A 176,053-nucleotide genomic window follows, 5' to 3' on the forward strand; every position below is an offset into this window, starting at 1 on the left:
AGAATGAGATTAACCATGATTCCGCCACCATAACCGACCAGAATTCGTCCAGCATCACGAAAATGCGATGGAAAGTCGCGCTCCCGTGATGCCGGCCAGTTCAGAAAAATCGTTTTGCAATTGGCTCAGAGGTGCGATGAATACCATATACGCTAAGGCATCACAACTAAGGTTAATTGACTTAAATCAAATTTCCTCTTTCAGAGACTCCGTTTTTATTGAACGCTTGAACTGGATTCTATCCGATGCCGGCGCGGAGCTTGAGGTGGACCAATTCGATCGGCAAAGCACCTACGATGTCTGTGTCCCCGATACCAGCGCTACAGGTGGCTATGCGCGCCTGCGCCCTACCGCGGAGCCATATTTTCTCAGTGAAGTGTTTCTTGTGCGCATGGGCGGGGCCTTGATTTCCATGTCTTCTGCTGTATGGAAACTCTCGCGTTTTCGTGCGGTCGATCTGCACAGTCCAAGCAAACACCGGCAACTAGCCGACTTTCTTCGTTTTGGGGCAGGCAGTGTTGTGCCGCCGTGCAATGCGCGTTGAGCACGACGTGCGCCGCATTATTGCAGTGTCCGCAGACGATATGGAGCGATCTTTTTCCGGCGCGTTGTGAGTGCCTCCCGATGCCAGTCCAGCGGTGCAATTGCACGGGCACTCCATGTTTGCACTCTGGATCAAGCTTGATGATATGACCAAAAATGCCTGGGGATATCTTTCTCGGGTGCGGAGGCTGCCTGATCTGATGCGGATCATTAGCACTTAGTATTTATGCCAATGGCTTCTTTTCTGTATTTTGGATTACGATATTTTCTGGCGCACCAAAAAGAAAAGAGGCCAGCCTACATCACTTGCCGTCCGTAACGACCCTGGGAAACTACTGGATGGATTTGCCTGCGAATATTTTCTGGCGACAATTTAGATGATCTACCTGCCCGAACTGATTGCTGATTGCATTTTCGCAAGCTGCACCTTCCGCACCCCAGCAATTCCGCCGCGACCGAACAAGTCGCACCCACGAACGTAGATTGGGAGTATCAGCATGCATATCGTTCATCATCCACTGTGCACGAGCACGATAAACGCTCCGGACGACATTCAAGTTGAACGCCGAGCCAGACTGCCTGTGATGCACCAGACCGATGCACATGGGCAGCGGGTCGTGTCGTTCTGGAAGCCGTCAGCGGAAGAACTGGAATCGCTCATCACTGGTGGAGGCGTTGCCTTGCAGATACGCCCCTTGGGCCACGAACATCCCCACGTCTCGATGGGGACCTGGGCGGCCATTGGACCGGAGCTCATCGACGGTGATCCGCTCATGCAGCGCTCTACTGGTTATCGGTGCTACGAATGCTGCGCGAGGCAAGGCCAGCCCCACGCAGCACACTGCGTGGTGTTGGCGAGTGCGATTCAGTTTGCGCAGTCCAAGCCGACTCAGGGTTCGGACTCTTGCGAACCGGCTGAAGGCCCACCATTGAGCTCCCCCCCTACCCTGACCGCCGTGCTGCAAACGGCGTTGGCCTGCATGGACCTCCGCACTGCGCCAATGGCGGAAATTTTTCGTGCGGCCGGCTATAAGATTGCCGCGCAATGCGCGGCAGAGGAGGCCTTCATCCTCGATCGCATGATGCGAGCCGTGCTAACCCATGGCGATAAATGGGCTCGCGTCTTCACCGCGCAACTGCGTGTTGCGCAGGACGTCGCAATTGAGAAGCACTTTGCGACCGAACACCAAAAATCCGCATAGTTCTATGCAAAAAGCCGGGTTTCCCCGGCCTTTTGCTTGGTGTTCCAGTCTCGGCGCCTACGCCTTCCAGGCGCCCATCGCAATCCATCCCTTTCCCACTACCATATCGAGCTTGCCGGCTTCGCGAGCCGCCTCGGCCAGCAGCTCATGGTCGGGCAATCCGCTGTGCTCAAACGTCGTCAAGAGAACATCCGCTTGGCCGTCGGTCCAGCAGGCTGCGCGGTTTCCAGGTGGTCAGCGTGCCTGCCAAGCCCTGCCCACGCCAACCCTTACCCCTTCATCTTTGCCCGCAACATATCGCGGATGTGCGGCGCCGCCTTGTACGGATCGCCCGGATTGATCCCCTTGACGATCTCCTCCATCCGCTCGCCCACATTGCCCAGCGCCCCCGGATGCGAGTAAATATAGAACTGGCCATCCCGGATCGCATCGAAGGTCATCTGCGCGACATCGCCCGCCGACACCTTGCCCGACTCGACCGCCTTGACCGTCATCGCCTGCGCCGCCTTCTGGCTGGCGGTCGGCCCGCCCGTCATCTTCACGTCCTCCGGCCGGTTGCGGTGCGACTGGCTGATGCCGGTCGGAACAAAATACGGACACAGTACCGACGCCCCGATCGGCGCCTCCACCAGCTGCAAATCGTGATACAAGGTCTCCGACAAGGACACCACCGCATGCTTGGACACGTTGTACACGCCCATGGTCGGCGCGTTCAGCAGCCCCGCCATCGAGGCCGTGTTGACGATATGCCCTTCGTACTGCGGGTCGTCCTTCGCGCACTCCAGCATCAATTTGGTGAAGATGCGCACGCCATGGATCACCCCCCACAGGTTCACGCCAAGCACCCACTCCCAGTCGGCCTCGGAATTCTCCCAGATCAAGCCGCCCGATCCCACGCCCGCATTGTTGAACACCAGATGCACGGCGCCGAAACGCGCCATGCTGGCGTCCGCCAGCGCCTGGACTTGCTCGCCCTTGCGCACGTCGCAGATCATGGCCAGCACCTGGGCGCCCTCGCCTTCGAGCTCGGCTTGCGTCGCATCGAGCGCATCCTGCTGCACGTCGGCCAACACCAGCTTCATGCCCAGGCTGGCGGCACGTTTCGCGAATTCGCGGCCGAGACCGCTCGCGCCGCCGGTGATCACGGCGACTTTGTCTTGGAAGTTTTTCATGTCAGATGAGCTTTACCAGTTGTTTGCCGAAGTTGCGGCCCTTGAGCAGGCCGATGAATGCTTCCGGCGCCGATGCGAGGTCGGGCGCCACCGTTTCGCGGTACTTGAGCTTGCCGCTGACCACCAGCGCGCCCAGTTCGCCCAAGCCTTGCGGCCACAGTTCCAGGTGCTCGCTGACGATAAAGCCGCGTATCGTCAGGCGGCTGGTCAGCATGTGGCGCATATTGCGGATCGATACATCCTCGCCGTTGTAGCCGGCAATCATGCCGCACAGCGCAACGCGTCCGAAAGCGTTCATGCGTGGCAAGGCGGCGTCGAAGCCGGCTCCGCCCACGTTCTCGAAAATGGCGTCGATGCCGTCCGGCGTGGCCGCCGCAAGGTCTTCCACCAGATTGCCGGCCTTGTAGTCGACGCAGGCGTCGAAACCGAGTTCATTGACGACATAGGCGCACTTGTCCGGCCCGCCCGCGATCCCGACCGCGCGGCAGCCCTGCTGCTTGGCCAACTGGCCAACCACGCTGCCGACCGCGCCGCTGGCCGCCGAGACCAAAATGGTGTCGCCCGCCTTCGGCTTCATGATGTGGTTCAGTCCGTACCAGGCTGTCATGCCCGGCATGCCCGCCACGCCCAGGAAGGCCGACAGGGGAATCTGCGTCGTATCCACCTTGCGCAGGGTAGCGCCATCGGCCACGCCCATCTCCGCCCAGCCGAGCATGCCGACCACCATGTCGCCCACGGCAAATTTGGGATGCTTCGAGGCCAGCACCGCGCCGGCGGTGCCGCCGATCATGGTCTCGCCGACCACCTGGTTCGCCGCGTAGCTTTTCGCTTCGCTCATGCGGCCGCGCATGTACGGGTCGAGCGACAGGTAATGATTGCGGATCAGGACCTGTCCATCGCCCAGATCGGGCAGTTGCGCGCTCTCAAGACGGAAGTTATCGGGCTGGACTTCGCCGCGCGGACGCGACGCCAGGACGATGCGCTGGTGGGTAGAAGCCGTCATACCGCCGTTACTCCGCCGTCCACCGCCAGGATCTGGCCGGTGATGTGCTTGCCCGCATCCGACGCGAACAGCAACGTTGCCCCTTTCAAATCCTCATCGTCGCCGATGCGGCCCAGCGGCGCATCCTTGGCCAGTGCCTCGACGCCGATGGTTTCCAGCACGCCCTTGGTCATCTTGGACGGGAAGAATCCCGGCGCGATGGCGTTCACGGTAATGCCGTAGGCGCCCCATTCGCCCGCCAGGGTGCGGGTAAAGTTGACCACAGCGCCCTTCGAGGTGTTGTAGGCGATGGTTTTCATGGTGCCGGGCGGATTGCCCGCCAGGCCGGCGATGGAGGCGATATTCACGATACGGCCATACTTGCGCGGAATCATCGACGCCTTGCCGACCGCCTGCGTCACCAGGAAGATGCTGCGGATGTTCAGGTTCATCACCTTGTCCCACGCCTCGACCGGATATTCCTCGGCCGGCGCGCCCCAGCTGGCGCCGGCGTTGTTGATCAGGATATCGATGTGGCCGAGGCGCTTCATGGCTTCGTCCACCATCGGCTGGACCTGCGCGTCCTGGGCCAGGTCGGCGGCGATGGCGCTGGCGTCGATGCCGCGCTCTTTCAGGTGGGCACAAGCCTCGTCCAGGTCAGCCTGCTTGCGCGAGGAAATGACGATCCTGGCGCCCTGCTCGCCCAGCGCTTCGGCCATTTGCAGGCCCAGCCCGCGCGAGCCGCCAGTAATCAGTGCCGTCTTGCCGGCGAGGGAAAATAATTCTTGCGTAGTGCGCATAGCAAATCCTTGTCAGTCAGCTGTCGTTATCAGATGGTGTAATCCATGCATTGGCGCGCTTCACGAATGGCGCCAAAAAATGGTTTGAGTGCGTGGTGGGTCGGATGCTCGCCGTAAGCCTTCAACGCTTGCTGGTCGGCGAACTCCGAATACAGCACCACGTCGTACGTTGCTTCCAGGCCAGGCTGGGCCAGCGCCACCTCGAAGGCGAACATGCCCGGCACGATATTGGCGCAGGCGTCGAGCTGTGCCTTCATCTTGCGCGCGTTGGTGGCGCGGTCGGCGCCTTCGGCGAAGTCTTTCAGTTTCCACATGACGATGTGTTTGATCATTATTCAGTCGGTCCTCAGAACCACGCATCCTGCATGTCGAGCGTGGTGGTGTCGATGCTGGCCAGCAGGTCGAGCTGTTGCTGGACCTTGGGCAGCTCCCAGTGGAAGAAATAGCGGCAGGCTTGCAGCTTGCCATTGTAAAAGTTACTGTCGTCGTCCGCTGGCGCGCCAGCCAGCGCATGGGTGGCCACCAGCGCCTGTTCCAGCCAGATCCAGGCGATTACCGTATGCCCCACCGCTTCCAGGTACAGGCTGGCGTTGGCCAGGGTCTTGTTCATGTCGCCCACGGCGTACAGCGCCTGGGTGACCTTGGCGATGCGCTGCCACTCTTCTTCGAGCAGGTCGGCATTCGCATGCAGGTCGACCGACACATCGGCCGCGCGCACCCTGGCAATCGTCGCGGCAATCTCGCCGCCGATGGCCTTGAACAGCGCGCCTTCCTGGATCGACGCCTTGCGCCCCAGCAGGTCGAGGCCGTGGATGCCGTGCGTGCCCTCGTGGATGGCGTTGAGGCGGTTGTCGCGGTAAAACTGTTCGACGTTGTACTCGCGCGTGTAGCCGTAGCCGCCGTGCACCTGGATCGCCAGGCTGTTCGCTTCCACGCACCACTGCGAGGGCCACGACTTGGTGATCGGCGTGAGGAAGTCGAGCAGGCGCCCGGCGTGGGTCCGCGCGTCAAGGTCGGGCGCGGTGCGCTGTTCGTCGACCAGGCGCGCCGAATACAGCACCAGTGCCATCGCGCCTTCGGCATAGGCTTTTTGCGCGAGCAGCATGCGCCGCACATCGGTGTGCTCGATGATGGCCACCTGCGGCTTGACCGGGTCTTTCTCGGCCGGATGGCGCCCTTGCGGACGGCTGCGCGCGTAATCGAGCGCGTGCAGATAGCCGGTCACGCCCAGCACGGCCGCTCCCAGGCCGACGCCGATGCGCGCTTCGTTCATCATATGGAACATGTTCGCCAGGCCCTGATGCGGCTGGCCGACCAGATAGCCCACCGCGCCGGCCTTGCCGAGCGGCTTGAAGCCACCTTCGCCGAAGTTGAGCAGGCAGTTGGTGGTGCCGCGGTTGCCCATTTTGTGGTTCAGGCCGGCCAGCACGACGTCGTTGCGTTCGCCCGGCTCGCCATCGTCGCCCACCAGGAACTTGGGAACGATGAACAGGGAGATCCCTTTCACGCCCGGAATCAGGCGTCCGTCCGGACCTGGAATCTTGGCCAGCACCAAGTGCACGATATTGCCGGCCAGGTCGTGTTCGCCGGCGGAAATCCACATCTTGTTGCCGGCCAGGCGATACTGGCGCTCGCCGTCGGGGCCATCGACCGGGTCCGGCTCGGCGCGGGTACTGATGTCGGACAGGCTGGAACCGGCTTGCGGTTCCGACAGGCACATGGTGCCGAAGAATTTACCGGCATACAAGGGCCGTACGAAGCGCGCGATCTGCTGCGGCGTGGCGGTTTTCAGCAAGGTGTTGGCATTGCCGATGGTCAGGAAAATGTAGGCCGAGGTGGCCACATTGGCCGCCGTAAAGTAGGCGGTGACGGCTTTTTCCAGCACGCACGGCAATTGCATGCCGTCGAACTCGTAGTCTTGCCCGGCCGCCATCAGGCCGGCGGCGGAAAAGGCGTCGAGCGCGGTTTTTACTTCGGGAATGATCGTGACAGTTTGCCCGTCGAAATGCGGCTCGTGCTGATCGTTCTTTTTGTTATGGGGCGCGAACAGGTCGGTGGCGATCTGTTCGGCGGTATCGAGCGCCGCGTTGAAGGTTTCGCGGCTGTGGTCGGCGAAGCGCGGGCGCGCGGTCAGCGCCTCCACGTCCAGCCATTCGTACAGCAGGAAGTCGAGGTCGCGGCGCGACAGTATTTTGGATTGCATCTTGGGCCCCGGGGTAGACAACGAAAGCGGGGCCGCGCCGGAGCGGCGCGCCCCGGCGTGGATCAGACGACTTCGAACAGGCCGGCAGCGCCCTGGCCGCCACCGATGCACATCGTGGCCACCACGTACTTGACGCCGCGGCGCTTGCCTTCGATCAGCGCGTGACCGACCAGGCGGGCGCCGGAGACGCCGTATGGATGGCCGACAGCGATGGCGCCGCCGTTCACGTTGAGGCGGTCCATCGGGATGCCGAGGCGGTCGGCGCAATACAATACTTGGACCGCGAACGCTTCGTTCAGTTCCCACAGGCCGATGTCGGCAATCGACAGGCCAGCCTTGTGCAGCAGTTTGGGAATCGCGAACACGGGGCCGATGCCCATTTCATCCGGCTCGCAGCCAGCCACGGCAAAGCCACGGAAGATGCCCAGCGGCTGCAAGCCGCGCGCCTCGGCCAGCTTGCTGCTCATCAGGATGGCGACCGACGCCCCGTCCGAAAACTGGCTGGCGTTACCGGCGGAAATCACGCCGCCCGGCACCGCGCTGCGGATCTTCGACACCGCTTCGAGGGTGGTGTCGGCGCGGATGCCTTCATCGGCGCTGATGGTCACTTCGCGCGTGAGCAGCATGCCCGAAGCCTTGTCGGCCACGCCCATGGTGGTGGTCATCGGCACGATTTCAGCGTTGAACAGGCCGGCGGCCTGGGCATTGGCGGCGCGCTGCTGGCTTTGCACACCATATTCATCCTGGCGGTCGCGCCCGATGTTGTAGCGCTTGGCGACGGTTTCGGCCGTTTGCAGCATGGGCCAGTAGATTTCCGGCTTGTGTTCCTTGAGCCATGGATCGGCCAGCATGTGCTGGTTCATTTCCTGCTGCACGCAAGAAATCGACTCGACCCCGCCGGCGGCGTAGATATCGCCCTCGCCGGCAATGATGCGCTGCGCCGCGAGCGCAATGGTTTGCAGGCCCGAGGAGCAGAAACGGTTGACCGTCATGCCGCCCGTGGACACCGGGCAGCCGCCGCGCAAGGCGATCTGGCGCGCGATGTTGGCGCCCGTGGCGCCTTCCGGATTGGCACAGCCGATGATGACATCCTCGACCTCGCCCGGCTCGATCTGAGCCCGCGCAATGGCCGCCTGCAGCACGTGGCCGCCGAGGGTGGCGCCGTGCGTCATGTTGAACGCACCTTTCCACGATTTGGCCAGGCCGGTGCGGGCGGTCGATACGATGACGGCATCTATCATTTGTGTCTCCTGAGTTGGATTAATATGCGCAAAGCGCTGTGTTGATCGCTACGAGAATAGCACATTTTAGTACGGTCGTTCGCAAAATTATTCGCACCAGGCGCACCCTGTCCCGAGGCCCTGAAAAACCTGACCATGAACATTGCCGAACAAGTGAAAAAGACCTTGGCGCCGCTGGCCGATCCGGTCCAGGCGGCGCGCATGAGCGCCTACATGCGCGACCAGTTCGCGTTTTACGGCATCCCCACGCCGGCCCGGCGCGCCGCACTCAAGCCGCTGGTCCGTAGTCTCAAGGATGCGCCTGCCGGCGTGCTGCTGGACGCGGCCGGCGAACTGTGGCGCGAGCCCGAGCGCGAATGCCAGTACGCCGCCATCGACCTGCTCGCCGCCCATGTGAAGCAATTCGATGGCGGGCATATCGATGCGCTGCTCGGGCTGGCGCGCCAGGCCTCGTGGTGGGATACGGTCGACGCGCTGGCGGTCGTGATCGGCACGGTCGTGCGGGCGGACCGGGCGCTGCGCCAGCCGCGCATGGACGAGGCCGTACGCCACGCGGATCTGTGGACGCGCCGCGTGGCCATGCTGCATCAACTGGGCTGGCGCGCCGACACGGATCAGGAGCGGCTGTTCGGGTATGCCGGCAGGCTCGCGCACGAAGCCGATTTTTTCATCCGCAAAGCCATCGGCTGGGGCTTGCGCGACTACGCGCACCATGATCCCAACGCGGTGCGCGCATTCCTGCTGGCGCAAGGCGACACCTTGTCTGCGCTTACCCAGCGCGAAGCGGGCAAACATTTCCGTACAGAAAAATGAACGCGTGAAAATTTTGTGTAAGCGGCTCCTGAGCGGCGTTGTATCTGTCGATTTCTCAAGCCGGCACAATCCCCTCCGGGTTCAACGGCACGGAGCCGGACATGGAAAAGCTGGCATCTCACACCTCGAACTCGGTCTGCACGCCCTTGCTGTCGTAGCAAGCCAAAAAATTATCCCGACATGCCGTGGGCAACTTACCCTTCACGTAAGATTTAGCAACGATGTCAAGAACCATCGTTTACTTTTGACGCCCTGATGCTCCGGGCGCAAATGCCCAACGTCACGTGCGACTACTAAAGCGTTTGGCCGAACATGGGCGCGACCGCGCGCACGATCTTGCGGGCATTCGCATGCTGGTCACTCAGGTTGGTAAACACGATGATGGTCAGCTTCTGATCCGGGTAGCGCATGAAGTCGGTGACGTATCCGGGCATGCCACCGGAGTGGTACACCCAGCGCTTCCCGTTCTGGGTCCGCAGCTGCCAGCCCAAGCCGTAGTAGATGTCGGGACTGTCGGCATTGGCCGCCTGCACCAGGGCGTTATTGGTCCACATCAGGGCCAGGGTCGATTGCTTGAGGATCTTGTCGGTGTACAGCGCAGCATCCCACTTCGCCATGTCCATGGCACTGAGCTCGATCCCGCTCGCTGCCATGCCCAGGTAGACCGACATCGCGTCGGTAGTGACAAACGGGATATGTTTGCCATCTTTGAACTCGTACCCGATGGCGCTGTCCGCGCGCGCCGGTTTCGGCGCGACCAGACGCGCGCTGTGCATGCCCAGCGGCGTGAACACCCGCTCTTTCAAGAAATCGAAATAGCCCTTGCCGCTGACCCTGCGCACGACAATACCAAGAATATCGTAGCCGACATTGCAGTACCGGTACTTGGTGCCCGGCTCCCAGCTCAGGGAGTACGCCCTGAACCTGGCCAGCATGTCGTCTTCTCCCAGGATCTTGTTGGCAAAAATGTCCGCAAAGGTCTGATCGTCCGGGTATTCGGGCAGGCCGGAAGTGTGGTTCAGCAGGTGCCGAATGGTGATGCCGCTCCATTGCGGCGGCACCGCCCCGATGAATTTGTCGAGCTTGTCGTCGAGCGATATCTTGCCCTCCTCTACCAGCAGCATGATGGCGGTGGCGGCGAACGACTTGCTGATCGAGCCGATTTCGAAGCGGTCGTCCGGTTTCACCGCGCGCGCCGCCTCCCGGTCGGCGTAGCCATAGCCCTTGCTGTAGACAACGGTGCCGTCCCGGACCACCACCAGCGTCATGCCGGGAATGCGCTGCTCGACCAGTTGCCCCTGCATGTACTGGTCCACCTCGGGCTGCGCCGTTTGCGTGACGCCCGCCGCCAGCGTGGTCACCGGCGCCAGCACGACATCGCCGGCTGGCGGCGCAGTACCGCCCCCGCCCCCGCCCCCGCCGCCGCCGCCGCCGCCGCAGGCGGCCAACAGGCTCGTGGCCAGCGCCGCGATGAACAGGGCGCGCTTATTCATGGATGGCTCCGAGCGCGACCGCTTTCACGGGCGTCAGCACGACGCCGTCGCGTGGCCAATCGGCAAAACGGTAGATGGCAACCTTGTAGATACCCATAGTCTGGTCCTTGAATGCGTGTCCGTCGGTGACGGGGATGGTGAGTGGAGCGGCACCGGCCATGTCGCGAAACATGAAACCGGGCGCTTGCATGGAAGCGTCGTACATAAACTTGATGGCCATGCGGTTCTTGCGCAACAGGCGCAAGCGCGCCCCGGCGTCGCGCCGCGCGCTGATCAGCTGCTCGCTGGCGGCGCGCAACTGGTCGGCTGTAACCACGCCGTCGTCGCGCTCGCGGATGGAAAAGTGTTCACTGAAGCAGTACAGCACCTTGCCGCGAAGGAGGCGCGGCACCGCATCGTCCTTGTACAACTGGTCGGACACTTTCTCAGTTCTAATCTGTTGTCCATGCTTTTCTATTAGTGAGTGCGATATCAAACCAATCATAGCATCTGCATAAGCACGCCGAAGCCTTTCTTTCTAGCTTTCAAGGTATGGATCGACGCATTCCAGATCGGCATGGCCCAGCATCGACTGGATGGTGTCAAGGTCGCGATCCTGCGCCACCAGCCGGGACGCCATCGTGCGCCATCCAGAATGGCTGCTGCCGCCCTCGATCCCAGCATCCCGATAGCTTCGCGACGTGGCTTTGCAGGGCGTCACAGGCCGCATAGTCGATCTGCCCGCCGGCGTAGTCGATCCGGCGCTTACAATTTTGTCTTCTGAAAGGGCTGTGCCGACTTAGGCGGGTTCAATAGGATCCATACGATTGCAAGCCATCGCGGGTAGCGCTCCATTTACCCCTTGTTGGCGGCCTTGAAGTCTCCCGGTTTCAGTTAAATAGGGAGCAGGCGGCGGTTATAGCAGTGTAAGTCGATGTAGACATCATCGTGATCAAATGTGCACCCGCTTTTTCCGCTCGACGAAGCTGAACCCAACTTCCAGTTCCAGCAAAAATATTCCAGCTCGCGCAGTATGGCGGCCTCGAAATCTTTTCCCGTCGGTCCAGACCAATCCAACGCGATTCTTACAAATCAGTGACAGGACGTTACAGGGTCGTCTGACGGCAAGCGAACGCTTGGCAGAAGCCGCACTACATCCTGTGCCGGCAAAAAAAGTGACACCTCCAATAACGCCGAGACCATCGGCGGCGTGCCGGAGCTCGTGAATTGGTCCGCCTTGGAGCTCATCTGTAAAACGTCATTGGGTGACCCTGCGTTATGAACGATAGAGCCATCAATTCGACACTACACCGACGCAAAAATTCCTTTGGACTGCGCTTTTCACATCCTCCGCAGTCGCCTTCTTGCCCTATCTGCATATCCGTCAAATCCATTTGGCAACACATGATTGTATTTACACAAAGGACCTGATTTTTCGATATCGAAAAAGTAAGTTTCGTGTAAGTTCCAAGCAAGCATCGCGTAAGTTTCGCAGTCCACACTCAATCTGGCTGGATACATACGGCTATTCCGATGATGCAATAAATATTAAACACGGAGACACATATGGCAATTACACCCGGCATCACTGGCGACGGGCGCAAGGGGATCACCGCGGACTCGGGGATCACCAAAGAAGAACGCAAGGTCATTTTCGCCTCCTCCCTCGGCACGGTATTCGAATGGTATGACTTTTACCTGTACGGCTCGCTCGCTCCCATCATCGCCAAGCAGTTTTTCATTGGCGACCCCACCACCACCTTCATTTTTGCCCTGCTCGCGTTTGCCGCCGGCTTCATCGTGCGTCCGTTCGGCGCGCTGGTGTTCGGCCGCCTGGGCGACATGATCGGCCGCAAGTACACCTTCCTGGTCACCATCCTGATCATGGGCGCCTCGACCTTCGTGGTCGGCCTGCTACCGAGTTACGCCAGTATCGGTATTGCCGCCCCAATCATCCTGGTGTCGCTGCGCATCCTGCAGGGCCTGGCACTGGGCGGCGAGTACGGCGGTGCGGCAACGTATGTCGCCGAGCACGCGCCGCACGGCAAGCGCGGCTTCTTCACCTCCTGGATCCAGACCACCGCCACGATGGGCCTGTTCCTGTCGCTGCTGGTGATCCTCGGTACCCGTACCGCCATGGGCGAAACCGAGTTTGCCGCCTGGGGCTGGCGTATCCCGTTCCTGGTGTCCGTGCTGCTGCTGGGCGTATCGGTCTGGATCCGTCTGTCGATGAACGAATCGCCGGCGTTTGCCAAGATGAAAGCCGAGGGCAAAACCTCCAAGGCGCCGCTGTCGGAATCCTTCCTCAAGCCGCAGAACGCCAAGATCGTCTTCCTGGCGCTGGTCGGCCTGACCATGGGCCAGGCCGTCGTGTGGTACACCGGCCAGTTCTACGCCCTGTTCTTCCTGACCCAGACGCTCAAGGTCGACGGTGCCACCGCCAACATCCTGATCGCCATTTCGCTGCTGCTGGCCACCCCGTTCTTCATCGTGTTCGGTACGCTGTCGGACAAGATCGGGCGCAAATGGATCATCCTGCTGGGCTGCGCGATTGCCGCTTGTACCTACTTCCCTATCTTCAAGGGCATCACCCACTTCGCCAATCCCGCCCTGGAAGCAGCGCTGCTCAGTTCGCCAGTCGTGGTCGTGGCCGATCCTGAATCCTGCCACTTCCAGTTCAACCTGACCGGCACCAAGAAATTCCCATCGTCATGCGATATCGCCACCGGCATGCTGACCGCGTCATCGGTCAGCTACACCAAGGACGATGCGCCACCCGGCACGGTCGCCAAGGTGCGCATCGGCGACAAGGAATACACCTCGTTCACGGCAACGATGACCCCGGACGGCCTGAACTTCAATGCCGACAGCAAAGCCAAGGAAGCGGCGCTGAAAACGGAAATTGGCGCAGCGATCAAAGCGGCCGGCTATCCGGCCAAGGCTGACAGCGAGCAGATCAACAAGCCGATGGTCGTGCTGCTGCTGTTCATCCTGGTGCTGTATGTGACGGCTGTGTACGGTCCGATCGCGGCCATGCTGGTTGAAATGTTCCCGACCCGCATCCGCTACACCTCGATGTCGCTGCCTTACCACATCGGTAACGGCTGGTTCGGCGGCTTGCTGCCAACCACCGCCTTCGCGCTGGTGGCGTACAAGGGCGATATTTACTACGGCCTGTGGTATCCGATCATCGTGGCGCTGGTCACGGTTGTCATTGGCGGCTTGTTCGTCAAGGAAACCAAGGATAACGACATCTACGCCGCCGACTGAGTCGCTGGTGCTGTCGCCAAAATGCCGCTCTCCCGAGCGGCATTTTTTTGTGCCGGATTGCGGTTGCCGCGTCAGTCAGCCATTGCGGCGCGGCGCCCGTCGAACAGGGTCCACACGCCTTCGTGATGAAACATCCAGATGAGCTTCGATTCGATACCGACAATCAGGGTATCGCCATTGAACATCGCCACCCCATTGCGCTCACGATAGGCCCCGGCGAAGGCGCGCAGGTCGTCGCGGTGCACCGCGAAAGCGCCCACCTCCTTATCGTACGATTCGTCGGTAACGACGTACAGCGCTTCCGGCAAGAAGGCGCTTGCGTCGACCAGGCCGGTTATCTCCATGTCGTCGATATGTTGCGGCGTATCCAGGCGCCGCCAACGGCTTGCCGCTACCTGATGTTCGATCAGGGCCGTGAACGATGAAACACGCAGGCCGAACGCCGCATTGACACGTGCCAGCAATTCGTCGAGCGCGATCATCGGCGGGCGGGCGCGGCGGGCATTGCAGCCGCCAGCCACGCACATCGTGTCACCGCCCCTGTCACACGCTGCCCAAATAATTGTTTTTGACGCGGACATAATGCTCCGCCGAGTATTTAAGGAAGGCCAGTTCGGCCTCCGTCAGGGCGCGCACCTTTCTTACCGGGCGGCCAACATACAGATAGCCGCTTTCCAGCACTTTGCCGGGCGGGACCAGGCTGCCGGCGCCGACCATCACCCGGGGCGAAATGAGGGCATCGTCCATCACGATGGCGCCCATGCCGATCAGGCATTCGTCGCCGATGGTGCAGCCATGCAAAATGGTGTTATGCCCGATGGTGACGTAGTCGCCAATCACCAACGGCGAACCGAGCGGCTTGTTGGGATGCTTGTGCGAGACGTGGCACATCACGAAATCCTGGATATTCGAACAGCGCCCGACCACGATGTGATTCACATCGCCGCGCACCACCGTATTGCACCAGACCGAGGAATGATCGCCCAGGGTCACATCGCCGATCACCTGCGCCGAGGCGTGGATATAGGTTTCCTCGCCCAGGCGTGGATGGGCATCGAGATAGGAAGACAAAGGCATGCTCAGGCTCCCTTCTGGATCAGCATCGCCATGCGCTGCAGGTCGATATTGCCGCCCGAGACAATCACGCCGACCCGCTTGCCCTTGAAGTCCATGCGCGGATTGAGCGCGACGGCCGCGCCCAGGCAACCGGACGGCTCCACCGTGATCTTCATGTGCCCGGCGAAAAACCGCATCGCCTCGACCAGTTCGGCGTCGGACACCGTCAAAACATCATCGACGCGCTCGCGGATCACGGCAAACGTGTGCTTGCCCAGGTGCTGGGTCTGGGCGCCATCGGCGATGGTATCGGGCGTGGCAATGTGGACGATCTCGCCGCTGCGGAAACTGCGCTGGCCATCGTCGCCCGCTTCCGGTTCCACGCCAAGCACGCGGCAGTCCGGATTCATCGCCTTGGCCGCAGTCGCGCAGCCGGACAGCAGGCCGCCGCCGCCCAGCGGCACCAGCAGCACGTCGAGCGGGCCGGCATCCTCGATCAGTTCCTTGGCCGCGGTGCCCTGCCCCGCCATCACATGCGGATGGTCGTAGGGCGGGATCAGGGTCAGGCCGCGCTCCAGCGCCAGCGCGTTGCCGATCGCCTCGCGGTCTTCGGTATAACGGTCGTACATCACCACCTCGGCGCCGTAGCCGCGCGTGGCCGCCACCTTGATGGCAGGCGCATCATGCGGCATGACGATCACCGCCCTGATACCGAGCGACTTCGCCGCCAGCGCGATGCCCTGCGCGTGGTTGCCGGACGAAAACGTGACCACGCCGCAGGCGCGCTGTTCCGGCGTGAACTGGGCCAGCGCGTTGTAGGCGCCGCGCATCTTGAAGGCGCCGGTGCGCTGCAGGTTTTCGCATTTGAAGAAGATCTGCGCACCGCTCAGGGCGTTGGCGGTCGTGGACGTGAGCACCGGCGTGCGATGGACTGCCCCGGCGATGCGCTCGTGCGCCCGCGCAACGTCGTCGAAAGAAATGGGAAGCTGGATCATGGCGATGGATCTTTCTGTGGAAGATAGGAGTAGACGGTAGGCCGGGCCACGCCGAGCATGGACGCCACGACGGCCTGGGCGTTTTTCAGGTCCATCAGGCCGGCTTGGGCGAGCTGGTGCACGGCGTCGCGCCGCTGGGCCGGGCTTAGGGCGTGCGGGGTCTTGTTCAGTTGCGCGGCAAAGCGCTCCAGCGTGGCGCGCAGCTCGTCCAGGCGGGGCGAGGCCAGCGATTCGCGCATCGGCGTCTGCGCTGGCTGGGTTTGCGCCAGCTGCGACAGGCTGGCGGCGATACTGGTCAGCATCGACACGTCCACATTCAGGCACAGCGCGGCAACGTAGTCGCCATCGCTGTTGCGCAGGCCAATCGAGGTGCTTTTCGCCGGGCGCCCGTCCGGAAACTGGTTGGGATAATTTTGCAGGATGTCGGGAAAAGCGGGATCCGTGATCCGCGCCAGGCCGATGACGGTGGTGGGATCGCCCACCTCGCGGCCGGACAGGTTGTTCGAGATCGCCACGATGGACGACGCCGGCCGCGTGAGGTCGTGCAGCACCACCTCCACCATGGGCGCCAGGGTGCGGCCCAGGGCTTCGACGATTTTCCTTGCCTCGCGCAGGAGCAATGCATTTTCGGTGATGGTCATGACTGACATTATGTCACTGATCGACAATATGTCAATCCACTACGCCATACCTCGGGGTATTGACGAGCTGCGCCTCAGCTGTCATCATCTCTACCATACCATGAAGTATGGTGACGCGTGGCATCCCGCCGCGCGCTTGACGTTAAAGGATACACCGATGGGCATTACCTGGAAACACGCTGCCGCCAGCGCCCTGCTGGCCCTGGGCCTGCTGCACATCCTGTTCGGCCTGGCACGCTTCCATCCGGCGCTGAGCGCAGCCTGGCACGAAGGCCTGGCCAACCGTTTCGGCACCGATGACGGGCGCCGGCTGGCGTTCTGGTTCATCGCCTTCGGCCCGCCGCTCATCCTGTGCGGCCACCTGGCACTGCGCGCAGCCGTGGCCAATGACCTCGCGACCCTCGGGCTGATCGGGCTGTACGGCTGCGCGATCGGGGCGGCGGGGATTGTCGCCTTTCCCCAATCGCCGCTGTGGGGGCTGCTTGCCGTGTCGATCGTGCTGGTGGCCGTCGGCCGGGGATGGCTGGTCTAGCGCGACGCCCTAGCTTTTGCCCGGCGGCTTGAGCAACTGCACCACCGTGCGGATCTCGGCCTCGCTCATCTCCGGCGCGCCGATGGCGGCATGCCCGATGAAGGCGCAGTAATTCCAGCGCGCGATCACCGGCGCTTGCTCCGGCGGCCAGCCGATATCGGTCAACAGCTTCGCGACGTAATCGACCCGCTTGCGATCGACACGCTGTTGCACTTCCCTGACCTGTTCATTGCTCATGGACCACGCGCGAATTGCCCGGCCCAGGGTGAACAGGTGCGGCGGCCCGCCGGTGAACAGCTTCGCCAGCTTGCTGCCGACATCGATATTCTCCTGGTCGACAATCTCCATCACGCGCTGCGTGTGAACCTGCTCCCACTCTTCCATCACCGCCGATTGATAATCTTCCAGATTCTTGAAATGCCAGTAAAAACTGCCCTTGGTGACGCCCATCTTTTGCGCGATCGGCATGATGCGCAAACCTTCGGGTCCATCCTCGGCCAGTGCCTGCAAGCCGGCGCTAAGCCAGCTCTGTCGGTTCTTTTTATCGTCCATGCGCCATCATACCGAATGGCCTTGACAAGTCCAATGGTTGCTGTGAAGCTGGCCATACTTTATGGTATGGAGAACAACAACGATGAGTTCCTGGACAACCCGCCTGGGCGACCGCCTGCTTGGCATGGCCATGGCGGCGGAATGCAAATCGGCACGGCTTGATGCGGCCTCGGTGGCGGTCGATGGCGGGGAAATCGCCTATCTGCGGCGCGGTACCGGCCTGTCGGAGGCGATCGTGATGCTGCATGGCGCCGCCAGCGACAGGTCGGCATGGCTACGGTTGGCGAAAACCATGCGCACCGGGATCACCATCCTGATTCCCGACCTGCCGGGCCACGGCGAGAGCACCGCGCAAACGGCGTCGTGCTACGACATCGCCTCGCAAGCCGGGCGCATGCTGGATTTTCTTGCGGCGCTGGGGGTCGGACGCGCTCACCTGATCGGCAATTCGATGGGCGCCGCGATTGCCTTGCGGATGGCGGCCGATTCCCCGGACCGGATTGCTTCCCTGGTGCTGATCGACGCAGCCGGAGCGGAAACGTCGCCTAGCTGGCTGCGCCAGCAGTTTGCTGATTCCGGGAACAATCCCATGGTCGCGATCCGCAACACGGCCGGCTATAAAAAAATGATCGGCATCGGCATGGAAAAGCCGCCGTATATTCCCGGCTTCCTGCTTGCTGCGCTGGCCAGGAACTACGTGGCCCGCGAGGAAATCAACCTGCGGATCGCACGCGACATCGAAACCGACCTGGACCAGCGCCCGCTTCTGGGCTCGATCGGCGCGCCTTCGCTCATCATCTGGGGCGCGCAAGACAGGGTCGTGCACGTGGACGATGCGCAGACGCTTCACGCGGGTTTGCGCAACAGCGAAAAAGTGGTGCTCGCAGGGATAGGCCACGTACCGATGGTCGAGGCGCCGAAACAGGTGGCGGCACTGTGCGACGCGTTCTATGCCGGCCGGGCGGCCGCGCATTTGCCCAAGGCCGCCTGAGCGAAGCGCCGCCCCTGGCCACTCCAGGCGCACGCCGAGGACGTCGCTCCGGTCCGCCTTGTCGAAACCGATATTCACCAGGATCGCCGTGCTCGCGAACGTGACACGGTAGCGGTAGCGCCGCGCTTGGCCGTCGGTCTCGCGCACCAGAAACACAAGCGTACTGCGCATGAATTATCCTTTTGGAATTATTTTCCTATGGACATTCTGGACGACAATCTCCCCGTCAAGGTGCGGGTGAACGCCATATGTTATCTGGCATAGAATTGGTCGGCGCTCGCTTTCAAGCCGTGATCGGGGATGAATTGGTCGGATATTGTCAGGATGGCGTAGAGATTTTGCTTCAGCTCGTCGACTGACAGCTCGCCGTCCCTGAGGGCCGTTTGCAGCAAGTGAAGGGCCATATCCGCAAGGAGTATCCTCTGCTTTTCTGCCCAACCCGGATCGCCGCGTGTCGATCCATGCCGGCGGTAGGCGGATTCGGTCAGCTCATGTGCCTTACGGCCCAACATGGCAATCTCATTGTTGATCGTTTCATCCATCGTACTCATCCTGTTTAACGATATTGACGCCGCTTAGCGCGGCCCAGGGCCTGACGCTGATGTCGTGGCCAGAGCAGCGGCAACGCAAAAGCACATTTGATGATACATTTTCAATTTAAGCAGGGCAACCTGCGCCGAACTTACTTTCATGGATGAGACCCGCATGAGCACTATTCGCATTCGTCAGGCCATACTTGCCGATCTTGAGGCGTTGTCAGTGTTATTCGATGGCTACCGCCAGTTCTACGGACGCGAAAGCGATGTGGCGGCTGCGAATAAATTTCTGGCGGAACGGATCGCTCACGGCGAATCGATTCTCTTTATTGCCCATGAAGGAAGCGATCCCATCGGCTTCGCGCAGCTGTATCCGAGCTTTTCGAGTGTTTCTCTCGGACGGATCTATATTCTCAACGACCTGTTTATCCATGAATCGGGACGTCGCAAGGGCGTCGGAGCCGGACTGCTTTCCGCTGCCATTGATTTCGCCAGGACGGCCGGGGCGATTCGTCTTGCGCTCTCGACCGCGAACACAAATACCAAGGCGCAAGCGCTGTATGAGGCGCAAGGCTGGGAACGCGACGACGATTTTTTCTATATTTACCCGATACCTCAGTCTTGAGGCCCGACCCGCTTCCAGTACAGCAACGTGCCCGTCAGGCCACCATGGGGCTTGAGCGCATAGCCGGGAATCTCGCCGGCCAGGGTGAAACCATGTTTCGCGTAGAGCCCGGCCGCGCCGCCGTCGCTGGCGGTATCGAGCACCAGCAGGGTCTTGCCGCGCGCCACGGCGGCAGCCTCGGCAGATCGCAGCAGGGCCGCCGCGATGCCGCGTCCACGGCAGCGCGGCAAGGTCATCATCTTGGCGATTTCCGCGCGGTGCGGCTGGTTGGACGGGCAGTCGAGCAGCAGGCTGACCGTCGCCACCAGTTGGTCGTCCTCAAACGCGCCGAACACGATGCGCTGGCCAGCGGCCGCCGCTTGCAGCGCGCGTTCCCAGAAGGCCTGCGCTTCGGAGCGGGCCAGCGGATGCATGAAGCCGACCGAGCCGCCTTGTGCGACTACCTCGGCCAGCAATCCCGCCAGGGTGTCGATCAGTGCCGGCGCCCCCGCGAGCGGACGAATATGGATGTCGGACATGCTCAGCTCCTTGAAAGTACAACCAGGTAACGACAAGTGTCCGCGCCTTCATTGGCAATGGTCACCTCGGACGGCGGGCCGAAACCAAGGCAGTCGCCGGCCTCCAGGCGGTGTTGCTCGCCGCCCTCCAGCACTGTCAACGGCCCCGTCGTCACCCACAGCGCCTGGCGGATATGCGCGTACGACGAGGCCGGCAGCACCACGCGTTGGCCGGGCGGCATGTCGACCTGCACGATTTCCACGGGATGATCAGGGCGCGCATACACTTGCCGGCGCACGTAGCCGCTGTCCGGATCGCGCCACACGGGCTGCTGCGCCGCGCGCATGACGCGGCTGGCGTCGCCATGGCCTTCCGCGCGCAGCAGCAGGCCGGCGAGCGTCAGGTCGAAGGCGCCGGCCAGGCGCACCAGGATGACCGCCGTGGGACTGGTTTCTTCGCGCTCGATCTTGCTGATGGTGGCCTTGGCAACGCCGGAACGGGCCGCCAGGTCCGCCAGCGACCAGCCGCGCGCGTCGCGTTCCAGGCGCAGCCGGCGGGCGATGGCAGCGCCTGTATCGTCTATTATTGTATCCATTCATCCAATATAATGGACAGCGCAGGGCAAGGCAAGTTTTTACAGGCAATAAAAAAGGCAGCGTCCGGATTGCCGGGGCTGCCTTTTGCAGGTGCGATACCGCTGTTTTAGCTATTGAAGCCCTTGCCTTCGGCGGCCAGCCGCACCATCAGCGGGGCCGGCGCCCACGCGTCGCCATGGCGGCCCTGGGCATATTTCTCCATCGCCATCAGCACATTGGCCAGGCCAACCGTATCGGCATAGAACATCGGACCGCCGCGGAACACGGGGAAGCCGTAGCCGGTCAGGTACACCATGTCGATATCGGAAGCGCGCATCGCAATGCCCTCTTCCAGGATGCGCGCGCCTTCGTTGACCAGCGAATACACCAGGCGTTCGACGATTTCCTCGTCGCTGATCTTGCGGCGCTCGACGCCGATATCGGCCGAGTGCTTGACGATCATGTCGTTGACATCCTTCGAGGCATAGGCCTTGCGGTCGCCAGCCTGGTAGTCGTACCAGCCGGCGCTGGTTTTCTGGCCGTAGCGGCCCATCTCGCACAGCAGGTCGGCGGTTTTGGAGTAAGTGATCTCCGGCGACTCGACATAGCGGCGCTTGCGGATGTACCAGCCGATATCGTTGCCGGCCAGGTCGCCCATGCGGAACGGACCCATCGCAAAGCCGAATTTCTCGACGGCTTTATCGACCTGTTCCGGCAAGCAGCCTTCTTCCAGCAGGAAACCGGCCTGGCGGCTGTACTGCTCGATCATGCGGTTGCCGATGAAGCCGTCGCAGACGCCCGACACCACGCCAGTCTTGCGCAGCTTTTTCGACAGCGCCAGCGTGGTGGCCAGCACGTCCTTGCCAGTCTTGGCGCCGCGCACGATTTCCAGCAGCTTCATCACGTTGGCCGGGCTGAAGAAGTGGGTACCGACCACATCCTGCGGGCGGCTGGTGAAGCCGGCGATCTTGTTCACGTCCAGGGTCGAGGTGTTCGAGGCCAGGATCGCGCCCGGCTTCATTACCGCGTCGAGCTGCTTGAAGACCGATTCCTTCACGCCCATGTCTTCGAACACGGCTTCGACCACAATGTCGGCCTGGGCGATGTCGGCGTAATTGAGCGTGCCGCTGATGAGGCCAACGCGCTGTTCGAACTTCTCGGGCGTGAGCTTGCCCTTTTTCATGGTGTTTTCGTAGTTCTTGCGGATCGTGGCGATGCCCTTGTCGAGCGCTTCCTGCTTGGTTTCGAGCAGGATGACGGGAATGCCGGCGTTGACGAAGTTCATGGCGATGCCGCCGCCCATGGTGCCGGCGCCGATGATGGCGGCCTGCTTGATCTCGCGCGTTGGCGTGTCGGCTGGCACGTCCGGAATCTTGCTGGCGAGGCGCTCGGCGAAGAAAGCGTGGCGCAGCGATGTCGATTCCGGGGTCTGGATCAGGTGCAGGAAGCGCTCGCGCTCGAACTTGATGCCGTCTTCAAACTTCCTGGTGACCGACGCGGCCACGGTGTCGACGCATTCGAGCGGCGCAGGGAAAGCGCCGGACATGGCCTTGACGGTGTTGCGCGAAAATTGCAGGAAAGCTTCGTGGTTCGGGTAGTTCACCTTGCGGTCGCGTACGCGCGGCAGCGGACGCACGTCGGCGACCTTGTTGGCGAAGGCCACGGCCGAGTCGATCAGCTTGGCGTCGGAAGCGAAGACTTCGTCGAACAACGCGGTGCCGGCGAATTTTTCCGATGGCACCGGGGTGCCGGAGACGATCATGTTCAGGGCCATTTCCAGGCCGACCACGCGCGGCAGGCGCTGGGTGCCGCCGGCGCCTGGCAGCAGGCCGAGCTTGACTTCCGGCAGCGCGATTTGCGCGCCGGGCATGGCGACGCGGTAGTTGCAGCCCAGCGCCAGTTCGAGGCCGCCGCCCATGCACACCGTGTGGATCGCGGCGACCACGGGCTTGGTCGAGCTTTCGGCGACCTGGATCAGCGAGTGCAGGGACGGTTCGGTGAGGGCCTTGGGCGAATTGAATTCCTTGATGTCGGCGCCACCGGAAAACGCCTTGCCGGCGCCGGTGATGACGATCGCCTTGACCGCGTCGTCGGCCAGCGCGCGGCGAATGCCGGCGACCGCGGCGGTACGCGTCTCAAGACCCAGCCCGTTGACTGGTGGATTGTTCAGTGTGATGACGGCAACGCTGCCATTGACCAGGTATTCGGCGCTCATGTCTCTTCCTTTGTTAGTGGGTTCAGCAGTCTTCGACTATACATCATAATAGAACGGTCGTATTATTTTTTGTGAGCTCACCTATACCTCCAACCACTCCTTGCGTACCCCCGCATCCGCCCGCAACTCCTGCGGCGTCCCCTCGAACACAATCGCCCCGTGCCCCATCACATACACCCGCTGCGAAATCTCCAGCGCAATGGCCAGTTTCTGCTCCACCAGCAGCACCGAAATCCCCTTCTCCTTCAGCGCCAATAAATACTGGGCCACCAGCGCCACGATCTTCGGCGCCAAACCCTCGGTCGGCTCGTCGATCATGATCAAATCGGGATCGCCCATCAGGCTGCGGCACAAGGTCAGCATCTGCTGCTCCCCGCCCGACAAAAACCCGGCCGCCACCGTACGCCGTTCCAGCAAGCGCGGAAACATGTTGTACATATCCTCGAGCGACCAGCGTCCAGCCACGCCCGTCTTTTTCTGCCCCAGGATCAGGTTCTGTTCCACCGTCAGGGTCGGGAAAATATCCCGGTTTTCCGGCACGTACGCCAGCCCCTTGTGCGCGATCTGGAATGCCTTCAATCCCAGCACCTCCGCGCCTTTGAACAGCACCGACCCGGTGGCATTGACCTGCCCCATCACCGTCTTGACCAGGGTCGAGCGCCCCACCCCATTGCGGCCCAGCAGGCTGACAATCTCGCCTTTGCCGATCTGCAGGTCGACGCCGTGCAAAATATGTCCCTTGCCGTAAAACGCATGCAGGTTCCTGATCTCCAGAATGGCGCTCATGCGGCTTCCTCGCTGCCGCCGTGGCCCAGATAGGCCGCCTGCACCGCCGCATTCGAGCGGATATTGGCCGGCGTATCGCAGGCGATCACCTCGCCATACACCAGCACCGCGATCTTGTCGGCCAGCCCGAACACCACGCTCATGTCGTGCTCCACCATCACCAGCGACTTGCCCACCGTGACCTTGCGGATCAATTCCACCGCCGCATCCGACTCCGAACGGCTCATGCCGGCGGTCGGCTCGTCGAGCAAGATCACGTCGGCGCCGCCGGCAATGGTGATGCCGATTTCCAGCGCGCGCTGTTCGGCATAGGTCAGCACGCCGGCCAATACCTTGCGCTGGCGCTGCATGCCGATCTGCTCCAACACCTCTTCCGCGCGTTCATGGGCGTCGCGCAGGCCGTTCAAGCGCTGCCAGAACGAGTATTGATACCCGAGCGACCACAATACCGCGCAGCGCAGGTTTTCATACACCGACAGTTTGTCGAACAGATTACTGATCTGGAAGCTGCGCGATAAACCGAGCCGGTTGATCTCGAACGGGCGCAAGCCGCTGATGCTGTTCCCATTAAGGCAAATAGCGCCCGAGGTGATATCGAACCGGCCCGATACCAGGTTGAACAAGGTCGATTTCCCGGCGCCATTCGGGCCGATCACCGCGCAGCGCTCGCCTTTTTGCACGGTCAGGCTGGCGCCGCGGATAATTTCGGAGCGGCCGAAACTCTTGCGCACGTCTTTCAGTTCAAGTGCGGCCGTCGTCATGCGATACCTCCACGCTGTTGTGCCACGATTTCCGCATTCACGTCACTCCAGACGGCGTAATATCCCGGCTGGAAGCGCCGGTAACCCACAATGCCCGCCACCAGCAGCGCGCCGGCCACCAGCCACGGTGCGGCCGATCTGGTGTCGATCGCCTGCCCGAAACGGGTCATGACGCTGCCGTTGGCGGCGTCCAGGGTCAGGTGGTAGAGCATTTCGATGCCCATCACCATGCCAACGAGGGCGACCAGCACGCACGCGCCCACGGCCAGCAGCGGCTTCCAGATGCGCGCGAACTTGCGCGCGCCCGCTACCCGCAGCAGCATCAATATCAGGCTGGCCAGCCCGGCCGGCGCATAGCGCACCAGCAAAATGAAGAACAGGCCCAGATACAGTTGCCATGCCGGCGTGAAGTCCGACAGCATCACGGAAAAGAAGATGCCGACAATGGTGCCGAGCAAGGGACCGAAGAAAAAGCCGATCCCGCCGATAAACACGAACAGCAAGATACTGCCCGAGCGGATGGCGCTGACATTCTCGGCGCTGACGATCTCGAAGTTGATCGCCGACAGCCCGCCCGAAATACCAGCGAAGAAGGCCGACAGGATCAGGGTCAGGTAGCGCACCCATTGCGTATCGTAGCCGATGAATTCGACCCGTTCGGGGTTGTCGCGCACGGCATTGGCCATGCGCCCGAGCGGCGTTTGCGTGAAGGCGAACATGGCCACCGTGCTGGCGAACAGCCACACGGCGATCAGGTAGTACACCTGCACCTGCGGCCCGTAGGTGATGCCCATGACGGCCGCGCCGCGCACGCGGTTGGTGGTGATGCCGCCCTCGCCGCCGAAAAAGCCCGGGAACATCAGTGAGCTGGCAAACACCAGCTCGACCAGGCCGAGGGTGATCATGGCGAAGGTGGTGCCGGATTTCTTGGTGGTCACGTAGCCGAACAGCACCCCGAAACCCATCCCGGCGACGCCACCCACCAGGGGAATCAGCGAGGTCGGCACCAGCGCGCCGATGCCGCTACTGTTCATCGCGTGGATCGCAAAGAAAGCGCCCAGTCCGGAATAGACGGCGTGGCCGAAGGACAGCATGCCGCCTTGCCCCAGCAACATGTTGTAGGACAGGCCGAACATCATCACCGTGCCGATCTGGGACAGGATCGACAGTGCCGCGCCCTTGGTAAAGACCAGCGGGGCCAGCACCAGCACCAGCGCAAAGCCGCCCCAGACCAGGTAGCGGCCGAGATTCATGGGGGTGTAGGTGAGCCTCATTCGCGCGTCCCCATCAAGCCCTTGGGCCGGAAAATCAGGATCAGGACCAGCAGCAGGAATGGCAAGATGGCCGCGCTTTGCGAAATGGTCAGTTTCAGCACCTCGTAGCCGGGCGTGTCCATGGTGATGTTGGCGCCGATGCCATTCAGCAGCGTCATCAGCGAATAATCGAGCGCGACGGCAAAGGTTTGCAGCACCCCGATCAGGATCGAGGCAACAAAGGCGCCCGCCAGCGAGCCCATGCCGCCGACGACCACCACCACGAAGATGATGCTGCCGACCGTGGCCGCCATGCCCGGCTCGGTCACGAAGGCATTGCCGCCGATGACGCCCGCCAGCCCGGCCAGCGCGCAGCCGCCGCCGAACACCCACATGAAGATGCGCGGCACGTTGTGGCCGAGCGCTTCCACCGCATCCGGATGGCTCAGCGCCGCCTGGATCACCAGCCCCACCCGGGTGCGCGTGAGCACCAGGTAAATACCGGCCAGCATCGACAGCGCGACCAGCATCATGAAGCCGCGATAGATCGGGAAGCTGGTCGAGAACAGGGTGAACAGCGGTCCGTCGAGCTCCTTGGGAATCGGATACGGCACCGCCGCCCGGCCCCACACCAGCTGGACCAGCTCGACCACGAGGTAGGACAGGCCGAAGGTGAACAGCAGCTCGGGAATGTGGCCGTATTTATGCAGCGGGCGCAGGCCGTAGCGCTCGACCAGCGCGCCGATCAGGCCGACCGCGACGGGCGCGAGCACCAGCGCCGGCCAGAATCCCAGCACGCTGCTGATGGTGTAGGCAATATAGGCACCGAGCATGTAGAAACTGGCGTGCGCAAAGTTGAGCACGCCCATCATGCTGAAGATGAGGGTCAGCCCGGACGAGAGCATGAACAGCAGCAGTCCGTAACTGATCCCGTTCAGCAGGGTGAACAGTGTGAATTCCATAGGTGTCTGCAGGTTGCGTGGGCGTGCTGAACCCACCGTGGTCGGAAACGCGAAGGCGGTGGACATGCGCGCCGCAGCGGACAGGCCCACCCTACAGTCTTGCCGGATCAGGGCCACCCGGGTAAGGGCCACCCGGGTAAGGGCCGCCCGGGTAAGGGCCGTCCAGGAACGGGCCGGCCGGCTTGTGGCCGGGCGGCGCGCCCCGCAGCCGTGGCGTTACGCCCCGGGCCGCTTCATCTGGCAGGAAGTCGGCTGGTTCGCCAGGTAGGCATCGATCTTCTTGTCCATTTTCCAGCCGTAGCCGGTGTTTTCCTGGTCGTACTTGACATCCTTGCCGTTGGTCTTGGTCCAGGTGCCGATGAACAGCGGCTGCTGCAACTGGTGATCGGCCTTGTTCATCATGACTTCGCCGTTGATGCTGTTGAACTTGGCGCCTTCCATCGCAAACGCCACCTTGACCGGGTCGGTGGTCTTGGCCGTCTTGATGGCCTGGGCCAGCATGCCGATGCTGCTGTGGGTCTGGGCGGCGTAGTAATCTTCGTTGTATTTTTTCTTGAATGCTTCGACGATGTCCTTGCCAAGGAATTTGTCGTTGTTGGCCATCCAGTTGCCGACGATCTTGACGCGCTCGGCCCCGGCCGCGCCCATGGCGGTCGGCACGCCCGTGGTAATGCCGTAGTACGTGTAGAAATTGGCCTTGAGGTCGGCATCCTTGGCGGCGCGGATCAGGAGGGCCAGGTCGGCGCCCCAGTTGCCGGTGATGACGGTATCGGCGCCGGAAGCCTTGATCTTGGCGATGTAGGGCGAAAAATCCTTGACCTGGGCGATCGGGTGCAGGTCGTCGCCGGCGATCTTGACGTCCGGGCGCTTGCGTTTCAGGTACTCCTTGGCGGCGCGGCTGACGGCCTGGCCGAACGCATAGTTCTGGCCGATGATGTAGACGCTCTTGATCTCCTTGTTGGGCGCCATGTAGGACGTCAGCGCTTCCATTTTCATGTCGGAATTGGCGTCGAAGCGGAAGTGCCAGAAGCTGCACTTGCTGTTGGTCATGTCGGGATCGATGGCCGCATAGTTCAGGAACACGACTTCCTTGCCGGGATTGCGCTCGTTGTGCTTGTTGATCGCGTCCAGCAGGGCCAGGCCCACGCCGGAGCCGCTGCCCTGGGTGATGTAGCGGTAGCCCTGGTCGATCACGGCTTTGAGCTGGGTGAGCGACTCTTGCGGGCTGGCCTTGTTGTCGAAGCCGACCACTTCGAGCTTGTGCTCGCCCGCCCACTTTTGCTGGGAGGCCAGGTCGGCGATCAACTGGAAGCTTTTCAGCTGGTTTTGCCCCACCGGCGCGAAAGGCCCGGACAGAGGGTCGATGAAGGCAATCTTCACGGTATCGGCCTGGGCCGAAGCCGACAGCAATGCAAACGATACAGCCAGTGTCAACGGGCGAATAGTCTTGATCATGCGTCTCCATCCTTCTCTATTGTCTATGCGGGTCTGATGCCCTTGCAGCGAGTGCTGCCCATCTGGTGCGGAAAACCTCTTGTTGAATTCTTGTTAAATGTTAGCCATATATGAGAGCCACAGCCCGTGAGACCGTCGGCTAGCGATGCGGCCACTTGCAGCGCATCACGCCACCGGCAACTGATGCGCCTTGAACTGATCGCGCAGCTTGTTCTTTTGAATCTTGCCGGTCGCGCCCATCGGCAGCGCATCGACGAACACCACATCATCCGGCATCCAGAACTTGGCGATCTTGCCTTCAAAAAACGCCAGCATCTCCTCGCGCGTCACTTCCATGCCTGGACGTTTGACCACCAATAACAGCGGACGTTCATCCCATTTCGGATGCGCGATGCCGATGCACGCCGCCTGCAACACCGCAGGATGCGACATGGCAATGTTCTCCAGGTCGATGGTACCGATCCACTCCCCGCCAGACTTGATCACATCCTTGCTGCGGTCGGTAATCTGCATGTAGCCGTCGGCATCGATGGTGGCCACGTCGCCGGTCGGGAACCAGCCATCCTGCAGCACGTCGCCACCCTCGTTCTTGAAGTAGCTGCTGATGATCCACGGGCCTTTGACCAGCAAATGGCCGTAAGTCCTGCCATCCCACGGCAATTCGGTGCCTGCATCGTCGACGATTTTCATGTCAACGCCGTAAATCGCATGGCCCTGCTTTTGCAAGATCTTGCGCTGCGCATCTTTCGGCAATGCCAGATGCTTGGCCTGCAAGCCGCCCGCCGTGCCCAGCGGCGACATTTCAGTCATGCCCCAGGCGTGGATGACCTCGACATTGAACTTGTCGATCAGCGTGTCCATCATGGCGGGTGGGCAAGCCGAGCCGCCGATCACCGTGCGCCGGAAGGTGCTGAACTGCAGCTGGTTCTGGAGCGCATGGTTGATCAGGCCCAGCCAGACAGTCGGCACGCCGGCCGAGAACGTGACTTTTTCCGCCTCGAACAGCTCGTACAGCGACTTGCCGTCCAGCGCCGCACCGGGATACACCATCTTGGCGCCCGACAGCAGCACCGAATACGGCAAGCCCCAGGCGTTGACGTGGAACATCGGCACGACCGGCAGCACCGTGTCGGCCGAGGAGACGTTGAGCGCATTCGGCATCGCCGAACCATACGCGTGCAGCACGGTCGAACGATGCGAGTACAGGGCGCCCTTGGGGTTGCCCGTGGTGCCAGACGTATAGCACAGCGACGCGGCCGAGTTCTCGTCGAACAGCGGCCACTGGTAATCGTCCGAGCTGCTGGAGATCAAGTCCTCATAGCACAGCAGCTGCGGGATCTTGGTGTCGGCCGGCATGCGCTCGCGCCCGGCCATCAGGATGAAGGCCTTGACGGTCGTGCAGTGGGCAGCCAGGGCTTCGATCAGCGGCAGGAAGGTCAGGTCGAAGAAGACATACTGGTCTTCGGCGTGGTTGGTGATGTAGGCGATCTGTTCCGGGTGCAGACGCGGGTTGATCGTATGCAGCACGGCGCCCGATCCGGAGACCGCGTAATACAGTTCCATGTGGCGATAGCCGTTCCAGGCCAGGGTGGCGACCCGGTCGCCGAGCTTGACGCCCAGGCCGGTGAGCGCATTGGCCATCTGGCGCGCGCGCTGGTGGCAGTCGCGGTAGGTGTAGCGGTGAAGATCGCCCTCGACGCGGCGTGAAACGATTTCGGTGCTGCCGTAGTGCCTTGCCGCGAATTCGATAATGCTGGAGATAAGCAAAGGCTGGTCCATCATTTGCCCCAGCAGTGGGCTCATCGGGTAAGGCGTCATCAATACTCCTGTCATTACATTGCGGTTGCGCCATGGCAGCCGTTGACTTAGTTTCGTACGACCGTGCTAAAACAGTCAATCTTTTTCGATGGTGCAGCGCATCCAGACCGCTTGGTCCAGATGCCGTGGGCGTTAGCGTGACGTTTTCAGAGCCCCCATCCACCCGTCGTTCCGCCACCCACCCGTAAGCGGTTCCTGAGCGGCGTTGTATCTTTCGATTGGTCAAGCCGGCACAATCCCCTCCCGGTGTTTCAACGTCGCGATAGCGCTCCACCTCCGGGCGCAATAACTAGACGGCGCGCTGCTGCTGAAGCGCTTCAAGCGCCAAGGACGCCATGCGCCGTATACCCTCATACGACTTGGCCGACGCAATGAACCGGCCATTGTGGCAGAAGCCGGCATCCTCAACCCCGGTCAGCGCGGCCAGCTGCGCGTCACGCAAGCCGGCCCATGCCTCCGGCAAATCCGCGCGCGCCTTGAAGCTGTCGGGGCTGACCGGAATTGCGTGGATCATGTAGCGCTGCTCGGCAATATTGTGACTGATGACAAACAGCAGTTCCGGCATTTCCTTGCGCACCACTTGCCCCCATGGCACTGCGCCATTTTGCAGGAACAGTACCCTGCCCTCCTCCAGCACTTGCGCCTGCCTCACCTGCTCCACCGCGAGCAAAACGCCGACGCGGTATTTCACGGCATTGGTCATGACGTCGGTGAGCAGGTCCATGGCGCGGGTAAATTGACTGAGCCTGTAGGCATCATCGGCGCCGCCGTAGCCCAGCCTTTGTTCGTCGAGCCAGTTCGGATTAAACCCGGACACCACCGCCGACAGGCCATAGCCACCCGGCGCATTCTTGGCCGCACCCACGTCGGACAGGTCCAGGTACTGCACGACATCGGCGTCGATTGAATATGCCATCTCGGCCGCCTGCTCATCCGACAAGCGATGGCCCGTATGCGCCGCCGCCAGCGTGCTCACGCAGCGTGCCCCGTATTCCTTCCACACCAGTCCCGCGCTTGCGTAGGGCACGCCCGTCTGGCGCGCGCCGCTGAAACCCTTCTGGTGATGGTCGAAACGTCCCGTGGCGGGGTCCCACATAGCGCCGACATCGACGGCAAAGTCAGCCGCCTCGACCCGTGCCGCATCGCGCGTGCGTACCACCTCCGCCTGCGGAAATACGATCTTCAGCACTGCAACAGCCCATGCGTCGTCGGCGTGAAACTTGCCGCTGTGAGTTACTATGACCATAAAAAATCCAATCTCTTGTTGGCGGTGCGTTATTGCTCCCTGGCGGAATGATACCGGGTTCCACTCATCGCATCGCCAACCGCCCTCCACGTCAAACACAAGCGTTCCGACGCCGCTGACCTGATCATTGACTTTGGCGCCGACCGCGACTCGTTTTCCGGCACGGCCAGCCTGGGCTTCTGGTTTTTCAAAAATCCCGTACGGGGACGACGACGACAGCACTACGCGCGCGGGCCCGGCCAAAAACATGGCCGGTACGGTAGAATTCCGCTATTGTTTTTCACCCACTACTGCGACTGGATCAGCTATTAACGTCGATGACTTGCCACTAGACAATTCCTTTGCCGAATTGCCTCCCGCGTTCTACACCCGGCTCATGCCGACACCGCTGCCAGCGCCCTATCTCGTGGCCGCCAGCGCGCGCGCGGCCGCCCTCGCCGGACTCGACCCGGCCGTGCTGGCGCAGGATGACTTCGTCGCTACCTTCACCGGCAACCACGTGCCGCCGCGCGCCAAGCCGCTGGCCGCCGTGTATTCCGGACACCAGTTCGGCGTCTGGGCCGGCCAGCTCGGCGACGGCCGCGCCATCCTGCTCGGCCAGCTCGCCGGCCCCCAGGGCCCGATGGAGCTGCAACTCAAGGGCGCCGGCAAAACCCCTTACTCGCGCATGGGCGACGGACGCGCCGTGCTGCGCTCGTCGATCCGCGAATTCCTGTGCTCGGAAGCCATGGCCGCGCTCGGCATCCCGACCACGCGCGCCCTCGTCGTGACCGGCTCCGACCAGGGCATCCTGCGCGAAACGGTGGAAAGCGCCGCGGTCGTCACGCGCATGGCGCCCAGCTTCGTACGCTTCGGCTCGTTCGAGCACTGGTCCTCGCGCGACAAGCCGGACGAATTGCGCATCCTGGCCGATTATGTCATCGCCACCTTTTACCCTGAGCTGAGCGGCGCACCGAATCCTTACCAGGCCCTGCTGCAAGAAGTCACGCGCCGCACCGCGCAGATGATTGCGCACTGGCAAGCGGTCGGCTTCATGCACGGCGTCATGAACAGCGACAATATGTCGATCCTGGGCCTGACCCTCGACTACGGCCCGTTCGGCTTCATGGAAGCCTTCGATCCGGAGCACATCTGCAACCACACCGACCAGCAGGGGCGCTATTCCTACGCCAACCAGCCCGAGGTGGGTCACTGGAACTGCTACGCCCTGGCCCAGGCCCTGCTGCCGCTGATCGGCAGCGTCGAGGAAGCGCAGGAGGCGCTGGCGCTGTACCAGCCGGTCTTCGCCGCCAGGATCAACGAATTGCTGCGCGCCAAGCTGGGCCTGGCCACGGCGCAGGAGGACGACCCGCAGTTGTTCGACGCCATGTTTGCGCTGATGAGCGGCAGCCACGCCGACTTCACCCAGTTTTTCCGCAAGCTGGGCACGCTGCAAGTCGACGCTCCGGCCCAGGACAGCGCGCTGCGCGACATGTTTCATGTGCGCGAAGACTTCGACGCCTGGGCGGCCCGCTACCGCACCCGCCTGCGGGCCGAAGCGAGCGTCGACGCGCAGCGCAAGCTTGCAATGGACCGTGTCAACCCAAAGTATGTATTGCGCAATTACCTGGCCCAGGTCGCCATCGAAAAAGCGCAACACAAGGATTTCTCCGAAGTGGCGCGGCTGCTGGCCGTGCTGGAGCATCCATTCGACGAACAACCCCACAACGAGCACTACGCAGCGTTGCCGCCCGACTGGGCGAGCCACCTCGAAGTGAGCTGTTCCTCCTGAAAGAAGCTGCCATGTCCGATAAAGTCACGAAAACCGACGCCGAATGGCGCACCATGCTCGACCCGATGGAATACGAGGTCACGCGCCACGCCGCCACCGAACGCGCCTTCACCGGCAAGTTCTGGGACCACCACGAGCACGGCATCTACACCTGCGTGTGCTGCAACACGCAGCTGTTCGCGTCCGACGCCAAATTCGATTCCGGCTGCGGCTGGCCGAGCTACTTCAAGGCGCTCGACCCGGCCAATGTGATCGAAAAAACCGATCGCGCCCATGGTATGCTGCGCACCGAGATCATTTGCGCGGTCTGCGACGCGCATCTCGGCCACGTGTTTCCGGACGGCCCGCCGCCAACCGGATTGCGCTATTGCATTAATTCCGCTTCGCTGCGTTTCGACCCAACTTGAACCACCAATAACAACATGAAACTTCTGTTCGACTTTTTCCCCATCCTGCTGTTCTTCGGCGTCTTCAAGCTCGCCGAGGTGTACCAGCAGGCATCGTTCGGCATCGCCACCACCTACCTGGGCGGACTCGTTGCCGGCGGGAGCCTCAAGCCGGACCAGGCCCCGATCATGATCGCCACGGTGGTCGCGATCGTCGCCACCACCTTGCAGCTGGTCTACCTCAAGCTGCGCGGCCGCAAGATCGACGCCATGCTGTGGGTATCGTTTCTCATCATCACCGTGTTCGGCAGCCTGACCATCTACTTCCACGACGACACCTTCATCAAGTGGAAACCGACCATCATTTACTGGGTGTTCGCGGTCGCCATGTGCGTGGCGCAGTTTGGCTTCGGCAAGAACCTGATGCGCCAGGCGATGGAAACCCAAATCAAGCTGCCCGAGCCGGTCTGGAAAAACGTGGGCCTGGCGTGGATGGTGTTTTTCTTCGTGCTCGGCATCGTCAACCTGCTGGCCGCGTTCGTCATTTTCAAGGACAATACCAGCGCCTGGGTCAGCTTCAAGGCCTTCGGCATCAACGGCATTCTGTTTGCCTTCGTGATCGTGCAAACCCTGATGCTGTCCAAGCATATCGAAGCGGAGGAACAGGCATGAGCCAGGCTACCCGTCCCGAGCGCATGCGCGCCCTCCTCAGCGCCGCGCTCGATCCGAGCGTGCTCGAACTGAGCGACGAATCGGCCCTGCATGCAGGTCACGCCGGGGCCGCTTCCGGAGGCAGCCACTTCCGCCTCAAGATCGTCTCGGCGCGTTTCGAGGGGCTCAGACTCGTCATGCGACATCGACTCGTGTATGATTCCGTGCACGATATGATGCACAATGAAATCCACGCGCTCGCCATCACCGCCCTGGCGCCGTCCGAGCTGTGAGCAGTGCGGTTTCAGAGCGCTTTAAGAAATTTGTCCGACAATTGAACGTAAAGTAAAAAAACTAATCTAACCTTTGTCCGTAACTTTTTCAAACAGGATTGAATAATGACCTTTAAGCCAGCCCGCTTGCTGTTAGCACTGATTGCCGTTGCCGCCATGCCTGCCTTTGCGCAGAATGCCGCTGTTGTTAACGGCAAACCGATTCCCCTGGCCCGTGTCGATGCAGTCGTCAAGCAAGTTGTTGCCCAAGGCCAGCAGCCTGATTCCCCGGAACTGCGCGAAATGGTCAAGAAAGACTTGATCGCCCGCGAAGTGATGATGCAGGAAGCCCTGAAAAAGGGTTTCGAGAAAGACGCCACCGTCAAGCAGCAGCTCGACAGCGCGCGCCAGACCATCGTCATCAACGCGCTGGTGCGTGACTATGTCGCCAAGAACGCCGTCGGCGATGCCGACATCAAGGCCGAATACGAGCGCTACAAGGTAGCGACCGGCGACAAGGAATACCATGTGCGCCACATCCTGGCCGAGAACGAAGCCGACGCCAAGGCCATCATCGCCAAGCTGAAGGGCGGCGCCAAGTTTGAAGACCTGGCCAAGACTTCCAAGGATACCGGTACCGCCAACAGCGGTGGCGATCTTGAGTGGGCGCTGCCATCGTCGTTCCCGAAACCGTTCAGCGACGCTTTCGTCAGCCTGCAAAAAGGCCAGGTCGGCGAGAATCCGGTGCAAACGCCGGCCGGTTTCCACGTCGTCAAGCTCGACGACACGCGCCCAGCCAAGGTGCAAACGCTCGACGAACTGAAGCCACAGATTGTCGATATGCTGCAGCAAAAGAAACTGCAAGCCTATCAGGAAGAAATGATCAAGAAAGCGGCGATCAAGTAAGATCGCATGGCCGGCGCACGCGTGCGCCGGCGCTGGCTGGGCCGATTGGCGGTATCATCCGCTCCAGCTGCATACTTTTGTAATTTATAGGATCTAAAATAATGATGTTGAAGCCTGCCCGCCTGTTGTTAGCCATCCTTGCGCTGGCCGCCGCGCCTGCGTTCGCGCAGAAAAATAGTGCTCCGAGTGGTGCTCCCATTGCGACCGTCAACGGCAAGGCCATTCCTGCCGCCAAGGTGGATCAGATCGTCAAGCAAGTCGTTGCACAAGGCAAGCAAACCGATTCCCCGCAACTGCGCGAAGCCATCAAGAAAGACCTGATCGGCCGTGAAGTCATGATCCAGGAAGCTGACAAGCAAGGCTTCGGCATGCGCCCTGAAGTCAAGTCCGCGCTGGAAAACGCGCGCCAGAGCATCATCATCAATGCGATGCTGGCCGACTACGTCAAGAAGAACCCGGTCAAGGATGCCGACATCAAGGCCGAGTACGACAAGTACAAATCGACGGTCGGCGACAAGGAATACCACGTCAAGCACATCCTGGTGCCAACCGAGGAAGAAGCCAAGGCCCTCATCGCCAAGCTGAAAACCGGTAGCAAGTTCGAAGAGCTGGCCAAGGCCTCGTCGAAAGACGGCTCGGCAGCCAACGGCGGCGATCTCAACTGGGCAGGCCCGAACGACTACGTGCCTGAGTTCTCGAAGGCCATGGTCGCGCTGCAAAAAGGCGCGATCACCGACACCCCGGTCAAGTCGCAGTACGGCTACCACGTCATCAAGCTGGAAGATTCGCGTGCGACCAAAGTCCTGCCGCTGGAAGAAATCAAGCAGCAAGTCGCCGAATCGCTGCAACAGCGCAAGCTGCAGCAATTCCGTGAAGACCTGATGAAAAAAGCGACGATCAAGTAAGCCTGGTCCGTCCTCCTGAAAAAGCGCATCGTCCGATGCGCTTTTTTTACGCCTGCGGGCAGCGCGGGATGAAGCGCGTGCAATGATTGCCGCCCCACGCGCGCCCTGCCGCGCTCCATTTTCCGATCTGCGCGATAGGCAAGCACGCCGCCAGAAATTGGTATATGATGATCGTCATGCAAACACCAACACCACCACGCCGCGCTTCCAGCCGCAAGGAAGCGACCCATGAACGCATCGTCGAGGTTGCCTCCCGGGCAATCCGACGCAGCGGTTATGCCGGCACCGGCGTGGCCGACATCATGAAAGAGGCCGGCCTGACCCATGGCGGCTTCTATGCCCACTTCGACTCGCGCGATGCGCTGCTGGCCGAAGCGGCGGACCGTGCCGGCGCGGACGCGGTCGCCCTGTCGGCCCGCATCGCCGCCGCCGCGCCCGCCGGCCAAGGCATCCGGGCGCTGGCCGAGGCCTACCTGTCGCCGCAACACCTCGCGGCCATCGAGCAAGGTTGCCCGGTCGCCGCCCTATGCTCGGAAATGCCGCGCCAGGCACCGGAAGTGCGCCGCGCCGCCACCCGGCATATCAAGGAGATGATCGATGTCATCGCGCGCCAGTCGCCCGCCTGGGGTCAGCCTGGCGGGCATGAGCAAGCCCTGATGGCGCTTGCCACCATGATCGGCAGCCTGACCTTGGCGCGCGCGGTCGACGATCCCCAGCTGGCCGCGAGTTTCCTGCAGATCGGCAAACAAACACTGGCACCCGACGGCGAGTGAGCAGCGCGTGTTCTCGCGCCTTTTTTGCGCCTTGAATATGATGGTTATCATATGTTGACTGAATGCCGTACCCCCCACAACTGAGTAATGCCATGAAGATCGGAATAACAGTATGAACAGCAAAATTGCATTGGTAACGGGGGCTTCCTCCGGCATCGGCGAAGCCAGCGCCGCGCGCCTGGCGCAAGCCGGCTACACCGTCTACGGCACCACCCGCGGCACCGCGCCGCGCGCAAGGAGTCGGTCGAGATGCTGGCCCTGGACGTGACCAGCGACGACTCGGTCGAGGCCGCGATTGCCGACGTGCTACGCCGCCATGGCCGCATCGACCTGCTGGTCAACAACGCCGGCTTCGGCGTGGCCCCGGCCGCCGCAGAGGAAAGCTCGATGGCGCAGGCGGGCGCCATCTTCGACACCAACTTCTTCGGCCTGGTGCGCATGACGCGCGCCGTATTGCCCCACATGCGCAAGCAAGGCAACGGCCGCATCCTGAATATCGGCTCGGTGCTCGGTTTCCTGCCGATGCCCTACATGGCCCTGTATGCGGCTACCAAGCATGCCGTCGCCGGTTATTCGGAATCGCTCGACCATGAATTGCGCACCCTCGGCATCCGCGTGTCGGTCATCGAGCCGGGCTATATCAAGACCTCGTTCGACACCAACTCGCTTGAGCCCGATCTGCCGCTTGCCCTGTATGCGACGCTGCGCGCCGCCGTGAATGCCCGGGTGAAAGAAGTGCTGCTCACGGCACAGGGGCCGGACGTTGTTGCGGAGACCGTCTTGCAGGCGGCCACGGCGGCGCATCCGACACTGCGCTACGCTGCGGGCACCCTTGCCGGCCGCTTGCGCTTGCTGCGCAGATTCGCTCCCGCCAGCATGGTCGACGCCGGCATCCGCAAAGACCTGCGCCTCGAAGCCGCCTGATAACACAACCGATATGACGCGACATGCAAGCATTCATCCTGGAAGAATATGCAAAGAAGGGCGCGCTGCGCAAGGCCGAGGTGGCCGAGCCGGTCGTGCGCGACGACGATGTGCTGGTGCAGATCCACGCGACTGCCGTCAACGTGCTGGACGCCAAGATCAAGACCGGTGAATTCAAGCTGGTCCTGCCCTATCGCCTGCCGCTGGTCATGGGCAACGATGTCGCCGGGGTGGTGGTCAAGGTCGGTGCGCGGGTGGGCCGCTTCAAGCTGGGCGACGAAGTCTACGCGCGGCCCGACAAGGACCGCATCGGCAGCTTCGCCGAATACATTGCGATGAACGAAAGCGACGTCGCGCTCAAGCCCGCCACGCTATCGATGGAAGAAGCGGCCTCGATCCCGCTGGTCGGGCTGACGGCCTGGCAGGCGCTGGTCGAGAAGGGCGGCCTGAAAAAGGGACAGAAAGTGTTCATCCAGGCCGGTTCCGGCGATCCAGCTGGCCAAGCATCTGGGGGCCACGGTGGCCACCACCGCCAGCGGCGCGCATATCGAGATGGTCAAGCGGCTCGGGGCCGATATCGTCATCGACTACAAGAAGGATGATTTCGAGGACATCTTGCGCGACTATGACGTTGTGCTCAACAGCCAGGATGCGGCCACGCTGGAAAAGTCGCTGCACGTGCTCAAACCGGGCGGAAAGCTCATTTCCATCTCCGGACCGCCGGACCCGGATCTTGCCACGCAACTGGGGCTACCGTGGTTTGTGAGGCTGGTGGTGACCTTGCTCAGTGCGGGCGTGCGCAGGAAAGCCAGACAACGCGGTGTCAGCTACGCTTTCCTCATCATGCGGGCCGAAGGCAAGCAGCTGGGCGAGATCGCCAGCCTGATCGACAGCGGCAAGATCGGCGCCGTGATCGACCGCATTTTTCCGTTCGACGCAACGAATGCGGCCCTCGATTACGTTGCAGCGGGCAGGGCCAAGGGCAAGGTGGTCATCAAGGTCAGCTGACAGCGCTGCTGGCGGGGGGAGGCGAACTCATCCCGTGCGCGCAATGCGCCACAGGCGCTTCAGGCCGGCGGCGGCTGGTCGTGCCGGATGCGAGAATCGGCCGGCGCTTGCGCCCGCTCATGCATGCCATAGTCGCGCATCACGGCCGCCACGCGCAAGCGGTAGTCGGCGAAGATGAATGCGCGCCCCTGCTCCTGCGTCTCGCGGTGCAAGCCGTGATTGCGCCAGGCGCGCACGGCCTCTTCATCGCGCCAGAAGGATAGCGACAGGATCTTGCCGGCGTCCGACAGGCTCTGGAAACGTTCGATCGACAGGAAGCCATCCATCTGTTCCAGTTGAGGCCGCAAGCGAGCGTCCGTGTCCAGGTAGGCCTGGCGCTGGGTTTCATGCGGGATTACCTCGAAGATCACGGCGATCATTGGGCGGCCCGCTGGAATGCGCTATCGACCACCTCGGTAAAGGTGCGCTCCTCGCGCAGGATGAAGCGCTTTTCCTGCGCCATGGCGAAGCAAGGACCAGTTTGCGATCGATGGCGCCAATAGGATGTCGTTCGCAGACCAATTTTATGCGCTGGCAGGACAGGTCCGTCCAGTTTGAATAGGGCCCTGCCATTCCGGAAAAATTACGCACTTTGACCGCTAACGCGACAGAACCCCAATCAGCGGTCGGCGATAGATAAAAGATCGCCTAAGGGTAGATCATTTCGTCGTTGTATCGGCGTTCCGGGCATGTTCGACCAGGGCGCGATCGATGGCGCCCGAAAAGATGTCGATATCGATAGGTTTGGTGAGATAGCAGTAAAAACCCGCCTCCTTGCCGCGCGCAACATCGCTCGGCATGGCGCTGGCCGACACCGCGATGACAGGAATGCGGGCGGTGCGCGGATCGGCCCGCAACAGGCGCCGGATTTCATAACCATCGATTCCGGGCAGATTGATGTCGACCAGGATCACATGCGGCAAGTGCTGGCGCGCCAGCGCGATGCCGGTGTGTCCGTCCGGCGCCGACAGCAATCGAAGGTCGGCGCGCGGCAGCACGATTTCCTCGACCAGGCGCAGATTGCCGGGATTGTCCTCGATGTACAGCAATGTGCTGATTGTGCGCGATGCCCGTGTCCGGCCCGTTCCGTTCGCGGCGCCGCCGTCCGCCGGCGCGACCGGCAGCGCGATTTGCTTGGAAAGCGGCAACGTGACCCAAAACGTACTGCCGACATCGGCCCTGCTCTCGACGCTGATGACCCCGCCCATCAGCTCGACCAGGTGGCGCGTCAACGCCAGTCCGATGCCTGTGCCTTCTTCCACCCCGGCATCACGTCCAAGCCGGTTGAAGGGCTCGAACAGATGCGCCAGTTGCGTGGCGTCCAGACCGGCGCCGGTATCGCGCACACCGATCCTGACCTTGCCCTCGTCGGCCAGTTCGCAGTTGACCGTGACCGATCCGTGTTCGCGGTTGTACTTGATTGCATTCGACAAGATATTGATCATGACCTGTTTCAGGCGGATGCGGTCGCACAGGACGTGAACCCCGGCTATCGTCGGAAAACCGAGCGCGATCTGGCCCCGGTCGGCCAGCGGCGCGACCAGAGCCGCACATTCGGTAAGCACCGGGGCCAGCGCGACCGGCTCGATCGAGACGGTCAGCGTGCCTGATTCGACCCTGGCAAGGTCGAGTACCTCGTTAATCAAGACCAGCAAGTGCTTGCCAGCCTGCAGGATATGGCCGACGAACTGTTTTTTCTGGGCCGGCGTGGACGGCAGGGTTTCCGAATTGAGGATTTGGGCGAAACCGAGGATGGCGTTGAGCGGGGTGCGCAATTCATGACTCATGGTGGCCAGGAAGACCGACTTCATTTCATTCGAGCGCTCCGCCTCGCGCCGCGCCTGCTCGAGGTCCACGTTCAGGGCGGCGAGCACGGCGGCGTGCTCGCGCACTTGCCGCTCGAGTGCGGCGTTATCGATGCGCAATTGGCGCGTTGCGATCGCGCGCGCCAATACCGGCAGGATAGCCGACAGCTTGCACGGCTTGAGGATGTAGTCGAGGGCGCCGACCTGCATGGCCTGGACCGCCGAGGCGATGCTACCCTCCCCGGTCATGATGATGCAGGCGAGGTCGGGGTCGAACGCGCGCGCCGCCTGCACCAGTTCGATGCCGCCCGTGCCGGGCATGATCAGGTCGGCCAGCAGCAGCTCGAACTGGGCCTGGCGCAGCACGGCGAGGGCCTCCTCGGCACTGCAGCAACCCATCATGGCATAGCCCCGGATGCCCAGCGTATCGCACAAGGCGCGCACATGGTTCGCCTCATCGTCGACCACCAGGACCCGGATCGGAGGTTTCGCATCCATTACGCGTTTTCCCTGTCATGTACGCAGGCGGCCAGCGCCTCGCGCAGTTCAAGCAGCTTGGGCGGCTTGCTCAGGACCCGGTTCACATCGGCCGGCAAGTCGTCTTCGGTGGCGATGCGCTGGCCCCAGCCGGTCAGCAGGATCACCGGCGTGGCGGGCGACATCGCCTTGATCGCGGAAGCGACCCGGCGTCCATCGACATAGGGCATGCCCAGGTCGGTGATGACGAGCGCGAACGTTTCGCCGCGCAGCTGGGCGGCATGGAACAGGTCTATGCCCGCCTGCCCGCCGTCGGCCGCGACCACCGTGTGGCCGTCGCTTTCGAGCACCATGCGGAGCGCCTTTTGCACCAGCGGATCGTCATCGACCGTCAGGATGCGCAGCGGCGCCGTCTTGTGCGCGACCCTGGCCGGCGGCGCCGCGCCGGCGCCCGCTGCCGGCAGGTCGAACGCAAGCCGCATCGTGCTCCCCTGCCCCTTCGCCGAATCGATTTCGATGCGGGCGCCGTGGCGTTCGATCATGCCGTACACCATTGCCAGGCCGAGGCCGGTACCGCGCTCGCCCTTGGTGGTGAAGAACGGTTCGAGGCAGCGGCGCCGGGTGTCCTCGTCCATGCCGACCCCGCTGTCGCCGACTTCGACATGGACCTGGGGCGGCGCCCCGGACACAGGGCCCAGGCTGCGCGTGCGCAGGGTCAAGGTGCCTCCTTCCGGCATCGCGTCGACCGCATTGAAGACCAGATTGGTCAGCGCTTCGCGAATCTCGCTTTCGATACCCATCAGGGGCGGCAGATCCGGCTCGAGCTCGTAGCGCATCTGGATCACGATGCCGCGCTGTTGCGGCATGTCGCTCCAGCGTGCGCGGGTCAGGTCGGCCACGTGCTGCATCAGGCGATTCGCGTCGACCTGGACCAACTGCACCTGGGATTCGCGCTGGCGATAGAATTCGCGCATGCGCGCCACCGTTGCCGCCACATCGTCGATGGCGCGCTTGATAATCTCCAGGCAAGAGCGGGCATTCGTACTCAGCCCGGCCTCGGTCTCGAGCAGCGACTCGGTATACAGGGCCACCGGTGAAATGGCGTTGTTGATGTCGTGCGCGATACCGCTGGCCATCTGCCCGAGGGCGCGCAAGCGCTCTTGCTGTACCGCCGATTTCTGGCTCTGGCGCATTTCTTCATATGCGAGCTGGAGCGCGCCATAAAGTTGGGTCTGGTTCGCGGCCAGGGCCACGTGTTCGCTCAGCTGGCGCAGGAATTCGCATTCGCCGCTGCTGAAGCTGTTGGGGCTAAAGCGTGCCGTCACCAGCACGCCGAACACGGTCGATTCGACCAGCAGCGGCGCCATCACAAGCGAGCGCAAGCCGCCGGCCGCCAGCCGCCGCGGGAAGGGAAAATGCACGTCGCCAATGTCCGGTTCATACACCAGTTTGCCGCGCACGCAGCGCGACAAGCCATTCTGGTCGATCGGGATATGCGCGTGTTCGCTCATCGCGAAATCCTGGGCCAGCGCCGCGCTGCGCAAGCCCACGCAACTGACCTGCAGCGCGGCTTGGCCCTGCTCGTACAGGCAGATGCAGCAAAAATCGACCGGCAACTGATCTTCCAGGCTGCGGATGACCACCTGGAAGATGCTGCGCATATCCTGGCGCTCGCCCACGGAACGGGTGATCTGTTGCAAGAGGTTGAGCCGTTCGAGCTGGGCGTGCACTTTCTTTTCGGCCAACTCGCGCTCGACGATCTCGCTTTGCAAGGCCATATTGGCCCCGCTCAATTCGATGCGCGACACCGTGCTTTGCTTGAGTTTCTCGGTCATGCCATCGAAGGCGCTGGCCAGTTCGCCCAATTCGTCGCGGCTGTGCCAGTCAAGCTTGAAGTCGAGATCGCCGGCACCCACCGTCTGGGTGCCTTCGCGCAAGCGCTCGAGCGGGCGGACCAGGCTGCGAAAGGTCAGCATGGTACTGGCCAGTATCATGAACAGCACGATGGCGCCGAAGGCCATGACGGCGCTGATCTCGCGCTGCTGCGCGGCCAGCACACCTTGGCGGCTGCGTTCGGACAAGCCCATGGCGTCCGATATCATGGCCTGGGTCTTGGACGAGATCTGGCCGGTCAGGCGCGAGGCGAGCTCGATCGTGGCGGGATCCTCGGGCAACGCGCGCGTGGCCACCTGCAAGGAAAACAGCTTGCCGACACTGGCGAACGTGGCGCGCAGCGAGGCGATGTTCGCATCATCGCCCGGTCCGCTGAAGGTCGTGCCCGAGTCGAGCAACACCCCCAGCGACGCGCTGCGCAAACGCCATTGCGCAAAAATGCGCTGCTCGCTGCGCAAGCCGTATTCGAGCGACAGATAGCGCAAGGCGGTCACTGCATTGAGGACTTCGTCGGCGGCCTGGTTCTTGTTCAATTCCTGGCGCACCTGTTGGGTGGTGGAAAACAGTACGGCCCCGACGATCGCGACCACGATGGCGGAGAACAGGCCGATCAGCTTGAGGCGGGTCGCAATTTTCATTTTGCCTCCTCAGTGAATGATGGTCACTGCCGTCGGCGCAACGCTGAGCATGGCATCGAGATACATAATGTCGAGGAAATTGGGCGTGTCCCTGGCCGGAGCCAGGCCATTGGCGACGGCCCAGCGCGATTCATCTTCGAGGGCCAGGATCAAGCCCTGGTCGAGCGCCAGCTTGAAGTGAAACTGCGGCCACTGGGCTTTCCACTTGCTGGTATCGAGCTGCAGGAAGGCGGTCATGACGGCGCGTGCCCGTTCGGGCTCGGTCCGGCACTCGTGCACGCCTCGGGCCATCGCGCGCAACACGCGCCGCATTAAGTCCGGGTTGGCCGCGACGTAAGCGCGGCTGCCGGCCAGGCTATACGGAATCTCGTAAATGTCCTCGCCGTAGAAGACGGCGCCATTCGCACCTAGCGCGCTGAGCAAGGTATCGAGGAAGGGTTCCCAGGTCGCGATGGCATCGACCTCGGCCCGCTCGAGCGCGGCGGCGAATTGCTCTGGATTCAGATTGACGACAGTAACGTCGGCGCGCGCCAGATGCTGGCGGCTGAGAAAGCCATCAAGCGCGAAATGTCCGGACGTGCCGAGCGTGACGCCGATCTTCTTGCCCTTCAGGTCGGCCAGCGTGGCGATGCCGCGGTCGCGCCGCGCGACAATGCCGTGATCGTGTTCGGTCTTGAAAAAGGTCGCGATGACGGACACCGGCACGTCTTTCATGCCGGCAAACATGATGGGAATATCGGCCGTCGTTGCCAAGTCCGCCGTACCGGCCAGCGCCGACTCGAGCGCCGCCTTGCCGCTCTGGTGGGCCTGGATCTGGGCCGCGACGCCCTCTTGCTGGAAATACCCGTTGCGATAGGCCACGGTGACCGGGCAGGTGCCGACATAGCCCGAGGTCGATGCGATGATCAGCTTGTGCGTAACAGGCACGGGCGGCGCAGCCCGCTCCCGCGCCAGCCAATGTGACAGTCCGCCCGCCGCGGCAAGCAGGAACAGGGCTGCAAGGGCATATTGGTACTTGCGATTCCGAGTTGTTTCGGTCACGGAGGCCTCCTCGCGGAAAGTCCGCGCAGAAAGGTCAGCGTGACACAAATTCACGATTGAAATCTCTTCAATTATCACATTTTTACAAAAAACTTGCAATTTAGTTACAGCGCACCACGCCGGCGTACCCGCACGCATGCTCAGTGCCTTTGTGCGCCGCCTGGGGCGCTTGTGGCAACTCGTATCATGGCCTGGTGTCTCGCTTATGTGGATCGGGAGTGGTTCAGGAACGCCGGATGTGCAACAACATGGCAGTCGCGCTGGCGGGGCATCTGCCGCACTGCTCCTGCCCTTCTCCGGTGCATCGCTGCCGTCATCAGGTTCGAGCGGCGTGGTTCAAACGAGGGTAACACTTCGGGATCTGGCATCCGCTGTTGAGCGATACTGTTGCCCCATCATTTGAACCATCGCCACCTATGAATCCATCCGCTTGTCCGGCAGCCAGACTGCCCGAAGTTGACCGAAAGGAGATGGCCATTTTGGCGCTGGCGGGAACGGCGACGATCAGCGACCTGGCCGCGCAGCACGGCGTCAGCCGCAAGTTCGTCTACCAGCAGGCGGACAAGGCCAGCGTCGCGTTGGACGAAGTGTTCGCATCGGCGGCACCGGACGACGAGGTGCTGTTCGCGCTGCCTGTGACCAAGACATGGCTGCGCCAACTGACGCTGGGCTTGACCATGATCTGCCACAGCTCCTACCGTAGCCTCGCCCACGACGTCCTGGCATTGGCCGGTCCGAACCGGCGTTGTCGAATTAATCGATGCTTGGCAAAAAGGGCACCTGTTTTCGGCTTCTTTCAGATTTCTACGGACAGCGGCATGCCGAAACTGGTCATCTTGTTGAGGGCAGACGCACTGATCCACGCCTCCGTTTTCTGCCGAGCCAGAGCACGTGCTTTCATCGTGTTGCCAAAGATGCGCTTGTAGCGCTGCATCGCCAGTTCCACATAGCTGCGGAAATTGTAGCCCGTTATCCGCTGCCACATGAGCCGCCCTTCCTGAGCAATGGTTTTAATATGTTTGCCCCGCCAGGTGTGGCCGGTGGTGGAAAGGACAGCGCCCTTGTGCGGTGGTATGACTACTTGCGCATCGGGCTGCTTCTCCAGCACTGCCTGCGCTACCGGTTCACCGTCGTAGGCGCCATCGCCCATGAACGTTTCAAACGGTGTCGTGATCTGACCGAGCAGATCTGGCACGGCCGTCGGGTCGCCCACTTCCGGTGTCGTCAGTTCGCACGCAAGAATTTGATGATGTTCGTCGATCGCCAAATGCAGCTTACGCCACGTGCGGCGCGCGGCAACGTCATGCTGTTCCTGGCGCCATTCGTCTCTTCCGTACACTTTGAGCCCGGTGGAGTCCACGATGACAACCGCGCCTGGCTCCAGCGCATTGCTCAAGACATGTCTTTGCAAACCGATGCTTCTCTTGGAAATACAGCTGAAATCAGGGATGCTGATCTCCACCTTCAAGGCACGGGCAAGCGAGTTCATGAAGCCTTCGGTCTGCCGCAGTGCCAGATGAAAAACCTGACGTAGGAACAGCGCGGTCTCGATCGCCACATTGGAATACTTCGTCGGCCGGCCGCGCGCCCCGGTCTTGGCCGGGCACCACTGCGCTATCGCCTCTTCGGTAAACCACATCGTGAAGTCGACCCGCTGCTTGAGCGCTGCGTTGTAATCAGGCCAGTTCGTCACCTTATAGCGCGGTTTCTTGAATTGGTGGCGACGATCTTCGCTGTGTTTGTACGGCACGTGGCTACATGACGGGAAAAGATGCCAGATTGTACACGGCCATCATGCGCGTCGACTTATTCAACAACGCCGTGATGACCTTGCTCAGTGCAGGCGTGCGCAGGAAGGCCAGACAACGCGGTGCCAGCTACGCTTTCCTCTTCATGCGGGCCGAAGGCAAGCAGCTGGGCGAGATCGCCAGCCTGATCGACGGCGGCCAGATCGGTGCCGTGATCGACCGCATTTTCCCGTTCGACGAAACGAATGCGGCCCTCGATTACGTGGAAGCCGGCAGGGCCAAGGGCAAGGTGGTCATCAAGGTCAGCTGACAGCGCTGCTGGCGGGGGGAGGCGAACTCATCCCGTGCGCGCAATGCGCCACAGGCGCTTCAGGCCGGCGGCGGCTGGTCGTGCCGGATGCGCGAATCGGCCGGCGCTTGCGCCCGCTCGTGCATGCCATAGTCGCGCATCACGGCGGCCACGCGCAAGCGGTAGTCGGCGAAGATGAATGCGCGTCCCTGCTCCTGCGTCTCGCGGTGCAAGCCGTGGTTGCGCCAGGCGCGCACGGCCTCTTCATCGCGCCAGAACGATAGCGACAGGATCTTGCCGGCGTCCGACAGGCTCTGGAAGCGCTCGATCGACAGGAAGCCATCCATCTGTTCCAGTTGAGGCCGCAGGCTCGCGGCCGCATCCAGGTAGGCCTGGCGCTGGGTTTCATGCGGGATTACCTCGAAGATCACGGCGATCATTGGGCGGCCCGCTGGAATGCGCTATCGACCACCTCGGTAAAGGTGCGCTCCTCGCGCAGGATGAAGCGCTTTTCCTGCGCCATGGCGAAGTTGGCGCGGCTTTCGGGGTCAAGGCGCAGGCGCGCGCGGTAGGCCTCGTAGGCGGCCAGGCTGTCGAAGCCGACCAGGCCCCAGGCTTCGTAATTGGTGCCTTCGAGCGGCAGGAAGTAGCCGATCAGCTTGCCGCCGCAGCGCGGGATGATGCGGCCCCAGTTGTCGGCATACTCGCGAAACGCGTCGCGCTGGAAGGGATCGATTTCGTAACGGATAAAACAGGCGATGGCCATGGTGGTCCTTTCTCAGGTGGAAACGTGACTATACCGGCGCAGGTCCGGCGGAAGGTTCGGCGCGGAGCGAACCGTCGTTGCCGGATACTGGTATGGACGGATCGCAATGCCCTCCCCATCCGTTCTCCTGATCCCCATCGATGCCGGCGCCGGCTTGAAGCAGACGCGAATGGCGTCGGTACTGTCGCGGAGCACAAGGATGTCGTGTTCGGATTTGCCACCGTGATGATGTTGCTGTCCGGTGCGATGCAATGGCCGGCACGCTCGCTGCCATGCCCGACGGATCAAGCGCTGGCGGCCAGATGCGCCAGTATGCGCAAATCGGCGGCGCGGGTGTATCCGGGCGCCGTCTGCCTGTACCTGATCGGCCCATTTTTCGCCTTCATCGCGCCACTGCTGTAACGCGCCATGCCAGCCTGCCCAGCCGCAGGCGGGTCTACTCAAAGACGGTCGTCGCTGACGTACCCGGCAATCTCGCCGGGCGCATAGACCCGCCCGTGGCCGTCGTCGAGCACCAGCGACCAGCGCTGGCTCATGAGTTTCACCAATAGCTTCATGTTTGGATATGACGTCTCGCCGGAACCCATCTCGATCTGGAGGTAATGCGCAACGGGAGCGCCGAGCATCATGGCGAAGGTGTCTGTTTGGGTCTGCTCGTAACAGGTGTCCTCGGCTGTCTGTCTGTATAGCCATAGCTGGGAGACGCCGTCCCATACCTGCGTCCACCAGTCAGACCGGTCGACGCCCAAGGCGGAACATAACTCAGCGACGACGCTGTTCAAATCGTCATCCGACAGCGCTACCGATGTGATGATCTGGACTTCAGTGGTCATGATGCGCTTTGGGATTTGAATTTACAGAAACCGGGAACGGCACGGATGTCCCGTACTCCGGAGCCGTCGTCCCCGCGCCAAAACGGCACTCGGCGGGGACGACGCGGGCTAATTTAGCCGACCCACTTGCGGGCATTGCGGAACATGCGCATCCAAGGCGAATCCTCGCCCCACGATTCCGGGTGCCACGACTGCTGCACCGAACGGAACACGCGCTCGGCATGCGGCATCAGCACGCTAAAACGCCCGTCCGCCGTCGTCACCGACGTCAGCCCCTCGGGCGAGCCGTTCGGATTGAACGGATACGCCTCGGTGGCCGCGCCGCGATTGTCGACAAAGCGCATGGCCTTGACCACCGCCTCGATATCGCCCGTCTGCGAGAAGTCGGCAAAGCCTTCGCCGTGCGCGATCGCAATCGCCGCCTGCGTGCCCGCCATGCCGCTGAAGAAGATCGACGGCGAATCGAGCACCTCGACCATCGCAAAACGCGCCTCGAACTGCTCCGATTTATTGCGCGTGAACTTAGGCCACGCATGCGCGCCCGGAATGATCGATTTCAGGTTGCTCATCATCTGGCAACCATTGCACACGCCCAGTCCGAACGTGTCGCCACGGCTGAAGAAGCGCGCGAACTGGTCCGCCAGCTGGGCGTTGAACAGAATCGTCTTGGCCCAGCCCTCGCCCGCGCCCAGTACGTCGCCGTACGAGAAGCCGCCGACGGCGATGATGCCCTGGAAGTCGTCCAGCTTGGCGCGGCCGGCAATCAGGTCGCTCATGTGCACGTCCACCGCCGCAAATCCGGCCTGGTGCATCACCCACGCCGTCTCGATATGCGAGTTCACGCCCTGCTCGCGCAGGATCGCCACGCGCGGACGCACGCCCGTCGCCACGAACGGCGCGGCGATGTTCTCGCTCGGGTCGAAGGTCAGCTTCGGCGTGATGCCAGGATCGGTTTCGTCCAGCAGGCGATCGTATTCGGCATCGGCGCACGCGGGATTGTCGCGCAGGCGCGCGATGCGCCAGCTCGTGTCGCTCCACACGCGGTGCAGCGCGCTGCGCGCTTCGGTGTAGATCACCTTGGCGTCGCGCGTGAATTCGATCACGCCACGCTCGTTCGGCTTGCCAATGATATGGCTGCACGCACCCAGGTTGTGCTCGCGCAGCACGTTCATCACGAGCGACTTCTCGTCCGCACGCACCTGGATCACGGCGCCCAGTTCTTCATTGAACAAGGCACGCAGCGTCTGGTCGTTGCGGCGCTCGCCCACCTGGCCCGCCCAGTTCTTGGCATCGCCCCAGTCGGCGCCATGGCCGGCTTCGAGCGTGAGGATGTCGAGGTTGACCGACATGCCGCTGCGGCCCGCGAACGCCATCTCGCACAAGGTGGCGAACAGGCCGCCATCGGAACGGTCGTGGTAAGCGAGCAGCTTGTCGTCGGCGTTCAACTGCTGGATCGCCGCGAAGAAGGCTTTCAGGTCGTCCGCGCTGTCGACGTCCGGCGTCTCGTTGCCGAGCTGCTGAGTCACCAGCGACAGCGCCGAAGCGCCAAGGCGGTTCTTGCCGCGTCCCAGATCGATCAGGATCAGCGCGGTCTCGCCGGCGTCCAGCTTGATCTGCGGCGTGAGCGAACGGCGCACGTCGTACACCGGCGCAAACGAGGACACGATCAACGAAACGGGCGAGACGACTGCTTTCGCATCGCCCTCGTCCTTCCAGGTGGTGCGCATCGACAGCGAATCCTTGCCGACCGGGATACTGATGCCCAAGGCCGGGCACAGCTCCATGCCGACCGCCTTGACGGTATCGAACAGCGCGGCATCCTGACCCGGCTGGCCGCAGGCCGCCATCCAGTTGGCCGACAGCTTGATATCGGAGATATCGCGGATCGGCGCGCAAGCGATGTTGGTCACCGCTTCACCGACGGCCATGCGGCCCGACGCGGCGGCGTTAATTACCGCCAGCGGGGTACGCTCGCCCATCGCCATCGCTTCGCCCAGATAACCTTCAAAGCTCATCGCGGTAACGGCGCAATCGGCCACCGGCACCTGCCACGGGCCGACCATCTGGTCGCGCACCGTGGTGCCGCCAACCGTGCGGTCGCCGATGGTGATCAGGAACGATTTGTCGGCCACCGCGGGCAGCAGCAGCACGCGCCTGGCGACGTCGGCCAGGTCGAGGCCCGTCAGGTCGATGGCGGGAAATTCATTGTGCACGTGCGCGACATCGCGCAGCATCTTCGGGGGTTTACCGAGCAAGACATCCATCGGCATGTCGACCGGCGAGTTGCCCAGTTCCGGATCGATCAGCTTGAGCTGGCGTTCTTCGGTGGCCACGCCGACGGCGGCGAACAGGCAGCGCTCACGCTCGCACATGGCGGCGAACAGCGCCAGGCTCTCAGGAGCAATCGCCAGCACGTAGCGTTCCTGCGATTCGTTGGACCAGATCTCTTTCGGCGCCATGCCGCTTTCTTCAAGCGGCACCTTGCGCAGGTCGAAAATCGCGCCGCGCTTGGCATCGTTGGTGATCTCGGGGAAAGCGTTCGACAGGCCGCCCGCGCCCACGTCGTGGATCGAGATGATCGGATTGTCCGCGCCCATCTGCCAGCACGCGTTGATGACTTCCTGCGCGCGCCGTTCCATTTCCGGATTGCCGCGCTGGACCGAATCGAAGTCCAGGTCGGCCGTGTTGGTGCCGGTCGCCATCGATGACGCGGCGCTGCCGCCCATCCCGATGCGCATGCCCGGACCGCCCAGCTGGATCAGCAGGCTGCCGACCGGGATGTCGTTCTTGTGCGTGTGCTGGCCGGAGATATTGCCGATCCCGCCGGCGATCATGATCGGCTTGTGATAGCCGAACACCGCGTCGGGCATGCCCGCGCTCAGGGCGCCGACATTCTGTTCGTAGGTGCGGAAGTAGCCGCCCAGGACCGGACGCCCAAACTCGTTGCTGAACGCGGCGCCGCCGAGCGGGCCTTCGATCATGATCTGCAGCGGCGAGGCGATGCGGTCAGGCTTGCCGTAGACCGCGGCGACAGCGCGCTGGCCGGCCGGCTGGTTGACATTGGCCGCGTTTTCCCATGGACGCACGGCGTCCGGGATCATCAGGTTGGAGACCGTAAAACCAGTCAGGCCTGCCTTCGGCTTGGCGCCACGCCCGGTTGCGCCTTCGTCGCGGATCTCGCCGCCGGCGCCGGTGGAGGCGCCGGGAAATGGCGAAATCGCGGTCGGGTGATTGTGCGTCTCGACCTTCATCAGGGTGTGCGTCAGTTCCGTCGACGGGGCGTACTCATGCCCGGCGCCGCGCGGATAGAAGCGCATCACGGTCGCGCCTTCCATGATCGACGAGTTGTCGCTGTAGGCGACGATCGTGCCTTTCGGCTGCAACTGGTGCGTGTTCTTGATCATCTGGAACAGCGACTTGTCCTGCGCCACGCCGTCGACGATCCAGTCCGCGTTGAAGATCTTGTGGCGGCAATGCTCACTGTTCGCCTGCGCGAACATCATCAGTTCAACGTCGGTCGGGTTGCGCCCGGCCTTCGTGAATGCGTCGAACAGGTAGTCGATTTCATCGTCCGACAGGGCCAGGCCAAGTTCGGTGTTGGCTTTTTCCAAAGCGTGCTTGCCGGCGTTGACCACATCCACCGATTCCAGCGGACGCGCTTCGAGTTCGCGGAACAGGCTTGATGCCTGGTCGGCGTTGCGCAGCACGCTTTCGGTCATGCGGTCGTGCAGCAGGCCAGCTACCGCTTCGGTTTCCGCGTCGGAGAGCTTCTTGGCCGCGCCAATGCTGCTGCCCAGCAGACCCGTTTTCAGGCTGACCGAAAATGCGATTCCCCGCTCGATCCGGTGCACATGCGCCATGCCGCAGTTGTGTGCGATGTCAGTCGCTTTCGATGCCCAGGGCGAGATGGTGCCCAGGCGCGGGATGACGAAGAATTCTTCGGTCACGCCCTCGCGCGGGCTTGCTGCGGCAGGTTCGCCGTAGGTCAGCATCGCGGACAGGCGCGACGTGTCGTCCGCCGACAGCGCCGCGCTGGTATCGATAAAGTGATAAAAACGCGCCTGGACCGCCGTAATCGCCGGGGCGACAGCTTGCAATTGGCTCAGGAGGCGTTGGCTGCGAAATACGGACAGGGCATTGGAACCCGGTAGTATCAACATGGTTGGAAGGTGGTTGATGCAGCGAGGCTGCGGGGTTAAAGGTAATGAAGGCACGAATCTGGGTAAGGCTGGAATCCTTTAGGCCGACATTATACCGTGTTGCTACCCCATCAGCGCGGCGTATTCGCCTCACCGCCTCGTGTACCTGTTGCCGCCAGCGCAGACATTAGCGTATCGTAGGGTTTCAAGAGTTTCCCGTACGAACCGTTAACAGTGCTGAAACCCCGTTCATGGGGGCACGAGAGTGAAAAGATGCAAGATAACAGCAACTTGTCCGTATTGGTGATCGACCCGAACCCGGGCATGCGCGGCAGCCTGCAAAACATGCTGGTGCAGTCCAGCATCACGAAAATCGAATTTGCCGTCAACGCCAGCACGGCCATCAAGCAGGTCGGCAAGCGCAGCTACGACCTGATCCTGTGCGAATACGATCTCGACGGCGGCAGCGGCACCGACAGCGGCCAGGATGGCCAGCAACTGCTGGAAGACATGCGCCATCACAAGCTGATCGGCCTGTCGACCATCTTCATCATGATCACCTCGGAAGGCGTCTACAGCAAGGTGGTCAGCGCCGCCGAACTGACCCCGACCGACTATATCCTCAAGCCATTCACGGTGGACATGCTCAGCGTCCGCATCAACCGCGCCATCGAGCGCCGCGCCGTGTTCCTTCCGACCTATAACCTGATCAGCCAGGGCAATCTGCGCGAGGCGATCAGGTCGGCCGCGAGCGGCGAAGCGAATCATCCGCGCCAAGTGGCCGATTTTGCAAGGCTGCGTGCCGACATGCACGTGGCGCTCGACGAACTGGCGCAGGCCGAGGATATCTACACCGGCATCCTGGCCAGCAAGTCGATCGGCTGGGCCAGCCTGGGCCTGGCGCGCGTGCTGTTTGCGCAGGACAAGGTGGAAGAAGCCGAGAACGTTGTCACAAAACTCATCGAAGACAATCCCAAGTTCATGGCCGCCTACGATCTGCTGGCCAAGTGCCACGAAATGAACGGCGCCGCCTACCGCGCCCAGAAGATCCTGGAAGAAGCGGTGGCGATCTCGCCGCACACGGTGCGCCGCCTGCGCCGCCTGGGTGAAGTCGCGCTCGAAGCGGGCGACGTGGTGGTCGCGGAAAAATCGTTCAAACAGGTGGTGTCACGCTCCAAATACTCCGAATTCCGCAATCCGGAAGACCATGTGAAGCTGGTCAAGACCCTGCTCAAGAAGGGCGACACCAGCCAGGCCGGCAGCGTGATCCGCGACATGGAGAAATCCCTGCGCGGCACTGCCGCCATCGATGCCTGCAAGGCCATTTCGGTGGCGCTGCTGCATGAATCGGCCGGCAACACCTCGGGCGCGGTGACGGAACTCAATGCGGCGGTGGCGGCCGTGCGGCTGTCCAAGGGCTTGTCGAGCGAGTTGAAAATCGGTTTGGCGCGCACCTGCCTGTCGAACCGGCTCGACAATGCGGCGGCGGAAGTCATGCTGACGGTCATGAACGACGTCGACAGCGATGTGTCGATGCAGGATGCGATGAGCGTGTTCGTCAAGGCTGGCCGGCCCGATCTGGCGGAAGGCATGAATTCGCGCCTGATGACCCAGGTGCGGGAACTGCTCGACCTGGCCGCCGAAAAAGGCAATATGGGCGACGTGAAGGGCGCGGTGCAGACCCTGCTCGAAGCCCAGCACATGGCGCCGAAGAATGTGCAGGTCATGCTGGCGCTGGCCAAGGCGATCCTGCGCCAGCTCGAAGACCTGGGCTGGGACCATCCGCTGGCCGAAGTTTGCAACACCCAGATCGACGCCATCCGCAAGCTCGACCCGGCCAATCCGCTGCTGCCGGGGCTGACCGAGGATTACCACGGCGCCCAGCGCAAGTACGGTATTTCCACCTGATTGCGCGCCGCCGGGACGGATCGGAACATTGTCCCGGCGCACCGTCGACGCCGCCACGCCCGCCCCGCGCTGCCGCGCAAATTGCTTGCGTGCGGCCAGCGCCGGGGCCAAAGCAACATAGCAGGACGCACATAACGATCACCATATTGCCGCGTCATCGGCGCTGCCGTTCACCGGTGCAGCACGAGGCTGCTGGCTCCCGGCGACCGTTCACACCCACGCGTTTTGCGTATATTTATTTACTGAACTCTGCTCAATACAGCTTTTTTTGGATCGGCGGCAAGGTCGCCTTCCATCACGAATACTTGGCTGGCCGACACCGACCTGGCGTTCAGGCTGTTGCTCACGTCGCGCATCGGCCCGATCGCGGTGCCGTTAGCCATCCCCGTCGGGTTGGTCCGGAAACTGGCAACCGGGGCGGCTTGGCCGGTGACGTACACGCTGTAAATGGTCTGCGGCCTGAGCTTGAACAGCGACACTTCCAGTGAGTCAACCACGCCCAGGTTGCGGGCCACAATGAATCCCCTGGCCTCGCCAGCAGCCGGTTTGAGTGCAATGTTAATCGGTTCGTCGTTGGAGCGGGGGACCAGGTTAGCCATACCGTCGCCCTGGGGCACAGCGTTCGAGACATATACCAGGGCTTGCGGCGCTTGGCCGACCGGCACGCGCCCGACTATCTTGTTGCTTGCGCTATCGATGACGTCGACCGCGTCGCCATTCTCCAATCCCACATACAGGCGGGTGCCGTCGTCCGAGCCCCAGATCCCATGCGGCAGCGCACCGGTCGGGATCGTCGCCACCAATGCCGGTGAGGCGTCGGTGGTATAGACCTTGACGACATTCTCACCGCCGATCGTCACGTAGGCGCGCGTGCCCGCTACGGTCTCGGCGAACGCCACGTGGTTGGTGATAAAACCAGTATCGATGACGCCCGTCACTTCCAGGGTCGCGGTGTCGATACGCGTCACCTTGCCGACATCCTTGTGCGTCATCCACACTTCCTTGAAGTCAGGGGTGAACTGAAGGAAGGGCGAGAACGGGCTGGCAACCTTGATGTGCTTGACGACCTGGTGCGACTTCACGTCAATGACATCGACTGCCGGGTTGAAGCTGGAAACGACGAAAGCCAGCTTGCCGTTCGGGAGAAACTGCACCATGCCGGGGCCGGCGGTGGTTTGAATACGCTTGTTCTCCTTGAAGGTTACCGGGTCGATCACGGAGATGTAATTTTCGCCGCGTACGACGACCCATACCTCGCGACCGTCGGCGGTAAAGAACCCTTCATGCGGCGAACGCCCGATATAGGTGATGCCCTTGACCTTGTTAGTGGCGGTATCAATGAAGGCAACCGAATTGGAACCGTTCGACACGGCGATTAACGTCTTGTGATCCGGCGAAAAACCCAGACCGTGCACATTGATTTCGCCTTTGTACAGCGGCGACAACACGTCCGGGCGCTGATTGCCCAGTTTGATCTGGCCGAGCAGCATATTGGTCGCCGGATTGATTACTGAAACGGTATTGGTATTCTGGTCAGCGGTGTAGACACGGTCTTGTGCGCCAGGTGCGGCAAACGCCGGGGCGGTAAGCAAGCTGCCAAGAGTAAGGGCGAATACGAATTTACCGGTTTGCATGATTTATTCTTTCGTGGGGATCGACTTGGGAACAACGTTGGCCTGGGCCGCCTGATACCGCTGCAGCCATGCTTGCATGACCTTGATTTCGTTTTGCTGTTCGGTGATGATGCCTTGCGCGACATTGCGCAATTCGGGATCCCGGGTGGTGAGCAGCAGCGCCTTCGCCATGTCGACCGCGCCTTGATGGTGCGGAATCATCATGGTTACAAAATCATGTTCCGAAACGCCATTCATCGACGCGTGCTTCATGCCCTCGTTCATGACAGCCATGGCATCGTCCATCAGCGCAAAAAATGGTTTGGCGGTGCTGGCAACAAATACCGGCGACTTCGCCGCTGTCGACGTGCCATGCTGGTGATGCATTTCCTGTGCGACGGCGCTGGCGCCAATGACGCAGGTGACGACACACATTGCGATGCGTCGGAAACCCGGCGTGTTGCTGATAATAGTCATGACGGCTTCTCCAATTGGTCATACACGGCGGTGGCGATGCGCGCCAATTCGACCTTCTGAATACCGGCCGACAGCGCGTAGCCGAACTTGCCGTCGATCCAATAAAACACATTTACCGGCCCCTCCTGCACGAAACGGAACCCAGTGTCCTTGTTGCGAGCCTGGTCGGTAGACACATACAAGGTGAGTCGCTGTCCGGTCGCGTCGTGGTACATGAACTGGGCCACGGCGCCTTGCGCACCAGGCAGCAGGCGTCCACCGATCAGCTCGTATCCAAGCTTGCCGAGCCGGGGTGGGCGAATCGAACTGCCCAGCCGTTTCGATAACCACGCCACCAGCTGTTCTTCCTGGTCGGCACCGATTTCCACGGGGCGCTTTACTTCCGGACTGTAGACAACATGAGCGATCGCTGCCTGGTGAGCCAGTCCGGACGCGTACCGCGCCGGCCCGGCGCGTACCGCGTCGCCCTGAGCGAACTGGATGCGGTCCGCATCTTGGCCGTGCAAGAGCCACCCAGCGCTGCCGCTGACAAGTGCGATGGCGAAACCGGCCACCAGTCGCTGCCACTGCCATGGGTGCTTTTGCGGGGCGATCAAGCGGCTTGGCAGCGCTTCGTCGAGCACAGGATTGAACAATGCGCGCAGTTCCATGTTCTGCGCGGCATAGGCGCGTAGCCGTTCTGCCTCATCGTGGCGCTGTGCGAGATAGGCCTCGACTTCAGCCTCCCGCGCGGCTGGCAATTTGCCGTCGACAAAAGCGTGCAGATCAGCTTCCGTGATTGGCAGGGTATTCATTTGACCACCTTCAATGGCGCAACACAGGTCCGCCCTTCCATGTTCGCACGCATTTTTTCACGTGCACGCGAGAGGCGCGACATTACGGTGCCGATGGGGATCTTTAATGTCTGCGCCACGTCGTCGTAACTCATTTCTTCCAACGCAACCAGCAGCAGTATTTCGCGCTGTTCGTCGGGCAGACCACGCAAGGCGGATTCCATGTCGCGCAGCTCGAGGCCGGAGGCCGGACTGCCGGGGGCTATAGGCATTAACGTATCCTCGTTAAGCAATTGAGTTGGAACTGAAGGACGCCTTATCTGGTCGATACGCACGTTGTGCATGATACTGAACAACCATGCACGCATATCGCTACCGTTTTGCCACGACCGCAGTCTCGCCCACCCGCGCTCGAGTGTGTCTTGGACGAGGTCGTCGGCGCCGGCGCGATCGCCTACCAGCGCGCGCGCGTAACGGCGCAGGCGGGGAATACAGGCGAGCAGCTGGTCGTGTGGCTCGGAGGTGGCGGTCATTTGGGGAGCAAGAGCCTGATCAACAGGCTGCGGCGGCCGGTGTCGGATCGAGCTGCCAGGTTTCGTTGACCAATATTGCTGCATCGCCGGCGTACATGCCGTGAAGCGGACCACCGACCCAAGTCAGTTGGGCGTTGTCAGCATAGCCACGCATGATGATCGACCTGTCGCCAGCACCAATGGCCGTGAAATGAATCTGTGCGGCATCGCTCACCGGGCTGGCCAAGGCGCTGCCGATCGAGGCGATAAAGAGCGTTGCGGCGAAGGTGGCTTGTTTCATAAAATTCTCCCATGTTGGGTCAGGCGGTCGGAAAAAATGTGCTGTTATCGAGGTGAACGGATCTGCGGGCAAATTATTCCAGCCACTTGAAAATATTTTTCCCAGATCTTTGCTACGCGCTATTTCTGTGAGAGACGGAGTATCGCCTCCAGTGCCCGCGATGCCGTTGTCTCGTACCGTTGATTTCCGTTTCGTGCCACGCCTGCGTGATTTGGGCGTCACCCAATTGGACATTCCGGGCGCCATCGCGAACTATCAAGGTTTGATGCCGATGGTCTCGTTCACCCTGCCGGTCGATCCCGCCGGCCTTCCCGGCAGCGCGCTGGACTCCGGCAAGAACATGGGCGACCTGGCCATCAGCGCCGCCAATTCGACCTACAAGCAGATCAAGGGCATTTTCACGGGCCGCACCGACGCGCAGTTGTGGACGATGATCGGGATTACGCCGATGTTCGGCGTGAACGATGTCGCCACCGAAGTGTTCCGTCAGGCCGATGCCCAGAACCTGGGCGATTTCGCCAAACAGAAAAAACCCGGCCGGCTATCGTTCTGGAACTTGCAGCGCGACCGGTACATGGGCAGCGCTTACTACGGCCGGCTGAACGTCAACAGCGGCACGGCCGTCGACCTGCAGGCATCCTCACTGAACGATGGCGCCAATATCCATCAGTGGACCAATTCAACTCGCCATTGGACGCGATGCGCCGCTCCGGCCTGGGCGCCGCGGCGTCGGCTGACACGCAGGGCCCCATTGTGGCGGCGAACGCCAGGATTGACGCGGTAAGTCGCAACAGTATCATTGAGACGCTATCCATATCGAATTGGCAGGCAGGCAAGGAGCACCCGGCACGAGCATCCACTGTCCTGGATTCGGCTCAATCCGGCAAACAGCAACGCTTCCCGCAAATCCGGGCCGCGCCCGATGATCCGGGGGGCAGCAGAGCGATATCGACCTCGATCGCCGCCGTCCCCGCCGGATCGGGCTTCAGCACTCGCGCGCCAGCGCCCCGCTCTTGCATGGCTTGGCAGTGGCCGGCGTGTGCAGCCTGAACGCCGGTTCATGCTTGGCGACCGGTTTGGCCTTTGGCGCCGGCTTGGCCACTGGCTTGGGCGCTACCTTGGGCTTGACGCCAGGTTTGACCGGCGCCACGGCGACCGGCTTTTTCTTGGCGCCCGCTTTTGCCGCGACCGGCGCTGCACTCTTCTTCGCGCCTGGCTTGATCGGCGCGACCGGCGCTTTAGGATGGGCCACCGGCTTTTTCGCCGCAATCACCGGTGTCCTGGCCTTGATCACGTGCTTGGCCGCATGCGCATTTTTCGCCACGGTGGCAGCGAGCGGATGCGCGGGCTTCGGCACGGGCACCGGTTTTGGCGCGGGTGCCGGCTCAAGCGGCTTTTTGACCGCCGGCGCGCCTGGCTTTTCCGGCTCCGGCGGCAAGACGACCAGCGGAGGCACCGCTTCCGGCGCGGGCGTAATCCGGCCCGGCGGAGGCGCTGTGTTATCCGGCGGCGGTTCGGTAGCCGTCAGGGGCACCACAGCCGGTGGTGTCGCCTTGAATGCCGGCCCGGCCGGCGCCACCGGTTCGATCTTCGCGCTCATCGCCAAGGCATGCATGGCATCGTCGACCTTGCGTTCCGAATAAAACCAGAAGCCGGCGCCGACCAGCGCCGCCAGGGCCGCCACACTGCCGCCCCAGGCCACCGCCGCGCCGATCCAGCCGCCTGCGGGCACTCGCTCCTGAGCCGCGATGCCCGACAACACCGGCGGGCCGTCAGGGTCCGCCTGCGCCGATGCAGGCGGCGCCGTCTCGGGGGGGGCTGGCGGCGCCACCGGCGCCGGCTCGTTTTCCGGCAACAGGCTCGGTTCTACCCGCCCAGGGCCTTTTTGCTCATGTGATTCCAAAATCCAACCTTTATTGATCTGACACTAAATTGTGTACCAATCCATAAGTGTAGCCAATATCACAAACTTTTGGAGCACAAATCGCCAAATCCCCCTCCGCCCGGGGTTTCGATCACGAACAGGTCGCCTGCCGCCATCTCGGTTTTGCCGATATGCGCGAGCAGCTCGATCCTGCCATCGGCCCGCACCACGCTGTTGATGCCGCACGCGCCAGGGCTGCCGCCAGCCATGCCGAATGGCGCATGGATGCGGTTATTCGACAGGATCGCCGCCGTCATCGGCTCCAGGAAGCGCACCTTGCGCACCCCGCCGTTACCACCGTGCCAGCGCCCTTCCCCGCCCGAACCGGGCCGGATTTCATAGCTTTCCAGCCGCACCGGGAAGCGGAATTCCAGGATTTCCGGGTCGGTCAGGCGCGAATTGGTCATATTGGTCTGGACCACGTCCGTTCCGTTGTAGCCCTCGCCGGCACCGGAACCGCCCGAAATGGTTTCGTAGTATTGGTACTTGGCGTTCCCGAAGGTGAAGTTGTTCATCGTGCCCTGCGAGGCGGCCATGACCCCGAGCGCGCCATACAGCGTGTTGGTGATGCAGGTCGACGTTTCCACGTTGCCCGACACCACCGATGCCGGATAGTGAGGATTGAGCATCGAACCCGGCGGAATGATCACCTTCAGCGGTTTCAGGCAACCCGCATTGAGCGGAATTTCATCGTCCACCAGGGTGCGGAACACGTACAGCACCGCCGCCATGCACACCGCCGACGGCGCGTTGAAGTTGTTCGCCAGTTGCGGCGAGGTGCCGGTGAAGTCGATCGTCGCGCTGCGCGTGGCCTGGTCGACGCGGATGGCGACCTGGATGCGGGCGCCGTTATCGAGGTCGGTGGTGAAGTCGCCGTCCTTGAGCGCCGTGATCACGCGCCGCACCGCTTCCTCGGCGTTGTCCTGCACGTGGCCCATGTAGGCCTGCACGACGGCCAGGCCGAAGTGCGCGACCATCTTGCGCAGTTCGTCCACGCCCTTCTGGTTGGCCGCCACCTGGGCCCGCAGGTCGGCCATGTTCTGGTCGGGATTGCGCGCCGGGTAGCGCGCGCCGGACAGCAGCGCGCGGGCTTCCGCGTCGCGCAGCAAGCCATCGACGCCGTCAACCAGCTTGAAGTTATCGATCAACACGCCTTCCTGTTCGATGAACACCGAGTCCGGCGGCATCGACCCTGGCGTGGTCCCGCCGATGTCGGCGTGGTGGCCGCGCGAGCCGACGTAAAACAGGATCGCGGCGCCCGCCTCGTCGAATACCGGCGTAATGACCGTCACGTCGGGCAGGTGGGTGCCGCCGTGATACGGGTCGTTGAGCATGAAAACGTCGCCCGGGCGCATTTTGCCGGCGTTCTCGGTCATGACGGTCTTGATCGATTCGCCCATCGAGCCCAGATGCACCGGCATGTGCGGCGCATTGGCGATCAGGTTGCCGGCGGCATCGAAAATCGCGCAGCTGAAGTCCAGCCGCTCCTTGATGTTGACCGAGTACGCGGTATTCTGCAGGCGCAGTCCCATTTGCTCGGCGATCGACATGAACAGGTTGTTGAAGATCTCCAGCATCACCGGGTCGGCCGTGGTGCCGATGGCGCGCCGCGCGGGCAGCGCTTCGATCCGGGTCAGCACCAGGTGGTTGTGCGGCGTGACCTTGGCCTGCCAGCCCAGTTCCACCACGGTAGTGGCATTGTCCTCGGCGACGATGGCCGGACCCTTGATCACGTCGCCCGGACGCATGTCGGCGCGCTTGTACAGGCCCGTGTTGTGCCACGAATCGGCGCCGAACATGCGCACCGTTTCGCGCGCCTTGAGCGGCCCCTCGCGCGTGGGCAGCAGCGCCAGGTTCTCGGCCGGCGCGTCGGAGGCGCCGATGGCTTCGACCGACACCGCTTCGACCACCATCGCCTTGGACGGCATCAGGAACGAGAAGCGCTTCTTGTAGGCGGCCTCGAACTGGTTCTTCATGCGCTCGGGATTATCGAACAGGACGATGATGGCCGAATCGGTGCCTTCGTAGCGCAGGTGAACGCGGCGCACCAGGCGGATGCGGGAAGCGGCCACGCCCTGCTGCGTCAGTTCGCTGGCCAGGCCGTCGCCAAGGGCGTGCAGATAACCGGCCAGCAGATCGGGCGTGGTGTCCGCCAGGCGCAGTTCGACCGCGCGTTCGCGCATGGCGCGCTGGTCGGCCAGGCCCATGCCGTAGGCCGACAGCACGCCGGCCAGCGAGTGCACGAACACCGTCTTCATGCCGAGGGCGTCGGCCACCAGGCAGGCGTGCTGGCCGCCGGCGCCGCCGAAACTGGTGAGCGCGTATTCGGTCACGTCGTGGCCGCGCTGCACCGAGATCTGCTTGATCGCGTTGGCCATGTTCCCGACCGCGATCTGGATGAAGCCTTCGGCCACCTGCTCCGGCGCCGGCGTCACGCCGGTGGCGGCGCCGATCTGCTGCGCCAGGGCGAGGAACTGCGCGCGCACGCGTTCGGGGTCGAGCGGCTGGTTGGCCTCGGGACCGAACAGGCGCGGGAAATGGGCGGGCTGGATTTTGCCCAGCATGACGTTGCAGTCGGTGACCGCGAGCGGTCCGCCGCGCCGGTAGCTGGCCGGCCCCGGATTGGCGCCGGCGCTGTCCGGGCCGACACGATAGCGGCTGCCGTCGAAATGCAGGAGCGAGCCGCCGCCGGCGGCCACGGTGTGAATGCTCATCATCGGCGCGCGCATGCGCACCCCGGCGACCTGGGTCTCGAACACGCGCTCGAATTCGCCCGAAAAGTGCGACACGTCGGTCGAGGTGCCGCCCATGTCGAAGCCGATCACCTTGTCGAAGCCGGCCAACTGGCTGGCGCGCGCCATGCCGACGATGCCGCCGGCGGGACCCGACAGGATGCTGTCCTTGCCCTGGAAGGCGCGCGCGTCGGTCAGGCCGCCGTTCGACTGCATGAACTGCAGGTTCACGGTGGGCATGTCGGCGGCCACCTGGTCGACGTAGCGGCGCAGGATCGGCGAGAGATAGGCGTCGACGACGGTGGTGTCGCCGCGCGCGACCAGTTTCATCATCGGGCTCACTTCGTGCGAGACCGACACCTGGGTGTAGCCGATGGCACGGGCAATGCGCGCCGCCGCCGCTTCGTGCGCGGTGTAGCGGTAGCCGTGCATGAAGACAATCGCCAGCGAACGCACGCCATCGTCATAGGCTGTTTGCAGGGCGGCGCGGGTGGTGGCGTCGTCGAGTGGCGTAAGCACATCGCCGTGGGCGCCCACGCGTTCATCGATTTCTACCACATGGCTGCATAGCAGTTCCGGCAGCACGATATGACGATCGAACAATTTCGGGCGATTCTGATACGCTATGCGCAGCGCGTCGCGAAAGCCGCGCGTGATGGCCAGCGCCGTGCGCTCGCCTTTGCGTTCGAGCAGTGCGTTGGTGGCGACGGTAGTGCCCATCTTGACCGCCTCGATGGCCTCGACCGGGATCGGCGCGCCGGCCTGCAGGCCAAGCAAGTGACGGATGCCGGCGACGGCCGCGTCGCTGTACTGCTCCGGATTCTCGGACAACAATTTATGGGTCACCAGGCTGCCGTCGGGCTGACGCGCCACGATGTCTGTAAATGTGCCGCCGCGATCGATCCAGAATTGCCAATCCATGTGCCGTCCTTAAATGTGTTTGGGATGGGACATATTGTAGTGCCCTTACCGGAATTTTAGGCTGAGCGTATTGAAATCGGCACAATATTAGTGCCTTTGCAACGGAGTTATGATGAAATCACTATACAGCGTGGCCGAAATCCGCAGTATCGAACACACCATGGCGGCGACCCTGCCGGGCGGCACGCTGATGCGGCGCGCCGGCGAAGCCGCCACCAGTGCCGCGCGCGACATGCTGGCCGGGCGCAAGGTGCTGCTGCTGGCCGGTCCGGGCAATAATGGCGGCGACGCGCTCGAAGTCGCCGCCAACCTGGCGGGTGCCGACACCGACCTGGATGCCGATGTCACGGTGCTGTATCTGCCCGGCGCAATGGCGCCCTCGGCGGAGACGGCGCAGGCACTGGTCCGCGCGCGCGCCAGCAAGGCGCACTTTGTCGACACCCTGCCGCTCGGGCGCGACTGGGGCCTGATCGTCGATGGCTTGTTCGGCATCGGCCTCGAACGTCCGCTCGCGGGCGAGATGCGGGCGCTGGTCGAGACCATCAACGCGCTCGGGCGGCCGGTGCTGGCGCTCGACGTGCCGAGCGGGCTCGATGCCGATACCGGCGCCGTGATCGGCCCGGACGGCGTCGCCATCCGCGCCACGCGCACGATCACCTTCATCGGCGACAAGCCAGGCTTGCATACCTGTGAAGGACGCGACTACGCGGGCCAGGTACAGGTAGCGCCGCTCGGCATCGATCCCGGCCAGCGCCCGCACGCCGGGGCGCAACTGAACGAGGCGGTGCTGTTTGCGCGCCATCTCGCGCCACGCCGGCATAACAGCCACAAAGGCAGTTTTGGCGACGTGGCCGTGATCGGCGGGGCAAAGGGCATGGCTGGCGCGCCCCTGCTGGCGGCGCGCGGTGCGCTGTATTGCGGCGCCGGGCGCGTGTTCGTGGCGGCCATCGACCCAGTGGCGGCGGTCGATTTCGCGCAGCCGGAGATCATGATGCGCAACGCGCAGGACTTCGACGGCGGCGACGCCACGCTGGTGATCGGTCCCGGCATGGGCGACTCGGCCAGCGCCATGCGGGTGCTGTCCAAGGCCCTCGACGGCACGGCACCGCTGGTGCTCGATGCCGATGCGCTCAACCTGATCGCGGCCAGCCCGGAGTTGCAGGGACGGCTGGCGCAGCGCGGAGCGGAGACGATCCTGACGCCGCATCCGCTGGAGGCGGCGCGCTTGCTGGGCGTGACCAGCGCCGTGGTCCAGGGCGACCGGCTGGCAGCGGCGCGCGAGCTGGCGTCGCGCCTGAACGCGGTGGTGGTGCTGAAAGGGTCGGGCAGCGTGATTGCGAATGCCATTGGGGCGGTGGTGATCAATCCGACCGGGAACGCGGGACTGGCCACGGCGGGCAGCGGCGATGTGCTGGCGGGGATCTGCGGCAGCTTGCTGGCGCAGGGGTGGCAGACGTGGGAGGCGGCGCTGGGCGCGGTCTGGGTGCATGGCGCAGCGGCCGACCGGCTCGTGGCGCATGGGAGCGGGCCGATTGGATTGACGGCGGGCGAGTTGCCGGTGGCGGCGCGCGCGGTGCTCAACGCGCTGGCGCGCCAGGAGCCGTAGCATGACCTCCCCGCCCCTTGCTCTCGCACTGTCCCGTCTTTCCAGCGTGGGTCCGGCACGTATCCGCAAGATTCGGTCCGCTCCGTAGGCGTGAGTGGTTGGGCAGGGCCAACAATTATGCGTACCGAACGACGATCAGGACCACTGCTGCAAGGCAGCGACGGGCGCGTGTGGATGCAGGGAAGAATTTGCGCCGCCAATCAAACTGGTGCCGTTTGAAGTGCTCGATGGGAGTAGCGGGTGTTAGCATTCGCCCCTGTTCTACAACTCGTCGATGCGGCTGATACATGGATACGCGATACAAAAACCAGGTGGACGAATGCGGCCTTTTCGGTGAGGGCAATTGCGAAATCTGCGGCAAACGAGGCTACCACGAAGTTTGCGCGGCGCGCGTGCTTCAAATCGAGCGTCAATTTCTTGAAAACCACGTGCGTCTGCTACAGCAGCATGCTGTTCATGGAGCGCTTGGCGCTGCAGGGCCGCAGTCGCAGGCCTCGCTTGATCGTGCCGTTGCGGCGCTAACTGCCTACCTGAAGCGACCGCTCGAGTGCGATCTTGGCAATGCGATCGAAGGCGATTCCTGGTGGTTCATTCCAGAGGGCTGGATCGGCATGATCGGCTTCATTGTGGAAAAACGAAGTTCCACCATCTATGCGCTGGGTTCCGGCCTGGTCGCATGGTCCAAGCTGCAGTATACGAATTCAGACTGGTGCGGCATTCTTTCGTATCTCAATGGTAAGGTCGATGCCGTCGACAGCTAACGACGAAGGCCGACGCACGACGGTGGCGAGGAAATGAGCGCGACACTCAAACCAGGCGTCCCCCGGCAATCGTAATCGTGCGTCCGCAGCGCGCCGCGATCGATGGATCGTGCGTGACCAGCACCAGGGTCGAACCCCGCTCACGGTTCAATTCGAACATCAGTTGAATCACCGCCTCGCCGGTGGCCGCATCGAGGCTGCCGGTCGGCTCATCGGCGAACAGCAGCGGTGGTTCGGTGACGAACGCGCGCGCCAGGGCCACGCGCTGCTGCTCGCCGCCCGACAAGAATTTCGGATAATGCTTCAAGCGGCTCGACAGCCCTACCCGCCCCAGCATCGCCGCGGCCTTTTCCTTCGCATCGCTTTCACCGCGCAATTCCATCGGCAGCATCACGTTTTCCAGCGCATTCAAGTGCGCCAGCAGCTGGAACGACTGGAACACGAAGCCCAGTTTGGCCTTGCGCAGGCTGGCGCGGCCATCTTCATCGAGCGCGAAGATATCGTCTCCGGCCAGGATCACCTTGCCGGACGATGGCGTGTCGAGACCGGCGAGCAGCCCGAGCAAGGTCGACTTGCCCGAACCGGACGCGCCCACGATCGCGAGCGTCTCGGCCGGTTGCACTGTAAAATCCACGCTGTGCAGAATGGTGAGCTCGCCGCTGGAGTCGGCCACCCGTTTCGACAGGCCGATCACCTCGATCGCCGCCGCCGCCTTTGCATGGTCACTTACGTAACGATTGGAAGAGTCAGGAATGTCACGCATGCTTGTTTATCTCAAAAAATGGTCTGTTTGCGGGCTGCTGATGATGGCCGCCTCGGCGAGCGCCTATTCTGCACCAAAAACCGTGCTTGTGCTGGGCGACAGCCTGTCCGCCGAGTATGGACTGAACCGCGGCGCCGGCTGGGTGGCGCTGATGGAACAGAAACTCAAGGCAGAAAAAATCGATGCCGCCATCGTCAACGCCAGCATCAGCGGCGAAACCACCAGCGGCGGACGGGCGCGCCTGCCGGCCCTGCTCACCCAGCACAAGCCCGACATCGTGGTCATCGAACTGGGCGCCAACGATGGCTTGCGCGGCCTGCCGGTGCCGGCCGCCGAAGCGAATATGCGCACCATGATCGAGCTGGCGCAAAAGAACAAGGCGCGCGTGCTGCTGGTCGGCATGCGCATTCCGCCCAACTACGGGCGCGATTACACCGAGCGCTTCTTCGGTATGTACAAATCGCTATCAAACCAGTACAAGGCGCCGCTGGTGCCGTTCATGCTCGACGGCGTAGCCGACAAGCCGGCGCTGTTCCAGGCCGACCGCCTGCATCCGAACGCGCAAGCCCATCCGGCCATCCTGGCGAATATCTGGCCGCAGTTCCATACACTGGTGAAATCACGATGAAATATCCCGCCCTTGAGAATTTTGCCTCCCTGCTGCCGCAGCTCGACCAGTTCGACTGCATCATCGACGCGCGCAGCGAGTCCGAGTTTGCGCTCGACCATATTCCGGGCGCCATCAACTGCCCGGTGCTGAGCGACCCGGAGCGCGTGCGGGTCGGCACCATGTACAAGCAGATCAACGCATTCGAGGCCAAGAAGGTGGGCGCGGCACTGGTGGCCAAGAACATCGCGCGCCATATCGAAACGCTGTGGCTAGACAAGCCGAAGGAATGGCGCCCGCTGGTGTATTGCTGGCGCGGCGGCAACCGTAGCGGCTCGATGGCGTTGATCCTGGCCAAAATCGGCTGGCCGGCGGTGCAGCTCGACGGCGGCTACAAGGCTTACCGCGCACACGTCAGCGCGGCGCTGCTGGAAACGCCGCTGCCCGACTTGAAGGTCATTTGCGGCACCACCGGCAGCGGCAAGAGCCGCCTGCTGCAGGTGCTCGATTCGATTGGCGCGCAGGTGCTGGACCTGGAACAGCTGGCCGCGCACCGCGGGTCTGTGCTGGGCAACCTGCCGAGCCAGGCGCAGCCGTCGCAAAAGATGTTCGAGACCCTGATCTGGGAAAAGATGCGGCGCTTCGATCCGGCGCGGCCCGTGTTCGTGGAATCGGAAAGCAAGAAGGTCGGCCAGTTACGCGTGCCGGACGCGCTGATGAACAAGATGCGCCAGTCGCCGTGCGTGTCCCTGATGTTGTCGCGGCCGAACCGGGTGCGCCTGCTGATGGAAGACTACCAGCATTTCACCGAGAGCCCGGACACGCTCAATACCCAGCTCGACTGCCTGACGCAACTGCACGGGCGCGACAAGATTGACAGCTGGCACGCGCTGGCCAGCGGCGGGCAGATGCCGGTGCTGGTGGACGAATTGCTGGCCGCGCATTACGATCCGGCTTACCTGCGCTCGATCGACCGCAATTTTATCCAGGTCGGCAAGGCCGAGGTGGTGCAGCTCGATGATATTGGCGAGACCGATTTCCTGGCTGCGGCGCATCGCTTGCACGCCGCATGAGCAACCCTTGACTTTTTGACCTATGACGACACCGCGCAACCTGAGCAGCACGCCTGCCGAGATGGATTACCACGTCAACAATGCCGACAGTAGTGTCGCGTCACCATTGCGCCGCTATGTGGAAAAGCCGGAAGACCCGTACAACCAGTACAACCTGCTGACCATTCCGCGCTATCAGCAAAAATGCCTGCTGTTCCGCTTTGCCCGGGGCGACACGCTGGGCAGCGTCCGTGCCTGGTTCCTGGAAGAGATGCTGCCCACCCTGCGTAAAACGCAGGAAGACAGCAAGATCCTGTTCCCGGAACACGACGTGCTGCTCGATTCCGGCGAACCGTGGGCCTTGCTGTGGCTGTTTGCCTTCGTCTGCTTCGACGATGACGGCACCGAACTGGCACATGCCGACACCTGGTTTACGCGCGAGGATGGCCCGGTATTATTTGACATGCTGCTCAAGGCGTTTGTTCCATCGACGGCCTACGCCAAGAAATACAATCCAAAGTTGTCGGAGGCGAAAGAAGAAGCGGTCATTGACGCGCTGCTGCTGGATGAACCTGGACGCACGCGCGCACTGGAAGCGTGCATGCGCCAGTGGCCAAAACTGATGAAGCAATCCGGCTACCGAGAGGTGCCGGCCGAAGGCAAACATATCTTCGAAGATTTTCCGTTCGAGATCGCGCTGGCGGTGTGTGCCTACGATGCCGACGACAGCGCCTTCCGCGACCTGCCCTACTATCCGCGCGAACTGGTGGACTACTACCGCGAACACGTGCGCGGCAAGCGCGATGCGTGGCGCGGCACGGGTGTGGGCGCCGGGCCGGAGATTCCGCCGGCGCCGCATCGTCAGCCGAAAAAAATCTATGCGCTCAAGCCTGCCGAGGCCTACGTACGCTGGATGGAACTGGCATGCAACGAACAGCCGGAGATCGTCGCCAAAGCGCACAAAGGGCTGAAAAAGCGCAAGAGCATGCCGTCCCTGTGCAGCGCAATGGAGGTCCTGGCAGGGCTAGGCTACGGCGCCCAGGCCGACCTCAAGGACGATGCGACCTTGGCCGACCATGTGGTGGCGATGTGCGCCGCGCGCGGCCTGCCCGCGTTCAGGCCGCCACCGCCTCCGCCGGAAGGGCCGGCCCGCATCAGCAAGATCCTGTCGGCGTTGCAGGCGTGGTCGGTCGGGCAAGGCCAGCAGTTATTCGTCCTGAACGACGACGAGGACGACAACTGGAACGCTCTATTGGTGCGGGCCGATGCGAAGGATGAATTTGCACTGCTGTGCGAGCAATTGTCGCTTGAGGTGCTGGACGACGCTGACTGGAGCTGAACGCTGGGATTGCTGATCCTGGCGACGCCCGTAAGCGTTCTCGCAAAACGCCCTTGGATGAAGTCGGCGGCACTTACCCGACTGTATTGAACGATGCAACGATGTCGACAAGCTGTCGCCTGACCCAGGCATGGGCAGGTTCGCCATGGAAGCATTCGTGCCGAATCAGCCAAGGCTCGACGCTTGCCTTGTTCTTTTATTCAAGAAATGAGATGCCGGAACGTCGGTTCGATGTTTTTTGAATGCAGGAAACGCACGATATCTTCCAGGGTGGCGTCCCGCAACAGCAAGCCATCGGTACTCGCAGCAGCAGCGCGTGCGGGCACGCTGGCCGTGGCGGGCGCGCCATGGGCTTGTTCGAGCACGTCGAAGGCGTGCTGGAACTGTTTGGCGCTGATGCGCTCCAGACGTTCAAGCAGCGCGCCCTGGCCTGCCAGCGGCGGCGGCATTTCCAGCCCGGACTCGTCGGCGAAGGAAGCGCCCAGGCCCGGATCGATGAATGCGGCCCACTTGCCGCTGTGCAGGTCGAGGCAAGGCGGTAATTCCACCGGGGCGCTGGCTGCGTCCGGAAGCACCTCCATGTCCGGCGTGTAAGCCTTGCGGATCAATTCCAGAAACCTTTGCACCCGGGCCACTGGCGTGGGCGTGTCCAGCGACATCCACAGGTAGTAACCATTGGCACCGGAAATACTGACCGCCGGCGCGGGAAAGCCAAGCTCGGCCTGCAAGGCATTGGCCACCGTGCACAGGCGGGTCCAATGCTGCGCTTCTTCGGCACCGGAGGTTTTACGGAAAGCGATGACGATGGCGCGCGTCTGGCCGTTGCCGTCCACCAGATCGACCGCCAGGGAGGATAGTCCCAGCCGGCGCTGCGCCAGCGTTTCTGGGGACAAGCTAGCTTCGGGCAGGTATAGCCTTGTCAATTCCGACATCAATTTCTGCATCTGTTTCCTTGAATCGGACCGCATCAGCCTGCTGCTTAGGCTCGTCCTTTCGGGTATTTTGCCACAGGACGCCCCGATCTCGGCGGCCTGCTGTGAAACTCTTCTTCAAGACCCGGGCAACGGGTTTGCGTGCATTCATACCAGGCGATGTCGTTGAAGAAGCACAAGCCGTCCAGATTATCTTTCACAAAATGGCAATCCACGAACTCGCACTCGATGAACTTGCATCCTCTAAAGCTGGTGCCGCGAAATGTACAGTTCCTGAATTTGACGTTGACGAACAGGGCGCAATTAAACAGTCCCCAGTACCAGCTGCATTGCTCGATGGTGCAGCCGATAAACACGGAATCAATGCTGCCGCCTTCGGTATCCATCCCGATAAATTCGCAATATTGGTAGACATGATCGTTCCACCCGGCCGGTTTTCGCAAGGATGTTTCAAATTTTTCACATTCAAATAACATGTACGGCACTCCAGATAAATAATCTTGCCTGCGTGAGAATTCCACAAATTTCGTGTTAATCGGTTATGCTGAATATTATCGCTTGCACATGCTCCCGGAAACACCTTGAATTCTCCCTATCGCCCCCCTGCTACCCTTTTCCGCGACGAACAACGGACTCCGTTCGCCATTCGCCTGCGTGGCGTTGCCATTTTCGTGGCACTCCCGTTACTTGGCACGATTATCTTGCAGGGCTGGGATCTTTATATCAACGAGGTGTGGTTTGCGAAGTCGGTCAATATATTCGAGCCAATTTCCAGCATATTGCCGACGATTGCAGTGAAGGCCGTCAGCGGTTTTGCGCTTGCACTTCAGTGTGCACGGGCATCGAAATCGCGCATCGTCCTGCTCGGCATTGCGGTGGGGATCTTCTGGTCGCTGTGCGCACTCGTTACAGGCAACTTCATGTTTCTCTACTTCAAGTTCGAACAGTCTGGGGCTCCAGCATATGAACAATTTGCCAGGTTATTGCCGCTGGCCATGTTTTTAGTGCCTCTGGCTATAGGAGAATGTGCGCTGGTCCGGCTCTACGGTAAAAGGCACGCTCCCGCCGAGGGAAACACGCGCTGACGGATCGGTGCTGACGCCTCCGCCTGGCTCGGTATGCCAAGCCTGGTGCGCCTTCAGTATCTTGAATAACCCGTTGCTCGTGTGGGCCGCATCCCTGCTGCCCGCTGGCGCCGCAACTTACTTCCCGGCACCACCAATAGTCAGGCAGACCCGCAGATGCGTTTCACATAAGCGCATCCATGCTGCCGGTTAAAAAATCTCTCCGATAACATGGGAGTACGGTGTGGGCGTGACCTTCTCGTCTTATTCTGCTGCCTGTTTGTATCGGGCCAACCAGCCCGCCATCTTTCCCGAAGGCGAAAAAAAAACCCGGCAGCGCGAGCGACCGGGTTTTTAGCTGCCTGAACTACGATTACTTCACCGCAGGCGCAGTTTTCGTATCGGCTGTGGCAACGTCGATTTTCGCCGTCACCTTGGCCTTGGCTTTTTCCTTGAGTGCATCGATGTAACCGTGCATCTCAGCCTGTCCAACGCGCTGGGCGATGTCCTGCTGTTCCGATGCGCGGCGTGCCAGGTCCGGTTTGGCCGCTTGCGCGACTTTGCCGATGCGATAGACGCCATAGCCGATACCCGGCAGGTCCACGCCCACATAGGCTGGCAGCTTGCTCGTATCGGCCTTGAGCACGGCTGGCAGCGCGGTCGGGTTGATGCCCGTCGGCGCGGCGCGGCTGACCACCTTGGTGTCGCCAAAACCGGTAGCGTCGCCATTGGCCTTGGCGGCCGCAATCTTGGCTTCGCCGGCTTTCTTGGCCAGGCTGGCAGCTTCCTGCTCGGCCACGCGCACACGGATGACGTCGCTGACTTCGGCCAGTGGGCGCAAGGTCGCCGGCTTGAAGTCCACTACCCGGGCAGCGACCAGCGTGCTTGGCAGGACTTCGATGGCATCGGTATTGTGCTTGTTCTTGAGAACGCTGTCCGAGAACACCGCGTTCAGGAGCTTGACGCTATTCAACGGCGACTTGCCCAGCGCCGGATTCGGCGTGCGCGTGACGTGGTCGAGCGTTTCAATCTTCAGCTTGAGCTTGTCCGCAGCCGGTTTCAGGCTATCGGACTGGTCGTACACGGTCTCGCTGAAGGTTTGCGCCAGTTCCGAATACTTCTTCGACATCTTCGGCTTCTTGACTTCGGCAGTGATCGCATCCTTGACTTCGTCGAACGGCTTGACGGTTTCTGGAACCAGCTTGGTCACGGTCAGGATGTGGTAACCGAATTCCGATTCCACCACGTCGCTGATTTCGCCCTGCTTGAGCTTGTACACGGCCGGCTCCAGCGCGGCGCTGAGGAACTCGCCCTTCTTCGCTTCGCCCAGCTCGCCGCCCTGCTCGGCCGTTGCCACGTCCTGCGACTTGGCTTTGGCGACTGCCGCAAAGGTGTCCGGCGCCTTGCGCAGCTCGGCCAGCACGGCCTCGGCCTTGGCTTTGGCGGCGGCCTTGTCGGCGGCGCTCGCGGCTTTGGCGGCGGTGAACATGATGTGGCTGTAACGACGCTCTTCCGGCGTGGTGTAGCGCTTCAGATTACCCTTGTAGAAATCGGCCACTTCGGCGTCGGTCACGCTGACCAGGCCCTCGACCGCAGCTGCGTCGAACACGACGTATTCGATCTTGACCTTTTCCGGGATCTGGAACAGGGCGGCGTTCTTGTCGTAGAAAGCCTTGACCATCTCGTCGGTGACCTTGACCTGGGCTTGCTGCTCCTTGGACGAGAACAGCAGTTCCTGGACTTCACGTTCCTGGTCGAAGGTATCGGACAGGCGCGCGGCAACAGCGCGCGGCACGAACGAGGTTTCCTGCACGGTGCCGGTCAGCTGCTGCAAGGCGAAATTGCTGCGCAGGCTGGCCTCGTACTGGTCGGCGGTCATGCGCGCGTTGGCCAGTGCGGCGCGGTACACTTCCACGTCGAATTTGCCGTTGGTCTTGAACGTCTCATCCTGCTGGATCGTGTTGATCAGCACATCGTCGCCCACGGTCAGGTGGTTGCGTGCGATTTCAGCTTCCACGGCGCGCTGCGCGACCAGGTTGTTGAGGATTTCGCGCTTGAATTCAGGCGTCTCGAAGCGCTTCTGGTCGAACTGCGCTCCCATCGCGGCGCGATAGCGGTCGACCTGCTTGCGCTGGGCGTCTTCCCATTCGGGCTGCGTGATTTTCTTGCCGTCGACCGTGGCCACTTCAACCGAGGTGTCGCCGCCGCCAGAAGTACTGCTCACGATACTGCCGACCACGAACGCGGCGACCAGCACGCCCAGCACAATCTGGATCCAGCGCCTGTGATTACGAATAAATTCAAACATGGTTTGCCAATTCGGGATGAATAAAACTGCGATTAATGCGATCGAGACGCACACACAAAAAAAAAGGCGAACTCTCGTTCGCCTCTTCTCTATTGACAGGACTGCCAGGACCCGGCTGCGTTGAACCAGCCGTGGAATCCCGTGCGGGCGACTCCTGATTCCCGGCGCGCTCCCCGTTCAGGGAACACACCATCGTACTGCTATATGCTGGCGGAGCGGACGGGACTCGAACCCGCGACCTCCGACGTGACAGGCCGGCATTCTAACCAACTGAACTACCACTCCGTAAAAAATACTGGTACTGCATGCCAGGCTGTGGTGGGGGCTGAGAGGCTCGAACTCCCGACCCGCGCCTTGTAAGGGCGCTGCTCTACCAACTGAGCTAAACCCCCGTCAGTACACCTGTGTCACCAAGTGCCTCTGGACATTTTCCGGTGATTGTCACCTCACCGAAGGACATTAGTTTACTGCATCTTTCAGCGCTTTACCAGCTTTAAATTTAGGAACCTTCGCCGCCGCGATCTTGATCGCTTCCTTGGTGCGCGGATTGCGGCCGGTACGCGCGGCGCGCTCGCCCACCGAGAAGGTACCGAAGCCGACCAGGGTCACGCTATCGTTCTTCTGCAGGCTGGCCGTGACCGCTTCGATCATGGCGTCGAGCGCGCGCGTGGCCGAGGCCTTGGTAATGTCCGCCGACTTCGCGATTTCTTCGATCAATTCTGTTTTGTTCACTTGTGCCCCGTTACATAAGATGTGCGGCGAAAAGAAATCCGCAGCGCGTATTAAACAAGCCGTCCCTCTGCCTGTCAAGCCAAATACCAAGCCGCCTGCCAGGCGGAAAAGAAACAAGCGTCCGAAGACGCTTGCTTGGGTACTGCGATACGAGCGGTTTAGTGCTTGACGACGTCCGTTTGCGGAGCCGCGCCATCGACCGGCGGCGTGGCCGCCACGGCGGCGACCGCCGGCACTTCCACTATCGGCGCCGGCATGCGTTCCAGCGCGATTTCTAGCACCTTGTCGATCCAGCGCACCGGAACGATTTCGAGCTTGTTCTTCACGTTGTCCGGAATGTCGGCCAGGTCCTTGACGTTCTGCTCGGGAATGAGCACCGTCTTGATGCCGCCGCGATGCGCCGCCAGCAGCTTTTCTTTCAGGCCGCCGATCGGCAGCACTTCGCCGCGCAGCGTGATCTCGCCCGTCATCGCCACGTCGGCCCGTACCGGAATGCCGGTAAATACCGACACCAGCGCGGTGGTCATCGCAATACCGGCCGATGGACCGTCTTTCGGGGTCGCGCCTTCCGGCACGTGAATGTGAATGTCGGCTTTTTCAAACACGTCATTCTTGATGCCCAGGCGATTGGCGCGCGAACGCACCACGGTGCGCGCCGCTTCGATCGATTCCTTCATCACGTCGCCCAGGGTACCGGTGCGTATCACGCCGCCCTTGCCCGGCATTTGCACCGCCTCGATGGTCAAGAGATCGCCGCCCACTTCGGTCCATGCAAGGCCGACCACCTGGCCGATCTGGTTCTCTTTCTCGGCCACGCCGAAATCGTAACGGCGCACGCCCAGGAACTTGTCGATGTTCTTGCCGTTGACCGTGACCTTTTTATCGGCCTTTTTCAACAGCAGCATCTTGACGACCTTGCGGCAGATCTTCGAGATTTCGCGTTCGAGCGAACGCACGCCGGCTTCCCGCGTGTAGTAACGGATGATGTCGCGGATCGCGCTTTCGGCCACGGCGATTTCTTCTTCCTTCAAGCCATTCGCCTTGACCTGCTTCGGCAGCAGGTAACGCTGGGCGATGCTGGTCTTTTCATCTTCCGTGTAACCGGACAGGCGAATCACTTCCATGCGGTCGAGCAGCGCCGGCGGAATGTTGAAGGAATTCGAGGTCGCCACGAACATCACGTCCGACAGATCGAAGTCGACTTCGATGTAGTGGTCCGAGAACGTGTGATTCTGTTCCGGGTCCAGCACTTCGAGCAGGGCCGACGATGGATCGCCACGGAAGTCGGCACCCATCTTGTCGATTTCATCGAGCAGGAACAGCGGGTTGCGCACGCCGACTTTCGCCAGCGATTGCAGCACCTTGCCCGGCATCGAACCGATATACGTGCGGCGGTGGCCGCGGATCTCGGCTTCGTCGCGCACGCCGCCGAGCGCCATGCGCACGAACTTGCGGTTGGTGGCCTTGGCGATCGATTGGCCCAGCGAGGTCTTGCCCACGCCCGGAGGACCGACGAAACACAGGATCGGCGCTTTCAGCTTGTCGACGCGTTGCTGGACCGCGAGGTATTCCAGAATGCGTTCTTTGACCTTGTCCAGGCCATAGTGATCGCCTTCGAGCACTTTTTCGGCATTCGACAGATCGTTATTGACCTTGGACTTTTTCTTCCACGGCAGGTTGACCAGGGTATCGATGTAGTTACGCACGACAGTGGCTTCGGCCGACATCGGCGACATCAGCTTGAGCTTCTTGAGTTCGTTGGTCGCCTTGTCCAGCGCTTCCTTCGGCATCTTGGCGGCGATGACTTTTTTCTCGAGTTCATCGATATCGGCGCCATCTTCGCCCTCGCCCAGTTCCTTCTGGATCGCCTTGACCTGTTCGTTCAGATAGTACTCGCGCTGCGATTTTTCCATCTGGCGCTTGACGCGGCCGCGGATGCGCTTTTCCACTTGCAGGATGTCGAGCTCGCCTTCGAGCTGGCCGAGCAGGTGCTCAAGACGCTTGGCGACGTTGAAGATTTCCAGGATCACCTGCTTTTGCTCAAGCTTGAGCGGCAGGTGGGCGGCGACCGTATCGGCCAGGCGGCCGGCGTCGTCGATCCCTGCCAGCGAAGCGAGGATTTCAGGTGGAATTTTTTTGTTGAGTTTGACGTACTGGTCGAACTGCTGGACGATCGCGCGGCGCATCGCCTCGACTTCGGAATCGTCGCCGATTTCCGAATTGAGCGGAGTCAGGTCGGCGATGAAATGGGTCGGCGCATCGCTGATGTGGTTGATGCGTGCACGCTGGGCGCCTTCGACCAGCACCTTGACGGTGCCGTCGGGCAGCTTGAGCATTTGCAGGATGTTAGCCACGCAACCGATCTCGTAGATGTCGGACGCGGACGGCTCATCCTTGGCGGCAGCCTTCTGGGCGGCCAGCATGATGCTCTTGCCCTGCTCCATGGCTGCTTCCAGCGCCTTGATGGATTTCGGACGGCCGACGAACAGTGGGATCACCATATGCGGGAAGACGACCACGTCGCGCAACGGCAGTAAGGGCAGCGTCGTTTGCTCGGTTAATTTGGAAGTTGTCATGGCATACCTTATAGAAAGCGTGTTTACGATGTTGGCACTGACTGCCAAAACACAAGACCGGCGGATAAAATATTTCTACAAGTTATTTGAACAATTCATCAACTTGATTCAAATACAACCGGAATAATCTAAAAAAATTTTATCGCAGCGTCAAATAAAAAAGCCACCGCGCAGCGCTTGCGCTGCGAGTGGCTTTTCGAGTGAAGCCTGATTCTTTTATTGAGGTAAATTGTACCGCCAAGAATTCAGGAATCAATGCTTTTGTTGCTTTCGAAGCGCAGAATTTCAGTTTTCGCCCGACGCTTTCGCGCTTTCGCTGTAAATCAGTAAAGGTTTGGCACCGTTCGTGATCGAATTTTCATCGATCACGACCTTGATGACATTCTGCTGATTCGGCAATTCGTACATCACATCGAGCAATGCATGTTCAAGAATGGAACGCAAACCGCGCGCACCGGTCTTGCGTGCCAGTGCCTTGCGGGCAATGGCGTGCAAGGCGGCCGGACGGATTTCCAGTTCCGCACCTTCCATTTCCAGCAGCTTGGAATACTGTTTGATCAAGGCATTCTTCGGCTCGATCAGGATCTGGATCAGCGCTTCCTCGGTCAGTTCCGACAAGGCGGCAACCACCGGCAGGCGGCCCACCAGCTCGGGAATCAGGCCGAACTTGATCAAGTCTTCCGGTTCGGCTTCGAGCAGCACGTCGGCGCTGGCGCGCTGCGATTCGCTCTTGACGCTGGCCGAGAAGCCGATCCCGCTCTTTTCGGAACGGTTCTGGATGATCTTGACCAGGCCGTCGAAGGCGCCGCCGCAGATGAACATGATGTTGGTCGTATCGACCTGGACGAAATCCTGGTTCGGATGCTTGCGCCCGCCTTGTGGCGGTACCGATGCCATGGTGCCTTCGATCAGTTTCAGCAAGGCTTGCTGCACGCCTTCGCCGGACACATCGCGGGTAATCGAGGGATTGTCCGATTTGCGCGAAATCTTGTCGATTTCATCGATGTAGACGATGCCGCGCTGGGCCTTGTCGACTTCGTAATTGCAGCTTTGCAGCAGCTTCTGGATGATGTTCTCCACGTCTTCGCCCACATAACCGGCTTCGGTCAGGGTGGTGGCGTCGGCGATCACGAAGGGCACATTGAGCATGCGCGCCAGGGTCTGGGCCAGCAGGGTCTTGCCCGAACCGGTAGGACCGACCAGCAAGATGTTGCTCTTTGCCAGTTCGACTTCATCCTTCTTGCCCAGGTGCTTGAGACGCTTGTAGTGGTTGTACACCGCAACGGACAGGATGCGCTTGGCGGTTTGCTGGCCGATCACGTACTGATCCAGCAATTCCTTGATCTCGTTCGGAGTCGGCAGGTCGGACTTGGCGCCGGCCACCGTTTCCACGTTCGAGGTCTCGTCGCGGATGATGTCGTTACACAGGTCGATGCACTCGTCGCAAATGAAGACGGATGGACCTGCGATGAGTTTCTTCACCTCGTGCTGGCTCTTGCCGCAGAACGAGCAGTAGAGGAGTTTTTCGCCGCTGGAGGATTTTTTGTCTGACATGGGGCAGGTTTCTATTGAATTGCTATAAATGTAACGCGAACCGACGCGCAACAAGGAGGCGCGCTAACAGCATGCTACCCGAAATAAAAACGAAACGCCCGAACGTTGTAGCGCACGGGCGTTTTTTGAGCAACACCTGAGGCGAACCTTGATAAAGCTACTACGCGGCGCAATTGTCGTCCTGCGATGCTCGCCGTACGTGTGTACGGCTGCGCTTCTCGAACAACACTTGCACCGCTCGCTACGCTTTCTCAAGGTCCGCCTGGCGCCGTCGGTGCAACTGGTCGCGCGGCCCGCGCTATGACTTTATTCGCGCTTCGCAAGGACTTTGTCGATCAGACCATATTCCGCAGCTTCGTCGCCGGACATGAAACGATCGCGGTCGGTATCCTTGTGGATCTGTTCCATCGTCTTGCCCGTACGTTCGGCCAGGATGTGGTTCAGACGCTCACGCAGGTAGAGGATTTCCTTGGCCTGGATTTCGATGTCCGAGGCCTGCCCTTGCGAGCCACCCGACGGCTGGTGAATCATGATGCGCGAGTTCGGCAGCGAGAAACGCTTGCCCTTGGCGCCAGCGGCCAGCAGGAAAGCGCCCATCGATGCGGCCATCCCGGTGCACAGGGTCGACACGTCCGGCTTGATGAAGTTCATCGTATCGAAGATCGCCAGGCCGGCCGAGACCGATCCGCCAGGCGAGTTGATGTAGAGCGAAATATCCTTGTCCGGATTCTCGCTCTCAAGGAACAGCAGCTGGGCCACGATCAGGTTGGCCATCTGGTCATGCACCGGCCCGACCATGAAAATTACGCGTTCCTTGAGCAGGCGCGAGTAAATATCGTACGAGCGCTCGCCGCGGCCGCTTTGCTCCACGACCATCGGAATGAGGCCGAGTGCTTGTGTATCCAATGCCGGATTATGATTCATACCTGTCTCTTCCTTTGTAAGCAGCCTAAAGCAAGCTTTAAGCTTGTGCGTTGCTTCCCATCAACTCGTCGAATGCAACGGCCTTGGCCGTGACTTTCGCGATACCGAGTACATAGTTAACGACGTTTTCTTCCAATACAAGAGCTTCGACTTCCGACAGGCGGCGACGATCGCTGTAGTAGTACTTGAGTACTTCACGCGGATCTTCGTAGCTTTGGGCGAAATCTTCGATCTGCGCCTTGACCTGCTCAGGCGTTGCCTGCAGCTTGTTGTCGCCAACCAGTTGCGACAGGATCAGGCCCAGGCGCACGCGGCGCTCGGCCTTGGTGGCGAACAGTTCTTGCGGGAATGGCATATCCTTGACATCCATGCCACGCTGCGCCATGTCCTGGCGGGTCATCTCGGCCAGGCGCTCGGCGTCCTGGGCGATCATGACTTTAGGGACTTCCATCTCGGTGACCTTGACCAGGGCATCCATCACGGCTTCCTTGTTGCGTGCCTTGACGCGGCCCGCGACTTCGCGTTCCAGGTTGATCTTGATGTCAGCGCGCATTTTTTCCAGGTCGCCATCTTCCATGCCCAGCGATTTGGCGAACTCGGCATCGACTGCCGGCAGGTGCGCCCATTCCAGCTTTTTCAGGGTGATGGTGAAGTCGGCGGTTTTGCCGGCCACGTCAGCACCGTGGTAGTCGGCCGGGAAGGCCAACGGGAAGGTTTTTGCTTCGCCGACCTTGAGGCCAACGGTGGCTGCTTCGAATTCCGGCAACATGCGGCCTTCGCCGAGCACGAATGCATAGTCTTCAGCTTTGCCGCCTGGGAATTCAACGCCATCGATCACGCCGACAAAGTCGACCGTCACGCGGTCGCCATTGGCTGCGATCGGCTCGCCGCCGTCGCCGTGTTCGCCGGCTTCACCCTTGGTGTGGTAATGCACGCGCTGTTTGCGCAGGATTTCAATGGTCTTTTCGATTTCCGCGTCCGACACGTCGGCTTTCACGGTGTCGATCTCGACGCCCGACAGGTCGCCGACGACGACTTCAGGATAGACCTCGAAGGTGGCGTCGAACGACAGCACGCCTTCAGCGGACTCTTCCTTTGGTTCGATTTTTGGGAAACCGGCAACGCGCAGCTGGTTCTCGTTGGCGGCTTCATTGAAGGCGCGGCCGACTTTATCGTTCAGCACGTCCGATTCGATCTGGTAGCCATATTGCTGCGCGACCATTTTCAGTGGAACTTTGCCTGGACGGAAGCCAGGTGCCTTGGCCGTTTTGGCCTGCTGTTTCAGGCGCTTTTCCACTTCCGTACGGACGTCAGTCAGCGGAAAAGAGATCGTCAAGCGACGTTCGAGTTTACCCAGGGTTTCGACTGCAGTTGCCATTGTAAAAATCGTCCAAAAAATAGTATTAAACTCGTGGTGCGAGGAGGGGGACTCGAACCCCCACACCATTGCTGGCGTCAGGACCTAAACCTGGTGCGTCTACCAATTTCGCCATCCTCGCGGGATCGCATTGACCGCCATCATCGGCGAGAGAATGCACCTTTCCATCTGAAAAAACAAAGGGCGCCCGACAGTGAAACCGGCCGCCCTGCACTGCCTTTGTTAGGGGCTACAACTTCAACCCGGTATTTTACTGGATTTTCTGACCACATAGGGCGTTTTTTGAAACGGACTCAGGCGGCGTATAATTTGGAAACGTTTTCAGTCCTTTAGAGAAATACCTCCGCATGTCTTCCAATCACATTAACAAAGTCCGCCAGGCGAGTTTATTCGCCATGACGTGGCCTATCTTCGTCGAGCAACTCTCGCATATCCTGCCGGGGATCGTCGATACCTTCATGGTCAGCCACCTGGGCGACTCGGCCGTGGCGGGGCTGGCGGTGGCCAACCAGATCGTCGGCTTTTGCGTGATCCTGTTTTCGTTTGTCGGCATCGGCAGCGCGGTCGTGCTCACCCACTACCTTGGCGCGGGCGACCATGCGGGCGCGCAGCGCGTGGCGGCGACGGCGGTGGGGATCAACTTCTGGCTCGGGATGGTGGTCAGCCTGGCGATCTGGGCGTTTTCGGCCGACATGCTGCGCCTGCTGCACCTGCCGCCGCAACTGATGCCCTACGCCCAGCCCTTCCTCGCGCTGATGGGCGGCACGCTGTTTCTCGAATCGATCAATATCGCGTTCGGCTCGGTGCTGCGCGCGCATGGGCACACGCGCGAAGCCATGTTCGTCGCCATCGGCATGAACGTGCTCAATCTGATCCTGAATGTGGTGCTGATTTTCGGCCTGCTGGGCGCACCCAAGATGGGCGTGATCGGCGCGGCGCTGTCGACCGTCATCAGCCGCGCGGTGGCCTGCGTGGCGCTGGCGTGGCTGGTGCGGCGCCAGCTCAAGCTGGGCGTGCGCCTGTCGTGGCTGCTGAACCTGTCGCGCGAGACGCTGGCGCGCATCCTCAAGATCGGCTTGCCGGCCGCCGGCGAGAACTTGTGCTGGCAGGCGAGCTTCATGGTGATTACGTATTTTGTCGGGCAAATGGGCGTGGTCCAGCTGGCCACGTTCTCGTATGCGATCCAGCTATCGATGATCATGATGATGCTGGGCATTTCGATCGGCATCAGTACCGAGATCATGATCGGGCACATGGTTGGCGCGGGCGAATTCGATGAAGCCTACCGCCAGTTGCTGCGCAGCCTGCGCGTGGGCTTGGGGGTGACGGTGGTGACTACCTGCGCGGTGGTGTTGCTGGCGCCGTGGCTGCTGGGCTTTTTTAGCAAGGACCCGGCGATTGTCGCCGGCGGCGCCGTGCTGCTGCGCATCAGTCTGCTGCTGGAACCGGGGCGCACGTTTAACCTGGTGGTCATCAATTCACTGCGGGCGACGGGCGATGCGCGTTTTCCGGTGCTGATGGGCGCGTGCTCGATGTGGGGCGTGGCGGTGCCGCTGGCATGGCTGCTGGGCCTGCATCTAGGCTGGGGATTGATTGGGGTGTGGATCGCGTTCACCTGCGACGAATGGGTGCGCGGGCTGGCGATGTATGCGAGGTGGAAGAGCCGGGTGTGGGAAAAACATGCGCACGCGGTGCGGGCGCATGTGGCGGCTTAATTAAGTAACCCGTCGTTCCCGCGCCAAGGCGGCACTCGGCGCGGGGACGACGGTATCTTCTATGTGCGCAGCGCTACCGCTTCTACGGGCTTCTTAACCCGGAAACAGGTCGCATACAGCGCCGGCAGGAACAGCAAGGTCAACGCCGTCGCCACCACCAAACCACCCATGATGGCAACCGCCATCGGACCCCAGAACACCGAACGCGACAGCGGAATCATCGCCAGCGCAGCCGCCGCGGCCGTCAGGATAATCGGCCGGCAGCGCCGGACCGCAGCCTCGATCACCGCATTCCACGGCTCTGCGCCAGCGGCAATATCCTGCTCGATCTGATCCACCAAGATCACCGAATTACGGATGATCATGCCGAACAGCGCAATCACGCCCAGGTTCGCCACGAACCCGAACGGCCGGTTCAAAATCAGCAGCGCCATCGCCGCGCCAGCCACGCCCAGCGGACCGGTCAGGAAGACCAGCAGCGAACGCGAGAAGCTGTGCAATTGCAGCATCAGCAAGGTGAACACAATGAACAGCACCAGCGGCACGTTCGCGGCAATCGACGCTTCCGCAGCCGCGCTGTCGGCGGCAGCGCCGGCCAGCGAGATCGTATAGCCCGGCGGCAGCGCCGCGCGCAAATCAGCCAGCTTCAGGCCAATCTGGTCGGACACGGTCGGCCCCTGGATGCCATCGACCACGTCGGACTGCGCCGTGATCGCCCATTCGCGTCCTTCACGCCACACCACGCCCGGTTCCCACACAAAATGCGCACGCGCAATCTGCGAAATCGTCACCGATTTGCCCGAGGCGGTCGGAATATTGGTGTCGTTGAGCACCGACATGGTGGCCCGCTCTTCCACCGGCTGGCGTACCACGATGTCGATCAGCTTGTTGTCCTCGCGGAACTGGCCGATAGTCGTGCCCGACAGAATGGTATTCGCCGCACGCATCACCGTTTGCGAGGTCACGCCCAGCGCGCGCAGTTTTTCCTGGTCCAGGTCGAGACGCAGCACCTTGATCGATTCGTTCCAGTTGTCATTGACGCCGATCGCATTCGGATTGGCGCGCATGATGTCCTTGACCTTGTCGGCAAAATCACGTACGACGGCGATCTCGGGACCGGCCACGCGGAATTGCACCGGATACGGTACCGGCGGCCCGTTCGGCAGCAGCTTGACCCTGCCGCGCACTTCCGGGAAATCTTTCTTGAAGATATCGACAATCTTCAGGCGCATCGATTCGCGCTTTTCCAGGCTGCGCGCCAGCACCACGATCTGCGACACGTTCGATTGCGGGAAGATCTGGTCCAGCGGCAGATAAAAGCGCGGGCTGCCGTTGCCGACGTAGCTGGTCACGCTCTCGACATCGGCTTCCTTGGCCATCAGCTTCTCGAATTTCTTCACCAGCGCTTCATTGGCGCGGAACGCGGTGCCTTCCGGCGTCCACATCTCGACCATCAACTCGGGACGGCTGGAATCCGGGAAGAATTGCTTCTCGATAAACTTGAAGCCGAACACGCCGAGCGCGAACACGCCCAGGCTCAGCGCGATGGTGGTCTTGCGCCATGTCACGCACCAGGTCACGACGCGGCGGAAACGCTGGAAGCCGGGCGTGTTGAACAGGTCGTGCTCGCCTTCGCCGCCCGTGTGCGGCTTGACCTTGAGGATCATGTAGCCGATGTAAGGCGTAAAGATCACCGCCACCAGCCACGAAATCAAGAGCGCCAGCGCGTTGACCGAGAACATCGAAAAGGTGTACTCGCCGGCCGCCGACTTGGCCAGGCCGATCGGCAAGAAGCCGGCGGCCGTAATCAGGGTGCCGGTCAGCATCGGCATCGCGGTCGAGGTGTAGGCAAAGGTGGCCGCTTCAAAGCGCGACATGCCCTCCTCCATCTTGCGCACCATCATTTCGACGGCAATGATGGCGTCATCCACCAGCAAGCCGAGCGCAATGATCAGGGCGCCGAGCGAAATCTTGTGCAGGTCGATGTCGAAAAAGCGCATGAACAGGAAGGTAATGGCCAGCACCAGCGGAATCGTCAGCGCCACCACCAGGCCGGGCCGCGCATCGATGCGCAGCGGCTTGGTGTGCAAGCCCAGCGCAAGGAAGCTGACTGCCAGCACGATCACCACCGCTTCGATCAGCACCTTGATGAATTCGCTTACCGAGGCCGTCACCGCGCGCGGCTGGTCCGATACCCGTTCCAGTTCGATACCCACCGGCAGCTTGGCCTTGATGCGGGCCACGGTTTCATCCAGGCCTTTGCCCATCTGAATGATGTTGCCGCCCTTTTCCATCGATACGCCCAGGCCGATGACTTCCTTGCCGTTAAACCGCATCTTTTCCAGCGGCGGATCTTCGTATTCGCGCTTGATGGTGGCAAAGTCGCCCAGGCGGAAGGTGGTGCCGTTGGCGCGCAGTTCCAGGTTTTCCAGGTCCTTGGCGGAGCTCAAGGCGCCGGTCACGCGCACTTGCAGGTTATCGGTCGAGGTGACCAGCACGCCGGTCGATTCGACCGAGTTTTGCGTGGCGATCTGGTTGGCGATGACCTCGAACGGCACGCCGAGCTGGGCAAATTTCTTGTGCGAGAACTCGATATTGAGTTTTTCAGCCTGTACCCCGAACTGTTCGACTTTCGATACCAGCGGCACGTGCAGCAATTGCTGGCGCACGAAGTCGGCATATTCCTTGACCTCGGCGTAATTGAAGCCATCGGCCGACAACGCGAAGATGGACCCGTAGGTGTCGCCGAATTCATCGTTGAAGAACGGCCCGATCACGCCCGACGGCAAGGTGCCACGCATGTCGCCGATCTTCTTGCGCACCTGGTACCAGGCATTGGCGGTCTCGCGCGGGGGCGTCGATTCGCGCAACTGCAGGATGATGATCACTTCGCCCGGCTTGGAATAACTCTTGATCTTGTCGATGTAGGGCGTTTCCTGCAACTTCTTTTCGAGCTTGTCGGTGACCTGCTCGGCCATCTGCACCGCGGTCGAACCCGGCCAAATGGCGCGCACCACCATCACGCGGAAGGTGAACGGCGGATCTTCATCCTGCCCCAGGCTGGTGTAGCTGATCACTCCGCCCAGCAGCAGCGCGAAAATCAGGTAGCGCGTCAGCGGAATATGCTCTAGCGCCCAGCGAGAAAGATTGAACCCCTTCATTTGGCGACCTCGACCTTTGGTGCGGCCTTGGCGGCCGGCGCCGGATCGCTCGACGAGGTATCCGGCGGCAGGATCGTCACTTTCTGGCCCGGCTTGAGCAGGTTCACGCCGGCCGTCACCACGGTCTGGCCGGCCGTCACGCCACCGGCCAGCACCACCTCATTGCCGGCGGTGCCGGCAATGGTCACCGGCACCATGCGTGCCAGGCCCTTGTCGACCACCCACACGGACGTCGTGTTCTTTTCGTGGAACAGCGCCGTCAGCGGCACCTTGATCTGCGGCGTGGCCATGGTACTGGCGAACTGCACCATGGCAGTCATGCCCAGCTTGACGTCGGCGGCGCTGTCGGGAATCGATACCTTGACCGCGTAGGTGCGGGTGGCGGCGTCGGCCACCGGCGAGACTTCGCGCACCTTGCCGGGAATGACCACATCCTTGTTGGCCCACAGGCGCACGGTCACGTCGGTCAGCTTGCGCAATTCCTCAACTTTATCCTCCGGCAAGCCGATGACGATTTCCTTCTCGCCCATCTTGGCCACGCGCACCACCGGCGTGCCGGGCGAGACCACCTGCCCCACTTCCGCGTCCACGGCCGTGACCACGCCATCGACATCCGACACCAAGGTGGCGTAGCCCGCCTGGTTGGACTGCCCGAAATAGGCCGCCTGGGCCGCATCGACGCTCGATTGCGCCGCGCTGAACGCCGACACCTTGGCGTCGAGCACAGCCTGGCTGACGAAATTCTTCACGCGCAATTCCTGATAGCGCTTCAATTCCGCCTTGGCCAGGTCGCGCCCGGTTTCGGCCGCGCGCAGGTTGGCCTTGGCCTGGGCTTGCGACAACTGCAAGTCTTGCGGATCGAGCTGCATCAGCACCTGGCCCTTCTTGACCACCGTGCCCGGATCGACTTTGCGCCCGGTAATCTTTCCGCCAACCCGGAACCCGAGGCGCGATTCGACCCGCGCCCGCACCTCGCCGGCGAATTCGGCGTTCACGCCCACGCTGCTCGAGGTCAGCACGAGGGCGCGTACGGGACGGATGTCCTCGGTCTTTTCGACAGGCTTCGAGCAGGCGGCCAGCAGCGCGGCCATCACGGCGGCACTGAGAACGGTCATCGGAGCCAAAGGTCTTTGGCGCAGGTTTTTCACGGGGAACACGGTGTTTTCCTTTACTATGCGGTGGTCGCCAACGGAGTGCTTGGCGATGATGTCGAGATGCTACTACTCGTTCGACCCTGAGAGCTAACTGACTTTCTAGTTAGTAATTATAATCCTGCAAGTTTTATTTGCAAATGACTTTAGCGTCATTAATACTTTCATGCCTGTCGATCATTACGAGAACTTCCCTGTCGCCTCTGTCTTGCTGCCCCGGCGGCTGGTGCCGGCCGTGGAAGCGATTTACGCTTTCGCCCGCACGGCCGACGATATCGCCGACGAGGGCGACGCCAGCGGCCCCGAACGGCTGGCCGCCCTGACCGCCTACGAGGCCGCATTAGACACAATCGGGCGTGGTGAAGTTCATCCGGACCCGCTCTTTCAGCGCCTGGCTGGCGTAATCGCCCAATACAAGTTACCGCTGCAACCGTTCCGCGACTTGCTGTCGGCATTCAAGCAGGATGTGGGCACCACGCGCTACCCCAGCTTCGAGCTGCTGCTCGACTATTGCCGCCGCTCGGCCAATCCGGTGGGTTTCCTGATGCTGTCGCTGTACGGCGCCGTGGACGAGGCCAACGTGCGCGATTCGGACGCCATCTGCTCGGCGCTGCAATTGATCAACTTCCTGCAAGATGTCGGCATCGACCGTCAAAAAGACCGTATTTACCTGCCATTGGACGATTTGCAGCGCTTTGGCGTGCCCCCCGCCCAGCTCGACCAGTCGAGCACCGATGGTAACTGGCGCGCCTTGATGGCCTTTGAGGTGGCGCGCGCGCGCGCCCTGATGATGAGCGGCGCCCCGCTGGCACTGCGCTTGCCGGGCCGCATCGGCTGGGAATTGCGGCTGGTGATCCAGGGCGGCTTGCGCATCCTGGAAGAGATCGAGAAGGTCGGCTACGACGTGTTCGGCCAGCGCCCTCAGCTCAAAACGCGCGATTGGCTGGTCATTCTGTGGCGCGCAATACGCATGTAAGCCGGTATCTGACCCACCATTGCCGCGCTGGACGACGAAAAAACCCGCGTCGCCCGCCGCCACTTGCACCCATCGGCTATAGAATAGCGGCTTCGCTTCGCGCACCCTTGCATTTTTGACCATGTCCCCTGACGAATACTGCCAACAAAAGACCGTCCAGAGCGGCTCCAGCTTTTACTACAGCTTCCTGTTCCTGCCCCCGGAGCGGCGCCGCGCGATCACCGCGCTGTACGCCTTTTGCCGCGAGGTGGACGACACGGTGGACGAGTGCACCGACCAGTCGATCGCGCGCATCAAGCTGGCCTGGTGGCGCACCGAGCTTGCCGCCATGTACGCCGGCGCGCCCACGCACCCGGTGACGCAAGCCTTGCAGCCGCACCTGGCGGTCTACAACTTGCAGGAACAGCACATGCAAGCCATCGTCGACGGCATGGAAATGGACCTCGACCAGACCCGCTACCTCGATTTCCCGGCCATGAAGCGCTATTGCTGGCACGTGGCCAGCGTGGTCGGCATTCTCTCGGCCAGCATTTTCGGCGTGACCAATCCCAAGACGCTCGAGTATGCCGAGCAGCTGGGCCTGGCGTTCCAGCTCACCAATATCATCCGCGACGTGGGCGAAGATGCGCGCAAGGGCCGGATTTACCTGCCCGTCAACGAATTGCAGCAGTTCGGCGTGACCGCTGCCGACCTGCTCAACGCGCGCCACAGCGACAAGTTCGAGAACCTGATGCGCTTCCAGACCGAACGCGCGCAAAAGGTGTACGACGAAGCCTTCGCCCTGCTGCCCAAGGAAGACCGGCGCGCCCAGCGTCCCGGCCTGATGATGGCGGCCATCTACCGCACCGTGCTCGACGAAATCGAGCGCGACAACTTCCACGTCCTGACCCAGCGCATCTCGCTCACGCCGCTGCGCAAACTGTGGCTGGCGTGGAAGACCTACATCCGTGGCTAAAGCACCGCAAAGCGCCGCCGTCATCGGTGGCGGCTGGGCCGGCTGTAGCGCGGCCGTCGAACTGGCCCGGGCCGGCTGCAAAGTCACCCTGTTCGAGGCCGCACGCACGCTCGGCGGACGGGCGCGCGCGGTCGATGTGCAGGGCCGCCAGCTCGACAACGGCCAGCACATCCTGCTCGGCGCCTACAAGGAATCGCTGCGCCTGATGCGCGCGGTCGGCATCGACCTGCGCGCCGCCGTGCTGACGCTACCGCTGCAAATGCGCTATCCCAAGGATGGCGGCGGCATGGACTTTGTCGCTCCGCGCCTGCCGGCGCCGCTGCACCTGGCGCTGGCCCTGCTGCGCGCCGATGGCCTGGCCTTTGCCGACAAGATGGCCCTGGCGCGCTTTTCTTCGACCGCGCGCTGGATGGACTGGCGCCTGCACAACGATTGCAGTGTCAGCGAATTGCTGGAGCGCTACGACCAGACCGAGCGCCTCATCGAGCTGATGTGGCGTCCGCTGTGCCTGGCCGCGCTCAATACGGCGCCCGAACGCGCTTCGGCGCAGGTATTTCTGGCCGTGCTGCGCGACAGCCTGGGCGCGAGCCGCGCCAGTTCCGACATGCTGCTGCCGCGCGTCGACCTGAGCGCGCTGTTTCCGGTGGCGGCGGCAGCCTTCGTCGAACGTGCCGGCGGCGCCGTGCGCCTGGGCGCCAAGGTCGCCGCGCTCGCGCCGCACAACGACGGCTGGCTGCTTGGCGAAGGCGAGCGCGAGCGCTTTGACGCCGTCGTCATCGCCACCGCCCCGCCGGCGGCCGCCACCCTGCTCGAACAGGCCGGCGCGGCCACACTGGCGGCGACCCTGCAGCATTTCGAGTACGAAGCGATCACCACCTGCTACCTGCAATATCCGGCCGCGACCCGGCTCGAGCTGCCCTTCTACGCCCTGCGCGACAACGCCGCCAGCGGCCACTGGGGGCAGTTCGTGTTCGACCGCGGCCAGCTCGACGCCGCCCAGGCCGGCCTGTTTTCGGTCGTCATCAGCGCCTCGGGCGCGGCCTCGGAACTGGGGCGCGAGGCGCTGGCCCAGGCCGTTGCCGCCCAAGTGGCCGCCGTACTGGGCCGCCCGGAACTTGTCCAACCCGAATGGGTTCAGGTCATCAGCGAAAAACGCGCCACCTTTGCCTGCACCCCGGGCCTGGCGCGTCCCGCCAACGCGACCGGACTGGCGCGCCTGGCGCTGGCCGGCGACTACACCGCCAGTGACTATCCGGCAACAATCGAGTCCGCCGTGCGCAGCGGCGTGGCGGCGGCCCGCCTGGTGCTGGCGGCCAAGACATCGCCAGCATGAACGACTGTCCCGCGATTTGGTCGTTGACGGCGCTGAAAGTGCAGCCTGTCGCATTCCGCTGGAGCTGAACTGTCCGTTTTCGTACAGTAGCACCATCGAAACAGGTTTTTTACACGGACAGCACATGAACATCGCCCTCGGCCTTCGCGCACTCGCACTCCTGCTTTTTGTTGCCGCGAGTACCGCCGTCATCGTCATGCCGCACCTGCTCGGCGGCGGCTTGCAGATTCTCCATTCGGGCGTGGCGCTGAGCCACTCCTGATCCCAAAGGCGACCATCATGGGCAAACTCGAATACCTCGACGCGCTGCGACGCGCGATGGCGGGCATTTCCGCCGACATCCAGGCCTCCACGCTGGCATATTACGAACAGCGCTTCATCGACGGCCTGGCGGCTGGCCGCACCGAGGCCGACATCGCCGCCGAGCTCGACGTGCCGGCCACGATCGCCATGAAGCTGCGCACCACCGCGCATATGCATTCTTTCGAGCAAAAGAAAAATCCCGCCAACCTGATGCGTTTGCTGGTGTCGCTGGCCGGCCTGGCCATCTTCAACCTGTTCATGGTGGTGCCGGCGCTGGTCTACGCGGCCTTCCTGGCCTTGCTGTACGCGGCCGGGCTGGCCTTTTACGTGGCCGGCATCGCCATTACCGCCAGCGGCCTGTCGGGCGCCAACGAACTGGTGCTCGACGGCCCGTTCCGCGAACTGATACTCGACAACGCTTCCGGCGACGAGCCCCAGACGATGGAAGCGAAAGTGTCGATCGGCCAGGACGGCGTGCGCTTCTTCCGCGAACATATTTCCGGCGACGCACCCCGGCAAGCCGTAGCCGAAGCGCGCCAAGCCGCCGCCGGTGCAGCCGCGCACGCGGCCGGGGAAGCCGCACGCGCCGCTGGAGAAGCCGCACGCGCCGCCGGAGAAGCCGAGCGCGCCGCCGGCGAGGTGGCCGACGCTGCGCGCGAAGCGAGCGAGGAAGCTGCCTCCACCCACCCGAAAAAACGCGGCATGGTGCGCCGCGCCGAAGAAGCGGCCAGCGCTGGCCTGCGCATCACCACCAACCTCGAACCCGGTTCGCGCGCCACCCAGACCGTATTCGGGCTCGGCATCGTGCTGGCCGGAATCGTGATCTTCCTGGTCTGCCTGGTGATCACGAAATACACGCTGACCGGCATCCGCCGCTACGCCGAAATGAATGTTTCCCTGCTCAAGGGCAACTAAACGCGGAACCGGAGAATTTCATGCGCTCACTTCTTAAAGTCGGCTTCGGCCTGCTGCTCCTGGCCTTCGTCCTGATCGCCCTGTTCTACAGCATGCTGCGGGCCCAGGGCACTACCCGCCCGGCCAATCCGGAAGGCCGGGTGGTCGCCAGCGAGGCGCGCCATGTGGGCAACGATGTCACATCGGTCGAGCTAGGCGGCCCGATCGACATGACCCTGCGCCAGGGCGCGGTGCCGTCGCTGACCGTGCGCGGCGAACAGCGCTTGCTGGGCAATATCGAAACGATCAGCGAAGGCGGCACCCTGCACATCGAAACCAAGGGCATGCTGCTGCACCATAAACAGCCGCTGCAAGTGGTGCTGGTACTGCCCGCCATCGACAACGTGCGCATCCAGGGCAGCGGCGACAGCACCATCAATGGCTTCAGCGGCGACAAGATCGACCTGCAACTGCACGGTTCCGGCAACGTCAAGTTCAATGGCCGCTTTCGCGAGGTCGAGGCCGGCCTGCAGGGCAGCGGCGACATCGAGCTCAACGGCGGCAACTGTGACCAGGTCGACGTCAACGTGGCCGGTTCGGGCAGCATGACGGTGGTGGGCGCGGCGAAACGCTTCAAGACGGTGCAGACCGGCTCGGGAGATCTCGATGCCGAGCACCTGAGCGCCGATACCGTCACCGTCGAGCTGACAGGTTCGGGCAGCGCGATCGTTCAAGCCCGCAAAAGCGCCGCCGTCAACCTGCGCGGCAGCGGCGACGTGAGCGTGCACGGCAATCCGGACCAGCGCGCCGTCACCCGCAACGGCTCGGGCGACGTCACGTTCGACTAGACGGCCGCCGCGCCAGCCAGGCCAGCGCACCATGGCCGGCGGCGCGGCCGCTGGCAAAGCAGGCGGTGAGCAGGTAGCCGCCGGTCGGCGCTTCCCAGTCGACCATTTCGCCGGCGGCGAACACGCCCGGTATCGCGCGCAGCATGGCGTGCCCGTCGAGCGCGTCGAAACTGACGCCGCCGGCGCTGCTGATCGCCTCGTCGATCGGGCGCGCCCGTTGCAAGGTCACGGGCAGCATCTTTAACGCCGCCGCCAGGCGCGCCGGATCGGCAAATTCCTCCGCCGACAGGCATTCGCGCAGCAATCCCGATTTCACGCCCTTGATGCCCAGCCGGCTTTGCAGATGGCTGGACATCGAACGCGAACCGCGCGGGCGCGTCACGTCGTCCAGCACCCGTTCGGCGCTGAAATCGGGCACCAGGTCGAGCCAGATGGTGGCGCTGCCGCTGGCGGCGATCTGCTCGCGCAAGTCGGCCGACAGGGCGTAAATCAGGCTGCCTTCGACGCCGCTGGCGGTGATCACGAATTGTCCCTGGCGCTTGTGCAGGCGGCCGTTGGCGTCGGTGGCGGTAATGGCCACGGTGGTCAAGGGCGCGCCCGCGTGGCGGCTGCTGAAATGATCGCTCCAGCCGGTGTCGAAGCCGCAGTTCGACGGCACCAGCGGCGCCACCGCAACCGCGCGCTCCCGCAGCAGCGGCACCCAGGCGCCATCCGAACCCAGGCGTGCCCAGCTGCCGCCACCGAGCGCCAGGATGACGGCATCGGCCAGGATTTCGCGTTCGCCGTCGGGCGTGGCACAGCGCAGCGCGGCGCCATTCCAGCCCAGCCAGCGATGGCGCATGTGCAGCTGTACGCCCGCTTCGCGCAGGCGGTGCAGCCAGGCGCGCAGCAGGGGCGCGGCCTTCATATCGGTGGGGAAAACGCGTCCGGAAGTGCCCACGAAGGTGTCCACGCCGAGGCCATGAATCCAGTCGCGCACCGCCTGCGCATCGAAGCGCTCCAGCCAGGGCGCCACCTGCGCGGCGCGCGCGCCGTAGCGCTGGAGAAAATCGGCGGAGGGCTCCGAATGCGTGATATTCATGCCGCCCTTGCCCGCCAACAGGAATTTGCGCCCCACCGAAGGCATCGCATCGTACAGATCGACCGCCACCCCGCCCTGGCTCAGGACTTCGGCGGCCATCAGGCCGGCCGGACCGCCGCCGATGACGGCGACGCGGGCTTGGGGAGGGTTTTCAGCAGGCATGACAGACTCGGTGCGGCGGTTGGACGACCCGCATTGTAGTCGACTTCGGCAGGCGAAAAATAGATGTAAAGCTTGCTTGACATGCCTATTATTCATCCCTACTATGTAAAGCATACTTTACTAACGAGGAGACTGACATGCATGAAAAGATCATCGGCCGGCGCTACCTGCGCGAACTGTTCGGCGCCATCGGCATCTATGCGCTGATCCTGACCGCGGCCATCGTGTTCGGGCGCACGCTCGCCGCAGGCCCGGCGCGCACGCTGGTGCTGGCCAGTCCGGTGATCGGCATCGCCCTGGCCGCCTGGGCCATCGTGCGCCACATGCGCCGGGTGGACGAATTCATCCGCCAAAGCACGCTGGAAAACCTGGGTATCGCCGCCGCGCTCACGGCCGGCCTGACGCTGACCTACGGTTTCCTGGAAACAGCCGGTTTTCCGCGCCTGTCGATGTTCACCGTCTGGCCCCTGATGGGCGCCAGCTGGCTGGTGACGGGCCTGGTGCGCGGGTGCTTCTTTAAATGAACAACACCATTCGCGCCCTGCGCGCGCAGCATGGCTGGAGCCAGGCGCACCTGGCCGACCTGTTGAAAGTGTCACGCCAAACCATCAACGCCATCGAAACCGGACGCTACGACCCGAGCCTGCCGCTGGCGTTTGCCATTGCCCGGCTGTTCGCCCAGCCGCTTGAAACCATTTTTCATCCCGACCAGGAGACTGCATGATTGCCCGCCTTGTTGTAGCACTGATGATGGCGGCGGCCGCGCCCGCCTTTGCCGCCGACACGGCCCCGCCGCCGGCCAACCGGTTCGCCGCCACCCTCGTTCCCGCCGAACGCTTCGAGGCCGGCGCCATGCTGGTCGAACGGCACGGCCAGCGCGGCCGTCCGCTGATCCTCATTCCCGGCCTGGCCAGCGGGTCCTGGGTGTGGCAAAGTACCGCGCGCCAGTTCATGGGCGACTACACGGTCTACATCGTCACCCTGCCCGGCTTCGACGGCCGCGCGCCGGTGCCGGGCAAGCAGATGGAAGCGGCCCAGCGCGCGCTGGCCCAGCTGATCGAGACGCGCAAGCTGGTCAAGCCGGTGCTGGTCGGACACAGCCTGGGTGGCGTACTGGCGCTGTCGCTGGCGGCGCAGTTGCCCGAGCGCATAGGTGGCGTGGTCAGCATCGATGGCTTGCCGGTGTTTCCGGGGGCCGAAGACCTGACGCCGCGCCAGCGCGACCAGATGGCGCAGTCACTGGCGCGGCGCATGGCGCCGGCCGACCAGCGCGCCTTCGCGGCCCAGCAGCAGGATTACATGCGCGGCACCGGCGTGCTGGACATGGCGCGCGCCGACGAACTGGCCAAGCTCAGCGCGCGCAGCGATCCGGGCGCGATGCTGCGCTACATGGCCGAAACCTTCGCGCTGGACTTGCGCCCGCAGTTACCCAGGATCAGCGCGCCGGTGTTGCTGATCGCCCCGTATTTCGAGCCCGACGCCATCCAGCACGAGCTGACCGAGGACACCAAGAAGAGCTACTACGCCTCGCTGATCGAAGCCGCACCCACGGCGCGGGTGGTGACGGTGGCCCCGGCGCGGCACTTCGCCATGTTCGACCAGCCGGAACGGGTGAACGATGCCATCCGCACCTTCCTGAAAGCGCTGTAAGCGAGCAAGGGTTGCAGCACCGCCACACGCCACAGCCCTCCGCTCTGCTAGCTTGACATCCCCGAACGCGCGCCCGCTCTGGGTTCATGCCGATGCCCGCCCGCTGCGACCGGCGGCGTCATCAATGGCGCTTGCCCCGCAAGATCGCGAATGCTAACGTGGTTTGGACCGGCCCCCTGAAACACAGGCCCGGCCATGTCAACCGGGTTCCGTCGCCGACTTGCGGCGGAGCATGCCCGGATCGCCTTCGGAGGAGCATCAGCCATGCCACCCAGGATTGCGCCCACCCCACTTCCTTTCGGCCTGAGCGAGCCCGGCTCGCCGGCTCCCGGCAGCGCACCGTTCACACCGGGCACCGACAACGCGTCGGCCGAGCTGCTGCTCCAGCTCGCTTCCGGCGAATGGCTGGGCGACGCCGCCATGGCGCCCGAGGAAAACCGCGCCACGCTGCGCGCGCTGGCCGCCGCGCTGCGCAATGGCGGCCCCGGGGAAGGCGAGCCGCTGCGCATCGGCGACGCCCTGGTGGCGCTGCGCCGCCAGCCCGTCGTCAGCACCCGCCTGGAGGGCGCCGCGCCGGCGTGGAGCGCGGGCCTGGCGGCCGAACAGCGCGTCGGGCCGGTCGCCGACCAGCTTGGCCGGCCGTTCTGGCTCGACCTGTTTCGCCCGCTGCGCCAGTTGCGTTTCGTGCGCAGCCACGGCGGCCCGCCCGTGCTCAGCCTGCCCATCGTCCAGGCACCATGGGCCCTGGGCGGCGCCTATCTGCGCACCGGCCAGACACTCGACCTCGGCAAGGGCAGTCTCTGGTTCGCGGCCAGCCTGTTCACCGTGGCGCCGCCGAACGTGTACTCCGGCGTGCGCATCGCGCGCGGCAGCCTGCGCTTTTCGGTCGACCTGTCGCTCGGCGCCGATGAAGTGCTGTTGCCGCCGGGTGTGGCATTCGAACTGCAGCTCGACTTCGATGTATCCGCTGCCAATGCGCCCGCGCCCGGCAGCGTGCTTGCCACCACCGGGCGCCGCTCGCCCGACGGCCTGGTCATCGGGCTCGGCCCGGCCGGCGCCACCATCGCCGTCGTGGGCGATGCCGGCCTGGGGCTGGGCGCCAGCACGGTGACGCTGGCACCGGCCGCCGGTCCAGCCCGTTACCGGCCCGAGCTGAACCGTCTGGTGGTGCCGATGACGCCGGATCGCGCCAGCGTCACCATCGGCGCCATCGGCTCGGCGCTGTTCACGCCGTCCGGGGCGGCACCCGTTGCGGCGGCCGGCCTGGCGCTGCCGGCGGCGCCGATCGATCCCGCCAACCTGGGCCAGGCAAGCGGCGCCGGCGCCCTGATGCTGGAACTGGAACCCGGCCTGGGGGCCACCTGGCATGCCGAGCCGCGGCCGGTCGAGCTCGGTCCGGTACTCATCTTGCTGGACGAAACACGGCTGGCCATCAGCGGCCTGGCCGCCCGCGCGAGCGGACGCGCGCTGCGCCCACCGCTGGCGCCCATGTCGGCGCCGGCCACCCTGGCCTATGCGCGGATCGACAAGAGCGCGCTGCACTTCCTGGCCGGTAGCGACGGAGCCGAGTCGGTCACGCTGACGGCCAGGGTTGAGGTGCGCCTGCCCAAACCGGTGGACGTGGCCGGCAACCGGGTCGGCCTGACCCTGGCGGCGGCGCAGCTCGTCATCGCCACCACGCTGGCCGGCCAGCGCAGCCTGAGCGTGAGCGGCCTGGCGCTGGCGCGCCCGCAGGAACAGGCGATAGCCTTCGCGCTCACCAATGCCGTCATGCGCGCCACGCGGCCGCGCGCCTTTTTCATGATGGGCCGCCTCGACGGCGAGCGCATCGTCGAGGGGCTGGCGCTGACCGCCTACGGCATGGGCGGCCTGCTACCCTCGCTGCCCGACCCGTACGCCGCCAATACGCCGCTCGGTACGCCCTTCGCCGCCGCCGGCCAGGGATACCTGCTCAGTCAATTCCAGTTCGGCCCGGCCGGCGAGAAGCTCGGCTTCGTGCTGCCGCAATCGCTCGCGGTGGTTCCACCGCTGGCCGGGCCGGGCTTCGCCGGCGTCGGCGTGCCGCCCACGGTCAGTGCCACGGCGGCGCTCAATGTCGGCGACCTGTTCGACTTCGAGGCGCAGACCAAGATCGTGCTGCTCGACGTCTCATCCAACGCCAGCCGCTTCGGGGTCGCGGTGCGTCCGCCGCGCCGGGGCAAGCAGGATAGTGTCAGCAGCGCGCCGCTCAAGCCGGTCACGGTGCAGGGACTGGACCTGTCGCTCGACGGCCGCATGCTGGTGCTGCTCACGCTCCCGGCGGTGCAATGGGAGCCGGTGCGCAACGTGCCCGGACCGGAACCCTTTCCCGACGAGGTGCGCTTTGCCAACAACGGCGTGCCGGCTACCATCGACGTGCCCGGCGTGGAGCTGGTGCGCATCAATCCGCTCGCCGCGTACGACACGATCCTCGGCAATTTCGCCCTCGACCATCCGCAGCCATCGCGCGCGCGCTTCACGCTGCCGTTCGGGATGGTCGCCGATGTCCGCCTGCAAGCAGCTTCGCCCGCCGGGCGCAGCGCCGAGGTCGGCGAAGTGCGCCCGGCCATCGACGCTATGCGAGGCGCGCATCAACTGCGTATCGGCGCGCTCGATCCGGCCCTGGCGCCAGGCGCCACGCCGGCGCTGCCCGGCTTCATTGCGCAACTTGCCGTTGCGCAGCCGGTCGGCGGCGGCGTGCCGGCCAGCATCCTCGGCGCCAGCGTCACGGCCATCGTCAACGGCTATCTCGGCCTCGGGCAACCCACGGCGCTGGTGCCGCTGACGCGGATCGACCTGTCCGGCCATGGCGAGAGCCTGTTCAGCGCCTGGGCCAATCCGGACGAACCGGAAACCGGGGTTGCCGCCGCCGAATTCCAGGTGCTCAACGGGCGCGCCGCGCACGAGGTGGTCCAGGTCAAGAGCATCCTGCTGCCGTATTTCGTGCCGGTGGTGCGCATCATTACGCTCGGACGCAAGGGCAATGCGGTGTTCACGCGCGAGGATAGCGGCTGGCTGCCGGCTGGCGAGGGACGCTACCGGGCCGCGCCGGGCAGCGGCATCGTGGTCCATCCGGGCGTGGTGCAACGCGCCACGCGCGTGTCCAACATCCGCGAAACCGGCAGTGCCCTGGCGGCCGGCGGCATGGAGTTCGTGGCCGTCTATTTCGACACCGACCTGATCCTCGACGGCGCCGCCGCGCCGGTGCCGGCACGGCGCCAGCTCGGCTATGTCAAACTGTCGATCCCGGTCCTGGCCGCGCCCGTGTACGCCGCCCTGATCGCGGCCGCCGGGACGATGGGCGGCGCGCTCGACGCCAGCATCCAGGTTGCCGGCGGGCGCCAGCGCATGCGCCTGCACCGGGTCGGGGTCGGCGTCGCCGGCCCCGAATTCGCGATGGCGGCCTGGGGCGGCCTGGCCTTTCCGGCCGGCGGCGGCGACTGGTCGGTGCTGGAAGCGGCCAATCCGGCCGATGCCCCGGCCGCCATCGCCGCCGAGCGCGGCCTGCCGCTGATCCGGCACGGCGCGGCCGGGGTGCCGAGCGCCGCCCCGTACCGCTTCGCCGATCCGGAAGACTTGTTCAACGAGGCCGCGCCGCAGCGCGACTACGGCCTGCTGCACTCGATGGGCACCCAGCGCGCCTTCTTCCGCCGCCCGCGCATCGACATGGGCGCGCCGCACCGGATCGTGTCGTCGCAGCGCCCGGTGCTGGCCGATCCGCTGATCCTGGCCACCTCCACCGGCGCCTTTCCGCGCCAGGCCGAGGCGATTCCCTTCCCGAATGCCGCCTTCGGGCTGGAAGCGCGCGCCGATGGCAGCTGGGTGCTCGATGCGCCGGCCAGTTTTGCGGCCGGGGTGGCGCGCCGCACCATCCGCAGCGCCGGCAGCGTGCGCAGCGACCTCGATTATTCGGGCGCCACCGTCACCTACACGCTCGACACTGCCGCCCCGGTCGCGTGGCGCTTCGCGCTCGACGACGCGCTCAAGATCATGGCGCACACGGCGATGGGCGACCTGCTGTCGATGGCCACCGATATCGACGCCCAGGCCGGCCGCGCCACCCGTTTCGCCGATCCGGCCCTGCGCATCGGCGGCCCGTTCGACATCGTCCAGGATTTGTTGACGATCCTCAAGGACCTTGGCGTCCCGGCCCAGCCGGAGGTGCGCTTGACCAACGAATGGAAGCTCAGCGTGGCCCTCGAGGTGCCCTTTGTCGATGCCAGCGGCGAGGATTTCCAGGTTCCTCCGGGCGATCCGTTGCCGACCATCAAGTTCGCCGACACCGGGGTGATGGTCGAGGTGGCCGTGGCGCCCAAGGCCGACGAAGCCAGCCTGAAACTGCACGGCTCGCCGATGTTCGCGATCAAATCGGTGCCCGGCCTGTATGTGGTGGCGATCATCGAATTCGAACTGAAGTTGTCGACCGAGACCGGCACCACCTACGGCTTCCTGATCGGGGTCGGCATCGCCTACAGCCTGGAGGCCGGGCCGTTCGAGCTGGAGGGTCTGTTCGCGATCACTTTCTTCGCGGTGTTCGGCGATACCGTGCTTGGGTACGGCGTCGGCTTCCTGGTCAAGCTCTCGGCCGAGCTGCCGCCCATCGTGTCAATTGAATTGTCGCTGGAAGGAAAGCTGGCGCGCGTGGTGGCGCACAGGGGCTTGCCGGATGAAACGGTGTTCCAGATCGCCAAGCTGGTGTTCGCCATCGAAGTGTCGATCTTCCTGGTCTTTAACATCTCCCTCGAAGTAGAAACCAGCAAGATCGAAGTCATACGCGGCCCGCTGCTCGAGAGCGACGCCCCCGATATCATCTGAAAACAGGAGCCTGCCATGCCACTGCCGATCCGCCTGATCCTGTTTCCCTTCCTGCAAGGCTACGACGGCAATGTTCTGTCGCTGCGCCTGCTGGCCGCGCCGCAGACCGATCCCACCGCCGCGCCCGCGCCCGGGCTGACGCCGTTCGTCGCGACCGATTTTGAATTCGAGCTGCGCTTCGTAGCCGACCTGGCGCAGCTGCCGACCAGCGGCGCTGCGGCGACCGTCATCGACCAGGCGTCGGCGGCGCCCGCGAACGCTGCGGCCATCTGCGCCGCCCTCAATGCGCAGTTCGGGATCGACGCCAGCATCGGCCCCATCGACGGGCGCGCCGGTGCCCCGCGCATCGTCAAGTATGCGCCGCCGGCCTACCGGCGCGCAACCGGCTATGGCGGCGAGCATCCTTTCCTGCTGACCGACGACAGCTATCACTGCGCGCTCAAGGCGCCGGTGCCGGCCGGGACCTCGGTCAAGGTGACGCCGCCGGTCATGTCGTGGGGCAAGGTGCTGGCGCAGGTATTGCGCCAGCCGCTGCTGGCCGAAGCGACCGGCCTGGTGCGCCCGTCCAGCGTGACCCCGCCCGCCGATATCGTCGCCGGCGGCGGCTGGCTGTTCGTCACGCTCAAGGCAGGCAGCCCGTGGAGCGACCTGGCCGGCACGCCGGGCGCGCTGCGCTCCTACGCCACGCGCATCGCACCTCTCAGCGGGCCGCGCGCGCTGTTTACGCCGGTGCTGTTCCAGGTGGCCGCCGCGCCCGCGCCGGGCGTCGCCTGGGACGACCTGTTCCGCGAATCGATCGAGTACGACGACGGCTTCGCCAAGGCCGTGTATGCGCGCCAGCCGCCCCAGGCCGATCCGCTGGCCGACGACGAGGGCGAGCGTCCACCCGAGGATCGCGGCATCCAGCTCGGCTGGGACGATGAGCAGCTCGTCACCTGGCTGAACCGGCAGTTCGACATCGATGCCGACGCGCCCATGGGCGTGATGGGTTATCGCGTCGATGTGCGCGAAGCCGGCACCCCCGCCTGGGAATCGCTGGTGCGCGCGCGCACCGCCGTCACGCTCGGCGCCGTCGACGCCGGTGACAGCGAATTTGACTGGCGGGTGGAAGTCGCGCCCAACCGGCTGATGGGCGACACGGGCAACCGCAGCTGGCTGCCCAGCTACCTGAGCGCCTGGAACGGCCCCTCGCTGATCGGCATCGATGCCCTCGCCGCACAACTGCGCGGCCTGCCCGCCGCCGCGCCCGTGGTCCAGGGCTTGCCGCCGGCGACCGCGCTGCGCTACGGGCACAGCTACGAATTCCGGGTCCGCTTCAATGACCTGAGCGGCGGCGGGCCCGCGCTGGCCGACGCGCCCCGCAACGGCGGGCCGCAGCCGCTGGCCGCGATCGACTTCCGGCGTCCGGTGCGGCCGGCCGGCGTCGGCATCGATCCGCCACTGCCGCTGGACGCCGACCCGGGCGCGCCGCCGGCCAGCCTGACGGTCTCGCGGCCCTTGCTCGGCTACCCGGCCTGCCTGATGGCGGGCGGCTCGCCAGCGGCCCTGCTGGCCGATATCGCCCCGGCCATGCTGGCCCAGCGCGCGCCGGGCCTGCCCGACCCTGACGTCGGGCAGCTCGAAATCGTGGTCGAGGTGGCCACGCCGGAAGCGGGCGCCGCCAGCCGCTACCTGGCGCTGTACAGCGTCACGCGCGCGTATCCGCTTGAGGGGCCGTTGACGCTCGACTTTGCATGGACCGATATCGCCGATGCGCGCGACCTGCCCGCCGCGCCGGCCGGCCCGCTGCCCTTGCCCACCTCGCGCAATGTGCGTTTGCGCCTGACCCCGCTGGCCGACGCGAAGATTGACTACTATGCCGGCGAGGAGGTGCGGCGCGGCGAAACGCGCCTGGTGGCCATGCGCGCCCCCGCCAGCGACGAACGCGGCCTGCTGGTGCAGGGCGGCGGCTCGCTGGTCGAGGGCTTTTTCCTCCAGCCGGCCGAGCTCATCTCCCCGGCGATGATGGCGGGCCGCCAGGCCGCCGGCCACGGCGACCAACTCCCCGACGATCCGCTCGGGCGCCTGGCCGCCGCGCTCGACCTCGACCGCAAGGACAGGAGCTTGCGGGCGCGCCCCGGACGGCGCCTGATAATCGGTGCCGGCGCCCTGCTGCGCCAGGTGGTCGGCCCGGACCGCGCCAGCCTGACCTTCGCCACCGCCAATGACATGACGCGCCTGTGGCTGGTGGCGGTGGTGCTCGAACTGCGGCGCGACTGGAGCTGGGACGGGCTCGACTATCTGCTGGTCGAACGCGACGGCGCCGAAGTCGGGCGCATCGGCGCCAGCACCAGCGCCGGCCACGAGGCGCTTGGCGACGCCGAACGCGACAGCTCGGCCCTGGTCTTCCTCGACGCCATCGACCCCAAGCCGGCAGCCGGCGCGTTTCCGCGCCCCTTGACGCCCACCTACCGGATCACGCCCGTGTTCCGCGTCGCGCCCGGCCAGCAGGATGCGCCGCTGGGCGCGGCCATCGTCTTGCCGGTGACCACGCCGCCGGCGCAAGTGCCCAAGCTGGTGTCGGCCGGGCTGGCGCTGTCGCCTTACCGGCGCGATCCGGCCTATGCCGCCAGCGAGGAGCGGCAAACAGCGGTCTGGCTCGAATTCGACCGCCCGCCGCTCGATCCGGAGGACCGCTACTATGCGCGGGTCATGGCCAGCGCGCCGGACCCGGTGCTGACCAACCAGTTCGGCAACGTCGCCGCCATCGCCGACTTGCCGCTGCCGGTCGATCCGGAACCGATCCGCCGCATCGTTCCCGGCCAGGGTGACGACCACGCCGGCCAGGCCAGCATGCAGCTGCTCGCGCCGACATCGAGCCCGCTTCATTTCCTGCTGCCGCTGCCGCCGGGACTGACGCCCGGGTCGCTGGAACTGTTCGGCTTCTTCACCTATGAATTCCGGGTCGGTCACGCCGGCATCTGGAGCACGGCGCAGGGCTTCGCGGGCCGGGCGCTGCGCGTGGCCGGCCTCCAGCACGCGCCACCGCCACTGGCTTGCGCAGTCACCCGCAGCAAGGGACGGCTGACCGTCAGCGCCGCCTTTGCCGAACCGGTGCGCGATGGCCGCTCGCTGCGTCCGGCCACCCCGGTCACCGATTTGTGGGCGCTGCTGTATGCGCGCGTGCACCAGGCCGATGACGCCGACCGCCGCAATATCCTCTTGGGTACGCGCCGGCTCGATCCGGCGCGGCGCCAGCAGCAGCCCGGCGCGGCCGGCGTGGCTGCCGATGGCATGGCCGACTGGTCGAACAATGAAATCAGCGCCGGCCTGGCCCTGCTGACCCTGGGCCCGGACGCGCCGCTCAGTTGCCTGGTGGTCGAAACCTTGCCCGGCGAGGTGCCGTATCCCGATCCGCTGGCCGCCCAGCTGGGCTACGAACGCTTCCTGCGCACGTCCCCGCTGACGGAGGTGCCCGATATCTGTTGAGCGCCGCCACGCCGGCCGCTACGTGCGGTCGCGGATGACGCTACGCGGCGCGGCGTTGACCAATGACCTGAACGGCGTAGGACACTGCTGGTCCCCGGTGTATCGACTTTGGAGACCAATGAAAAGTGCATTGGCCATTCTGGCGATTTGCGCAGGCTTGAGCGCGCTGGCGGCATCGGCCGCCGTGCCATCGCAAGCCGTTCGCGCCAGCGCATTGCTGCGCATGGAGGCGAACGCGCCCAACGTCGAGCGGGTGCGCGCCGCCGTGCGAACGGCTGTATCGGAAGATGAACAGATCCACCAGATTCACCTGCTCGGCGGCCTGCACACGCGCAGCAATGCTTCCGGCATGAACGACGCCATCGTGGGCGAGCTGCGCGCGCTGGCCGCCTCGCCCAGCCGGCGCATCGCGCGCAGCGCCACCTTTCCGCTGGCACTGGCAGTCGGCGCGGAAGAAGCCATCGAGATCCTGATGCGCGCCAGGCGCAGCGGACGAATGGACGGCGAGGAGGTCGCCGGCGAACTGGCGCGCGCACTGCGCTTTGTGCCGCGCGATCGGCAGCTGCGCTACGTACAGCTGATCGCCGCCGAACCATCGCGCTACGCCGTGGACGTGATGGTGTCGAGCTTCGACAAGCGCCTGCTCGACCCCATGCTGCCCGAGACGCGCCACGCCATCGGCGAACTGCTGCGGCACGCCCGCGTCGATTTTCCGCAAGCGATCGGCAGTTTCGGCGCAGGGGACGCGTTCCGCTATGCCGGCTGGCTGCACGCCAGTGCCCTGACCGCGCAATCGGTCAGCGGCCGCCCCTATGCCGACAGCGTGCTGGCGCAGCTGGACGACCCGCAGCTCGACCCGCGCAAGATCATCGCCTATCTGGGCATGCCCGAAGGCCAGGCGCTGATGGCCAGCGTCGGCCGGCGCGCCCCCTTTGCCGGCGCGGTGCGGCGCGCGGACGCCTACGCCCATGCCTTGCCTGGCAGCCTGCACGTCAAAAAACTGGTGGACGTTATCGTCGAGGCCTGGCTCAAACTGCCGGCGTGACGCGCCCCGCTGTCAGCTGCGGCAAGGATGCCATCAGGTCGGCGAAGCGCTGCCCCTGGATCATCACGTGGCTGCGGGTGAGCTGTTCCGCCTTCTCGCCGTCGCCGGCCAGGATCGCCCGCACCACGCCATCGTGCTCGGCCCAGGAGGCGCCGACCCGGTCGCGCACGCGTAACTGCAAGCGGCGGTAGGGGCGCAGGCGTCGGTACAGGTTGCGCGTCTGCTCGAACAGGAACTGGTTATGGCTGCCCGCGTAGATGACTTCGTGGAAGGCTTCGTTCTTGTAGAAGTACGCATCCGGATCGCTGGCATCGCGCGCCTCGCGGCAAGCCTCGTGCGCGGCCAGCAGGTGCACGTGGTCGGCCGGCGTCATGCGGCGCGCCGCCAGCCGGCTGCAGGTCGCCTCCAGCTCCGACATCACTTCGAACATCTCCACCAGCTGGTGCGGCCCCAGTTCGGCCACCACCGCCCCGCGCCGCGGACGGATCACCACCAATCCCATCGACGCGAGCTGGATCAGGGTTTCGCGGATCGGCGTGCGCGACACATGAAAGCGCGCCGCCAGTTCGGTTTCGTCCAGATGCTGGCCCGGCGCCAGCGCGCCCACCGCGATCATTTCTTCGATGGCTTCCCGAAGTGTTGCAGAACGGTTTGTCAAATACACCTCCACACATCTTGTATACAAGAATTCATTCGAGCTACCCACTGTGCATTGACAGTCTTTTTAGAAACATTACTGTATACATACAAACACCGCTTGTATACACTTCGCGGCCCATGAGGCGCCGTTGCGCGACTCGTCCCCCAAATCTGGAGTAATTATGACCGTTATGACCCGCCGCGCCATCCTGGGTGCCCTCGCCACCAGCCCTTTGTGGATGCAACCGGCCTGGGGCCAGAGCACCAGCCTGAAGATTTCGCACCAGTTCCCTGGCGGGACCATCAGCGAAGGCGACTTCCGCGACCGCCTGTGCCGCATGTTCGCCGCCGAAGTGGAAAAGCGCAGCAAGGGCGCCTTGAAGTTCTCGGTCTATCCGGGTTCGTCGCTGATGAAGACCAACTCGCAGTTCTCGGCCATGCGCAAGGGCGCGCTCGACCTGTCGCTGGTGCCCCTGTCGTACGCCGGCGGCGAGGTTCCGGAGGTGAACATCGGCCTGATGCCCGGCCTGGTCACCACCTACGAGCAGGGTTATAGCTGGAAGAACGCCGAGGTGGGCAAGGAACTGGCGCGCATCCTGGCCGAAAAAGGCATCGTGATCCTGAGCTGGATCTGGCAGGCGGGCGGCGTGGCCTCGCGCGGTAAACCGATCGTGGAGCCGGAAGACGTGCGCGGCATGAAGGTGCGCGGCGGCTCGCGCGAGATGGACCTGATCCTCAAGGCCGCCGGCGCAGCGGTGCTCACCCTGCCATCCAACGAAATCTACGCCGCCATGCAGACCGGCGCGATGGATGCGGCGCTGACCTCGTCGACGTCGCTGATCTCGTTCCGCCTGGAGGAAGTATCGAAAGCGCTGACCACGGGACGCGGCGGCGCGTACTGGTTCATGTTCGAACCACTGATGATGTCGAAGGCGATTTTCGACCGTCTCTCCAAGGAGCAGCAGGCGATCATGATGGCGGTCGGCGGCGAACTCGAAAACTTCGCGCGCGCCTCGGCCCAGGCCGACGATGCGGCCGTGGCGGCGGTGTACCAGAAGACCGGCGCCAAAGTGGTCGACCTGAACGCGGCCATCGTCAAGAAATGGCAAGCCATCGCGCGCACCACCGCATGGACCGACTACCGCGAAAAGAACGCCAACTGCGCCAAGCTGCTGGCGCTGGCCGAGAAAACCTTGTGAGCCATGGTTTCGAACTGGCGCCGGCCAGCGGGCCGGCGGTGCCGGACCATCCGCTGCTGGCGGCGGTCTCGCGTCTGCTGGACCGGTTAAACAGCCTTCTGCTCAAGCTGTCGATGGCGGCCCTCGTCATCACGGCGCTGGTGCTGACGTATTCGGTGGTGTCGCGCTATCTGTTCAAGCTACCCACCGACTGGCAGGATGAAGCGGCGGTGTTCATGCTCGTCGGCGTGACCTTTTTCTGCACCGCTCATGTGCAATCGCTGCGCGGCCATATCGGCATCGAGGCGTTGGCCTCCTTGCTGCCGCCGCGCGTGAACGCGGTGCGCCTGTTCCTGGTGGACCTGCTGTCGTGCCTGTTCTGCGCCTTCTTTTCGTGGAAGTCGTGGGCGCTCTGGCATGAAGCCTGGGTCGACGGCCAGACCACCTCGTCGACCTTTGCGCCGCCGCTGTGGATTCCGTACGGGATGATGGCGCTCGGGATGTCGTTGCTGACCCTGCAGATCCTGGTCCAGGTGCTGGCCCACCTCACCAACAAGCCAGCCGGCCAGCGGAGCGCGCCATGACCGACCTGACACTGGGCGCCCTGTACGGCGCCGTGACGCTGGTCGTGATGTGCTCCGGCATGCCGATCGCCTTCGCCCTGGGGGTAGTGGCGATTGGCTTCATGTACTTTTTCATGCCGGCGTCCGCGCTCGACACGGTGACCCAGAACGTGTACGAGGAAATGGCCTCCATCACCCTGCTCTCGATCCCCCTGTTCATCCTCAAGGGCGCGGCAATCGGCAAGTCAGCGGCCGGCAAGGACCTGTATTCGGCCATCCACACCTGGCTGCACAAGATCCCCGGTGGCCTGGGCATCGCCAACGTGTTCGCGTGCGCGCTGTTCGCGGCGATGGCCGGTTCCTCGCCCGCGACCTGCTCGGCCATCGGCTCGGCCGGGATTCCCGAAATGCGCAAGCGCGGCTACTCGCCCGGGTTCGCGGCCGGCATCATCGCCGCCGGCGGCACCTTGGGCATCTTGCTGCCGCCGTCGATCACCATGATCCTGTACGCGGTAGCGTCGGAACAGTCGCTCGGACGCCTGTTCCTGGCCGGGATCGGCCCCGGCATCCTGCTGGTCGCCCTGTTCGCCGGCTACGCGGTGTTCCGCGCACGCAAAGAGTACGCCATGGCCAAGGCCATCTACGAAGCGGGCGGCGTCAAGTCGCCTTACCTCGACACCGCGCACTTTACCCTGCGCGAAAAAATCGAGATGCTGCCGCGCGTGCTACCCTTTATCGTCCTGCTGATCGGGGTGATGGTGGCGCTGTACGGCGGCTATGCCACGCCGTCCGAAACGGCCGGTCTCGGCGCCCTGCTGGCGATGGTGCTGATCGCCGTGGTCTACAAGGTGTGGCGGCCGAAGGACTTGTCGCCGATCCTGGCCTCGACCATCAAGGAATCGACCATGCTGCTCCTGATTATCGGGATGTCGCTGCTGTATTCCTATGTCATGAGCTACCTGCATATCAGCCAGTCGGCCGCGCAGTGGGTGGTCGACATGCACCTGTCGCGCTGGGTGCTGCTGTCGGTGATTTTGCTGATGGTGGTGGTGTTCGGCTTCTTTTTGCCGCCGGTGTCGATTATCCTGATGACCGCGCCGATCATCCTGCCGCCGCTGAAAGACGCCGGCTTCGACCTGATCTGGTTTGGTATCGTGATGACCGTGGTGATGGAAATGGGGCTGATCCACCCGCCGGTGGGCTTGAATATCTTCGTGATCAAGAACATCGCGCCCGATATCCCGCTCAAGGATGTGATCAGGGGCGTCATGCCCTTCCTCGGCCTGATGTTCGTTGCGGTGGTGCTGCTGTGCCTGATCCCCGAGATCGCCACCGGCCTGCCCGACATGATGATGGGAGTGAAGTAGATGACTGCGACCTGGAATTCTCTGCAAGCCAACCGCGCCGGACGCCTTGCGCGCGCCGCCGCGGCCCTCGGCGCGGCGCTCGACGGCAAGGCGCTGCCGGCGGCGCTGCTGGCCGAGCTGCTGTACGCCGTGATCGAACCCGGCGACCGTGTTTGCCTCGAAGGGAACAACCAGAAGCAGGCCGACTTTCTGGGCCAGGCGCTGGCGCAGCTCGACCCGGCCCGGGTCAATGGTTTGCACATGCTGCAATCGGTGCTGGCGCTGCCGCAGCACCTGGACGTGTTCGAGCGCGGCGTCGCCGACCGCCTCGATTTTTCGTTTTCCGGGCCGCAGGCGGCACGCGTGGCCAAGCTGCTGGCCGCCGGCAAGCTGAAAATCGGCGCGATCCACACTTACCTTGAGCTGTTCAGCCGTTACTTCATCGACCTCACCCCGCGCGTGTGCCTGATCGCGGCGGAAGCGGCCGACCGTCACGGCAACCTGTACACCGGCCCGAATACCGAAGACACGCCGGCCATCGCCGAAGCGACCGCCTTCAAGAACGGCATCGTGATCGTGCAGGTGAACCGCATCATGGACACCCTGCCGCGCGTGGACATTCCCGGCGACTGGGTCGACTTCGTGGTGCAGTCGCCGCGCCACTACTATATAGAACCGTTGTTTACGCGCGACCCGGCCCAGATTTCGGAAATCCAGGTCCTGATGGCGATGATGGCCATCAAGGGCATCTACGCGCCTTACCAGGTCGAACGCCTGAACCACGGCATCGGCTTCGACACGGCAGCCATCGAGCTGCTGCTGCCGACCTACGGCGAGTCGCTCGGACTGAAGGGCAAGATCGCGCGCCACTGGGCGCTCAATCCCCATCCGGCCCTGATTCCCGCCATCGAATCGGGCTTCGTCGAATCGGTCTATTCGTTTGGCTCGGAACTTGGCATGGAAGACTATATCCGCGCCCGTCCCGACGTGTTTTTCACGGGGCCGGACGGTAGCATGCGCAGCAACCGTGCCCTGTGCCAGGCGGCCGGCCACTACGCCTGCGACATGTTCATCGGCTCGACCCTGCAAATCGATTTGCAGGGTAACTCCTCGACCGCGACCCAGGGCCGCATCGCCGGTTTTGGCGGCGCGCCCAACATGGGCGCGGACGCGCGCGGACGGCGCCATGCCAGCCCGGCGTGGCTGAAAGCCGGCCAGCAGGCGCGCGAAGGCCGCAACACCATCCCGCGCGGCCAGAAACTGGTGGTGCAGATCGTCGAAACCTTCCGCGAGCATATGCAGCCGGCCTTCGTCGACCGGCTCGACGCGTGGGAGCTGGCCGAGCAGGCCGGCATGGCGCTGCCGCCGGTGATGATCTACGGCGACGACGTGACTCACATCCTGACCGAGGAAGGCATCGCCAACCTGCTGCTGTGCCGCAGCGACGAGGAGCGCGAACAAGCCATCCGCGGCGTGGCCGGCTACACGCCGGTGGGCATGGCGCGCGACCGGCGCATGGTGGAGAACCTGCGCGAGCGCGGTATTATCCAGCGCGCGGAAGATATCGGCGTCGACAAAAGGCTCGCCACGCGCGACCTGCTCGCCGCCAGGAACATGAAAGACCTGGTGCGCGCTTCCGGCGGTTTGTACAACCCGCCCAAGCGCTTCCGCAACTGGTAAATACTGGAGAATCATATGGAAACGCTCGCATATCGCTTTGAACAAGGCAGCCGCGCGCTGCCGGCCAAAGCGCAGGTGGTCGGCGTGGTCGGCTCGGGCAACCTGGAGGTGCTGATCGAATCGGCGCCGCTGGACGGCGCCTGCACCATCGAAATCAAGACCGCCGCCGTGGGCTTCGGCGCGACGTGGGAAGCGGTCATGCGCGACTTTCACGAGCGCTGGCAGCTGATGGACGCCCGCATTGCGATCAACGACATGGGCGCCACGCCCGCCGTGGTCAGCCTGCGGCTCGATCAGGCGGTGCAAACCATGCTGGGAGACGCAGCGTGAACAGCTATCTTGAACTGACTGCGCGCGAACGCCTGGCGTGCCTGTTCGACCAGGGCAGCTTCGAGGAATTCCTGCCGCCGTCGGCGCGCGTGGTCAGTCCGCACCTGGGGCAACTGAACGCGCCGGTCGCCTTCGACGATGGCGTGGCGGTGGGCCGCGCGCTGCTCGATGGCCAGCCGGTCCTGTGCGCCGCACAGGAAGGTGGCTTCATGGGCGGCGCGGTGGGCGAAGTCCACGGCGCCAAGCTCACCGGCCTGCTGCGCCGCGCGGTACAGGAACGTGCCGGTGCGGTGCTGCTGCTGCTCGAGAGCGGCGGCGTGCGCCTGCATGAAGCCAACGCCGGCCTGATCGCGGTCTCCGAAGTCATGCGCGCCCTGCTCGACGCGCGCGCCGCCGGCATACCGGTGGTCGCGCTGGTAGGCGGCTCGAACGGCTGCTTCGGCGGCATGGGCATCGTGGCACGCTGCGCGAATGCGGTGATCATGTCGGAAGAAGGCCGGCTGGCCATGTCCGGCCCCGAAGTGATCGAAACCGCGTCGGGGGTGGAAGAATTCGACTCGCGCGACCGCGCGCTGGTCTGGCGCACCAACGGCGGCAAGCACCGCTACCTGATGGGCGACTGCCACGCCATCGTGCCCGACGAGGTGCAAGCGTTCCGCGCGGCGGCGATCGAGGCCATCGCGCACAGCCGGCGCGCCGGCGTGGAACTGAGCCTGGCCGCGCTGGAAGCCGAACAGGCATTGCTCGGCCAGCGCATCGCGCGCTTCGGCGCCTGCGCCGATCCGCTCGACGCCTGGCGCGAACTGGGCGTACCCGACCCGGCCGCCGTGCCGATGATGGAGGCCGACGCCTTTTCCGCCCTCGCGGTCAATCACACACTGGGAAGCGCACAATGAACTGGAACGAACTCGCCGCGCAGTTGTTCCCCGAAGGGCATGCGATCACGGAAAACGACAGTTTCATCAGCGGCAGCGCGCGCGTCGCCGGCGCCGATATCGCGGTGGTCGGCACCACGGACCACGCGCCAATCGGGGTCGAAATCGCGCTGGCACAGGCGAGCTTCGTGCTGCGCACGGTGCGCGAGCATCCGGGGCGGCCGATCCTGATCCTGGTCGACACCCAAGGCCAGCGTCTGCGCCACCGCGACGAAATGTTGGGCATCAACAGCTACATGGCGCATCTGGGCAAATGCGTCGATCTGGCGCGCCGTTCGGGCCACACGATCGTCGGGCTGGTGTACGACCAGGCGCTGTCCGGCGGGTTTATCACCAGCGGCATGATGGCCGACGCCTGCTACGCGCTGCCCGACGCCACCATTCGCGTCATGGGACTACCCGCGATGGCGCGCATCACCAAGGTACCCGAGGAACGGCTCAGCGAACTGGCCGCGTCCAATCCCGTGTTCGCGCCGGGGCCGGAAAACTATGCCCGCATGGGTGGCATCGAGGCGATCTGGGATGCCGACCTGGCAGCGAGCCTGGCACAGGCATTCCGTGATGCCAGCACCACCGACATGCGCAGCGTACGCGGACTGGAACGCGGCGGGCGCAAGCTCGCACAACCGGTCGTCGACGCCATCGTCGCAGGGTCCGATGTACTCGCGTCATGACCAGGCCTGGCTAAGCGATGCCGGCTGGGCCGGCGCGCTCGCTGGCGCTGCGCCGGAACACGCGGCCGCCCTCGAACAATGGCGCAGCCATGACTGGCCCTTGATCGTCACGCGCCGCACGCCGGATGCCGCCCCCGGCACACTGTGCCTGGGCCTGGCGCTGCCCCCGGATGCGGGCCGCAAACTGCGCATTGCTGTACTGGTAAACGAGCATGCCGTGGCGCGCGTTGCAGCTGCGCTGCCGCTGCACGCCGCAGCCGCAGCGGCGCCGGCCCGGTGGGCCGGTCCGCTGGCGGCGCTGCTGGCCGGCGCCGGCCCCATCACCCTGCGTGCCTACGGTTCCCTGGCCCTGCAAGCCATGACGGGCTTGAGCTATCTGACCGAATCGTCCGACATCGACCTGTTGTTCACGCCCGCGAGCAGGCAAGAACTCGACGCCGGCGTGCAGCTGCTGCAAGCGCACGCACCGCACCTTCCGCTCGATGGCGAGATTGTTTTTCCGGGCGGCGCGGCGGTGGCGTGGAAGGAATGGCGCGACGCGGCGGCCAACGACACAAGGGTGCTGGTCAAGGACGCCAACGCGGTGCGGCTGGCCACGACGGCCTCGCTGCGGGACCTGCTCGGATGATGGACACGCTCTCGCCTGCCACGCGCGTGGCCGATGTACGCCATTTCGCGCGGCGCGCCGCGCGCCTGGCCATCGCCAGCCTGTACGCCGAACTGGCGCTGTATCCCAAACCGGGGCTGGTGTCGCTGGTCGACAATGGCAGCCACGCCGACATGAACGCGGCGACTTTCATGCGCAGCCTGTTCTCGCTGCGGCATTACTTTCGCCTGATCTGCCAGGCGGGCGCCAACGGCGCACCGTTCGCCACGCTCAAGCGGCTCGGCATCGAGGCCGAGCAGCGCATGCTGCGCGCCACCGGCGGCATCAACACCCATCGCGGCGCGATCTTCAGCCTTGGCCTGCTGTGCGCCTCCGCCGGACGTGCCTGCGTCCAGGGCGGCCCGATGACGGCGGCGGCGCTGCAATCGCATCTGCGCGCGGGATGGGGCAAGGAGTTGGCACACCATGTGACACCTGCCGCCGAACGCTCGCACGGCTTGCGCGCGGCGGCCCTGCACGGCGCCAGCGGCGCGCGCCACGAAGCCGCCGAGGGCCTGCCATCGGTCTTTGGCACCGGCCTGGGCGCCTTGCGGCGCACGCTGGATGAAGGACGCGGATCGAGGCAGGCGCGCATCGACGCGCTGTTCGCACTGATGATGCATGTCAGCGATACCAACGTGGTGCACCGTGGCGGACCGCAGGGCGCGGCCTTCGTGCGCATCCAGGCCGGCGCGTTCCGCCATGCCGGCGGCACCGCATCGAACGGCTGGGAGGCGCACGCGCTGGCGATCCACCGCGCTTTTGTCGAGCGCAACCTGTCGCCCGGCGGCGCTGCCGACCTGCTGGCGGCAAGCTGCTTCGTGCACGCGCTGACGGCGGAGCACGAACGGTGACGCGCGGCCTGTTCATCATGTGCCCGGGCCAGGGCGGGCAGCACGCCGCCATGTTCGACCTGGCGCGCACCGATCCGCACGCCGCCGCGCTGCTCGACCAGGCCGGGATCAGTCCCGACCCGGCCACGCTGTTCGATAACGCCGTCGCCCAGCCGGCGATTGTCGCTTCCACGCTGGCGGTATGGGAAGCGCTGCGCGCGCACTTGCCAGAGCCGATGCTCGCCGCCGGTTACAGCATCGGTGAAGTGGCGGCATGGTCGGTGGCGGGCGCGATTAGCCCGTCCGACGCGATTGCCCTCTGCCGCGTACGGGCCACGGCGATGGATCATGCGGCGCGTGTGGGGCCGCCCCAAGCGCTGGTCGCCATCAGTGCCCTGGCGATCGACAAGGCTGGCGCACTGGCCGCGCGCCACGGATACGAAATCGCGATCGTCAACGATGCCGATGCCTGCATTGCCGGGGGGCCGCAAGACAATCTCGCAGCGCTGGGCGCGTCGGTGGCGGCGGCAGGTGCAAAGCTCCAGCGCCTGCCGGTCGCGGTGGCGTCGCACACGTCGCTGATGGCGCCAGCCCAATGCGCGTTTGACGCGGCCCTGGCAGCGCTGCGGTTCGCCGCGCCGGCCTGCCCGGTGCTCGGCGGCGTGAATGCAATGGCGCTGCACACCGAGGCGCAGGCCGTGGATGCCTTATCGCGCCAGATGGTGCAGACGATCCGCTGGAGCGACTGCATGGATGCGGCGGTCGAAGCCGGCGTGACGGTGGCGCTGGAATTGGGGCCGGGCGCCGCACTCGCGCGCATGATGCAGGCGCGTCATCCGCACATGGCATGCCGCCCGGTGGCGGACTTTCGCAGCATCGCGGGCATTGCCGCCTGGGTCGGGCGGCAGGACTAGAGAAGCGTCAGCCGCCCGTCACGGGCGGGAAAAACGCCACTTCGGCGCCCTCTTCGACCACCTGGTCGGGGCCGCACATGACCTGGTTGAAGGCGGTGCGCAGTGGGCGCTGCTCGGACAAGGCCTGCGCCCATTTCTCGCCGCGCTCCATCAGGTGGCGCCGCACCTGGGCCACCGTGTCGATGCCTGGTGGCAGAGTGACCGTTTCCTGGGAAGTGCCGAGTGCTTCGCGCACGCTGGCGAAAAAACGCAATGTAATATTCATCGATGCCTAATGCAGTAAATCGCTAAATGGGATGAAGCGCACGGTGTCGCCCTCCTTGATGGCCTGGCCGGCCGGGTTGTCGAGCAGTCCGTCGCCCCAGACGGTGGACGTGAGCACGCCCGAACTCTGGTTGGGGAACAGATCGAGCCCGCCGGCGTCGTTGATGCGCACGCGCAGGAACTCATTGCGGCGGTCCGCCTTGGACCAGTCGAAATCGGCGCGCATGGCGTAGGCGCGCGGCTCCACCTTGCCGCTCACGCCTTGCAAACGCAGGATGAACGGGCGCACGAACAGCAAAAAAGTGACAAAGCTCGATACCGGATTGCCCGGCAAGCCGAGGAAAAAGGCCGAGCCGCCGGCGCGGTCGACTTCGCCGAAGGCCAGTGGTTTGCCCGGCTTGACGGCGATCTGCCACATGTTCAGGCGCCCTTCGGCTTCCACCGCCGGCTTGATATGGTCTTCCTCGCCGACCGAGACGCCGCCGGAAGTGATGATCAGATCGTTCTGGCGCGCGGCGCTGCGCAAGGTCTCGCGGGTCGCGTCCAGCGTATCGGGCACGATGCCAAAGTCGCTGATCGCGCAGCCCAGGTTTTCCAGCAGCGCGCGCAGGGTGAAGCGGTTGGAGTTGTAGATGGCGCCCGGCGCCAGTTGTCCGCCCGGCGCTTCGCCCGGCATGGTCAATTCGTCGCCGGTGAAAAACACCGCCACGCGCAGCCTGCGAAACACTGGCAGGCTGGCCAGCCCCACCGACGCGGCCAGGCCCAGCTCCTGGCTGCGCAGGCGCGTGCCGGCGGGCAGGATGACGCCGCCGGCCTCGATGTCTTCGCCGGCGCGGCGTATCCATTCGCCCGCCTCGGGCGCGTGCCGGATCGTGACCGTGTTGTCTGGACCGGCTTCGCACTGTTCCTGCATCACCACCGCGTCGGCCCCTTGCGGGATCATGGCGCCGGTGAAGATGCGCGCGGCGCTGCCGGGAGCCAGCGGCTTGCCCACCGTGCCGGCCGGGATGCGCTGGGTGACGGTGAATGTGGCGGCGCCGCTGGCGCAATCGGCCGCGCGCACGGCGTAGCCGTCCATCTGCGTGTTGTCGGCGGAAGGCACGTCGATGGTCGAAACCTGGGCGGCGGCCAGCACACGGCCGTTGGCGCCCAGGGTCTGCACGATTTCGGTATCGAGCACGGGACGCGCCGCGCCTTGCAGGAAGTCGAGCGCCTCGCGCACCGACAGCATCGGTGCGCGCTTCTGTTGCGGTTCGTTTGCCATGCCCTTACAAACCCGTGTTGGCGGCGATGTAAGCCTGCATTTGCGCCACGTCGGCCGGCATGACGATGAACTTCTGCGGCAGCGATTCGATATCCTCGAAGCCGGCCGGACGTTCGGCGTCCACGCCCAGCGCGTCGAGGATGGTTTCGTTGAACTTGGCCGCCAGGGCGGTTTCGAGCACGATCATCGGCACGCCCGGCGCCATGTACTGGCGCGCGACCTTGATGCCGTCGGCGGTGTGGGTGTCGATGGTGATGTCGAAGTCGTCCTGCACGTCGCGGATGGTGTCGAGGCGGTCCTTGTGGGTCGATTTGCCGGACGAGAAGCCGTAGTTCGACACCAGCTTGAATTCGTCGCCGTCGCTGCCTGGTTTACCCGACAGGTCGAAGCCGCCCTGGGTTTCGACCTTGTGGAACAGCGCGCGCACGCGCTCGGGGTCGCGCCCGACCAGGTCGTAGATGAAGCGCTCGAAATTCGAGGCCTTGGAAATGTCCATCGACGGGCTGCTGGTGTGGAAGGTCTCGGCCGACTTGCGCACGCGGTACACGCCAGTGCGGAAGAATTCGTCGAGCACGTCGTTTTCATTGGTGGCGGCCACCAGGCGGTCGATTGGCAAGCCCATCATGCGTGCGATATGGCCGGCGCAGATGTTGCCGAAGTTCCCGGACGGGACCGTGAACGAGACTTTTTGCGTATTGTCGGTCGTGGCCGCCAGGTAGCCGCGGAAGTAGTACACCACCTGCGCAACGACGCGCGCCCAGTTGATCGAATTGACGGTGCCGATCTTTTGCTGCGCCTTGAACGGCAGGTCGTTCGAGACCGCCTTGACCAGGTCCTGGCAATCGTCGAACACGCCTTCGACGGCGATGTTGAAGATGTTCGGGTCTTGCAGGCTGAACATTTGCGCGCTCTGGAAGGCGCTCATTTTCTTGTGCGGCGAGAGCATGAACACGCGGATGCCCTTCTTGCCGCGCATGGCGTATTGAGCCGCGCTGCCGGTGTCGCCCGAGGTCGCGCCGAAGATGTTCAGTTCGGCGCCATCCTTGGCCAGGGTGTACTCGAACAGGTTGCCCAGCAACTGCATCGCCATGTCCTTGAAGGCCAGGGTCGGGCCGTTCGACAGCGCTTGCAGGATCAGGGTTTTGTCGCCGTTTTGTTCCAGGATGCGCAGGGGCGTGATGTCGGCGCTTTTTTCGCCTTTGCGCACGTTGCGGTAGACCTCGGCCGTGTAAGTCTTCTTGGTCAGCTTTTTGAGGTCCGCTTCGGGAATGTCGGTGGCGAACTTTTTCAGGATCTCGAAGGCCAGGTCGGCGTAGGACAGCTTGCGCCAGGCATCGAGTTCGGCCCCGCTCACCTGGGGATACTCGGCCGGCAGGTACAGGCCGCCGTCCGGCGCGAGGCCGCCGAGCAGGATGTCGGAGAATTGTTGGGGAGCTTGCGAAGCAGCGGCCTTGGCGGCGCGGGTAGACACGTATTGCATAGAGTTGGTAGGTCCGTTTTGGCTAACAGCAGGGAGCAGAACAGTGCGATCGAACACTTATTATAGTGCGGCGCGCTGCGGGATGCGAAATCGGCCACGATTTCGGAATTTTCACCGGGTTGCACCGCTACCGGCTGGCAGGGCCGCACAGCTCCCGCGCAATGCCAAGTACGCTTTCCGGGATCGCCTGGCGCTTCAGCCGGCCCGCCTGCGCTGCCGCCCGGTTCGCTGCGCGCGAGCCGGCAACCTTCAGGAGCGCTGCGGTCCAGCCGCCAACCGGTGCACGGCGAATTCCCTCTTCATTTGATCATTTTCGGCAATCGAATATGGAATTATTCAGTTTATTCAAATCAAATGATTCAGCGATAAAGCCCAAATGCATATATATCGCATTCGGCAAAATCAAAGCGGTCACGACAATATCATCGATGTCAATTTGTCGCAGATGCGCCACGTTTGATGCGAATCGCGGGTAGACGAAGAAAAAGGGAAATAGTACGATATATATAAATAAATACAGATAGCGTCCAATGCATGTCGTTATACACATCTTTTTTTATAATAAAATCAACGACTTGCGCCTGACATCGGTAGGGCGCCGTCGACATGAAACGACAGAGAATCAGTGCGGTTGATCTTAAAATACCCGCATTTCGCTTAATTTTTAGGCAAAACCTCATGGAAATCGCCGCCCCGGGTTGAAATGACGTTGCGCGGAAAAAGATGTGTATAACGATATGCGTCCAATGACATCACAATGCACAGTAATCTTTGTCACTTGTTCGCACTTACAATGTCCCGCCCTGCCACCAACCCTGATAACGCACCTATTTATCGACGGAGATATTGAAATGTTACCATACAGACTTTATGCTACCGGCCTCATGATGGCCATAGGCGTGGCCGCCACCAGCACTGCGCAGACAAATGCCGACCCGCCCTTATCAAAGGAAATACAATCCCGCATACAGGCCCAGGACGCCTTGTCTGCGCAAGTTGCCCCAATTAAATCCCAAGCCGATGTGATTCAATACATGAACATGGTTCCACCGCAATCGAATGCGATGTACCTGCTGTCACCGGCAGCCCGGGAACGTTTTGTGTCCAGCCTGACCTTCAATCAGCACGGTCTGTCAGGCTTCAGTTATGCCGACCTCCAGCGCGAGTTGCCGCCCGCGAAAATCGCCCGGGTGCTTCGCCTGTTCGGATCGGAAAGCTCGGCCACGACGATCCAGACCCAAGGGGGCACGAAAGCAAGGCCCGGCCGCCAGGAGTCCGGGCTGGGCGGTGACTGCGGAGGGTTCCAGCAAAGCGCATGGGGCACCTGCGATAGCGGCGACGGTCCCATCGGCGGCGGCCTCCCGGGTGGCGTGCCCGGTGGCGCCGGTGGCGGCGGCGCCGGCGCCGGTGGCGGCCCATCGAAACCGCCTTCCGAACCCGTAGGCCAGGAACCGCAACCGAAACCCATGCCCAATGGCGATTACTGGAATTACCGGTGCGAATGGGGCGGCGGCGGGTGCGCGCACCAGACTAACAGTATCTGCAAAGCAAAATGCTGATCGCTGGACGGCGCTCCCAACGGGAACAGACTTCAACGGACGAGAATGCCACGACGGCCAGCTCCTCACGCTACAAGCTTCTTGCCGGTGCAGCACTTTTCCTGCTGTATTCCTGCGCCTCGGCCACCTCGGACGCGCAGGCCCGCCTGGATACGTTCTACGATGCTTCGGCAGCCGTCGTGCAGAGTGGCTTCCCTGAACACCGCAAGGCCGCCATGGTCGAAACGATCTTCAGCAGCCTGTTCAAGGAGCTTGGCGGCGCCATTCCGGATGAAGACCTGGTTCCCCTGTTTCAAGCAACGACTTCCGCGCTTTTTTATACGGTCGACAAGAAAAAACTGCCGCTTCTGGACGCAATTTTTCGCCGTATGGCAACGCTGCGTACCGCCAAGACCGTCGATTACGAAAACATGTTGCAAGCTTATATAGCGCTTCGCGATTTCCAAGGCGCAAATGCATTTTTGGCGCGTTACCACAAAGGTCCGGAAGACCGGCGCATCATTCCCATTGATTCCTTGCCGGCAGCCACAAAACACCGTACCGAATGGCAAGTTGGCGAAGCACCGCGCCTGATCCGGCGCCCTGTCAATATCCCAAATGGAACGTTTCTTATCGTGCTCGCCTCGCCCTTTTGTCACTTTGCAAGCGATGCCGTACGGGCCATGGAAAATGATCCCGCGCTACGTCCATTATTGAAGAATCGCATCAAGCTGTTGGCCATCCAGGACTTGAGTTTCGATTATGATGCTTTCACTACCTGGAATCGCTCGCACCCATCCTTGCCGTATGCCCTTATCCATAGCAGGCGCGAATGGCCCGAGGTAGCGAGCGCCATTCTCCCGACGTTTGCGTTTTATCGGGATGGAAAGCTGGTGCAAGAATTTTCTCGCTGGCCGGAGAAAGGCAATATGACACAGATCTACCGTGGTTTCGGGCTTGCCGATCCCACCGTTGCCATGGAAAGCAAGCGCTAGCAGCAATCATGAAACGTTCAACGCAACACTGCCAGCACCCGACACGGCCGTTGCCGTGGGCACTTGTCATCATCGCCGCAGCCGTGGGTGCGGCGGCGGTGATATCGGCAACTTTCTGGATAAACAGCGGCAAGCCTGGCGTGCCGCTGCCAGCCCCTGGCAACATGGTGGCGCCAGCCAGGGCTGGCGCCACCCTGGCATCCGCGGCATCGGCTGTCGCCGTGGCGCAGCCAATGGCGGGCGATGTTTGCCTGCCGCCCGTGGGCGAAGCGCCCGCTGCGCCGCGCGACGAACAGGTGCGGGAAAGCATCCGTGCCGTTCTTGCCAAGAAAATGGATGTGTCGGCCCTGGTCGACCTTTCCCAGCGCAGCGATGCCGGTGCCGCACTGGCGCTGTTTCAGCGGATCAGGCCGTGTTCCGACACGACCCGCTATCTCGACAGCATGGAATTTTCGCTCGATGATGCCGGCTTTATGAGTGCGGCGGCGTGCCGCCGGATTCCGGCAAGGCTGCGTGCCAATCCCATCAACATTCTCATCCCGGCGGCCGATGCGGGGTCGACTGCCGCAAAATTATTGATATTGAAAAACGCGCCAACGGTTGCCGCCGTCAAGCAGGCGGTCGGCAACGCATCGGCAAACGACATCGCCGAACTCCAGGCCACAGCGGAGCGCTATGGCAAGGACGCGGCCAGCGCCGGATCGGCCAGCGCGGCGGCGTGGCTGGCGCAAGCCTATTTGAGCGGAGCGTTTGGCAGCAAGCGCGAGCAGGCGGCGTATGCGATCACGTATGAGATGAACCAGTCCTTGCAGGGCGAGGAAAGTCGCTCCAGACTGAACTATGTGACCGGTCGCATGTCGGCATCCGATCTGGCGCGTGTGCGCCCGATGCTCGACCGCTGCCGCGCCCGCAAGGAAGCGCGGGCCGCCTCGGTCTTGATTTCCCCGTTTCGCTAGCCGCCCGGTCAACACTGCCGATGCGGCGGCGCCCTGCTCTTCCGAACGCGGCCGTGACTACTGCGAAACCATCACCGCCTGCCTGATGTAGTTGCCTTCGCCCGCCTCCTGCAACATGAAGGCCGCGAGGTCGGCGCGCGACAGCCTGCCGGCAAAGCCCGGCATCAGTCCAGTCCCAGCGCGATAGCCGCCGCGGCGTGCGCCATCGGTCAGCATGGGCGGACGCACCAGGGTCCAGTCGAGCGCACTATCGCGCACCAGCGCCTCCATGCGCATCTTCGCGGCAATCAGCTTGCGCAGGAAGCGAATGAACAGGGACGCTTTCCTGGTTTCCGACGCGCCGTGCGCGCTCAACGCGACAAGGCGCTGTACGCCGGCCACGTTCATCGCCTGCACGATGCTGCGCATGCCGCCGGTGCAAACGGCGGACGCATCGCCCTTGCGCGCCCCGAGCACGCTGATGACGGCATCGGCGCCCCGCACCACATCGCCAACGATAGCCGGCTGGGCAAAGGTGCCGGCAATAATCTGCAGGCGTGGATGCGCGCCGGACCACGCGTCCGCATTGCGCACCAGTGCCCGCACCTCATGTCCCGCTTGCAAGGCCTGCTCGACCAGATGGCGGCCGGTGGCACCCGTGGCACCGAACATAGCGAGCTTCATTGGGCGGCATCCACGTCGGCGCTCGCCAGGACCGCAAGCGCTGCTGCCATCAGCGCAGGTGCGCCGGCAAGGAAAGCGCTGCTGTCCGGCTGCCAGGGCTGGCCGCGCAGATCGGCCACCCGGCCGCCGGCTTCGGCAACCAGCAAGGCGCCAGCGAGCAGGCCCGATCGCACCTGGCTGTATTGCCAGAACAGATCCTGATGGCCTGCGGCGACCTCGATCATCTGCATGGTGGACGGCACCGCCACATGCACCACCAGCGCCGCCTCCAGCATCGCCGTGACCGACTGGCCGATACGCCGGTAGATGTCAGCCCCTTCGCCGGGGGCCGCCTGCCCGGTTCCCACTGTGGCCGCGCGCAGATCGGATTTCGACGACGTACGCAAGCGCGTTCCGTTGAGCCAGGCGCCGCCTCCGGCCAGCGCGGTATAGGTGTCGCCGGTCAATGGCAGATGGATCGCGCTCAAGACGGGCACGTTGTCGCGCACCAGCGTCGCCGTGACGCACCAGTGCGGCAAGCCATGGACATGGTGGATCGCCCCTTCGACCGGGTCGCACACCCACCATTCGCCTGCGGGCAGGGGGCCACGCCCTTCCTCGTCGTCGTCCCAGCGGGCCTCGGGGCGCTCTTGCGACAGGGCCTCGCGCAGGATCGCCATCGAGACCAGGTCGTTGGCCTCGATCATCGCAGCGATTTCCTGCATGCCCTGCGGACGCGCGCCCGGATCGAACAGCGCCTTGACGGCATGGCCGGCCGACTGCACCGCGGCGACGGCGTGCAGCAGCAGCGCCTGGTCCCCGGAGGTCGGAATGGAAAGTTGTTCAGGATGGTTCATGGTGATCTTCCTTGGTTGCCTCAAGCGGCTCGGCATTGCGCTTGACTTGGCCAGGAAATGATATGAGCATGCTGTCGCATGAACAACTCGCAATCGAAGAAGGCTACCGTGCGGCGGCTGGTGCCAAGGAAGACGCCGTCCCAGCCGCGTTCCGCCCACACCGTCGGCACCATCCTGGAAGGGGCAGCTCACATTCTCGAACTGCACGGACTTGAAGGATATACAACAAACGCCATCGCAGCCCGTGCCGGAGTGAGTATCGGTTCCCTCTACCAGTATTTCCCCACCAAGGATGCGGTGACGATCGCCCTGATCGAACGCGAATCGCTCGACCTGGTGCGCGAGGCGACCGAGGCGCTGCAAGGACAGGATCATCGGCGCGCGCTGCGCCAGCTGGTCGAGACGGCGATCCGCTATCAGTTGCGCCGGCCGCAGCTGGCCAGGCTGCTCGATACGGAACAAGGCCGGCTGGCCTCACTGATGCCGGGTACGGCCCACGCTGCGGCAATGCATGCCGCACTTACCGGCTTTCTCGCCACCTACCCGTCCCTGGACCCGGCGCGTGCCGGACGAAGCGCATCCGACCTCATGGCGCTCATCAGTGCCTTGACCGACGCTGCGGGGCGGGTGGAAACCGAGATATCGCCGTCACTGGCCGATCCGATCGAAGGCGCGGTGCTTGGTTATCTGAACGCTGTGTCCGGAACGGTGGCGTAACCTTGCTTCGGGGACAATAGTGCGGTATCGGAATTGCGCAGCCACACTGCTTGTGTACGCGTGCGAACGGAACTGTCGACAAATCAGGTCCATACTTGACCATGTAGATACGCCAAAGCCGGAAGGTTCAACATGGACACCCCTCAGATCACGCCGCTCGCGGCACGCAGCGCAGGCCCTGTCACTCCCCTCGCGGCAACGCAAGCCATGGCCATCGAGCAGGCCCAGAGCCTGCCATTGATGACGGTTGCGCCTACCACGGTCGACCTGTCGACCTCGGGGCGCTTCCTGTCGCTGGCCTCCTTATTCCAGAAAAAGACGCTGGACTTGCAAACCTCTGTCGTTGGCGACACGGATACATCGAAAAGGCTTGCCGATGTGGCCGTTGCAGCGGCGGCCGTGATCAGCGTGTTCAACGAATTGCAGACCGGCGCGGTCGACAACACCGGCACGCCGATGGACACCCTGGGCGAGCAATCGTTGCAATCGCAATTTTTCCAGCAGTTTGGAAGCACGCCGCAGGATGCCGAAGCAAGCCTGGCCGCTATCGGCCTGAGCTTTGCGCCGGCGACCAGCGGCACCGCTGGCACCCTGGATTTGGACGAGACGGCGCTGCAGGATGCATTTCGCCAAGACCCGGCCGCCACGTCGGCATTGCTGGACCGTGCCGCCAACGCCTTCTTCGGCGTGGTCAGCACACAAGTCCAGGCACAGGCCGCCAACGTTTCTTTCCTTGCCGACGACAGCGTGATCGGCGCCGCGCAGCCGGTCCTTGCCGCCGCGCCCCAGGACCTGAGCGCCACCCCGTTCCAGCCAGCCAGCAATGAGGACAATCTGTTCGTCCAGAGCCTGGTGACAGATACTCCGCGCAATGAAAGCGAGCCGCCGAACGCACTCGCAAGCGGACTGCCGCCGCCCCTTGCCCAAGCCGACCTGGGCGAAGGCAGCGATTTTCCGGTGCAGGTGGACCTGATCGCCCCGGAAACAGAGGCGCCGGCCCAAGGCGCGCGCCCGGCCCCGCTGCCGGAAGAACCGGACGCGCAAGCGACCGCCACCAACACCGCCCTGGCCGAAGCGCGCCAGCCTGCTGTGCTCACTACGCCAGCCGAAGCGCGCCAGCCTGCGGCGCTCGCTACGCCAGCCGCAACGGCAGCGCCAACTGCAACGGCAGCGCCACCCGTTGCGGTAGCGCCGAGTACGGAAGACCGGTTGCAGCCGGCAGCCATCGCTACCACGCAGGCGACCAGCACGGTTTCCGAACCCGACACCACGGCAGGCAACCCGGTCAGCGTCGCGCAACAGGCACGCGTTCTGGCGCAACAGTTGCAAGCGGAACGCGAAGCAGCGCGCGAGCTCGACGAGAAAATTGCCGGCGCCAGCGATGCGGTACGTGCCGCCTTGGCCGATGACATCGCCAGGCGCGACGCAGTCAGGGTAGATCAGCTCAACGTGGAAAGAGCCATGGCACAGCGGCGCGCGGACCAGCTGGAGCAAGCCGGAGCGCGCCCCGTCGTGCCGGATCAGTTGGTGCGGCCCGAGGCTGCCGCGCGGACGGCCACGACGGTCCAGTCGACGACCGGGGTCCGGAACACGGAGCAGGACCAGGACATCACGCTGCGGCAAGCGCCGCTTCCGGCGCCGGACCAGGCGCAGCAGGCCGCGCGCGACCCGGCAATTGCCACCGCCATCGCGGCCTACAACGTCAACACCGGTCCGTTCGCGGCACAAAACGGCCGGCCCGACATGCAGCCACCCAAGCCGAAGCCTGTCGCGCCGGTTGCCGCTGTCACGAAGGTGGACCCCGCCGGGGCGCTCGGCACCCCTGGCGACGGATCGTCGCCATTGCGCTAAGGTGCTGCGCATGTCCGGCATATCGGTCGTTCGCGACCTGATGGACAGCAGACACCCTGCGGCCGGCGAGCGCGACAACGCCACCGCACCGAAGGTCCCGTCGAACGATCTGACCGCAACGACTTGAAAGGCAGCGCAAGCTTGTTACACTATTTGGACCAACTCCGGAAGGTTCAAATGAAGATCGTTAACATTCGGGAAGCACAGGAGCATTTATCCAGCTTGGTAGAAGATGCGGCAAAGGGCAAACCGTTCATTATCGAGATGTCCGGAAAACCAATGGTCAAGGTCATCTCCATGGATGAAACGGTCACGACGATACCCCGGCGACTGGGCTTCATGATGGTCCCGATGTCCATTCCAGACGATTTTGCCACGATGGAGCAAGACGACATCGAATCAACATTCGAAGGAGACAAGTGAGACTCTTGCTGGAACGCGCTCGCCATTGAAGGGTTAGCGCTTCTTCACCAAGAAGGTGTTGCCTGCGCATTTACTGTAGGCAGGAAATTGTCCGAATACACTACGCTTCCCAGCGCGCCACGACGTCGAACGCAAGCGGCTCAGGAATGCTCACCCTGGCGTACAGCGCTTCCTCCTCAACCTGGCTGATGAGCGACAACATCGTTTCCGAACGCGCTGTCGAACCACGCTGGTAAGGATGCCCGGCTGGCGGTTTGCCCAGGCAGCCGTGCAGCATACCCTGGAGCGCGGGATCAAGCAGATCGGCCACCTTCGCGATATCGGCCCGCAGACAGGCAACCGGGTCGCCAGCATCCTCATCGAGCAAATCCAGATCGGCAAACACGGCCAGATACTCGGCCACGACAAAGTGATCGAAGCTGGCGTAACGCAGCCGCGAGGCGCTGCAATCGCGCCATACCATGGCAATACCCTCCTCGCCGCCGCGCAGGCGCACCAGGCAATACGCATCGCCCGCGCCGGATCGTCCGAACGGCAGGAACACATTGCCATGCTGCTTGACCGGATTGAGCCATCCTGCAATGACTGCTCCCGCGCGCTGCGCCGACAGCCACTCAAAATCATACACTGCGGACAAGGCCGTCCGCTCAGGATCATCACCGCCGGTCCTGCCGCTCTCGATCAGATGCCGCAGGGTGGCCGGCAAGGCGATGCCGGTGGTTGCGGACAACGCCTCGAACGACTCACCCACGCGCCCGCCCCTAGCAAGCGGCGTGGTTGACCGTCACCACGTGAATCGCCAGCCCGCCGAGCGAGGTTTCCTTGTACTTGTCCTGCATGTCGGCGCCGGTCTGGCGCATCGTTTCGATCACGTCATCGAGGCTGACGAAGTGGGTACCGTCGCCCTTGAGCGCAAGCGAGGCGGCGGTAATCGCCTTGATCGCGCCCATGCCGTTACGCTCGATGCACGGAATCTGTACCAGCCCGCCAATCGGGTCGCACGTCATGCCCAGGTGATGTTCTATGCCGATTTCGGCAGCGTTCTCGATCTGTTCATTGGTGCCGCCCAGCGCCGCCACCAGCCCGGCCGCGGCCATCGCGCAAGCCACGCCGACTTCGCCCTGGCAGCCGATTTCGGCGCCCGAGATCGAGGCATTCTTCTTGCACAGCATGCCGATGGCGGCCGACGTGAGCATGAAGTCGCGCACCCCGCGCACCGGATCGCTCGGACGGCAATCCTCGGCGTAGTAGCGCAGTACCGCCGGAATGATGCCGGCCGCGCCGTTGGTCGGCGCCGTCACCACGCGTCCGCCGGCGGCGTTTTCTTCGTTTACCGCCATCGCGTACAGGCTGACCTGGTGCAGCGCATCGTGCGGCAAGTCGTTGGCGCGGTTGTCGCCATTCTTGGCGTCGAGCGCCTGCTTCCACAGGTTGGCCGCGCGGCGCTTGACGTTCAGGCCACCGGGCAACTGCCCGCCAGTCACCAGGCCATGCGCGATACAGTCGCGCATCACCTGCCAGATCTTGTCGATGCCGGCGTCGAGCGCCGCGCCATCCATGCGCGCGCATTCGTTCGCACGCAGCATTTGCGGGATCGTCAGGCCGGTGGCGCGGCCGTGCGCGAGCAGCTGGTCCATCGTGTCGAAGCTGTAAGGAATCGGCGCGGTGCTCTCGCCATTGCTCTGGCGCGCCTGCGATTCGCCGGCGGCGTGAATGAAGCCGCCGCCGACCGAATAGAAAATCCGTTCGATGACGCTGCCGTCATCGAGCTTGAGCGTGAAGCGCATGCCGTTCGGGTGTTCGGGCAGCGAAGAGCTCTTGTGCCAAATTAGGCCGGTGCGGGCTGAAAAGGGCACTTCGTGGGTGCCCAGCAGCTTGATCACGCCATCGAGTTCGGCTTCGGCCAGCATGTCTTCGACCCGCTCCGGGTCCACGCCCTGCGGCGTTTCGCCCATCAGGCCGAGGATGACCGCCTTGTCGGTCGCGTGGCCCACGCCGGTCAGGGCCAGCGAGCCATACAGCGCCGCTTCCACGCCCACCGCACGATCCAGCGGACCGCATTCGACCAGAAAACGCCGCGCCGCCACCATCGGCCCCACGGTGTGGGAACTCGACGGCCCGATGCCGATCTTGAATAGGTCGAATACGCTCATGTCCATCAGTTGCCTCTTGTATGTTTTTTATGTGGTGTGTGTCGGTGAAACAAATCAGGCAGCCTTGGTGAGGCTGACGTCGATATTGGCCAGCATGTCGGCCACCAGCTGGTCGAGGCCTACCTGCGCCTTCCAGCCCCAGTCGGCCGCGGCCACGCTGTCGTCCAGGCTTTGCGGCCAGCTGGCGGCAATCGCCTGGCGGCTGTCCGGCTTGTAGCCGATCTCGAAGGCCGGCAAGACGCGCTGGATTGCTGCCGCCAGTTCGCCCGGATTGAACGATACGCCGGCCACATTATAGGCAGAACGCACTGCGATTTGTCTAGATGGGGCATCCATCAATTCGATGGTGGCACGGATCGCGTCGGGCATGTAGATCATCGGCAGCGTGGTGTCGGGGCCGAGGAAGCATTCGTAGCGTTCGCCGCGCAGGGCCGCGTGGAAAATCGCGATCGCGTAGTCGGTGGTGCCGCCGCCCGGAGGCGATTTGTAGCTGATGATGCCGGGATAGCGGATGCTGCGCACGTCCACGCCATACTTGGTGAAGTAGTACTCGCACAGGCGTTCGCCGGCCAGCTTGCTGATGCCGTAGATGGTGGTCGGGTCCATCACCGTGTACTGCGGCGTGGCCTGGGGCGGCGTATTCGGGCCGAACGCGGCGATCGACGATGGCCAGAACACGCGCAGCGGCTTGCCTGCTTCGCCGCGTTCGCGCGCCACTTCCAGGATGTTGAGCAAGCCATCCATGTTCAGGGTCCAGGCCTTGAGCGGGGCCTGTTCGCCGGTGGCCGACAGCAGCGCCGCCAGCTGGTAGACCTGGGTGATGCCCTCGTCGGCCACCAGGGCCGCCAGGCGCGCTTTATCGAGCACGTCGAGCTGGGTGTAGCGCGCCGCCTTGTACACGTTGTTCGCGCCGATGTCCGAGGCGATGACGTTGCCGGCGCCATGCTGCTGCGCCAGCGCGCCGACCAGTTCACTGCCAATCTGGCCGTTGGCGCCGATAATGAGAATGCGTTCCATGTGCTTGACTTCCGTATTATGAGTGTTCTTGATTCTTGAGAATGCCCAGCTCGCGCCCGGCCTGTTCGAATGCCTTCAGTACCGTGTCGAGCTGTGCGCGCGTGTGCGCGGCCGACAGCTGTACCCTCACCCGCGCCTGCCCCATCGGCACCACCGGGTAGAAGAAGCCGCTCAGCAGCACGCCCAGCTCGTACATGCGCGCCGCGAAGCGCTGCGCCACCGGCGCCTCGAACAGCATCACCGGCACCACCGGGTGGGTGCCCGGCTTGATGGTGAAGCCGATGCGCTCGATCTCCTTGCGGAAGTAAGCGGTGTTCTCGTGCAGGCGGTCGCGCAGCTCGGTCGACTTGGAGATCCGCTCCAGCACCGACAGCGAGGCGCCGGCAATCGATGGCGCCAGCGTGTTCGAGAACAGGTAGGGACGCGATTTCTGGCGCAGCGTGTCGATCACTTCCTTGCGCGCGGCGGTAAAGCCGCCCATCGCGCCGCCCAGGGCCTTGCCCAGGGTGCCGGTGATGATGTCGATGCGGCCCATGACGTTATGGTGTTCGTGCGTGCCGCGCCCGGTCTTGCCCATGAAGCCGGAGGCGTGGCATTCGTCGATCATCACCAGCGCGCCGTATTTGTCGGCCAGGTCGCAGATTTTATCGAGCTGGGCGATGGTGCCGTCCATCGAGAACACGCCGTCGGTGACGATGACCTTGTGGCGCTTGCCGGCGGCAATGGCGGCCTGCAGCTGCACTTCCAGGTCGGCCATGTCGTTGTGCTGGTAGCGATAGCGCCCGGCCTTGCACAGGCGGATGCCGTCGATGATCGAGGCGTGGTTGAGCGCGTCGGAGATGATGGCGTCGTTCTCGTCGAACAGCGGCTCGAACACGCCGCCGTTGGCGTCGAAGGCGGCCGCGTACAAGATGGTGTCTTGCGTGCCGAGGAAGGCCGAGATGGCCTTTTCGAGTTCCTTGTGCACGGTCTGGGTGCCGCAGATGAAACGCACCGACGACAGGCCGTAGCCGTATTTTTCGGTGGCCTCGATCGACGCCTGCTGCGTTTGCAGGTCGCCCGACAAGCCGAGGTAATTGTTGGCGCACATATTAATCAGGGTGCGGCCATCGTCGGCCACCACTTCGGCGCCCTGGCGCGACGCCAGCACGCGCTCCGGCTTGTACAGGCCCTGTTCGCGCAGCGTATCCAGGTTGTGCTGCAGGCCGCTGAAAAAGGCACTTTTCGCTTGCTCGCTCATCATTATTCCTCGTCATGTGGTTGCCGGCTTGACCGACTGTTGGACTATGCTGTACCGTGCTCCGGACCGCACGGATTCATCCGATCCGTTAAATTCCGTTATGTCGAACACAAATTCAATATAATGGATACTACCCAAGGCGAGTGAACTTGGCAAGCCTCGCTTTGCTTATATGTATGGAAATTTTTTGTTTGATCACCGTTCCGAAAACCCGATGAAACCACCCGTATCGAGCAATTCCCCCCCTGAAGTAGGCGCCACTTTGCAACGCTTGCGGCTGGCGCGCGGCCTGACCCTGGAGGACTTGTCGCGGATCGCCGGCGTGTCGAAATCCATGTTATCGCAAATCGAAAGGGAGAAGGCAAACCCCACGATCGCCATCACCTGGCGTCTGGCCAACGCCCTGGGCGTGCCCATCGGCGAGCTGCTGTCGGCCGAAACGCGCCCGGTCGAGACCATCCGCGTGCTCGACGCCCACGAAACGCCGACCCTTCCGGGCGCCCACGCCGGCTACGTGCTGCGCATCCTGGGGCCGATGGATCTGGCAGGAAAGTACGAATGGTATGAGCTGACCCTGGCGCCGGGCGGCGAACTGGCGTCGCAGGCGCACGATCCGGGCACCTGCGAGCATATGACGGTGCTGCACGGCAGCATGGAACTGGAAGTGGGCAGCGACAAGAAGAAAATCAAGCTGGGCGGCACGGCGCGCTATCCGGCCGACCAGAACCACGTGATCCGCAATGCCGGCAAGACCGAAGCCAAGGCCTTGCTGGTGGTGGTACACCGCTGACCGGCGGGAATCCAGGGATCGCCAGCCATCCCTGCCTATAGCCCACGCCGTGGCAGCCATGCCAGGCACCGCCGGATAGGCGCGCGGCAGCGGCGCCACGACGTTGCCGCCCAGCGCGGGCGACAGCCCCGGCTACTGAAATGCTGGTCGCTCACCTGATACGTCCCTTCGATTATTTCACCGATGACGAAATCGGCACAGCTGCCCACTTCTGTTGTATTTTGAAACTTCCGACCGGAATTGACGGCCCGGCGTTGTCCAGACGCACGGTTGAGGGATTGCCCGCCTACACCCCGTTGGCGCCAAACTTTACCTCCACCCGCACCCGCCAGGCACCGGCCCCCTGCCCGCTCGGCTGTGCCTCGGCATGTCAAGCCAGTTGCCCGACAGCGCAACGTACTCAGCGCAGCTCAAGGCCCGGCAGCGATGCCGGGCCTCAAACTTATGCGTGAAAAATCAGCGACTTGCCGCGATCATGCGCATCAGGACCAGCGCCGCCAGCGCGGCCAGCAGGTGCTTGAGCGTGTGGCCGCTGAGCGCATGGATGGCGCTCAGGATGGCAGCGTCGGCCAGCTCGCACAGCTTGGCCAGCACGTACAGGCCGATGGCGACACCAAATGCACGCCGCTGCGCAGGCGGAGCGCCGGTCTGCCATTGCAGCACCGGGACCAGCACCAGCGGCGCCAGCTGGATCAGCAGATAGGGGCCAAGGTTGCCGCTGGCCGACCACCAGAACACGCTGGCCGCCCCAGGGCGCACAGCGCGGCCAGCGTGGGCAGCGGCGCGCAGCGCGTGGGGAAGGCATCGTGCAGCGCGGCGGCGAGCAGCGACACGCAGGCCAGCGCGATCGGCAGGCGGTCCCACACCAGGCGCGTGTCGTCCGGGGCCAGGTGGTACCAGGAAGAGCCGAAGCCGGTCAGCAGGATCGCGACGAAGAACATGGTGTGGGCCGGCCGCGTGGGACGCACGTGCAGCAGGCAGGCCAGCCCGATGAGCAGGAAGCCGAGGTTCGACAGCACGTCAGCGGCGTTGGCCAGGCCGGACAGCGAACGCACGTCGGCGAAGGCGTGGTAGCCGGCGGGCTGCGCGATCGGACCGGCCAGCAGCATGGCGGCGGCGAGGAAGGCGGCAACGTAAACGGCAGCGTTTGGTCGGGCTTGGGTGAGCTGCATGACGGTCCTTGGCAGTGGAAAGAAGCTCACTGTGACGCGTCCGGCGCGGGCGCGGGAAAGGATGGCGGGAAGTACCGTCGGGCAGGACATTCGGTGGCGGATTCCGATACGCCCCGGCCTGCGCGTATTGGGGCATCTTCAGCATGGCGTGCGCCGGGCTTGTCTTTTCTTTAAACCGCTTTTTATCGATCGCAAATACTGGAACTCTGCCAACCGCTGGCCACTTCAAGGAGAAACAGCATGAACGTCACGCTTTACATCAGCCCCGCCGAGAATCAGCCAGGCAACTATCTGGTGCTTGTCAACGGCGATGGCTTCTACAATTCGGTCAACAAGAAAGTCGGCGCCCGGATTCGCGGGGACGATGAGTGGTTCGACGACACACTCTTCAGTATTGGCGGGACCGGCATCGAACGCGTCGGTGTCGACGGCAGCTTTTCGCTGTCGAACACCGTATCCGCCAACCAGCTGAACGAAGACTGGGGCCAGGATGAGGTGTATGCCCTGGTCAGCGTGGAAGGACTCAGTGGCTCGTTCAAGACCAACACGATCAAACGCGACTTCTGACCTCCATCCCCTCGCCGCCACCAGCACGGCGAGGGGATCGCAGGTTTTACTTCGCCGCCACCTTGGCCGGCTCGTTCATGCGCAAGGCCCGGCTCAAAAAGCCCCAGCGGTCCGCCACTTCCTCGATCAGCTTGGTGGTCGGCTTGCCGGCGCCATGGCCCGCCTTCACATCGATGCGGATCAGGATCGGCGCAGCGCCTGCCTGCGCCGCCTGCGCCGCCGCCGCGAACTTGAAGCTGTGCGCCGGCACCACGCGGTCGTCATGGTCGGCCGTGGTGATCATGGTGGCCGGATAGCACGATCCCGCCTTCAGGTTATGCAGCGGCGAATACTTCACCAGCGCCTTGAATTCATCCGCATTGTCGGACGAGCCGTAATCCGAGATCCACGCCCAGCCGATCGTGAATTTATGGAAGCGCAGCATATCGAGCACGCCCACCTGCGGAATGGCCGCCGCGAACAGCTCCGGACGCTGGGTCATCGCCGCACCGACCAGCAGGCCGCCATTGCTGCCGCCGCCGATGGCCAGCTTCGCCGGCGAAGTCACCTTGTTCGCCACCAGCCACTCGGCCGCGCCGATGAAGTCGTCGAACACGTTCTGCTTGTGCAGCTTGGTGCCCGCCGTGTGCCAACCTTGGCCGTATTCGCCGCCGCCGCGCAAGTTGGCCACCACGTACACGCCGCCCATTTCCATCCACGCCAGGTTGGCCGTCGAAAAGCCCGGGGTCAGCGAGACGTTAAAGCCGCCGTAGCCGTACAGGTAGGTCGGATTGCTGCCATCGAGCTTGAGGCCCTTCTTCGACACGATGAACATCGGCACCTTGGTGCCATCGCGGCTGGTGTAGAACTGCTGGCGCGTTTCGTAGGCGTCCGGATCGAAGTCCACGGTCGGCTTGCGGAACACCGTGCTGGCGCCGGTTTTCATGTCCAGGCGGTAGGTGGTGGTCGGGTTGGTGAACCCGGTGAACGAGTAGAAGGTCTCGCTGTCGCCACGCTTGCCGTCAAAGCCCGACACCGAGCCGATACCCGGCAACGCGATGTCGCGTACCAGCTTGCCCTTGCGGTCCATGACCTTGACCACGCTGCGCGCGTCGGCCAGGTACTCGGCGATGAACTGGTTGTTCACCAGCGAGACGCCGACCAGGGTTTGCGCGGTCTCGGGGATGATCTCTTTCCACCGCTTCTCGGCCGGCTTGCGGATGTCGATGGCGACCAGGCGCGAACGCGTGGCATTCTTGTCGGTGCTGAAGTAGAACACCGGGCCATCGTTGTCGATGAAGTTGTAAAAAGCCTCGAAATTGTCGATCAGCGGCACCACCTTGGAACCCGGCTTGGTCAGGTCCTTGTAGAACATGCGAGACTTCTGCGCGGAACCCTTGTAGGCGGTGATGATCAGGTATTTGCCGTCGTTACTCACCTCGCCGCCGAAGCCCCATTCCTTTTCGTCCGGACGGTCGTAGACCAGGGTGTCTTCGCCCTGCGGGGTGCCGATCTTGTGATAGTACAGCTTCTGGAAGTAGTTGATGCCGGCCAGCTTGGCCGATTCTTCCGGCGCATCGTAGCGGCTGTAGAAAAAGCCCTTGCCATCCTTGGTCCAGGAAGCACCCGAGAACTTGACCCACTTCAGGTGGTCGTCCAGGTCCTTGCCGGTGTCGATGTCGCGCACTTTCCACTCGTTCCAGTCGGAGCCGGATGCGGCGGTGCCGTAGGCGAGGTACTTGCCGTCAGGGCTGACGGCGCTGCCGGCCAGGGCCACCGTGCCGTCGGCGGCCAGGGTGTTCGGGTCGAGCAGCAGGCGCGGCTCGTCGCTCAGCGACTTCATCGTGTAGAGCACCGCCTGGTTCTGCAAGCCGTCGTTGCGGCTGTAGAAATAGCGGCCGCTTTCCTTGTACGGCACGCTGTAGCGCTCGTAGTTCCACAGCTTGGTCAGGCGCTCCTTGATGGCGCTGCGCTCGCCGATCTGGCCGAGGTAAGCCTGGGTCACCTTGTTCTGGGCGTCGACCCACTCCTTGGTCTCGGCGCTGTTGGCGTCTTCGAGCCAGCGGTACGGGTCGGCGATGCTGGTGCCGTGATACATATCCTGCTGCTCGACTTTTTTCGTGACCGGATAGGTCGTTGGCGTGCCGCCGGGCGCGCAGGCCGGGGCCTGGGCTTGGGCCAGTGCTGGTCCGCCGAATGCGGCGAGCAGGCTGGCGACGAGGACTGCATGTCTCATTTGCATGGTTCTGTCTCTTGATGGAATGGGCAACTTTGCCGGGAAAGATAATAGCGCGAAATCCAGCCCGTGGCGATGGCCATCCCCGCATCACGCCATGCGAATCAGGCCGAACCGACCGTATCCGAATACGGCAGCGCCGACCTGGCCGGCGGGGTCCAGGCGGCGATCCAGCCAACCAGCTTGTCGGCGGCGATCGGGCGGCTCATGAAGTAGCCCTGGCCCTGGTCGCAGCCGAGCGCGGCCAGCAGGCGCCACACCGCTTCGGTTTCGATACCCTCGGCCACCACGCGCAAGCCCATGTTGTGGCCCAGGTCGATGGTCGAACGCACGATCTTGGTGTCGCCGATATCGTTTTCCATGTTCAGCACGAACGATTTGTCGATCTTGAGCTCATCGACCGGCAGGCGCTTGAGGTAAGCCAGCGAGGAATAGCCGGTGCCAAAGTCGTCGATCGACAGATCGACCCCCATCGCATGCAGGCGCTCCAGGGTCAGCTGGGCGCGCACCGGGTCGTCCATGATCGCGCTCTCGGTGATCTCCAGGCAGAACGAGCCGGCCGCCAGCTGGTGGCGCGTGAGGATCTCCTTGAACTTGGCCGGCAAGTCCTGGTCGAGCAGATCGCGCGTGGACAGGTTGACCGAGATCTTCAGATGGATGCCCTGCCGCTGCAAGTCGCTGCACAGCGCCGCCGACTGGTCCAGCACCCAGCCGGTGAGCACGCGGATAAACCCGGTCTGCTCGGCGAACGGGATGAATTCGTCCGGGAACACATTGCCGCGCTCGGGATGGGCCCAGCGTACCAGCGACTCCACCCCCACCACCTCGCCGGTATCGAGCCGGATCTTGGGCTGCACGTGCAGGCGGAATTCATCGCGCTCGATGGCGTTGCGCAGCTCCGTGAGCAGGCTCAGGCTCTTGGCGCTGGACTTGTCCATCGCCGCGTCGTAGGCCACGGCGCCATCGTTGCGCTGCTTGGCCGCGTACATCGCCACTTCGGCCATCGACAGCAGCGATTCGGGATCGGCGCCGTTGATCGGAAAGGCGGCCATGCCGAGACCGGCGCCAATGTCGACCGTCTGGTCTTCCAGCGAGAGCGGCACTTCGAGCGCGCGCAGGATGCAGGCGGCGACCTTGTGCGCATGGTCGGTCGAGGAGGCCGTCAGCAGCACCACGAATTCGTCGCCGCCCAGGCGCGCCAGCTGCGCTTGCGGCTCGGTCTCGCCGAGCAGCGCGCGCAGGCGTTCGGCTACCTTTTGCAGCAGCGCGTCGCCAAAGGCGTGGCCCATGACGTCGTTGACGTGCTTGAAGCGGTCCAGGTCCATCATCAGCACGAACACCACCTGCTCGCGCTGGCGCGCCGCGGCCAGTGCCTCGCCCAGCTGCAGCACGAACTGGGCGCGGTTGGGCAGGTCGGTCAGCGAATCCCAGTAAGCGAGGCGGCGGATTTCCTGTTCGCGCTTGGCGATCCCGTCGCGCATGCCGGCAAAAGCCTTGGCCAGCGCCCCGATTTCATCCTTGCGTTCGAGGTCGATGCGGCCGTCGTAGTCGCCCAGTTCCATGCGGCGCGCGGTGCCGGCCAGTTGGCGCAGCGGTTGCGCGATGCGCATCGCGGTGAGCACCGCCACCGCGCACGCGACCAGGGTGGCGACCACGGTGAGGATCACCAGGGTGCGCTGCAGGCCGGTGTATTCGGCCTTGGCGTCGTCGATCGAGCGCGCCAGCAGCACGTCGGCGCGGCGCGCGCCATCGACGCCGACCGGCAGCCGGCGCGCGCTGTAATGGATGCCGCCGGCATCGAGGTCGAAGGGGCGCGCCAGGTTGTCGGGCAGGGTCTGCAGGGTGCGCGCCACGCCCGGCATGACGCCGGCGGGCAGGGTCGTTTCACGCGGCGTCCAGGTCCCGTCCGGGTCGCGCGTGAGGATCGCCACTTCCAGCTGCGAGAGCTCGCGCATGTCGAGGAGCAGCTGGCGGTCGAGATGAAAGCCCATGACCACCCAGGCGATGGTGAGCGGGGCCTTGACCGGCATGATCACCACCTGCACCGGACGCTGGTCGACAATGGCGACGGCGCTGGCGCCATCGTTGTGTTCGGCCTTGTCGAGCAAGCCGAGGACCAGTTTTTCGAGCGAGCCATTCTTGACGATCCCGTTTTCGACGATGACCCGGCGCTCACCGTCGATCAGCATGGTCAGGTCGGCCCGCGCGCGCCGCCCGCTGTTGGCCAGCGCCGAGGCGATGGTGGCGCGGTCTTCCTCGTCGCCGTTGCCGATGGCTTGCACGAACGCGGTGTCGCGCGCCAGCACCTGGGCGGAAAAGCGCTGCTTCTGGGCGTTTTGCTCCATCAGCTTGCGCAAGACTTTTTCACCGTTGAGCAGTTCCGTGGCGATGCTGGAACGCGCATTGACATTGATGCCGTGCTCGATCACCACCAGCCCGATCGCCTGCACGGCCAGGATCAGCACCAGGAACAGGGTGACGATGCGCCCTTCCAGGCTGTTGAAACGCAACATCATGCTAGTAAGGCGCACCCGGCGAGTCCGGGTCCGGTGCCGGCGGTTTCATGGTGAGCTTGACGCTGGCGGCGGTGGCGCCCTCGCCCGCCTTGACCGCGACGGTTTGCTCGACGGCGGCGCCGGCCATGTTGAAATGCCAGGACGACAGCGCGTATTTACCGGCCGCCGGCAGCTCGATGCGGGCCACGCCGGCGGCATCGGTCTTGGCGAAGAACGGGGTGTCGACCACCTTGATGTAGGCCAGCATGCGGTCGTGGATATTACACCCGAGCACGACGATGCCAGCCTTGTCGAACACCTGTGGCGCGGCCGCCACGCCGGAGTACAGCTTCTGGTCGAATTTCTTGGCGGGCGAGAAGGAATAAATGTGGTGCTTGACCTTGTCGTTGTTCGGGAACGACACCCGGCTGCCGGTCTGGATCACCGAGACCAGCGGCAGGAAGCGCAGGCCGCGCTGTTCGATCTCGGCCGGCTTGAGCGGCTTGGGCAGGGGAGCGGCGCCGTCCGGCTCGGCCGTCACCACCACGTCGGCCAGCGGCTTGCCGCTACTGTCGTTGACCTGCACCGTAATGGCGGTGGCGGCAGCGGCGGCGCTGGCCAGCGACATCCCGGCCAGGCAGATCAGACGAAGCAATGTGTTCATGGGCGCGCATCCAAGGTGGGCAGTCCTTCCGCCGGCGGACGGGGCGGGTGCGAGCCTATTGTAGCGTCTCGAAGAAAGTTCCGAGCAGAACTTTCAACGGAGTTGGCAGTCGGGGAAAGAACGGGATGCCGGCACGGCATCAAGCGGCGCGGCCGCACGTTGGCATGATGAACACGGCCTTACGGCGCGCCGCGCCCGCCCTTGCCGGCGTGGGCGATCAGCCACTGGCGCGACTGGTCCAGCGCCGAGCCGATCTCGGCCGGGGTCAGACGGCGCGCCACGATAGCCTTGTTGGCATTGGCCGTTTCGTCGCCGGCGTCGGCCGCGAGCAGCATCCACATGTAGGAGCGCACGGCGTCGCGCGCCACGCCGCGCCCGCTGTTGTACATGCCGCCCAGGTTGTACTGGGCCAGCGCATGGCCCTGCTCGGCCGCCTGGGTGTACCAGTACACGGCCATCGCATCGTCCTGCGGCACGCCGTGGCCGTTGGCGTACATCACGCCCAGGTTGTTCTGGGCGCTGGCGTCGCCCTGCTCGGCGGCGCTACGGTACCAGTGCGCGGCCTGGCCATCGTCGCGCGGCACGCCCTGGCCGCTGGCGTAGATGACGCCGAGGTTGAACTGGGCGTTGGCCGCACCCTGCTCGGCCGCGCGGCGGTACCATTCGAGGGCGCGGTACTCGTCGCGCGCGGTGCCGCGCCCGTTGGCGTACATGCTGCCCAGGTTGTATTGCGCCAGCACGTGGCCCTGTTCGGCCGCGCGCGCGTACCAGCGCAGCGCCCGGTGTTCATCCTGCTCGGCGCCCTGGCCGTTGGCCAGCATCACGCCCAGGTTGAACTGGGCATCCTTGTCGCCCTGTTCGGCCGCGCGCTGCAGCCAGGCCACGGCGCGCAAGGGATCGGCGCGCACGCCCACGCCGTCGGCATAGGCCACGCCCACGTGGCGCTGGGCCATCGGGTTGCCCTGGGCGGCCGCCTGGCGGAACCAGCACAGCGCTTGTTCGTCGCTGGCCTCGACGCCCTGGCCACGCTTGTACATCAGCCCCAGGTTGAGCTGGGCCACGGCATCGCTTTGCAGGGCCGCCTTGCGAAACCAGCTCATCGCCTGTTCGTAGCTGACCGGCGCGCCCTGCCCGGCCAGGTAGCATTCGGCCAGCAAGGTCTGGGCACTGGCCGAACCCTGCTCGGCGGCGCGGTAAAACCAGGCCAGCGCCTGTTCGTGATTCTGTTCGACGCCCTTGCCCTTGCGGTACATCAGGCCCAGGTTTTGCTGGGCCGATGCCTCGCCCTGTTCGGCCGCGTGGCGGAACCAGCGGGCCGCCTCGGCATCGTTGCGGGCCACGCCGCGGCCGTGGTAATACATCGATCCGAGGTGGTTCTGGGCAAATGCCAGCCCCTGCTGGGCCGCCTGGCGCAGCCAGGTGAAGGCCTGGTCGTAGTCGCGGTCCTTTTTGTACAGGAGGCCCAGGTTGAACTGGGCGTAGGCATTGCCGCGTTCTGCAGCCAGGAGGAACCACATGAAGGTTTGATAGTTCTCGCGGGTAGTATTCTGGCGGTCCATGCTTCATCCTCCGGCGCCAACGCCGTTGAAACTGCAGAATTATTGGGCTGCAACAGGCAATAAGCGACCTGAGAAGTATTGCTAAAATTTTAATAGGACAAGCGTGCCGGAGTTTGACTGGGAACAAGCGGACCCGCAGGTTGGCACGTTAGGCGGCATGAAAAAACCCCGCTGAGATCGCTCTCGGCGGGGTTTGGTTTCGGCTTGAAACAAATTCGGGCTTGTCCCCGCTTAAAACTTGGTGCGAACGCCGAACAGGAAATTTCGGCCCGGCAGTGGCGACACCTCTTTCAATACCGAGGTCGACAGGCGTATATCCTCGTTCAACAAGTTGCGTGCGATCATGAACCAGGTCAGGTCGGCGCTACCGATATGCTGAGTATAGGAAAGATTGGCGCCGACCTGGGTGTAGCCTGGAGTGGCGTCCTGCTCGAAACTGGCGAGCCGGTCCTGGCGTTGGGCGCGCAGCAGCGACAGTCCGGCGCGCAGCGGGCCGCTGCGGTAAGCAAGATCGGCGCCGATGCGCGCGGCCGGTTGCAGCGGCAGGCTGCCGCCCTGGTCGAGCTTGCCGCGCGAGCTGTCGGCAAAGGCGCGCAGGGACAAGCCCTCGCCGTGCTGGTTGTAGGTCACTTCCGCTTCCGCCCCGCGAATGCTGGCGTTGGCTTGCTGGTAGATGCGCTGCAGCAGTTCTTCGCCCGGATTGCCTTCTTCATCGACGCGCGCGCCGCTGATATTGCCGTAGACGAAATCCTTGACCTTGTTCTGGAACACATTGGCCTTCCAGCGCACCAGGCCGGATACTTTCTGGAGCGACAGTTCGATATTGCGCGAGCTTTCCTTTTTAAAGTCGGCATTGCCGATGTCAAACGTCTGGGTGGCGTCGTGCGGGCCGCCCGAATACAGTTCCTCGGTGGCGGGGGCGCGCTGGGCCACCGAGACCGTGGCGCCGGTGGCGTAGCCGGGCATGAAGGGCCACATGGTGCCGACCGAGTAGGAACCCAGGTCGAACTGGCGCTCCTGGTTGCCCAGCGGGGTGCGCTTGACCGATTCCAGGCGCGCGCCGGCGTTGAGCTTGAGCGGGCCGAAGTCGCGCTCCTCGACCAGGAAGGCCGCGCTCGAGGTCGAGCGGGTCACGGGCACCGTGTCCGGCCCGCCTTCGGCGCTCAGGGCGCTGAAGTGGGTATTCTCGGTCTGCATGCCCAGGGTGCCGTGCCAGCCGGCCAGCGGCGCATGGGTCAGCTCGGCGCGGGTTTCCAGCGCGCGGTTCTTGAACAGCACTTCCGGACGGTTTTCGTGATCCAGTTCGGCATGGTCGTAATCGGTATAGCCGAACTTGAGCTTGATGTTCTCGACGCCGGCGAAGGGCTTGTTGAACAGGCTGTCGGCATCGTAGCGGATCTGCGACTGGTCGATCTGCGAGCCTGCCAGGGTCGGGATGCCGTAGCGGTTATTCAGCGTCGACACCGACACCCCGGCATGGCCCCAGTCGCCGATCAGCGAGGCGCCGGCGCCGAGCGTGTCCTGGCGCGTGAACGATTGCGGCAGGCGGCCCGAGGCCGAGGCCGGATCACCCACTACACGGTTGTCGGGAATCTTGTAGTCGTCGGCGCGGCGGATGTTGCCATCCAGGTGAAGGCCGATATTGCCAACCGCCGCATCGACGGCGCCCGAAGCGCTACGGCCACGGTCGACCGTGCCGTAGCGGGTTTCGAACTGGCCGGATGGATGGGCTTCGAGCGCAGCCGGGATGCGCTCGTTGACCACGTTGACCAGGCCGCCGATGGCGCCCGAGCCGTACAGCAAGGCGGCCGGGCCGCGCAGGATTTCGATCTGGCGCGCCACGGCGCCGTCGGCCGAGACCGCGTGGTCGTTCGACAGGCCGGACACGTCGGCCACCGCCATGCCGTTTTCCAGCATCTTCACGCGCGCGCCTTCCAGCCCGCGAATGATGGGGCGCGAGGCGCCGGCGCCGAAGCCGGAAGCGGACACGCCGAGTTCCTGCGACAGGGTTTCGCCGAGCGAGGAGCCGAGCTTGTCGCGCAATTCATCACCGGCCAGGATCTTGGCGGGCGAGAGAATCTGGTCGCCTTCGGACTTGCCGAAAGGCGTGGCGGTGACCACCACCTTGGGCACGACCGGATCGGCGGCCGCGGATGCGGCGGCGGCAACTTGCGCGTTGGCGTGATTGAGGGCGGACAGGGCGGACAGGATCGCGCTGGCAAGCAGCGTACGTTGGACATTCATGATAATAAAACCTCAGGCAAACAAAGAGTGACAGACAGGTGCACGCGGGCAGGCCGCGCGCGGCCTGGCGTATGCACAAGAAACAGGGAAAGCGGCTGTCAGGCCTGAGGTGGTCCGCGCGGTTCGAACGCGTTGAGGGTGCGCGCACGCGCCGCCTGGGGGGAAATCGATGCGGCCAGCGTCAGGCCGGCATCGGCCAGCACGAAGCCGTGCGCATGGCTGGCCAGCGGTCCGGCCAGCTGGGCGAACGCCAGGCACTGGTCGCAGCTCTGGTCGCGCGCGATGGCGCGCGAGAGCGCACTGCCGTCGCCGTCAGGCTGCGGCTGGGCCTGCGCCAAGGCCTGGCTGGCGGCGGACGCGGTGTTCCAGTGCGACATCACGTGCGTGGTCGCCATCTGCTGCGAGATCAACAGCAGAAGCGACAACAGGAGGCGAATGGCGAACTGACGGGTCATGGTGCCAATATTGTAAAGCGATCAGGCGTTTTGCGGCGGTTTTTTTGCCAACAGTGCCGCGTCGGCCTCCTGGCGCAGGTAAGCGGGCACCTTGGCGGCGCTCAGTTTGTTCATCGATACCAGCAACTGGGGCGCGACCGAACCGAAACCATAGGTGTGGCCCAGGTGGCGCGCGATGTGGATCAGCACCTCGGCCGCCACTTCGGCATCGGACTCGGCGCGGTGGGCGGCGCTGCGGAAACGAATCCCGAGCTGGCCCGACAGCAAGCCCAGCTTGTAGCTCGACAAGCCCGGAAACACGCGGCGCGACAGCTTGAGCGAGCACACCAGTCCCTGGTGCGCCGTCTCCAGGCCCAGCCGTTCCGCCTCGGCCTTGAGGAATTTCTCGTCGAAACTGGCGTTATGGGCGGACAGCGCATCGCTGCCGATGAATTCTAACAGTTGCGGCAACACCCGCTCGACCGGCGGCGCGGCATCGACCATGGCCTGGGAAATGCCGGTCAGCTCGCTGATAAAGTAGGGAATGCGCGCACCACAATTGACCAGCGACACATAGCGCTCGCTCACGCGGCCGTCGACGATGCGCAGCGCCGCCACCTCGGTGATGCGGTCGCCGTTGGCCGGGGACAAGCCCGTGGTCTCGAAATCGAGCATGACAATCGGTTTCTCGAACACGGCGCGTCCTAACCGAACTTGCGCACGGCGTCGAGCGCGAGGCCGGCACCGATGCTGCCGAACAGGTCGCCTTCGACCTTGCGCGCCTTCGGCACCAGCGCGCCTATGCGCTCGCGCAACATGCGCACGCCGCTTGAGCCGCCGGTGAAGAACACGGTGTCGACCGCATCCGGCGAAACGCCGGCGTCAGCCAGCAGTTTCAGCACCGTCTGGTCGATGCTGCCGACCAGATGGCTGATGGCCTCGTCGAACTCGCTACGCTGGAGCACTAGGTCGACCGGGGGTGACAGGCGCTCCAGCGCGAGCGTGGCGCTGGCGGCGTCGGACAGGGCGATCTTGCCCTCTTCCACCTGCATTGCCAGCCAGTGGCCCGAGCGCTCTTCGATCAGGCGCTGCAGGCGGCCCAGCTTGTCCGGCTCGCGGGCGTCGCGCGCCACGTCGGCCAGTTGCGCCGCCGCCTTCTTGGTGTAGGCCAGGTTGATGGTGTGCCAGGTCGCTAGGTTGAAGAAATAGCTCGACGGAATCGCGCTATTGTTATTGAGCAGGGTCTGGTAACCGAGCAACGGCATCACCGACGCCAGGCTCAGGTATTTGTCGAAGTCGGTGCCGCCGATGTGCACGCCGCCGGTGGCCAGGATATCGTCGCGCCGCTCGGCCTTCAGGGCCCGTTCGGGCGACAGGCGCACCAGCGAAAAGTCGGAGGTGCCGCCGCCGATGTCGGCGATCAGCACCAGTTCCTCGCGCCGGATCTGCGACTCGTAGTCGAAGGCGGCGGCGATCGGTTCGTACTGGAAGGCCACGTGCTCGAAGCCGACCGAACGCGCCACCTCGGCCAGGGTATCCTCGGCCAGGCGGTCGGCGGCCGTGCTGTCGTCGATGAAAAACACCGGACGGCCGAACACGGCCGAGTTGAAGCTGCGCCCCGCTTCGCGTTCGGCGCGGCGCTTGACCTCGCCGATGAAGTGCCCGAGCAGCATGCGGAACGGCAGCGCGCGCCCGCCGACCTCGGTCTGGCCGTCGATCAGGCTGGTCCCGAGCAAGCTCTTGAGCGAGCGCATGAGGCGCCCCTCGTAACCGGCCAGATAGCCTGCCAGGGCCGCGCGGCCATAGCTGACCTCCTCGTCCTCGGCGTTGAAAAACACCACCGAGGGCAAGGTAGCCTTGCCATCCTCGAGGGCGAGCAGAGCCGACTGGCCGGGGCGGACCCAGCCTACTGTTGAGTTTGACGTTCCGAAATCGACGCCGCAAGCATTCGCCATGGTACCCTTTAGATTAAGGGGCGGTATTATACCAGAGTGCGCCTGAAACGGGCATTCCTCTGCATTGTCGTTGTGGCGCAACTGAAAAGCCTGCATTCTTCCCCTCATCATATTTCTCTACAGTAAAATGTTACCACATAGCAAGCCCGTGGGCTACACTGGGCAGTCCAGCAAGGATTGTTATCCAGAAGAAATTAATGACCCACACCCCCGCGCCGCAGCAAGCCAACATTGCCGACCTGAAGCAGCTGATCCACAGCGAAGCGCGCCGCGTCACCTCGTATGACGTGGCCAGCGCGGCCGGGGTGTCGCAATCGGCCGTGTCGCGCTGCTTCAAGCCGGGCGCAAGCGTGTCGAAAGCGACCTTCGCGCGCGTGATGCAAGCCGCGACCGAGCTCGACTACACACCGAACGCGGCCGCGCGCAGCCTGATCACGCGCCGCTCCAACCTGATCGCGGTGGTGCTGTCGGACATCGTCACCCTGCACTATCCGCAAATCTTGTCCGAGCTGAGCCGGCAATTCGGCCGCGAAGGCATGCGCGTGCTACTGTTTTCGCTGGCGCGCGAAGGCGATATCGGCGCCACCCTGGCCGACGTCTGGCAGCACCAGGTCGACGGTGCCGTGCTGGCCGCCACCCTGAGCCACGCGCAGGCCGCCGAATTCGAGCGGCGCCGCATTCCCTTCGTGCTGTTCAACCGCACCCTGCGCGAGCGCTCCGTGAACGCCGTCGTGTGCGACCAGGTGGAAGGGGCGCGCCTGCTGGTATCGCGCCTGGCGGCGGGCGGCCACAAGTGCTTCGCCATGATCGACGGCCCGCACGACTCGGCCATCGCGCAGGACCGCAAGCGCGGCGTGGCCGGCCGCCTGGCCGAGCTGGGACTGGCCGCGCCCCTGATCGTCAGCGGCGACTACGACTATGCCAGCGGCGGGCGCGGCCTGCGTGAAATCATCGCCGGCCTGGGCCGGGTGCCGGACGCGGTCATGTGCGGCAACGACATCATGGCCATCGGCTGCCTGGACACGGCGCGCCACGACCTGAAACTGGACGTGCCGGGCCAGCTGTCGGTGACCGGCTTCGACGGCATGCCGCCGGCCGGCTGGCTCAGCTACAACCTGACCACCCTGCGCCAGCCGGTGCAGACCATGACCCTGGCCGCCAGCGCGATGCTGACCGGCCTGATCTGCGCCAGCACGGGCTGCCCCGAGCGGCGCGTGTTTTCGGCCACCGTGGTCGAGGGCGCCACGGCGCGGCTGGGTCCGGGCGCCTGAGATCAGGCCGTTAAACGCCGCAAAGAGTTCCCGCCAAAACGCCTGCGCTTGAGCGGCGCCAAACAGCGCCTGGCCGCGTATCGTGCGCCGGGGTGCGCTCGCTATAGTCATCCATGACACCGATGCATGGAGAGCCTGATGAGCGTGACAATCCTTCCCGGCCATGGCGAGCTGGGCGGCGACGAACAGCATGCGCAGCCGCGCGGCTGGCGGCGCTGGCTGTATGCGACCAACCACAAGGATATCGGCACGCTGTATCTGTGGTTTTCACTCTCCATGTTCATGGCCGGCGGCGTGCTGGCCCTCCTGATCCGGCTCGAACTGTTCCAGCCCGGCCTGCAATTCTTCCATCCCGAGCTGTACAACCAGTTCGTCACCGTGCACGGGCTGGTGATGGTGTTCGGCGCCATCATGCCGGCCTTCGTGGGCTTCGCCAACTGGATGATTCCGCTCATGATCGGCGCGTCCGACATGGCGTTCGCGCGCATGAACAATTTTTCGTTCTGGCTGCTGCCGCCGGCCGCCCTGCTGCTGCTGGGCGCCTTCCTTGCGGGCGGCGGCGCCACCGCGTCGGGCTGGACCATGTACCCGCCCCTGGCGCTGCAGATGGGTCCGGGCATGGACCTGACCATCTTCGCCATCCACCTGATGGGGGCCTCGTCGATCATGGGCGCCATCAATATCATCACCACCATCCTCAACATGCGCGCGCCCGGCATGGGCCTGATGAAGATGCCGATGTTCTGCTGGACCTGGCTGATCACCGCCTACCTGCTGCTCGCCGTCATGCCGGTGCTGGCCTGCGCCGTGACCATGCTGCTCACCGACCGCCACTTCGGCACCAGCTTCTTCAATGCGGCCGGCGGCGGCGACCCGGTCATGTACCAGCACGTGTTCTGGTTCTTCGGCCACCCGGAGGTCTACATCATGATCCTGCCCGGCTTCGGCATGATCTCGCACATCATTCCCGCCTTCGCGCGCAAGCCGCTGTTTGGCTACGCCTCGATGGTGTATGCCACCGCCGCCATCGCCATCGCCATCGTCTCGTTCATCGTCTGGGCGCACCACATGTTTACCACCGGCATGCCGGTCACGGCCCAGCTGTTCTTCATGTACGCCACCATGCTGGTGGCCGTGCCGACCGGGGTCAAGGTGTTCAACTGGATCGCGACCATGTGGAAAGGCTCGCTGACCCTGGAAACGCCGATGCTGTTCGCCATCGGTTTCATCTGGGTGTTTACCATCGGCGGGCTGTCCGGGGTGCTGCTGTCGATCGTTCCCATCGATATCCAGGTGCATGACACCTATTATGTGGTCGCCCATTTCCACTACGTGCTGGTGGCGGGCTCGCTGTTCTGCCTGTTCGCCGGCTTTTACTACTGGGTGCCGAAATGGACCGGCCACATGTACAAGGAGTGGCGCGCCAAATTCCATTTCTGGAACTCGCTGATCTGGGTGAACGTGACCTTCTTCCCCATGCACTTCCTGGGGCTGGCCGGCATGCCGCGCCGCTATGCCGATTATGCGATGCAGTTCACGGACTTCCACATGCTCACCTCGGTCGGCGCCTTTCTGTTCGGCCTGACGCAGGCATACTGGCTGTTTACCGTGGTGCTGCCCACCGTGCGCGGGGGCGACAAGGCTGCGGCCAAGCCGTGGGACGGGGCCGAGGGACTTGAATGGACGGTGCCCAGTCCCGCCCCTTTCCACACCTTCGAGACACCGCCGCTGGTCAAGTAACGCCGATGGAACACGAATGGCTGTTGAAGAAGAACTGTTCGATGTCACCGCGCCAAGTGGGCGTGGCATATGGCTTGCTGTGTCTGTTCCTGCTGGTGATCGGACTGGCCTTTGCCGCGCATGGGGCGTGGCCGGTGCTGGCCTTCGCGCTGCTCGACATCGGCGTGCTGGCGGTGGCGCTGCTGTGCTACGCGCGCCATGCGGGCGACCGCGAGCGGGTCGCGCTTGGCGACGGCTGCCTGCTCGTGGAGCGGGTCGAGGCGGGCCGGGTCAGGAGTATCCGGCTGGAGGCGTGCTGGACCCGCATCGGCATGCCCGATCGCCGGCACAGCCTGATCGCGCTGGAGTCGCGCGGCGTGCGCGTGGAGATTGGCGGGTTAATCGGGGAGGCATTGCGCGAGCAGGTGGCGCAGGAGTTGCGACGCGAACTGCGCAAGACGGCGTTGTTGCGTTAGTGGCTGACGTGATGGAACGCATGGGCTGAGGTGACGGATCGCATGGGCTGACGCACAGGAGCTGACACGCGCGTCAGGCCGGCCAGGACGCGCTACGGCGCGCAGGCGCCAGACGGCCTGCGCTGACAGGGTCGCGCAGACGGTTAGCGCGGACAGCTTCGCTTCAACAACCGGCGCGCGCAATGCTGCGTGGACCGCTGGCGCGCGCCCACGTGCGCTGACACGCACGCGCACGCGGCCCCCCGCACCCGCGTCAGAACTCGTCCCACTCCTCAGCCGCCGCCGGTTTTGTCAGCGCCGGCTTGACCTTGGCGAGCGCCAGGTGCGACGACGGGGTCGCACGCGCCACCGGTGCCACGCTGCGCGGCGCGGTGCTGCCGTGGCGGTCGTCGAGCTTGAACACATTCACCGCCCGCGCCAGTTGCGAGGCCTGGAACTGCAAGCTTTCCGCCGCGGCGGCCGCTTCTTCCACCAGCGCCGCATTTTGCTGGGTCACGCCATCCATTTCGGCAATTGCCTGGTTGACCTGCGAAATACCCTGGCTCTGCTCGCCCGTGGCCACCGTGATCTCGGCGATGATGGCATTGACCCGGCTGACGCTGGCCACCACCTGCTCCATGGTGCTGCCGGCTTCGTCGACCTGGCGGCTGCCGATGGCAACCTTGCCCACCGAATCGTCGATCAGGGCCTTGATTTCCTTGGCCGCCGCCGCGCTGCGCTGGGCCAGGTTGCGCACTTCCGAGGCCACGACCGCAAAACCGCGGCCCTGCTCGCCCGCGCGCGCCGCTTCCACGGCGGCGTTCAGGGCCAGGATATTGGTCTGGAAGGCAATCCCGTCGATGACGCTGATGATGTCGACGATCTTGTTGGACGACTCATTAATCGACGTCATCGTGGCGATCACTTGCGATACCGCCGCTCCGCTCTTCCGCGCCACGTCCGAGGCCGATGCCGCCAGCTGGTTGGCCTGTTTGGCATTCTCCGCATTGTCCCTGACGGTCGCGGTCAGTTCCTCGATCGAGGCCGCCGTTTCCTCCAGCGAGCTGGCTTGCTGCTCGGTGCGCGCAGACAGGTCGTTATTGCCCTGCGCAATCTCGGAACTGGACTGGGCCACGTTGTCGGCGCTTTCGTGCACCTGCACCAGCACGGCATGGATCTTTGTCACGAAGGCATTGAAGCCGGCCCCGATGACGGCCAGTTCATCCTTGCCGCGCACATCGAGCCGCACCCGCAGGTCGGCCTCGCCCGAGGACAGGTTGGTCATGGTCCGGCCCAGGGTGCGCAGCGGACGGGTCAGGCGCGACACCACCAGCACCAGGATGCCGCCCGTGGCCAGTGCGCACACCAGCGCGACGATCAGGGTGTACATCAGCAATTCGCGCGCCGGCGCCGTTGCCACTTTCTTCGGAAAACTCAGGTCCACGCTCCAGGGAGGAATGTCCGGGTGGATCGAGAGCGGTTGCAGCAGGCGGATATTGCCGCGTCCATCGTCGAATTCGTAAGCCTTGCCCTGGCGGATGCGTTCGAGCGCGGCCGGCGGCAAGTCGTCGGCCGGCTTGCCCAGGCGCGCCGGCAGCGGGTGGCTGGCATACAAGCCACCGTTCGAGATCAGCGACAACTTGCCGCCTTCGATGACCTTCAGCTCGGACAGGATCGTGGTCAGGCGCGGCAGCATGAAGTCGGCGCTGGCCGTGCCGATGAACTTACCCTCGATCATGATCGGCGCCACCAGGGACGCCATCAGCACATCCTTGCCCGCCACCGGATACACATAGGGCTCGGTGAAAAAGACCTTGCCGCTACGTTTTGGAATGTCGTACCAGTCATTCGCGCCGGCATCGGTGCCGAACACGATCGGCTCCACATTGACTTCGTTCTTGGCATTGCGCGTGAAATACGGCATGAAGCGGCCGCTGGCGTCGTAATGCGGCTTCTTGTCGGCAAACTCGGCATCCTTGGCGTCGAGTGCGTTCGGTTCAAACGTCACTGCCGCGCCGATCAAGTCCTCCGTCCCCAGCAGGGTGGCCTTGGTCAGCTCGTAGATCTGCTCGCGCTGCAAGGGCTGGCCCAGGGCCTTGGTCGAGCGCATTGCCGAACCCAGGCTGATCACGCTGGCCAGGTTGGTCGAGAGCCGGCTTTGCAGCGCGCCGACCACCTCGCGCGAGGACGTGCGCGCCAGTTCCATGGCCGCCGCTTCCGCGCTGGTGCTGCTTTTGTAGCCGATCACGGCCGCCGTCACGCCCAGGCTCAACACCACCAGCGCGGTGGCGGCGACACAAATCTTGCTGTTCAGCGAAAGGCCCGATCCGAATGCTGCCATGGTGTTCTTATCCTCGTCAGTATGATCGGTCATCAAAAGGTCTTGGTCAGCGCCACCACGAAGGTCCCGACGGCGGGATTCGATACCGCCACCTTGCCGGACGAATCGGGAATCCCGAGCGTATAGGCGTCATACGCATTGGTCGCGCCATACGCCTTGGTGTAGGCGCCCGATACGGCCCAGCCGCCGTCGAAGGCCTTGCTCACGCCCACTTTCAGGTCGCGCCAGTTCCAGACATCGTTGCCGGCGCCATCGACCCGGCCATCGCCCGCATGCAGGTTCAGGGTATAGCCTGAACCCAGGTCGACATTGGCGCCCACGTCCAGGTAACCGGTGCCGCGCGCATTGGTGATGCCGAAGAAATCCTTGGTATAGGTGCTGTTGTATTTGGCGTAGAAAAACTTGTAGGTCATGCCCAGCGACAGTTCGCCGTAGTCGTACGAGACGCCGGTGGCGTGGTACTCGGCGCCCGGGTATTTGTAGTAGTACAGCAGCGCGCTGTAGCCGATCGGGCCGGCCGTGCCGGTATAGCCGCCGTACAGGTCGACTTCGAGCGTGCCGTCTTCGATGAAGCGGTTGCTGACGGTCGACATCCACACCCCGGCCGAGAAGCCGCTGGGGTGGCCGATATCGAAGCCGCCCTGCAGCGCCGGCTTGCCCCAGGTCTGGCGGAAGCCGCGCGAAATATATTGCGACGCCAGGGTGACGTTGGCGGTCATGGTGGTCGCGGGCGCGGCTGCGGGCTTGGCATCCTCCGTGGCGGCCTGGGCTGGTGCCTGGGAAGCTAACGCGAACAAGCTGACGAGAGAAAGTGCGAAGCGCTGTTTGACGATAGAAGGCATCTTGAATTTTCCGTAAGGTTACTGAACACGCAAGGATATGCGCACCAGGTACATCTTGAGCGAAGAGTCAGACGAGGGTCAGGTCAAACGTGCGGCAGTACTTGCCGGCGGAGTTGGGGCCGGCAACGGCACCCGGTGATGCTGGGGCTCGTAACAAAGTGGACTTGCGCATGCGCAGGCCATGCGCCAAGGATAGGCGCGAGCGCGCGCCAATGTCAAACGTGTTGCACCAAGAGAAGGAAATCCGTTGTATAACGGAGAGAGGAACGCAGGGTGGAGAAGCACGTACGGCGCGCAGCACGGCGCCGGGACATTGAACGGCGCCTCACGGCATCGACGCCGATGCTGGCGCGGCAAGGCCGCACGCGCCGTGCCCTGGCGGCGGCGCGTGCGCGGCCAACGCTGTGCTGCTTACGGCAGCGCGTGTGTGGCCAACGCTGTGCTGCTTACGGCGCGGCGCCCGGTGCCGTGCCGGTGCCGTAAACCGTTTCCAGCGCCAGCGCTTCGCTTGCGCGGTAAATCGTATCGTGGCGCTCTTTCGGCATCGGCCGATACGTCCAGCGCACTGTGGCCGGCGCATGCGCGCGCAGCGATTCCGCCAGGCGCGCCGTGCCGGGCACGATGTTCTCTTCGTCGGCCGAGGTCAGGAAAATGGCCTTCGGCTTCGCCGGCAATGCCTTGATGCGCGCGTCCGCAGCACGCACCAGCGCTTCATCGTTCCACCAGACGCTCGGGCTGATGGCCACGTAGCGATCGAACAGTTCCGGCTCGGCCAGCAAGGTCTCGACAATGAACAGGCCGGCCAGCGACTCCCCCACGATGCCGGTGTCGGCCGTGGTGCGATAATGCGACCGGATATGCGGCATCAGCTCGGTGCGGATGAATTGGCGAAATGCCGCCGAGCCACCCACGCGGATCGCGATTTTCTTGTCGTTCGCCACCGTGGTCGGCCCGGTGAGGTCGCGCCGCCGTTCCGTGTTTTCAATGCCCACCAACAGCACCGGCATCATGCGCCCCGCCGCCACCAGCGTCTGCACGGTGTCGGCCACGTGCGGGAAATCTTCGGCATTGCCGCCGTCCGGCATGTAGAGCACCGGCAAGGGCGCTCCCGTTTCTCCGCCGTGGCCGCTCGGCACGAACACATTGATCCGCCGTGTCTCCGACAGCACTGTCGAATCGATCGTGAACGTCTGCGGCGCCACCGGCGCGGCAAACGACGGCAAGGCGGCACAGCCAACCATCAGGGAAAACAGAGCATTTTTCATGGTAAATCCAAAGGGGAAAGAACAACATACTGCCACCAAAACATTGTCTATACAACATAGTTGTCAGCGACCACGCCGGCCACGCTTAGCCCACTAACCGGCAAGCTCGAACGCGGCATCTACCAGGTCGACAGCTGGGGCCTCGAAGGCCAGTCCATCACGCGCACCTCCCTGCCCTATTTCCTCGACCAGCATTCGAGCAGCGTGCGGCTGGAACTGGGCGGGCGCCTGCAAACCGGCGCCATCCGGCACAAGGTGCTCGCCGGCCTCGACCACCTCGCGCGCGCCATCCGCAACCAGGATGGACAGCGCATCGCCATCGCGCCGCTCGACCTGCCCCCCCCCCCGGCTGCAAGGGGCGACGCCGTTCGCCCTGCGGCTGGAGGACGGCTACGGCGACGTGCGCGCCAGCGGCCTGTATCTGCAGGACCAGGCGGCATGGGGGCCATGGCTGCTGATGGCCGGGCCGCGTAAGACCAATATGACCACGCGCGACCTGGCGCACACCGGTTTCAGCGTACAGGCCGGTGAACAACGCTCCAGGGGCGTGGAACTGGAACTGTCCGGCCGCGCCGGGACGCACCGCGTGCCTGTGGGGCGGCTATGCGTTCGCGGGCGCCTGGCAGCCGTTGACCGTGTCGCTGGGGACGACCTACGTCGGCGAGCGCTTCGCTGACCTGCGCAACAGCTACCGCGTGCCCTCCGCGCTCGTGTGGGACGCCGGCGCGCGCTATGCGATCGGCAAGCGCGAGGGCGTGCAGCTATCGCTCAAGAACCTGGCCAACCGCCGTTAGGTCGAAGACGCGCAGGACCTGGACCTGGTCACGCCGGGTGCGCCGCGTACGGTATCGCTGCGTTACCAGCACACCTTCTGAGGCGCTCGGGCTGTGTATTCCTCGTGAAACCGGTGCCCCTGCTATGTTTCTCAGAACATTGCTGGGAAGACTATTCCACAAGCTCCTCCTGCTGATAGACTGCACCCAGCGCACTGCCCCACCATATTCTCCGACGACGATGACCCGACAATTTACCCTGCCAGTGTTCGCCAGCTCCTGCCTCCTTGCCCTCCTCACTACCAGCGCCAGCGCCCAATCCCCGGCGCCGGTTCCCGCGACCGACGCCGAGATTCTCGCGATGATCACGGCGCGCGTCGATATCGATAAAAAAGGCACCGGCATCGTGGTCGGCCTGATCGATCCGCGCGGCAGCCGGGTGATTTCCTACGGTTCCCTGAGCGCGGGCGGCGCACCGGCCGGTGTCGACACCGTGTATGAAATCGGCTCGATCACCAAGGTATTTACCGCCATCCTCCTGAGCGACATGGTGCTGCGCGGCGACGTCAAGCTGGACGATCCGATCGGCGCGTATCTGCCCGCGAACGTCAAGACGCCACTGTTCAAGGGCAAGCCGATCACCCTGCGCGAGCTGTCCGCGCAACTGTCTGGCTTGCCGAGTACGCCGCCCAACCTGGCGCCGGCCAATCCGGCCAATCCCTTTGCCGATTACACCGTGCCGCACATGTACGCGTTCCTGGGCAGTTTCGAGCCAACGCGGGCCAGCGGCGAGCTGTACGGCTATTCCAACTACGGCGTCGGCCTGCTCGGCCATATCCTGAGCCTGCGCGCCGGGAGCGATGTCGAAACCCTGGTGCGCCAGCGCATCGGCAAGCCGCTGGGCATGGACAGCACCGCCATTACCCTGAGCGCGGACATGAAAAAACGCCTCGCGACCGGCTATGGCATGCCGGGCGTGCCGGCCCAGAATTGGGACATGCCGGCGCTGGCCGGCATGGGCGCCTTGCGCTCGACTACCGCCGACATGCTCAAATTTGTCGGCGCCAATGCCGGCATCATCCCCTCGCCGCTCTACCCCGCGATGCAGGCCGCCCACAAGCCGCAGCACGCCATCGACCAGCGTCCGGGCGAGTCGATCGCCCTGGGCTGGCATATCCTGGACAAGCACGGCTCGCACATCGTGTGGCATAACGGCGGCACCGCCGGCTACCGCACGTACATCGGCTTCGATCCGGACACCCGGCGCGGCGTGGTCCTGATGTCCAATTCGCACAGCGGCTCGGACGATATCGCCCGGCGCGCCCTCAACCGCGCCTTTCCGATGACCGTGTACAGCCCGCCCCCGGCACTGATCGCGGCATTGGCAAAACGCGGTTACGATCAACTCGGCGCGATTTATCAGGAACTGCGCGCCGCCGATCCGCAGTTCAGCCTCGATGAAGCGCTGGTCAACCAGTGGGGCTATGAGATGCTCATGCAAGGCAAGCCGGAACAAAGCCTCGCGATCTTCAAGCTCAATATATCGCTGTACCCCGCCAGCAGCAATGCGCACGACAGCGTGGCGGAGGCGTATGAAAAGAATGGCCGCGTCGCGCAAGCCATTGCCAGCTACCGGCGCGCGCTCGACATCGATCCCGGGGCGAAGAACGCGCAGGACAGGCTGGAAAAACTAGGCGTGCCGGCGCACGGCGAACCAGCACCATCCCGATAAAGCCGGGGGCGCGTTCAATCGCGCCGTCCGAACCAGCGCGCCAGCGTGTCGATCACGCCTGTGGAGGCCACCGGGGCGGCCTGCTGCACACTGCCGGTATCGGCGGGCGCTACCCGCACAAAGCCAGCGCGTTGCAGTAGCATGGCCAGTTCGGCGACGCACTGCTCGAAATCTTCCCACAGCAGCTCGCGTCCGCCGACATACAACTCCTCCAGCGAGGGCTCGAACAAATGCAGCCCCGAATCGGCGGCACGGGTGCTGCGCCAGACCGAAAAGCACTCCGCGGCGCTATAGCGTCCGTGTGTCAGGCGCTTCCACGCCGGATGCTCCGCTATCGTCCGGTCGAGCAGCCGGTTGAAGCCCTCGACCGGCGTTTTATCGTGGCGGCATTCGTCTTCCAGCGCCGTCCACACCAGGTTCACGTCGACCGTGTTCGCCCGTAGCACCAGAATCAGGTCCATCAGGTCCTTGAAGCGCGGGCGCACCAGGCATTGATGCAGCTTCCACGCCATTTGCAATTCGGTGGCCACGCTTTTCTGCAATACGAACGGCGCGCCAAAGCGGGGCTGGTACAACAGGGGCCGTGGCGGCGGTTGCAGCTTGAGGCCGAAACTGACATCGATCTTGCACGATGCGAGCTGGTGCTCACCGATCCACGCGACGATATCGGTATTCACGGTCGGGAAATCGTCGTCCATCGCGTACTCGATCATGCGCCAGAACGCATTCTCGGCAAAGCTGCGGAAACGAATGCCGTCATCGACACAGGTTTCCGTGACAGCCGTGACCCAGGCGGTCAGCACGCCGGCGTCCACTTGTTCCAGCCCGACCCAATCGAGGTCGCCCGGAATGCGGCGCCAGCCCTGGTCGATCTGCTGGCGCGTGACATAACTCCCCTTGAGCATGAAGGGTCCGTCCACCAGCGCGGCGCGCCTGAAAAACGCTTCTTCCACCACGATGCGCTGCGCGGTCGATTCGGGCAAGCCGCTGTGCGCGGCGTAGTCGCGTATGGTTGCCAGGTCAATTGTCATCGCTATGCTCCAGCCATCCATGATCGAGGGTGAGATTGCTGTCGAAGACGACGCGTTCCCACTGCTGTTTTTCAATCAGCCATCCGTGCGCGCCGATGGCGGCGGCCAAGGCTGCAACGCGCCGGCGCAATGCGGCATGCTCGCCCGTCTCGCGCAAGGTCACATAGCGGATGTCGCCGCCGCGAATTGCGTTGTTGGACAAATGGCCGCCATATTGGTCGCTAAGGGCCGCCAGCCGCAGGCGGATCGCTTCCGGCACGGCCATGCGGCCATGCCATTCAAAATAATGGTGCCGGCCGCCCGGTGCGGGCATCACGTCCGCAGGCGCGTCCTGCTCGATCTTGCAGCGCACCACCTCGAAACCGGCGTGCGCGGCCTGGCCGGCGAGCGATTGCGCGAAGCGGATCACCGCATCGAGTTCGCCGCTGCGGCACAGGGTCAGCATCGGTTGCACCGGATGGACGCCGCGCGCCAGTGCGATGACCATGGGCCGCGCGCCGATGGACGCGGCGTAGCGGTCAAACGCCGGCCACTGGGCAGCCGTGAGCGGCGCTGTCGTCAAGTGAATCTCATACATGTGCTTCAGGCGGCGCGGGGCGCGACATATCGAAAAGCAATATGATACCGCGCGCCGCCAAGGCTAGGCCTGCGAGGCCGCCAGGGTCGCGCGGTGGCCCGCCGTCATCAGGAACACCGCATAACCAGCCAGCAGCAAGCCGGCGAACACCAGCGCCATCACAAAGTTGTAATAGACCATGGTCCCCAGGCAAACCAGCGCACCGAGCAGGGCAAACAGCGGAAAGAAGGGATACAGCGGCGCACTGAACGGCCGCACCATCTGCGGCTCGCTGCGGCGCAGCTTGAACAGCGCCAGCATGCTGACGATATACATCGTGATCGCCCCGAACACCGACATGGTGACGATATTGGCCGTCAAGGTCTGCCCGCCGATCTTGATCAGCTCATCGCTGTAGATCGCGGCGATCCCGACTACGCCGCCGGCCAGCACGGCGCGGTGCGGCGTCTTGAAGCGCGGATGAATTTTCGCGAAATAGTGCGGCAGATAGCCTTCGCGGGCCAGTGCGAAGATCTGGCGCGAATAGCCAAAGATAATGCCGTGGAAGGAGGCGATCAGCCCGAACAAGCCCAGCCACACGAGCATGTGCAGCCAGCCGCTGCTGCCGCCGACGATCATCTTCATCGCCTGCGGCAGCGGATCGTTGATGTTGGCCAGCTTGGTCCAGTCGCCCGCGCCGCCTGCGAACAGCATCACGCCCAGGGCCAGCGCCACCAGCGTCAGGATGCCGCTGACATAAGCGATGGGAATCGAGCGGCGCGGGTCCTTCGCCTCTTCCGCCGCCATCGCCACGCCTTCGATGGCCAGGAAAAACCAGATCGCGAAGGGAATCGCCGCGAACATGCCGGGAATGGCCGCCGCGCTGAAGCTGTCCTGGCCGGCCCATCCCCCCTTGGTGAAGTTGGCCAGCGAAAAGCCCGGGGCCACCACGCCCATGAACACCAGCAACTCGAAAATCGCCACGATGGCCAGCATCAATTCCAGCGTGGCCGCCACCTGCACCCCGATGACGTTCATGGCCATGAAAACAAGGTAAGCAACCAGGGCGACCAGCTTGGGATCGAGCGCGGGAAACTGCACGTTCATGTATGCACCGATAGCCAGCGCGATGGCCGGGGGCGCGAACACGAACTCGATCAGGGTGGCGGCGCCGGCGATGTAGCCGCCCAGCGGACCGAAAGCGCGCTTGCTGTAGGCAAACGGCCCGCCCGCATGCGGGATCGATGTGGTCAGTTCGGTAAAGCTGAAGATGAAGGTGGTGTACATGGCGGCAATAAAGATCGCCGTCACGGCAAAGCCGAGGGTGCCGGCCGATGCCCAGCCGTAACTCCAGCCGAAATACTCGCCGGAAATGACCAGCCCGACGGCGATGCCCCACAATTGAAAGGTGCTCAGTGCCTGCTTGAGCGCGGGAGCGCCTGCGTTGTTCGCGTTCATGAGTGACTCCAATCCGGGTAAGGTGGCGAAACTTGAGACGAAGATTGCTTGATGCGGCCGGCCAATCGCGAGCGTGAAGGAGCTACCCGAAGCGGATAAACAGTGCCGACGAGTTAAGTATGCCGTTAAATTAACGGTTTTGGCGAAGAAAATTCAAGGCATCACCAGTTAAACCCGACCCAGTAATACTCATCCTTGCCTTCCCCCTTGAACAGGTAGCCACTGCCCCAGAAGACGACGAAGTGCTGCTCGTTCGTTCTGTGCGATGGATACCAGTAGCGTGCATGCTGCGCGTACAGATAGGAAACGACATACACACCGCAAGCCATGAGCACGGCATAGATGACGATCCTGATCTTTTTAGCCATGCTGCGAATCCCCGGATGCGGACGTTCACATCAAAAAGGCCTGCAAGCGTCGCTGCAAGCCTGCGCATCCGGCGCCAGTGCGGACAGCAGGTCACGCTGGAACGCTTGCCGCACGGGCGTGACCGTATCGGACACCAGATTGCCCATCACATAGCTCATCACCCGGGCCGGCTGGCTGGCGGATTGATTGAGCGTGGCCGTGACCAGCCGCCCGTCGCTGTAGGCCAGGTTCACATCGCTGCTGGCGGCATCCTTGATCTGATGGAAGTTGTAGTTTTGCGATTGCTGGGTGTAGTCCAGCTTCAGCTGGCCGCCTGGCGTGCCCGGCGTATGAAAGCTGGCGTTCAGCTCGGATTTCTGCTGCTGCGCAATCGAGCGCTCGCCCTGGCTGCGTCCGCCAATGCTGATGCTTTGCGACATCTCGTAGGCGAAGCTGTCCTGTTCGCTCGGACGCATCGGATTGATCGACGTGGATGCCTGGCTGACCTGAGCGCTGAAGTCGGCCAGCCCGCTCAGCGCTGCATGGTCCGCCGCCGCCAGTTCCCATTTTCCGCCGACGTTGGCGCCGGCGCGCGGCGCGGTGCTGCCGACGTTGGCGTTGAGCCCGGAAAAGGCGTCCTTGAACATCGTCATCAGCCCGGCGTCGGCACGGCCCCTGCTTGCGGCGTGGTCGAACTGCTTGAGCTGACCGGCCAGCGCCCTGGCCTGCTGTTCGGGGCTGCCGAGACCCGACAGATTGCCGGTATCGACGCTGACCGACGCCGTGCCGGACGGGCCGCTCAGGCTGACCTTGCGTTGCGCGCCGTCGGCGTGAAAATCCAGGGCCTGCGTCCTTTCCGGATCGGTATCGAGCTTGATCGCGGCGCGCAGGTAAATGGGCAAATAACGCTGGAATCTTGCCTTGTTTTTTTATCAACCGTACACTTCACGACGGCCTGACAACCGAAGCAACATTGACATAAGCTTATAACGACCGCAGGCGGAGAATCATGAGGGCGCGCCGAACATTTCTCTCCAGTTCATCGACAATGAAATAGTCAGTGAAAGCGAATCCATATTCGGTTAAGATGCCTGAATGAAACCCAAGGACGACAAAAAGCTGGCCTCCATCGAACGCGCCACCTATGCGCTCGTGCAGGAAAGCGGCCTGATGCCGCTGACGCTGGCCGCTATCGCGCGCGCCGCCGGCATAGCCACCAGCACACTCTATATTTACTACCCGTCCAAGGAGGCGCTGCTCGACGCGCTGTACGAGCGCGCCAAGAGCGCCACCTTCGAGCGCCTCACGCGCGGCGCCGGAACGGAACTGGCGCCCAAGCTGCGCATCCGCCAGATCTGGCTCAACATGCTCAATAACCGCCTCGACCACCCGGCCGAGATGGTGTTCCAGGAGCAGTACGTCAGCTCCCGCTTCATGAGCGAGTCGAACCGCGAGCTGGGCAAGCGCTTCGTGCGCGAGTTCGACGAAGTCCTGGAAGCGGGCCGGCGCGACCACATCCTCAAGGCCGTCGCGCTGCCCTTCCTGGGGGCCTGCATCCTCGGCTCGGTGCGCGAAACCGCGCGCCTGGTCGCCGCAGGCATCCTGCCAGACGACGAATCGACCAGGACCACCGGCTTTCAACTGTGTTGGGACGCTCTGAAGGCTTGAGCGTTTTTTATCTTTTAACCGAATGGAGATTCACTTATCATGCAAAAAACGATACTGATCACTGGCTGTTCCAGTGGCATTGGCCGCGCCACCGCCGAACTGTTCGCCGAACGCGGCTGGAATGTGGTGGCGACCATGCGCGATCCGGCTGCGGCAGGCGCGCTCGCTGGCGCACCGAACGTGCTGGTCACCCGGCTTGACGTAACCGACGGCGCCTCGATCGACGCTGCCGTCGCGCTCGCGCTGGCCAGCTTCGGCCGCATCGATGCGCTCGTCAATAACGCCGGCTTCGGCGCCTTCGGCCCCTTCGAGACGGCATCGACGCACCTGGTCGAACGCCAGCTGGCGACCAATGTCACCGGCGTTCTCGACGTGGTGCGCGCGGTGCTGCCGGCCATGCGCGAACAGCGGGCAGGGACGATCATCAATGTCGCCTCGGTCGGCGGCCTGACGACGATGCCGCTCAACGCGATTTATCACGCTACCAAGTACGCCATCGTCGGCTTTACCGAAGGCCTCACTTACGAGCTGGCACCGTTCGGCATTGCGGCCAAGGTGGTCGCGCCGGGCGGCGTCGCCACCGACTTCGCCGGGCGTTCGCTGTCAATGACCTTCAGCGGTGACGCCCACCCCTATGCGGACTCGGTAGCAAGCGTCATGCGCACGTTCGAGAACAACCGTGGCGGCTATTCCCAGCCGCGCGCGATCGCCGAGGTGATCTTCAGCGCCGCCACCGATGGCAGCGCCCGCGTCACTTACGTGGCCGGTCCGGACGCCGAAGCGCTGCTGGCCGCGCGCGCCAGCCTGGGGACCGAAGCCTATATCGACATGATGAACCAGCGTTTCGGCTTGAAGTGAGTTGCTCAAGCTGCTCGGCGTCACATTGACAAACTATCAACTTCCCCGCGACAATACCGGCCATGCGTACATTTCCCCTGATTGACATTGGACTGAACCTGGCCAGCCACCGCTTCGCGCGTGACTGGCAACAAGTGATCGCGCGCGCGCATGACGCCGGTGTCGAGCGCTTCATCCTGACCGGCACATCGCTGAAGACGTCCAATGAAGTGGCGCTGCTGACGGAAAAAATGGCCCCTGGCAGCGCTTACTTCACCGCTGGCGTTCATCCCCATTATGCCTCCGGGTTCGACGCCGACGCACTGGACCAGCTGCGCGCGCTGCTGGCGCATCCACATGCCGTGGCGGTGGGCGAAACGGGTCTCGACTACAACCGCGACCTGTCTCCTCGCCCGGTACAGCGCGCCGCCCTCGAGGCACAGGTCGAGCTGGCCTGCACGGCCGGTAAGCCATTGTTTCTGCATGAGCGTGAGGCCGCACCGGATCTGCTGGCCATCCTGGATAACTTCAAGGACCGCCTGCCACACTGTGTCGTGCACTGCTTCACCGGAAACGAGGCGGTCGCGCGGCAGTATGTCGAGCGGGGCTTTTATCTCGGCATCACCGGCTGGGTCGGACAGAAAAACCGCAATCAAGACCTTTTGCGCGCTCTGCAAGTCATTCCACCCGAGCGCATGATGCTCGAAACCGACGCGCCCTACCTGACGCCGCCCGGCTACGCCCCGGCCATTGCGGGAAGAAACGAGCCGGCTGCACTGCCGCGCGTTGCTGAACTCCTGGCCATCGGCCGCGGCGTGCCGGTCGAGCAAGTCAGGGCGGATGCCTATGCGGCGAGCATGGCGTTTTTCGGGCTCGGAGACCTGCGCCACGCCGAAGGGTGACGTTTCCAAGGCCACCCAGGCGCCGTCCGTATCACACGGCCATCGGCATGGCTGCGCTGTCCGGCCTCGATACCTGCAGGACGCGCATTTTTCGCAGCGTGCCGGTAACGGTCAAGGAATCGTTTCCCCGCCGTCCGAGCTTGGAACTCAGCCGGTCAGCGGCAAGGTCTCGTGACTGGAACCCATTTCCGTCAATTTCCCCTCGTCGAGCCGGAGGCAGCGGTCGGCCAGGTGGAAATACTGATCGTCATGCGTAATCACCAGCACCGCCTTGCCGCGCTGGCGCAGGTCCGGCAGCAGTTCGGTATAGAACACGCGCTTGAACAGCGGATCCTGGTCGGCCGCCCATTCATCGAACACATAGAAGGGCCGGTCCTCCAGGTAAGCCGTCAGCAGGGCCAGGCGCTTGCGCTGCCCCTGGGACAATGCGGTGGTGGAGAAGCGTCCCTCCTCGATCTTGACCTTGTGCGCCAGTTGCAGCCGCATCAAATATTGCTGAGCTTGCCTGTCGGCCGCGGGATCGTGTCCGAGCACATCATCGAACAGGTAAAAGTCGGAGAACACGGCACTGAACAACTGGCGGTAGCCCTCGCGCCCGTCCGGGCCGACCGCCACGCCATTGACGAGAATCTCGCCCGTTTCCGGTGAGTACAAACCCAGCAGCAGCTTGGCAAAGGTGGTCTTGCCACTGCCGTTGCCGCCCACGACATACACGATCTCGCCTGGCTGCAAGCGCAAATTGACTGGCCCGAGCAGGAAGCTGCGCTCTTCCATTTCGTGATAATAGCGATGCGATACGGCGCGCAATTCGAGTTCGTCGAAACGCGCTGGCGGCACCTTGGCCGCGCCGTCATTGTCTTCGTGGTCGCGCCGCAGCTCGCCGCACAGCGCTTCGATGCGGCCGAGCGCAATCCGTGAACGGCTCAGTTCCGGCAGATTGGCGACCATCCCTTCCAGCGGTCCGCGCAGGTACAGCAGGACCAGCGCGTAACCGCTCAGCACGCTCGGATCGACGATGCCGATGGCCGGCGCGACAAACAGCACCAGACCCACCAGGACGAAGAACAGCAGCGAACCCCAGCTTTCCGCCGTCAGCAGGACGCTCATCCCGGCAACGTAATGGCGGCGCATATCGTCCAGCGTCGGCAGCAGCAGGCGCGCGAGAAAGGCGTCGCGCTTGTCCTGGTTGAGCTTTAATTCCTTCGCGCCATCGGTCAATGCACGAAAGTGTTTTTGCAATTCATCGCCCGACTGGCGCGAGCGCGTCAGTGCGTGCAGCGCCCTGCCCTGCGCAAACCTGAAGCTGGCAATGCCCAGCGCCAGCAGGACCAGGGTGGCCAGCAGCAAGGGCCAGGCCAGCCAGCCCATGTACACCAGGCAGCCCGTGATAACGGCCAGGTTCATGCACAGGACCGGCAGCCAGCTGAAGACATCGGCCACGATCGTGACATCGTCGGTCAGTGCCGCCAGCACCCGGTGCTTGCCCACTTCCTCCAGCCGGCGCAAGGGCGCCGCGAGAATCTGGCGCGACAAATGCTCGCGCAGGCCGGCCAGCGTGGTTTGCGACAGCCGCACCAGCAGCGTCGACGACAGCACGCGCGTGCCCAGTACCAGCACGCAGACGCCAAAGAATCCCCAGGCCAGCTGGGAACCCGCACCGCCCATCCTGGCGAGCGTATTGTTGATCAGCGCAAGCAGTCCCGCGATGGAAAAGCCGCTGATCGTGCTGGCGACGATGGCGATGAGCGTCATGCGCCACGAGGTCTTGAAGAGAATGCCGATAAGGTTCATGGAGAAAATGAGTGTGGCTTCCACCACCGCGCCTTGGCACGGCGGCGAAAGTGCCGCAAGCGGCGGTTAGAACTGGTGCGTGTAGCGCACCGCGACATTGCGCGGCGCGCCCTGGTTGATGCCATTGGCGTTGGCCTGGCTATCTTCCACGTAGCGGCGGTCGCCCAGATTGCTGACGGTCAGCTGTACCGTGTCGGATTTGCCGAACGCATAGCGCACGCCAGCATCCCACACCGAATACGCGGCAATTTCCAGCGTATTGGCATCGTTGGCAAAGCGCGCGCCGACATGGGTCAGTCCCAGCGAGGCCGTCAGGCCAGGCAGCGCGCCGCCGGCATGGTATTCCGCCCACAGACGCGCGCTTTGCTTGGGAGCGTTGCGCAGCTTCTTGCCGATCCTGGACGGGTCGGTGTCTTCGGTAAAGCGCGCGTTCATGCGGGTAAACGCGCCCAGCAGGCGCACCTGCTTCGTGATGCGGCCCGATGCCTCGATCTCGATGCCGGAGGAACGCTGCTGCGCGCCCTGCACCAGGCAGCTGTTGTCGTCGGGGTCGACCGCGCCGCTTGGATCTTCGGAAAGACCATTCGAGCGGGTCAGGTCGAATCCGGAGACGGCCCACTGCAAGCCGCCGGCCATGCTGCCCTTGGCGCCGACTTCGTACTGCGCGCCGCGCGACGGGTCGTAGCTGCGCCCGCAACCGTTGGTGGCCAGGTTGGAATCGAGTGAACGGCTGTAGCTCGCGTACAGCGACACTTGCGGCACCAGGTGATAGACCAGGCCGGCGCTCGGGCTGGTCTGGGTCGCGTTGTGCTGGTTGCGGAAGTCGAGCATGCGGTCGTGGTGGGTTTCCTTCAGCCTGTCGTGGCGCAGGCCGAGCATGACGCTCCATGCACCGGCGCTCATCTGGTCCTGAAGATAAAACCCGGTATCGGCACCGCGCAGCTGGTCCGAAAACAGCGGCGTCGCACTGTAGGTCGCGTTCCCGGACGGCACCGGCTGGAACAGGTCGACCGGGGCCAGCACGGTATTGCCGGTGGTGAGCTCATCGACCCTGCGCTCCAGCCGGTCCACGCCGGCCAGCAACTTGTGACCCACGGCGCCGGTGGCGAAATCGCCAAACGTTTCGAAGCGCACGCTATCGGCGTCGGCGTGGGTAAATGCCGCGCGCGACAGACGCGGCACCAGCGCCGGCGTCGCCGGACGGCGGTTCATATTGATCGTGAAATTCATGTCGCGGTCGAAGCGGCTGCCCGAATAGTCGGCGCGCAATTGCCATGCATCGTTCAAGCGGTGATTGAGGCGCAGCGCGCCGCTCGTGTTGCGCACCTCGTTGGTGGCGTTGGGCTCGCCAAAGAAAGCGGCAGGATCGATCCGGGTCACCGACGCCAGGTCGCGCGCATCCGGCGCGGGCTGGCCAGGGTCGCGCAGGCTGTCGTGGCGCTGATGCTCGATCATCACGTCCAGCACGGTTGCCTCCGACAAGGCAAAGGTCAAGGCCGGCGCCACGAAGAAAGCGTCACCGTCCACATGATCGCGGAAGCTGCCGATCCTTTTCGCTTCCGCGTTCAGGCGGTACGTGACATTGCCTTTCGCGTCGAGCTTGCCGCTCGAATCGAGACCGCCTTCGACCTGGCCGAAGCGGTTGGCATACAGCGTGACTTCATTCTTGCGCGTGGCCGTCGGCTTCTTGGTGACGAAGTTGACCAGCCCGCCAGGAATCAGCTTGCCGAACTGCAGCGAGGCCGGCCCACGGATCACTTCCACCTGCTCGATATTCTGCAACGAAATCTGGCTCTGGCGGTCGAAACGCAAGCCGTCGCGGAAATAATTCGACGCATTGTCGAGCTGGAAGCCGCGCGCCACATAGTTCGAGAACAGCCCGCTATGCCCCGCCGTCTGGGTAATGCCCGGCACGTTGAGCATCACATCGTCCAGGCTGTCCACGCCTTGCGCACGCATCATTTCCCCCGTGATGGATGTAATCGCCTGGGGCGTATCCTGGGTACCGACGCCCAGACGGTTGGCGTCCGGCAGCGTCGACCGGGTCGACGTCACCAGCACGGTCGGCAGGATGAGCTCGTCCGCCAGGGCGGCCGAGTGGCACAGAACCGCGCACACGATGGCGATCGGAGTAAGTTTGCAATGCGTGGACAACATGGATACCTTTCTTGCTTTGTAATTAAGAACTTTGCCGCAACAGCCGGATGGCTGTATCGGGTGCGGACACCATGGCTTCCAGCAGACGCGTGTAATCACGCGCCAGCTCGGCCATCATGGCGTCATCGAACAAATCGGTGCGGTAAACGAAGGAGGCGCGCAAGCCATCCTCGCGCTCGGCGATGCCGACCATCAGGTCAACATGGGTGGTCGGGCTGTGCGGCTCGGGCGCGTCGCCAAACGCCAGTCCGCCCATGCCGGTGCTCTGCAAGATGCGCTCGTGATGCACGTCGAACAGCACCTGGAACAGGGGCGACACGCCGGCCGCAAGCTGCGGCTTGACTGCCTCCACCACGCATTCGAAGGGCACGTCCTGGTTCGCCTGCGCGGCGAGCACGGTGTCGCGCACCCGTCCCAGGTAGCCGGCGAACGAACTGTCCGGCGCGAGCTCGGCGCGCAAGGCCAGCATATTGATCAGGCAGCCGGTCAGGCCTTCCAGTTCGAGGCGGTTGCGATTGGCCAGCAAGATGCCGACCGGCACATCAACTTCGCCCGAGCGGATCGCCAGCAAGGCCTTGAAGGCGGCCAGCATCGTCATGAACGGGGTGGCGCCCTGCTCGCGGCACAGCGTGTCGATGCGGGCGGCCAGCGCGCTGCCGATCTCGAAACGGTAGGTCTCGCCACGGTAGCTCGCTCGTTCCGGCCGTGGCCGCATTCCCGGCAAGTGCAATGGCGGCTGGTCCGCGCGCAGCTGCCCTGTCCAGAAATCGAGCTGGCCTTGCAACGCGCCGCCGCTGACCTGCTGCCTCTGCCAGGCCGCGAAGTCGGCGTACTGGAACGCCGGCTCCGGCAACGGCGACGCCTTGCCCGCGCTGAAGGCGGCGTACAGGGCGCCCAGTTCGCGCACCAGCACCTGCATCGACCAGCGGTCCGAGACGATATGGTGCAGGGTGATCCACAGGATATGTTCGCGCTCACTGGCACGGATCAGGCCTGCGCGCATCAGCGGGCCGGCGCCCAGGTCGAACGGCCGCTGTTCTTCGGCCGACAGCAGGCGCAGGAGTGCCTCGTCGCCGCCGTCGCCCAGCTCGGCCAGGGCCAGCTGTACGGCGCCGGCCGGATGGATGGTTTGCAGCGGCATGCCGGCCGCCGCGTCCCAGGCCAGCGTGGTGCGCAATGCCTCGTGCCGACGCACCAGTTCGTCGAACGCGCGCTGCATGGCATCGCGGTCGAGCTCGCCCAGCAGGCGCACCGCGCTGGGGACATTGTAGACCGTGCTGTGCGGGTGTTCGCGGTCGAACTGCCACAGGCGCAGTTGCGGGAACGACAGCGGCAATGGCTGGCCGCGCGCGGCCCGCTGCATGGGCGCGCCCTGCCCCTGGGCTTGCGCTGCCACATGCTCGGCAAAGTGCCCCAGGCGTGGATGCTGGAACACCGCACGCACCGCCACCTCGCGCCCCAGCAGCGCGCGCACGCGCGACACCAGCCGGGTTGCCACCAGCGAGTGACCGCCCAGGGCGAAGAAATCGTCGTCCAGGCCAATCCGTTCGGCGCCCAGTACCTGTTCCCAGATCTGCACCATCAGCCGCTCGGACTGGTCGCGCGGGGCGCGGTAGGCAGGGCGCTTGTCGTGGCGCGGTTCAGGGAGGGCCGCCCGGGAAAGGGCCGCCCGGGAAAGGGACGCACGGTCGAGCTTGCCGTTCGGGGTCAGTGGGAAGGCGTCGAGCACGATGATGTCGGCCGGCACCATGTGGCTCGGCAACCGTTGCTGCAAATGCTGCTGCAGCAGCGTGCTGGCCGGGGCCGCGCCGCGCGCGACCACATAGGCCAGCAGGCGCAGGTCGCCATTCTTGTCGGCACGGGCGACCACAGCCGCCTCGCGCACGGCGGCGTGGTCGGCCAGGCGCGCTTCGATCTCGCCCAGTTCGACGCGGAAGCCCCTGATCTTGACTTGCTGATCGATGCGGCCGAGGAAATCGAGGCAGCCATCGCTGTCGAAGCGGCCAATGTCGCCGGTCCGGTACAGGCGGGTGCCGGGCGGGCCGAAGGGATCGGGGATGAAGCGCTCGGCGCTCAGGTCCGGCCGCCGCAGGTAGCCGCGCGCGATGCCGGTCCCGCCGAGATAGATGTCGCCCGCGATACCCTGCGGCAGGGGCGATAACTGTTTGTCGAGCACGTGGACCCTCATATTGGCGATGGCCTTGCCGATTGGCAGGACTCCACCGTCTCCCTCATCGTCGCTGCCCGTCTCGTGCAGCGTGCACCAGACGCTCGCTTCGGTGGGACCGTATTCGTTATACAGCCGCGCCTGCGGACACCTGGCCCGGTGGCGCGCTACCAGCGCGGCCGGACAGGCTTCGCCGGCGACGATGGCGCAGCGCAAGCTCGCCAGGCGCGCCGCCGGCGCCGTTTCCAGCACCAGGCTGTAGAACGAGGCCAGCATCAGCACATGGGAAACCCGGTGCAGCTCGATCAAGCGGGCCATCGCATCGGCATCCTGCACGGCCTCGTCGCTGGGCAGGCACAATCTGGCGCCCTGGGACAAGGTCCAGAACAGTCCGGCCACCGAACTATCAAATGCGAAACTAGATGATAATAAGAACGATTCGCATTCTACATCATATTCTTGCCAGCGCGCCATCGTTGAATGCACTGCATTACGATGGCTGACCATGACGCCTTTCGGCTGCCCGGTCGAGCCGGAGGTGTAGATGATGTAGGCCAGGCTGTCCGGCGCGTTGCGCGGCGCGGGATTGGCTGTGTCTTCGAGCGCGAGGGTGGCGTCGTCCAGCAGCAGCGTTTGCGTACCCGGCGGCAGCGTGGCGGCGTGGCCGGCCACGGTCAGCACCAGCGCCGCCTGCGTATCGTCGAGCACGAACGCCAGGCGCTCGGCCGGATAGGCTGGATCGAGCGGCAGATAAGCGCCCCCCGCCTTGAGGATGCCCAGCATGCCGACCACCGCTTCCAGCGCGCGGCCGGCATACAGCCCGACTGCGGTTTCCGGGGCCACGCCGGCGCGGCGCAGGCGATGCGCGAGCTGGTTGGCGCGCGCGTTGAGCTCGCCATACGTCAGGCTCTGCGTGCCGAATTCGACGGCAACCGCGCCCGGCCGGCGCTCGGCCTGTACTTCGAACAGCGCATGCAGCAGGTCCGGGCCCTCGATGGCGCTGGCGGTCCGGTTCAGCGCCGCCAGGCGCAGGGCTTGCGCCTCGTCCAGCGCGCTCAGCGCATGCAAGGGCTGGCGCGGCTGGCGGCACGCCCGCCCGGCCAGGGCCGCCACCTGGTCGAGCAGGAGCGCGGCGGCCTGTTCGCTGAAGCGGCCGCTGTCGTAGTGCAGGGTCAGCTGCCCGCCCTCCTCCGCTTCCAGGCACAGGGCGTGCGTGGCGCTGCGCTCATCGGCGCCGACGATGCGCCAGGCGCCGCCGGCATCGGCGCCACAGCGGCGCGCAAACAGATACGGCAGGTCGGCCGGGCTGGCGCTCTCGTGGCAGGATTGCGCTTCGGCCAGCAAAGCGTCTTGCGCCCGGGTCAACGCGCCCAGCGTCCATTCTTCATTGTGCGCGGCCAGCAGCGGCAAGGTCTTGGCATACGGGCCCAGCGCGGTGCGGGTGGCGTCGCTGCGGCCGTCGTGCCGCCAGCCGAGCATGACCGCCGCCAGGCCCAGCTGCCTTTGCAGCAGGATGCTCCAGCATACCGACAGGATCGTCGATGGCGTCGTGCCCAGGCCGGCCGCGGCGCTGAGCAGATCGTCGCTCCAGCGCGCATCGTGCTGGCGCGCCAGGCTGGCCATGGCGCTGGCGGCCGGGGCGCGCCGCGCCAGTGGATGCCTGGTCTTGTCCAGGGCGGCATCGGCCTGGCGCAGCCAGAACGCGTGCGCGGCGCCGCTGTCCGCACCGGCCATGAATTCGTGCTGCCATTCGGCGAAGTCGGCGTACTGCACGCCCGGCTCGTCGGCCTGGTCATGCCGGTACGCCTGCTCGACTTCGCGCAGCAGCAAGCACAGCGTGGCGGCATCGGCATTGCCCAGGGGCGCCAGCAAGACCAGCCGATGCTGCCGTGGCGCCACGCGCACCAGGGCGGCGGCCAGGGATGGCTGTCCGGCCCGGCCTACGCCGGCCAGCAAGGCGCTTGCCAGACCGGCCTCCTCGTGCGGCGCCGCTTCCAGCCAGTGCACGGCTGCGTGCTCATCGATGACTTGCACCGGGGTCCGCATGCCCGCGACCGCATGCAGGCGCGTGCGCAGGATTTCATGGCGGGCCACTGCCGCTTCCAGCGCCAGGCGCAGCCGGCCGGCATCGATGTCGCCATCGAGTTGCGCGTGCAGGACGGCGCCTGCGCCCGCCACGTTTGCCTGCCACAGGCGCACCTGCTGGACCGAGGGACGGAAACCTTCAATATCGTGCTGCTGTTCAGTGTGTTGCATATCTTCCTCTTAAATCGCCAGATCCTTGCTATGGAATGCTTCCGCCATCGACACCAGAATCCGGCGCGGACCGCGAAATTCGTTGCGGGCGTGAACCGCCAGCATGTTGTCGAGCATGAGCACGTCGCCGCGCTGCCATGGAAACTCGATCATTGCCGCGCGATACACGGCGCGCAAATGTTCCAGCACCTCCGGCTCGATCGGGCTGCCGTCGCCGTAGCAGGTGTTCTGCGGCAGCTCGTCGTGCTTGAAGTCGGCCAGCAGCGCGTCGCGCACCTGGGGCGGCAAGGTGGACACATGGAAAAAAGTCGCATGGTTGAACCACAGCGCTTCGCCGGTACGCGGATGCTTGACGATGGCCGGGCCGACCTGGCGCGTGCGCAGGCGGCCATCGGCCTTCCACTCGACGCTGATGCCGACGCTGCTGCAATACGCCTCGACCTGGGCCCGCTCCCCGGTCTGGAAGACGGTCTGCCAGGGCAAGCCGAATCCGTCGCCGTAATTGCGCACGTACATGATTTTCTTGCGCGCGAATTTCTCCTTCACCTCGGGGGCGATGGCGCGGAAGATCTCGCGCGTGTCGCCGATCGGCGTTTCGCCCTTGTAGCCGGGCGCGATGTCGCACCACAGGAACAGGCGCAGCGGGAACACGGGTGAATAAGAGTGCTCGTTATGCGGGAAAATCTTTTCATCTTCCGGATAATCGGTCGAGGTATAGATATGAAAGCCCGGATCGACCTGGGTACGCGGCGACGCCCGGAACGTGTATTCCAGCGCGCCGCCGGACAAGGCATTGATGCACTGGTTGAACTCACCCGCCGTGGCGACAGGAAAGCCTCGGAACAGGATAGCGCCGTGCTCGTGCAGCTTGCTGTCGATCAGCGGGCGCTGACGTTGCGCCCATGCTTGCAGGCTCACGCCGGCAGTCGCCGGTTCGCATAGCAAGGGCAAGGCCCGTCCTTCGAGCATGGGCCGCATGGTCACGAGCTGATCCTCCTGCAGCTTGATCGGCTTGCGGCGCATGCCGCCCAAGGTTGGCGCGGTAGCGTCTGTGGTCTTCATTGTTGTGCGTCCTTCAAGGAACTGGCCGTATTGAGAGAAATGGATTTGCGCCGGGTCGCCTGCAGCTTGCCCAGGCCGTGCGTGGAGTGCGCGTGCTGACGCGCCAGGCGCGTTTCCTGCGCCATGCTGGAAACGGTATGGGCAAGCGCGTCGAGCGTGGCAGCCGGTTCGGCGCCGCAACGCGCCAGCAGCGCGCCCAGTTGTGCGGCGAAGGCGGCGACCGTGGCGTGCTCGAACAGGTCGGTGCTGTACTTGAGAATGCATTCGAGGCCGCCCGCCATCTCGGTCACGACCAGCAACAGGTCGAACTCGGCCTGCTCGCCTTCGAGCGGTTGCGGACGGATCTCCAGGCCGGCCAGCACCAGTGCCTCGTCGGCCTGGTTCTGCAAGACCAGCTTGACCTGGAACAGTGGCGTATAGGCAAGACTGCGCACCGGGTTGATGGCTTCCACCAGCTTGTTGAACGGCAAGTCCTGGTGGGTGTAAGCGTCCAGCACGCGGTGGCGCGTGCGCGCCAGCAGCGCATCGAACGCCGGATTGCCGGACAGGTCCGCGCGCAAAGCCAGCTGGTTGATGAAAAAGCCAAGCAAGCCTTCGGTTTCGCTGCGGTTGCGGTTGGCGATGTCAGTGCCCACGACCGGGTCGCGCCGGCCGGTCTGCGCGTACAGCCAGACATCGAACACGGTCAGCAAGGTCATGAACAGGCTGGCGCCCTGGCTGCGGCTCAGCGCCTGGAGCTGCTGTGTTACGGTGCTGTCAATGTGGAAGCGGTAGCGCTCGCCATTGCCGCTCATGACCGCTGGGCGCGGCCGGTCGGCCGGCAAGGTCAGCACCGGATGGTCGCTGCCGAGCTGTGCGCGCCAGTAGGCCAGTTGCCGCGCCAGCTCGCCACCGGCCAGCCGCTTGCGCTGCCATGCCGCAAAATCGGCATACTGGATCGCCAGCGGCGGCAAAGGATAGTCGCGCCCATCCTTGAAGGCCGCATACAGCGCGCCCAGCTCGCGCACCAGGACGCTGATCGACCAGCCATCCGCCGCAATGTGATGCATAACCAGCAACAGCACATGCTCGCTGGCCGATAGCCTGAGCAGCTTGACGCGCAGCACCGGGCCGCGCATCAGGTCGAACGGCCGTTCCACTTCCGCGCCGATGAGGGCGCCAACCTCCTCCTCGCGCACGTCGGCCAGCGGCATCGGGATGTGCAGCTGCGCGGCGATGACCTGCGCCGCTTCGCCCCCCACCTCACGGAACGTCGTGCGCAGGGTTTCATGGCGCGCGACGATGGCGCCAAAGGCTTGTTCCAGCGCCGCCACATCGAGCTCGCCCGCCAGCCGCACGGCCGCTGGCATGTTGTAGGCCGCGCTCTCCGGTTCCAGCTGGTGCAGGAACCACAGGCGCTGCTGCGCGAACGATAGCGGCAGGGCGCCATCGCGCGGCGCCAGCGGGATCGGCGCCAATTCATCCGCCGACGCCGGCTGCACCCGTTCGGCCAGCTGCGCAATCGTCGGCGCCTCGAACAGCGCGCGCACCGGCAGCTCGCACTGCAGCTCGCTGCGGATGCGCGACACCAGGCGCGTGGCCAGCAGCGAGTGCCCGCCCAGCATGAAGAAGTTGTCGTGGATGCCAGCCTGTTCGACGCCGAGCACCTCGCACCAGATACGGGCAAGCGCCGATTCGGTAGCGTTGCGCGGCGCGGCCTGCTCGCTGTCGGCGCCATGCACCGGCGCCGGCAAGGCTTTGCGATCCAGCTTGCCGTTCGGGCTCATCGGCATGGCGGCCAGCGGCACGAACGCCGACGGCACCATGTAGTCGGGCAGTTGCGCCGCGATGTGGCGGCGCAGTGTGTCGCCGGCCGGCGCGTCACCCTGCGCGGTCAGGTAGGCCACCAGGCGCTTGTCCCCGGGGCGGTCTTCGCGCACCAGGATAAGCGCCTCGCGCACGGCCGGATGGCTGAGCAGGCACGCCTCGATCTCCGCCAGCTCGATACGGAAGCCGCGGATCTTGACCTGGTGGTCGATCCGGCCCAGGTAATCGATCACGCCATCCGGCTTCCAGCGCGCCAGGTCGCCGGTACGGTACATGCGCGCTCCGGGCGCGCCGAACGGATCGGCAACGAAGCGCTCCCCACTCAGGTCCGGACGCCCATGGTAGCCGCGCGCCAGCAGCGCGCCGCCGATGCACAACTCGCCCGCCACGCCAACCGGCACTGGATTCATGTCGGCATCGAGCAGGTAGATGGCGCGCCCGGGCAGGGCCCGGCCGATCGGCATCTGGGCTGGCTTGGGCAGGTCGCCCGAGACGTAGGCGGCGCAATCGAGCATGGTCGATGAGACGGTCGCCTCGGTCGGGCCATAGGTATTAAGCAGCCGCACATGCGACAGGCCGGCGCTGCGCCAGGCCGTCACCCCTTCGGGCGGCATGGCTTCGCCGCCGATACTGACAGTACGCAGCACGCCGTAGTCGGCATGCCCGCGCACAGCCCAATCCTGCACCACATGAAACCAATAAGCGGTCGTGAAGTCGGCCACGGCGACCCGGTGGCGCACGATGCGGCGATACAGTTCCTCGCTGTCCCACAGGTCCGGTCCGCGCAGGACGACGGCGGCGCCGCAGGTCAGCGCCGGATACAGCTGCTCGACGAAGCCATCGAAACTGAAGGTCGAAAATTGCAGCACCCGCTCGCCCGCCTTGAGGGCGCAGAAGTCGCGCGACGCGGCCACGTGCGCCGACAGCGCCGCGTGGATCATGGCCACGCCCTTTGGCTTGCCGGTGGAGCCGGAGGTGTACATCACATAGGCGAGCTGCTGTCCGTGCACGGGCAGCGCCGGGTTGTGCGTTGGCTGCGCGCCGCAGGCGGGCAGCGCGTCGAGCAGCAGCGCGATGCCGGCGTCGTGGGCCATGTAGGCGAGTCGCTCCTGCGGGTAGGCGGGATCGAGCGGCACGTAGGCGCCACCCGCCTTGAGGATGGCGAGAATGGCGACAATCATGGCCGGCGAGCGTTCCATGCGGATGCCGACGCGCGCATCGGCCGTGATACCCGCGCCGATCAGGTGGTGGGCGACGCGGTTCGCCTGCGCATTGAGTTCCGCATAGCTCAATTGCGCCTCGTCGCAGACCAGCGCAATCGCATCCGGCGTGGCGGCGGCCTGCAACTCGAACGCCAGGTGCACAGGCGGCAGCGCATCGACCATTGCGCCGGCAAGCGCCCAGTCATGGGTAAGCTGGCGGTACTCGTCGTGGCCGAGCATCGCCAGCTGGCCGACGCGCGCCTGGGGCGCCGCCACAACCGCATGCAGCAAGTTGGTGTAGTAGCCGGCCAGGCGCGCGGCGCTGGCCGGCTCGAACAGGTCCGTACTGTAGGTCAGGACCCCTTCCAGCTGGCCACCCCGCTCCACGACATCGAGTGCGAGGTCGAATTGCGTCGTACCGTCCTTCGCCGACACCGGATGCAGCACCAGGCCCGGCAACGCCATCGGCGCGGCGGCGCCGGCCTGCAGCAAATTGAACATGACCTGGAACAGCGGCGAATGCGACAGGTTGCGCTCGGGCTGCAACGCTTCCACCAGCCGCTCGAACGGCAGGTCCTGGTTCGCCTGGGCGCCCAGCGCCGCTTCTTTCACGCGTTCCAGCAAGCCGGCGAACGTGGTGCGGCCGTCGAGTTGCGCGCGCATGACCTGTGTATTGACGAAGAAGCCGATCAGGCTTTCGGTTTCCATGCGATTGCGGTTGGCGACCGGGACGCCCACCCGCACGTCGTCCTGGCCGGACAGGCGATGCAGCATGACGTTGAATACAGCCAGCATGGTCATGAACAGGCTTGTTCCTTGCGCCTGCCCCAACTGGCGCAGCGCGGGCGCCAGCGCCGGATCGAACGTCCAGCGGCAGGCCGCGCCCCGGCCGCTTTGCACCGGCGGGCGCGCACGGTCGGCGGGCAGGTCGAGCACGGGATGCGCGGTGCCAAGCTGCCCCTGCCAGTAAGCCAGTTGGCGATCGAGTTCTGCCCCCGAGAGGAACTGCCGCTGCCACGCGGCGAAGTCGGCGTACTGGATCGGCAACGGCGGCAAGTCGGCCCGCCCGCCTTGCAGGGCTGCCGAATACAGCAGCGCAAACTCCCTGGTGAAGATGCTCATCGACCAGTCGTCGGAAACGATATGGTGCATCGTCATCAGCAAAATATGCCCGGATTCGGCGACCTTGACGAGGCGCAGGCGCATCAACGGCCCCGCCATGAGGTCGAACGGCTGGCCGGCTTCGGCTTGGGCGATGCGCATCGCTTCCATCTCGCGCTGACCCGAAGGCATGGCCGACAGGTCGACCAGCGGCATGGCGAGATGCAGTTGCGGCGCAATGAACTGCAACGCCGCACCACCCTCTTCCCGGAACGTCGTGCGCAAGATCTCGTGGCGTGCCACGATGTCCTGGAACGCCCGCTTGAGCGCCCCGATATCCAGGGCGCCCACCAGCCGCACCGCCGCCGCCATGTTGTAGGCCGCGCTGTGCGGTTCCAGCTGGTGCAGGAACCACAGGCGCTGCTGCGCGAACGACAGCGGCAGCGCGCCATCGCGCGGCACGGCCGGAATCGGTGCCAGATCGGCTGCGGATGCCGGCTGTACCCGCTCGGCCAGCTGCGCAATCGTCGGCGCCTCGAACAGCGCCCGCACCGGCAGCTCGCACCGCAGTTCGGCGCGGATGCGCGACACCAGGCGCGTGGCCAGCAGCGAGTGCCCGCCCAGCATGAAGAAATTGTCGTGGATGCCGGCCGATTCGATGCCGAGTACCTCGCACCAGATGCGCACAAGCGCGGCCTCGGAGGCATTGCGCGGCGCGGCCTGCTCGCTGTCGGCGCCATACACCGGCGCCGGCAAGGCTTTGCGATCCAGCTTGCCATTCGGGTTCATCGGCATGGCGGCCAGCGGCACGAACGCCGATGGCACCATGTAGTCGGGCAGTTGCGCCGCGATGTGGCGGCGCAGGGTGTCGCCGGCCGGCGCGGCGCCGTGCGCGGTCAGGTAAGCCACCAGGCGCTTGTCGCCGGGGCGGTCTTCGCGCACCAGGATAAGCGCCTCGCGCACGGCTGGATGGCCGAGCAGGCACGCCTCGATTTCCGGCAGCTCGATACGGAAGCCGCGGATCTTGACCTGGTGGTCGATCCGGCCCAGGTAATCGATCACGCCGTCCGGCTTCCAGCGCGCCAGGTCGCCGGTACGGTACATGCGCGCTCCGGGCGCGCCGAACGGATCGGGAACGAAGCGCTCCCCGCTCAGGTCCGGACGCCCATGGTAGCCGCGCGCCAGCAGCTCGCCGCCGATGCACAACTCGCCCGCCGCCCCGACCGGCACCGGGTTCATGTCGGCATCGAGCAGGTAGATGGCGCGCCCTGGCAGCGCTGCGCCGATCGGCA

The 176,053-nt window shown here is 64.0% G+C and carries 149 protein-coding genes, 3 tRNA genes and 3 pseudogenes; 66 read left to right on the plus strand and 89 right to left on the minus strand.

All coding sequences use genetic code 11. The annotated features are described in order from the left end of the window. Positions 1–136: 136 nt before the first annotated feature. On the plus strand, positions 137–544 hold the full coding sequence (locus tag F2P44_RS12855; protein ID WP_167087097.1) for an acyl-homoserine-lactone synthase: 408 nt from the start codon (positions 137–139) through the stop codon (positions 542–544). Positions 545–1,040: 496 nt separating this feature from the next. Beyond that, entirely contained in the window at positions 1,041–1,745 is a 705-nt protein-coding gene (locus F2P44_RS12860) for a hypothetical protein (RefSeq protein ID WP_167087098.1), read from the plus strand. Between the two features lie 57 nt (positions 1,746–1,802). On the opposite strand, the gene F2P44_RS36115 is transcribed toward F2P44_RS12860, so the two are convergent. The 7 genes from F2P44_RS36115 to F2P44_RS12890 form a co-directional block, all read right to left on the minus strand. Beyond that, positions 1,803–1,928: a hypothetical protein gene (locus F2P44_RS36115; RefSeq protein ID WP_267877600.1), complete on the minus strand. Its 126-nt coding sequence runs from the start codon at positions 1,926–1,928 to the stop codon at positions 1,803–1,805. An 86-nt stretch (positions 1,929–2,014) separates the two neighbouring features. Continuing rightward, the gene (locus F2P44_RS12865) at positions 2,015–2,917 is read right to left on the minus strand and encodes an SDR family oxidoreductase (RefSeq protein WP_167087099.1); all 903 of its coding nucleotides are present in this window, start codon (positions 2,915–2,917) and stop codon (positions 2,015–2,017) included. Between the two features lies 1 nt (position 2,918). Then, positions 2,919–3,920 carry an NADP-dependent oxidoreductase gene (locus tag F2P44_RS12870; protein ID WP_167087100.1) on the minus strand — a complete coding sequence of 334 codons (1,002 nt, stop codon included), beginning with the start codon at positions 3,918–3,920 and terminating at the stop codon, positions 2,919–2,921. Then, the gene (locus tag F2P44_RS12875; protein ID WP_167087101.1) at positions 3,917–4,699 is read right to left on the minus strand and encodes an SDR family oxidoreductase; all 783 of its coding nucleotides are present in this window, start codon (positions 4,697–4,699) and stop codon (positions 3,917–3,919) included. Before F2P44_RS12875 ends, F2P44_RS12870 begins: the two co-directional genes overlap by 4 nt. 29 nt (positions 4,700–4,728) lie before the next feature. Then, entirely contained in the window at positions 4,729–5,031 is a 303-nt protein-coding gene (locus tag F2P44_RS12880; protein WP_167087102.1) for a Dabb family protein, read from the minus strand. 14 nt (positions 5,032–5,045) lie between these two features. Continuing rightward, on the minus strand, positions 5,046–6,902 hold the full coding sequence (locus F2P44_RS12885; RefSeq protein WP_167087103.1) for an acyl-CoA dehydrogenase: 1,857 nt from the start codon (positions 6,900–6,902) through the stop codon (positions 5,046–5,048). Between the two features lie 62 nt (positions 6,903–6,964). Next, positions 6,965–8,143: an acetyl-CoA C-acyltransferase gene (locus tag F2P44_RS12890; protein WP_167087104.1), complete on the minus strand. Its 1,179-nt coding sequence runs from the start codon at positions 8,141–8,143 to the stop codon at positions 6,965–6,967. Positions 8,144–8,278: 135 nt separating this feature from the next. Between F2P44_RS12890 and F2P44_RS12895 the strand changes: the two genes are divergently transcribed. Beyond that, positions 8,279–8,956: a DNA alkylation repair protein gene (locus F2P44_RS12895; RefSeq protein ID WP_167087105.1), complete on the plus strand. Its 678-nt coding sequence runs from the start codon at positions 8,279–8,281 to the stop codon at positions 8,954–8,956. 293 nt (positions 8,957–9,249) lie between these two features. Here F2P44_RS12895 and F2P44_RS12900 read toward each other — a convergent pair whose 3' ends face one another. Both F2P44_RS12900 and F2P44_RS12905 read right to left on the minus strand, forming a co-directional pair. Continuing rightward, entirely contained in the window at positions 9,250–10,449 is a 1,200-nt protein-coding gene (locus F2P44_RS12900; protein ID WP_167087106.1) for a serine hydrolase domain-containing protein, read from the minus strand. Beyond that, positions 10,442–10,870 carry a hypothetical protein gene (locus tag F2P44_RS12905; protein WP_167087107.1) on the minus strand — a complete coding sequence of 143 codons (429 nt, stop codon included), beginning with the start codon at positions 10,868–10,870 and terminating at the stop codon, positions 10,442–10,444. The genes F2P44_RS12900 and F2P44_RS12905 overlap by 8 nt, the downstream gene beginning before the upstream one ends. Before the next feature lie 1,124 nt (positions 10,871–11,994). On the opposite strand from F2P44_RS12905, the gene F2P44_RS12910 reads away from it, so the two are divergent. Continuing rightward, the gene (locus F2P44_RS12910) at positions 11,995–13,698 is read left to right on the plus strand and encodes an MFS transporter (RefSeq protein WP_167087108.1); all 1,704 of its coding nucleotides are present in this window, start codon (positions 11,995–11,997) and stop codon (positions 13,696–13,698) included. A 71-nt stretch (positions 13,699–13,769) separates the two neighbouring features. Here F2P44_RS12910 and F2P44_RS12915 read toward each other — a convergent pair whose 3' ends face one another. The 4 genes from F2P44_RS12915 to F2P44_RS12930 are packed head-to-tail and all read right to left on the minus strand — an operon-like array spanning position 13,770 to position 16,390. Next, entirely contained in the window at positions 13,770–14,279 is a 510-nt protein-coding gene (locus F2P44_RS12915; protein ID WP_167087109.1) for a hypothetical protein, read from the minus strand. Continuing rightward, the gene (locus F2P44_RS12920) at positions 14,242–14,775 is read right to left on the minus strand and encodes a gamma carbonic anhydrase family protein (protein ID WP_167087110.1); all 534 of its coding nucleotides are present in this window, start codon (positions 14,773–14,775) and stop codon (positions 14,242–14,244) included. Before F2P44_RS12920 ends, F2P44_RS12915 begins: the two co-directional genes overlap by 38 nt. Before the next feature lie 2 nt (positions 14,776–14,777). Next, positions 14,778–15,749, minus strand: coding sequence for a threo-3-hydroxy-L-aspartate ammonia-lyase (locus F2P44_RS12925; protein WP_167087111.1), 972 nt, complete (start codon positions 15,747–15,749; stop codon positions 14,778–14,780). Beyond that, complete coding sequence (locus F2P44_RS12930) at positions 15,746–16,390, minus strand: helix-turn-helix transcriptional regulator (protein WP_167087112.1); 645 nt, start codon at positions 16,388–16,390, stop codon at positions 15,746–15,748. Before F2P44_RS12930 ends, F2P44_RS12925 begins: the two co-directional genes overlap by 4 nt. Before the next feature lie 157 nt (positions 16,391–16,547). On the opposite strand from F2P44_RS12930, the gene F2P44_RS12935 reads away from it, so the two are divergent. Further along, positions 16,548–16,922: a DUF6463 family protein gene (locus tag F2P44_RS12935; protein ID WP_167087113.1), complete on the plus strand. Its 375-nt coding sequence runs from the start codon at positions 16,548–16,550 to the stop codon at positions 16,920–16,922. Between the two features lie 9 nt (positions 16,923–16,931). On the opposite strand, the gene F2P44_RS12940 is transcribed toward F2P44_RS12935, so the two are convergent. Continuing rightward, entirely contained in the window at positions 16,932–17,474 is a 543-nt protein-coding gene (locus F2P44_RS12940; protein WP_167087114.1) for a TetR/AcrR family transcriptional regulator, read from the minus strand. 82 nt (positions 17,475–17,556) lie between these two features. Between F2P44_RS12940 and F2P44_RS12945 the strand changes: the two genes are divergently transcribed. Beyond that, positions 17,557–18,465 carry an alpha/beta fold hydrolase gene (locus tag F2P44_RS12945; RefSeq protein WP_167087115.1) on the plus strand — a complete coding sequence of 303 codons (909 nt, stop codon included), beginning with the start codon at positions 17,557–17,559 and terminating at the stop codon, positions 18,463–18,465. A 251-nt stretch (positions 18,466–18,716) separates the two neighbouring features. Here the strand turns inward: F2P44_RS12945 and F2P44_RS12950 are convergent, their stop codons facing one another. Next, positions 18,717–19,007 carry a hypothetical protein gene (locus F2P44_RS12950; RefSeq protein WP_167087116.1) on the minus strand — a complete coding sequence of 97 codons (291 nt, stop codon included), beginning with the start codon at positions 19,005–19,007 and terminating at the stop codon, positions 18,717–18,719. Between the two features lie 163 nt (positions 19,008–19,170). Here F2P44_RS12950 and F2P44_RS12955 point away from each other — a divergent pair, with 163 nt between their 5' ends. Next, a complete protein-coding gene (locus tag F2P44_RS12955; protein ID WP_167087117.1) occupies positions 19,171–19,626 on the plus strand; it encodes a GNAT family N-acetyltransferase in 456 nt (151 codons plus the stop codon). Here the strand turns inward: F2P44_RS12955 and F2P44_RS12960 are convergent. From F2P44_RS12960 to F2P44_RS13005, 10 genes are all read right to left on the minus strand, one after another. Then, positions 19,617–20,144, minus strand: a complete 528-nt coding sequence (locus F2P44_RS12960; RefSeq protein ID WP_167087118.1) for a GNAT family N-acetyltransferase — start codon at positions 20,142–20,144, stop codon at positions 19,617–19,619. The genes F2P44_RS12955 and F2P44_RS12960 overlap by 10 nt on opposite strands. Before the next feature lie 2 nt (positions 20,145–20,146). After that, positions 20,147–20,719, minus strand: a complete 573-nt coding sequence (locus F2P44_RS12965; RefSeq protein WP_167087119.1) for a helix-turn-helix domain-containing protein — start codon at positions 20,717–20,719, stop codon at positions 20,147–20,149. Positions 20,720–20,826: 107 nt separating this feature from the next. Next, on the minus strand, positions 20,827–22,914 hold the full coding sequence (locus F2P44_RS12970; protein WP_167087120.1) for a 3-hydroxyacyl-CoA dehydrogenase NAD-binding domain-containing protein: 2,088 nt from the start codon (positions 22,912–22,914) through the stop codon (positions 20,827–20,829). Between the two features lie 81 nt (positions 22,915–22,995). Next, positions 22,996–23,700, minus strand: coding sequence for an ABC transporter ATP-binding protein (locus tag F2P44_RS12975; protein WP_167087121.1), 705 nt, complete (start codon positions 23,698–23,700; stop codon positions 22,996–22,998). Further along, positions 23,697–24,461 (minus strand): ABC transporter ATP-binding protein, encoded by a 765-nt coding sequence (locus F2P44_RS12980; RefSeq protein ID WP_167087122.1) that lies wholly within the window; start codon positions 24,459–24,461, stop codon positions 23,697–23,699. Before F2P44_RS12980 ends, F2P44_RS12975 begins: the two co-directional genes overlap by 4 nt. Beyond that, the gene (locus F2P44_RS12985; protein WP_167087123.1) at positions 24,458–25,735 is read right to left on the minus strand and encodes a branched-chain amino acid ABC transporter permease; all 1,278 of its coding nucleotides are present in this window, start codon (positions 25,733–25,735) and stop codon (positions 24,458–24,460) included. The genes F2P44_RS12980 and F2P44_RS12985 overlap by 4 nt, the downstream gene beginning before the upstream one ends. Further along, the gene (locus tag F2P44_RS12990) at positions 25,732–26,676 is read right to left on the minus strand and encodes a branched-chain amino acid ABC transporter permease (protein WP_167087124.1); all 945 of its coding nucleotides are present in this window, start codon (positions 26,674–26,676) and stop codon (positions 25,732–25,734) included. The genes F2P44_RS12985 and F2P44_RS12990 overlap by 4 nt, the downstream gene beginning before the upstream one ends. A 216-nt stretch (positions 26,677–26,892) precedes the next feature. Further along, complete coding sequence (locus tag F2P44_RS12995; protein ID WP_167087125.1) at positions 26,893–28,131, minus strand: branched-chain amino acid ABC transporter substrate-binding protein; 1,239 nt, start codon at positions 28,129–28,131, stop codon at positions 26,893–26,895. 165 nt (positions 28,132–28,296) lie between these two features. Further along, positions 28,297–29,949 (minus strand): 3-(methylthio)propionyl-CoA ligase, encoded by a 1,653-nt coding sequence (locus F2P44_RS13000; RefSeq protein ID WP_167087126.1) that lies wholly within the window; start codon positions 29,947–29,949, stop codon positions 28,297–28,299. Between the two features lie 289 nt (positions 29,950–30,238). Next, complete coding sequence (locus F2P44_RS13005) at positions 30,239–31,444, minus strand: MYG1 family protein (RefSeq protein ID WP_229423526.1); 1,206 nt, start codon at positions 31,442–31,444, stop codon at positions 30,239–30,241. Between F2P44_RS13005 and F2P44_RS13010 the strand changes: the two genes are divergently transcribed. The 9 genes and pseudogenes from F2P44_RS13010 to F2P44_RS13050 all read left to right on the plus strand — a co-directional run bounded on the left by F2P44_RS13010 (position 31,443) and on the right by F2P44_RS13050 (position 38,791). Continuing rightward, complete coding sequence (locus F2P44_RS13010; RefSeq protein ID WP_167087127.1) at positions 31,443–32,966, plus strand: protein adenylyltransferase SelO; 1,524 nt, start codon at positions 31,443–31,445, stop codon at positions 32,964–32,966. The two genes, F2P44_RS13005 and F2P44_RS13010, sit on opposite strands and share 2 nt — an antisense overlap. An 11-nt stretch (positions 32,967–32,977) precedes the next feature. Then, positions 32,978–33,373 (plus strand): peptide-methionine (R)-S-oxide reductase MsrB, encoded by a 396-nt coding sequence (gene msrB, locus F2P44_RS13015; protein WP_167087128.1) that lies wholly within the window; start codon positions 32,978–32,980, stop codon positions 33,371–33,373. A 15-nt stretch (positions 33,374–33,388) separates the two neighbouring features. Beyond that, positions 33,389–34,024 carry a septation protein A gene (locus F2P44_RS13020; protein ID WP_167087129.1) on the plus strand — a complete coding sequence of 212 codons (636 nt, stop codon included), beginning with the start codon at positions 33,389–33,391 and terminating at the stop codon, positions 34,022–34,024. Further along, positions 34,021–34,296, plus strand: coding sequence for a BolA family protein (locus tag F2P44_RS13025; RefSeq protein WP_167087130.1), 276 nt, complete (start codon positions 34,021–34,023; stop codon positions 34,294–34,296). Before F2P44_RS13020 ends, F2P44_RS13025 begins: the two co-directional genes overlap by 4 nt. A gap of 105 nt (positions 34,297–34,401) precedes the next feature. Then, the gene (locus tag F2P44_RS13030) at positions 34,402–35,181 is read left to right on the plus strand and encodes a peptidylprolyl isomerase (RefSeq protein WP_167087131.1); all 780 of its coding nucleotides are present in this window, start codon (positions 34,402–34,404) and stop codon (positions 35,179–35,181) included. Between the two features lie 101 nt (positions 35,182–35,282). After that, positions 35,283–36,086, plus strand: a complete 804-nt coding sequence (locus tag F2P44_RS13035; protein ID WP_167087132.1) for a peptidylprolyl isomerase — start codon at positions 35,283–35,285, stop codon at positions 36,084–36,086. Between the two features lie 164 nt (positions 36,087–36,250). Continuing rightward, positions 36,251–36,859 carry a TetR/AcrR family transcriptional regulator gene (locus F2P44_RS13040; RefSeq protein WP_167087133.1) on the plus strand — a complete coding sequence of 203 codons (609 nt, stop codon included), beginning with the start codon at positions 36,251–36,253 and terminating at the stop codon, positions 36,857–36,859. A gap of 112 nt (positions 36,860–36,971) precedes the next feature. Next, positions 36,972–37,783 (plus strand): annotated as a pseudogene (locus F2P44_RS13045) (oxidoreductase). 23 nt (positions 37,784–37,806) lie between these two features. Continuing rightward, positions 37,807–38,791 (plus strand): annotated as a pseudogene (locus F2P44_RS13050) (NADP-dependent oxidoreductase). Between the two features lie 59 nt (positions 38,792–38,850). Here F2P44_RS13050 and F2P44_RS13055 read toward each other — a convergent pair. The 5 genes from F2P44_RS13055 to F2P44_RS13080 form a co-directional block, all read right to left on the minus strand. Continuing rightward, the gene (locus tag F2P44_RS13055; protein ID WP_167087134.1) at positions 38,851–39,210 is read right to left on the minus strand and encodes an antibiotic biosynthesis monooxygenase family protein; all 360 of its coding nucleotides are present in this window, start codon (positions 39,208–39,210) and stop codon (positions 38,851–38,853) included. A gap of 279 nt (positions 39,211–39,489) precedes the next feature. Next, positions 39,490–41,133 (minus strand): ATP-binding response regulator, encoded by a 1,644-nt coding sequence (locus F2P44_RS13065; protein ID WP_167087135.1) that lies wholly within the window; start codon positions 41,131–41,133, stop codon positions 39,490–39,492. Then, entirely contained in the window at positions 41,133–43,643 is a 2,511-nt protein-coding gene (locus F2P44_RS13070) for an ATP-binding protein (RefSeq protein WP_167087136.1), read from the minus strand. The genes F2P44_RS13065 and F2P44_RS13070 overlap by 1 nt, the downstream gene beginning before the upstream one ends. 9 nt (positions 43,644–43,652) lie before the next feature. Next, positions 43,653–44,822 carry an ABC transporter substrate-binding protein gene (locus F2P44_RS13075; RefSeq protein WP_167087137.1) on the minus strand — a complete coding sequence of 390 codons (1,170 nt, stop codon included), beginning with the start codon at positions 44,820–44,822 and terminating at the stop codon, positions 43,653–43,655. A 658-nt stretch (positions 44,823–45,480) separates the two neighbouring features. Continuing rightward, positions 45,481–46,434 (minus strand): IS5 family transposase, encoded by a 954-nt coding sequence (locus F2P44_RS13080; RefSeq protein ID WP_167087138.1) that lies wholly within the window; start codon positions 46,432–46,434, stop codon positions 45,481–45,483. 71 nt (positions 46,435–46,505) lie between these two features. Between F2P44_RS13080 and F2P44_RS13085 the strand changes: the two are divergent. Next, a pseudogene (locus tag F2P44_RS13085) lies at positions 46,506–46,742 on the plus strand (zinc-binding dehydrogenase); the annotation flags it as partial. 59 nt (positions 46,743–46,801) lie between these two features. Here the strand turns inward: F2P44_RS13085 and F2P44_RS13090 are convergent. Further along, the gene (locus F2P44_RS13090; RefSeq protein ID WP_167087140.1) at positions 46,802–47,161 is read right to left on the minus strand and encodes an antibiotic biosynthesis monooxygenase family protein; all 360 of its coding nucleotides are present in this window, start codon (positions 47,159–47,161) and stop codon (positions 46,802–46,804) included. Then, the gene (locus F2P44_RS13095) at positions 47,158–47,487 is read right to left on the minus strand and encodes an NIPSNAP family protein (protein ID WP_167087141.1); all 330 of its coding nucleotides are present in this window, start codon (positions 47,485–47,487) and stop codon (positions 47,158–47,160) included. Before F2P44_RS13095 ends, F2P44_RS13090 begins: the two co-directional genes overlap by 4 nt. A gap of 204 nt (positions 47,488–47,691) precedes the next feature. Between F2P44_RS13095 and F2P44_RS13100 the strand changes: the two genes are divergently transcribed. Beyond that, the gene (locus F2P44_RS13100) at positions 47,692–47,889 is read left to right on the plus strand and encodes a hypothetical protein (RefSeq protein ID WP_167087142.1); all 198 of its coding nucleotides are present in this window, start codon (positions 47,692–47,694) and stop codon (positions 47,887–47,889) included. A gap of 38 nt (positions 47,890–47,927) precedes the next feature. Here F2P44_RS13100 and F2P44_RS13105 read toward each other — a convergent pair whose 3' ends face one another. Next, on the minus strand, positions 47,928–48,320 hold the full coding sequence (locus F2P44_RS13105) for a hypothetical protein (protein WP_167087143.1): 393 nt from the start codon (positions 48,318–48,320) through the stop codon (positions 47,928–47,930). Between the two features lie 113 nt (positions 48,321–48,433). After that, the gene (gene purL, locus F2P44_RS13110) at positions 48,434–52,480 is read right to left on the minus strand and encodes a phosphoribosylformylglycinamidine synthase (RefSeq protein ID WP_167087144.1); all 4,047 of its coding nucleotides are present in this window, start codon (positions 52,478–52,480) and stop codon (positions 48,434–48,436) included. 252 nt (positions 52,481–52,732) lie between these two features. Here purL and F2P44_RS13115 point away from each other — a divergent pair, with 252 nt between their 5' ends. Continuing rightward, complete coding sequence (locus tag F2P44_RS13115) at positions 52,733–54,367, plus strand: tetratricopeptide repeat-containing response regulator (protein ID WP_167087145.1); 1,635 nt, start codon at positions 52,733–52,735, stop codon at positions 54,365–54,367. Positions 54,368–54,606: 239 nt separating this feature from the next. On the opposite strand, the gene F2P44_RS13120 is transcribed toward F2P44_RS13115, so the two are convergent. Genes F2P44_RS13120 through F2P44_RS13140 form a run of 5 tightly spaced genes read right to left on the minus strand, consistent with a single transcriptional unit; the run spans position 54,607 to position 58,043 of the window. Next, positions 54,607–56,001, minus strand: a complete 1,395-nt coding sequence (locus F2P44_RS13120) for a YncE family protein (RefSeq protein WP_167087146.1) — start codon at positions 55,999–56,001, stop codon at positions 54,607–54,609. A gap of 3 nt (positions 56,002–56,004) precedes the next feature. Further along, a complete protein-coding gene (locus F2P44_RS13125; RefSeq protein WP_167087147.1) occupies positions 56,005–56,457 on the minus strand; it encodes a DUF305 domain-containing protein in 453 nt (150 codons plus the stop codon). Next, a complete protein-coding gene (locus F2P44_RS13130; protein WP_167087148.1) occupies positions 56,454–57,251 on the minus strand; it encodes an anti-sigma factor family protein in 798 nt (265 codons plus the stop codon). Before F2P44_RS13130 ends, F2P44_RS13125 begins: the two co-directional genes overlap by 4 nt. Beyond that, positions 57,248–57,763 carry an RNA polymerase sigma factor gene (locus tag F2P44_RS13135; RefSeq protein ID WP_167087149.1) on the minus strand — a complete coding sequence of 172 codons (516 nt, stop codon included), beginning with the start codon at positions 57,761–57,763 and terminating at the stop codon, positions 57,248–57,250. The genes F2P44_RS13130 and F2P44_RS13135 overlap by 4 nt, the downstream gene beginning before the upstream one ends. A 19-nt stretch (positions 57,764–57,782) precedes the next feature. Next, complete coding sequence (locus F2P44_RS13140) at positions 57,783–58,043, minus strand: hypothetical protein (protein WP_167087150.1); 261 nt, start codon at positions 58,041–58,043, stop codon at positions 57,783–57,785. Between the two features lie 151 nt (positions 58,044–58,194). Here F2P44_RS13140 and F2P44_RS13145 point away from each other — a divergent pair, with 151 nt between their 5' ends. Next, complete coding sequence (locus F2P44_RS13145) at positions 58,195–58,827, plus strand: hypothetical protein (RefSeq protein WP_167087151.1); 633 nt, start codon at positions 58,195–58,197, stop codon at positions 58,825–58,827. 201 nt (positions 58,828–59,028) lie between these two features. On the opposite strand, the gene F2P44_RS13150 is transcribed toward F2P44_RS13145, so the two are convergent. Both F2P44_RS13150 and F2P44_RS13155 read right to left on the minus strand, forming a co-directional pair. Then, the gene (locus tag F2P44_RS13150; RefSeq protein WP_167087152.1) at positions 59,029–59,898 is read right to left on the minus strand and encodes a hypothetical protein; all 870 of its coding nucleotides are present in this window, start codon (positions 59,896–59,898) and stop codon (positions 59,029–59,031) included. A gap of 107 nt (positions 59,899–60,005) precedes the next feature. Beyond that, a complete protein-coding gene (locus F2P44_RS13155) occupies positions 60,006–63,620 on the minus strand; it encodes a hydantoinase B/oxoprolinase family protein (RefSeq protein ID WP_167087153.1) in 3,615 nt (1,204 codons plus the stop codon). Between the two features lie 112 nt (positions 63,621–63,732). Between F2P44_RS13155 and F2P44_RS13160 the strand changes: the two genes are divergently transcribed. Together F2P44_RS13160 and F2P44_RS13165 are read left to right on the plus strand one after the other, a co-directional pair. Continuing rightward, positions 63,733–65,226, plus strand: a complete 1,494-nt coding sequence (locus F2P44_RS13160) for an NAD(P)H-hydrate dehydratase (protein WP_167087154.1) — start codon at positions 63,733–63,735, stop codon at positions 65,224–65,226. 287 nt (positions 65,227–65,513) lie between these two features. Next, positions 65,514–65,987, plus strand: coding sequence for a hypothetical protein (locus F2P44_RS13165; RefSeq protein WP_167087155.1), 474 nt, complete (start codon positions 65,514–65,516; stop codon positions 65,985–65,987). Positions 65,988–66,033: 46 nt separating this feature from the next. Here the strand turns inward: F2P44_RS13165 and F2P44_RS13170 are convergent, their stop codons facing one another. Next, positions 66,034–66,750, minus strand: a complete 717-nt coding sequence (locus F2P44_RS13170) for an ABC transporter ATP-binding protein (protein ID WP_167087156.1) — start codon at positions 66,748–66,750, stop codon at positions 66,034–66,036. Between F2P44_RS13170 and F2P44_RS13175 the strand changes: the two genes are divergently transcribed. The 3 genes from F2P44_RS13175 to F2P44_RS13185 are packed head-to-tail and all read left to right on the plus strand — an operon-like array spanning position 66,749 to position 69,748. Next, the gene (locus tag F2P44_RS13175; protein ID WP_370662684.1) at positions 66,749–67,378 is read left to right on the plus strand and encodes an arylesterase; all 630 of its coding nucleotides are present in this window, start codon (positions 66,749–66,751) and stop codon (positions 67,376–67,378) included. The genes F2P44_RS13170 and F2P44_RS13175 overlap by 2 nt on opposite strands. Then, positions 67,375–68,430: a tRNA 2-selenouridine(34) synthase MnmH gene (gene mnmH / locus F2P44_RS13180; protein ID WP_167087158.1), complete on the plus strand. Its 1,056-nt coding sequence runs from the start codon at positions 67,375–67,377 to the stop codon at positions 68,428–68,430. The genes F2P44_RS13175 and mnmH overlap by 4 nt, the downstream gene beginning before the upstream one ends. A gap of 22 nt (positions 68,431–68,452) precedes the next feature. Continuing rightward, positions 68,453–69,748, plus strand: a complete 1,296-nt coding sequence (locus F2P44_RS13185; protein WP_167087159.1) for a PoNe immunity protein domain-containing protein — start codon at positions 68,453–68,455, stop codon at positions 69,746–69,748. 200 nt (positions 69,749–69,948) lie between these two features. Here the strand turns inward: F2P44_RS13185 and F2P44_RS13190 are convergent, their stop codons facing one another. After that, positions 69,949–70,641, minus strand: a complete 693-nt coding sequence (locus F2P44_RS13190; protein WP_229423527.1) for a hypothetical protein — start codon at positions 70,639–70,641, stop codon at positions 69,949–69,951. Between the two features lie 86 nt (positions 70,642–70,727). After that, positions 70,728–71,156: a pentapeptide repeat-containing protein gene (locus F2P44_RS36565; RefSeq protein ID WP_167087161.1), complete on the minus strand. Its 429-nt coding sequence runs from the start codon at positions 71,154–71,156 to the stop codon at positions 70,728–70,730. Positions 71,157–71,261: 105 nt separating this feature from the next. On the opposite strand from F2P44_RS36565, the gene F2P44_RS13200 reads away from it, so the two are divergent. Next, entirely contained in the window at positions 71,262–71,765 is a 504-nt protein-coding gene (locus F2P44_RS13200) for a hypothetical protein (RefSeq protein ID WP_167087162.1), read from the plus strand. A gap of 352 nt (positions 71,766–72,117) precedes the next feature. Here F2P44_RS13200 and F2P44_RS13205 read toward each other — a convergent pair whose 3' ends face one another. The 9 genes from F2P44_RS13205 to F2P44_RS13245 all read right to left on the minus strand — a co-directional run bounded on the left by F2P44_RS13205 (position 72,118) and on the right by F2P44_RS13245 (position 81,337). Next, on the minus strand, positions 72,118–74,052 hold the full coding sequence (locus tag F2P44_RS13205) for a SurA N-terminal domain-containing protein (protein WP_167087163.1): 1,935 nt from the start codon (positions 74,050–74,052) through the stop codon (positions 72,118–72,120). A gap of 208 nt (positions 74,053–74,260) precedes the next feature. Then, positions 74,261–74,337: transfer RNA gene (locus F2P44_RS13210), tRNA-Asp, on the minus strand. A gap of 31 nt (positions 74,338–74,368) precedes the next feature. Further along, positions 74,369–74,444: transfer RNA gene (locus tag F2P44_RS13215), tRNA-Val, on the minus strand. Between the two features lie 67 nt (positions 74,445–74,511). Continuing rightward, the gene (hbs, locus tag F2P44_RS13220) at positions 74,512–74,784 is read right to left on the minus strand and encodes a non-specific DNA-binding protein Hbs (protein ID WP_167087164.1); all 273 of its coding nucleotides are present in this window, start codon (positions 74,782–74,784) and stop codon (positions 74,512–74,514) included. 158 nt (positions 74,785–74,942) lie between these two features. Beyond that, positions 74,943–77,360 carry an endopeptidase La gene (gene lon, locus F2P44_RS13225; protein WP_167087165.1) on the minus strand — a complete coding sequence of 806 codons (2,418 nt, stop codon included), beginning with the start codon at positions 77,358–77,360 and terminating at the stop codon, positions 74,943–74,945. Between the two features lie 285 nt (positions 77,361–77,645). Further along, on the minus strand, positions 77,646–78,914 hold the full coding sequence (clpX, locus tag F2P44_RS13230) for an ATP-dependent Clp protease ATP-binding subunit ClpX (RefSeq protein WP_167087166.1): 1,269 nt from the start codon (positions 78,912–78,914) through the stop codon (positions 77,646–77,648). Positions 78,915–79,220: 306 nt separating this feature from the next. Next, on the minus strand, positions 79,221–79,838 hold the full coding sequence (clpP, locus tag F2P44_RS13235; RefSeq protein WP_054262583.1) for an ATP-dependent Clp endopeptidase proteolytic subunit ClpP: 618 nt from the start codon (positions 79,836–79,838) through the stop codon (positions 79,221–79,223). Positions 79,839–79,875: 37 nt separating this feature from the next. Then, entirely contained in the window at positions 79,876–81,216 is a 1,341-nt protein-coding gene (tig, locus tag F2P44_RS13240) for a trigger factor (protein ID WP_167087167.1), read from the minus strand. A gap of 34 nt (positions 81,217–81,250) precedes the next feature. Beyond that, positions 81,251–81,337, minus strand: a tRNA-Leu gene (locus tag F2P44_RS13245). Positions 81,338–81,611: 274 nt separating this feature from the next. Between F2P44_RS13245 and F2P44_RS13250 the strand changes: the two genes are divergently transcribed. Continuing rightward, positions 81,612–82,931, plus strand: coding sequence for an MATE family efflux transporter (locus F2P44_RS13250; RefSeq protein WP_223165030.1), 1,320 nt, complete (start codon positions 81,612–81,614; stop codon positions 82,929–82,931). Between the two features lie 59 nt (positions 82,932–82,990). Here the strand turns inward: F2P44_RS13250 and F2P44_RS13255 are convergent, their stop codons facing one another. Beyond that, positions 82,991–86,092 carry an efflux RND transporter permease subunit gene (locus F2P44_RS13255; protein WP_167087169.1) on the minus strand — a complete coding sequence of 1,034 codons (3,102 nt, stop codon included), beginning with the start codon at positions 86,090–86,092 and terminating at the stop codon, positions 82,991–82,993. Beyond that, positions 86,089–87,207: an efflux RND transporter periplasmic adaptor subunit gene (locus F2P44_RS13260; RefSeq protein WP_167087170.1), complete on the minus strand. Its 1,119-nt coding sequence runs from the start codon at positions 87,205–87,207 to the stop codon at positions 86,089–86,091. Before F2P44_RS13260 ends, F2P44_RS13255 begins: the two co-directional genes overlap by 4 nt. A gap of 202 nt (positions 87,208–87,409) precedes the next feature. Here F2P44_RS13260 and hpnC point away from each other — a divergent pair, with 202 nt between their 5' ends. The 6 genes from hpnC (at position 87,410) to F2P44_RS13290 (ending at position 92,552) form a co-directional block, all read left to right on the plus strand. Next, complete coding sequence (hpnC, locus tag F2P44_RS13265) at positions 87,410–88,219, plus strand: squalene synthase HpnC (RefSeq protein ID WP_167087171.1); 810 nt, start codon at positions 87,410–87,412, stop codon at positions 88,217–88,219. A 121-nt stretch (positions 88,220–88,340) separates the two neighbouring features. Further along, complete coding sequence (gene hpnD, locus F2P44_RS13270; RefSeq protein ID WP_167087172.1) at positions 88,341–89,174, plus strand: presqualene diphosphate synthase HpnD; 834 nt, start codon at positions 88,341–88,343, stop codon at positions 89,172–89,174. Beyond that, complete coding sequence (gene hpnE, locus F2P44_RS13275; RefSeq protein ID WP_167087173.1) at positions 89,167–90,507, plus strand: hydroxysqualene dehydroxylase HpnE; 1,341 nt, start codon at positions 89,167–89,169, stop codon at positions 90,505–90,507. The genes hpnD and hpnE overlap by 8 nt, the downstream gene beginning before the upstream one ends. Before the next feature lie 124 nt (positions 90,508–90,631). Further along, a complete protein-coding gene (locus F2P44_RS13280; protein ID WP_167087174.1) occupies positions 90,632–90,769 on the plus strand; it encodes a hypothetical protein in 138 nt (45 codons plus the stop codon). Between the two features lie 17 nt (positions 90,770–90,786). Beyond that, on the plus strand, positions 90,787–91,725 hold the full coding sequence (locus tag F2P44_RS35490; protein WP_229423529.1) for a DUF1700 domain-containing protein: 939 nt from the start codon (positions 90,787–90,789) through the stop codon (positions 91,723–91,725). Positions 91,726–91,745: 20 nt separating this feature from the next. Further along, positions 91,746–92,552: a head GIN domain-containing protein gene (locus tag F2P44_RS13290; protein ID WP_167087175.1), complete on the plus strand. Its 807-nt coding sequence runs from the start codon at positions 91,746–91,748 to the stop codon at positions 92,550–92,552. Here the strand turns inward: F2P44_RS13290 and F2P44_RS13295 are convergent. Continuing rightward, entirely contained in the window at positions 92,539–93,795 is a 1,257-nt protein-coding gene (locus F2P44_RS13295) for a TIGR03862 family flavoprotein (protein ID WP_167087176.1), read from the minus strand. The two genes, F2P44_RS13290 and F2P44_RS13295, sit on opposite strands and share 14 nt — an antisense overlap. A 137-nt stretch (positions 93,796–93,932) precedes the next feature. Between F2P44_RS13295 and F2P44_RS13300 the strand changes: the two genes are divergently transcribed. The 6 genes from F2P44_RS13300 to F2P44_RS13325 all read left to right on the plus strand — a co-directional run bounded on the left by F2P44_RS13300 (position 93,933) and on the right by F2P44_RS13325 (position 104,791). After that, positions 93,933–94,319 carry a hypothetical protein gene (locus F2P44_RS13300; protein ID WP_167087177.1) on the plus strand — a complete coding sequence of 129 codons (387 nt, stop codon included), beginning with the start codon at positions 93,933–93,935 and terminating at the stop codon, positions 94,317–94,319. Further along, on the plus strand, positions 94,316–94,519 hold the full coding sequence (locus tag F2P44_RS13305; protein WP_167087178.1) for a helix-turn-helix transcriptional regulator: 204 nt from the start codon (positions 94,316–94,318) through the stop codon (positions 94,517–94,519). Before F2P44_RS13300 ends, F2P44_RS13305 begins: the two co-directional genes overlap by 4 nt. Further along, positions 94,516–95,445 (plus strand): alpha/beta fold hydrolase, encoded by a 930-nt coding sequence (locus F2P44_RS13310; RefSeq protein ID WP_167087179.1) that lies wholly within the window; start codon positions 94,516–94,518, stop codon positions 95,443–95,445. Before F2P44_RS13305 ends, F2P44_RS13310 begins: the two co-directional genes overlap by 4 nt. Positions 95,446–95,709: 264 nt before the next feature. Then, positions 95,710–100,278 (plus strand): hypothetical protein, encoded by a 4,569-nt coding sequence (locus F2P44_RS13315; protein ID WP_167087180.1) that lies wholly within the window; start codon positions 95,710–95,712, stop codon positions 100,276–100,278. Positions 100,279–100,293: 15 nt separating this feature from the next. Then, positions 100,294–103,746 (plus strand): hypothetical protein, encoded by a 3,453-nt coding sequence (locus F2P44_RS13320; protein WP_167087181.1) that lies wholly within the window; start codon positions 100,294–100,296, stop codon positions 103,744–103,746. Positions 103,747–103,864: 118 nt separating this feature from the next. Beyond that, a complete protein-coding gene (locus F2P44_RS13325) occupies positions 103,865–104,791 on the plus strand; it encodes a hypothetical protein (RefSeq protein ID WP_167087182.1) in 927 nt (308 codons plus the stop codon). On the opposite strand, the gene F2P44_RS13330 is transcribed toward F2P44_RS13325, so the two are convergent. Beyond that, positions 104,775–105,449: a GntR family transcriptional regulator gene (locus F2P44_RS13330; RefSeq protein WP_187363306.1), complete on the minus strand. Its 675-nt coding sequence runs from the start codon at positions 105,447–105,449 to the stop codon at positions 104,775–104,777. The genes F2P44_RS13325 and F2P44_RS13330 overlap by 17 nt on opposite strands. Before the next feature lie 163 nt (positions 105,450–105,612). Between F2P44_RS13330 and dctP the strand changes: the two genes are divergently transcribed. Genes dctP through F2P44_RS13380 form a run of 10 tightly spaced genes read left to right on the plus strand, consistent with a single transcriptional unit; the run spans position 105,613 to position 114,529 of the window. Next, on the plus strand, positions 105,613–106,629 hold the full coding sequence (gene dctP, locus F2P44_RS13335; protein ID WP_167087183.1) for a TRAP transporter substrate-binding protein DctP: 1,017 nt from the start codon (positions 105,613–105,615) through the stop codon (positions 106,627–106,629). Continuing rightward, positions 106,626–107,192 (plus strand): TRAP transporter small permease, encoded by a 567-nt coding sequence (locus F2P44_RS13340; protein ID WP_167087184.1) that lies wholly within the window; start codon positions 106,626–106,628, stop codon positions 107,190–107,192. The genes dctP and F2P44_RS13340 overlap by 4 nt, the downstream gene beginning before the upstream one ends. Next, complete coding sequence (locus F2P44_RS13345) at positions 107,189–108,538, plus strand: TRAP transporter large permease (RefSeq protein ID WP_167087185.1); 1,350 nt, start codon at positions 107,189–107,191, stop codon at positions 108,536–108,538. Before F2P44_RS13340 ends, F2P44_RS13345 begins: the two co-directional genes overlap by 4 nt. Then, positions 108,539–110,197, plus strand: a complete 1,659-nt coding sequence (gene mdcA / locus F2P44_RS13350; RefSeq protein ID WP_167087186.1) for a malonate decarboxylase subunit alpha — start codon at positions 108,539–108,541, stop codon at positions 110,195–110,197. It begins immediately after the preceding gene. 15 nt (positions 110,198–110,212) lie between these two features. Next, positions 110,213–110,527 (plus strand): malonate decarboxylase acyl carrier protein, encoded by a 315-nt coding sequence (mdcC, locus tag F2P44_RS13355; RefSeq protein ID WP_167087187.1) that lies wholly within the window; start codon positions 110,213–110,215, stop codon positions 110,525–110,527. Then, positions 110,524–111,423, plus strand: a complete 900-nt coding sequence (locus F2P44_RS13360; RefSeq protein ID WP_167087188.1) for a biotin-independent malonate decarboxylase subunit beta — start codon at positions 110,524–110,526, stop codon at positions 111,421–111,423. Before mdcC ends, F2P44_RS13360 begins: the two co-directional genes overlap by 4 nt. Then, a complete protein-coding gene (gene mdcE / locus F2P44_RS13365; RefSeq protein WP_167087189.1) occupies positions 111,420–112,136 on the plus strand; it encodes a biotin-independent malonate decarboxylase subunit gamma in 717 nt (238 codons plus the stop codon). Before F2P44_RS13360 ends, mdcE begins: the two co-directional genes overlap by 4 nt. Further along, positions 112,120–112,764 carry a malonate decarboxylase holo-[acyl-carrier-protein] synthase gene (mdcG, locus tag F2P44_RS13370; RefSeq protein ID WP_167087190.1) on the plus strand — a complete coding sequence of 215 codons (645 nt, stop codon included), beginning with the start codon at positions 112,120–112,122 and terminating at the stop codon, positions 112,762–112,764. The genes mdcE and mdcG overlap by 17 nt, the downstream gene beginning before the upstream one ends. After that, complete coding sequence (gene mdcB, locus F2P44_RS13375; RefSeq protein ID WP_167087191.1) at positions 112,761–113,636, plus strand: triphosphoribosyl-dephospho-CoA synthase MdcB; 876 nt, start codon at positions 112,761–112,763, stop codon at positions 113,634–113,636. Before mdcG ends, mdcB begins: the two co-directional genes overlap by 4 nt. Next, on the plus strand, positions 113,633–114,529 hold the full coding sequence (locus F2P44_RS13380) for an ACP S-malonyltransferase (RefSeq protein WP_167087192.1): 897 nt from the start codon (positions 113,633–113,635) through the stop codon (positions 114,527–114,529). Before mdcB ends, F2P44_RS13380 begins: the two co-directional genes overlap by 4 nt. Before the next feature lie 7 nt (positions 114,530–114,536). Here F2P44_RS13380 and moaD read toward each other — a convergent pair whose 3' ends face one another. From moaD to thrC, 3 genes are read right to left on the minus strand one after another with little or no spacing between them, the layout of a single operon-like run. Beyond that, positions 114,537–114,794 carry a molybdopterin converting factor subunit 1 gene (gene moaD / locus F2P44_RS13385; protein ID WP_167087193.1) on the minus strand — a complete coding sequence of 86 codons (258 nt, stop codon included), beginning with the start codon at positions 114,792–114,794 and terminating at the stop codon, positions 114,537–114,539. A 6-nt stretch (positions 114,795–114,800) separates the two neighbouring features. Next, entirely contained in the window at positions 114,801–116,057 is a 1,257-nt protein-coding gene (locus tag F2P44_RS13390; protein ID WP_229423530.1) for a molybdopterin molybdotransferase MoeA, read from the minus strand. Positions 116,058–116,061: 4 nt separating this feature from the next. Beyond that, positions 116,062–117,537 (minus strand): threonine synthase, encoded by a 1,476-nt coding sequence (thrC, locus tag F2P44_RS13395; protein WP_167087194.1) that lies wholly within the window; start codon positions 117,535–117,537, stop codon positions 116,062–116,064. Positions 117,538–118,388: 851 nt separating this feature from the next. Here thrC and F2P44_RS13400 point away from each other — a divergent pair. Genes F2P44_RS13400 through F2P44_RS13410 form a run of 3 tightly spaced genes read left to right on the plus strand, consistent with a single transcriptional unit; the run spans position 118,389 to position 121,026 of the window. Continuing rightward, positions 118,389–119,096 (plus strand): hypothetical protein, encoded by a 708-nt coding sequence (locus F2P44_RS13400; protein WP_167087195.1) that lies wholly within the window; start codon positions 118,389–118,391, stop codon positions 119,094–119,096. Further along, positions 119,090–120,070: a hypothetical protein gene (locus F2P44_RS13405; protein WP_167087196.1), complete on the plus strand. Its 981-nt coding sequence runs from the start codon at positions 119,090–119,092 to the stop codon at positions 120,068–120,070. The genes F2P44_RS13400 and F2P44_RS13405 overlap by 7 nt, the downstream gene beginning before the upstream one ends. A gap of 8 nt (positions 120,071–120,078) precedes the next feature. Then, the gene (locus F2P44_RS13410; RefSeq protein WP_167087197.1) at positions 120,079–121,026 is read left to right on the plus strand and encodes a hypothetical protein; all 948 of its coding nucleotides are present in this window, start codon (positions 120,079–120,081) and stop codon (positions 121,024–121,026) included. Between the two features lie 57 nt (positions 121,027–121,083). Here F2P44_RS13410 and F2P44_RS13415 read toward each other — a convergent pair whose 3' ends face one another. Both F2P44_RS13415 and F2P44_RS13420 read right to left on the minus strand, forming a co-directional pair. Continuing rightward, positions 121,084–121,689 carry an NAD(P)-dependent oxidoreductase gene (locus tag F2P44_RS13415; protein WP_167087198.1) on the minus strand — a complete coding sequence of 202 codons (606 nt, stop codon included), beginning with the start codon at positions 121,687–121,689 and terminating at the stop codon, positions 121,084–121,086. Then, on the minus strand, positions 121,686–122,525 hold the full coding sequence (locus F2P44_RS13420) for an inositol monophosphatase family protein (RefSeq protein WP_167087199.1): 840 nt from the start codon (positions 122,523–122,525) through the stop codon (positions 121,686–121,688). The genes F2P44_RS13415 and F2P44_RS13420 overlap by 4 nt, the downstream gene beginning before the upstream one ends. Positions 122,526–122,603: 78 nt before the next feature. Between F2P44_RS13420 and F2P44_RS13425 the strand changes: the two genes are divergently transcribed. The 3 genes from F2P44_RS13425 to F2P44_RS13435 all read left to right on the plus strand — a co-directional run bounded on the left by F2P44_RS13425 (position 122,604) and on the right by F2P44_RS13435 (position 125,516). After that, positions 122,604–123,242, plus strand: coding sequence for a TetR/AcrR family transcriptional regulator (locus tag F2P44_RS13425; RefSeq protein WP_167087200.1), 639 nt, complete (start codon positions 122,604–122,606; stop codon positions 123,240–123,242). Between the two features lie 132 nt (positions 123,243–123,374). Next, positions 123,375–125,093 carry a hypothetical protein gene (locus tag F2P44_RS13430; RefSeq protein WP_167087201.1) on the plus strand — a complete coding sequence of 573 codons (1,719 nt, stop codon included), beginning with the start codon at positions 123,375–123,377 and terminating at the stop codon, positions 125,091–125,093. A gap of 177 nt (positions 125,094–125,270) precedes the next feature. Further along, positions 125,271–125,516: a type II toxin-antitoxin system Phd/YefM family antitoxin gene (locus F2P44_RS13435; RefSeq protein WP_167087202.1), complete on the plus strand. Its 246-nt coding sequence runs from the start codon at positions 125,271–125,273 to the stop codon at positions 125,514–125,516. Between the two features lie 100 nt (positions 125,517–125,616). On the opposite strand, the gene F2P44_RS13440 is transcribed toward F2P44_RS13435, so the two are convergent. Genes F2P44_RS13440 through kbl form a run of 4 tightly spaced genes read right to left on the minus strand, consistent with a single transcriptional unit; the run spans position 125,617 to position 129,926 of the window. Further along, positions 125,617–126,267, minus strand: a complete 651-nt coding sequence (locus tag F2P44_RS13440) for an SMI1/KNR4 family protein (RefSeq protein WP_167087203.1) — start codon at positions 126,265–126,267, stop codon at positions 125,617–125,619. Positions 126,268–126,277: 10 nt separating this feature from the next. After that, positions 126,278–127,675: an L-serine ammonia-lyase gene (locus F2P44_RS13445; protein ID WP_167087204.1), complete on the minus strand. Its 1,398-nt coding sequence runs from the start codon at positions 127,673–127,675 to the stop codon at positions 126,278–126,280. 48 nt (positions 127,676–127,723) lie between these two features. Further along, on the minus strand, positions 127,724–128,686 hold the full coding sequence (locus F2P44_RS13450; protein WP_167087205.1) for an NAD-dependent epimerase/dehydratase family protein: 963 nt from the start codon (positions 128,684–128,686) through the stop codon (positions 127,724–127,726). A gap of 16 nt (positions 128,687–128,702) precedes the next feature. Further along, the gene (gene kbl, locus F2P44_RS13455; protein ID WP_167087206.1) at positions 128,703–129,926 is read right to left on the minus strand and encodes a glycine C-acetyltransferase; all 1,224 of its coding nucleotides are present in this window, start codon (positions 129,924–129,926) and stop codon (positions 128,703–128,705) included. A gap of 214 nt (positions 129,927–130,140) precedes the next feature. Between kbl and F2P44_RS13460 the strand changes: the two genes are divergently transcribed. Continuing rightward, positions 130,141–130,716 (plus strand): helix-turn-helix domain-containing protein, encoded by a 576-nt coding sequence (locus F2P44_RS13460; protein WP_167087207.1) that lies wholly within the window; start codon positions 130,141–130,143, stop codon positions 130,714–130,716. 456 nt (positions 130,717–131,172) lie between these two features. Here the strand turns inward: F2P44_RS13460 and F2P44_RS13465 are convergent, their stop codons facing one another. Beyond that, positions 131,173–131,454: a hypothetical protein gene (locus F2P44_RS13465; protein ID WP_167087208.1), complete on the minus strand. Its 282-nt coding sequence runs from the start codon at positions 131,452–131,454 to the stop codon at positions 131,173–131,175. Beyond that, the gene (locus F2P44_RS13470; RefSeq protein ID WP_167087209.1) at positions 131,409–131,888 is read right to left on the minus strand and encodes a hypothetical protein; all 480 of its coding nucleotides are present in this window, start codon (positions 131,886–131,888) and stop codon (positions 131,409–131,411) included. Before F2P44_RS13470 ends, F2P44_RS13465 begins: the two co-directional genes overlap by 46 nt. A 240-nt stretch (positions 131,889–132,128) precedes the next feature. Here F2P44_RS13470 and F2P44_RS13475 point away from each other — a divergent pair, with 240 nt between their 5' ends. Continuing rightward, positions 132,129–132,455, plus strand: a complete 327-nt coding sequence (locus F2P44_RS13475) for a hypothetical protein (protein ID WP_167087210.1) — start codon at positions 132,129–132,131, stop codon at positions 132,453–132,455. 46 nt (positions 132,456–132,501) lie between these two features. Here the strand turns inward: F2P44_RS13475 and F2P44_RS13480 are convergent, their stop codons facing one another. The 8 genes from F2P44_RS13480 to F2P44_RS13515 form a co-directional block, all read right to left on the minus strand. Further along, a complete protein-coding gene (locus F2P44_RS13480; protein ID WP_229423531.1) occupies positions 132,502–134,676 on the minus strand; it encodes a prolyl oligopeptidase family serine peptidase in 2,175 nt (724 codons plus the stop codon). A gap of 98 nt (positions 134,677–134,774) precedes the next feature. Next, entirely contained in the window at positions 134,775–137,186 is a 2,412-nt protein-coding gene (locus F2P44_RS13485) for a bifunctional diguanylate cyclase/phosphodiesterase (protein WP_167087211.1), read from the minus strand. Between the two features lies 1 nt (position 137,187). Further along, positions 137,188–137,829: a methylamine utilization protein gene (locus F2P44_RS13490; protein WP_167087212.1), complete on the minus strand. Its 642-nt coding sequence runs from the start codon at positions 137,827–137,829 to the stop codon at positions 137,188–137,190. 179 nt (positions 137,830–138,008) lie between these two features. Continuing rightward, positions 138,009–139,388: a tetratricopeptide repeat protein gene (locus F2P44_RS13495; RefSeq protein ID WP_167087213.1), complete on the minus strand. Its 1,380-nt coding sequence runs from the start codon at positions 139,386–139,388 to the stop codon at positions 138,009–138,011. Positions 139,389–139,619: 231 nt separating this feature from the next. Continuing rightward, positions 139,620–141,632, minus strand: a complete 2,013-nt coding sequence (locus F2P44_RS13500) for a TonB-dependent receptor (RefSeq protein ID WP_167087214.1) — start codon at positions 141,630–141,632, stop codon at positions 139,620–139,622. A gap of 98 nt (positions 141,633–141,730) precedes the next feature. Continuing rightward, the gene (locus F2P44_RS13505; RefSeq protein WP_167087215.1) at positions 141,731–142,087 is read right to left on the minus strand and encodes a hypothetical protein; all 357 of its coding nucleotides are present in this window, start codon (positions 142,085–142,087) and stop codon (positions 141,731–141,733) included. A 21-nt stretch (positions 142,088–142,108) separates the two neighbouring features. After that, a complete protein-coding gene (locus tag F2P44_RS13510) occupies positions 142,109–142,762 on the minus strand; it encodes a 3'-5' exonuclease (RefSeq protein WP_167087216.1) in 654 nt (217 codons plus the stop codon). 8 nt (positions 142,763–142,770) lie between these two features. Further along, positions 142,771–144,021 carry an Hsp70 family protein gene (locus F2P44_RS13515; protein ID WP_167087217.1) on the minus strand — a complete coding sequence of 417 codons (1,251 nt, stop codon included), beginning with the start codon at positions 144,019–144,021 and terminating at the stop codon, positions 142,771–142,773. A 197-nt stretch (positions 144,022–144,218) separates the two neighbouring features. Between F2P44_RS13515 and F2P44_RS13520 the strand changes: the two genes are divergently transcribed. The 3 genes from F2P44_RS13520 to F2P44_RS13530 all read left to right on the plus strand — a co-directional run bounded on the left by F2P44_RS13520 (position 144,219) and on the right by F2P44_RS13530 (position 147,487). After that, positions 144,219–145,292 carry a LacI family DNA-binding transcriptional regulator gene (locus F2P44_RS13520; protein WP_167087218.1) on the plus strand — a complete coding sequence of 358 codons (1,074 nt, stop codon included), beginning with the start codon at positions 144,219–144,221 and terminating at the stop codon, positions 145,290–145,292. Positions 145,293–145,430: 138 nt separating this feature from the next. After that, on the plus strand, positions 145,431–147,032 hold the full coding sequence (ctaD, locus tag F2P44_RS13525; RefSeq protein WP_229423532.1) for a cytochrome c oxidase subunit I: 1,602 nt from the start codon (positions 145,431–145,433) through the stop codon (positions 147,030–147,032). A gap of 5 nt (positions 147,033–147,037) precedes the next feature. Then, entirely contained in the window at positions 147,038–147,487 is a 450-nt protein-coding gene (locus tag F2P44_RS13530; protein ID WP_267877601.1) for a DUF2244 domain-containing protein, read from the plus strand. 253 nt (positions 147,488–147,740) lie between these two features. Here the strand turns inward: F2P44_RS13530 and F2P44_RS13535 are convergent, their stop codons facing one another. The 3 genes from F2P44_RS13535 to F2P44_RS13545 form a co-directional block, all read right to left on the minus strand. Next, positions 147,741–149,840 carry a methyl-accepting chemotaxis protein gene (locus F2P44_RS13535; RefSeq protein WP_229423533.1) on the minus strand — a complete coding sequence of 700 codons (2,100 nt, stop codon included), beginning with the start codon at positions 149,838–149,840 and terminating at the stop codon, positions 147,741–147,743. Then, on the minus strand, positions 149,840–150,649 hold the full coding sequence (locus F2P44_RS13540; protein WP_167087221.1) for a TorF family putative porin: 810 nt from the start codon (positions 150,647–150,649) through the stop codon (positions 149,840–149,842). Before F2P44_RS13540 ends, F2P44_RS13535 begins: the two co-directional genes overlap by 1 nt. A gap of 446 nt (positions 150,650–151,095) precedes the next feature. After that, complete coding sequence (locus tag F2P44_RS13545) at positions 151,096–151,914, minus strand: alpha/beta hydrolase (protein WP_167087222.1); 819 nt, start codon at positions 151,912–151,914, stop codon at positions 151,096–151,098. 60 nt (positions 151,915–151,974) lie between these two features. Between F2P44_RS13545 and F2P44_RS13550 the strand changes: the two genes are divergently transcribed. The 3 genes from F2P44_RS13550 (at position 151,975) to F2P44_RS13560 (ending at position 154,419) form a co-directional block, all read left to right on the plus strand. Further along, entirely contained in the window at positions 151,975–152,388 is a 414-nt protein-coding gene (locus tag F2P44_RS13550) for a hypothetical protein (protein WP_167087223.1), read from the plus strand. 53 nt (positions 152,389–152,441) lie between these two features. Further along, complete coding sequence (locus F2P44_RS13555; protein WP_167087224.1) at positions 152,442–152,708, plus strand: TonB-dependent receptor domain-containing protein; 267 nt, start codon at positions 152,442–152,444, stop codon at positions 152,706–152,708. A gap of 220 nt (positions 152,709–152,928) precedes the next feature. Further along, complete coding sequence (locus tag F2P44_RS13560; protein ID WP_167087225.1) at positions 152,929–154,419, plus strand: serine hydrolase domain-containing protein; 1,491 nt, start codon at positions 152,929–152,931, stop codon at positions 154,417–154,419. 14 nt (positions 154,420–154,433) lie between these two features. On the opposite strand, the gene F2P44_RS13565 is transcribed toward F2P44_RS13560, so the two are convergent. The 5 genes from F2P44_RS13565 to F2P44_RS13585 all read right to left on the minus strand — a co-directional run bounded on the left by F2P44_RS13565 (position 154,434) and on the right by F2P44_RS13585 (position 158,714). Beyond that, positions 154,434–155,450: a nucleotidyl transferase AbiEii/AbiGii toxin family protein gene (locus F2P44_RS13565; RefSeq protein WP_167087226.1), complete on the minus strand. Its 1,017-nt coding sequence runs from the start codon at positions 155,448–155,450 to the stop codon at positions 154,434–154,436. Further along, positions 155,440–156,012 carry a hypothetical protein gene (locus F2P44_RS13570; RefSeq protein WP_167087227.1) on the minus strand — a complete coding sequence of 191 codons (573 nt, stop codon included), beginning with the start codon at positions 156,010–156,012 and terminating at the stop codon, positions 155,440–155,442. Before F2P44_RS13570 ends, F2P44_RS13565 begins: the two co-directional genes overlap by 11 nt. Before the next feature lie 78 nt (positions 156,013–156,090). Next, complete coding sequence (eat, locus tag F2P44_RS13575; RefSeq protein ID WP_167087228.1) at positions 156,091–157,464, minus strand: ethanolamine permease; 1,374 nt, start codon at positions 157,462–157,464, stop codon at positions 156,091–156,093. A gap of 161 nt (positions 157,465–157,625) precedes the next feature. Further along, positions 157,626–157,832 (minus strand): hypothetical protein, encoded by a 207-nt coding sequence (locus tag F2P44_RS13580; protein ID WP_167087229.1) that lies wholly within the window; start codon positions 157,830–157,832, stop codon positions 157,626–157,628. Positions 157,833–157,862: 30 nt separating this feature from the next. Further along, positions 157,863–158,714 carry a hypothetical protein gene (locus F2P44_RS13585; RefSeq protein WP_167087230.1) on the minus strand — a complete coding sequence of 284 codons (852 nt, stop codon included), beginning with the start codon at positions 158,712–158,714 and terminating at the stop codon, positions 157,863–157,865. A gap of 193 nt (positions 158,715–158,907) precedes the next feature. Here F2P44_RS13585 and F2P44_RS13590 point away from each other — a divergent pair, with 193 nt between their 5' ends. From F2P44_RS13590 to F2P44_RS13600, 3 genes are all read left to right on the plus strand, one after another. Beyond that, complete coding sequence (locus F2P44_RS13590; protein WP_167087231.1) at positions 158,908–159,480, plus strand: TetR/AcrR family transcriptional regulator; 573 nt, start codon at positions 158,908–158,910, stop codon at positions 159,478–159,480. A gap of 39 nt (positions 159,481–159,519) precedes the next feature. Beyond that, positions 159,520–160,338, plus strand: a complete 819-nt coding sequence (locus F2P44_RS13595) for an SDR family oxidoreductase (protein WP_167087232.1) — start codon at positions 159,520–159,522, stop codon at positions 160,336–160,338. 62 nt (positions 160,339–160,400) lie between these two features. After that, positions 160,401–161,219: a TatD family hydrolase gene (locus F2P44_RS13600; RefSeq protein ID WP_167087233.1), complete on the plus strand. Its 819-nt coding sequence runs from the start codon at positions 160,401–160,403 to the stop codon at positions 161,217–161,219. Positions 161,220–161,366: 147 nt separating this feature from the next. Here F2P44_RS13600 and F2P44_RS13605 read toward each other — a convergent pair whose 3' ends face one another. The 5 genes from F2P44_RS13605 to F2P44_RS13625 all read right to left on the minus strand — a co-directional run. Then, positions 161,367–163,034, minus strand: coding sequence for a cyclic peptide export ABC transporter (locus F2P44_RS13605; RefSeq protein ID WP_223165031.1), 1,668 nt, complete (start codon positions 163,032–163,034; stop codon positions 161,367–161,369). A 42-nt stretch (positions 163,035–163,076) separates the two neighbouring features. Further along, positions 163,077–165,167, minus strand: a complete 2,091-nt coding sequence (locus F2P44_RS13610; RefSeq protein WP_167087234.1) for a TonB-dependent siderophore receptor — start codon at positions 165,165–165,167, stop codon at positions 163,077–163,079. 22 nt (positions 165,168–165,189) lie between these two features. Continuing rightward, the gene (locus F2P44_RS13615) at positions 165,190–169,590 is read right to left on the minus strand and encodes a non-ribosomal peptide synthetase (RefSeq protein WP_167087235.1); all 4,401 of its coding nucleotides are present in this window, start codon (positions 169,588–169,590) and stop codon (positions 165,190–165,192) included. Between the two features lie 9 nt (positions 169,591–169,599). Next, positions 169,600–170,652, minus strand: a complete 1,053-nt coding sequence (locus tag F2P44_RS13620; RefSeq protein WP_167087236.1) for a TauD/TfdA family dioxygenase — start codon at positions 170,650–170,652, stop codon at positions 169,600–169,602. Further along, positions 170,649–176,053, minus strand: a 5,405-nt coding sequence (locus F2P44_RS13625; RefSeq protein ID WP_167087237.1) for a non-ribosomal peptide synthetase, incomplete at its 5' end; no start/stop codon positions are given. The genes F2P44_RS13625 and F2P44_RS13620, both read right to left, overlap by 4 nt.

It is taken from the genome of Massilia frigida, from assembly GCF_011682175.1.
GTDB lineage: Bacteria > Pseudomonadota > Gammaproteobacteria > Burkholderiales > Burkholderiaceae_D > Telluria_A > Telluria_A frigida.

Excerpts from the sequence above, each read along its gene's own strand:
- F2P44_RS13310 (WP_167087179.1), top strand. The coding sequence starts at position 94,516 with ATGATTGCCCGCCTTGTTGTAGCACTGATGATGGCGGCGGCCGCGCCC.
- F2P44_RS13115 (WP_167087145.1), top strand. The coding sequence starts at position 52,733 with ATGCAAGATAACAGCAACTTGTCCGTATTGGTGATCGACCCGAACCCG.
- mdcE (WP_167087189.1), top strand. The coding sequence starts at position 111,420 with ATGAACTGGAACGAACTCGCCGCGCAGTTGTTCCCCGAAGGGCATGCG.
- mdcB (WP_167087191.1), top strand. The coding sequence starts at position 112,761 with ATGATGGACACGCTCTCGCCTGCCACGCGCGTGGCCGATGTACGCCAT.
- F2P44_RS12955 (WP_167087117.1), top strand. The coding sequence starts at position 19,171 with ATGAGCACTATTCGCATTCGTCAGGCCATACTTGCCGATCTTGAGGCG.
- F2P44_RS13165 (WP_167087155.1), top strand. The coding sequence starts at position 65,514 with ATGGATACGCGATACAAAAACCAGGTGGACGAATGCGGCCTTTTCGGT.
- F2P44_RS13070 (WP_167087136.1), bottom strand. The coding sequence starts at position 43,643 with ATGAAAATTGCGACCCGCCTCAAGCTGATCGGCCTGTTCTCCGCCATC.
- msrB (WP_167087128.1), top strand. The coding sequence starts at position 32,978 with ATGTCCGATAAAGTCACGAAAACCGACGCCGAATGGCGCACCATGCTC.
- F2P44_RS13020 (WP_167087129.1), top strand. The coding sequence starts at position 33,389 with ATGAAACTTCTGTTCGACTTTTTCCCCATCCTGCTGTTCTTCGGCGTC.
- F2P44_RS13560 (WP_167087225.1), top strand. The coding sequence starts at position 152,929 with ATGACCCGACAATTTACCCTGCCAGTGTTCGCCAGCTCCTGCCTCCTT.
- F2P44_RS13035 (WP_167087132.1), top strand. The coding sequence starts at position 35,283 with ATGATGTTGAAGCCTGCCCGCCTGTTGTTAGCCATCCTTGCGCTGGCC.
- hpnC (WP_167087171.1), top strand. The coding sequence starts at position 87,410 with ATGCCTGTCGATCATTACGAGAACTTCCCTGTCGCCTCTGTCTTGCTG.
- F2P44_RS13620 (WP_167087236.1), bottom strand. The coding sequence starts at position 170,652 with ATGAAGACCACAGACGCTACCGCGCCAACCTTGGGCGGCATGCGCCGC.
- F2P44_RS13105 (WP_167087143.1), bottom strand. The coding sequence starts at position 48,320 with ATGACCACTGAAGTCCAGATCATCACATCGGTAGCGCTGTCGGATGAC.
- F2P44_RS13445 (WP_167087204.1), bottom strand. The coding sequence starts at position 127,675 with ATGGACATGAGCGTATTCGACCTATTCAAGATCGGCATCGGGCCGTCG.
- F2P44_RS12925 (WP_167087111.1), bottom strand. The coding sequence starts at position 15,749 with ATGATCCAGCTTCCCATTTCTTTCGACGACGTTGCGCGGGCGCACGAG.
- F2P44_RS13405 (WP_167087196.1), top strand. The coding sequence starts at position 119,090 with ATGCTGATCGCTGGACGGCGCTCCCAACGGGAACAGACTTCAACGGAC.
- F2P44_RS12885 (WP_167087103.1), bottom strand. The coding sequence starts at position 6,902 with ATGCAATCCAAAATACTGTCGCGCCGCGACCTCGACTTCCTGCTGTAC.
- F2P44_RS13435 (WP_167087202.1), top strand. The coding sequence starts at position 125,271 with ATGAAGATCGTTAACATTCGGGAAGCACAGGAGCATTTATCCAGCTTG.
- F2P44_RS13500 (WP_167087214.1), bottom strand. The coding sequence starts at position 141,632 with ATGAATGTCCAACGTACGCTGCTTGCCAGCGCGATCCTGTCCGCCCTG.
- F2P44_RS13135 (WP_167087149.1), bottom strand. The coding sequence starts at position 57,763 with ATGACCGCCACCTCCGAGCCACACGACCAGCTGCTCGCCTGTATTCCC.
- F2P44_RS13520 (WP_167087218.1), top strand. The coding sequence starts at position 144,219 with ATGACCCACACCCCCGCGCCGCAGCAAGCCAACATTGCCGACCTGAAG.
- F2P44_RS12990 (WP_167087124.1), bottom strand. The coding sequence starts at position 26,676 with ATGGAATTCACACTGTTCACCCTGCTGAACGGGATCAGTTACGGACTG.
- F2P44_RS12895 (WP_167087105.1), top strand. The coding sequence starts at position 8,279 with ATGAACATTGCCGAACAAGTGAAAAAGACCTTGGCGCCGCTGGCCGAT.
- mdcC (WP_167087187.1), top strand. The coding sequence starts at position 110,213 with ATGGAAACGCTCGCATATCGCTTTGAACAAGGCAGCCGCGCGCTGCCG.
- F2P44_RS13315 (WP_167087180.1), top strand. The coding sequence starts at position 95,710 with ATGCCACCCAGGATTGCGCCCACCCCACTTCCTTTCGGCCTGAGCGAG.
- F2P44_RS12855 (WP_167087097.1), top strand. The coding sequence starts at position 137 with ATGAATACCATATACGCTAAGGCATCACAACTAAGGTTAATTGACTTA.
- F2P44_RS13430 (WP_167087201.1), top strand. The coding sequence starts at position 123,375 with ATGGACACCCCTCAGATCACGCCGCTCGCGGCACGCAGCGCAGGCCCT.
- F2P44_RS13540 (WP_167087221.1), bottom strand. The coding sequence starts at position 150,649 with ATGCCTTCTATCGTCAAACAGCGCTTCGCACTTTCTCTCGTCAGCTTG.
- F2P44_RS13600 (WP_167087233.1), top strand. The coding sequence starts at position 160,401 with ATGCGTACATTTCCCCTGATTGACATTGGACTGAACCTGGCCAGCCAC.
- F2P44_RS13260 (WP_167087170.1), bottom strand. The coding sequence starts at position 87,207 with ATGACCGTTCTCAGTGCCGCCGTGATGGCCGCGCTGCTGGCCGCCTGC.
- F2P44_RS13615 (WP_167087235.1), bottom strand. The coding sequence starts at position 169,590 with ATGCAACACACTGAACAGCAGCACGATATTGAAGGTTTCCGTCCCTCG.
- F2P44_RS13250 (WP_223165030.1), top strand. The coding sequence starts at position 81,612 with ATGACGTGGCCTATCTTCGTCGAGCAACTCTCGCATATCCTGCCGGGG.
- F2P44_RS13305 (WP_167087178.1), top strand. The coding sequence starts at position 94,316 with ATGAACAACACCATTCGCGCCCTGCGCGCGCAGCATGGCTGGAGCCAG.
- F2P44_RS13170 (WP_167087156.1), bottom strand. The coding sequence starts at position 66,750 with ATGCGTGACATTCCTGACTCTTCCAATCGTTACGTAAGTGACCATGCA.
- F2P44_RS13460 (WP_167087207.1), top strand. The coding sequence starts at position 130,141 with ATGAAACCACCCGTATCGAGCAATTCCCCCCCTGAAGTAGGCGCCACT.
- F2P44_RS13485 (WP_167087211.1), bottom strand. The coding sequence starts at position 137,186 with ATGATGTTGCGTTTCAACAGCCTGGAAGGGCGCATCGTCACCCTGTTC.
- F2P44_RS13205 (WP_167087163.1), bottom strand. The coding sequence starts at position 74,052 with ATGTTTGAATTTATTCGTAATCACAGGCGCTGGATCCAGATTGTGCTG.
- F2P44_RS13065 (WP_167087135.1), bottom strand. The coding sequence starts at position 41,133 with ATGGATGCGAAACCTCCGATCCGGGTCCTGGTGGTCGACGATGAGGCG.
- F2P44_RS12915 (WP_167087109.1), bottom strand. The coding sequence starts at position 14,279 with ATGTCCGCGTCAAAAACAATTATTTGGGCAGCGTGTGACAGGGGCGGT.
- F2P44_RS13130 (WP_167087148.1), bottom strand. The coding sequence starts at position 57,251 with ATGAATACCCTGCCAATCACGGAAGCTGATCTGCACGCTTTTGTCGAC.
- F2P44_RS13155 (WP_167087153.1), bottom strand. The coding sequence starts at position 63,620 with ATGGATTGGCAATTCTGGATCGATCGCGGCGGCACATTTACAGACATC.
- F2P44_RS13300 (WP_167087177.1), top strand. The coding sequence starts at position 93,933 with ATGCATGAAAAGATCATCGGCCGGCGCTACCTGCGCGAACTGTTCGGC.
- F2P44_RS12875 (WP_167087101.1), bottom strand. The coding sequence starts at position 4,699 with ATGCGCACTACGCAAGAATTATTTTCCCTCGCCGGCAAGACGGCACTG.
- F2P44_RS13415 (WP_167087198.1), bottom strand. The coding sequence starts at position 121,689 with ATGAAGCTCGCTATGTTCGGTGCCACGGGTGCCACCGGCCGCCATCTG.
- F2P44_RS13495 (WP_167087213.1), bottom strand. The coding sequence starts at position 139,388 with ATGGACCGCCAGAATACTACCCGCGAGAACTATCAAACCTTCATGTGG.
- F2P44_RS12960 (WP_167087118.1), bottom strand. The coding sequence starts at position 20,144 with ATGTCCGACATCCATATTCGTCCGCTCGCGGGGGCGCCGGCACTGATC.
- F2P44_RS12870 (WP_167087100.1), bottom strand. The coding sequence starts at position 3,920 with ATGACGGCTTCTACCCACCAGCGCATCGTCCTGGCGTCGCGTCCGCGC.
- F2P44_RS12985 (WP_167087123.1), bottom strand. The coding sequence starts at position 25,735 with ATGAGGCTCACCTACACCCCCATGAATCTCGGCCGCTACCTGGTCTGG.
- F2P44_RS12865 (WP_167087099.1), bottom strand. The coding sequence starts at position 2,917 with ATGAAAAACTTCCAAGACAAAGTCGCCGTGATCACCGGCGGCGCGAGC.
- F2P44_RS13290 (WP_167087175.1), top strand. The coding sequence starts at position 91,746 with ATGCGCTCACTTCTTAAAGTCGGCTTCGGCCTGCTGCTCCTGGCCTTC.
- F2P44_RS13545 (WP_167087222.1), bottom strand. The coding sequence starts at position 151,914 with ATGAAAAATGCTCTGTTTTCCCTGATGGTTGGCTGTGCCGCCTTGCCG.
- F2P44_RS13320 (WP_167087181.1), top strand. The coding sequence starts at position 100,294 with ATGCCACTGCCGATCCGCCTGATCCTGTTTCCCTTCCTGCAAGGCTAC.
- F2P44_RS12910 (WP_167087108.1), top strand. The coding sequence starts at position 11,995 with ATGGCAATTACACCCGGCATCACTGGCGACGGGCGCAAGGGGATCACC.
- F2P44_RS13590 (WP_167087231.1), top strand. The coding sequence starts at position 158,908 with ATGAAACCCAAGGACGACAAAAAGCTGGCCTCCATCGAACGCGCCACC.
- F2P44_RS13475 (WP_167087210.1), top strand. The coding sequence starts at position 132,129 with ATGAACGTCACGCTTTACATCAGCCCCGCCGAGAATCAGCCAGGCAAC.
- F2P44_RS12935 (WP_167087113.1), top strand. The coding sequence starts at position 16,548 with ATGGGCATTACCTGGAAACACGCTGCCGCCAGCGCCCTGCTGGCCCTG.
- F2P44_RS13140 (WP_167087150.1), bottom strand. The coding sequence starts at position 58,043 with ATGAAACAAGCCACCTTCGCCGCAACGCTCTTTATCGCCTCGATCGGC.
- F2P44_RS13095 (WP_167087141.1), bottom strand. The coding sequence starts at position 47,487 with ATGGCCATCGCCTGTTTTATCCGTTACGAAATCGATCCCTTCCAGCGC.
- F2P44_RS13025 (WP_167087130.1), top strand. The coding sequence starts at position 34,021 with ATGAGCCAGGCTACCCGTCCCGAGCGCATGCGCGCCCTCCTCAGCGCC.
- F2P44_RS13490 (WP_167087212.1), bottom strand. The coding sequence starts at position 137,829 with ATGAACACATTGCTTCGTCTGATCTGCCTGGCCGGGATGTCGCTGGCC.
- mdcG (WP_167087190.1), top strand. The coding sequence starts at position 112,120 with ATGTACTCGCGTCATGACCAGGCCTGGCTAAGCGATGCCGGCTGGGCC.
- moaD (WP_167087193.1), bottom strand. The coding sequence starts at position 114,794 with ATGAATATTACATTGCGTTTTTTCGCCAGCGTGCGCGAAGCACTCGGC.
- F2P44_RS13595 (WP_167087232.1), top strand. The coding sequence starts at position 159,520 with ATGCAAAAAACGATACTGATCACTGGCTGTTCCAGTGGCATTGGCCGC.
- F2P44_RS13400 (WP_167087195.1), top strand. The coding sequence starts at position 118,389 with ATGTTACCATACAGACTTTATGCTACCGGCCTCATGATGGCCATAGGC.
- F2P44_RS13185 (WP_167087159.1), top strand. The coding sequence starts at position 68,453 with ATGACGACACCGCGCAACCTGAGCAGCACGCCTGCCGAGATGGATTAC.
- F2P44_RS12930 (WP_167087112.1), bottom strand. The coding sequence starts at position 16,390 with ATGACCATCACCGAAAATGCATTGCTCCTGCGCGAGGCAAGGAAAATC.
- F2P44_RS13410 (WP_167087197.1), top strand. The coding sequence starts at position 120,079 with ATGAAACGTTCAACGCAACACTGCCAGCACCCGACACGGCCGTTGCCG.
- clpX (WP_167087166.1), bottom strand. The coding sequence starts at position 78,914 with ATGTCAGACAAAAAATCCTCCAGCGGCGAAAAACTCCTCTACTGCTCG.
- F2P44_RS13480 (WP_229423531.1), bottom strand. The coding sequence starts at position 134,676 with ATGCAAATGAGACATGCAGTCCTCGTCGCCAGCCTGCTCGCCGCATTC.
- F2P44_RS13125 (WP_167087147.1), bottom strand. The coding sequence starts at position 56,457 with ATGACTATTATCAGCAACACGCCGGGTTTCCGACGCATCGCAATGTGT.
- F2P44_RS12980 (WP_167087122.1), bottom strand. The coding sequence starts at position 24,461 with ATGACGACGGCCGCACTTGAACTGAAAGACGTGCGCAAGAGTTTCGGC.
- ctaD (WP_229423532.1), top strand. The coding sequence starts at position 145,431 with ATGAGCGTGACAATCCTTCCCGGCCATGGCGAGCTGGGCGGCGACGAA.
- F2P44_RS13120 (WP_167087146.1), bottom strand. The coding sequence starts at position 56,001 with ATGCAAACCGGTAAATTCGTATTCGCCCTTACTCTTGGCAGCTTGCTT.
- purL (WP_167087144.1), bottom strand. The coding sequence starts at position 52,480 with ATGTTGATACTACCGGGTTCCAATGCCCTGTCCGTATTTCGCAGCCAA.
- F2P44_RS13055 (WP_167087134.1), bottom strand. The coding sequence starts at position 39,210 with ATGATCGCCGTGATCTTCGAGGTAATCCCGCATGAAACCCAGCGCCAG.
- lon (WP_167087165.1), bottom strand. The coding sequence starts at position 77,360 with ATGACAACTTCCAAATTAACCGAGCAAACGACGCTGCCCTTACTGCCG.
- F2P44_RS12890 (WP_167087104.1), bottom strand. The coding sequence starts at position 8,143 with ATGATAGATGCCGTCATCGTATCGACCGCCCGCACCGGCCTGGCCAAA.
- F2P44_RS12900 (WP_167087106.1), bottom strand. The coding sequence starts at position 10,449 with ATGAATAAGCGCGCCCTGTTCATCGCGGCGCTGGCCACGAGCCTGTTG.
- F2P44_RS12995 (WP_167087125.1), bottom strand. The coding sequence starts at position 28,131 with ATGATCAAGACTATTCGCCCGTTGACACTGGCTGTATCGTTTGCATTG.
- F2P44_RS12975 (WP_167087121.1), bottom strand. The coding sequence starts at position 23,700 with ATGAGCGCCATTCTGGAGATCAGGAACCTGCATGCGTTTTACGGCAAG.
- eat (WP_167087228.1), bottom strand. The coding sequence starts at position 157,464 with ATGAACGCGAACAACGCAGGCGCTCCCGCGCTCAAGCAGGCACTGAGC.
- F2P44_RS12880 (WP_167087102.1), bottom strand. The coding sequence starts at position 5,031 with ATGATCAAACACATCGTCATGTGGAAACTGAAAGACTTCGCCGAAGGC.
- F2P44_RS12970 (WP_167087120.1), bottom strand. The coding sequence starts at position 22,914 with ATGAGCGCCGAATACCTGGTCAATGGCAGCGTTGCCGTCATCACACTG.
- F2P44_RS13580 (WP_167087229.1), bottom strand. The coding sequence starts at position 157,832 with ATGGCTAAAAAGATCAGGATCGTCATCTATGCCGTGCTCATGGCTTGC.
- F2P44_RS13010 (WP_167087127.1), top strand. The coding sequence starts at position 31,443 with ATGGCCGGTACGGTAGAATTCCGCTATTGTTTTTCACCCACTACTGCG.
- F2P44_RS13295 (WP_167087176.1), bottom strand. The coding sequence starts at position 93,795 with ATGCCTGCTGAAAACCCTCCCCAAGCCCGCGTCGCCGTCATCGGCGGC.
- F2P44_RS13255 (WP_167087169.1), bottom strand. The coding sequence starts at position 86,092 with ATGAAGGGGTTCAATCTTTCTCGCTGGGCGCTAGAGCATATTCCGCTG.
- F2P44_RS13175 (WP_370662684.1), top strand. The coding sequence starts at position 66,749 with ATGCTTGTTTATCTCAAAAAATGGTCTGTTTGCGGGCTGCTGATGATG.
- F2P44_RS13470 (WP_167087209.1), bottom strand. The coding sequence starts at position 131,888 with ATGCAGCTCACCCAAGCCCGACCAAACGCTGCCGTTTACGTTGCCGCC.
- F2P44_RS13515 (WP_167087217.1), bottom strand. The coding sequence starts at position 144,021 with ATGGCGAATGCTTGCGGCGTCGATTTCGGAACGTCAAACTCAACAGTA.
- F2P44_RS12940 (WP_167087114.1), bottom strand. The coding sequence starts at position 17,474 with ATGGACGATAAAAAGAACCGACAGAGCTGGCTTAGCGCCGGCTTGCAG.
- F2P44_RS13160 (WP_167087154.1), top strand. The coding sequence starts at position 63,733 with ATGAAATCACTATACAGCGTGGCCGAAATCCGCAGTATCGAACACACC.
- F2P44_RS36565 (WP_167087161.1), bottom strand. The coding sequence starts at position 71,156 with ATGTTATTTGAATGTGAAAAATTTGAAACATCCTTGCGAAAACCGGCC.
- mdcA (WP_167087186.1), top strand. The coding sequence starts at position 108,539 with ATGACTGCGACCTGGAATTCTCTGCAAGCCAACCGCGCCGGACGCCTT.
- F2P44_RS13280 (WP_167087174.1), top strand. The coding sequence starts at position 90,632 with ATGAACATCGCCCTCGGCCTTCGCGCACTCGCACTCCTGCTTTTTGTT.
- F2P44_RS12965 (WP_167087119.1), bottom strand. The coding sequence starts at position 20,719 with ATGGATACAATAATAGACGATACAGGCGCTGCCATCGCCCGCCGGCTG.
- hpnD (WP_167087172.1), top strand. The coding sequence starts at position 88,341 with ATGTCCCCTGACGAATACTGCCAACAAAAGACCGTCCAGAGCGGCTCC.
- F2P44_RS13535 (WP_229423533.1), bottom strand. The coding sequence starts at position 149,840 with ATGACCGATCATACTGACGAGGATAAGAACACCATGGCAGCATTCGGA.
- F2P44_RS13565 (WP_167087226.1), bottom strand. The coding sequence starts at position 155,450 with ATGACAATTGACCTGGCAACCATACGCGACTACGCCGCGCACAGCGGC.
- F2P44_RS13005 (WP_229423526.1), bottom strand. The coding sequence starts at position 31,444 with ATGTTTTTGGCCGGGCCCGCGCGCGTAGTGCTGTCGTCGTCGTCCCCG.
- clpP (WP_054262583.1), bottom strand. The coding sequence starts at position 79,838 with ATGAATCATAATCCGGCATTGGATACACAAGCACTCGGCCTCATTCCG.
- tig (WP_167087167.1), bottom strand. The coding sequence starts at position 81,216 with ATGGCAACTGCAGTCGAAACCCTGGGTAAACTCGAACGTCGCTTGACG.
- F2P44_RS13075 (WP_167087137.1), bottom strand. The coding sequence starts at position 44,822 with ATGCGTGCGGGTACGCCGGCGTGGTGCGCTGTAACTAAATTGCAAGTT.
- dctP (WP_167087183.1), top strand. The coding sequence starts at position 105,613 with ATGACCGTTATGACCCGCCGCGCCATCCTGGGTGCCCTCGCCACCAGC.
- F2P44_RS13450 (WP_167087205.1), bottom strand. The coding sequence starts at position 128,686 with ATGGAACGCATTCTCATTATCGGCGCCAACGGCCAGATTGGCAGTGAA.
- F2P44_RS35490 (WP_229423529.1), top strand. The coding sequence starts at position 90,787 with ATGGGCAAACTCGAATACCTCGACGCGCTGCGACGCGCGATGGCGGGC.
- F2P44_RS12950 (WP_167087116.1), bottom strand. The coding sequence starts at position 19,007 with ATGGATGAAACGATCAACAATGAGATTGCCATGTTGGGCCGTAAGGCA.
- thrC (WP_167087194.1), bottom strand. The coding sequence starts at position 117,537 with ATGCAATACGTGTCTACCCGCGCCGCCAAGGCCGCTGCTTCGCAAGCT.
- F2P44_RS13030 (WP_167087131.1), top strand. The coding sequence starts at position 34,402 with ATGACCTTTAAGCCAGCCCGCTTGCTGTTAGCACTGATTGCCGTTGCC.
- F2P44_RS12945 (WP_167087115.1), top strand. The coding sequence starts at position 17,557 with ATGAGTTCCTGGACAACCCGCCTGGGCGACCGCCTGCTTGGCATGGCC.
- F2P44_RS13345 (WP_167087185.1), top strand. The coding sequence starts at position 107,189 with ATGACCGACCTGACACTGGGCGCCCTGTACGGCGCCGTGACGCTGGTC.
- F2P44_RS13505 (WP_167087215.1), bottom strand. The coding sequence starts at position 142,087 with ATGACCCGTCAGTTCGCCATTCGCCTCCTGTTGTCGCTTCTGCTGTTG.
- F2P44_RS13040 (WP_167087133.1), top strand. The coding sequence starts at position 36,251 with ATGATGATCGTCATGCAAACACCAACACCACCACGCCGCGCTTCCAGC.
- F2P44_RS13000 (WP_167087126.1), bottom strand. The coding sequence starts at position 29,949 with ATGACGCCTTACCCGATGAGCCCACTGCTGGGGCAAATGATGGACCAG.
- F2P44_RS13425 (WP_167087200.1), top strand. The coding sequence starts at position 122,604 with ATGAACAACTCGCAATCGAAGAAGGCTACCGTGCGGCGGCTGGTGCCA.
- F2P44_RS12920 (WP_167087110.1), bottom strand. The coding sequence starts at position 14,775 with ATGCCTTTGTCTTCCTATCTCGATGCCCATCCACGCCTGGGCGAGGAA.
- F2P44_RS12860 (WP_167087098.1), top strand. The coding sequence starts at position 1,041 with ATGCATATCGTTCATCATCCACTGTGCACGAGCACGATAAACGCTCCG.
- F2P44_RS13325 (WP_167087182.1), top strand. The coding sequence starts at position 103,865 with ATGAAAAGTGCATTGGCCATTCTGGCGATTTGCGCAGGCTTGAGCGCG.
- F2P44_RS13530 (WP_267877601.1), top strand. The coding sequence starts at position 147,038 with ATGGAACACGAATGGCTGTTGAAGAAGAACTGTTCGATGTCACCGCGC.
- F2P44_RS13610 (WP_167087234.1), bottom strand. The coding sequence starts at position 165,167 with ATGTTGTCCACGCATTGCAAACTTACTCCGATCGCCATCGTGTGCGCG.
- F2P44_RS13090 (WP_167087140.1), bottom strand. The coding sequence starts at position 47,161 with ATGATCGCCGTGATCTTCGAGGTAATCCCGCATGAAACCCAGCGCCAG.
- kbl (WP_167087206.1), bottom strand. The coding sequence starts at position 129,926 with ATGAGCGAGCAAGCGAAAAGTGCCTTTTTCAGCGGCCTGCAGCACAAC.
- mnmH (WP_167087158.1), top strand. The coding sequence starts at position 67,375 with ATGAAATATCCCGCCCTTGAGAATTTTGCCTCCCTGCTGCCGCAGCTC.
- F2P44_RS13420 (WP_167087199.1), bottom strand. The coding sequence starts at position 122,525 with ATGAACCATCCTGAACAACTTTCCATTCCGACCTCCGGGGACCAGGCG.
- F2P44_RS13390 (WP_229423530.1), bottom strand. The coding sequence starts at position 116,057 with ATGGCAAACGAACCGCAACAGAAGCGCGCACCGATGCTGTCGGTGCGC.